General features: G+C 61.1%; 184 protein-coding genes, 1 tRNA gene and 5 pseudogenes (2 of these 190 only partly in view). 101 read left to right on the forward strand and 89 right to left on the reverse strand.

Going from position 1 to position 230,686, the window contains the following annotated elements; all coding sequences use genetic code 11:
- Positions 1-360, forward strand: the 3' portion of a protein-coding gene (locus tag CLU94_RS24965; protein WP_099667619.1) for a VWA domain-containing protein. The gene continues 975 nt to the left of window position 1, outside the view; 360 of the gene's 1,335 nt are visible here — the last part of the coding sequence; its start codon lies beyond the left edge, outside the window; the stop codon is at positions 358-360.
- A 187-nt stretch (positions 361-547) separates the two neighbouring features.
- Entirely contained in the window at positions 548-2,812 is a 2,265-nt protein-coding gene (locus tag CLU94_RS24970; protein WP_099667620.1) for an outer membrane beta-barrel family protein, read from the forward strand.
- On the opposite strand, the gene CLU94_RS24975 is transcribed toward CLU94_RS24970, so the two are convergent.
- Together CLU94_RS24975 and CLU94_RS24980 are read right to left on the reverse strand one after the other, a co-directional pair.
- Positions 2,809-3,852, reverse strand: coding sequence for an SMI1/KNR4 family protein (locus CLU94_RS24975; protein WP_099667621.1), 1,044 nt, complete (start codon positions 3,850-3,852; stop codon positions 2,809-2,811). The two genes, CLU94_RS24970 and CLU94_RS24975, sit on opposite strands and share 4 nt — an antisense overlap.
- Positions 3,852-4,826: a thymidylate synthase gene (locus CLU94_RS24980; RefSeq protein ID WP_099667622.1), complete on the reverse strand. Its 975-nt coding sequence runs from the start codon at positions 4,824-4,826 to the stop codon at positions 3,852-3,854. Before CLU94_RS24980 ends, CLU94_RS24975 begins: the two co-directional genes overlap by 1 nt.
- Before the next feature lie 205 nt (positions 4,827-5,031).
- Here CLU94_RS24980 and CLU94_RS24985 point away from each other — a divergent pair, with 205 nt between their 5' ends.
- On the forward strand, positions 5,032-7,734 hold the full coding sequence (locus CLU94_RS24985) for a bifunctional diguanylate cyclase/phosphodiesterase (RefSeq protein ID WP_257218989.1): 2,703 nt from the start codon (positions 5,032-5,034) through the stop codon (positions 7,732-7,734).
- Positions 7,735-7,932: 198 nt separating this feature from the next.
- Positions 7,933-9,375, forward strand: coding sequence for an OmpP1/FadL family transporter (locus CLU94_RS24990; RefSeq protein WP_099667624.1), 1,443 nt, complete (start codon positions 7,933-7,935; stop codon positions 9,373-9,375).
- Between the two features lie 82 nt (positions 9,376-9,457).
- On the opposite strand, the gene CLU94_RS24995 is transcribed toward CLU94_RS24990, so the two are convergent.
- From CLU94_RS24995 to wrbA, 9 genes are all read right to left on the reverse strand, one after another.
- Positions 9,458-10,549, reverse strand: a complete 1,092-nt coding sequence (locus tag CLU94_RS24995; RefSeq protein WP_099667625.1) for a threonine aldolase family protein — start codon at positions 10,547-10,549, stop codon at positions 9,458-9,460.
- Positions 10,550-10,559: 10 nt separating this feature from the next.
- A complete protein-coding gene (gene leuE, locus CLU94_RS25000; RefSeq protein ID WP_099667626.1) occupies positions 10,560-11,234 on the reverse strand; it encodes a leucine efflux protein LeuE in 675 nt (224 codons plus the stop codon).
- A gap of 12 nt (positions 11,235-11,246) precedes the next feature.
- On the reverse strand, positions 11,247-13,100 hold the full coding sequence (locus CLU94_RS25005; RefSeq protein WP_099667627.1) for an ABC transporter transmembrane domain-containing protein: 1,854 nt from the start codon (positions 13,098-13,100) through the stop codon (positions 11,247-11,249).
- A 77-nt stretch (positions 13,101-13,177) separates the two neighbouring features.
- The gene (locus CLU94_RS25010) at positions 13,178-14,254 is read right to left on the reverse strand and encodes a lipocalin-like domain-containing protein (protein WP_099667628.1); all 1,077 of its coding nucleotides are present in this window, start codon (positions 14,252-14,254) and stop codon (positions 13,178-13,180) included.
- Positions 14,254-16,845 carry an FtsX-like permease family protein gene (locus CLU94_RS25015; protein ID WP_099667629.1) on the reverse strand — a complete coding sequence of 864 codons (2,592 nt, stop codon included), beginning with the start codon at positions 16,843-16,845 and terminating at the stop codon, positions 14,254-14,256. The genes CLU94_RS25010 and CLU94_RS25015 overlap by 1 nt, the downstream gene beginning before the upstream one ends.
- Complete coding sequence (locus CLU94_RS25020; protein WP_143451534.1) at positions 16,833-17,261, reverse strand: DUF4124 domain-containing protein; 429 nt, start codon at positions 17,259-17,261, stop codon at positions 16,833-16,835. Before CLU94_RS25020 ends, CLU94_RS25015 begins: the two co-directional genes overlap by 13 nt.
- Positions 17,258-18,673, reverse strand: coding sequence for an FAD-binding oxidoreductase (locus CLU94_RS25025; protein ID WP_180278767.1), 1,416 nt, complete (start codon positions 18,671-18,673; stop codon positions 17,258-17,260). The genes CLU94_RS25020 and CLU94_RS25025 overlap by 4 nt, the downstream gene beginning before the upstream one ends.
- An 11-nt stretch (positions 18,674-18,684) precedes the next feature.
- Positions 18,685-19,095 carry a DUF2069 domain-containing protein gene (locus tag CLU94_RS25030; protein ID WP_099667632.1) on the reverse strand — a complete coding sequence of 137 codons (411 nt, stop codon included), beginning with the start codon at positions 19,093-19,095 and terminating at the stop codon, positions 18,685-18,687.
- On the reverse strand, positions 19,095-19,703 hold the full coding sequence (gene wrbA / locus CLU94_RS25035) for an NAD(P)H:quinone oxidoreductase (protein ID WP_099668485.1): 609 nt from the start codon (positions 19,701-19,703) through the stop codon (positions 19,095-19,097). The genes CLU94_RS25030 and wrbA overlap by 1 nt, the downstream gene beginning before the upstream one ends.
- A gap of 67 nt (positions 19,704-19,770) precedes the next feature.
- Between wrbA and CLU94_RS25040 the strand changes: the two genes are divergently transcribed.
- The gene (locus tag CLU94_RS25040; protein ID WP_099667633.1) at positions 19,771-21,147 is read left to right on the forward strand and encodes a YihY family inner membrane protein; all 1,377 of its coding nucleotides are present in this window, start codon (positions 19,771-19,773) and stop codon (positions 21,145-21,147) included.
- Between the two features lie 20 nt (positions 21,148-21,167).
- Here the strand turns inward: CLU94_RS25040 and CLU94_RS25045 are convergent, their stop codons facing one another.
- Genes CLU94_RS25045 through CLU94_RS25060 form a run of 4 tightly spaced genes read right to left on the reverse strand, consistent with a single transcriptional unit; the run spans position 21,168 to position 26,756 of the window.
- On the reverse strand, positions 21,168-23,159 hold the full coding sequence (locus tag CLU94_RS25045; protein WP_099667634.1) for a DUF6630 family protein: 1,992 nt from the start codon (positions 23,157-23,159) through the stop codon (positions 21,168-21,170).
- 29 nt (positions 23,160-23,188) lie between these two features.
- Entirely contained in the window at positions 23,189-24,592 is a 1,404-nt protein-coding gene (locus tag CLU94_RS25050) for a PoNe immunity protein domain-containing protein (RefSeq protein ID WP_099667635.1), read from the reverse strand.
- A 39-nt stretch (positions 24,593-24,631) separates the two neighbouring features.
- The gene (locus tag CLU94_RS25055; protein WP_099667636.1) at positions 24,632-25,444 is read right to left on the reverse strand and encodes an alpha/beta fold hydrolase; all 813 of its coding nucleotides are present in this window, start codon (positions 25,442-25,444) and stop codon (positions 24,632-24,634) included.
- Position 25,445: 1 nt separating this feature from the next.
- Complete coding sequence (locus CLU94_RS25060; RefSeq protein WP_099667637.1) at positions 25,446-26,756, reverse strand: O-acetylhomoserine aminocarboxypropyltransferase; 1,311 nt, start codon at positions 26,754-26,756, stop codon at positions 25,446-25,448.
- Between the two features lie 284 nt (positions 26,757-27,040).
- Between CLU94_RS25060 and CLU94_RS25065 the strand changes: the two genes are divergently transcribed.
- On the forward strand, positions 27,041-27,664 hold the full coding sequence (locus tag CLU94_RS25065) for a 2OG-Fe(II) oxygenase (RefSeq protein WP_099667638.1): 624 nt from the start codon (positions 27,041-27,043) through the stop codon (positions 27,662-27,664).
- Between the two features lie 224 nt (positions 27,665-27,888).
- On the forward strand, positions 27,889-28,335 hold the full coding sequence (locus tag CLU94_RS25070; RefSeq protein ID WP_010398828.1) for a CBS domain-containing protein: 447 nt from the start codon (positions 27,889-27,891) through the stop codon (positions 28,333-28,335).
- A gap of 285 nt (positions 28,336-28,620) precedes the next feature.
- Here CLU94_RS25070 and CLU94_RS25075 read toward each other — a convergent pair whose 3' ends face one another.
- Positions 28,621-30,369 (reverse strand): caspase family protein, encoded by a 1,749-nt coding sequence (locus CLU94_RS25075; protein ID WP_099667639.1) that lies wholly within the window; start codon positions 30,367-30,369, stop codon positions 28,621-28,623.
- Between the two features lie 358 nt (positions 30,370-30,727).
- Complete coding sequence (locus CLU94_RS25080; RefSeq protein ID WP_099667640.1) at positions 30,728-32,989, reverse strand: putative bifunctional diguanylate cyclase/phosphodiesterase; 2,262 nt, start codon at positions 32,987-32,989, stop codon at positions 30,728-30,730.
- Positions 32,990-33,410: 421 nt separating this feature from the next.
- Here CLU94_RS25080 and aroC point away from each other — a divergent pair, with 421 nt between their 5' ends.
- Positions 33,411-34,505, forward strand: coding sequence for a chorismate synthase (gene aroC / locus CLU94_RS25085; protein ID WP_099667641.1), 1,095 nt, complete (start codon positions 33,411-33,413; stop codon positions 34,503-34,505).
- A 207-nt stretch (positions 34,506-34,712) separates the two neighbouring features.
- On the opposite strand, the gene CLU94_RS25090 is transcribed toward aroC, so the two are convergent.
- Together CLU94_RS25090 and CLU94_RS25095 are read right to left on the reverse strand one after the other, a co-directional pair.
- Positions 34,713-36,209, reverse strand: coding sequence for an HDOD domain-containing protein (locus CLU94_RS25090; protein ID WP_099667642.1), 1,497 nt, complete (start codon positions 36,207-36,209; stop codon positions 34,713-34,715).
- On the reverse strand, positions 36,206-37,885 hold the full coding sequence (locus CLU94_RS25095) for a putative bifunctional diguanylate cyclase/phosphodiesterase (protein WP_251348432.1): 1,680 nt from the start codon (positions 37,883-37,885) through the stop codon (positions 36,206-36,208). Before CLU94_RS25095 ends, CLU94_RS25090 begins: the two co-directional genes overlap by 4 nt.
- Before the next feature lie 455 nt (positions 37,886-38,340).
- On the opposite strand from CLU94_RS25095, the gene CLU94_RS25100 reads away from it, so the two are divergent.
- From CLU94_RS25100 to CLU94_RS25115, 4 genes are all read left to right on the forward strand, one after another.
- Complete coding sequence (locus tag CLU94_RS25100) at positions 38,341-40,023, forward strand: isovaleryl-CoA dehydrogenase (protein ID WP_099667643.1); 1,683 nt, start codon at positions 38,341-38,343, stop codon at positions 40,021-40,023.
- Positions 40,024-40,178: 155 nt separating this feature from the next.
- Entirely contained in the window at positions 40,179-40,829 is a 651-nt protein-coding gene (gene upp / locus CLU94_RS25105) for a uracil phosphoribosyltransferase (RefSeq protein WP_010398816.1), read from the forward strand.
- A gap of 22 nt (positions 40,830-40,851) precedes the next feature.
- Entirely contained in the window at positions 40,852-41,214 is a 363-nt protein-coding gene (locus CLU94_RS25110; protein WP_099667644.1) for an Hpt domain-containing protein, read from the forward strand.
- Between the two features lie 298 nt (positions 41,215-41,512).
- On the forward strand, positions 41,513-41,716 hold the full coding sequence (locus CLU94_RS25115; protein ID WP_010398811.1) for a cold-shock protein: 204 nt from the start codon (positions 41,513-41,515) through the stop codon (positions 41,714-41,716).
- 257 nt (positions 41,717-41,973) lie between these two features.
- Here the strand turns inward: CLU94_RS25115 and CLU94_RS25120 are convergent, their stop codons facing one another.
- On the reverse strand, positions 41,974-42,885 hold the full coding sequence (locus tag CLU94_RS25120) for a LysR family transcriptional regulator (RefSeq protein WP_035819455.1): 912 nt from the start codon (positions 42,883-42,885) through the stop codon (positions 41,974-41,976).
- A 216-nt stretch (positions 42,886-43,101) separates the two neighbouring features.
- On the opposite strand from CLU94_RS25120, the gene aceB reads away from it, so the two are divergent.
- The gene (aceB, locus tag CLU94_RS25125; RefSeq protein ID WP_099667645.1) at positions 43,102-44,700 is read left to right on the forward strand and encodes a malate synthase A; all 1,599 of its coding nucleotides are present in this window, start codon (positions 43,102-43,104) and stop codon (positions 44,698-44,700) included.
- A gap of 81 nt (positions 44,701-44,781) precedes the next feature.
- On the opposite strand, the gene gloB is transcribed toward aceB, so the two are convergent.
- Positions 44,782-45,591, reverse strand: coding sequence for a hydroxyacylglutathione hydrolase (gene gloB, locus CLU94_RS25130; RefSeq protein WP_099667646.1), 810 nt, complete (start codon positions 45,589-45,591; stop codon positions 44,782-44,784).
- A gap of 19 nt (positions 45,592-45,610) precedes the next feature.
- Here gloB and CLU94_RS25135 point away from each other — a divergent pair, with 19 nt between their 5' ends.
- From CLU94_RS25135 to CLU94_RS25150, 4 genes are all read left to right on the forward strand, one after another.
- Complete coding sequence (locus CLU94_RS25135; RefSeq protein ID WP_099667647.1) at positions 45,611-46,387, forward strand: class I SAM-dependent methyltransferase; 777 nt, start codon at positions 45,611-45,613, stop codon at positions 46,385-46,387.
- Positions 46,380-46,817: a ribonuclease HI gene (gene rnhA / locus CLU94_RS25140; RefSeq protein WP_034784447.1), complete on the forward strand. Its 438-nt coding sequence runs from the start codon at positions 46,380-46,382 to the stop codon at positions 46,815-46,817. The genes CLU94_RS25135 and rnhA overlap by 8 nt, the downstream gene beginning before the upstream one ends.
- Positions 46,818-47,032: 215 nt before the next feature.
- Positions 47,033-47,749 (forward strand): DNA polymerase III subunit epsilon, encoded by a 717-nt coding sequence (gene dnaQ / locus CLU94_RS25145; RefSeq protein ID WP_099667648.1) that lies wholly within the window; start codon positions 47,033-47,035, stop codon positions 47,747-47,749.
- Positions 47,750-47,830: 81 nt separating this feature from the next.
- Positions 47,831-47,905, forward strand: a tRNA-Val gene (locus CLU94_RS25150).
- 633 nt (positions 47,906-48,538) lie between these two features.
- Here the strand turns inward: CLU94_RS25150 and CLU94_RS25160 are convergent.
- Complete coding sequence (locus CLU94_RS25160) at positions 48,539-48,862, reverse strand: helix-turn-helix transcriptional regulator (protein WP_099667649.1); 324 nt, start codon at positions 48,860-48,862, stop codon at positions 48,539-48,541.
- A 389-nt stretch (positions 48,863-49,251) separates the two neighbouring features.
- On the opposite strand from CLU94_RS25160, the gene CLU94_RS28180 reads away from it, so the two are divergent.
- From CLU94_RS28180 to CLU94_RS25195, 9 genes are all read left to right on the forward strand, one after another.
- Entirely contained in the window at positions 49,252-50,202 is a 951-nt protein-coding gene (locus tag CLU94_RS28180; protein ID WP_143451535.1) for a hypothetical protein, read from the forward strand.
- A gap of 35 nt (positions 50,203-50,237) precedes the next feature.
- Positions 50,238-50,375 (forward strand): transposase domain-containing protein, encoded by a 138-nt coding sequence (locus CLU94_RS28925; RefSeq protein ID WP_373610684.1) that lies wholly within the window; start codon positions 50,238-50,240, stop codon positions 50,373-50,375.
- A 431-nt stretch (positions 50,376-50,806) separates the two neighbouring features.
- Positions 50,807-51,109 (forward strand): KleE stable inheritance protein, encoded by a 303-nt coding sequence (gene kleE / locus CLU94_RS25165; RefSeq protein WP_099667650.1) that lies wholly within the window; start codon positions 50,807-50,809, stop codon positions 51,107-51,109.
- Entirely contained in the window at positions 51,106-52,035 is a 930-nt protein-coding gene (locus CLU94_RS25170) for a ParB/RepB/Spo0J family partition protein (protein ID WP_099667651.1), read from the forward strand. The genes kleE and CLU94_RS25170 overlap by 4 nt, the downstream gene beginning before the upstream one ends.
- 145 nt (positions 52,036-52,180) lie before the next feature.
- Entirely contained in the window at positions 52,181-52,498 is a 318-nt protein-coding gene (locus tag CLU94_RS25175) for a hypothetical protein (RefSeq protein ID WP_143451536.1), read from the forward strand.
- 145 nt (positions 52,499-52,643) lie between these two features.
- Positions 52,644-53,009, forward strand: coding sequence for a helix-turn-helix transcriptional regulator (locus tag CLU94_RS25180; protein ID WP_099667653.1), 366 nt, complete (start codon positions 52,644-52,646; stop codon positions 53,007-53,009).
- A gap of 3 nt (positions 53,010-53,012) precedes the next feature.
- On the forward strand, positions 53,013-54,374 hold the full coding sequence (locus CLU94_RS25185; RefSeq protein ID WP_099667654.1) for a type II toxin-antitoxin system HipA family toxin: 1,362 nt from the start codon (positions 53,013-53,015) through the stop codon (positions 54,372-54,374).
- Between the two features lie 115 nt (positions 54,375-54,489).
- Positions 54,490-54,834 carry a KfrB domain-containing protein gene (locus tag CLU94_RS25190; protein ID WP_099667655.1) on the forward strand — a complete coding sequence of 115 codons (345 nt, stop codon included), beginning with the start codon at positions 54,490-54,492 and terminating at the stop codon, positions 54,832-54,834.
- Positions 54,835-54,864: 30 nt separating this feature from the next.
- A complete protein-coding gene (locus CLU94_RS25195) occupies positions 54,865-55,479 on the forward strand; it encodes an IncP plasmid survival protein KfrC family protein (RefSeq protein WP_143451537.1) in 615 nt (204 codons plus the stop codon).
- Here the strand turns inward: CLU94_RS25195 and CLU94_RS25200 are convergent.
- Positions 55,459-55,713 carry a hypothetical protein gene (locus tag CLU94_RS25200; protein WP_099667657.1) on the reverse strand — a complete coding sequence of 85 codons (255 nt, stop codon included), beginning with the start codon at positions 55,711-55,713 and terminating at the stop codon, positions 55,459-55,461. The genes CLU94_RS25195 and CLU94_RS25200 overlap by 21 nt on opposite strands.
- A 218-nt stretch (positions 55,714-55,931) precedes the next feature.
- On the opposite strand from CLU94_RS25200, the gene CLU94_RS25205 reads away from it, so the two are divergent.
- On the forward strand, positions 55,932-57,614 hold the full coding sequence (locus CLU94_RS25205) for a hypothetical protein (protein ID WP_099667658.1): 1,683 nt from the start codon (positions 55,932-55,934) through the stop codon (positions 57,612-57,614).
- A 14-nt stretch (positions 57,615-57,628) separates the two neighbouring features.
- Positions 57,629-59,116: a hypothetical protein gene (locus CLU94_RS25210; RefSeq protein WP_099668487.1), complete on the forward strand. Its 1,488-nt coding sequence runs from the start codon at positions 57,629-57,631 to the stop codon at positions 59,114-59,116.
- A 235-nt stretch (positions 59,117-59,351) separates the two neighbouring features.
- On the opposite strand, the gene CLU94_RS25215 is transcribed toward CLU94_RS25210, so the two are convergent.
- From CLU94_RS25215 to CLU94_RS25225, 3 genes are read right to left on the reverse strand one after another with little or no spacing between them, the layout of a single operon-like run.
- Complete coding sequence (locus CLU94_RS25215; protein ID WP_099667659.1) at positions 59,352-59,789, reverse strand: conjugal transfer protein TraM; 438 nt, start codon at positions 59,787-59,789, stop codon at positions 59,352-59,354.
- Entirely contained in the window at positions 59,789-60,514 is a 726-nt protein-coding gene (locus tag CLU94_RS25220; RefSeq protein WP_099667660.1) for a nucleotide-binding protein, read from the reverse strand. The genes CLU94_RS25215 and CLU94_RS25220 overlap by 1 nt, the downstream gene beginning before the upstream one ends.
- Positions 60,514-60,906 carry a TraK family protein gene (locus CLU94_RS25225; RefSeq protein ID WP_099667661.1) on the reverse strand — a complete coding sequence of 131 codons (393 nt, stop codon included), beginning with the start codon at positions 60,904-60,906 and terminating at the stop codon, positions 60,514-60,516. Before CLU94_RS25225 ends, CLU94_RS25220 begins: the two co-directional genes overlap by 1 nt.
- Before the next feature lie 369 nt (positions 60,907-61,275).
- Here CLU94_RS25225 and traJ point away from each other — a divergent pair, with 369 nt between their 5' ends.
- From traJ to CLU94_RS25275, 9 genes are all read left to right on the forward strand, one after another.
- On the forward strand, positions 61,276-61,653 hold the full coding sequence (gene traJ, locus CLU94_RS25230) for a conjugal transfer transcriptional regulator TraJ (protein WP_099667662.1): 378 nt from the start codon (positions 61,276-61,278) through the stop codon (positions 61,651-61,653).
- Positions 61,654-61,717: 64 nt separating this feature from the next.
- On the forward strand, positions 61,718-63,946 hold the full coding sequence (gene traI, locus CLU94_RS25235; protein ID WP_099667663.1) for a TraI/MobA(P) family conjugative relaxase: 2,229 nt from the start codon (positions 61,718-61,720) through the stop codon (positions 63,944-63,946).
- Complete coding sequence (locus tag CLU94_RS25240; protein ID WP_099667664.1) at positions 63,943-65,853, forward strand: type IV secretory system conjugative DNA transfer family protein; 1,911 nt, start codon at positions 63,943-63,945, stop codon at positions 65,851-65,853. Before traI ends, CLU94_RS25240 begins: the two co-directional genes overlap by 4 nt.
- Positions 65,850-66,386, forward strand: a complete 537-nt coding sequence (gene traF / locus CLU94_RS25245; RefSeq protein ID WP_099667665.1) for a conjugative transfer signal peptidase TraF — start codon at positions 65,850-65,852, stop codon at positions 66,384-66,386. The genes CLU94_RS25240 and traF overlap by 4 nt, the downstream gene beginning before the upstream one ends.
- Before the next feature lie 39 nt (positions 66,387-66,425).
- Positions 66,426-66,704, forward strand: a complete 279-nt coding sequence (locus CLU94_RS25250) for a hypothetical protein (protein WP_143451538.1) — start codon at positions 66,426-66,428, stop codon at positions 66,702-66,704.
- Positions 66,676-69,918: a zincin-like metallopeptidase domain-containing protein gene (locus CLU94_RS25260; protein ID WP_257218993.1), complete on the forward strand. Its 3,243-nt coding sequence runs from the start codon at positions 66,676-66,678 to the stop codon at positions 69,916-69,918. Before CLU94_RS25250 ends, CLU94_RS25260 begins: the two co-directional genes overlap by 29 nt.
- Positions 69,919-69,987: 69 nt before the next feature.
- Complete coding sequence (locus tag CLU94_RS25265) at positions 69,988-70,359, forward strand: hypothetical protein (RefSeq protein ID WP_099667667.1); 372 nt, start codon at positions 69,988-69,990, stop codon at positions 70,357-70,359.
- A 162-nt stretch (positions 70,360-70,521) separates the two neighbouring features.
- Positions 70,522-75,477, forward strand: coding sequence for an AAA domain-containing protein (locus CLU94_RS25270; protein WP_099668489.1), 4,956 nt, complete (start codon positions 70,522-70,524; stop codon positions 75,475-75,477).
- A gap of 10 nt (positions 75,478-75,487) precedes the next feature.
- Positions 75,488-76,921, forward strand: coding sequence for a MarR family transcriptional regulator (locus CLU94_RS25275; RefSeq protein WP_099667668.1), 1,434 nt, complete (start codon positions 75,488-75,490; stop codon positions 76,919-76,921).
- A gap of 372 nt (positions 76,922-77,293) precedes the next feature.
- Here CLU94_RS25275 and CLU94_RS25280 read toward each other — a convergent pair whose 3' ends face one another.
- The 14 genes from CLU94_RS25280 to CLU94_RS25345 form a co-directional block, all read right to left on the reverse strand.
- Complete coding sequence (locus CLU94_RS25280; RefSeq protein WP_099667669.1) at positions 77,294-77,740, reverse strand: conjugal transfer protein TrbN; 447 nt, start codon at positions 77,738-77,740, stop codon at positions 77,294-77,296.
- 35 nt (positions 77,741-77,775) lie between these two features.
- Positions 77,776-79,428: a P-type conjugative transfer protein TrbL gene (gene trbL / locus CLU94_RS25285; protein WP_257218994.1), complete on the reverse strand. Its 1,653-nt coding sequence runs from the start codon at positions 79,426-79,428 to the stop codon at positions 77,776-77,778.
- Between the two features lie 5 nt (positions 79,429-79,433).
- Positions 79,434-79,643, reverse strand: a complete 210-nt coding sequence (gene trbK / locus CLU94_RS25290) for an entry exclusion lipoprotein TrbK (protein WP_099667670.1) — start codon at positions 79,641-79,643, stop codon at positions 79,434-79,436.
- A gap of 10 nt (positions 79,644-79,653) precedes the next feature.
- Positions 79,654-80,415 (reverse strand): P-type conjugative transfer protein TrbJ, encoded by a 762-nt coding sequence (gene trbJ / locus CLU94_RS25295; RefSeq protein WP_092800417.1) that lies wholly within the window; start codon positions 80,413-80,415, stop codon positions 79,654-79,656.
- An 18-nt stretch (positions 80,416-80,433) separates the two neighbouring features.
- The gene (locus tag CLU94_RS25300; protein WP_099667671.1) at positions 80,434-81,786 is read right to left on the reverse strand and encodes a TrbI/VirB10 family protein; all 1,353 of its coding nucleotides are present in this window, start codon (positions 81,784-81,786) and stop codon (positions 80,434-80,436) included.
- On the reverse strand, positions 81,783-82,196 hold the full coding sequence (locus CLU94_RS25305; protein WP_180278768.1) for a conjugal transfer protein TrbH: 414 nt from the start codon (positions 82,194-82,196) through the stop codon (positions 81,783-81,785). The genes CLU94_RS25300 and CLU94_RS25305 overlap by 4 nt, the downstream gene beginning before the upstream one ends.
- Positions 82,197-82,275: 79 nt before the next feature.
- Positions 82,276-83,175: a P-type conjugative transfer protein TrbG gene (trbG, locus tag CLU94_RS25310; protein ID WP_180278769.1), complete on the reverse strand. Its 900-nt coding sequence runs from the start codon at positions 83,173-83,175 to the stop codon at positions 82,276-82,278.
- 11 nt (positions 83,176-83,186) lie between these two features.
- Positions 83,187-83,951, reverse strand: a complete 765-nt coding sequence (locus CLU94_RS25315) for a VirB8/TrbF family protein (RefSeq protein ID WP_099667673.1) — start codon at positions 83,949-83,951, stop codon at positions 83,187-83,189.
- The gene (locus CLU94_RS25320; RefSeq protein WP_099667674.1) at positions 83,948-86,485 is read right to left on the reverse strand and encodes a VirB4 family type IV secretion/conjugal transfer ATPase; all 2,538 of its coding nucleotides are present in this window, start codon (positions 86,483-86,485) and stop codon (positions 83,948-83,950) included. Before CLU94_RS25320 ends, CLU94_RS25315 begins: the two co-directional genes overlap by 4 nt.
- The gene (locus CLU94_RS25325) at positions 86,482-86,793 is read right to left on the reverse strand and encodes a conjugal transfer protein TrbD (protein ID WP_092605191.1); all 312 of its coding nucleotides are present in this window, start codon (positions 86,791-86,793) and stop codon (positions 86,482-86,484) included. The genes CLU94_RS25320 and CLU94_RS25325 overlap by 4 nt, the downstream gene beginning before the upstream one ends.
- A gap of 2 nt (positions 86,794-86,795) precedes the next feature.
- A complete protein-coding gene (gene trbC / locus CLU94_RS25330; protein WP_099667675.1) occupies positions 86,796-87,191 on the reverse strand; it encodes a conjugal transfer system pilin TrbC in 396 nt (131 codons plus the stop codon).
- Between the two features lie 43 nt (positions 87,192-87,234).
- The gene (gene trbB, locus CLU94_RS25335) at positions 87,235-88,194 is read right to left on the reverse strand and encodes a P-type conjugative transfer ATPase TrbB (protein ID WP_099667676.1); all 960 of its coding nucleotides are present in this window, start codon (positions 88,192-88,194) and stop codon (positions 87,235-87,237) included.
- Positions 88,195-88,392: 198 nt separating this feature from the next.
- The gene (locus CLU94_RS25340; RefSeq protein ID WP_099667677.1) at positions 88,393-88,770 is read right to left on the reverse strand and encodes a transcriptional regulator; all 378 of its coding nucleotides are present in this window, start codon (positions 88,768-88,770) and stop codon (positions 88,393-88,395) included.
- 289 nt (positions 88,771-89,059) lie between these two features.
- Positions 89,060-89,923 (reverse strand): HNH endonuclease, encoded by an 864-nt coding sequence (locus CLU94_RS25345; RefSeq protein WP_099667678.1) that lies wholly within the window; start codon positions 89,921-89,923, stop codon positions 89,060-89,062.
- 1,304 nt (positions 89,924-91,227) lie between these two features.
- Between CLU94_RS25345 and CLU94_RS25350 the strand changes: the two genes are divergently transcribed.
- The 8 genes from CLU94_RS25350 to CLU94_RS25390 all read left to right on the forward strand — a co-directional run bounded on the left by CLU94_RS25350 (position 91,228) and on the right by CLU94_RS25390 (position 115,092).
- The gene (locus CLU94_RS25350) at positions 91,228-94,290 is read left to right on the forward strand and encodes a hypothetical protein (RefSeq protein WP_143451539.1); all 3,063 of its coding nucleotides are present in this window, start codon (positions 91,228-91,230) and stop codon (positions 94,288-94,290) included.
- A gap of 235 nt (positions 94,291-94,525) precedes the next feature.
- The gene (locus CLU94_RS25355) at positions 94,526-100,648 is read left to right on the forward strand and encodes a DEAD/DEAH box helicase (RefSeq protein ID WP_180278770.1); all 6,123 of its coding nucleotides are present in this window, start codon (positions 94,526-94,528) and stop codon (positions 100,646-100,648) included.
- 13 nt (positions 100,649-100,661) lie between these two features.
- A complete protein-coding gene (locus CLU94_RS25360) occupies positions 100,662-102,323 on the forward strand; it encodes a nuclease-related domain-containing DEAD/DEAH box helicase (protein ID WP_099667681.1) in 1,662 nt (553 codons plus the stop codon).
- A gap of 741 nt (positions 102,324-103,064) precedes the next feature.
- Positions 103,065-105,194 (forward strand): hypothetical protein, encoded by a 2,130-nt coding sequence (locus CLU94_RS25365; RefSeq protein ID WP_099667682.1) that lies wholly within the window; start codon positions 103,065-103,067, stop codon positions 105,192-105,194.
- Positions 105,191-106,723: a hypothetical protein gene (locus tag CLU94_RS25370; protein WP_099667683.1), complete on the forward strand. Its 1,533-nt coding sequence runs from the start codon at positions 105,191-105,193 to the stop codon at positions 106,721-106,723. The genes CLU94_RS25365 and CLU94_RS25370 overlap by 4 nt, the downstream gene beginning before the upstream one ends.
- On the forward strand, positions 106,720-112,266 hold the full coding sequence (locus CLU94_RS25375) for a hypothetical protein (protein ID WP_099667684.1): 5,547 nt from the start codon (positions 106,720-106,722) through the stop codon (positions 112,264-112,266). Before CLU94_RS25370 ends, CLU94_RS25375 begins: the two co-directional genes overlap by 4 nt.
- Positions 112,267-112,785: 519 nt before the next feature.
- The gene (locus CLU94_RS25385) at positions 112,786-114,444 is read left to right on the forward strand and encodes a DNA cytosine methyltransferase (protein ID WP_099667686.1); all 1,659 of its coding nucleotides are present in this window, start codon (positions 112,786-112,788) and stop codon (positions 114,442-114,444) included.
- A gap of 222 nt (positions 114,445-114,666) precedes the next feature.
- Positions 114,667-115,092, forward strand: a complete 426-nt coding sequence (locus tag CLU94_RS25390; protein ID WP_099667687.1) for a very short patch repair endonuclease — start codon at positions 114,667-114,669, stop codon at positions 115,090-115,092.
- Positions 115,093-115,707: 615 nt separating this feature from the next.
- Here CLU94_RS25390 and CLU94_RS25395 read toward each other — a convergent pair.
- On the reverse strand, positions 115,708-116,883 hold the full coding sequence (locus tag CLU94_RS25395; protein WP_143451540.1) for a tyrosine-type recombinase/integrase: 1,176 nt from the start codon (positions 116,881-116,883) through the stop codon (positions 115,708-115,710).
- A gap of 313 nt (positions 116,884-117,196) precedes the next feature.
- A complete protein-coding gene (locus tag CLU94_RS25400; RefSeq protein ID WP_257218995.1) occupies positions 117,197-117,583 on the reverse strand; it encodes a tyrosine-type recombinase/integrase in 387 nt (128 codons plus the stop codon).
- A 26-nt stretch (positions 117,584-117,609) separates the two neighbouring features.
- Here CLU94_RS25400 and CLU94_RS25405 point away from each other — a divergent pair, with 26 nt between their 5' ends.
- The 10 genes and pseudogenes from CLU94_RS25405 to CLU94_RS28935 all read left to right on the forward strand — a co-directional run bounded on the left by CLU94_RS25405 (position 117,610) and on the right by CLU94_RS28935 (position 125,241).
- On the forward strand, positions 117,610-117,807 hold the full coding sequence (locus CLU94_RS25405) for a phage tail terminator-like protein (RefSeq protein WP_099667689.1): 198 nt from the start codon (positions 117,610-117,612) through the stop codon (positions 117,805-117,807).
- 67 nt (positions 117,808-117,874) lie between these two features.
- Positions 117,875-119,263, forward strand: coding sequence for a phage tail tube protein (locus CLU94_RS25410; RefSeq protein WP_099667690.1), 1,389 nt, complete (start codon positions 117,875-117,877; stop codon positions 119,261-119,263).
- Positions 119,260-119,622 (forward strand): phage tail assembly chaperone, encoded by a 363-nt coding sequence (locus tag CLU94_RS25415; RefSeq protein WP_099667691.1) that lies wholly within the window; start codon positions 119,260-119,262, stop codon positions 119,620-119,622. The genes CLU94_RS25410 and CLU94_RS25415 overlap by 4 nt, the downstream gene beginning before the upstream one ends.
- Before the next feature lie 245 nt (positions 119,623-119,867).
- Positions 119,868-120,431 (forward strand): hypothetical protein, encoded by a 564-nt coding sequence (locus CLU94_RS28185; RefSeq protein ID WP_143451541.1) that lies wholly within the window; start codon positions 119,868-119,870, stop codon positions 120,429-120,431.
- Between the two features lie 100 nt (positions 120,432-120,531).
- Positions 120,532-121,524, forward strand: coding sequence for a hypothetical protein (locus CLU94_RS28190; protein WP_143451542.1), 993 nt, complete (start codon positions 120,532-120,534; stop codon positions 121,522-121,524).
- Positions 121,433-121,867, forward strand: coding sequence for a glycoside hydrolase family 19 protein (locus CLU94_RS25420; protein ID WP_306558487.1), 435 nt, complete (start codon positions 121,433-121,435; stop codon positions 121,865-121,867). The genes CLU94_RS28190 and CLU94_RS25420 overlap by 92 nt, the downstream gene beginning before the upstream one ends.
- Positions 121,864-122,310, forward strand: a complete 447-nt coding sequence (locus tag CLU94_RS25425; RefSeq protein WP_099667693.1) for a hypothetical protein — start codon at positions 121,864-121,866, stop codon at positions 122,308-122,310. The genes CLU94_RS25420 and CLU94_RS25425 overlap by 4 nt, the downstream gene beginning before the upstream one ends.
- 1,239 nt (positions 122,311-123,549) lie before the next feature.
- Positions 123,550-124,440, forward strand: a complete 891-nt coding sequence (locus tag CLU94_RS25435) for a hypothetical protein (protein ID WP_143451543.1) — start codon at positions 123,550-123,552, stop codon at positions 124,438-124,440.
- 264 nt (positions 124,441-124,704) lie between these two features.
- Positions 124,705-124,812, forward strand: a pseudogene (locus CLU94_RS28930) (SOS response-associated peptidase); the annotation flags it as partial.
- A 285-nt stretch (positions 124,813-125,097) separates the two neighbouring features.
- Positions 125,098-125,241 carry a DUF4113 domain-containing protein gene (locus CLU94_RS28935; protein ID WP_099667696.1) on the forward strand — a complete coding sequence of 48 codons (144 nt, stop codon included), beginning with the start codon at positions 125,098-125,100 and terminating at the stop codon, positions 125,239-125,241.
- A gap of 945 nt (positions 125,242-126,186) precedes the next feature.
- On the opposite strand, the gene CLU94_RS25445 is transcribed toward CLU94_RS28935, so the two are convergent.
- The 6 genes from CLU94_RS25445 to CLU94_RS28205 all read right to left on the reverse strand — a co-directional run bounded on the left by CLU94_RS25445 (position 126,187) and on the right by CLU94_RS28205 (position 130,069).
- Positions 126,187-127,347 (reverse strand): IS30 family transposase, encoded by a 1,161-nt coding sequence (locus tag CLU94_RS25445; protein ID WP_099667697.1) that lies wholly within the window; start codon positions 127,345-127,347, stop codon positions 126,187-126,189.
- Between the two features lie 98 nt (positions 127,348-127,445).
- Positions 127,446-128,000: an HAD family hydrolase gene (locus CLU94_RS25450; RefSeq protein ID WP_099667698.1), complete on the reverse strand. Its 555-nt coding sequence runs from the start codon at positions 127,998-128,000 to the stop codon at positions 127,446-127,448.
- Between the two features lie 15 nt (positions 128,001-128,015).
- Positions 128,016-128,567, reverse strand: a complete 552-nt coding sequence (locus tag CLU94_RS25455; protein ID WP_257218996.1) for a hypothetical protein — start codon at positions 128,565-128,567, stop codon at positions 128,016-128,018.
- A 59-nt stretch (positions 128,568-128,626) separates the two neighbouring features.
- A complete protein-coding gene (locus tag CLU94_RS28200) occupies positions 128,627-129,043 on the reverse strand; it encodes a hypothetical protein (RefSeq protein WP_143451544.1) in 417 nt (138 codons plus the stop codon).
- Between the two features lie 54 nt (positions 129,044-129,097).
- A complete protein-coding gene (locus CLU94_RS25460; protein WP_099667699.1) occupies positions 129,098-129,343 on the reverse strand; it encodes a hypothetical protein in 246 nt (81 codons plus the stop codon).
- A 372-nt stretch (positions 129,344-129,715) separates the two neighbouring features.
- Positions 129,716-130,069 carry a hypothetical protein gene (locus CLU94_RS28205; RefSeq protein WP_143451545.1) on the reverse strand — a complete coding sequence of 118 codons (354 nt, stop codon included), beginning with the start codon at positions 130,067-130,069 and terminating at the stop codon, positions 129,716-129,718.
- 535 nt (positions 130,070-130,604) lie between these two features.
- Here CLU94_RS28205 and CLU94_RS25470 point away from each other — a divergent pair.
- Positions 130,605-131,846, forward strand: coding sequence for a hypothetical protein (locus tag CLU94_RS25470; RefSeq protein ID WP_143451546.1), 1,242 nt, complete (start codon positions 130,605-130,607; stop codon positions 131,844-131,846).
- A gap of 201 nt (positions 131,847-132,047) precedes the next feature.
- Here the strand turns inward: CLU94_RS25470 and CLU94_RS28210 are convergent, their stop codons facing one another.
- Positions 132,048-132,476: a hypothetical protein gene (locus tag CLU94_RS28210; RefSeq protein ID WP_143451547.1), complete on the reverse strand. Its 429-nt coding sequence runs from the start codon at positions 132,474-132,476 to the stop codon at positions 132,048-132,050.
- Positions 132,477-133,109: 633 nt separating this feature from the next.
- On the opposite strand from CLU94_RS28210, the pseudogene CLU94_RS25475 reads away from it, so the two are divergent.
- Positions 133,110-133,256: pseudogene (locus CLU94_RS25475) on the forward strand (transposase domain-containing protein); the annotation flags it as partial.
- A gap of 75 nt (positions 133,257-133,331) precedes the next feature.
- Here the strand turns inward: CLU94_RS25475 and CLU94_RS25480 are convergent.
- The 5 genes from CLU94_RS25480 to CLU94_RS25500 are packed head-to-tail and all read right to left on the reverse strand — an operon-like array spanning position 133,332 to position 136,374.
- The gene (locus CLU94_RS25480; protein ID WP_257218997.1) at positions 133,332-133,880 is read right to left on the reverse strand and encodes a nuclear transport factor 2 family protein; all 549 of its coding nucleotides are present in this window, start codon (positions 133,878-133,880) and stop codon (positions 133,332-133,334) included.
- A 15-nt stretch (positions 133,881-133,895) separates the two neighbouring features.
- On the reverse strand, positions 133,896-134,222 hold the full coding sequence (locus tag CLU94_RS25485) for a nuclear transport factor 2 family protein (RefSeq protein ID WP_099668494.1): 327 nt from the start codon (positions 134,220-134,222) through the stop codon (positions 133,896-133,898).
- 10 nt (positions 134,223-134,232) lie between these two features.
- On the reverse strand, positions 134,233-135,216 hold the full coding sequence (locus CLU94_RS25490) for a saccharopine dehydrogenase NADP-binding domain-containing protein (protein ID WP_099667702.1): 984 nt from the start codon (positions 135,214-135,216) through the stop codon (positions 134,233-134,235).
- 1 nt (position 135,217) lies between these two features.
- Complete coding sequence (locus CLU94_RS25495) at positions 135,218-135,613, reverse strand: VOC family protein (protein ID WP_099667703.1); 396 nt, start codon at positions 135,611-135,613, stop codon at positions 135,218-135,220.
- Between the two features lie 17 nt (positions 135,614-135,630).
- A complete protein-coding gene (locus tag CLU94_RS25500) occupies positions 135,631-136,374 on the reverse strand; it encodes an SDR family NAD(P)-dependent oxidoreductase (RefSeq protein WP_099667704.1) in 744 nt (247 codons plus the stop codon).
- Positions 136,375-136,507: 133 nt separating this feature from the next.
- Between CLU94_RS25500 and CLU94_RS25505 the strand changes: the two genes are divergently transcribed.
- The gene (locus CLU94_RS25505) at positions 136,508-137,395 is read left to right on the forward strand and encodes an AraC family transcriptional regulator (RefSeq protein ID WP_099667705.1); all 888 of its coding nucleotides are present in this window, start codon (positions 136,508-136,510) and stop codon (positions 137,393-137,395) included.
- 627 nt (positions 137,396-138,022) lie between these two features.
- Here the strand turns inward: CLU94_RS25505 and CLU94_RS25510 are convergent.
- Positions 138,023-138,670 (reverse strand): hypothetical protein, encoded by a 648-nt coding sequence (locus CLU94_RS25510; RefSeq protein WP_143451548.1) that lies wholly within the window; start codon positions 138,668-138,670, stop codon positions 138,023-138,025.
- A 383-nt stretch (positions 138,671-139,053) separates the two neighbouring features.
- Between CLU94_RS25510 and CLU94_RS28885 the strand changes: the two genes are divergently transcribed.
- Entirely contained in the window at positions 139,054-139,386 is a 333-nt protein-coding gene (locus CLU94_RS28885) for an ATP-binding protein (protein ID WP_306558488.1), read from the forward strand.
- 54 nt (positions 139,387-139,440) lie between these two features.
- The gene (locus tag CLU94_RS25515) at positions 139,441-140,229 is read left to right on the forward strand and encodes an ATP-binding protein (protein WP_306558490.1); all 789 of its coding nucleotides are present in this window, start codon (positions 139,441-139,443) and stop codon (positions 140,227-140,229) included.
- 217 nt (positions 140,230-140,446) lie between these two features.
- On the opposite strand, the gene CLU94_RS25520 is transcribed toward CLU94_RS25515, so the two are convergent.
- A complete protein-coding gene (locus CLU94_RS25520; protein WP_099667707.1) occupies positions 140,447-140,965 on the reverse strand; it encodes an OB-fold nucleic acid binding domain-containing protein in 519 nt (172 codons plus the stop codon).
- A 72-nt stretch (positions 140,966-141,037) separates the two neighbouring features.
- Between CLU94_RS25520 and CLU94_RS28215 the strand changes: the two genes are divergently transcribed.
- On the forward strand, positions 141,038-141,613 hold the full coding sequence (locus CLU94_RS28215; protein WP_143451549.1) for a hypothetical protein: 576 nt from the start codon (positions 141,038-141,040) through the stop codon (positions 141,611-141,613).
- 40 nt (positions 141,614-141,653) lie between these two features.
- The gene (locus CLU94_RS25525; RefSeq protein WP_099667708.1) at positions 141,654-142,460 is read left to right on the forward strand and encodes a hypothetical protein; all 807 of its coding nucleotides are present in this window, start codon (positions 141,654-141,656) and stop codon (positions 142,458-142,460) included.
- Between the two features lie 144 nt (positions 142,461-142,604).
- Here CLU94_RS25525 and CLU94_RS28505 read toward each other — a convergent pair whose 3' ends face one another.
- On the reverse strand, positions 142,605-142,772 hold the full coding sequence (locus tag CLU94_RS28505) for a hypothetical protein (RefSeq protein WP_180278773.1): 168 nt from the start codon (positions 142,770-142,772) through the stop codon (positions 142,605-142,607).
- A 793-nt stretch (positions 142,773-143,565) separates the two neighbouring features.
- Here CLU94_RS28505 and CLU94_RS25530 point away from each other — a divergent pair.
- The 5 genes and pseudogenes from CLU94_RS25530 to CLU94_RS25550 form a co-directional block, all read left to right on the forward strand.
- Positions 143,566-144,327, forward strand: a complete 762-nt coding sequence (locus tag CLU94_RS25530) for a TonB C-terminal domain-containing protein (RefSeq protein ID WP_099667709.1) — start codon at positions 143,566-143,568, stop codon at positions 144,325-144,327.
- Between the two features lie 2 nt (positions 144,328-144,329).
- Positions 144,330-144,845 carry an RNA polymerase sigma factor gene (locus tag CLU94_RS25535; RefSeq protein WP_099667710.1) on the forward strand — a complete coding sequence of 172 codons (516 nt, stop codon included), beginning with the start codon at positions 144,330-144,332 and terminating at the stop codon, positions 144,843-144,845.
- A 123-nt stretch (positions 144,846-144,968) separates the two neighbouring features.
- Positions 144,969-145,967: a FecR family protein gene (locus tag CLU94_RS25540; RefSeq protein WP_180278774.1), complete on the forward strand. Its 999-nt coding sequence runs from the start codon at positions 144,969-144,971 to the stop codon at positions 145,965-145,967.
- Between the two features lie 259 nt (positions 145,968-146,226).
- Positions 146,227-159,033: a filamentous haemagglutinin family protein gene (locus CLU94_RS25545; RefSeq protein ID WP_099667712.1), complete on the forward strand. Its 12,807-nt coding sequence runs from the start codon at positions 146,227-146,229 to the stop codon at positions 159,031-159,033.
- Between the two features lie 85 nt (positions 159,034-159,118).
- A pseudogene (locus tag CLU94_RS25550) lies at positions 159,119-159,658 on the forward strand (RNA polymerase sigma factor); the annotation flags it as partial.
- Positions 159,659-159,772: 114 nt separating this feature from the next.
- Here CLU94_RS25550 and CLU94_RS28945 read toward each other — a convergent pair.
- A pseudogene (locus tag CLU94_RS28945) lies at positions 159,773-159,868 on the reverse strand (IS110 family transposase); the annotation flags it as partial.
- 312 nt (positions 159,869-160,180) lie between these two features.
- Here CLU94_RS28945 and CLU94_RS25555 point away from each other — a divergent pair.
- A pseudogene (locus CLU94_RS25555) lies at positions 160,181-160,459 on the forward strand (helix-turn-helix domain-containing protein); the annotation flags it as partial.
- Positions 160,460-160,590: 131 nt separating this feature from the next.
- Here the strand turns inward: CLU94_RS25555 and CLU94_RS25560 are convergent.
- The 7 genes from CLU94_RS25560 to CLU94_RS25590 form a co-directional block, all read right to left on the reverse strand.
- The gene (locus CLU94_RS25560; protein ID WP_143451550.1) at positions 160,591-161,799 is read right to left on the reverse strand and encodes a hypothetical protein; all 1,209 of its coding nucleotides are present in this window, start codon (positions 161,797-161,799) and stop codon (positions 160,591-160,593) included.
- A 331-nt stretch (positions 161,800-162,130) separates the two neighbouring features.
- On the reverse strand, positions 162,131-163,294 hold the full coding sequence (locus CLU94_RS25565) for an MFS transporter (protein WP_099667715.1): 1,164 nt from the start codon (positions 163,292-163,294) through the stop codon (positions 162,131-162,133).
- A 91-nt stretch (positions 163,295-163,385) separates the two neighbouring features.
- Positions 163,386-163,967, reverse strand: a complete 582-nt coding sequence (vioE, locus tag CLU94_RS25570) for a violacein biosynthesis enzyme VioE (protein ID WP_099667716.1) — start codon at positions 163,965-163,967, stop codon at positions 163,386-163,388.
- 9 nt (positions 163,968-163,976) lie between these two features.
- Positions 163,977-165,095 carry a tryptophan hydroxylase gene (locus CLU94_RS25575; RefSeq protein ID WP_099667717.1) on the reverse strand — a complete coding sequence of 373 codons (1,119 nt, stop codon included), beginning with the start codon at positions 165,093-165,095 and terminating at the stop codon, positions 163,977-163,979.
- Complete coding sequence (locus CLU94_RS25580; protein ID WP_099667718.1) at positions 165,095-166,384, reverse strand: FAD-dependent oxidoreductase; 1,290 nt, start codon at positions 166,382-166,384, stop codon at positions 165,095-165,097. The genes CLU94_RS25575 and CLU94_RS25580 overlap by 1 nt, the downstream gene beginning before the upstream one ends.
- Before the next feature lies 1 nt (position 166,385).
- Positions 166,386-169,397 (reverse strand): iminophenyl-pyruvate dimer synthase VioB, encoded by a 3,012-nt coding sequence (gene vioB / locus CLU94_RS25585; RefSeq protein ID WP_099667719.1) that lies wholly within the window; start codon positions 169,395-169,397, stop codon positions 166,386-166,388.
- Positions 169,394-170,701: an FAD-dependent oxidoreductase gene (locus tag CLU94_RS25590; protein ID WP_099667720.1), complete on the reverse strand. Its 1,308-nt coding sequence runs from the start codon at positions 170,699-170,701 to the stop codon at positions 169,394-169,396. Before CLU94_RS25590 ends, vioB begins: the two co-directional genes overlap by 4 nt.
- On the opposite strand from CLU94_RS25590, the gene CLU94_RS28220 reads away from it, so the two are divergent.
- The gene (locus CLU94_RS28220; RefSeq protein ID WP_143451551.1) at positions 170,676-170,951 is read left to right on the forward strand and encodes a hypothetical protein; all 276 of its coding nucleotides are present in this window, start codon (positions 170,676-170,678) and stop codon (positions 170,949-170,951) included. The two genes, CLU94_RS25590 and CLU94_RS28220, sit on opposite strands and share 26 nt — an antisense overlap.
- Before the next feature lie 312 nt (positions 170,952-171,263).
- Here CLU94_RS28220 and CLU94_RS25595 read toward each other — a convergent pair whose 3' ends face one another.
- Entirely contained in the window at positions 171,264-173,417 is a 2,154-nt protein-coding gene (locus tag CLU94_RS25595) for a TonB-dependent receptor (protein ID WP_099667721.1), read from the reverse strand.
- Positions 173,418-173,782: 365 nt separating this feature from the next.
- Here CLU94_RS25595 and CLU94_RS25605 point away from each other — a divergent pair, with 365 nt between their 5' ends.
- Entirely contained in the window at positions 173,783-176,014 is a 2,232-nt protein-coding gene (locus tag CLU94_RS25605; RefSeq protein WP_099668495.1) for an NADP-dependent isocitrate dehydrogenase, read from the forward strand.
- A gap of 97 nt (positions 176,015-176,111) precedes the next feature.
- Here CLU94_RS25605 and CLU94_RS25610 read toward each other — a convergent pair whose 3' ends face one another.
- From CLU94_RS25610 to CLU94_RS25620, 3 genes are all read right to left on the reverse strand, one after another.
- A complete protein-coding gene (locus tag CLU94_RS25610; RefSeq protein ID WP_099667723.1) occupies positions 176,112-176,555 on the reverse strand; it encodes a DUF411 domain-containing protein in 444 nt (147 codons plus the stop codon).
- Between the two features lie 57 nt (positions 176,556-176,612).
- Complete coding sequence (locus tag CLU94_RS25615; protein ID WP_099667724.1) at positions 176,613-176,963, reverse strand: hypothetical protein; 351 nt, start codon at positions 176,961-176,963, stop codon at positions 176,613-176,615.
- An 82-nt stretch (positions 176,964-177,045) separates the two neighbouring features.
- A complete protein-coding gene (locus CLU94_RS25620; RefSeq protein ID WP_099667725.1) occupies positions 177,046-178,389 on the reverse strand; it encodes a sensor domain-containing protein in 1,344 nt (447 codons plus the stop codon).
- Between the two features lie 257 nt (positions 178,390-178,646).
- Here CLU94_RS25620 and CLU94_RS25625 point away from each other — a divergent pair, with 257 nt between their 5' ends.
- Positions 178,647-180,260 carry a hypothetical protein gene (locus tag CLU94_RS25625; RefSeq protein WP_143451552.1) on the forward strand — a complete coding sequence of 538 codons (1,614 nt, stop codon included), beginning with the start codon at positions 178,647-178,649 and terminating at the stop codon, positions 180,258-180,260.
- Positions 180,261-180,336: 76 nt separating this feature from the next.
- Here CLU94_RS25625 and CLU94_RS25630 read toward each other — a convergent pair whose 3' ends face one another.
- Complete coding sequence (locus tag CLU94_RS25630) at positions 180,337-181,701, reverse strand: amino acid permease (RefSeq protein WP_099667727.1); 1,365 nt, start codon at positions 181,699-181,701, stop codon at positions 180,337-180,339.
- A gap of 153 nt (positions 181,702-181,854) precedes the next feature.
- The gene (locus tag CLU94_RS25635) at positions 181,855-182,295 is read right to left on the reverse strand and encodes an acyl-CoA thioesterase (RefSeq protein ID WP_218965316.1); all 441 of its coding nucleotides are present in this window, start codon (positions 182,293-182,295) and stop codon (positions 181,855-181,857) included.
- A gap of 136 nt (positions 182,296-182,431) precedes the next feature.
- Between CLU94_RS25635 and CLU94_RS25640 the strand changes: the two genes are divergently transcribed.
- The 3 genes from CLU94_RS25640 to CLU94_RS25650 are packed head-to-tail and all read left to right on the forward strand — an operon-like array spanning position 182,432 to position 184,612.
- Entirely contained in the window at positions 182,432-183,160 is a 729-nt protein-coding gene (locus tag CLU94_RS25640; RefSeq protein ID WP_099667729.1) for a GntR family transcriptional regulator, read from the forward strand.
- The gene (locus CLU94_RS25645; protein WP_251348468.1) at positions 183,135-183,902 is read left to right on the forward strand and encodes an SDR family NAD(P)-dependent oxidoreductase; all 768 of its coding nucleotides are present in this window, start codon (positions 183,135-183,137) and stop codon (positions 183,900-183,902) included. Before CLU94_RS25640 ends, CLU94_RS25645 begins: the two co-directional genes overlap by 26 nt.
- A 17-nt stretch (positions 183,903-183,919) precedes the next feature.
- Positions 183,920-184,612, forward strand: coding sequence for an aspartate/glutamate racemase family protein (locus CLU94_RS25650; RefSeq protein ID WP_099667730.1), 693 nt, complete (start codon positions 183,920-183,922; stop codon positions 184,610-184,612).
- On the opposite strand, the gene CLU94_RS25655 is transcribed toward CLU94_RS25650, so the two are convergent.
- A complete protein-coding gene (locus CLU94_RS25655) occupies positions 184,609-185,079 on the reverse strand; it encodes a heme-degrading domain-containing protein (RefSeq protein WP_034786432.1) in 471 nt (156 codons plus the stop codon). The two genes, CLU94_RS25650 and CLU94_RS25655, sit on opposite strands and share 4 nt — an antisense overlap.
- Positions 185,080-185,173: 94 nt before the next feature.
- Here CLU94_RS25655 and alkB point away from each other — a divergent pair, with 94 nt between their 5' ends.
- The 7 genes from alkB (at position 185,174) to CLU94_RS25685 (ending at position 191,682) form a co-directional block, all read left to right on the forward strand.
- On the forward strand, positions 185,174-185,836 hold the full coding sequence (alkB, locus tag CLU94_RS25660) for a DNA oxidative demethylase AlkB (RefSeq protein ID WP_099667731.1): 663 nt from the start codon (positions 185,174-185,176) through the stop codon (positions 185,834-185,836).
- Positions 185,837-185,927: 91 nt separating this feature from the next.
- A complete protein-coding gene (gene folE2, locus CLU94_RS25665; protein WP_257218998.1) occupies positions 185,928-186,857 on the forward strand; it encodes a GTP cyclohydrolase FolE2 in 930 nt (309 codons plus the stop codon).
- Between the two features lie 24 nt (positions 186,858-186,881).
- Positions 186,882-187,049 (forward strand): hypothetical protein, encoded by a 168-nt coding sequence (locus tag CLU94_RS28510; RefSeq protein ID WP_180278775.1) that lies wholly within the window; start codon positions 186,882-186,884, stop codon positions 187,047-187,049.
- Between the two features lie 100 nt (positions 187,050-187,149).
- Positions 187,150-187,968 carry a class D beta-lactamase gene (gene blaOXA, locus CLU94_RS25670; RefSeq protein ID WP_099667732.1) on the forward strand — a complete coding sequence of 273 codons (819 nt, stop codon included), beginning with the start codon at positions 187,150-187,152 and terminating at the stop codon, positions 187,966-187,968.
- Positions 187,965-188,360 carry a hypothetical protein gene (locus tag CLU94_RS25675; RefSeq protein ID WP_077405239.1) on the forward strand — a complete coding sequence of 132 codons (396 nt, stop codon included), beginning with the start codon at positions 187,965-187,967 and terminating at the stop codon, positions 188,358-188,360. Before blaOXA ends, CLU94_RS25675 begins: the two co-directional genes overlap by 4 nt.
- Positions 188,361-188,446: 86 nt before the next feature.
- The gene (locus tag CLU94_RS25680) at positions 188,447-190,894 is read left to right on the forward strand and encodes a penicillin-binding protein 1A (RefSeq protein ID WP_257218999.1); all 2,448 of its coding nucleotides are present in this window, start codon (positions 188,447-188,449) and stop codon (positions 190,892-190,894) included.
- Positions 190,895-190,947: 53 nt separating this feature from the next.
- Positions 190,948-191,682: a hypothetical protein gene (locus tag CLU94_RS25685; RefSeq protein WP_099667734.1), complete on the forward strand. Its 735-nt coding sequence runs from the start codon at positions 190,948-190,950 to the stop codon at positions 191,680-191,682.
- A gap of 56 nt (positions 191,683-191,738) precedes the next feature.
- Here CLU94_RS25685 and CLU94_RS25690 read toward each other — a convergent pair whose 3' ends face one another.
- The 4 genes from CLU94_RS25690 to CLU94_RS25705 all read right to left on the reverse strand — a co-directional run bounded on the left by CLU94_RS25690 (position 191,739) and on the right by CLU94_RS25705 (position 194,097).
- Positions 191,739-192,470 (reverse strand): hypothetical protein, encoded by a 732-nt coding sequence (locus tag CLU94_RS25690; protein WP_099667735.1) that lies wholly within the window; start codon positions 192,468-192,470, stop codon positions 191,739-191,741.
- A complete protein-coding gene (locus tag CLU94_RS25695) occupies positions 192,470-193,036 on the reverse strand; it encodes a hypothetical protein (RefSeq protein WP_099668498.1) in 567 nt (188 codons plus the stop codon). The genes CLU94_RS25690 and CLU94_RS25695 overlap by 1 nt, the downstream gene beginning before the upstream one ends.
- A gap of 79 nt (positions 193,037-193,115) precedes the next feature.
- A complete protein-coding gene (locus CLU94_RS25700; protein WP_099667736.1) occupies positions 193,116-193,403 on the reverse strand; it encodes a putative quinol monooxygenase in 288 nt (95 codons plus the stop codon).
- 121 nt (positions 193,404-193,524) lie between these two features.
- Positions 193,525-194,097, reverse strand: coding sequence for an FMN-dependent NADH-azoreductase (locus CLU94_RS25705; RefSeq protein ID WP_099667737.1), 573 nt, complete (start codon positions 194,095-194,097; stop codon positions 193,525-193,527).
- Between the two features lie 162 nt (positions 194,098-194,259).
- Here CLU94_RS25705 and CLU94_RS25710 point away from each other — a divergent pair, with 162 nt between their 5' ends.
- A complete protein-coding gene (locus CLU94_RS25710) occupies positions 194,260-194,682 on the forward strand; it encodes a winged helix-turn-helix transcriptional regulator (RefSeq protein WP_099667738.1) in 423 nt (140 codons plus the stop codon).
- Here CLU94_RS25710 and CLU94_RS25715 read toward each other — a convergent pair.
- Positions 194,679-195,176, reverse strand: a complete 498-nt coding sequence (locus CLU94_RS25715) for a hypothetical protein (RefSeq protein ID WP_099667739.1) — start codon at positions 195,174-195,176, stop codon at positions 194,679-194,681. The two genes, CLU94_RS25710 and CLU94_RS25715, sit on opposite strands and share 4 nt — an antisense overlap.
- A 392-nt stretch (positions 195,177-195,568) precedes the next feature.
- Positions 195,569-196,600: a helix-turn-helix transcriptional regulator gene (locus tag CLU94_RS25720; RefSeq protein ID WP_099667740.1), complete on the reverse strand. Its 1,032-nt coding sequence runs from the start codon at positions 196,598-196,600 to the stop codon at positions 195,569-195,571.
- A 208-nt stretch (positions 196,601-196,808) separates the two neighbouring features.
- On the opposite strand from CLU94_RS25720, the gene CLU94_RS25725 reads away from it, so the two are divergent.
- Positions 196,809-198,818, forward strand: coding sequence for a glycoside hydrolase family 3 protein (locus CLU94_RS25725; RefSeq protein ID WP_099667741.1), 2,010 nt, complete (start codon positions 196,809-196,811; stop codon positions 198,816-198,818).
- 15 nt (positions 198,819-198,833) lie between these two features.
- On the opposite strand, the gene CLU94_RS25730 is transcribed toward CLU94_RS25725, so the two are convergent.
- Together CLU94_RS25730 and CLU94_RS25735 are read right to left on the reverse strand one after the other, a co-directional pair.
- Positions 198,834-199,952: a Gfo/Idh/MocA family protein gene (locus CLU94_RS25730; protein ID WP_099667742.1), complete on the reverse strand. Its 1,119-nt coding sequence runs from the start codon at positions 199,950-199,952 to the stop codon at positions 198,834-198,836.
- A gap of 27 nt (positions 199,953-199,979) precedes the next feature.
- Positions 199,980-201,173, reverse strand: a complete 1,194-nt coding sequence (locus tag CLU94_RS25735; protein ID WP_099667743.1) for a phytanoyl-CoA dioxygenase family protein — start codon at positions 201,171-201,173, stop codon at positions 199,980-199,982.
- 106 nt (positions 201,174-201,279) lie between these two features.
- On the opposite strand from CLU94_RS25735, the gene CLU94_RS25740 reads away from it, so the two are divergent.
- The 10 genes from CLU94_RS25740 (at position 201,280) to CLU94_RS25785 (ending at position 212,468) form a co-directional block, all read left to right on the forward strand.
- Complete coding sequence (locus CLU94_RS25740) at positions 201,280-202,323, forward strand: LacI family DNA-binding transcriptional regulator (RefSeq protein WP_099667744.1); 1,044 nt, start codon at positions 201,280-201,282, stop codon at positions 202,321-202,323.
- Between the two features lie 65 nt (positions 202,324-202,388).
- Entirely contained in the window at positions 202,389-204,203 is a 1,815-nt protein-coding gene (locus tag CLU94_RS25745) for a DUF885 domain-containing protein (protein ID WP_099667745.1), read from the forward strand.
- Positions 204,204-204,263: 60 nt separating this feature from the next.
- Positions 204,264-205,223, forward strand: coding sequence for a DMT family transporter (locus CLU94_RS25750; protein ID WP_099667746.1), 960 nt, complete (start codon positions 204,264-204,266; stop codon positions 205,221-205,223).
- Positions 205,224-205,309: 86 nt separating this feature from the next.
- A complete protein-coding gene (gene hpaR, locus CLU94_RS25755) occupies positions 205,310-205,765 on the forward strand; it encodes a homoprotocatechuate degradation operon regulator HpaR (RefSeq protein ID WP_251348489.1) in 456 nt (151 codons plus the stop codon).
- Between the two features lie 365 nt (positions 205,766-206,130).
- Positions 206,131-207,324 carry a porin gene (locus CLU94_RS25760; protein WP_257219000.1) on the forward strand — a complete coding sequence of 398 codons (1,194 nt, stop codon included), beginning with the start codon at positions 206,131-206,133 and terminating at the stop codon, positions 207,322-207,324.
- A 28-nt stretch (positions 207,325-207,352) separates the two neighbouring features.
- Positions 207,353-207,877 carry a sorbitol dehydrogenase family protein gene (locus CLU94_RS25765; protein WP_251348491.1) on the forward strand — a complete coding sequence of 175 codons (525 nt, stop codon included), beginning with the start codon at positions 207,353-207,355 and terminating at the stop codon, positions 207,875-207,877.
- 9 nt (positions 207,878-207,886) lie between these two features.
- Positions 207,887-209,497: a GMC family oxidoreductase gene (locus CLU94_RS25770; protein WP_099667748.1), complete on the forward strand. Its 1,611-nt coding sequence runs from the start codon at positions 207,887-207,889 to the stop codon at positions 209,495-209,497.
- Positions 209,494-210,897: a cytochrome c gene (locus tag CLU94_RS25775; RefSeq protein WP_099667749.1), complete on the forward strand. Its 1,404-nt coding sequence runs from the start codon at positions 209,494-209,496 to the stop codon at positions 210,895-210,897. The genes CLU94_RS25770 and CLU94_RS25775 overlap by 4 nt, the downstream gene beginning before the upstream one ends.
- 169 nt (positions 210,898-211,066) lie before the next feature.
- Entirely contained in the window at positions 211,067-211,519 is a 453-nt protein-coding gene (locus tag CLU94_RS25780) for an RrF2 family transcriptional regulator (RefSeq protein ID WP_099667750.1), read from the forward strand.
- Complete coding sequence (locus tag CLU94_RS25785) at positions 211,506-212,468, forward strand: NAD(P)/FAD-dependent oxidoreductase (protein ID WP_099667751.1); 963 nt, start codon at positions 211,506-211,508, stop codon at positions 212,466-212,468. The genes CLU94_RS25780 and CLU94_RS25785 overlap by 14 nt, the downstream gene beginning before the upstream one ends.
- A 27-nt stretch (positions 212,469-212,495) precedes the next feature.
- Here the strand turns inward: CLU94_RS25785 and CLU94_RS25790 are convergent, their stop codons facing one another.
- Positions 212,496-213,257 (reverse strand): SDR family oxidoreductase, encoded by a 762-nt coding sequence (locus CLU94_RS25790; RefSeq protein ID WP_099667752.1) that lies wholly within the window; start codon positions 213,255-213,257, stop codon positions 212,496-212,498.
- Positions 213,258-213,380: 123 nt separating this feature from the next.
- On the opposite strand from CLU94_RS25790, the gene CLU94_RS25795 reads away from it, so the two are divergent.
- Together CLU94_RS25795 and CLU94_RS25800 are read left to right on the forward strand one after the other, a co-directional pair.
- Positions 213,381-214,304 (forward strand): LysR family transcriptional regulator, encoded by a 924-nt coding sequence (locus CLU94_RS25795; RefSeq protein ID WP_099667753.1) that lies wholly within the window; start codon positions 213,381-213,383, stop codon positions 214,302-214,304.
- A 16-nt stretch (positions 214,305-214,320) separates the two neighbouring features.
- Complete coding sequence (locus CLU94_RS25800; RefSeq protein ID WP_099667754.1) at positions 214,321-215,073, forward strand: DUF4303 domain-containing protein; 753 nt, start codon at positions 214,321-214,323, stop codon at positions 215,071-215,073.
- Positions 215,074-215,076: 3 nt separating this feature from the next.
- Here CLU94_RS25800 and CLU94_RS25805 read toward each other — a convergent pair whose 3' ends face one another.
- From CLU94_RS25805 to CLU94_RS25835, 7 genes are all read right to left on the reverse strand, one after another.
- On the reverse strand, positions 215,077-216,198 hold the full coding sequence (locus tag CLU94_RS25805) for a metallophosphoesterase (RefSeq protein ID WP_099667755.1): 1,122 nt from the start codon (positions 216,196-216,198) through the stop codon (positions 215,077-215,079).
- A 71-nt stretch (positions 216,199-216,269) separates the two neighbouring features.
- Positions 216,270-217,784: an ATP-binding response regulator gene (locus CLU94_RS25810; protein WP_099668499.1), complete on the reverse strand. Its 1,515-nt coding sequence runs from the start codon at positions 217,782-217,784 to the stop codon at positions 216,270-216,272.
- Positions 217,771-219,594, reverse strand: a complete 1,824-nt coding sequence (locus CLU94_RS25815; protein ID WP_099667756.1) for an ATP-binding protein — start codon at positions 219,592-219,594, stop codon at positions 217,771-217,773. The genes CLU94_RS25810 and CLU94_RS25815 overlap by 14 nt, the downstream gene beginning before the upstream one ends.
- A complete protein-coding gene (locus CLU94_RS25820) occupies positions 219,591-220,676 on the reverse strand; it encodes an ATP-binding SpoIIE family protein phosphatase (protein ID WP_257219001.1) in 1,086 nt (361 codons plus the stop codon). Before CLU94_RS25820 ends, CLU94_RS25815 begins: the two co-directional genes overlap by 4 nt.
- Positions 220,673-221,110: an ATP-binding protein gene (locus CLU94_RS25825; RefSeq protein WP_180278776.1), complete on the reverse strand. Its 438-nt coding sequence runs from the start codon at positions 221,108-221,110 to the stop codon at positions 220,673-220,675. The genes CLU94_RS25820 and CLU94_RS25825 overlap by 4 nt, the downstream gene beginning before the upstream one ends.
- A gap of 10 nt (positions 221,111-221,120) precedes the next feature.
- On the reverse strand, positions 221,121-221,483 hold the full coding sequence (locus CLU94_RS25830; protein ID WP_099667758.1) for an STAS domain-containing protein: 363 nt from the start codon (positions 221,481-221,483) through the stop codon (positions 221,121-221,123).
- Between the two features lie 7 nt (positions 221,484-221,490).
- Entirely contained in the window at positions 221,491-222,384 is an 894-nt protein-coding gene (locus CLU94_RS25835; RefSeq protein ID WP_257219003.1) for an STAS domain-containing protein, read from the reverse strand.
- A gap of 227 nt (positions 222,385-222,611) precedes the next feature.
- Between CLU94_RS25835 and CLU94_RS25840 the strand changes: the two genes are divergently transcribed.
- From CLU94_RS25840 to CLU94_RS25855, 4 genes are all read left to right on the forward strand, one after another.
- Positions 222,612-223,025 carry a hemerythrin domain-containing protein gene (locus CLU94_RS25840; protein ID WP_099667760.1) on the forward strand — a complete coding sequence of 138 codons (414 nt, stop codon included), beginning with the start codon at positions 222,612-222,614 and terminating at the stop codon, positions 223,023-223,025.
- Between the two features lie 45 nt (positions 223,026-223,070).
- On the forward strand, positions 223,071-224,267 hold the full coding sequence (hmpA, locus tag CLU94_RS25845; RefSeq protein WP_099667761.1) for an NO-inducible flavohemoprotein: 1,197 nt from the start codon (positions 223,071-223,073) through the stop codon (positions 224,265-224,267).
- A 129-nt stretch (positions 224,268-224,396) separates the two neighbouring features.
- Positions 224,397-224,705 (forward strand): DUF485 domain-containing protein, encoded by a 309-nt coding sequence (locus CLU94_RS25850; protein ID WP_099667762.1) that lies wholly within the window; start codon positions 224,397-224,399, stop codon positions 224,703-224,705.
- Positions 224,702-226,387 carry a cation acetate symporter gene (locus tag CLU94_RS25855; protein WP_099667763.1) on the forward strand — a complete coding sequence of 562 codons (1,686 nt, stop codon included), beginning with the start codon at positions 224,702-224,704 and terminating at the stop codon, positions 226,385-226,387. Before CLU94_RS25850 ends, CLU94_RS25855 begins: the two co-directional genes overlap by 4 nt.
- Positions 226,388-226,451: 64 nt before the next feature.
- Here CLU94_RS25855 and CLU94_RS25860 read toward each other — a convergent pair whose 3' ends face one another.
- On the reverse strand, positions 226,452-226,907 hold the full coding sequence (locus tag CLU94_RS25860) for an RrF2 family transcriptional regulator (protein ID WP_099667764.1): 456 nt from the start codon (positions 226,905-226,907) through the stop codon (positions 226,452-226,454).
- Positions 226,908-227,372: 465 nt separating this feature from the next.
- Between CLU94_RS25860 and ppc the strand changes: the two genes are divergently transcribed.
- Together ppc and gap are read left to right on the forward strand one after the other, a co-directional pair.
- Positions 227,373-230,126 (forward strand): phosphoenolpyruvate carboxylase, encoded by a 2,754-nt coding sequence (ppc, locus tag CLU94_RS25865; protein ID WP_218965317.1) that lies wholly within the window; start codon positions 227,373-227,375, stop codon positions 230,124-230,126.
- A 32-nt stretch (positions 230,127-230,158) separates the two neighbouring features.
- On the forward strand, positions 230,159-230,686 hold the 5' portion of the coding sequence (gene gap, locus CLU94_RS25870) for a type I glyceraldehyde-3-phosphate dehydrogenase (RefSeq protein ID WP_099667765.1). It continues 483 nt past the right edge of the window; only the first 528 of its 1,011 coding nucleotides appear in the window; its start codon is at positions 230,159-230,161; its stop codon lies beyond the right edge, outside the window.

Consider the following 230,686-nt stretch of genomic DNA (forward strand, 5'->3'; position numbering starts at 1 on the left):
ACGCGGCCCGTCGCCGCGGAATTGCCCGTGTACGTGATGTTCGTCACCGATGGCGGCACGAGCGACCAGGCGACGACGGAGAAACAATTGCGCTGGGCCAGCCATGAGCCGATCTTTTGGCAATTCATGGGCATCGGCAAGGGGCGCAAATCGAAAAGCAAGTTCCTCGCCGCCTTTGCCGATTCCGACTTCCCCTTCCTGGAAAAGCTCGACGAATTGCAGGGCCGCCTGGTCGACAATGCCAATTACTTTTCCGTCAGCTCGCCCGACGAGCACAGCGATGCGGAACTGTATGACTTATTGATGACGGAATATCCGGGCTGGCTGAAACTGGCGCGCGGCAAGGGCTTGTTGGGGTAGCGCAAAGGTAGTGCAAAGGTCATCGGATGAGGCTATGCGACCACAAGTGCGAGAGATTTGTAAATTGAAGTAAATAACAATGGTTCGCATTTGCTTTGCTCCTTGCAATCGTGGCATGCTTTGAGAATGTGCTCTCACGCTGCGGCGTAGTGCCTCATCCGTAGCGTCTCGATTATTTTTTAAGCAAATGCATAAAATCCTCTTTCACTGCCTGGCGGGCGGCAGCCTGCTCGTGTCCGGCGCCGCTGTCCAGGCGCAAACCGTCACCGGCGATACCGTCGTCAAGCCCGCACCGGCCAAGGCGCCCGCCGCCGATGCTCCCGCTACCGTCAGCGTGACGGCCGAACGTCCCACGGGCCGCATCGACCGGCAAGTCTACGACGTCAAGTCCGACGTGGGCAGCACCAACGGCACGGCGGCCGATGCCTTGAACAATGTGCCTTCGGTGGCCGTCGACCCCGACGGTTCGGTGTCCTTGCGCGGCAGCAGCAATGTGCAGATATTGATCGATGGAAAACCGTCGGCCATGCTGCAGGGCGATTCGCGCGGCGCTACGTTGAACGCCATGGCGGCCGACGATATCGAGTCCGTGGAAGTGATCAACAATCCCGGCGCCCAGTTCGGCAACGAAGCCGGTGGTGGCCCGATTTTGAACCTGGTGATGCGGCGCAACCGCAAGCCGGGCGGCTTTGCCACCGTCAACGCGAATGCGGGCATCGCCGGGCGCTACAACAGCTCCGTCTCCGGCACCTACAATGAAGGTCCGTGGGGCTACCAGGGCGGCATCAACGTGCGCCATGACGGCCGCAATTCCGTGGGCGAGGTCAGCCGCGAACGCCTGGACCGCGGCACGGGCGCCTTTGCCCCCAGCAGCCAGAGCTCCACCAACAATGGCTTGAACGATTCGCTGGGCTTGCACGGCACCGTCAACTACAACCTGAATGCGAACGACACCCTGGCCGCCAGCGTGTCGTACAACGGCCGCAGCAACGACCAGCGTTCGCTCGACCGGTATATCAACGGCGACAGCACGGGCAACACCATCGGCGACTATGTGCGCAGCACCGTGCGCAATGGCGACAGCCGTAACTACAGCTGGGGCGGGCGCTATGACCACAAGGGCGAGTTGCCCGGCGAAACCCTGAAAATCGACTTGCGCGTGTCGTCGTCCACCAACGAGAGCGACAGCGATTACGCGAATGCCTATGCGATCGCGCCCGTCAATGCATTTGACAGCCGCGCACGCCAGCATAGCGAGACGGGCAACCGCATCGTCGACTTCAGCGGCGACTACGAGCGTCCGCTGGCGGGCGGCACGGCCAAGCTGGGCTACAAGGTGGCCGACAACAAGAGCAGTTTCGACACTTTATATACGGACATCAATCCGGCCAGCCTGGCCGAGACCGTCAATCCCATGCGCAGCAACCGTTTCGAGCTCGACGAGCGCACCATCGCGCTGTACGGCTCTTACCAGATGCGCCTGAGCGAACGCTGGGGCGCCCTGGCCGGCTTGCGCGCCGAATACACGGACTTGAACGTGCGCCAGATCACCAGTGGCGTTGAGGCTGGCAACAATTACGTCAACTATATTCCCAGCCTGTTCGCCACCTATAAAGTCAGTGACGAGAGCAATTTGCGCTTCAGCTACGCGCACCGCATCCGCCGCCCGAATGCGGGCGATTTGAACCCCTACGTGGTCTACCGCGACGAGTTCAATGTGTCGGCCGGCAATCCCAAGCTGAAACCCACGCAGACGGATTCCTTCGAAATCGGCTATGAAACGAAGATCGCGGGCCTGGAAAGCAGCTTGCGCGCCTACCACCGGCGCGACACGGACGCCATCGTCGATTACCGCTATTTTATCAGCGACAATGTGCTGCTGACCACGCGGGAAAACGGCGAAGGCAGCCATTCGAGCGGCCTGGAATTCAGCGTCAGCGGCAAGCTGACGCCGTCCCTGACCCTGAACACGAGCGGCAACCTGGCGCGCAGCCAGCAGACGAGTTCCGACGACCTGGGCAACCGCAGCACGCGCACGGCCAACGCCCTGAGCGGCCGCGCGCGCCTCAATTACCAGATCAGTGCGGATAACCAGCTGCAACTGGCCCTGCAAATGCAAGGCAAGATGCTGTCGGGACAGGGCTACCGCTCGCCAAACAACACGCTGAACCTCAGTTTACGCCACACGGTGACACCGCAATTGAGCCTGGTCATGAATGTGACCGATGTGTTCAGCAGCAACAAGATGGAAACCGTCATCAACAGCGCCTCGCTGCGCGAAACGAGCACGCGCCGCTTTGACGGCCGCATGATTTATGTGGGCTTGTCGTACCGCCTGGGCGGCGCCACGTCGGCGGCCAAGGAGGGCGAACGGGAGCCGCGCTTCGGTCCGCCGGGCGGACGGGGGCCAGGCGGCCCCGGTCCCGGCGGACCGGGCGGCGAAGCAGGCTAGGCCGCCCACGCGATTTCGCGCAGGAAGTCGATGAAATCGTCCATATGGAGCTCGAAGCGCCATTCGCCTGCGCCATGTCTGGCGCGGTACACGGGCAAGTCGCCGTCGATGCTTCTTTCTTCCAGGTGCACGCAGTACGGGTCGCCGCCCGCATCGGCAATCACCACGAGCTTCGACTGCCAGCTCGCGATGTTGTGATGATGCACGGCATGGACGGCGTAGCCGTGCTGGGCCTTCACCAGCTCCGCCGCGCCGTACAGATGCAGGCCCTGCGGGAAGCGCTTGCCGTCGACATGCACGCGCAGCGGCGAATAGAATTGCAGGAAATGGCGGTAGATTTCCGGCAAGACCCATTGCGCGTCGATCTCGGCCATGTCCTTGGCGCTGGCCATGGTCAGCCAGTTCGACGGTTGCGCCAGGTCTTGCTCGCGCTGGCGCCGCAGCGCCAGTTTCCGCTCCAGGAAGGCGGCTGCTACTTGCAGGCGCGACCGCGGCTTGGCCAGCGTCTCATGCTTGGCGGGCGCCTTGTAGCCTGCACCGTCAGGGTAGCCGTCCGCTTGCCAGTCCAGCACGGCGCTTAGTCGCAGCTGCTCTGCCTTCCAGTGGCCGGGATCGGACGGCAAGTCCTGGTCAAACGGCTGGCGGCTGAACACGGCCAGGCTCTTGATCGCCTTGGCGCGCACTTCCAGCCTGGTGGCGCCGGACGCTGCCAGCGCCACCAGGGGCGCATACGCGTCCACGCCTATACTTTTCAGCAAGCCATCGACGCCCCAGTACGCCAGTGCGGGCTGCTCCAGTGCCCATGCGAAAAAGGCCGCATGTTGACTGCCTTCCACCAGATGCACGATATCCGTCATCAAAAAGGTGCGCCAGTGCAGCAGTTGTCCATCGCGCGCATACGCCGTCAGGATGTCGAGCACGGCCAGCCTGTCGTCCGCGGCATGCTTTTTCAGCAGCCGCTCTTTCAGCCTGGCGAACTTGCTGCCATCCGTTTCGTCAAACAGCTTGCGGTGCAGGGCGGCGAGTGCTGTGACCGCCATCAGACGGCCATCGCCGCCTTGATGGGCGCGTGGTGTTCATAGCCTTCCAGCGAGAAATCCGACGGCTCGATCTTTTCCAGCCATTCCGGCTCGTACTTGCCCGTCTTCGCGTAGTCGGGCACGCGCTCGGAAATGACGAAACGGGGCGCCGGGAACGGCGTGCGCTTCAATTGTTCTTCCACCATGTCGAGGTGGTTTTCATAGATGTGCGCGTCGCCGATGAAGTAGGTGAACCAGCGCGGCGTGTAGCCCGTCAGGCGCGCCACCAGGTGCAGCAGGGCGGCGCCTTCGGCGATGTTGAACGGCGTGCCCAGGCCGATATCGTTGCTGCGTACATATAAACACAGCGAGATTTCGCGCGTGCTGGCGTTCGGGATGAACTGGTACAGCAAATGGCAGGCGGGCAGGGCAACGGCGTCCAGCACGGCCGGGTTCCAGCCGTGGAACAGGATGCGCCGGCTGCCCGGATTGGTCATGATGGTGTCCAGGCATTCGCGCAACTGGTCGACGGCCTTGTACAGCAGCACTTTTTGCACGCCGCCCTCGACGATGGGGGCGACCAAGGTAAAGCCGTTCGCTTGCGCATCGGCGATCTGTGCGGGCTGGTCGGCGTCGAGCAGCTTATATGCGGGCCATTGGCGCCATTGCACGCCGTACACGGGGCCCAGGTCATCCTCGCCTTCGCGGTAGGGGTTGGCCAGCCATTGCGCGTTTTCATTGGCGTTCTGGTCCCAGACCTTGCAGCCCAGGGCGCGGAACTCGGCCGCGTTGCGCGAGGCGCGCAGGAAGGCGCACAATTCGCCGATCACGGATTTGAAAGCCAGTTTCTTGGTTGTCACGGCAGGGAAGTTGCCGTTGGCCAAGTCGAAACGCATCATGGCGCCCGGCACGCTCAGGGTGCGGATGCCCGTGCGGTTGTCTTGCCAGCTGCCCGTTTCGAGCACGGTCTTGATCAAATCTTGATATTGCTGCATGTATTTCTCCAACGGTAAGGATGGTGATTGTAACGCAGGCGCGACAGGCGGGCCGCGGCCCACGCACATAATTACGCTGCCGTCTTACCTGCAAACATGACTCTGTGGTAATTTGTGTGTCCTTGAAGAAATACATAGAAACGGCAGATGCTGCACCATGTTCTTGCGACAATTTGTAAATAATAATAACGCCGCCGTGGTGGAGATGAGCAGGGCCGATTTTCTCAAGGCTAACCTGCGCCTGATCCTGGCCTGGCCCTTGCTGGGCCTGATCCTGTGCGCGGTATTGTGGACGGCCACCTTGCTGCAGCTGGAAGCGGAAAAGAAGGTGGCGCAGCAGCAGGCGCTCGACAGCGTGTCTTCCTTGTCGAAAGCATATGGCCAGTATCTGCTGCGCACGCTGGAGCAGATGGACCAGCTGACCTTGCAGCTCAAGTATGAATGGGAAAACTCGCGCGGCCAGCTGCGCCTCGATCAATTGAAGACGCAGGGCATGTATGCCTTGCCGCAATTTGCCATCGTCGCCATCCTCGACCGCAAGGGCCATCCCGTGACGGCCACGGCGCCGTTGCAGCGTTTGCGCGTCAACGAGCGCAGCGATTTCCTGTTGCGCCACTGGCGCAGCAATTCCAGCGCGCTGCGCATCGCGCTGGGGAGGGCCAGCGAGGCGGCCCCGTCAGCGCCGGGCGCCGGCGAAAGCCTCGTGCATTTCACGCGCCGGCTGGAAGACGAGGATGGCAACTTCGACGGCGTGCTGCTCATTTCCATCCATTCCAGCTATTTTTCCGAATTCTATAACAGTGTCAATTTTGGCAAGTTCGGCATGTCGGCCATGGTGGGCGAAGAGGGCGAGCTGTTCAGCACGCGCCTGGGCTCGCGCGTGCTGCCAACGCAGAGCGGCCAGGGCACGCCGTTTCTCGATACCAGCTTCCTGGAAACGGAGAGCGGCGCCCTGCATTCGGGCGGCAGGATAGCTTTTTCCGACAAGCAAAATCGCTATGTGGGCTGGCAGGCGCTGAAAGCCTATCCGTTTACGGCCGTGGTCGGACTGTCGGACGGTGAAATGCTGCATCCCTACGAGGAAACGCGCACGATCTATCTCGGCATCGCCCTGGCCGTCACCGTGCTGCTGCTGGCCTTTGCCGCCGTCGCCACCGTGCTGTCGCTGCGCCTGGCGTGGCGCCACCACCAGTCCGAAGGCGTGCGCAATGCCTACCGCATGGCCACCGAAGGCACGAGCGACGGCTTTTATATCATCGCCGCCCTGCGCGGCACGGATGGCAGCATCCTCGACTTCGAGATCGTCGACTGCAACGAGCCGGGCGCCGGCTACTTCGGCGTGCGCCGCGAACAGTTGCTGGGCATGCGCCTGCAGTCGCGCGCCCACGAGCCGTATTTCCGCGACTTGATCCATAATTACCGGGCCGCCATGGTCTCCGGTTTTTCCGAGGAAGAGATCGAATTGCCAGAAGGCAACCCATTCAAGCTGCGCTGGATACGCCGGCGCCTGGTGCGCAGCGGCGACCGCCTGGCTGTCACCCTGCAAGACATCAGCACGGCCAAGGAGCACGAGCGCGACTTGCGCCGCCTGGCCAATGAGGACGGCTTGACGGGCTTGCCCAACCGCTACTGGCTGCAGCAATTCCTGCCCGGCGCCCTGGGCCGCGCCGCCATCGCGCGGCACATGCTGGCGCTGCTGTTCATCGACCTGGACGGCTTCAAGGATATCAACGACACGCAGGGCCACGCGGAGGGCGACAAGGTGCTGCGCGCCGCCTCCTTGCGCCTGAAGGCCGTGCTGCGGCCGGGCGACCACGTGGTGCGCCTGGGCGGCGACGAATTCGTCGTCGTGCTCGACCCGGTGGAGGACGACAGCCGCGCCGAGCAGGTGGCGCAGCGCATCGCCATCGCCTTCGACGAACCGTTTTACCTGGGCAGCGAACGCCACAAGATGGGCGCCTCGATCGGCATCAGCCTGTATCCGCGCGATGGCGCCGAGACGGAAGTGCTGCTGAAGAACGCCGATATCGCCATGTATGCCGTGAAAGTGGCGGGCAAGGGCCATCACCGCTTTTTCCAGCCGGAATTGTTCGAAACCATCCGCAACCGCCGCGAACTGGAGCAAAGCCTGGTGGCGGCGCTGGAGCAGGATCAGTTCCTCGTCGTCTACCAGCCGAGGGTCGACGCCATGAGCGGGCAGCTGTGCAGCATGGAGGCGCTGGTGCGCTGGCACCATCCGCAGCACGGCATGGTGCCGCCGCTGGAATTCATTCCCGTGGCCGAGAGCAGCGGCCTGATTTCCCAGCTGGGCGAAGTCGTCATCGAAAAGGTGTGCCTGCAGATGGCGCGCTGGCAAGCCAGCGGACTGGAGCTGGTGCCCGTGTCCATCAACGTCTCGGCGCGCCAGTTCGGCCGTGGCGACGTGCACCAGGTGCTGGCGTCCGCGCTGACGCGCCACCGCATCGATGCGCGCCTGATCGAGGTGGAAATCACGGAATCGGCCATGATGGATGAACAGAACCGCGCCGTGGAGCAGTTGTCCGCCATCCGCGCGCTGGGCGTGCGCCTGCTGGTCGACGATTTCGGCACCGGCTATTCCTCGCTGTCGCAGCTGCAGAAGTTCGCCATGGATGGCTTGAAGATCGACCGCGCCTTCACCATGGAGCTGGGCCGCTCGGAGCAGGGCGAAGTGTTCGTGCGCGCCATCCTGTCGATGGCGCATGCGCTGGGCATGAGCGTGGTGGCCGAAGGGGTAGAGACGCGCGAGCAGCTCGACATCCTGCGCACCCTGCAATGCAATGAGGTGCAGGGCTATTTCATCTCGCGCCCCGTGCCGGCGGAACAGATGCTGTCGCTGATGCATCAGCGCTTTCTGATACCGCTGCCAGCCCCTGCCTTGGCACTGTAGAAGGTCGTATGCGCAGGAAAAACAACGCCGTTTCATAAAAAGAGCGAACGTTCGCTTTTTTCTAAAAAATATTATATGCTTCGCTCATGCCGTCAGTGAATTGGAGTTCACGGCGGCAAGAAAAGTGCAAGACGGGGCAGCTGGATATGCCCGCGATAGTGTGCCGAAGACAATTTCATATAATAAAGAGAGACCAACTTGAAACATAAATATCTGCCCCTCCTGATCGTTGCCGCATTCGCCGGCATTTCCTCCACCGCACAAGCATCGGGCTACCGTTTCGGCTCGCAAAGTGTTTCCGCCCAGGGCACGGCCGATGCCAGCGGCGCCGAAGCGGCCGACGCATCGACCATTTTCTACAACCCGGCCGGCCTGTCGCGCCTGGAAGGCACGCAATTCGTTGGCGGCGGTACTTTGGTGGTACCGCATTCGACCTACACGGATGCGGGTTCGAAGCCTTTCTTCCCTGGTAATCGCACGCCGTACGCGGCCACCAAGGACTATGCGCCGGACGCCGTATTCGCGCCTGCGCTGTACGCCAGCAAGAAAATCAATGACCAGTGGACCGTCGGTGCCGGCCTGTTCGTGCCGTATGGCGCCAAGCTCGACTACGGCAATGACTGGTATGGCCGCTACGCGATCACCAATATCAAGCTCGAAGCCATCGCCCTGAATCCTTCCGTGTCGTTCAAGCTGGACCAGCACCACTCGTTCGGTTTCGGCATCACGGCTGAATACATGAAGGCGGAACTGGGCCAGGGCGTGGACGTGCCGGGTTCGGTTGCCTTCCTGGGCAAGTTCGCGCCTAGCGCATCGCAGGCATTCCTGGCCAATATCGCCAAGACCCAGGGCCTGGCCGCCGCGCAAGCTGCGGGCGCGGCGTTGCAGGGCCAAATCAAGGATGGCCATGCGTCGATGGATGGCCATGACTGGGGCTTTGGCTTCAATCTCGGCTATCTGTACCAGCTGAACGAAGGCACGCGCTTCGGTATCGCCTACCGCTCGTCGATTTCGCACAAGCTCAAAGGCAGCACCATCTGGGATTTCTCGCAAGTGACGAGCAATCCTGCCGTGAACGGCTTCATCGCCAAGGCCTCGAACAAGGTCAATTCCGAGGCGCTGGTGGAACTGCGCACGCCGGAAACCCTGTCGATCAATGCCTTCCACCAGATGGATGATCGTTGGGCCTTGATGGGCGACGTCACCTGGACCCGCACTTCGCGCCTGCAGAACCTGGACATCCAGTTCCCGCCGACGGCCGAAGGCGCCGAGCGCATCCGCCAGAACTGGAAAGATACCTATCGCGTCTCGCTGGGCACCAACTACAAGTACAGCGAAAACCTGCTGTTGCGCGCCGGTATCGCCCACGACCAGGCGCCAGTACGCAGTGCCGAACTGCGCCACCCGGCCTTGCCGGACAGCGACCGCATGCAGTACTCGATCGGCGCGAACTGGAAGCTGAACGCCAATTCCTCGATCGACCTGGCGTACAGCTATATCGACTTCAAGGACGCCAGTGTCAACTACACGAATGACTGCTCGCCTGTCAAAACTGGCTGCACCGGCAACGGTGAAACCACCAAGGGCCTGTTCAAGACCCGCATGCAGTTGATCGGTCTCGCTTATAACTACAAGTTCTAAGCAGGTAGTGGCGGCCAACCCGGCCGCCATGAAAGAAAAAAAGCGCCTTCGGGCGCTTTTTTTTGGGTGTCACGATTGTCAATTAATCCCTGGCGCGCATGGCCTGGTCCAGCAGGGTCAAGGCCAGCCGCACGCTGTCGTCGGGCAGTTCCAGCAACTGGTCTCCCACATACCATTCCACCACGCTGTGCCCGGGGAGGGCTGCGTGGCTGGCGCGGCTGAACAGCCAGATGCCGTGGTCGGCGGCCACCTGGTTGCGGATGGCGACGGCCCGTTCGCGCGAGACGGGCAAGTGCAGGTGCAGCATGTTCGCTTGCGGACTGGCAGGATTGACGGCAATGGCCGGGAAGTCGCGCAGCATCGCGTACAGCCACTGCGTGCGCGCAAAATACCGCGGCATGGCGGCGAGGCGCGCATCGAACTGCATGGCGGCGGCCACCACCCAGGGCGTGCGGTGCACGATATTGCCGCCCTGGCGACGGAACCATTCGCGCGCCCGTTCGACGAACGGCCGGCTGCCGGCCAGCATGGCGCCACCGAGGCCGCCGATGCCTTTGTACAGCGACACGTAGACGGAGTCAAAACCATCGCAGATGGCGGGCAGGGACTGGCCGAAACCCGCTTGCGCCTCCCACAGGCGCGCGCCATCCATGTGCAGGTGAATATTGTGCTCGCGGCAGTGCTGCTTGATCTGGCTCAAGTCTTCCCAGGAAGGGCACTGGCCGCCGATCTCTCGCATCGGCAGTTCCAGCTGCGCGGCGCCCAGATGATCGGGCACGGCGCGCAAGTCGTCCACCGTCCAAGGGCGGTGCGGGTCGCCGATCATCAAACCCTTGAAATGATCGAGCAATTCATGGTTGCCCCGCTCGTGGCGCAGGATGTGCGAGGTGGGATGCAGCGCCACCAGGCGCGAGCCCCGGTCCTGGCACGCCAGGCGCAGGGCCGTGACCTGCGTCATGGTGCCCGTGATGCAGAACACGGCCGCCTCGAAACCGAGCAGGCTGGCGATCTTGTTCTCGAACTGTTCGATCAGCGCGCCTTCGCCGTAGGTATCGTGCGCAACATCGTTGGCGTCGCACCAGGCGGCCATGGCGGCGAAGGTGGCGCTTGGGGCGGGCTGGCGGTGGCCGGGCAGGACGGTATGGCAGCGCTGGCGCAGTTCGAGTTCGGTCACGGTGGTTTCCTTACAGGGTGGCCGTGGCCAGTTTCGCGCCGAAGCCGATGAACATGGCGCCCACGCCGCCGCCCATGCCGGCCGACAGGCGGCGACGGCGGCGGAAGGTCTCGGCCAGGCGCGCGCCGACAAAAATGATGGCCGTCAGGTAGGTAAAGCTGATCACCTGGCAGATCAGGCCCAGGCCGATGAAGGACAGCACGGGATTCGGGAAGGCCGGGTCGACGAACTGGATGAAGAAGGAAATGAAGAACAAAATGGCCTTCGGGTTCATCAGGCTGATGATCAGCGCCTTGCGGAATGGGTCGCTTTCCTTGACGGGGGCAGGGACGGCCGCCGCTTCGCCTTCGGCCGGTGCCGGCGCGCGCAGCTTGCGCCAGCAGCCGATCAGCATCTGCAGGCCGATCCAGCCCAGGTAGGCCGCGCCGATGTATTTCACCACGTAGAACAGGGCCGGGCTGGCTTTCAGCAGGGAGGCCACGCCGCAGGCCGACAGCACCATCAGTATCAGGTCGCCGGCGAAGATGCCGAAGGCGCCCTGGTAGGCGGGACGCACGCCGCGCTGGGCGGCCACCGACAGCACATACATGGAATTGGGACCGGGCAGGATGACGATGAAGATGGTCCCCAATAAAAAGGTCCAGAAATCGGTGATGCCCAGGTTGGCGTGGAAAAGTGCGTTCATGGCTGTTTTTGCTTAGTTGATCTGTACGTTGTGAAATTGCAGTGCGGCAAGGTTCGCATAGATGCCTTTCATTGCGACCAGCGACGCATGCGTGCCCGTCTCGACGATCTTGCCGTCTTCCATGACGATGATGCGGTCGGCCCGCTGCACGGTGGCCAGGCGGTGGGCGATGATGACCGTGGTGCGGCCCACCATGGCCGCTTCCAGCGCCTTTTGCACCAGGCGTTCCGATTCCGCGTCCAGCGCGCTGGTGGCTTCATCGAGCAGCAGCAGCGGCGGGTTTTTCAGCAGGGCGCGGGCGATGGCGATGCGCTGGCGCTGGCCGCCGGACAGGCGCACGCCCCGTTCGCCGAGGAAGGATTTGTAGCCGTTCGGCAGGCGCTCGATGAATTCGTGGGCGGCCGCCATTTTCGCCGCCGCGATCACTTCCTCGTCGCTGGCGCCGGCGCGGCCGTAGCGGATGTTTTCCATGGCGTCGGCCGAGAAAATCACGGTATCCTGCGGCACGATGCCGATGGCGTCGCGCAGGGTGTGCAAGTCCAGCTGCTTGATATCCACGCCATCGAGGCGGATGCTGCCGCTTTGCGGGTCATAGAAGCGCAGGAACAGCTGGAACAGGGTGGTCTTGCCGGCGCCGGAAGGGCCGACGACGGCCACCGTTTCGCCGGCGTGGATGTCGAGGCTGACGTGGTCCAGCGCGTGGGTGTCCGGGCGCGACGGGTAGGAGAACATGACATTGTCCAATGTCAAGGCGGCGCCGGTCGCGGCGCGCGCGGGCAGCGGCAGCGGCGTGGCCGGCGAGGCGATTTCCGATTTGACGGCCATCAGTTCCAGCAGGCGCTCGGTGGCGCCGGCGGCGCGCTGCGCTTCGCCCATCACCTCGGACAGGGCGCCGATGGCGCCGGCCACGATGGAGGCGTACAGGATGAACTGGCCCAGGTCGCCGCCCGTCATCGAGCCTTCCAGCACGGCGCGCGCGCCCAGCCACAGCACGAAGACGATGGTGCCGAAGACCAGCAAAATCGCGATCATGGTCAAGAGGGCGCGGGCGCGGATGCGGCGCATGGCCGTCATGAAGGCGCCTTCGACGGAGTCGCCAAAGCGTTTCGATTCGATTTTCTCGTGCGTGAACGCTTGCACGGTGGGCATGGCGTTGAGGATTTCGCCGGCCATGGCCGACGCGTCGGCGATGCGGTCCTGCGAGTCGCGCGACAGCTTGCGCACCTTGCGGCCAAACACGATGATGGGCACGACGACGAGAATCAGGAGGCCGATGATGATGCCCGCCAGCTTGGCGCTGGTGACGAACAGCATCACCAGGCCGCCCAGGAACAGCAGCACATTGCGCAGCGCCATGGAGATGCTGGTGCCGACGACGGCCTGGATCAGGGTCGTGTCGGTGGTGATGCGCGACAGGACTTCGCCCGTCTGCGTGGTTTCAAAGAATTCGGGGCTTTGCGTGACGACGTGGCGGTACACGGCGCTGCGGATGTCGGCCGTGACGCGCTCGCCCAGCCACGACACCGTGTAAAAGCGCGCGGCCGTGGCCAGCGCCAGGATGGACGCCACGCCGAACAGGGCGAGGAAGACCAGGTCGACGTGCTGGATGCTCTTCGAGCCGGCCGCGCTGCCGAAGCCGAGGTCGATCATCTGCTTGAACGCGGCGGGAATGGCCAGGGTGGAGGCGGCGGCCACCACCAGCGCGATACCGGCCAGGAAGAACTGCTTGCGGTACGGCGTCAAAAAGGGCATCAAGCCCTTGAATGCGGCCAGGCTGCCTTTTTTCAGTTCGCGGCTGGTGCCGGTGTCGGGAGTCGGTGCGGTGCTTGCTGTACTGGTACTGCCTGTTTCTGTGCTGGTTGTCATTGTTTTTCGCTTTGATTTACTTTTTGCTTGTCCGGGGTCAGTCCCGACGGGTCTGACCCCGGCATTTTATGCATTGCTTATAACTTCATCGGCTGGACGTAGCCCGTCATTTCCAGGTAGGCGCGGCCCACGGGCTGGCCGTCGCGCTCCACCGTCACGGCGCCTTCCCAGTACACGGCGCCCGTCGAGCGGCGCGAATCGAGTTCCTGGTCCGCTTGCAGCGGCTTGATCTGCCAGCGCGTCGCGCCCGTGCGGATCTCGGTGGCGACCGGGTATTCGGCTTGCGTGCGGGGCGAACGCCAAAGCTGCGTGGGCGTGAAATCGACGTCGCCAGGGGCGAACTGCGTCATCTTACCGGACGCGTCGCGCCATGTCGCGTGCGCCCATAGTTTAGCACCTGTCTTGCTGCGGATCTGGAAGGCCATCAGGGCGCCGCCGTCGTCGAGGTTGGCGCCTATCCAGTTCCAGCCGCTGGCGTCCGCATCGAGCACCTGGCTGGACCACTCGTGATCGAGCCAGGTGGCGCCCGTCACGGCTTCCGGCTTGCCGCCCGCGCGCGCGATCGAGCCCGTCGTGCGCAGCTGCGGCTTGCTGTAGTAGTAACTCGATTGCGCGGGCCGCGCGCCCTTGCGCGAGTAGCCGCCAACGCCCTGCAGCAGCACGGGCTGGGTGGGCGCGAGGGTCAGCTGCAGGTTGAATTCGCGCGCGGCCAGGCTGACCCGGTAGCTGCCATCCGCCTGCCGCTGCATGCGCCAGTCGTCGAGCTTTACGTCCGTGTCGCCCACCTTGGCGTAGGCCAGGCCGAAACCCTCGCGCGCGCTTTTCTCGTCGTGCAGCAGCTTGCCCACCTTGGGATCGGACAGGGCCGCATGGCCGATGATCAGCTGTTTCGGCGCAAACGCGCTGGGGTTGTCCGTATCGGTGGCCGTGGCGCTGCGAAAGAAGGTCACCTGGTAGCCCAGCTGCTCGCCGCCGGCCGTTTTGACCCATCCCGTGGCGTACCACCATTCCGTTTTATACGCGGGATGGGCGCCGAAGTCGTGCGGCAGGCGCAGGGTCTGGCCGGCCGGCAGCGGCGTGACGGGGGCAAAGGCAGGCGGCGCGGCCAGCGCAGGTAGCGCCAGCGCCAATGACAAGATGAAAACACGACGCATTACCAGTCCTCCCTGACGGCGCGGATGGGGCCAGCGGACAAGGCTTGTCTGCCCGCGATCAGCGCCGTGGCGGCCGCCGCCGTCAGCAGGGCGCCGGCCACGGTGGCGATCAAGGGCCACGGCAAGTGCAGCTGCATGGTCCAGTGGAACGATTGCGGATTGACGATGAAGACGAGCACAAAGCTGATCAGCAGGCCCAGGATGAAACCGGTGGCAATGCCCAGCGCCGTCAGCGCGCCGCCTTCGAGCGCCAGGATGGACAAAATCTGCCCGCGCGTCACGCCCACGTGGCGCAGCATGCCGAATTCGCGGGCGCGCGCCAGGGTTTGCGCGGAAAACGTGGCGGCCACGCCGAACAGGCCGATGACGATGGCGATGGCTTCCAGCAAATACGTGACGGCGAAGCTGCGGTCGAAGATCTGCAGGCTCAGGGCGCGGATGGCCGACGGGTTCGACACTTCCAGGCTGGCGCCGAACGGCAGCGCTTTCAGGCGCTGTTGCAGCGCGTCGCCCGTGGCGTCCTTGGCCAGCCACAGGGCGGCGTCGCTGACATCGAGGTCGCCCGTCAGCGCGCGGTAGTCGTCCAGCGGCATCTGGATGGCGCCGGAAGAGCGTGCATAGTCGCGCCAGATGCCGGCGATGAAGAACTTGTGCAAGCCGCCTGCCAGCGGCAGGGCTATCTGCTGGCCCGGTTTGACGTTGTACAGGTCGGCCGCCGCCTCCGACAGCCACACGGGCCGGCTACCTGCCGGCACGGGCAGGGTGTCACCCACCAGTACCATGCTCTTGCCCGGATCGGACAGCAGGATCGGGCGCGCCAGCAGCATCACATTCGGACGGTCGGGCGCCAGCGACAGCGAGCGCAGGCGCTGGAAATCCACCCTGGCCACTTCGGGCAGGGCGGTGATGCTGGCCTGTTCGCGTGGATTCAAGCCTGCCGTGCCGCCGCTGGCGGCCGTGCGCGCGTACACGTCGGCCGGCAAGATCTGCAGCAGCCAGTCGTCGACGGAAACGCGGAAACTCGACACCATGATGGCCATCGCCACCATCAGGCTAAAACTCGACAGCACGCCGCCGAGGGCGATGCCCGCCTGGCCCGAGGCGTTCGCCAGGCGGGCCAGGGTCAGGCTGCGCACGGGCGCATGCAGGCTGGTCTCCGTGCGCAGCCAGGCGCGCTGCAGGAAGCGGAAGACGACGGCGGCCAGTTGCGGCATCAGGGCGATGGCGCCGATCAGCAGCAGCGCGATGGACAGATAGCCGAACAGGGGCAGCTCGAACACGGGCGGCAGGAACGTCAGGGCGCCGGCCAGCAGCAGGCAGACCAGCGCGGGCCAGGTTTTCGCCAGGCGCGTCGTCACGACTTCCTCGCTGCCCGATTTCAGGGCGATGGCGGGCGCCGCGCGCGCCGCTTCCAGCGCGGGCGCGGCGCAGCCCAGCAAGGCGACGCCGAGGCCGAGGATGAAGTAGACGAAGGCGGCGACGGGCGTGAATTGCACCTGCGGCTGCACGCCCGCGAAATAGCCGGCGCCCAGGTCGCCGCCGAAGAAGCGCAGGGCCACGGCCGCCATGGCGTAGCCGCCCGCGATGCCCAGGCCGGCGCCGACGACGCCGAGGCTGGCGCCTTCCAGCAGCACCTGGCGCAGCAGCCGGCCCCGTTCCATGCCCAGCACGCGCAGCAGCGCGAACTGGCCGCGGCGGCGGATGACGGACAGCGCCTGCGTGGAAAACACGAGGAACGCCCCCGTAAACAGGGCGACGAGGGCCAGCACCGTCAGGTTGACCCGGTAGGCGCGGCTGAGGTTATTGTTGCGGCTATTCTGGTTTTCGTCATTTGGCTGGCCCACCTGGAAGCGCCCCGGGTACTGTGCTTCCAGCGCCCGCGCCAGTTCGGCCTGGAAGGCGTCGCGGTTGACGCCCTGGCGCAGTTTCAGGTCGATGCGCGACAGCTTGCCCAGCTTGTTGAAGCGCCATTGCGCCGCGCCGATATCCATTACGGCGATGCGCTGGCCGGCGCGCGCGCGCTGCAGCGAACCGGCCACGCGCAGCGGCACCGTGCCCGTGCCCGATTGCAGGGCGACCTCGCCGCCTTGGGCTACATTGAGCCAGCGCAAGGCGGCCGGCGACAAAAAGACGGCGTCGTCGGCCAGGGTGTCGAAAGGCTGGCCTTCGGCCGGCGCGCCGATCAGGTCGGGCGAGATGAAGCCGGCGCGGAAGACGTCGAGCGCCAGGATGTGCAGCGGGCCGCCATCCTTCTTGCCCGCCACCGTGGCCTGCAGTTCCAGCACGGGCGAAGCGACAGCCACGCCGTCGCGCTGCGCCAGCCATGGGTAGATGGCTTCATCGAACAGCGCTTCGCGCCCGGCCACCTGCACGTCGGCCTGGCCGGACAGGCTTTTGACGGCCGTGGAAAATTCATTGAAGGCGGCCGCGTTGATCAGGTGGATGGCAAAGCCCAGCGATACGCCGATGGCGATGGCCAGGATGGCGACGAGGGCGCGCACGGGATGCGCGCGCCATTCGCCCAGCAGCAGCCAGCGAGAAAGCAGGCGCGTGCCCGCAGGATCGGCTGCCGGCGCACTCAATGCAGGCATTCGACGGCCAGGCGTTCGCCGGCGCGCCGTGCTTTCAATTGCGCCGCATCGCGGTTCTTGTCGCCCGCGCCGACGGCGTCCTGCGCCGCCCATTTCTGTTCCAGGCGCAGCTGCGCGCAGTGCTTCTCGTGGACTTCCTGCTGCCTGGCGCCCCGTTCGCGCGCCTGGTCTTCCAGCTGCTCCTGCTTCTTGCGCGCCGCTTCCATCTGGCTGGCCACCCGTTCCTGGCGCGTGGCCGCGCCCTTGTCGACGGCGGGCGGCGGCGGGGGGATTTCCAGGATTTGCAGCTGGCCGGCCGTGCAGGGCGTGGCGCTATAGCTGCTCTGGCCATCCTTCACGCACTTGTAGACGTCCTGCGCACTGGCGGAACCGGCCAGCAAGGCCATGGCGCATAGCAGGAGGGACGACGGCTTCACAATATCTTCCCCGGATTCATGATGTTCTGCGGGTCCAGCGCCTGCTTCACGGCGCGCATCAGCTGCAATTCCAGCGGCGACTTGTAGTGCGCGAGATCGGCCTTTTTCAGCGCGCCGATGCCGTGTTCGGCCGAAATCGAGCCCCCAAAAGCGTGCACCTGGTCATGCACGATGCGGTTGATCGCATCCTGGTTGGCGAGGAAATCCTGGTCCGTCATGCCGGCTGGCGGCGCCACGTTGTAATGCAGGTTGCCGTCGCCCAGGTGGCCGAAGCACACGAGCTGGCAACCGGGGAAGGCTGATTCCAGGGCCGCATCCGTGATGGCGATGAAATCGGCGATGCGGGAGATGGGCAGCGAGATGTCGTGCTTGATGTTCTTGCCCGCCTGCGCCTGCGCCAGCGGGATGTGTTCGCGCAGCTGCCACAGTCCCTCGGACTGCGCCACGGAACTGGCGACGACGGCGTCTTCGATCAATTCGTCTTCCAGGGCCGCACCGATGCTCGCTTCCAGCAATTCCACGGCATGCGCCTCGGACTGGCTGCTGGACAATTCGAGCAGCACATATTGGCCGTGCGCGTCGGCGAATGGGCGCGGCAGCTGCGGGAACTGCTCCGCCACCAGCTGCAGGCAATACTGCGACATCAGTTCAAAACCCGTCAGGCTGGCGCCGCAATGGTCCTGCATCAGCGAGAGCAGGCGCAGCGCGTGGGCGGGCGAGGGCATGGCGGCCAGCGCCGTGATGCAGGCTTTCGGCTGCGGGTACAGCTTCATCACGGCGCCCGTGATCACGCCCAGGGTGCCCTCGGCGCCGATGTACAGGTCGCGCAAATCGTAGCCCGTGTTGTCCTTGCGCAAGCCGCGCAAGCCGCTCCAGATCTCGCCCTGCGGCGTGACCACTTCCAGGCCCAGGCACAGCTCGCGCGTGTTGCCGTAGCGCAGCACGGCCGTGCCGCCCGCATTCGTCGCCAGGTTGCCGCCGATGGTGCAACTGCCTTCGGCCGCCAGCGACAGGGGGAACAGGCAACCGGCGGCGCTGGCCGCTTCCTGGATGGTTTGCAGGATGCAGCCCGCGTCCACCGTGATGGTGCGGTTGACGGGATCGAGCGCGCGGATGCCGTTCAGGCGCGCCAGCGACAGCACGATGGCCGTGCCGGCGGCGTCCGGGATGCTGCCCAGGACCAGGCCCGTGTTGCCGCCTTGCGGCACGACGGGGACGCGCCATTGCGCGCAGGCGCGCAGGATTGCTGCCACTTGCTCCACCGTGGCGGGGCGCAGCACGGCCAGGGCCTTGCCCGTGAAACGGTCGCGCCAGTCGGTGAGGAAGGGCGCCGTGTCGGCGTCCAGGGTGAGGACGTAGGCGTCGCCCAGCAGGTCGCGACAGGCGGAGAGGAAGTCGGCTTGGTCAGTCATGGGCTTGTCGTTCATTTCTTGATGCTCACTTTAGTCACTTTTTCCAGCAATTCCCTGGCCATGCGCTTGGCCGCCTTTTTATATGGGCGCAGATACAGCACGGCGCAGGCAAAATAGATGCAGACGATGGCCGCCTCGCCCCAGGCCATCCGGGCCGAGACGGGGTTCGTGTCGCTGTAGCCGCGCACCACGCCCTCCGTGAAGTACAGCAGGATCACCATCGACGACCATTGCAGGGTGTACACGTCGCGCTTGATGACGCCATACAGGGGTATGAGCAGGGGCGCCGCCTTCAGGACGACCCAGGAGCCGCCCGGCTGCAGCGGCGCGACGACGGTTTCCCACAGCACGCACCAGACGATCAGGGTGACGAGGCTGGCGATGGCGCCCCAGTGAAAATACTTGTGCAGTGCGCCGTGCATCACGCGCCCGCCAGTTTCGCGGCGTTTTCCGCCAGGCGCCGGCCCAGGGCGATGGCCAGGCGCTTTTCATCGTCGCTCAGGGCCTTGTCGCCGTCTATGCCAGACCAGTGCGTGGCGCCATACGGCGAGCCGCCCGTGGACGTCGTCATCAGTTCCGGATGCGTGTAGGGCAAGCCCATGACCAGCATGCCGTGGTGGAAGAGGGGGATCATCATCGACAGCAGGGTCGATTCCTGGCCGCCGTGCAGGCTGCCCGTGGACGTGAACACGCAGGCGGGCTTGCCGGACAGGCTGCCGGCCAGCCAGTCGCTGGCCGTGCCGTCCCAGAAGTACTTCATGGCGGCGGCCATGTTGCCGAAGCGCGTGGGCGAGCCCAGGGCCAGGCCCGCGCACTCCTGCAGGTCTTCCAGTTCCACGTAGGGCGCGCCGTCAAGGGGCACTTCGGGCGCCGTCGCTTCCGTCACCGTCGAGACGGCGGGCACGGTGCGCAGGCGGGCGTCGCAACCGGGCACGCTTTCCACTCCCTGGGCTATCAACTCGGCCAACTGGCGCGTGGCGCCATGGCGTGAATAAAACAATACGAGAATAATCAGATTGGTTGGCTTCATCATTGGTATTATAGGGCGCTTTACAGCCTGATACGACTGCTGTCATGGCGCCGTTCTGATTTTGCACATGTTTTCAAAATATATATTCCCGTTCTTCCAATACCTGTGGCGCGCCCTGAGCATCGGGCTGGCCGTCGTGCGCGGCCTGACCTGGTCCGAAACGCGCGACCTGCTGCAGTTCGCGCGCCGCCGCGTGCGCGAGGAAAGCCTGCCGCAGGTGGCCGGCAGCCTGACGTTCGCCACCGTGTTTGCGCTGGTGCCGCTGCTGACCCTGGCCCTGGCGATCTTCACCACTTTCCCGCTATTTAATACCTTCCGCCATGCGCTGGAAGATTATTTCGTGCAAAGCGTGATGCCCAAGGGCATATCGAACACCATCCTCGATTATCTGACCACGTTCGCCTCGAAGGCCACGCGATTGTCGGCCATCGGCGCGGGCGCCCTGATCGTCACGTCGGTGGGCATGATGGGTTTGATCGAGCGCGTCTTCAACCGCATCTGGCGCGTGCGCCAGGAACGCCGCTGGACCAAACGCTTGCTTGTCTACTGGGCCATCGTCACCCTGGGGCCGCTGCTGGTGGGCGTGTCGCTGACGGTGACGTCGCGCCTCTTCATGGCCACCAGCGGCGTGGTGGGCGCCGTGCCTTTCCTGGGCGCCGTGTTTTATACGCTGGTGTCGATCGGCCTGACCATGCTGGCGTTTACCCTGCTGTACATCGCCGTGCCGAACCGCGACGTGGATTGGCGCGACGCGGCCTGGGGCGGCTTGCTGGCGGCGCTGGCGTTCGAGGTGGCCAAGCGGGGCTTCGGCGAATTCATCCAGGAATTTCCCACCTATTCGCGCATCTACGGCGCACTGGCCGCCTTGCCGCTGTTCCTCGTGTGGATTTACCTCAGCTGGATGATCACCCTCGTGGGCGCCTTGCTGGTGGCCGCCTTGCCCGTCGTGAAATACGAACGCTGGTGGTATGAGGCGGCGCCGGGCAGCGAATTCGTCGACGCCGTCGCCATCTTGAAAGTGCTGCACCAGGCTTGCCACTGCGGCGATTCGGCCCTGGTGGGCGCGGCCGAGATCCGCCGCAGCACGCGCCTGGGCTTCGAAGAGATGGAAACCCTGCTCGACAAGATGGTGCAGCAGGGCTGGGTGGGACGAGTCAACGTGGAGGGCGCCGTGCGGGTGCAGTGGGGCAAGCGCGTGGCCGACAGTTCCGACCACTGGGTCTTGCTGGGCAATGTCAACCGCATCAGCCTGGCCGATGTCTACCGCTTGTTCGTCTTCGGCGGCATGCGCGTGAACTCCGGCTATCCGGCCGGCTCCACCAATGAACGCGATATCGAGGCGGCGGAAGAAGCGGCAGCCCTGGCGGCGCAGGTGGAAAACGCCGTGGAGCAGGGACTGGGCCTGACTTTGGCGCAGCATTTCGGCACCGTCAAATGCAATTGAGCGGTCTTAACTGAGCGGTCTTAGTACACCACGGGCCGCAAGGCCGCCAGCAGCGCCGCTGCCTTGAACGCGGCCGCATCCTGCGCCCGCACCACGCCCAGATAATACGTGTCTTCGCCGCCGTGCATGTTGATCAGGCGCAGCTGATGCGGCGCCAGGTGGGCGGCGATGGCGGCCAGGCCCTCGGCCATCGCGTCGCCATCCTCGCGCTCGGCCCAGGAAAAATCGCGCAGCGCGGGCAGGCCGATATGCTGGACGATGCGCGGCACTTCATCGACGGCTTTCCAGTCCAGGGTGGTGCCGTGCCCCAGCGTGTGGGCGGCCGTGGACCACAGCAGGAAGAAACAGGCCGCTGCGGGCGTGTCTCCTTCGTATTCTTCTTCCGGATCGTCCTCCGCCAGCTCTTCGAGCGTGATGTCCACGCAGCGCGCGGCCAGGTCCGCATCGCCTTGCAAGAACAGGGCGGCCATGCTGCGCAACTGCGCGCGGTCGGCCTTTGCCAGGATTTGCGTGGGCGTAAAGCTGCGGCGCCTGACGGGCTTTTTCTTGCTCAGGCCCATGGCCTCGCTCAACTGGGCCGTGATGGCCGCCTTGAAGTTTTCCACGGTGTCGAACTGTTCCAGCAGCTGGCCCGTGAAATCCATGCTCCAGGCCATGCCATCCTTGACGACATATAAAAAGTCGCTTTGCACGGCGACGCCGCGCAGATGGTGGGCGGGCGGGTACAAAGGCACAAACGCCTGCTTGCCGTCCAGGGTCAGCATGCAGGCCAGCCCTTGCGCATCGATGGCGAAGATCAGGTTCTTGCGCAGCCTGGGCGGCGACGACGTCGTGGCGCAATCGATGGCTTCGTACCGGCAGGGCGCCAGCAGCTCGCCCTGGCTATTAATCATGCCAAACAGGAAGCGGCCGGCTATGCGCTGGCTGACGATGGCGATCTTTTTCTTGGTGCCGAAATCCTGCACGGAGCTGTAGGCGGGCGGCACCACGACCTTGCCCATCTTGTCGAGCACGCCGCAGACATTGCGTTCATCATCATCGCCCGTCTGGCGCTCGATGTCGATATAGCCGTCTTCGCGCTCGCCAATGTTGTCGACCCTGTCGATGAGCAGCGTGCCGTCGGGCAGGCGCAGCAGGCGGCTGGCGCCGTCCGGTGCGATCTGCTGTACCAGGTGGGAGCTGATCACGTACAGGGCGCCGGGCGCGGGCGCCAGCACCACCGTGCCGTTCAGGTCCAGCACGCCGTGCGCGTCGGGCTTGTCCGCCGTGGCAAAGGTGATCCAGCCATCGTCCGCGTCGCTGGCGTCCAGGTGAACGAGGCCCAGCGACAGCGGCGCGATCCAGCGGCCGTACGGCGTGACGAGGCCCCGAATGTCCGGCTGTCCCGCCGCAGCCACCGCGTAGCACAGCGCGTCTTCCACCCATTCCCGCACTTCCAGGCCTTGCAGGAAGGGCAGCACATTCGCATCCAGTTCCTCGACATCGGCCAGCTGCGCGTCGGCCGTGGCCGACCAGTAGCCAATGGCGGGCGATGCAGCGCCGGCGGCCAGCAGGGGCGCCAGCGCTTCCTTGTCGCCGCGCTGCAGGGCAGAGTGCAGGGCTTGCGCTTCGGCGCGCAGCGCTTCGAGCCCGGCCGCGTATTGCGGCGTGCCGATATCGTGCGGGATCAGCTGCACGCAATCGAGGATCAGCCACGGCTGGCCCCCCGCCAGCAGGGCGCTGATGGCGGCGCGCGCGACGATGGCGGCCGCGTCGCGCGGCCTGTCCATCAGGGCGGACAAGGCTTGCCAGCTGGCCTGCGCTTGCGCCATCGGCGCGGCCAGCACGCAGGGGCAGTCTTCGCCATCGCCGTAGATGGGCCAGGCGACGGCTTGCGTGCCGGCGCCGATGAGCAGCTTGAACAGCATGGGGGTATCGAGCCGCCATTCGGCCAGGCCCGTGATCGTATCGGTGTCGAAGCCGGCCTGGCCGGGCAGGAAGGGGGTGCTGAACAGGGCTGCGGTATTGATCATTGATATTTATCTAAAAGTGTACGGGGTATTCAGGGCGCTGGCGGCATGACCCAGTGCGCCAGCGCGCCGCGCTCCAGCCCCAGGCGTTGCGCCACGGCGGCCGCTTCGAAGGCCCACAGGCCGTAGTAGCCGCCCAGTCCCTGCGCGCGCAAATGGCCGTTGAACCAGTCTTCGCGCACCAGCGCGCCGTGCCAGCCGGCCAGGTATTGTTGCAGGTGCTCCAGCTGCTGTGCGCGGTCGTCCGCGTCGAGGCAGTCGTACAGGGCCGTATAGGGTTCGGCGAAATACCATTCGTCGACGGCAGGACGCTGCGGATCGATGGCGGACAGCAGCGCTTCGTACACGCCATCTTCGCCATCGAAGGCCGTTTGCAGGGCGGCCAGGCGTCTGGCCAGGTCGTGACGGCCGAACAGCAGGGTCGCGCCCAGCAGCTGCAAGGTGCGCGCGTAATCCGTCAATTGTTCGAAATCAAAGGCGGGCAAGGCGTCGTCAGCGTAGGCCGCGGCAAGGGCCGCGCGCGCCGTTTCGCAGGCGGCGACGGCCGCTTCCAGCGCCGTTTCCACGTCAGGCAAGGGCAAGCCTGCCGTGTAGCGCAGCGAGAAGACCTGGTAAGCCGTGCTGGCGGCCGCGCAAGCCCAGTAGGCGTCGTCGCCGCCATCGACTTGCGCCTGCGCCTGCGCGCGGACATAGGCAGCCAGCAGGGCGTCGAGGTAGGCGAGGTTGCGGGCAAAGTCGAACGCAGTGTCGTACGTCTCGGGCGGCGCCTGGCGCGGTGCATGGGGCCAGGGTGCGGATGCCGGCGGACAGGCATCGGCGCAATCGCGCTGGATGGCCCAGTCGGCGAAGACTTGCTGCAGATACTGCGCTGTCTCGTCGTCGTGCGCGATGGCGCCCGCGCCCACCAGGGTCGTGCCCAGCAGGGTGTAGCCGGGAAAGCGGCTGCTCTCGTAGGCGATGGTGGTCACGCTCTGGATGGCCTTGCCGTCGCTCAGGTCGCGCACGCGGAAGTACACGTCGTCCCAGCCGGCCAGCGGCGGCGCCGGCTGGCCCGCCGCCACGGTGCTCCAGCTGCCGTCGGCCTGTTCTTCATAGGCGTCGAGCAGTTCGTCGATGCCGCCGGGGCGGTCGATGCGGTTGTTGGCGTCGTATTGCAGGCCCAGTTCGGCCGCGAAAGCTGCCGCGTGGCGGCCCGCGAACACCAGGTACTGGGCGTTCAGGGTGCCGACCAGCAGGTCGGATTCTTGTCCGGCCACGCCGAGCGCCTGCGGCAGCCGGTACCAGTGGTGGCCCGGGATGCCGGCCATGGGGCCGCCTCCGGCCGCCTGCGGGTTGGTGCAGCGCAGCTGTTCCAGCCATTCATAGCGTTCGCGCCGCGCCGCTTCCGTGCCGCTGCCGCGGCCTGTCAATTCGTCAAGCAGGGTATTCAACAACATGGTGCATCTATCCTAAAAAAACACGTGCGTGGCGTGGCGTCATGCCGGCGTGCTTTGCGCAAACGCAAACAGCGTGTCAAGCACGGCGTCCGGTTGTTCGGCCATCAATTCGTGCCCGCTGTCGACCTGCACCACGGTGCCATGCGCGATGCTTGAGGTCAGCAAGCGGGTCGATTTGGGCGGCGTCATCATGTCGCGCGCGCCGAAAATGAATAAAGTGGGGCAGTGTACCGAAGCGGCGGCGATTTCGCCGTTCGCGTAGGCATTGCAGGCGAAAAAATCCGTGTGAAACACGTGATCGGGGTTGAGGGCGGCGATGCGCTGCTTCAGGCGCCGCGCGCCGCCCATGGCGTAAAAGCCGGGGCCGGGAAACGACGGCTTTTGCGCGATCGACGAATGCGACCAGATATTGACCATGTCGATGGCCGCCTGTTCATCGCTCAGCGACGTTTCCAGCAGCGCGGGCGAGACCTTCATCGGGTAGGTGGACCCCAGCATGGCCAGGTGGCTGATCCGCCCGGGCGCCAGGAATGCCGCTTCCAGCGCGATCAATGAACCCATGCTGTGGCCGGCCAGCATGGCCCTGGGCGCGCCGGCCGCGTCCAGCACGGCCAGGATCCAGCGCGCCAGGTCGGCCACATTGTCCCTGGCCTTGCCCCCGCTGCGGCCGTGTCCCGGCAAGTCGACGGCCAGCACGTTCCAGCCGTGGTGGGCAAAGTAGCGCGTCTGCAGGGCCCACACGGAATGGTCGTTCTGTGCGCCGTGGATGAAGACGGCCGTCGGTTGATTCGGGTCAAAAGCTTTGCCGCCCGTGTAGCAGTAGGCGGTGGTATTGTCGATGGTGAACAGCATCTCAGGCGCCTTTCTGCGACAGTTTCAGGCCACGGGCCAGGTCTTCGATCAAATCGTCCGCGTCTTCCAGCCCCACCGATAAACGCATGGTGCCTTGCGTGATGCCCGCCTGCGCCAGCTGATCGTCGGGCACGCGGAAATGCGTGGTGGAGGCGGGGTGGATGACGAGCGACTTGGCGTCGCCCACGTTGGCCAGGTGCGAAAAGATCTTCAGGCTGTCGACAAAGCGCTGGCCGGCCGCGCGGTCGCCGCGCAGGCGGAAGGTGAACACGCCGCCCGCGCCTTTCGGCAGCAGGGTTTTCGCCAGTGCGTAATCGGGATGCGACGGCAGCTCGGGGTAGGATACGGATTCCACGGCCGGATTGGCCAGCAGGAAGTCGATGATCTTGCGCGTGTTGGCCACGTGGCGGTCCATGCGCAAGCCCAGGGTTTCGACGCCTTGCAGGATGGCGAAGGCATTGTGCGGGCTCATGACGGCGCCGAAATCGCGCAAGCCTTCGCGCCGCGCGCGCAGGGCGAACGGCGCCACCGTCGATTCCTCGGCGAAGACCATGCCGTGGAAGCCGTCATACGGCTCGCACAGTTCGGCGAAACGCCCCGTCTTGTCGTACGCCGCCTGCCAGTCGAAGGTGCCGCCATCGACGAGCAAGCCGCCGATGGCCGTACCGTGGCCGCACAGGAACTTGGTGGCCGAATGGAAGACCAGGTCGGCGCCATGCTCGAAGGGGCGCAGCAGATACGGCGTGGTGAAGGTCGAATCGAGCATCAGCGGCAGGTGGTGCTCGTGCGCCAGGGCGGCAATCCGGGGGATGTCGAGCACGTCGAGGCCGGGATTGCCCAGGGTTTCGGCGAACAGTACCTTGGTATTCGGGCGGATGGCGGCGCGCCAGGCGTCCACGTCGCGCGGGTCGACAAAGGTCGTCTCGATGCCGAAGCGTTTCAAGGTGTAGGCCAGCAGGTTCTGCGAGCCGCCGTACAGGGCGCGCGACGCGACGATGTGCGATCCGGCGCCCGCGATGGTGCATAAACCCAGGTGCATGGCGGCCTGGCCGCTGGCCGTGGCGATGCCGGCCACGCCCCCTTCGAGGGCGGCGATGCGCTCTTCCAGCACGGCGTTGGTGGGGTTCGAGATGCGCGAGTACACGTGGCCGGCCCGCTCCATATTGAACAGCGAAGCCGCATGGTCCGAACTCTTGAAGGCAAACGAGGACGTGAAATGGATGGGCGTGGCGCGCGCGCCCGTGGCCGGGTCGGGCGCCGCGCCCGCATGCAGGGATAAAGTGTCGAAACCGGGGTATTTCGGGCCGCTCATGGTGTCTCCGCCAAGTTTTATAGTGGCAAGATCGTAACCTGATTTGCATCTGAGCAAAAGGGCTCGTGTGCAGGGCGCATGGCGCCGTGCTGGCGGGTGGCGTGTGTAACCTGCAGTGTAAAAAAAGTGACCGCTGCGGTGCGGCGGTGGTAGGATACCGGATCAGCGATATTCGGGCTGTTTGACCTGTGCGCGTGCGCCGCGCCGCAGGGAAGGCTGCTACGTGCCAGCGAAATCCTGGGCTTCAGGCGAACTCTCATCGCATGTCCACCAGGAAAGATTTTATGCCCGCAATATCGTTCGACGGCGCCCTTGCCGTACCCGGACCTTCTATCGTCGACGGCCTGTGCCACGCAGGCTGGCTCATGCAAGAGCATTTTATCTCCCCTGAACTGAGCCGCCAGCTGGCCGCCGAATGCGTGCAATCCATGCTCAGCGGCAAGATGAAGGGCGCCGGCGTGGGCAGCGGCCATGCGCCGCTGCTGCAGCCGGACATCCGCGGCGACCATATCGAATGGCTGGAAACGGGCCGCTCAGCCGCTTGCGACCGCTACCTGGAACACATGGAAGCGCTGCGCTGCATGCTCAACCGCGAGCTGTTCCTGGGGCTGGACGAGTACGAAAGCCATTTCGCCCTGTACGCGCCGGGCGCCTTTTACCGGGCCCATCTGGACCGTTTCCGCGATGACGACAAGCGCACGGTGTCCGTCGTGCTGTACCTCAACGCTGACTGGCTGCCGGAGCACGGTGGCGCGCTGCGCCTGCACCCGCAGGGCGGCGAGCACGTCGATATCGCGCCGCAAGCGGGCCGCATGGCCATGTTCATGTCGGGCGAGATGCTGCACGAAGTGTTGCCGACGGCGCGCGAGCGCCTGTCGATAGCAGGATGGTTCCGCCGCAGGGCGTGAGAAAAACTACTGCGCGTCGCGGGGCACGGCCGGCGATGCTCACGGTACTCGCGTACCGCTGCGCTTCTCGGCCGCGCCGCGCATCCGCTCGCTACGTTTTTCTTGCCCGGCAATCCCCGTCGATTTGATTGCGCGCAAGGCTGGATTTTTCCGCAGGCATAGGCTACAGTCGCAGTAAGGGCTAGAATAACTAAAATACCAATCACGCGGACAGGACGGCCAATATGAAAGTATCTGAAATTCTCCAAGTCAAGGGCAATATCCTCTACACGGTCACGCCTGACCAGCCCCTGCTTGACGCGGCCAATACCATGGCTGAAAAGGACATCGGTTCGCTGGTGGTCATGGAATTTGGCGACCTGGTCGGCATGCTGACCTTCCGCGAAGTGTTGAACGCGCTGCATGAAAACGCGGGCCAGATCGGCGGCGGCACCGTGCGCAAGCACATGGACGACCACCCGATCACCGTCACGCCTGACACGGAAGTCAATGAAGTGCGCCGCATCATGCTGGAAAAGCATGCGCGCTACCTGCCCGTCATGAATGCCAAGACCTTGCTGGGCGTCATTTCTTTCTACGACGTGGCGCGCGCCGTGCTCGAAGCGCAAAGCTTTGAAAACCAGATGCTCAAGGCCTATATCCGCGACTGGCCGGCCGAAACCACCGACTAAGCTTCACTCATGCAGTAAAAACAACGCCGGCATCTGCCGGCGTTTTTTGTGGTTGAGTTACTATGTAAATTCCCTAGAAGTATTTACTTTGGTGGATGAATGAATCTGACCGATTATTATGTCGATTTTATAATTCTATGCGAAAAATTCTAGATAAAGTCTAATCTAGAAATTTAGCAATGAACTGAACTTCATTTGGAAACTGTTTGTTTTGTCGATAATAAAGTAAATTGATGGGAATGGGTATTTTTTCTAATCGAATATGCCTGCGTATTAGCGAAAAAATCAATACCAGCCCATTCGTGTAATTATGTTCGCATATTCATCCGCGACAATGTTGAATCTGTCAATGCTTCCTCCAAAAAATCCTTGTTTTAATAGCGGCCATTCTTGACCCTGTGCACGGGCAAGTGAAATAGTACGAAATAATGGGCCGCCACTGTTGTTTCTGGACTTGTAGCCGAATCTACCAATAGGTCCCCATGTATTGTCACCACTTTGTTTTGATAGATCCGCAGCCACTAAAGCTAATAATACTTCAAAATCATCAAAGGAATTTTCATAACCTTTTCCTAGGAATAAGATATCATCCAATTTTGGTTGGAATAATTTTAAAAAGTATTCGCTCATAGGTGCATGATTGTTTTCATGTCCAGGGAGTTGTTTAAATACATTATCTCTGGTTAGATTTAAAATTGCATCAGAAATATTTTCAACAAGGAAAACATTTTTGCTGGGATTCTCTAGCGAAGGTACCTTGGTCAGTAAAATATTGGCTAACGAATCAAATCGCTCACCAGCAACAGCTGCTATTCCTGCCATGTAAACCTGCAGAATTATCGGATACCAGCGCAAATGAATCCAAATATTTAGTCCACCTTGAACGTCAAGCCTATCTGTTGAGCGCGCCAGAACTTTTTGTAGAGTTTGTTTGTGAGCTGGTTGTGCCCAATATGCTACACATGCTTCCAAAGAACACAAGTCGTTGGATATGTTTTCGTATTTTAATAGTTTTTCGATTAATGCATCGAGTGAATAATTTGTTGATAAATTAAAATAGTCTTCTGTGCTTGCAGAAAGAAAATTTTGCACCCCTTGAATAAGGAGGTCATGGAGTTCGATTGTCGACGACTCCATAGATAGTAGCTGTTTCACCTTTGCTATTTTTCTGGTAATTGAGTCGCGTATATTTTCCTCATCAATAAAAGGTATACTATACGCCTCATCGCTATCCGCCCTCTCATCGGCAGGTCTTGATGATAATTGTGGCGCTGCAAGAATGAAGTCGCCGTCTCCGTCGATATACCCATAGTGAGGCGTTTGATTAGAATTTCGGTCCGTCGAAACTTTGTTGTAAACATAAGCCATTAATCCACTAGCGGTAAGAATTCCTTGCCCATTCGCTGCCGCTCCACGAATTCCCTCTAAAAAGTGACCTGTAAATACTGAGTGATCTGGAAGGGGGCCACCTGAGTCTGCTACTACCTCATCTGCTTTTCCTGCCGTAAGAACTTGCCGCGAATATCGCAATGTCATATCTTTGAGAAAGCGAACGCTGCCTGGATGAAGGCTGCGGGTTAAAGCTAGTCCACCGTAACATGCATCCATAATGAATAGCATGTGTTTGGCACGAATGAGTTCAGAATTTCCAGTAAATTCATCCCAACGAATTAAGGTTGATAGATCATTAATGTTGGCGTCATAAGGTACTAGGTAGCCAACTTCGCCTCGAAATCCAGTCTGTGTATGGCCGTGCCCTGCGAAAAAAACCAATATCCGGTCATCAATTTCTACCTCATCACGACAGAATGCTAAAAACGATCGCTGAATATTTTCTTTTGTAGCATCTTTATCCACTAGTAGAACAATATTGTCTTCTAGAAAGCCAATATCATTTATTAATGTTTCGCGTACCTCTTCCGCGTCATTCACTGCATAAGAAAGAGGTGAAGCATGTTTGTAATTGTTGATGCCAATTATCAAAGCATGACTATTTGAATACCACGGTTTGAGTAAGAATCTGATGTCACGCATATGGTCAGCCTTCTATATGTATTATTTTTTTGAATTCGCATGGGGTATGAGTTGTTAGTTATTTTCATTCCATGCCGTACCATATGTTTGGTAATGTAATTTTATATTTTTTACCACAATTTTCTTGTCATTTTAAATGGATATTGTCCGAAAATTAAATTAGTGTCCTTGTTCTTGTGGAGCTGAAAATTTTTGATTGATATTATCGATGAATAAGAATGTGGTATTTCGAATGGAATAATTTCTGCTTGTGGCGAGAACTAAGGCGGCATGATAAGTCTCACTAAGTCCTGATATGACAGGCGTTTCAGCTTCTGATCGGTATCTGAAACAGACCTGTTGATCTACCTAGGTAGGTTTATGCCGCGCCCTGCAGCGCTTCATTGTTGAGCCAGCTGCCTAGCGCCGTGGCCGTCATGGGGCGGGCGAACAGGAAACCTTGCGCCATCGGGCAGCCCAGCGCCTGCAGTATCTGCGCCTGGCGCTCGTCTTCCACGCCTTCCGCGATCACGGCCAGGCCCAGGTTGCGGCCCAGCTGGATGACCATTTCGGCGATGCTGCTGCCGCGCGCGGAACCCGTGATTTCCGTCACGAAGGCGCGGTCGATCTTCAGGCGGTCCACTTGCAGGCGCTGCAAATAGGATAGGGAGGAAAAACCCGTGCCGAAGTCGTCGATGGCGATGCTCACGCCCGTTTGCTTGATCTGCCACAACATCTTGATCAATAAATCAGGCTCTTCCATGGCCATCGATTCCGTGATTTCCAGTTCGATGAACTCGGGCGGCGCCTGCGTCTCTTCCAGCGCGGCGCGCAGCATCTCCAGGAACAGGGGGTGGCGGAATTGCACTTGCGACACGTTGACGGACATGACGAAGTTGCGGTGGCCCTGCTCGCGCAGCAGCACCAGTTCGCGGCACGCCGTGCGCAGCACCCATTCGCCCAGGTCGATGATGATGCCGGAATACTCGGCAATGGGAATAAAACGGTCGGGCGAGATGAACTTGCCGTCCGGCGTCTGCCAGCGCAGCAGCGCTTCGGCGCCCACGGGGCGGCGCGTGGTCAGGTCGATCTGCGGCTGGTAGACGACAAACAGCTGGCCCTGGCTGAAAGCCGTGCGCAGCGCGTGCATCATGCGCACCCGCTCGCGGATTTCGATGCCCATGCTGCGCGAGAAATAGAAATGCCCGGCGCGCTGCTGGCTTTTCGCCCGTTTCAGGGCGATATCGGCATCTTTCAGCGCATCGGCGCCCGTGCCCGCATGTTCGCCCAGCCGCACCAGGCCCAGGGTGGCGGACAATTGCACGTCCTGGCCATCGATGCTGAATGGCGCCTGGAACAGGGCCAGGATCTTGGTCGGATTGACTTGCGACGAGTCGCCCAGCACGCAAAAGATGTCGCCGCCCAGGCGCGCCACGGTCAGCTGCGGGCCCAGCTGGGTTTGCAGGCGTCCCGCCACGGCCACGAGCAGCATGTCGCCGAACTGGTGGCCCAGCGCGTCGTTGGTCTCGGCAAAATGGTCGAGGTCCACCAGCGACAGGGTGGCGTCGTCGCGCGCTGGACCGGCCAGGGTGGCGTCGAGGATTTCCACCAGGCGCGTGCGGTTGGGCAGCTTCGACAACTGGTCGTAGAAGGCGGCATTGTGCAGGTGCGACACCAGTTCGACGTTGTCGAGGCCCACGGCGACGTTGCTGCAGAATACTTCCAGCAGGCTTTCATCGATGGCGGACAGGGGGCGCGGCAGCACCAGGTAGGCGGCCGCGTCGCGGCTGGCCTTGCCCGCGAAGTACAGGGTGGCGTAGTCGTGCGCATACACATTGCGCCGCTGCGCCAGCGTGTGCTCGACGGCAGCCATCACGCGGGGGTTTTGCAGGCCGCACAGGGCGCTGTGCGGCAAGCTGGAAAAGCTGCCCGTGCAGGCCGAGACGAGCAATTCCCGCGCACCGTTGTCCTGCAAGTCCTGCACGCACAGCACGCCGTCGGCGCGGATGCCCAGCAGGTCGGCGATCTGCGCCAGCACGCCGGCCGAGAAGTTTTGCACGCCGTGCAGCGCCATCAGCTGCGTGCTGGCGTGGACGATGCGGTCCAGGCCGCGCCGGCTGCTGCTGATCGAACGGATCTGCTCGTACGAGCGGATGGCTGCCGTCACCGTGGTAAACAGCTTGATGCGCGTCAACTCGGACTTGGTCTTGTAGTCGTTGATGTCGAAATCGCGGATGGCGTCGATTTCCGGCGCATAGCCGGGCTGGCCCGTGCGCAGGATGATGCGCACATCCGTCATCTTGAGGGTTTCGCGGATATAGCGCACCAGGTGCAGGCCCGCGTCATCCTGTTCCATCACCACGTCGAGCAGGATGACGGCGATGTCGTCTTCATGCTTGAGCAGTTCGCGCGCCTGGCCGGCCGAATACGCATGCACGAATTCCAGCGGGCGGTGCTGCATTTCCAGGTTGCCCAGGGCGAAAGTGGTGGTGGAGTGGACGTCTTCATCGTCATCGATGATCATCACCCGCCAGACGCTGCGCGGTGCGACGGCCAGCGGCGCCGCTGGTTGCTCATCGAGGAATACCAGGTCGTCGTGATCGTCCTTGTTGGCGTCAAGGGGGATGATCGGTGCGGGCATGTATAGCTTCTCCAGGATGACTCGATATTTTTACGAGCGCGTCACAAAAAGCCCATGGCGTTGTTGCGTTGCCTCGCCGTACTTGCGTACTGTCTTCGGCAATGCGCCTAGCCCTGGGCATTTTGTGACGTGCTCTCGGCGCAGCCCGAATGCGGTTTGGTAACCTGTATTGTGTAGCGCGCTTTGATCCAAGTATATAGCTATTTAATAAGCAAAATGTTTTTTTAAGTCTATTCTGTGGAGCAATATTTCTTGTATTGCATGATTGCAACTCATATTTGGTGTTTTTTATATGAAAAAAAACACGGTATTTGAAAATGGCGATTTTGGCGGGGCAATATCGGCCTTGCTGCGGCATTAGCGGCATGGCATGCCCCGCAGGCTGGTAGAATTGAGTTTTCCAGTCCTCACACTTCCTACTATGTCCGGCAATTCTTTTGGCAAGCTGTTTACTGTTACCACTTTCGGCGAATCGCATGGCCCGGCCATCGGCTGCGTGATCGATGGCTGTCCTCCGGGATTGATCCTGTCGGAAGCCGATATCCAGCCCGAGCTGGACCGCCGCAAGCCCGGCACGTCGCGCCATGTGACGCAGCGCCAGGAATCCGATACGGTGGAAATCCTCTCCGGCGTGTACCAGGGCGTGACGACGGGCACGCCGATTGCCCTGCTGATCCGCAATGAAGACCAGCGCAGCAAGGATTACGGCAATATCGCGGAAAGCTTCCGCCCCGGCCACGCCGACTACACCTACTGGCACAAGTATGGCGTGCGCGATCCGCGCGGCGGCGGACGCTCGTCGGCGCGCCTGACGGCGCCCGTCGTGGGCGCGGCGGCGATCGCCAAGAAATGGCTGCTGCAGCAGTACGGCACCACGTTCAAGGGCTGCATGAGCCAGCTGGGCGACATTCCCGTGCCGTTCCAGTCCTGGGAGCACGTGCATGCGAACCCGTTCTTTGCCGCCAGCGGCGACGCGGACCTGATCGCGCGCATGGAAGAGGCCATGGACCAGTTGCGCCGCGACGGCGATTCCATCGGCGCGCGCATCGACGTGATTGCGCAAAACGTGCCGGTGGGACTGGGCCAGCCCATCTACGACAAGCTGGACGCCGACATCGCCTACGCCATGATGGGTATCAATGCCGTCAAGGGCGTGGAAATCGGCGCCGGTTTCGATTCGGTGGCGCAAAAGGGTTCCGAGCACGGCGACGAACTGACGCCGGAAGGTTTTATCGGCAATAACGCCGGCGGCGTCCTGGGCGGCATTTCGACGGGGCAGGATATCAGCGTCTCGATCGCCATCAAGCCGACCTCGTCGATCCGCACGCCGCGCCGCTCGATCGATAAAGAGGGCAATCCCGTGATGGTGGAAACGTTCGGCCGCCACGACCCCTGCGTGGGCATCCGCGCCACGCCGATCGCCGAAGCCATGCTGGCGCTGGTATTGATCGACCACGCCCTGATGCACCGCGCGCAGTGTGGCGATGTCAGCGTGAATACGCCGAAGTTGAAGTAAGCCGAATGTTGTCGGATGACGGGCCTGCGGCCCTGATCCGACCTGCGACCTGGATGGTCGTTTTCTCGTTTAACAACGACACTTGCGACACCTGACAAAACCGTAGCGAGCGGAAGGGAGAGGTGGCTAAGAAGCGCAACCGTACTCTAGTACGGTGAGCATCGCAGGCCGCCTATGCCGACGCGCAGTAGGTTTGGTCAGGTGTTCTCATGCCACCTTATTCGCCACCAATTCCAATTGGTGGCGCATCTCCACCGACTGCACCAGCAACGCCCGGATATCGTTGATCAGGTTGAACTCCGTCTGGTTCAACTGGATCGGCGGGAAGCTGTCGTCCCAGTCGCCGTATAAAAATCCCGTGGGGTGGCCGTTGGCCGACAGGGGCAGCACGACGAAGCTGCGCGCTTCCGACAGCGTCGCTTTCCACCATTGCGGCAGCTTGGCGGCAAATTTCGGGTCGCGCGCGTTGTCGATGAAGATCACGCGGTCGCTGTTGAGGGCCGCGTGGAAGACGTTCGGCTCATATGCGTCGCCAAACACCATCAGGTCCTGCAGGTCGGCCATGCCTTCGCCCATGCTGATGCGCGCCGAATACAGATGGTCCCTGTGGTTGCGCACGAACGCCACCGAGCGCGAAAAATCGAAGCCCTGGTGCAGCGTTTCGAGCGCCATCGAGACCATCTGGCCCGGGCTGGCGCTGCCGATGGCGCCGCGCAGGTCGGCCAGGCCGCCGATCAGCACGCGGTTGCCTTCGGCGCGCATGCGCGTCGACGCCAGCTGGCGTGCGCGCCGTTCCGCCGGTTTCGACAGGGGCGCGATCGACAGGTCTGCCGCCGCCATCGCCTTGGCCTTGTCCACGGCCACCACCAGGTCCGTCGCGGTGATGCCCAGGGTGCCCGCATAATCGTCGATCAGCGCGTGCACCTGCGCCGCGCCGGCCGCGTCGTCATGCCACAGCGAGTCGGCGCAGCGCGCCGCCATCGTCGACAGGCCCGCCATCCAGTCGGCGCCGCTGACGGGCGCATTGTCCGGCGACGGGTCCATCGGACGCATGCCGTTGATCAGGTGTTGCGGCAAGCCCCAGTGGGCGGCCGTGGCATAGCCCACTTCCGGCAGCGACAGGCCGAGGACTTCGCGCGCGGCGGCCGCCTCGTTGCCGGGACCCGCATGCGCCTGCATGCGCGCCCAGAAGTCCGTCATGTAGAACGTCACCATCATGCGGCCCAGGGTGTGCAGCATCGAGCAGACGACGGCTTGCTCCGCCTGCAGGCTGCCGGCGCTGGTGGCTACCTGCTGCGCCACCATCCCGGCCAGCACGGCCTTTTCCATTTCCACGTGGGCGCTGACGGAATCGGGCGACGCCTGCGACAGTTCCTCGATCAGTTTCAGTCCCAGCGCCAGGTGGCCGATGGCGTCGATGCCCAGCACCAGCACGGCCTTCGAGACCGTGTTGACGCGCTGGCCGAAGGCGGAATACATGCCGCTGTTGGCCAGCCGCAGCACCTTGTGCGTGAGGACAGGGTCGGACAGCACCGTTTGCGTGATGTCGAATTCGTGGTCATCCTCGCCGCGCATGGCGCCCAGGATGGCGCTGATGGCCTTCGCGAAGCCGGGCATGTCGCCCTGCTGGCGCGTGCGCGCCCACAGCAGGTCCAGGGTGTTTTTGCCGAGCTGTGTCGGCGCCGTGAAATGACCTGGATTCATTGCACCCCTCCGCGCGGTTCATTGGCAGACGGCGCAGGCACCAGCGCCGCATAGGTTTTGTCGCTCAAGGCCGATAGCGCGGCGTGGGCCGGCATCGGTTTGCCCGTCAGGTAGCCTTGCACATACTGGCAGCCGCGCGATTCCATGAAGTGCATCTGCTCCTCGGTTTCCACGCCTTCTGCCACCACGGACAGGTTCAAATGCTTTGCCAGGTCGAGAATGGTGTTGCAGATGGCCGCATCCTTGCTCGATTCGGGCAAGTCCTTGATGAAGGTGCGGTCGATCTTCAGCACGGAAATGGGGAAGCGCTTCAGATACGCGAGCGAAGAATAGCCGGTGCCGAAATCGTCGATGGCGATGCGCGCGCGGCGCTCCGTCATCTTGACGAGGATGGTTTCCGCATGCACGGGGTCGATCATCAGGGTGCCTTCCGTAATTTCCAGCACCAGGTGTTCGCCGGACAGCCCCGAAAACGCGATGGCGTCGTCGAGGATGTCGAGGAATTTGTCGTTGCGGAACTGGCGCGGGCTGATGTTGACGGAGATGTACAGCGGCCGTTTGGCCACTTCCTGGAATTGCTTGAGCTGCACGCAGGCCGCCTTCAGCGCCCAGGCGCCCAGCAGGTTGATCAGCCCATTGGCTTCGGCAATCGGGATGAAGCGCACGGGCGGCACCAGGCCTAGGGTCGGGTGCTTCCAGCGCATCAGGGTTTCGAAACCCTGGATCTGCCGCGTGTGCGCATCGACGATGGGCTGGTAAAAGAGTAAAAACTCGCCTTCGCGCACGGCGTGGAACATGGCCGCTTCCAGCGAAATATCATGTTCCGACGGGCCGTTCAGGCGCGGGCTGTAGACCAGGCAGCGGGCCTTGCCCGTTTCCTTGGCGCGCGACATGGCCGCATCGGCCAGCGCCACCAGGCGCACTTCATCTTCCGCATGCAGCGGATAGATCGATACGCCGACCGACGCGCCCACGTAGATCGTGTGGCCATCGACTTCGAACGGCGCCTGCAGGGTCGCCAGCAGGCGGCCCGTCACCAGCTTGATCTGCGCGTCCGTGGCGCTGCCGGGCAGCACGGCAACGAATTCGTCGCCGCCCACGCGCGCCAGGGTGTCGCTGTCGCGCAGCGTCTTGCGCAGGCGCGCCGCGGCCAGGCGCAGCACGGCGTCGCCGACGGGGTGGCCCAGGCCATCGTTGACCTTTTTAAAGCCATCGAGACCGATCGTGGCGACGGAAAAGCCCTGGCCCGAACGGGCGGCCTGGGCGATCACCATGCGGATGCGGTCCGACAGCAGCAAGCGGTTCGGCAAGCCCGTGAGCGCATCGTGCGTGGCCATGTGGCGCAGCCGTTCTTCCGTATTGTGCTGGGCCGACGTGTCGCGTCCGACCACCAGCAATTCGGCCACGCCGGCCGCGTTCATATATGACGACAGGCGCAGCTCGAACCAGATTTCCTGGTCCGGCGTCTGCAGGCGCACTTCCAGGCGGCCCGGTTCTTCCAGGGCGTCTTCCAGCGCCGCCTGCAGCGCCGCGCGCGACGCTTCGGCGGCCAGCGGCAGCAGCAAATGGCCGGACAGGCCCGCCGGTGCGCCAAACAGGGTGGCCGCGCGCTTGCTGGCGAACAGGATCAGGCCGTCCGTATCGAGCCGGAACACGACGTCGCCTGCCTCTTCCATGAGGTTGTCCAACTCGTGGCGAGCCTCGCGGTGGGCGGCGGATGGGGTACTGGAAAACATCGTGCTGGCTTTTACCTTTTTGTTATCAGTGCCGGCGCTCGCTGCAGGGCAGGGCGCCAACGGAAAGAATGCATCGTGCGTGACGCGTGCCATAGTGGCCGGAAGGCGGCTATCGGAACGCGATCCACACGAAATGTATCATTGAAAAGCACCCGATTACATGAAATAGAGCAACATTGCTTCAGGTTTTGTAAATATTCCTGCCTTCCATGAAAAAAATCATGCCGCGCGACACACGCAGGCATTTTCGTTCCACATGGAAACATTTATCTGCGCTTGCTTCCACTGGCGCGCTTGCCCCGCCATGCGCTTTGCGCTAGTCTGGCTGGCAGACGGTGTTGGCGGTGCGCCAGCGACGGCAAGGGCGCCATGATAACAAATCGCGGGAGACCTCCATGAATGCCTTTGACACGCATGAAGTTTTTAACCAGGCCACGCCCTTTGAAAACGTCAATCTGTTCGCCTGCGATCCGGCGCTGATTGAAGCGCTGCTGCGCGAGGGCGGCGGCGCGGCGTTGCAGGAGCTCGACGCGCTGGGCGACAGGCTGGGCCGCGCCGAGACCTATGCGCTGGCGCGCCTGGCCAATATTCACACGCCCGAGCTGCAGCAGTTCGACCGGGCCGGGCGCCGCATCGACGAGGTGCTGTTCCATCCGGCCTGGCATGAGCTGATGGCCATCCTCGTGGGCGCCGGCGCGCACGCTTCGCCGTGGGCGTCGCCCGGTCCCGGCGCCCAGGTGGCGCGCGCGGCCGCCTATCTATTAGTGGGGCAGGTGGAAAACGGCACGCAATGTCCCGTGACGATGACGTATGCCTCGGTGCCGGCCTTGCGCCAGGCGCTTGATCTGCCGCAAATCGCGCAGCGCTGGCTGCCGAAAATCCTGTCGCGCGACTACGATCCCCGCTCCCTGCCCGTGGAGCAGAAACGGGGCGCCCTGGTCGGCATGGGCATGACGGAAAAGCAGGGCGGCTCCGACGTGCGCAGCAACACCACGCGCGCTACGCAGGTGCCGCCGGCCGAGGCGCAAGCGCTGTTCGGCGACGAGGCCGCCGGCGCCTGGCGCATCGTCGGCCACAAGTGGTTTTTCTCGGCGCCCCAGTGCGACGCGCATCTGATCCTGGCGCAGGCGGACGAGGGGGGATTGTCGTGCTTTTTCCTGCCCCGCTACCTGCCCGACGGCAGCCGCAACGCCATCCGCGTGCAGCGCCTGAAGGATAAGCTGGGCAACCGCTCGAATGCCTCGTCGGAAGTGGAGTTCACGAATGCCTACGGCTGGCTGGTGGGGCAGCCGGGGCGGGGCATCCCCACCATCCTGGAAATGGCCAGCCACACGCGCCTCGACTGCGTGCTGGGCAGCGCCGGCATCATGCGCGCTGCCCTGACGCAGGCGCTGCACCATGCGCGCCAGCGGGCCGTGTTCGGCAAGCCGCTGGCCGAACAGCCGCTGATGCAAAACGTGCTGGCCGACCTGGCGCTGGAATCGGAAGCCGCCACGGCGTTTGCGCTGCGCCTGGCCCGCTGTTTCGATGAAAAGGATGATGCAGGGCAAGCCATGCTGGCGCGCGTGCTCACGCCGGCCGGCAAGTACTGGATTTGCAAGCGCGGTCCCGGTTTCGGCTTCGAAGCGATGGAAGTGCTGGGCGGTACCGGTTATGTGGAAGAGGCGCCGCTGGCGCGCCTGTACCGCGAATTGCCCGTCAATTCGATCTGGGAAGGCTCGGGCAACGTCATGTGCCTCGACGTCTTGCGCGCCTTCGGCAAGTCGCCGGCCGCGCGCGACGCGCTGGCGGCCGAGCTGGCGCTGGCCGGTGATGACGATGCTATTTTCACCGGCTACCGCGCGCGGCTGCTGGCCGACCTGGACGGGCCGCAAACGGACGAATTTGGCGCCCGGCAACTATCCGAGCGCATCGTGCTGGCCGTGCAGGCGGGATTGCTGCTGCGCCATGCGCCGCCGTTCGTCGCGCAAGCGTTCCTGCAGTCGCGGCTGGTGCAGGCGCCGGGCGGGGCGTATGGCCGCTTGCCGGCAGGCACCGATTGCGCGGCCATCCTGGCGCGCGCGCTGCGCGAGTACTGAGTTTGCCTCCGCTTGGGTACGCAATTATTTCGAAAATTCCGGCCACAGGCGGGCTGGGGGCTGGGATAATGCTGCAATCCATCATTTTATCGATACACAGCGCGCTTGCGGCCCAGGCTTGCCGCCGCGCCAGCTAGCATAGAAAGAAAAACAATATGAAACAAGACCCGCGCTTCCCGAATTTGTTCATTACCGATCACCCTTTGATCCAGCACAAACTGAGCCACATGCGCGAGCACGACACGTCGACGCGCACCTTCCGCGAATTGCTCAAGGAAATCACCTTGCTGATGGGCTATGAAATCACGCGCGACCTGCCGCTGACGACGCGCGAAATCAAGACGCCGCTGGTGACCATCGACGCGCCCGTCATCGCCGGCAAGAAACTGGCCATCGTGCCCATCCTGCGCGCCGGCATCGGCATGAGCGATGGCTTGCTGAACCTGGTGCCATCGGCGCGCGTGGGCCACATCGGCGTGTACCGCGACCCGGCCACCCACATGCCCGTGGAATACCTGGTGCGTCTGCCGGACCTGAACGAGCGCACCTTCATCTTGTGCGACCCGATGGTGGCGACCGGCAATTCGGCCGTGTATGCCGTCGACGTGCTGAAAAAGCGGGGCGTGACGGACGAGCAGATCATCTTCCTGGCCCTGGTTGCCGCACCGGAAGGCGTGACCGTGTTCCAGAATGCGCATCCGAACGTCAAGATGTTCTGCGCCTCGCTCGATTCGCACCTCGACGACCACGCCTACATCGTGCCGGGCCTGGGCGACGCCGGCGACCGCATCTTCGGCACCAAGTAAACCGGTTCAGGCGAGTATTGCGATGGCAACCTTGATCGACCCGGATTTTCGCGCGCGTTTGCGCGCCCTGAATGAAAAATATGCGGCTGGCGTGCCGGCCCTGATGCAGGCGATCACGCAGGCAAGCGGCCGCTGCGACAGCGAAGGCCCCCGCCTGGAACCGCTGACGGAGCTGCACCGCGCGCTGCACGCGGTGGCCGGCTCGGCCGCCACCTTCGGTTTTGCCGCGCTGGGGCAGGAGTGCCGGCGCCTGGAACAGCTGGTGCGCGCCATGCTCAATGCCCCTGCGCAAGCGGTGGCGGATTGGCCTGGCGTGCGGGCGCAGGTGGCAGCGTTACTGGACTGGGCGGGACGCGACGCGGCGGCCACCCATTTCACCGCGTAGATGACCGCGCCATAGTCATGTGGTTGCAATGATTCATTTGATACAACGCAAAGCACCCGCGTCGCAGATTAGGATATAGTGTCTCCATGCCGCTGGTACAGGGCGCCGCAAGACGGGGATTTGGCTATTAAAGTAGTGTTCGCAAGTTTATTTTGCGAAAGAATGGTTTTTCTCAGTTTTGTTGGTATAATTGGGCATCGTTGGATTCGAGGTAGTAGTGCAGTTTGTCTGTCATTTCTTTCTTGCTTCAAACGATATAACGGGCGCAAGCCCAACTTAACTGAAATAGGAAATTGTAATGGCAACTGGCATCGTAAAATGGTTCAATGATTCGAAGGGTTTCGGCTTTATTACCCCTGACGAAGGCGGCGAAGATCTGTTCGCTCACTTCTCGGCTATCCAGTCGAACGGCTTCAAGTCCCTGCAAGAGAACCAACGCGTTTCTTTTGAAGTGACCGCTGGCCCTAAAGGCAAGCAAGCTTCGAACATTCAGCCAATCTAATACGCTGGATCAAACGAAATAAAGAAATCCTCGGTCTCCGAGGATTTTTTTTCGCCTGAATTTCCGTGAGGCATGGGTTTTGTGTGCGTTTGATGGGCTACGCGGCCTCTGCGCGGCTGTCTTTCGGCTACTTTGCCTCATTGTCGGCGGGTAGGCTTGCCTGGTCAGCGCAAGTCTCTAAGCCGAACTCTGCGGTGTTCCCCTTGATGTCACGACGCCGGACAAAACCGACGCGCAGCAGGTTTGGTCCCGCGTCCTCAGATAGCCCGTTCGCGCCAGTAATCTGGTTGCGAATAGCTATGCCTTAAAAAATCCACGAACGCCCGTATGCGCAGCGGCAAGTGGCGGCGCTGGGCGAACACGGCGTAGATATCGTTGCCCGGGGCGGCGAACTGGTCCAGCACCGTCACCAGCTGGCCCGAGGCGATCTCGGCGCCCACTTCCCACATCGAGCGCCACGCCAGGCCCTTGCCGGCCAGTGCCCAGTCGTGCAGCACTTCGCCATCGTTGCAGACCATATTGCCCGCCACCTTTAAAATCACGTTCTTGCCGTTTTCGCGGAAGGTCCAGCCCCGCTGGCTGCCTTCGCTGCTGATCGCCAGGCAATTGTGCTTCGCCAGGTCGGCCGGGATGCGCGGCGTGCCCGCCCGTTTCAAATAGGCGGGGGAGCCGACCAGCACGCGCTGGTTGTCCGCCAGCTTGGTGCTTACGAGTGAGGAATCGGACAGGCTGGCGATGCGGATGGCCACGTCGATGCCTTCGCCGATCAGGTCGACGAGGCGGTCGTTCAGGTTCAGCGACACCGTCACGTCGCGGTGCTCGGCGACAAACGAGGGGATCAGGGGCGCGACGTGCTGGCGGCCGAAGCCGGCAGGCGCGGAAATGAGCAGGTGGCCGCTGGCCTTCACGCTGCGCTCGGCCACGGCCGCTTCCGCCTCTTCCAGTTCGCCCAGGATGCGCTGGCAATCTTCCAGGAAGGCGGCGCCTTCATTCGTCAAGGCCAGTTTGCGCGTCGTGCGCTGGAGTAATTTGACGCCCAGGCGCTGCTCCAGCGCATCGAGGCGCCGGCCTATCATGGCTGGCGCGATGCCTTCCGCGCGCGCGGCGGCCGACAGGCTGCCCTTGGCCACTACTTCCACGAACGTTGATATTTGTCTGAACTGGCCCATGTTGTGCTCCCGTCATGCCATCACTTGTGATAAAAACGCATAGATGAAGTGATTTTTAATCTCGTTTCCATGCCTTATAGTGCAATACTATAGAACAAATGCGCCGCCCGGCAGGGTGTTTTTGCGCCTCTGTCCAGCTTGCCCGCGCAGTCGTTCGGCTTATACTTGGATCATCAGATTACCTTTGCTTATATTTACTAAAAACCGGAGAACTTCATGACGCAGAACACGATCGCACTTCCCGAAGGCATGCAAATCACGGGGGCCATTGCACCCGGTTACGAACAGATCCTGACGCCGGCCGCGCTGGCCCTGGTGGCCAAGCTGACGCGCGCCTTCGAGCCGCGCCGCCAGGAATTGCTGGCCGTGCGCGTGGAGCGGGCCAAGCGCCTCGACGCGGGCGAGCGTCCTGATTTCTTGCCAGAAACCGCACACATCCGCGACGGCGACTGGAAGATCGCGCCGATCCCGAAGGCGCTGGAATGCCGCCGCGTGGAAATTACCGGACCCGTCGAGCGCAAGATGGTCATCAACGCCTTCAATTCCGGCGCGGACAGCTACATGACGGACTTCGAGGATTCGAACACGCCGAACTGGGATAACCAGCTGACGGGCCAGATCAATATGTTCGACGCCGTGCGCAAGACGATTTCGCTGGAGCAAAATGGCAAGTCCTACAAGCTGAACGACAAGATCGCGACGCTCGTCGTGCGTCCGCGCGGCTGGCACCTCGATGAAAAGCACGTGCTGGTCGACGGCAAGCGCATTTCCGGCGGTATTTTCGATTTCGCGCTGTTCATGTTCCATAATGCCAAGGAACAACTGGCGCGTGGCGCCGGCCCGTACTTCTACCTGCCGAAGATGGAATCGCACCTGGAAGCGCGCCTGTGGAACGACATTTTCGTCATGACGCAAAACGAATTGGGCTTGCCACAAGGCACGATCAAGGCGACCGTGCTGATCGAAACCATCCTGGCCGCCTTCGAGATGGATGAAATCCTGTACGAGCTGAAAGAGCACAGCTCGGGCCTGAACGCGGGCCGCTGGGATTACATCTTCTCGTGCATCAAGAAATTCAAGCTGGACAAGGACTTCTGCCTGGCCGACCGCGCCAAGGTTACGATGACGGCTCCCTTCATGCGCGCCTACGCCTTGCTGCTGCTGAAAACCTGTCATAAACGTGGCGCACCGGCCATCGGTGGCATGGCAGCCTTGATCCCGATCAAGAACGACCCGGAAAAGAATGACATCGCCATGGGCGGCGTGCGCAACGACAAGGCGCGCGACGCCACCGACGGCTACGACGGCGGCTGGGTGGCCCATCCGGGCCTGGTGGAACTGGCCATGGGCGAGTTCACGAAAGTGCTGGGCGACAAGCCGAACCAGATCGAGAAACAGCGTCCCGACATCGACGTGAAAGCGTCGGACTTGCTGAATTTCCAGCCGGAAGCGCCAATCACGGAAGCGGGCTTGCGCTACAACATCAACGTGGGTATCCATTACCTGGGCAGCTGGCTGGCCGGCAATGGTTGCGTGCCCATCCATAACCTGATGGAAGATGCCGCCACGGCCGAGATCAGCCGTTCGCAAGTGTGGCAATGGATTCGTTCGAGCAAGGGCGTGCTGGAAGATGGCCGCAAGGTGACGGCCGAGATGGTGCGCGCCATGATTTCGGAAGAGCTGGCCAAAGTGCAGCGCGATGCGCCGGGCGGCAATGGCCCGACCTATGTGCGCGCAGGACAAATCTTCGAGGAAATGTCGACGTCGGAATCGTTCGCCGAATTCCTGACCTTGCCGCTGTATGAAGAAATCTGATCCTGATCAACTAGATCGATAAAAAAATCCCGGCGATGCATACAAGCATCTGCCGGGATTTTTTATGGCGGAAGGGCGGACTTAAAAGCTGTTTTTCCACATCCGCAAGGCGGCGAACGCTTCCACGGGCGACGCATCGGTGGCCAGCTTGCCTTCCACCTTCAAGCTGGTCAGGATCGCCGGTTCGCGGTAGCGCAGGAAGGGATTCGTGGCCTTCTCCAGGGCAATGGTCGACGGCACGGTGGACAAGCCTTGCTGGCGCTTTTCCGTGTCGATGGCGATGCGTTCCTGCAAGGCCTGGTTGCCCGGTTCGACGGCGTTGGCGAAGCGCAGATTGGACAAGGTGTACTCATGCGCGCAAAATACCTCGGTATCGTCGGGCAAGGCGGCCAGCTTGCCCAGCGAGTCGGCCATCTGGCCCGGCGTGCCTTCGAACAGGCGGCCGCAGCCGCCCGCAAACAGGGTGTCGCCGGAGAACAGCCAGGGTGCGCCGCTGCGCTCGTCGCGCTGGCGCACGTAGGCGATATGGCCCTTCGTATGGCCGGGCACGTCGATGACGGTCAGTTGCAGGCCCAGCTCGGGCACGTGGGCGACATCGCCTTCGGCAAGCGGTTCCGTGATGGCTGTGATAGCCTCATTGCGCGGGCCGAAGACGGGGACGGCGAAATGCTGCAACAATTCAGGTACGCCGCCCGTGTGGTCGGCGTGGTGATGCGTGAGTAAAATGGCGGACAAGGTCAACTGATGGGCTTGCAGCGCATCGAGGATGGCCGTCGCATCGCCGGGGTCGACCACGGCGGCATGGCGGCCGTCATGGATCAGCCACAGGTAATTGTCGGCAAAGGCGGGCACGGCAAGTACCGATAAAGCGTGTTCAGGGGAGTGTGTCATGAGCAAAAGAGAAAACTGAATGGACAGTGTGGCATCCGAAAAATCCATTATAGCGCTTGACGGTTGGCTGCAGACACCGGCCGGTCTGTACGTGCGTGCCTGGGAGCAGCAATGCCTCGACAGCCTGACTGTCGATATCTTCGGTTTTAATGCCGTGCAGATCGGCTTGCCCCAGCTCGATGCGCTGGCGGCCAACCGCATGCCGAACAAATGGCTGCTCGATGCGCGCCTGCCGTCGCGTCCGCCGCAGGAAAGCCGTTTGACCCTCGTGTCGGCCTTCGACGAGTTGCCGTTCGACTCGCAAAGCCTGGACCTGGTGGTCTTGCCGCACGTCCTCGAATTTGCCGCCGAGCCGCACCAGGTCTTGCGCGAAGTGGAGCGCGTGCTGATCCCGGAAGGGCGCGTGATCGTGTGCGGCTTCAATCCGGCCAGCCTGTGGGGCATGCGCCAGGGAGTGGGGCGGGTCACGGGCCGGCATTACTTGCCGCAGGCGGGCGAGCTGATCTCTATGCCGCGCATGAAAGACTGGTTAAAATTGCTGAACATGGGCGTGAGCCAAAGCCACTTCGGCTGCTACGCGCCTGCCTGCAGGACAGAAAAATGGCTGCGCCGCAACGCCTTCATGGACAAGGCCGGTGCGCGCTGGTGGCCATATCTGGGCGCAGTGTATATAGTGCAGGCGATCAAGCGCGTCAAAGGGATGCGTTTGATCGGTCCGGCGTGGACCAAAAAACCGGCGACGGCGCCCGCAGGCGCACCGGTCACGAATAAAAGGCGGGAACAGCAAGATGGATAAGGTTGAGATTTACGCCGATGGCGCATGCAAGGGCAATCCCGGCACGGGCGGCTGGGGCGCGCTGATGGTGGCCGATGGCGCCAAGAAAGAAATTTACGGCGGGGAACTGAATACGACGAATAACCGCATGGAATTGAAGGCCGTGATCGAAGCCTTGACGGCGCTCAAACGTCCCTGCCAGGTAGTGTTGTATACCGATAGCCAGTACGTGCAAAAGGGCATCAGCGAATGGATCCACGGCTGGAAAGCGCGCGGCTGGAAAACGGCAGCCAAGGCGCCCGTGAAAAACGTCGACTTGTGGCAAGCGCTCGATACGGCCCAGGCCGTGCATGAAGTGGAATGGCGCTGGGTGCGCGGCCATAACGGCCATCCGGGCAATGAACGGGCAGATCAGCTGGCCAACCTGGGCGTGGAAACCGTGCGCGCCTGAGAACGCCCAACCAAACCTGCTGCGCGTCGCGCTTTGCGGCCTGCGATGCTCACCGGCTCGGCGCCCCCGTACAAAGTACGGTTGCGCTTCTTAGCCACAAATCACTGCCGCTCGCTACGGTTTTGTTGAGCATTCGGGCATGCCGTGATGTAATCGAAGGGCACAGGTTTGCTATACTGTGCCCTTCGCTTTTTGCTTTTAAGACTGAATCTGCCATGCGTCAAATTGTCCTCGATACTGAAACCACCGGCCTGAACCCGCGCACGGGCGACCGCATCCTGGAGATCGGGGCGGTCGAACTGAACAACCGCATGTTGACGGGGAATAATTTTCACCATTACATCAATCCCGAACGCGACTCGGAAGAGGGCGCGCTGGCCGTCCACGGATTGACGACGGAATTCCTCAGCGACAAGCCGAAATTCGCGGAAATCGCCGACGAGTTTCGTGCCTACATCGCCGACGCTGAACTGATCATCCACAACGCCCCGTTCGATATCGGCTTCCTGAACGCGGAATTCAAGCGCTTGAACTTGCCGCCAGTCCACGAGCAAGTACATGGCGTGATCGACACCCTGGTGCAGGCGAAGGAAATGCACCCAGGCAAGCGCAACTCGCTCGACGCCCTGTGCGACCGCTACGGCGTCTCGAACGCCCACCGAAAGCTGCACGGCGCGCTGCTCGACTCCGAATTGCTGGCTGACGTCTACCTGGCCATGACGCGCGGGCAAAACAGCCTCAGCATGGAAGAAGAGGTGGAAGTGGCCGCCGACGGCGCCGCCCTGGAAATCGTGCCCCTGGCCGAAGTCATCTTCCAGAGCGCCAGCGCCGACGAACTGGCCGCCCACGAAGCCACCATCGCCGGCCTCGACAAGGCCGCCAAAGGCCAGTGCATCTGGACCGCCGTCACGTCGCCGCCAGCGGCCGCGTGAGAAAAAAGCGGGGCGCGCTAAATTTCCTCTCGCCAGCCCTTGCAGATGCCGCAACACCTATGCGATAATTCGCCTCGCTTCGGGAGGTTAGCTCAGGGGTAGAGCACTGCATTCACACTGCAGGGGTCGCAAGTTCGAAACTTGCACTTCCCACCAAGAATTCGTTTGATATCAAAGGCTTACACTGATCCAGTGTAGGCCTTTTTTGTTTGGTACGGGAAAAGTACGGGAAACAGTCTTGGATCAATGTGGACGATGCAGGACAACGAGAGGAACGCTGCGCTGGCGTTGCGATTCTGACGGCCGCCCGCTCAGGAGAGGTTAGGGGGCGGGCGCGGTGGCGGGAGATTGACTTGGAGGCGGCGCTGTGGGCGATTCCAGCGCAGCGGATGAAGGCCGGCAAGGAGCATCGCGTGCCGCTGTCTGGTGAGGCGCTTGCGCTGCTGCGCGCAGTCCGCGTCAAGGGGACGTCATCTTTTCAGGTCGCAAGCGTAGCGCTCAGTTGTCGGACATGAGTTTGACGGCAGTCTTGCGCTGCATTCAGTTTGACGACATTACCGTACATGGTTCCCGTTCTTCGTTCCGCGACTGGCGCGCCGAGGCGGCAGCCAATACCTTTTCGCGCGAAGTATGCGAGCATGCGCTGGCACATCGCTTGCCAGACAGGAAGCCCCCCCGATGGCGCGACGATCTTTTTGATTAATGTGGCTTGCTGATGCAGACACGAACTTGTTTTTGCGCCAGCGCCACACCTACTGTCGCGCAATGGGATGTTTGCATGGGACATCCTTACGCACGCTGACGCCTGGTGCGCGTGCTCAAACCAGTCGCTGTCACTTTTTTCATGGACTTCGCCTGTACTGCAACCGGGACAGGATGCCGTGCGGCAACGCACGCCTGCATCCAGTGGAGGATTTCACTCTTGAGCCAGGCCGATGAGCGGCCTTTGAGTTTTACCGGGGCCGGGAAGGTGCCCTCCTTGATGCCCTCATAAATGCTGCTGCGCGATTTCCCGCAGGTGGCCAGCACTTCAGCCAGTCGTATGAAGCGCTCCTCATGGAGCGTTGGAGCTGCGGGCAGCTCTGGGTTTGAAGAAAGTGTGACTTGGGTCATGGGAGGCTCCTTTTGCTCCTCAGCGAGTGAGCCAGGTTCGGTGCCAGCATGGCGGCAAAGACTCTGATCCGATCGTTGAGGTCGTATCGCCAATGGCGGTCTGTCGACATTGCATTTACAATCATTATTCCGAAAATACGCAGTCAGTATCTATGGCGCATACGTCCAATGCAACTGGAATCGGACGGGTATATCGACTAGATCAAAGGTGTTTGCAAGTGCTGCTGCCACAGGAGCATTTGATGGTCTGTGCAGTTTTAGCGGCTAAAAATAGGTGCGCAAAGGTATTTCTAAAATCTAAAAAAATGCCTAGCACCGCGAACCATATGCCTCCGGAAATAGGCTTTCAACGACAGTAGCAGCGGTCTACGTTTTTATATCGGCTAACTATGTTTAAAAAAATTCTTCGTGCAGCGGTTAAAAATGTGAAGCGCTTTTTTGGCGTTTGGCTCGTCATTTTGATTGCCAACCAATTGTTAATATTCGGCGCCTGTTTCGCTCCGCATTGTCTTGCTGCAGCCGTGCCTCATACCTTGGCAATTGCGCTTCTCATCAATCTCTTCGGGTTCAGGCAGGATAGAAGTGTTAGCCATTCGGCAAGCGCTCCTGCTGGGTCGAACGCGAGAATGACGTCCGACCTAAAGAAGACGTTCGGATCGTCGCATTCTGTGCAGCGCGAACAACTAAAACACCGTGCCCGTCTCCCCGCCATTCTAGCGATGATGTCGATTATAGTTATTGGCGCTCTTCTTCTGGTTGCATCTGACTCGCCATGGAAGTCCGATTCGACGTCGATTGCGGCGTTTGAAACTGCGGGAGAGAAGGTGACAAGTACGGAAGATCCTCATGAACGTTTGCAGTCGGATGAATTGCATGCGGAAAGCAGGCATTACTATCCAAGGCAGGCTGAAGTACAAAATCACACTATTAGTCATCCCCTGGAAGAGGAGAATGGCGATGAATTCGATGTCAACGACATTCAAAGGTATGAACGAGTAACGAAAAAGAAATACCTCGGTACTACCGTCTACAACAGGGATCAATTAGACGTCATAGAAAATTTTCCTAGCGTGAAAGATGTCGGATCAGGTGTAAATGCTGCTCGAACGCAAGCGAGCAAGATCGAGAATCAACCTGAACAGCGAGCAATGCTGCAACAGGCTTACGAATGTTCAAACTCTGCCGGCAAGGTTGGCGTTGGCACTGGAAGACTTTCCCAGGCAAGGGAGTATTCATCGTTCCTTAAAAGAGAAGTTCGTGCAGGGGAATTCGTTCTATTCAAATATCAAGGCTCCGGAAAAGAATACTGGTTCAAGGTTTCAAGCTGCACGCAGCTCTGACCGATGACATTCTGTCTGCAAGAGAACGCCTGCTGCTGGATCGGCACGGCCAATCTGAAGGTGTCGACCCCGAAGCCTGGTTGCACCATTTGCTGGCACACATCGCCGATTATCCCTTCAACCGGATTGATGAATTCGTGTCTTGGAGTTGTAACCCGCCAGCAGCTTTCTGAGAGGACACTACTTCCCAGCGGTGTAGTGCTAGTTTTTGCTGGCGCGCGGCAGGAGTCGCTGCAGGGCTGGGGGGATAGACAGATCCAGATCCGATCTTGTCGTTGGATCCGGCAACTATGAGATTGCACATCAGGAGTCTGGCAGAGACCCAGACCTCCAATACGATCGTTCGGTTTCTCATCTTTCATGAGCTATGGATCAGAAGAGTCTAAGCTACTAGTGGCGACTCAGTGGATCAATGTAGCGTGCATGCTTACGTGTTCTATACCGAAGACTGCGTTCCATCCGTTTTAGCTGCTAAAAATTGCGCTGATTGCAGTATCAGTCATTGTTCTGGATCAAAGTCGTCGACAGCATGCGGAGCGACGATAGCCTTTGCCGGCATGTCAGTTGCATTGGGGCAGCGCAGTTGGCGGGAGGGAGAAAAGGCATGGCAGACATCATTCAGTTTCCACCGGTACCAAGCAAGGAGAAAGCGCCACCGCTGCCGGCCGCGCTTGTTCCGCCGCCGGGCCGAACCAGCCTGCGCTCCATCTTGTGGGTCATCGTCACGCTGTGCTGGCCAGTGCTGCGCTTCATCATGATGTGTGACGTGCTGTTCCAGCTGCTGCGCGCGCTGGTGCTGTGGGATACGCCTGGCGCACATGCCGGATGGACCTTGCTGCTGCACTACGCCTTTTTCTGCTACCTGACCTGGTTCGTGGCGTACGGCAAGCCGGACCAGCCGCGATGAAGAAGGCATCCGCGCCGCCGGGTGCCGCCAGCGGCCGCGCGCCGGAGGGTAGGCCACTGGCGCTGCCGCTCGAGCATATCGACGAAGACCCGCTGCAGCCGCGCTCGGCCGCGAATCCTGGCTTTACGGCGCACAGCCTGGCCGAACTCGCCGCCTCGATCCGCCTGCGCGGGATCAAGACACCGATCTCCGTGCGCCATCATCCCGACCGGCCTGGCCGCTACATCATCAATCACGGCGCGCGCCGCTACCGCGCATCGAGGCTGGCACAGCTGGCGACCATCCCGGGCTTTATCGACGACGACTACAGCGAGACCGACCAGGTGGTGGAAAACCTGCAGCGCGACGAGCTGACGGCGCGCGAGATCGCCAATTACATCGGCCGCGAACTGTCGAAGGGGTTGAAGCGGGGGCAGATCGCCAGCAACATCAGCAAGTCCGCCGCCTTCGTAACGCAGCATGCGGCCCTGCTGGACTTGCCGGAACCCATCGCCCTGGCGTTCAACGAGGGCAGGGTACGCGACGTGACGACCGTGAATGAACTGGTGACGGCCTACAAGTCGCATCCGGGCGAGGTGGTGGCCTGGCTGCGCGAGGGCGAACTGGAGATTACGCGCAGCGCCGTCAAGCTACTGCGCGCATTCCTCGGTGCGAAGTTTGGCGAGGAAGAAACGATTACTCCCGGTAGCGGCGACGCCACAGCCGTGCCATCGGCTGCCGGTCCGCCAGCAGCCGCGCAGGCTGGCGCCAGCCGCTGGCGCTGCACCGGCCTCCTGGTGCGCCATGGCCAAGGCGAAGGCGTGCTGGTGCTGGGGCGCCGGCCTGGCGGGGAAGGGCTGGCCTGGCTGCGGCGTGCCGATGGTGTCGAAGTGGAAGTGGCGCTTGCCGGGCTTGTGCCGCTCAGGCTGCTCGGTGCCGGGGATTGACGCAACCATGCCCTATGGCGCGTGTCGCGCGGATCAGGGCTGGTGCTACACTTCGGCTCTTGCGCGCTCCTGCAGCTGCCGCCAGCGTGTCTTGAAGTGCAGACGGAACCGTCCAATTATTTGCCACATTACCATGAATGACTTGTTGACCTACATCGTTGCCATTTTCAACCTGCCCAGCCAGGCTGTCATCGAGCGGCGCGATATCGCGCAATCCTCCTGGCAGGAAGACGGTTTTGAGGTAAGGCAGGAGGTGGCGACCTATTACTTCAGCAATGGCGTGGTGGTGCGGCGCATGTCCGAGGAAGACAGCTTTCCATCGCAGGCGGCCTGCGCGGAGTGCTGGATCACCTATGAAGTGCCATCGAACGGGGAGGCGCCGGTTGAGGTGCTGTCAGCGGTCAGGCGCTTTGACAGTCGCTGCCGCGAAGCATTCTGGCTGAAATTCCACAGCGCTAACTGAGCCACTGGATTACTGGCCGTGCCGCCCAATAATCAATTGGAATTCCTGAAATACAGTTTATGGGCTGTAAAATGAAATTACAGTCTGGTTCTTGTAATTGCGTTTCACAGTTCCTATACTGTAGATACACACCCCAGGACACGCCATGGACTATCCGATTCGATCCTTGCAGCAGTTGCGGCCGATTCTCGTCGGCTTCCGCAAGCAGGCTGGCCTGTCGCAGCAGGCACTGGCGGAGCAGCTAGGCATCACGCAGCAAAGCTATGCGCAGATCGAAGCAAATCCTGCTTCTACCAGCGTCGAGCGCCTGTACACGGTGCTGCGGCTGTTGGGGGCCGAATTGCTGCTCTCGCCAGCCGGGCAGCCATCCCCGGATGCCGCCATCGAGCAGGAGGCAACCGATGCGGGGCCGCCCGCCGCCCGCCTCGCGCGCCAGAGTGCGCCTGGTCCCGCGCGGCCGGAAGCGCCGGCAAGGCAGGAACCTCCACCATCGGCCAGGGAGCGCTGGTAAGCCATGGGCCGGCGAGCGCATGCGCAGCGCCTGAACCTGTGGCTGAACGGCACGCCGGTTGCCTACTGGGATGCGTCCGCTGGCACCTCTTCACTGACCTACTTTGACGCCTGGATCGAAGACGAGGCCGGACGGCCGCTGTCGCTGTCGATGCCTTTCAAGCCGCAGGGCGGCTCCTATCGTGGCCCGCTGGTGCAGAATTATTTCGACAACCTCCTGCCTGACAGCGAACCGATCCGGCGCCGCATGGCCCAGCACTTCCAGACCGGCGGCATCGCGCCGTACCAGCTGCTCGCTGCTGCCGGGCGCGACTGTGTCGGCGCCATCCAGCTATTGCCGCCCGGTGAGGTACCCACGGACCTGTTTCGCATCACGGGCGAGGCGCTCGACGAGGCTGGCGTGGCGAGGATACTGCGCAACACGGTCGCGGAAGCCCCGTTCGGACATGCCGGCGCGGAGCCGGACCTACGCCTGTCGATTGCCGGAGCGCAGGAAAAGACGGCCTTGCTATGGCATGGCGGCCAGTGGCACCGTCCCACCGGCAGCACGCCGACGACGCACATACTGAAGTTGCCCATGGGGCTGGTGGGCAATATGCGGGCGGACATGCGCACCTCGGTGGAAAACGAATGGCTGTGTTCGCAGATCATGCACGCGTTCGGACTGTCCACGGCGCCATGCCGCATCGCCACTTTCGAGGACCTGAAGACGCTGGTGGTGGAGCGCTTCGACCGCAGGGTGTCTGGCGACGGCAGTTGGATCGTCCGGCTGCCGCAGGAGGATTTTTGCCAGGCGACCGGTACGCCGCCCCTGCACAAGTATCAGGCAGATGGCGGGCCGGGCATCAGCCGCATCATGGATATCCTGCTCGGGTCTGCGCAGGCCGAGGCAGACCGCCGCCGCTTCTTCAAGACCCAACTGGTGTTCTGGCTGCTGGCTGCGACAGATGGCCATGCGAAGAACTTCAGCATTTTCCATTTGCCGCACAGCCGTTTCCAGTCGACGCCGCTCTACGACGTGCTGTCCGCCCATCCCATCATCGGCCCCGGTGCGCATCAGCTGCAGCGCCAGGATGCCCGGCTGGCGATGGCCGTGCGCGGCGCCAGCAACCATTACCATCTGGAACAGATCCAGCGGCGCCACTGGCTGAGCCAGGCTCGCCAGGCCAGTTTCGGCGCGGCCGCAGCGCAGGAAGTGATGGACGAGGTGCTAGGGCATGCCGATGCGGTGGTGGCCGCCATGTATGGCTTGCTGCCACCCGGCTTTCCCGCTGATCTTGCCGACGCCATCCTGCAGGGCATTTCCCGTCAGGCGCGGCGGCTCAGGGATATGCCGGATGGCGAAATAGGCGCCGGGCCACATTGATGTGTACCACATCGCAGGCATTTAGCTGCCCAGTGGCAAGTATCGCGTCTTAAAATGGCCCATCGCCGAACGATTCGGCCGCTGTCACGTCCTACCGATAAACAGGAGCGTATTGATGAAGCAAAGAGTCTTGGTCATGAACGGGCAGCGCCTGCTGCAAAACGAGCAGGGCGGACAGTGGGCCACCAGCAAGGTAGACAAGGCCGGGGTGATCAAGCCCGGCATCTACGATATTTATCTTGCGGGTGACGCTGACAAGGCCAAGACATATGCCGGCGTCATTGTGCATGCGGATGGCGTCAGCGTGTACCAGCAGGTCGGCAAGACATTGATCAAGCACGCCGCCAGCGATTTCGCTAAAGTACCTGGGACGGGTATCGATACCAGTGTCAGCTACGAGGACGGCCAGGCGCACAGCAGCAGCGCCAGCGTCAAACAGGGACGCAAGCTGAGCCGGTAGCGCAGAGCCCGCTGATATCGGAGGCGGATCATGAAAATATCGATGGAGCGGCCGCAGCAAGGCAGGACTGCCAGCGCAGGCGCGCGGGGCGGCGCCCAGATGCAGGCCGACGCGCAGCTGTACCAGGCAGCGGACGAGCAACTGGAGCAGGCGGTAATGCTGGATGCCGCCCCGCTGGACACACAGTATGGCGCGGCATTGGCGGCGCAGGTCGAGGCCAAGCACGAGCAGGTCGAGCGCATCGAGGACAGGCTGGAAAACCTGATCGAATCGCAGGCATCGCGCCTGCAGCGCACGCAGATGCAGCAGCCGGGCTTGCTGGCATTTCCCGCCACGCGCGCGCAATGGCAGCAGCAAGTGCAGCAGCAACAGAAAACCATGCAGCGCCTGCTGGGCCGCCTGGAACTGGTGCGCGAGGTGCGCGACAGCATGGGCGTGCACGCGCCGCGCATCGAGGAACTGGCTGCGCGCAAGCTGCGTACCCTGCATCCCGGGCTGGCCAGCGAGTGGGATGCGCTGCAGCAGGCGCAGCGCCTGGAAAAGCTGCTGCAGCGCCAGCAGACGCAGCAGCAGGCCCCCGAACGCGGCCACGTGCTGCAGGCCGGACGCGGCTCGCGGCTGGGCCTATCGCAGCACGGCCCATGAGGCCACGGTTGCCGCCAGCATGGCCAGGCAGCCGACGGCGGCATTCAACACCGCGATGGCATGCGCGGAGCGCACGGGACGTGCGAGATGCCGCAGGGCGCCGTCGATTTCCTGGCGGGCAGCCCTTGCCGCCTGCTGGTCTCCTTCCTGCATGGCTTCCCGGGCGGCAGCCAGCGCCGCATTGACGATGCGTTCAGCCTTTTCCCTTGCGTCCGTGCTCCAGCGCCGCGACACATCTTCCGTTCCTTCCTTGAACTAATCCGGTTGGATCTGCTGGGCTCAGGCGCTTTCCTAGATCATGCCGAAGTGGTACTACTTACTCTCTTGATTTGATACCCATAAGGCGGATTGAGAATCTATTGGATGTTTCAATGCAATTTCTATTGCCAAAATGCATTATTAATGACACCATGCCATATCTTTCATTTGTTTGCTTTTAGTACAGGAAAACCATGGCCAGCATTAATATTTTTTTGCGCGAGAACCTTACAGTAATATCTAAGAAAAATTTATCGGTGGCGCCAGACATTCCAGAGAAAAAATTGAACAATGCGGTGGTGGCATTTGCTTATGCTGGGAGCGTATCGAATGTTGTTGGTCTTTACGATAACACCGTGTTCGGAAGTGGGAAAGATGGATTGTTATTCACAGGGGAGCAAGTAATTTATCGGGCGGCTTTTAGTGATCCCGTCAGCATTCCCTTTGCAGAAATGGAATCTGCTGAGTATGTCGAGTTGCTAACCGGAAAAAATAACGATAAGTCGGAACCATGCGTGCGGATCCGCCGTAAAGACGGTAGAGCCATTGAACTCAAATCATTGATGGATTGCGATTACGTTGCGCTGTCGAAAGTACTGAGCGGTGCCATTAGTGGTTTCAATGAATTTAGGGAAGAGAAGCAAATTATTCCGATCTCTGAGATGCACGACGAATTGAAGGTCGCCTACGTCAAAGTGATGGTGAACATGGCCTACGATAATGACGGTGTGATCGATGAAAAAGAAATGGCAGAGATATTGTTGCTGATGACGCGAATTGATCTGCAGGTCGATTCGAGGTTGAATTTGCGTGCTTATATGGCAGACAAAATGGAAATTGTTCCAATGTCTCAGCTAATCGGTATCATCGATAGCGAGTGTCCGGAAGGCCAGATTAAGTCGGTACATATATCGTTGGTCAAAGATTTGATTAATATTTATCTGAGTACAGAAGGTGGCGATGTCAAAAATTTCGCCTTCTTTAATAAGCATCGTGATCTGCTGAAGGTCATCGACGCTGAGATAGAGTTGGCGACTCAGGCTATCACGCTTGATCGGCAGTTCTTACAGGAAGAGATTAGTGACGATCAGATCGTCGCTACGCTCAAACTGCTTTCATCAAAGGCTGCTGCTATTGGTACGCCATTGGCGGCCGTGTATTTATCTGGTTCGGTGATTGGTCTGTCGGCTGCTGGCATGACGTCTGGCCTGGCTACATTGGGCATGGGGGGTATGCTTGGCATGTCCAGCATGGCGACAGGTATCGGTGTAGCTGTATTGATTGGGGTAGGGACCTACGCAGGTGTGCGCAAGTTAACTGGTGCAGATGAACTTACCCGGTTCAAGCGCCGGGAGTTGATGCTCCATGAGGTGCTAAAACTGACGCAGTCAACCATCGCAATGCTGATCGAAGATGTTAATTTTATTACTGTCAGCTTGAATGCTGCAATTGAAATGCACGGTGCGCAGGACGAGAAAATTCGTAGGCTCGCCGGTGCGCTCAAGCAACTTACTGGCGCAGGTACCGTGCTGACGGGGCGCAGTGATTCTGTGCAGGCCAGTACTGCTAAGCTTAAATGCGCTGGTCAGTTAGATGAAACCAAGCTTAAAACACTCACCCGTGATGCCACTAAGGCCGATTTATTTCAATTTATCCGTGATTTCTATGAGGAGCGCGCATTTGAAATAGAGAAGGATGGGCAAAAGCAGCGTGTGTTCAAGCTTGGGCTTAAGCCAGGGCTTCCAAAGAACAAATTAGAGGAGCTCGCGAAAGCCTTTGAGATCATCGGCTACTTTAAGGTTGGTGATGTGCTGAAAGGAGCCGCCAGTGATGCCGCGGACAAGGCAAAAGAAAAATTTGTTGGTCTTTTCTCGTGAGTGGGGAAAACCAGTTGCACAGCGAAGCTCAATTTCTCGTGGTGCAGCAGCATCAATTGAATGCCGTAGGTGATCAGTTAGGCGCGATATCGCTGACGCTCGCTCAGTTGCAGAGTAGCCAAGAGCAGAATGACAAACTGTTGGACCAGTTGCTTGCACAGGCCTGTACTGTAGCGACTTCCGACGATGTCGTGGTGATTTTTGATAATTGTGATCTCGATCTCGATCTCGATATCGATATCGAGCCTGATACAGCCACTACGCCTCTGGTGCCGATGATAAAGCCGTTAAGTCTGCTGGATTGCGTACAAGTGGATTCCAGCGCTTGCTGGAACGATTATCTAGCCGCTGCGGACGCCTATTCTGCGCGAAATAACGTCCAGTTATTGGCGGACCCCTTCCTTCTTCTCATGAGTGATACCCAGCGCATTGCACTGGAGAAACGTATTAAGGAAGAGTTCAGCCTTAAGAATGCCAACTGCGATAAGTATGACTACATGATCGCAGGAACGTGTGGACTGATAGGCGGCTTGGTGGATATTTTCTTTGTCGGTTTGCCTGGTCAAGGTGCGGTCGGAAAAATGGCCGATGAAACCACGAATAAACTCGTGGAAAATTTTGCCAGGATGAATGGATGGGACGGGCCGCGTAATCCGGATCATGCTACGGCGAGTGCGATCGGTTTTCTGGAGCGGAATTTTAAAGTGAACTATGATCATCGCCACACCGCTGATGTAGGTGGAGCGTTCAAGATGAGTACTGGAAATCATCACATTAAGAGCCTCGCCCACTCCCCTGATCTGACCGGTTTGTTTTTTTCACTACTTAATCAGTTTACAAGTACTGCAAGTTTTATTTCGGATGGTAAGCTAATTACCATTGACACGAAGACCTTCGAGTTACGTGGCACTAATCTGGTATCCAAGGTCTTTGCAGGTTTTGCCAATTGGTTGGGGCATCTGTTTTCCGATATGGCTGGGTCCTCTGGTACCTTGTCGTCGGGTGGGCGTGGAACGGGTATTCCCATGCCGTTTTTCTCTCTGCTTCAATTGCTTGAAGTAGGAGAGTTTGGGCAACATAGACAAACTTTCGCTACTATTGCTGTGCGGGTATTCGAGCAAGGCTATGACTTGCGTCATGGCTTTGCCTTGTCAATTCCGGTGCTTATTACGGAAATTTTGACTCGCCTGATGTGGACCGTCAAGCAGCGCTTCTATCACGACCAGCCATGGCTACAATGTGTGCCGTCCGCTGCGAATCCTGAATTGCGCCGTATGCTAATGATTGCGCATGGTTCATTGTGCTTGGTCGACGCTGTGGATGCTGGCGTACGTTCTGGCGGAGAAATTATCCAGTTTATGTTGCGTAGTAACATGGTTGCCTGGGCTCGTTTTGGTACCCTGGCTTTGACGGAGATAAGAGCTTGGTATGTAGAGGGAAACTTAGATATTGCTGCAGTTGATGATTATCTTGAGCGTGAATATCGGCGCATGGTTGCTTGACTCGCAATGTATGACCGGAATATAGCGCGAGGTGCGCGACAGCATGGGCGTGCACGCGCCGCGCATCGAGGAATTGGCCGTGCGCAAGCTGCGTACCCGGCATCCCGGGCTGGCCAGCGAGTGGGATGTGCTGCAGCAGGCGTAGCGCCTGGAAAAGTTGTTGCAGCGGCAGCAGACGCAGCAGGGGCCCGAGCGCAGCCATGTGCTGCAAGCCGGACGCGGCTCGCGGCTGGGCCTATCGCAGCACGGCCCATGAGGCCACGGCCGCCGCCAGCATGGCCAGGCAGCCGGCGGCAACATTCAATACCGCGATGGCATGCGCGGCGCGCACGGGACGGGCGAGTTGCAGCAGGGCGCCGTCGATTTCCTGGCGTGCCGCCCTTGCCGCTTGCTGGCCTCCTTCCTGCATGGCGGCAGCCATGGCTTCCCGGGCGGCGGCCAGCGCCGCATTGACGATGCGTTCGGCCTTTTCCCTGGTGTCCGTGCTCCAGCGCCGCGACAGTTCTTCCATTTCCTCCTTGAACCGATCCAGCTGGACCTGCTGGGCCCTGGCGCTGTCCTGCATCAGGCGGCTGTTGATTGTCTGCAAAACCAGGATGGGGTCGTCGCGCGCGACGGCGATGCCATGCTTCGCGGCAATTTCCCGCAGCAGCTCCTCTGTCTGGTCGCCCATCACAGCACCATCGCGGCATCGAGTTCGCCGTACACCAGGCGCCGGATGATGCTCAGGCGCTGGCGCGTCATGATCGGCAGCGCGGGCATGGCCAGCGCCTCGTCGAAGGTCAGGCGCTGCTGTAGCATGCCGGCCAGGTCGCGTCCGAAGGTTTCCTTTTTCAAGACGGGCAGCCGGACGATGGCAGACAGGCGTTCACGGTTGGCCAGGTAGGTCTTCATCTGCTCGAAACCATTGCCCTCGTGCTCGACCGGACCCCAGTAGGGATTGAGCCAGGCGATGAAGCGGGTTTCCGGCGGAAACTGGCTGGCCAGGTGGGCGAAGCCGCTGATGGTATCGAGCAGGGCCTGGCCGCCCGTGATCACGGTGTGCACCACCAGCAGGTGGTCGAGTTCCGCCAGCAGGGCCGGGATCTGGTTGCTGATCAGGTAGTGCGACAGCGGCACGAAGGAACTGGCGCCGTTGTCGATGATGGCGTCCCCCTGCGCCTGAGCCACCAGGTCGATCAGGGCGTCGAAGCCGCGCGGATTGATTTCTTCCTCTTCCATCAGGTCGATGCGCCGGACCTGCAGCGCCTGGTAGCCATGGAAGGTGGCATTCACGGGATCGGTGTCGATGCACAGCGGCGTGCGGGCCTTGCTGAGCATGTACTGGGCGAGGAGGGCGGCGATCAGCGACTTGCCGACTCCGCCTTTACCCTGCAGCATCATATGGATATGGGCCATTACAGTAGCTCCTTTTTGTCCGGGATCGGGTTGAAATGGAAGCCGGCCGGCGCTGGCGCCGGGCGGGGTGTCACGGCGTCCGGTTTCCCGGATGCCGTGCGGGCATGGCCGGATGCCAGCCGCTGCGGCGCCACGCCTTGTCCAGCCGTCTCCCCGGCCGGTGCGGTGGCTTTCAGCATGCGGTGCACGTGCTTCAGGAACGTGTCGTAGCCGAACGGTACGCGTCCCGAGGCATACATATGGCGCCAGATGGTATTCATGGGAAAGCCCGCCGCCAGTGCGGCGCGCACATCGTCGCTGACGGCAAGGAAGGCGACCAGGTACTGGTCGCGCTTGGCCGGCTTGCTGCATTTGATCCAGTCACTCAGTTGTTCGGCATAGGGTTTCTCCATGGTATTTATTCCCCTTCACGTTATGTGGAAGATGCACGGTTACACCACAAAACTGGCACGGTTGAACCACCAATCTGAGACGGTTGAAGCCTGATATGCCACGGTTGGAGGCAAATAAGGCCTTTAAAGGCCTTTTCGGAATAGTGACCGATAAAATCCGCTCCGTTTTGTGCCAGAACAAGGGTTAAATCGAATGCCTGTCCTACGATTAAATGGCTCGGTCGCCGTGCGGGCCGGGGCAGGATAGGTGAAGTTAGCTAACCGGCGGGCCGGTTATCTCTCTTCACGGTGCCTTATTCGCGCCTGCGGCGCTCAACGGACATCCTGCTCTGCGAGGCCTGCGCGTGCCGCGCCAACTGCGAGGACGCCATGCAAGAACCAGGACACGCCACCACCCGCAAGGCCCGGCAGCTGCGCGTGCCGGTGCTGCCAGACGAAGAGGCGCAGATCAAGCGGCTGGCAGCTGCGGCCGGGCTGCCGGTGGCGGCCTATCTGCGCAGGGTCGGGCTGGGCCACCGGCTGCCGGGCATCCTCGACCACCGGCGCGTCGAGGAACTGGCGCGCATCAATGGCGACCTGGGCCGGCTGGGCGGCCTGCTGAAGCTGTGGCTGACCAACGACGAGCGCACTGCCGCGTTCGGCGAGGCGACGATTCGCGCCGTGCTGGCCAAGATCGCCGATACCCAGGATGAAATGCATGCCGTCATGCGCGCCGTGGTCCTGCCGCAGCAGGGGCGCGGACTTTAGCCGCTAAAAAATTGGCTGTGCCGGCCAGGCACTGGCGCTGGCAGGACAGCAGGGGGAGAGCAGCATGATCGCCAAGCATGTTCCCATGAAGGTGGCCCGGAAAAGCGGCTTTGCCAGCCTGCTGGCCTACCTGGCCGACGCGCAGGCCAAGCGGGAACGCGTCGGCTGCGTGACGGTTACGAACTGCCAGTCGGACCAGGCCGCAGTGGCCGTCACCGAGATCCTCAATACGCAGGCGCAGAACCAGCGCGCGCTGTCGGACAAGACCTATCACCTGATCCTCAGTTTTCCTGCTGGCGAGGAACCGCCCCCGGCCGTGCTGCAGGCCGTGGAAGCGCGCATCTGCCACGGGCTGGGCTATGGGGCGCACCAGCGCATCAGCGTCGTGCACCACGATACGGACAACCTGCACGTGCATATCGCCATCAATAAGATCCATCCCAGCCGCTATACGATCCACCAGCCTTACCGCGACCATGCCACGCTGGGCCTTCTGTGTGCGGCGCTGGAAGACGAGTTCGGCTTGCAGCGCGACAACCACCAGGCGCGGCAAACGGGCGCCGCCAGCCGGGCCATGGACATGGAGCGCCACGCCGGCATCGAGAGCCTGCTGGGACTGGTGCGCCGCGCATGCCATGCGCAGATGCGAGATGCAGCCTCGTGGCAGGAACTGCACGGCGTGCTGCTGGCGCACGGCCTGGCGCTGCGCGAACGGGGCAACGGCCTGGTGATCCTGGCCGATGATGGCACGGCCGTGAAGGCCAGTTCCGTGCACCGCGACTGCTCCAGGGCGCGCCTGGAAGCGCGGCTGGGGCCATTCAATCCCGGGCCGGCCGGGACAGGAGGCCATCCCAGCCAGGCGGGCCAAATTCGCCAGCCGCTGCGCCTGCGCGTGGCAACGGCCGCACTGTATGCGCTCTACCAGGAACAGCAGCAGGACGCCGTCCAGGTGCGCGCTGGCGCCCTGGCGGGCGCGCGCGCCCAGCACAAGCGCCTGATTGCCGAGGCGAAGCGCCGGGGCAGGCTCAAGCGGGCGGCCATCCGCATGCTTGCCTGCGGCCCGTTTGCCAAACGCATCTTGCATGCGGCAGCCGCGAAGACGCTCATGGCGGACATCGAACGCATCAATAGCGGCTACCTTGCGGAACGCAGCGCCATCCGCAGCCAGCACGGCCGCCTTGCCTGGGCGGACTGGCTGCGCACCCGTGCCGGGGCTGGCGACGCGCAGGCGCTGGCTGCCTTGAGAGCACGCGGCGGCAAGCAGGGCCTGGCGGGAAACACGCTGGCCGGCAGCGAGCTGGCAAGTGAGGTAGGCGGGGCGCAGGCGCCGAATGGTTTGCGGCAGGACAGCGTGACCAAGCATGGCACGCTCATCTATTGCGCTGGCGCGACCACGATCCGCGACGACGGGCATAAGCTGAAAATCACGCGCGGCGCCACGCAGGCGGGCCTGCAGCTGGCGCTGGACATGGCGGTTTCGCGCTATGGCAGCTGCCTGCATGTCGCTGGCAGCGCCGCGTTCCAGGACCAGGTCATCCAGGCGGCGGCTGCCGCGCACCTGGCGGTCACGTTCGACGACGCCGTGCTGGAGCGGCGCCGGCAGGATCTGTTGCGTGCCGGGGGCACGAAGGAGACGCAGGATGAACAGGCAAGGCAACCGCGCCGGGGCGGACAACCCGGTGAAGGCGCAGCGCGACGCGCTGCTGGAGCAGGCGCTGGAGTCGCTGGAGCGTGCGCCGCCACCACGGCCGGCCGCGCAAGCGCCGGACCCCGGCGCGGCTCCCACTCCCAGTCCGACCCTGGCGGCGTTGGAGGCCATCCGCCGCCCGCAGCCAGGAACCGTCTGCGAAAGCTGTCCCAACTCGGTATGGTTCGCATCGGCAGTGGAACTGAAGTGCTATTGCCGCGTGATGTACCTGGTCACATGGAGCAGCAAGGAGCCGCAGCAGATCAGCGCATGCGACGGCATGTTCATGGGCGGGGAGGCGTAGCGGACTGGCGAGATACTGGCTCGGCGGCAGTGGATGCCTTCCTCCTTGAGCAGGAACAAACAAGGCCGCGATTGTCCGATATACCGAAATTTGAACGATATGATGGTGTCAAGGGGCTGGCTGTCTTTGCCGGGCTGCGCGAGGCGGGCGGCCAGGTGCTGGCGCTGCTGGAGCGGGGCGCGGCAACGATGGTCCTGCCGGTGAGCGGCGCAGCAGCAAGGCGCTTGCGCAAGCTGGCCCCCGGTGATGCCATCACCGTGACGCTTGGCGGCGTCATCAAGACGAAAGGACGGACCAGATGAAAGACAGGTTCAATAATGCCGTCGGCCCCCAGGTGCGCAGCACGCGGCGGGGCGGCCGCAAGGCCATCCCGGCGCTGGCCGCGCTCACCCTCGTTGGCGGCTTCCAGGCGGCCACCCAGTTCTTTGCCCACGCCTTCCACTACCAGAGCGCACTGGGCTGGCATGCCAGCCAGGTCTATCCGCCATGGGCCATCGTCGGCTGGGCTGCCAGGTGGCGCGGGCAGTATCCGGATGCGCTGATGCAGGCGGGCAGCGTGGGCATCAGCGTCGCGGGCGTCGGACTGATCGGGCTGCTGGTAGCCCGGATGATCTCGGTGAATTCGGCCCGCGCCAGCGAGTACCTGCACGGCTCGGCGCGCTGGGCGAACATCACGGACATCCGCGCCGCCGGCCTGCTGCCCGCGACGCGCTCGCTGTGGCAGCTGCTGGCCGGAAGGGCGCAGCCGGCCAGCGCCGGCGTGTACGTGGGGGCCTGGCTGGACCGGGCGGGCAGGCAGCACTACCTGCGCCACGACGGGCCGGAGCACGTGCTGACGTACGCGCCCACCCGCTCCGGCAAGGGGGTCGGCCTGGTGGTGCCGACCCTGCTCGCTTGGCCGCACAGCGCCGTCGTCACCGACCTGAAAAGCGAGCTGTGGGCGCTGACTTCGGGCTGGCGCCAGAAGCATGCGGGGAACAGGGTGCTGTACTTCGAGCCGGCCGCTGCCAAGGGCAGCGTGTGCTGGAATGCGCTCGACGAGATCCGTCTCGATACGGAGCACGAGGTGGGCGACGTGCAGAATCTCGCCACCCTGATCGTCGACCCGGACGGCAAGGGGCTGGAGACGCACTGGCAAAAGACTAGCCAGGCGCTGATCGTGGGCGTGATCCTGCATGCGCTGTACAAGGCGCGCGCCGAAGGCACGACGGCCACCCTGTCCGTGGTCGACGCCATGATGGCGGACCCGAACCGCGGCATCGGCGAGCTGTGGATGGAAATGATCACCTACAGCCATGCGGACGGACGCAATCATCCGGTGGTGGGTTCGGCCGCGCGCGACATGCTCGACCGGCCCGAGGAGGAAGCCGGTTCCGTGCTATCGACGGCCAAGTCCTACCTGTCGCTGTACCGTGACCCTATCGTCGCGCGCAACGTGAGCCGTTCGGAATTCCGCATCCGCGACCTGATGCACCACGACAGCCCGGTGAGCCTGTACATCGTCACGCAGCCAACGGACAAGGCGCGCCTGCGCCCGCTGGTGCGCGTGCTGGTCAACATGATCGTGCGCCAGCTGGCCGATCGCGTCAGTTTCGAGAACGGGCGCCCCGTGGCGCGCTACCGGCACCGCCTGCTGATGATGCTCGACGAGTTTCCCAGCCTGGGCAAGCTGGACATCATGCAGGAGTCCCTGGGTTTCCTGGCCGGCTACGGCATCAAGTGCTACCTGATCTGCCAGGACATCAACCAGATCAAGAGCCGCGAAACGGGCTATGGTCCCGATGAAAGCATCACCTCGAGCTGCCATATCCAGAATGCCTATCCGCCGAACCGGCTTGAGACGGCCGAGCACCTGTCCAAGCTGACGGGCCAGACCACGGTGGCGAAGGAACAGGTTACGACCAGCGGGCGCCGCACCAGCGCTTTGCTGGCGCAGGTGTCGCGCACCATCCAGGAGACGCAGCGCCCGCTGCTCACGCCGGACGAGTGCCTGCGCATGCCCGGCCCCGTCAAGTCGGCCAGCGGCGACATCGAGAAGGCGGGCGACATGGTCGTCTATGTGGCAGGCTATCCGGCGATCTACGGCCGCCAGCCGCTGTACTTCCAGGATGCGGTCTTCCAGGCGCGCGCCGCCATCCCCGCGCCCACGAAAAGCGACAAGCTGCACCACGCGCACCGGCCTGCGGACGGGGAGGGCATACGGCTATGAACCGGACCTGCGTGAAACTCGGCGCCTGGAGCGCCTCGCTGGGCGCCGTGCTGCTGGTGCTGGGCGTGGCAGCCCACCTGGCTGGCGCGCGCATCAACAGCAGCCATAGCATTCCACGCGGCTTGTACTGGACCAGTTCGGCCCCGGTGGCGCCCGGGCGCTACGTGATGTTCTGTCCGCCCCAGCTGGGGGTGTTCGAGGAGGCGCGCCGGCGCGGCTACATCGGCGCGGGTTTCTGTCCCGGCGGCTATGGCTACATGATGAAGAAAGTGCTTGGCGCGGGCAATGACGCGGTCAGCGTGGCGCCGGACGGCGTGCGCGTCAACGGGCACCTGCTTGCGCACAGCGCGCCGCTGGCCGCTGACGGCAATGGCCGGCCCATGGCGCGCTTCCAGGCCGACCGCTACATCCTCAGCGAATTCCAGCTGCTGCTGATGGCGGACGCCAATCCCCGGTCTTTCGACGCGCGCTACTTTGGCCCCGTCCAGCGCATGCAGGTCAGCACGGTGATCGTCCCGGTGCTGACCTGGTAGCACGTCCCATTTTCAACCGCGTAGAAGAGGAGGAAACCGATGAAGAATGAGAATGCACGAGACAGGCAGACCGGTGGCGCGATGGCCGAAGAACAGGCCATGGCAGCCGTCCTGCGCGAAAAGCTGGGCGACGCCGCCATACCTGGCAGCCGGGCCGAGTTCGCGCCGGATGAAGCCGAACAGGCCGGCTCCTTTGCCGAGGATGCCGTGGATGAACACGAAGCGGCGGCAGGCGTCATTGACCTGGCCGATGCCAGCGCGCCGCTGCCCCTGACACGGAGCACCAGCCATGAACGACCTGCCCAAGTCACTGATTGAAACGATCGCCGAGAAGCTGGTGGCGCAGCTCAGGGAAGGCACGGCGCCCTGGCAAAAGCCGTGGCAGCCAGGAGAGCCGGGAGCATTCCTGCCATTCAATCCCACCACGGGCAAGCGCTACAAGGGCATCAACGCCTTGCACCTGATGAGCGAAGGCCATGCGGACCAGCGCTGGATGACCTACAAGCAGGCTGCGTCCGCCGGTGCGCAGGTGCGCCAGGGCGAGAAGGGCACGCCCATCCAGTACTGGAAATTCAGCGAGGAGCAGGGCCAGACGGATGCCGACGGCAAGCCGGTGCTGGCCAGCGACGGCCGCCAGGCGCGCCAGTCCTTCAGGCTGGAGCGGCCGCAGATGTTTTTTTCCACGGTGTTCAACGCGTCGCAGATCGACGGCCTGGCGCCGCTGGCGCCGCGGCCACCTGCAGCCTGGGCGCCGGCCGAGCGGGTGGAGCGGATACTGCAGGCATCGGGTGCCAGCATCGAGCATGGCGGGCCCGAGGGCCGCGACAGCGCCTTCTACCGGCCGTCGACCGATACCATCCACCTGCCCGGCAAGGAGCAGTTCCCCACGGCGGACAATTACTATGCGACGGCGCTGCATGAACTGGGGCACTGGACGGGGCACGCCAGCCGGCTGGGCCGCGACCTTGGCCATCCCTTCGGCAGCGAGGAATATGCGCGGGAAGAGCTGCGCGCGGAAATTGCCAGCATGCTGCTGGGCGACGAGCTGGGCATCGGCCACGATCCCGGCCAGCACGCGGCCTATGTCGGATCATGGATACGCGCGCTGCAGTCCGATCCCCTGGAGATTTTCCGCGCCGCGTCCGGGGCCGAGAAGATCCAGGCCTACGTGCTGGGACTGGAACAGGTGCAACTGCTGGGGCAGGCTGCGTCGCCGCAGCAGGCGCCTGTTGCAGCAGATGCCGCGCCCTTCATAGTCCGCGAACGGGTGGGTGGCAAGGATCTGTTTTCGCAGTCATTCGCCACGCTGGACGAAGCGGCACGCTGCTACGTGGGGAAGTCGCAGGCCGCCAACCGCAGCATGGAGGCGGCGGACGGGCGGGAACTCGCTGGCGTCGTGTGGGGGCCGGACGGCGATTTCGAATGCGAGCGCTTTGCATCGCCGGAAGTGGGGCAGGCCGTGGCAGCGGCCCAGGAACAGCACTGGCAGCTGACCAGCGCGCCCGAGGCGGAGAGGCGCGTGGAACGGGTGGAAGGGGAGACCATCATGAAGGCGGAAACGGAAAATGCGGGCGACAGCGAGGTGTCCTTGGCACGGCTGCAGGTATTGCGCGGTGGCGGCAGCGAGGCTGGTGCCGTTCTGGACGCAGCCGCCATGCGGCAACTGGGCTTTTCCTTGCCGCACGACTGGACCGGCCGCGTGATGGTGCAGGGCATGGCCACTGGCGAGGTGGATGGAGAGCCGCAGGAAGCATCGGCCGATCAGCTTGGCCTCAGGCCGGAATTCTGGAGCGTCTACGCGCAGCAGGCCGACGGCCGCCACCAGTGGCTGGCCGACCGTGGCACCCAGCGTGAAGCTGTGCAGCTGGCGGGCAGGCTGGCGCTGATCGACGCGCACTCCGAAACGGATGAACGAGAGAAGGCCGTGAAGCTGGCCCGCCTGCACGAAGAACGCGTGCGGCGCGATCCTGCCAGCGCCGCGGAAGACCTGGTTGCGGCCCGCGAAGCGCGCAAGGGCGCGGAACTGGCCGCCGTCACCGGCAGCGCGGATCTGCAGCGCCGGGTGGCGCAGCTTGAACAGGGCAACGGCCAGGCCGCACATGGCACCGGAATACTGCTCGCCGTGCCGTTCAGGGAAAAGGACGAAGCCAAGGCCCTGGGTGCGCGCTGGGACAGGGCGGCGCAATCGTGGACGGTACCGCCCGGGGCCGATCCCGCCGTGTTCGAGAAGTGGCACCGGCAACCTGTAGCGGAAGGTGCTGGCGGACAGGAACCGCGTGACGGCGTGCCAGCCGCACCGCGCCAGCCACGCCAGTATCTGGCGGTGCCGTACGGCGAACGCAAGCTGGCCAAGGCCGCGGGCGCGGCATGGGACAAGGTAGCGAAGTCCTGGTACGCGGGAGCGAAGGCGAACATGGCGCGGTTGGCGCGCTGGATGCCGGCCAAGGCAGGACTTCAGCAGGGGCCCGCCATGACGGCGCAGGAGGAGTTTGCCGATGCGCTGCGCAGCCTGCGCTGCGTGGTGAGCGGCGAGCACCCCGTGATGGATGGACAGAAGCACCGTATTACCGTGGAAGGCGAAAAGCACAGCGAGCATTCCGGTTCCGGCTTCTATGTCGCCCACCTCGATGGCCATCCGGCAGGCCATATCAAGAACAACAAGACGGGCGAGGCGATGGACTGGAAGTACAAGGGCTACGCGCTGGATCCGGAACAGAAGGCCCGGCTGCAGGCCGAAGCGGCCACCCGGCTGCAGGAACGCCAGGCCGCCCAGGCGCAGCTGCAGGAGGCAGCGGCGAGCCGCGTCGTGCGGCAGATGGCCAGCCTACTGCCGATGGCGCAACCGACGCCGTACCTGGTGTCGAAGGGGCTGGAGCCTACGCCGGGCATATTCACCGACAAGGCAGGCAAGACCAGCTACATTCCGGCGACCGACGCCGATGGCAAGCAGTGGAGCATGCAGTACATCGGCGAGGATGGCAGCAAGCGCTTCGCGCGCGACAGCCGCAAGACGGGCTGCTTCCACGCTGTCGGCGGGCTTGAGGCGCTGGCCCGGGCGCCTGCGCTGGTCATCGCGGAAGGCTATGCGACCGCCGCCAGCCTGTCAAAGTCGGTTGGCTTCGCCACGGTAGCCGCTTTTGACTCCGGCAACCTGCCACTGGTGGCGAAGGCATTGCACGGCCGCTTCCCGGGCAAGCCGGTGATCATCGCAGGGGACAACGACCAGCACCTGGAAGCGACGCAGGGCATCAACCCCGGCAAGGCCAAGGCGCAGGAAGCGGCCCGGCTGACTGGAGGCCGCGTGCTGCTGCCTATCTTTGCCCCGGGCGAGCAGGCGGCCGATCCGAAGGGATACACTGACTTCAATGACCTGGCCACCAAGAGCCGGCTGGGCATGGAAGGGCTGGACCGGCAGGTGCGTCCGGCCGTGCAGTCCGAAATTGAAAGCAGGCTGGCCAATGCCAATCAGGATGCCTTGTCTCTTGCGCGGGAACCGCTGCAGCGCCGGCTGGCCAGGTCCGGACCGCAGTGACTGCATGCTGCGTGGCGGCCCGTGCCGAGGGTAGAAGGAAACGGGAAACGATGGAATGGAGATCCAAAAATGAATGTCTTGCCGATCAAGGCCGCGCCGTTGGTTCCGCATGCAGGCGGCGCGCGCAGTCATCCTGAGCTGCCGTTTTTCGACGATGGCGATGCGAAGCTTTGGGAAAACTGGCTGCGAGCGCATCGCCTGGAGGTGATGCGGGTGTGGATGGAAGATGATGCCCGGGCTGTGGATAGTTACAGGAGGTTCCTTGCTGGAGATCTTGTCGGCTCACTGTCTGAATGGCAGCCATGCAAGCCGGACGGCGACCAAGCTTGGTTCCTTCTTGCTGTTTTTGATGGTGGGGAGGGGCCGTGTGCCTATTTTGTACGTAGGGTATCGTATTTTCCCTATTGTGCCGATGCTCAAGGAGTGAGTGCCATTTTTTAATCTGGGAACAAAGCTGTGAAGAAACATTTTCTCAGGATTCGCCGCATGTACGTAGATGAATTTTAATTAATATTTTTGGTTTTTATTTCGCCACACTCTGGTTTTGCGGATAGACTTATCCATACGGGAATAATGATCCAGCAACGTAAAAAAGGGAACAACTTGAAAATCGAAATATGGGATGGTGGTCTTCAAGAGCAAGAGATTGATGCCATTATGAAAATGGCAACTTCATTTGCCGATGTACAGCTGGACGAAGCGTCAAGGCCGAGGGGAAGATCCCTGAGAGACCAGCTTCAGAACAAGCTTGGTCGACATGATATGTTTCCGTGGAAAGGGTATGCAGGATTTCGGTTTGTCGATTCTAAGGGTAAAGAAGGAGAGTTTGACCTTGTGCTCGTTACCCATTGCAATGTGATTATCGTAGAGTTGAAGGATTGGAATCATGCACCCGTAACTGCGAATGGCGACGTGTGGTTCAAGGGCGACAAAAACATGGGGCGTTCACCTGTTAGCGTCGTCAGAAGCAAGCAATACACCCTTACAAATAAGTTAAAAAAACTTAGTCAACGATTCACAAATAAGGGTTACGTTCCCTTTGTCGACTACTTCGTAGTGATGACCGGAAATGCTGATTTCAGTCAGCTGCCCGAAGTTGAACTTCGGCACACAATTTCCCTGAAGGACTTTCTCAAGTTTGCGGACAAAGGGATGTTCGAGAAACACTTCCGTCCCCATCCAGGTGCTAAAGTCCTGAATCAGGACTTCGCGCTCTTTGACGAACTTTTCTTGGCTGGTAATACGGTACCAAAAGCTCTAAGGATCGGGGGATATACAGCAGTCGAGCCAGTGTTCGAGCATCCGAACCATGTATATAAGGAGTACTTGGCGAGCTCTGAAATATCGAAAGGCTCCGAGGCTCTACTGCGAGTTTGGAACTTCAAAAAGCTCGAGGGCGCCAAGGCGATAACCTCACAGGGGCGAGCCGAAATCGTGTCACGCGAGCGCGAAGTATTACAGTTTATCAATCACCAAAATCGAGATCTATATAACCATTGCCTACGCTCGCTTACCAGTTTCGAAAAGGATGAAGTTACGTCGCAATATAGCGAGGTGTATGAGGTTCCACCCGGTCACGTGAGGTTTAATGAGTTCGTAGGGAAGTATGGTCAGCTTTTTAACCCAACCGACCGATTGAACTTGACGAAATTGCTTATTGCCAAGTTCGCCGATTTGCATGCGATCAAGATTGCACACAGGGACATTGCTGACCACAGCCTTTGGCTATCTCCTTCGAAAGAAATTGCCCTTTCCAACTTTATTTCTGCCTATCACCAGCCTATTGGTACAGTTGGAGATTATAGGAGCAGCTTATCGGCAGGTACTGTAGAGGTAAAAGAGCTGCTGGACGGGTTATCAACTACCCCATTTCAGCAGGATGTGCATGCGCTTGGCCTTGTATCCTGGCATTTGCTAACTGCACAACGCATGTCTCCCAAGAGCCTTGAAAAAATTCAGGACGAAATGCTGTCGAGCAGTGAATGGTATGCCGGCGTTCTTTTGGAAGCGGTGACAGCAAATTTTAAGGATGCTTCATCTTTTTTCCACGGTCTGAAAAATGTGGAACCGCCGGCCGAATCAATTCCAACGTTTGATGATTCCGAACTGGAAACCTATCGTCATCCATTCCACCATACTCGACGTTTCCCTGACCAAGAAGAGTTTCTTATTTCGACCGATGACAAAGAGGTGTATTTTTCAGAGGGTAGGCTGGTTAAGGCTTGGTTGAACGTCGGCGGAAAGGGCGAGGACTCGATAGTCAACTTCCGTATCCTTTCTTTTCTGAAACGCTTGGACAAGCTTGCCACAGTAAACCCTATTTACCTGCCATGTATTCGGGAATACGGGCTAGCAACGAGGTCGGGTAGTATGTATTTAGTGACCGACGTGATTGAGGGAACCACGTGGGCAGATGCGGTAATCGAAGATGCCGATAAGTTAATCGTTATCGGTAAGTTGGTTTTAGCGGTCGAACATCTTCATAGCTTGGGACTTACGCATGGCGATCTCCACCCGGGCAATGTGATGCTGAGTAGTGAGGACGGAAATTTGTATCTGATAGACATTCCGGACTTCTCTCAAAACACTACCGTAGTGAAAAACCATCGCTATAGCCCTGAAAATATTGATGGGAGCACTTCCGAACAGCGCGACATCTTCGCCGTGCTGCGCATGTCTTGCGAACTCCTTGGATTGGAATGGGGGAAGGAATCTAGCGCCTTCCATCGAGTCTCCGACGCGATCCGGTCAGAATTAGATGACTTCGAGTTCGGTTTTAAGGACCTGGGGCGATTTAAGAAGGCACTGATAACCGCAGAGAGCTCTGAGGAGCAGCAATTTGTAGAAATCACCCTTCCCAATGTCAACGAACAGGTATCAATCTTGCCTGACAACGGGCATCTCTACGTTAAGGTAGACGCTGCGAAGCAAGGGAAAGGCGATTATTCGGTGACATTCTCGGGCGTTGGCGGATCGTTTGTTGCCTTCTACAACAAAGAGCAACGTTGCTTTGTTGGAGGGGCGCCCCCCCGAATCCGATCTGATGTTTATTTTAGAGCTGCAGAGGAAAGCCAGTTTGAGGTCAGCATTGCAATCCGCATCAAGCCGGGTCGACCTATGCAACTTTCGGGTTTGTCTGAACACCTTCGGAACGATGAATCATTTCACCGTGCAATCGAGATGGTTCAGATGCCTCCTCAGCAAATTGACGAATCCTCGCTGAGCCAACAACTTAGGGATGTTTTCGAAAAGGTAGAAGCTTCGGTAGGTGAGGGCCGTTCTGATATTACCGTCGATATTTCGACTCAGGCACTCTGGCGCGCAATCCTTGCGACCGAAACTGAGTCAAGCCCCAATATTGAATTGAACGGTGCGTCCATAAAGCCACTAGAAACTGATTCTGAACTGATACTTCGCTACGAGGCAGATGTCGACCCCCTGGGCACTTTCGCAAGCACAGATGAAGTTGATGCTCTTCTCATAGATCAGGATGGTACAGAGAAGATCATCGGGGAGGTCGTCCTCAAAAAATCGGCATTGAACGAGGTCAGACTCTATAAGGTGCGAAGTTCAGCCTACGGACTTAAAGACGGCGACTTAGTCTTCTTCAGGACCAAACAGGACAGAGCTTCATACCGCAAGCGCAAAGCTGCTCTTGAAAGGCTACTTGATAGAGAGGGTGTCCTGCCCAATCTCCTTGATCTGTTTGACCCTGCCTGCAACAACGACGCCAGGGCATACAATATTACGGTCACAGAGGCTGACTTCGCTAGATACGACCGTGAAGATCAGCACGGAAACAAGATCAGCCTCAACGAGCAACAGCGCGAGGCATTTACCAAACTCTTGAACAACGGTCCATTATCACTGTTGCAGGGACCACCAGGAACAGGAAAGACTGAGTTCATTGCGGCATTCGTCCATTTTCTCGTCGAAAAATTAAATGTGCGAAAAATCCTGCTAGTTAGCCAATCTCACGAAGCCGTGAACACGGCGGCAGAGCGAATAAGGAAACATTGCAGAAGGTTGGGTACATCGCTTGAAGTCGTTAGATTTAGCAACCGTGAAGGGGCAGTTTCGCACGGTCTTAAGGACGTTTATTCGCATGCATTAACATCAGAAAAACGTGAGTTATTCAATGCCGAAATTCGCTACCGCGTCGAGGCCCTAGCGGGTGCTCTAGGCCTCGAGCCCACGTTCATTTCAAAAGTCGTGGAAGCTGAATTGAAATTGTTCAAGCAAATTGATCATCTGGAATCTCTCCTTAAGAGTTTCGAGAAAGTCGGTGATGAGGAGGATATTAAATCCCTCAAACAGATCGCGGTAGAGCTGGATGAAAATATTCGTTCAAAACTTAATGAAGACTACGGAATTGTTATTTCCAAGAAAAGTAACCTATCGGAAGCTAAATCTATCCTGCTCGCTAAAATTTGCTCGGAGTACGGTGTCCGTCCAAGTGAAACAAAGAGGGTTAGGGCATTAGCGCGGATATGCCGTGACATACAAGATGCTTTGTCTGCGGAAAAAGTCAATTGCGACGAGTTCTACGCCCGCTCAAGACAACTGGTAACGGGTACTTGTGTCGGAATCGGGCAGGGACATATCGGCATTCACGAAAATATTTATGACTTCGTAATTATCGACGAGGCCGCTCGTTCCATCGCGAGCGAATTGGCAATTGCAATGCAGTCTGCGAAACGCGTCCTCCTGGTAGGTGATCATTTGCAACTTCCCCCGTTATACTCTGATGCCCATAAGGCAGCTCTCGCGCGCCGACTTGGCATCAATGACAAGAATATTGAAATTGATGAGGTTTTGCGAAGCGATTTCGCACGGGCGTTCAATTCCGAGTATGGGAAACGGACAAGCGCAACACTGCTAACCCAGTATCGAATGGCTCCTTCGATCGGTAATCTAGTTTCGCATACGTTCTACAATGGGATGCTTAACAATGGAGATCGTGTGATTCCTAATATATATGCCACTGCTCCGAGCGCTCTTCGGTCAGCGGTGACATGGCTAGACACGTCATCTCTCGGCGAGCAAGCCCATCACCAGAGCGACCGAGGGGTCAGTATCTATAATCGGTGTGAAGCGGAGCAGGTGATAGACCTTCTAAAACAAATATCTGAGAACAGCCAATTTCTAACTGAACTTTCCAATCTTAAGGATAAAGATGATGCATTGATTGGCGTGATTTGCATGTATGCAGAACAAAAAAGGTTGATTCGACAAAAATTCAATCAAGGGATTTGGAGCGAAGGGTTCAAGGCGCTAGTAAAGATCGATACCGTCGATAGCTATCAAGGAAAAGAGAACCGGATAATCGTCTTGAGCCTAACGCGTTCCGACAACCAAAAAAGCCCGGGATTTCTGCGCACGCCCAATCGGATTAACGTGGCGATGTCTCGAGCCATGGATCGGTTATTGATAATCGGAAATGCGGAAATGTGGTGCGGTCATAACAAGGATAAGCCTCTCGGGCAAGTTATTTCCTACATGAGTAATATAAGCGATATTGCTTCGTATAATTTAATATCTGTAAAAAAGAACCGCTAGGGGGGCATCATTGGAAGATACAAGGATTTATCACGAAATTGACTTTTTGTTGCCTGCGCAACGCTTCAATATTAATTTCTCTTACATAACCAAAAAGGGATTACCTTTCGTTCGAGAATTTGTCCTGCGGCTAATACATCTTTCACCAATGTCTATGTCTCAGGTTGCAACCTTTTTCGGTTTTTCTCGTTACGAAGTCCAAGAGGCAATTGATGATCTTGTCGAGCGCGGTGAATTGACGTTGTCAGATAGCGGTCGCCTAGTCCTTACGGAAGGGTCCAAAGCTTATTTTACTGACATTGGCGAGGTTCCAACTTTGTCCGTGTTGCGAGACAGCACCGTTTGTTTGTCCTTCGACTTGGCAGTTTTCTCATGTCTTGGGAAGGATAATTTCTCAGAGAAGTGGAAAGCAGGGCTTTCCGTCAAGGTCGCAGATGAAAACGCGTCGTGTAGCGAGACCCATGTAGAGAAACAATTCCAGCGGCAATTCCATGAAATATTACGGAAGGGATTCCTTTCAATGTCGTTGACCGAGGATAAGATGGACTCTCCTAATGTGTACACCGTGAATTCGGTTAATAAAATTAAGCAGATGCCCGTCAGATTGCCAGTTCAGTTTAAGATGGACAGTGATGGAAGAAACGTTGAGCGCGAGGACTTCGAAAAGCTAAAAAGCTCCGATTACGTCCATGAGCAAATTTCTCTCGAACTGGACCATTTAGCGAGACCCGGCAATTTCGGGGAAATAGCCAAAGTGATGATAGAAATCGGGGATGGTGAAACCTTGAAACTGTTTGACGCAAAGGGAAGTTCTATTAATATGCAGTGCTATGAAGACTTGGCCAAGCTTGAGCCCAATAGTTCGAAAAAAAGGTCTAGCTTCATTGGGCCAATCTACTCGTCGGCAAATTGGGAGTTGGTTCGGAAACACCTGGGCCCGCTTATCAAGGCAAGGCAGAAAAATAAGGCGGATGTGGGGCATACGCAATTTCTCTGGGTTGCGCCAAGTGATCCCTTTTGGGGAAAGAGCAGCAATCTACAAGTGCGGATTAGTGAGCTGTTTGAAAAGGCGAGCACGAAAGAGAAGAAGCTGTATTCACCGACCATCTTTTTACCAGTAAGCGGGTCGGACGATTACAGGACGGCGCGCCATTGGCAAAGGGAGTTCGAACCTGGCACGGAAAAGATTCGGGGTCTTATTGAAGGATTCCTCGGAGGAAGTATAGAAGTTCTCCTCTTCGAAGGTGAGTTCGTGGTGGTCGTGTATCACGTGTCTTTGCGAGATTCTTACCCCGTCAGCGTTCCAGTGGGATTTATTAGTGCTGAACAGGACGTCGTTACTTCCGTAGGCAAACTTGTGAAAGATTATGTTGAGGGCACTTCCGGGTTCGAACGACCTAACGACTGCGGATTGATTTCCAAGATTGTCCGGGGGAATAACTGATAGGCGAGTGGCTTCGTGATTTAGCACTATCGCTTGGCTCACCTATCGCATTGACCAGTGAGAATTGGAATTTGACGACACAAGGGGCGGATATCCCCGCTTTTTCAAGAGCTCTAGTATGACTGTCATGCTAGAGCTGCGCGTCCTAGCCAAGAGGTCTTGATGTGGGAGGGCGGAAGCGTACGGGGCAGGGACTACACGTGGTTTTTCTGACCGATGCGAAAGCCGGATCAACCAGCGCGATGTGTGAATCGCCTATCGTTGGCTATTCACCCACATGCCGTTCAAAATACTTTCGCTGATCTGTTTGAACTCCATGGACACTTCGTGTCTGGGAATTCCGTCAGTCATGACGGTTGGATTCATGGCGAGTCACTTGGGAACGGCAAGCAGTACGAAAGGAAGATTGCATTCTAGCCACAATGCCCACTTGTATCCTTTTCGCATCAAATCAATTCGGTAGGATAAATTGTATTGCGCAGTCCTTGAATGGTAGTTGGCCGCTCTGACCAACAAATTTCCTGTGTCATACAACAAGTGTTGCCTCAGCCGCCAAGCCGCAAGATCGTACGGATAGCAACCTTTCGCCGCAACATGGACAGGAGCGATTCCATACTTCCGTAGCTCGTTAAGATAGTTGGAGTTGAACTGCATCGGGCCAATGTCGTAGGTGCCGTTCCTGTTTGCGACAACCATCCCGGGCCTGCCACCTTCTTTCTCGGCGATTGCCAGCATAATATTGGCGGGCACCTGGTATTTGATGGCAGCCGTAATCGAGCACATGATGCGTTCCTGCTGCAGGGGAGGGAGGTCGAGCATGCTGTTTCTCCTTTGTTCCGTTGGGGCGTGAGGAGCTATTCGGGCTTGCGGTCGCGGAATGCCGCCACCTCCGCAGTTGGATCTGTGGAAGCGCTATCTCCTGCGGAGATACTGCCGTCTTCCATCCCTGATGCGCAGGTATCCTGCACTCCAGCCTGATCTCGAGACTTGATGGCGGCAGCAATCTGGCCGCCGATGGTTTTGCCGACCCGGCCACCGGCCGCAGCAAGACCTTGCTTGACCTTTGTCTTGCCGACATCCCAGGCTCCCTGCGCCAGATTGCCTGCTGCACCTGCCGCAATCCTACCCGTTTTCGCCGCCAGTGCCGCTGCTGCGGCTGGGTTGCCCATGCCTGGCGCTGTTTTTGCTGCGCGTTGGCTTGCTTTGCCTTCGCTGCCAACGTTGGCTGGTCCGTTTGCACTTTGCTGATTGGCGGGCGAGGCGGGAGGCTGCGATTGCTGTGGTGCGCTGCCTGCTGGCTGTGTTTCTGCGCTACCACTTCCAGCGTCGGTACTGCTGCTTGCCGCCTGCGCAGTGTCGCCCATGGCTGCAGCGAGCGCACCGCTGCCGGTGCCTGGATCGGGTCCGGTTCCGCTGCCGCCTCCTCCGGCCGAGGCCATGAAGTCGCGGGTACCGCTTCCTGCGCTTTCTGCAGCATTTGCCTTGGAGACTGCTGCCATCAACGCCTGAACTCCGCCGGCGATGTTCGCCGTACCTGCGACAGCCGTGGCACCGGCGGTTGCTGCGGCCGTCGCGGCCATGGCGGCTGCACCCAGTGCCGTTCCTGCACCGAAGCCGCTGCCAAGCGCGCCGGTGCCACCGCCCATCGCCAGGCCGCCCACCAGCGACGGGACTTTGTTGACCAGGGCGAGCAGAATGATGGCCACGACCATGATAACGGCAAGTTCTTTCATCTTATAGGCGGCACTGATATTGGTGTAGAACTCATCCATGAACGACTTTCCGATGCCGACGAGTAGCACCATGGTGAAAAGCTGTGCTCCGATGCTAAGTACCGTTTTGTAATAGTTGATGGCCATGTCCGAGGTCCAGCGTGAACCACCAAAGCCGAGAAAGAAGATGCCTGCATACGCCAGTATCCAGCCGCTGATCAGGAGCAGTAGCATGTTCACGCCGATTAGCGCCAGAACAATCAGGGTAATCAGGCTGATAGCCACGCCAACTGCGCTGCTGAACGGCGACCAGACGGTCGACTTTGAAAGTACCATGGCAAAAATATCAAAGCCGATATCGACGATTCCGGACGGGGAAAGGATGGTACTGGAACCATTTGCGTTTGCTGCGATCACGCGCATTGAATCCATGATGGAGGTTGCAAAGGCAGGTCCATTGCGCAGCAGCCACCAGTAGAAGCCAGTGAAAATGGTGAAGCGGGCGAATTCGGCGAAGAACTCGCCAATATCTGCCTTGCGCAGGGCCATCATGCCGAATGTCCACACCATGCTGATGGTGGCCAGGGTCCAGAACAGGCGTGTGGCGTGGGTCGTGATTGTCGCCGACCAAGTGGCGGCAATCGCAGAGTAGCGTGCTAGGACGTTATCCAGCACCCCTGTACTGTCGATTTCGGCCCGTGCGGCGAGGGGAACGAGTACCAGGCATAGTATGAGAAGCGTCCGTAACAAGGCCGTGGGTGCGGGTGCTCTGGTGGCGCCGGCAGTTTTCATCATGCACCTCACCATCCACGTGGCGGACTGGGGCGGAAGCTGTAGCGCCGCACGCATAGGTCTTCGAACTGGTTACGGTCCTTCCGGTCCTTGATCTTCGCGATGGCTTCCGGTTCGCAGTTCTCTGCCGTCACGGGCGGCAGGGAATCCGCAGGATCACCAGGCGTGCAGGCCGCAAGCTGGACCAACACGGCGAACAGTGTGATTGATTGGCGCATGGCTGTCTCCCTACCAGCCGCGCGCGGGGCTGGGACGATAGGTGTTGCTCAGCACAACCTCGTCCGAGGCGCGCTGCATTGCCTCGCGGTCGGCCAGGCTCTGGTAGCGCGTGGCGATGACGTTTTGCTGGGAAATCAGCAGGCCGCGTATCTGCAGCAGCTGCGTGGCCTGCTGGCTGGCCAACTGGTTGGCGTAGCCGATGGCCTGCATCTGGCCGCTGGCGCCTTGCGCCGCAGCCTGCAGCTTCATCAGCTGGCGCGCGTCGGCTTCCATGGCGTCCTGCTGGCGGTCGAGTCCCCGGAAGAGGGCGTCGGTCGAGCGCTTCTGTGCATCCGAGCCCAGGCGCTGGGCGTCGCTCATCGCATTCCACTCGGCCTGCGTGCAGCCGCGCACCGAGAAGCACGGCGATCCGCGGTAGTCGCTGGCGCTGCGGTACTTGCGCAGGTAGGCGTCAATGCTGCCCAGGCTGCTCTTGTAGTAGCCGAGGGTATCGATTTCGCGCCGCAGCAGGTTCATCGTCTGGCTGGCCTGGTCCCAGATGAAGGCGGGCGGCGCGGCGGTATTTTGCAGCATGTTCTGGTATTGCTGCAGCTGGGTGCGGTACTGCTGGATCTGCTTGAGCGTATGCGCCACGTTTTCCAAGGCGCTTACGCTGTTCTGCGACAGATTGCTGGCATCGATGACCGGCAGCCCGGCACGTGCTGGCTGCATGGCAATGGGAATGCAGAGCACCATGCCTGCCATGATTTTAGCCGCTAAAGATTTGTCCATGATTGCTACTCCTTGCCATCAGTAGTCGAATGCCTTGTAGGGGCGGGAAAAGGTCAGGTCCTTGGTGACGATCACGTTGAAGCGGTAGCCGGGCCGGATCTCCAGCGTCGGCGCGATATTCATGTTCCGTGCGATCAGCTGGGCCGTCACCTGCCCAAGCTGCTGCCCCAGCGCCTCGCTCATGGCGCTGCTGGCGCTCTGGCGCGTGCCCAGGCTCAGTGTCTGCGGCTGGCTCATGGCGATGCCCGCCGTGATGCCTGACATCAGGAAGGCCGAGGAAAACAGGCGGAAGTAGTGGTTGTTGACCTGGTCGCGGAAGCCCGCATAGCCGGCGCTGTCCGCACCAGGCATGCTGCCGATGTCCATGGCCTTGCCATCGGGGAAGACTATGCGCTGCCACGCGACCAGCACGCGCGACTGGCCATAGGCGATGTCGCTGGAGTACTGGCCCACCAGGCGCGAACCCTGCGGGATCAGCCGCCATTTGCCCGTTGCGGTGTCGAATACGTCCTGGCTGACCTGGGCGACGATCTGGCCCGGCAGGTCGGAATTGACGCCGGAAATGAGCACGGCCGGGACGATGAAGCCGGCGCGCAGCTCATACGGCGAGCGGGGCGCTTCCGCACGGGAGTCGAGGCGCCAGCGGTCGCCTTGGCCCTGTACGTCGAACTGGCGGTAGTCCTTGCCGCCCGCCGCCGGTTCGGCTGGCGGCGCTGGCCGGGACGCTGTGTCTCCCAGGCTTGCGGCCTGCAGCTGCTGCAGCCGGGCCAGGTAGGCAGCTGCAGGATTGTCGCGGCCCTGCGCATCGGCCTGCTGCTGCAGCGCCGCCATTTGCGTCAGGGCTTCCTCTCTGCTGAGCGGCACGCCGCCAGGCGCGGAACCGGCGCTGCGCGGAGCAGCGGCCTGCACCGTAGTGCGCGAGCGGACCGCTTCGTCGAGCTGGCGCAGCTTGTCCATGCGGCTGCGCTCGCGTTCTTCCATGCCGCGCTGCTCTTCCAGCGGCAGCGCGCCGCCGGGCGGCCGCGGTGGTGCTTCGAGGTCGTCTGGGCGCGCCACGATGATGGCGCCGGGCGGGGGAATCTCTGGCAATGGCGGGGCCGCTGCCTTTGCTGGCGCGACGAAACCGTCCTTTTCGCTGCCCGCGATCTCGCTGGCGAACATGCTGGTGCTGCCTGCCTTGGCTTCCAGCTGGTCAGCCGGGCGGTTTTGCTGCGCCGAGCGGTCCCAGGCTACCAGGGCCATCACCAGCAGGAAGATGCCCATGGCGCCGCCTACCAGGTAGACGGGCAGGTTGTTGACCCTGCGCACGCCGGATGTCCTGCGGACGCTGCCGGGCGAGGCATCCGGCGACATGTCTTCATCGCCGCTCATGGCGCAGCCTCCCTGCGTACCCACGCGCTGGCCGGGCGCGCCGCGCCGCCTTGCAGCAGGTAGGCGCGCGTCAGCGATTCGCTTCCCGCATACAGGGTCAGGCGGACCAGGTCCGGCTCGGCAGCCATGTCCAGCACGTAGCGCAGCGCGGTGGCGCCGGCTGCCGGTGGCAGCGGCGGTACGGCGGGCGGCGTCTGGCTGCTGAATTCGCCGATGGCGTAGCCTTGCGACCGCAGCCGTTCCAGCAGTTCCCTGCCGAAGCCGTCCTGCGCTGCGTGCCGCAGCGCAAAGCGCGTGCGGGCAGGCGGATAGCTGGCGATGAGCCGCGCGGCGGCGTCGGCGGCGATGCCGTTTTCCTGCGCTGGCACCGGCGCGGCCAGCAGGTTGCCGTAGGCGGGCGCGTCAGCCATGCGGTTTGCGGCGCAGCCCGCAAGGCAGGCCAGCAGGAGGTGTGTAAAAATCAGGCGTCCAAGCATCAGGGCGTGCATGCTATTTCTCCCGCGTGATTGTGATCTTGTCCTGCGTGCGGCCGGCGCCGGCTATCAGGATGGCCTTGTCGAACACCGTGTCGACGATGTAGCGGTCGCCCTGCAGCCGGTAGTTCACCATGGCGGTTTCATCTTCGCTGAACAGGCCGCCTTCCCTGCGCACCACCAGCAGGGTGGGCGCTTCCGTCTGCGCCATCGCCTGTGGCATCTGGATGATGGTCTTGCTGCCGTTGTTGTACACGCGGACGGGCTTCCAGGGGGCGGACCCCGTCACGGCATAGGCGAAACTGAGGTCGCCCAGGTACTCGCCGGTCTGCGCGATGGTGCGTTCCTGCTTTTCCCTGGTATCGCGGGTCTTGATGGCGTCCCACTTGGCGGCTGCGTCTTCGGCATAGGTGAAGGCGATGCGCGGCATGAACTCGCTGCGGTGGGAGCGCAGGCGGAAGTGGTAGGTACGCCTGCTGGTGGTGACGATCAGCGAGGTTTCCAGCCCCACGTCGAGCGGCTTGATGATGAGGTACTGGACTTCGGCGGGGCCGCTGCCCGTGATGGCCGGTTCCACGGTCCAGCGCGCCGTGTCGCCGAGGTGGATGGAGTTGACCTGTTCACCCGCCTGCAGCTCGATATCGCATACCTGCAGCACGGCGCACACGATGCCGGGCTGCTGCGCACCAAACAGGAAGCGGATTGCGCCGTCTTCCCCCGGGACGGGCTGCATGCCCGTGCCGCTGCCGGTGCGCCAGCGCTGCGCGATGGCGATCGCGTCTTTTTCCTGCCTGGTGAGTACCAGGTCCTTGCCCGAGAAATAGCTGTCGGCGACGCTCTTGCCGTCTGGCGCGGCCTGGGCCGCAGCCTGGACGGCGGCGAGTGCCAGCATCAGCAGAAAGGGGATGGGTTGCATGGCTGGCCTCCTCAGAGCTGTTTTGCCCAAGAAAAATCGCGGACATAGATGCCCAGCGGGTTGTTGCGCAGCTGTTCTTCCGTGGTCTGGGGCGTGGCGGCCACGGTGTACACGGTGAGCAGCGCGCGCATGCGGAATGGCGGCGCCTTCAATACGCCCTGGCGGTCGCGCACCGTTTCCGTCCAGTCCACCTGCCAGGTATCGGCCGTTTGCGGCAGGGCGGAAATGATCTCGGTGCTGACGGTTTCCCTGGCGGCCCGCTTGAGCGGGCTGCTTTCATCGGTACCGTTCAGCCATTCGTTTGCCTTGGCCGTGGCCGGGTCATTGGCCGCCAGCATCGAATACAGGCGGTAGACGGCCTTGCGCTGCAGCGCGATGTCCGGCGTGACCAGGCGCGCGTCGCCCACGAAAGAGGCGACGGCGGCGCGCACCACGCGCTGGTCGGCTGCCGCTGCCTGCTGCGCCGGGGCCACTGCCACGGGCTGGCCCAGCTTGTCGACCTCGACCACATAGGGCACGAAACGGGACTGGCTGGCGACATGGACCATGCCGCCGACGGCAGCGAGGGCGACCAGCAGTGACAGCACGGCCAGCAGCTGCCAGGCCTGGCGCGAGGACGCGGCCTGGGCCGCGTGGTCGTTCCAGGTGCGGCGCGCGGAAAGGTAGGGATTTTCGCTTTCGCCGCTGCGCCGGCCGCCGTCAAGGAATCCGTCCTGTGCGGGCGCCTTGCGGCTTCCGGCTGTGCGCAGCGATCTGAATATGCGGGCAAGGTTCATGCTGCGCCTCCATAGTCGTCCAGGTTCAGGCCCCGGCTGGCCAGCCAAGCGCCGGTCCACGCAGCGCCGTGCCTGGCCTCCAGAGCCTTGACGGCCGCCACCGACTCCTTGTCCGTGGCGCCGACGAAGGCCATGGCCAGCGGCCCGAGCTCCAGGTCGTACAGGCGGCGTCCGTGCTCGGAGACATAGTAGTACTGGCGCTTCGGGATGGCCGTGGCGAGGATGTCGATCTGGCGCGCGTTCAGGCCCATGCGGCGGTACAGGGCCGCCGTGTCCTCGTCGCGCGCATACACGTTGGGCAGGAAGATCTTGGTGGCCGTCGATTCCACCATCACGTCGAGGATGCCCGAGCTGGCCGCGTCGGACAGGCTTTGCGTGGCCATCAGCACCAGGCAGTTGGCCTTGGCCAGCACTTTCAGCCAGACCCGTATGCGGGAGCGGAAGGCCGGATGGCCCAGCGCGAGCCAGGCTTCGTCGAGGATGATGGCTGCGGGCTGGCCCTGCAGGCTGCGCTCGATGCGGCGGAACAGGTACAGCAGGGTGGGGAGCGCATATTTTTCGCCCATGCCCATCAGTTCCTCGATTTCGAAGACAGTGAAGTCGGACAGCGACAGGCCATCTTCCTCGGCGTCGAGCAAGTGCCCCATGCTGCCATCGACCGTGTAGGGACGTATCGCCTGGCGCACGGCTTCATCCTGGATCGTCAGCGCGAATTCGGACATGGTCTTCGCGCCGCTGGCATGCATGCTCATGATGGCGTTGCCGATTTCGTTGCGCTGGGCGGGCGTGGTGTCGACATTGTTCAGGGCCAGGATGGTATCGATCCACTCCATGGCCCAGGCGCGGTCGCTGCGCGTGGCGAGGAACTGCAGCGGGCAGAAGGCGAGGCTGTCGCCGTCGCCCGCCACCGTATAGTGGCTGCCTCCCATGGCTTTGGCCAGCGGATACATGGACATGCCCTTGTCGAACACGTATACCGACATGCCCTGGTAGCGGCGCAGCTGCGTGGCGATCAGGCCTAGGTGCGCCGATTTCCCGCTGCGCGTGGGACCGAACATCAGCGCGTGGCCCAGGTCGCGCACATGCAGGTTCAGGCGGAATGGCGTGTCGCCGTGCGTCACGCAGTGCATCAGGGCGGGCGCCAGCGGCGGATACAGGGGACAGGGCGCCTTGTCCAGTCCTGTCCAGATGGTGCTCGTGGGGAGCAGGTCGGCCACGTTCATGGTGTTGATCAGCGGGCGCCGCACGTTTTCCACGCCGTGCCCGGGCAGGCTGCCCAGATAGGCGTCCATGGTATTGACAGATTCCACCCTCGCCGCGAAGCCGGTGCGGTTGATGGCTTTCTCGACCTGGCGCGCGGCTGCGTCGAGCTTGTCCCGGTCCTCGTCCATCAGGATTACCACGCTGGTGTAGTAGCCCTGCGCCACCAGGCCGCTGTTGACCTCTGCGATGGCCGCCTCCGCATCGGCTACCATCGACAGCGCATCCTGATCCACGGGGCCGGTGCTGGTGTTGAATACCTGGTCGAAGAAGCCGCGTATCTTCTGCCGCCACTTCTTGCGGAACTTGTCGAGGTGCCTGACTGATTCGTGGGCATCCATGAAGATGAAGCGCGAGGACCAGCGGTACTCGCATGCCAGCTCGCCCAGCGCGGTGAGGATGCCGGGCGTGGACTCCAGCGGGAAGCCCTCGATGGCGACCGCCTGGATGAACTTGCGGCCGATTCGGGGAACCACGCCACCGAACAGTTCCTGGCCACCGATGACGGCATCCAGGTACATGGGATTGCGGGGCAGGATGACCGGATGGTTGACGCCGGTGACGCAGAACTGCAGCCAGCGCAGCAGCGCGTCGTGGGTGGCGCTGCTGCCATCCTCGCCAGTGACCTGCGTGCCGCGCAGGCGCTCCAGCGCCACGGCCGATGACAGGCGCGACTCGATGCTGGCGCACTCGCGGCTGAAGAAATCGATCAAGCCCTGCGTGCGCGCCCTGTGCCCGGGCGTGGCAGCTTCATCGTCGAACATCAGTTCGACGAACCTGCTCTGTGCCAGCAGCGGCGGCAGATAGGTGGCGCTGAGGACGAAGTAGCCTTCATACATGGTGCCCATGCCTTCGAACAGGCGGCGGCGCTCTTCGTCGATGGCGGCGGACACCGGGTCAGGGAAGTGGGACAGGCCCGCAGGCGCATAGCCGGGCGCAGGCCGCCGCACCGCGTCGACGTGGATCATCCAGCCGCTGCCCAGCCCCGACAGGGCCTGGTTGATGCGGAAGGAGACCAGTTCGCGCTGTTCTTCCGTGCTGCTGGCGTTGTCCCCGCCGCGGTAGATCCAGGCCGCCATGAAGGCGCCGTTCTTGCCGACGATGACGCCATCGTCGACCATGGCGGCATAGTTGAGCAGGTCGGCCAGCCCGGCAGCGCGCGAGCGGTGCTTTTTCAGCCGCATGCTGGCGCCTGCCGCGCGGATGCGCGCGTACAGGATGGACAGCATCAGGCAGCCGCACGCCGCCATGGCGATGGAAATCGTCTCGGTCATTTGTACTGCCTCCCCTGGCTGCCCGTATTGACGCGGAATGGCGTGCTGCGCGCGGCATAGTAGCGCCGGTAGCGGCGGTGGCGCAGGTACACCTGGCGCAGCCGGGGATCGTGCGCCGCCATCAGGCGGCAGGCGAAGAGGGCACCCGTCCACAGCAGCAGCCCGACCACCGATGCCCGCAGTTCCTGCGCGCTGAAAATGAGCGCAAAGGCCAGGAGGCCGGAAAACATGACGAGTTCCCGGTCTCCGCCCATGAACAGGTTGTGCCGGTTGCCTGCCCGGCGGATGGGGATGGCGCGCAGTGCCATGGCTATGCCATCCGCGTGCCGGTGCAAAGAATGGCATGGCGGATGCCACCGCACAGCGCCTCGCCTGCCGCCGCGATTTCTGCGCCGCGCCCGAAGAAGGTGCTCATCACGTTTTGCGCACCCACCAGCAGCGCCATTACCAGCACGATGAAGATCAGGGTACGGAAGAAACCATTCAGGTCGCCGCCGAAAATGAGCACGCCGCCAGCGATGACGATGCCGATGATGGACAGCGCGAACGCCACGGGGCCGGTGACGGAATTGCGCAGGTTTTCCAGCCAGCTCTCATAGGGCAGCGAGCCGCCGGTACCGGCAGCGGCGTGGGCCTGGTGCGGCAAGGACAGGAACAGCAAGATAATGACGGCAGTGCACAGCCAGAACTGCGCCTTGGCGTGCATGTGGCCCGGCGGGCCAGGCGGGAATGTAGGCATCGGGAGCTCCTCAGGGTAGATGGGTGAGATAGCGGCCGTCCGCGTAGCCGGAAACCTCGAGGATTTCCTGCACGCGGCGGCCAGTGGGAGTACGGGCGATATGCACGACCATGTGGACCACCTCGCCGATCAGTGGCTCAATGTCGGCCGGGGCCGATGCGTTGCGGGTGATGAGGGACTTCAGGCGCACCAGGCCTGCCGCCGGATTGTTCGCGTGCAGGGTGGCGGCGCCGCCCTCATGGCCCGTATTCCAGGCGTCGAGCAGGTCCAGCGCCTCGGGGCCGCGTACCTCGCCGACCAGGATGCGGTCAGGACGCATGCGCAGGGCGGCCTTCAGCAGCGCCGTCATGGAGACGTCGAAGGAGGTGTGGTACTGCACGAAGTTCTCGGCGGCGCACTGGATTTCCCCCGTGTCTTCGATGATGAAGACGCGTTCGCCGGGATCGCAGGCCACCATTTCGTTGATGATGGCGTTGACCAGCGTGGTCTTGCCGGAGCCGGTGCCGCCCGTGACGAGGATGTTGCGGTGGCCGGCCACCGCCTGCCGCAGGACGTCGCACTGGTGCGCGGTCATGGTGCCGGCAGCGGCATACTCGTCCAGCGTGTAGATTGCCACGGCCTTCTTGCGGATGGCAAAGGTGGGCGAGGGGACGACGGGCGGCAGCTGGCCTGCAAAGCGAGAGCCATCGAGCGGCAGTTCGCCTTCCAGCAGGGGCTTGCCGCGCGTGACTTCCTTGCCATGGTAGCCCGCTACGGTCTTGACGATGGCCTCGGCCTGCGCCGCGCGCAGGGTGCCGATGCACTGCATCCGTTCGCCGAGCCGCTCCTGCCACAGCCTGCCATCGGCATTGAGCATGACCTCCACCGTGCGCGGATCGTTCAGCGCTGCCATCAGGAGGGGACCCATGTCGCGTTCCAGCTTGCGCCGGGCCCGGTCCTTCAGCGTGGAAAAGTCTTCGGTTTCAGCCATGATCGGTATACCCCTATTGCATTTATGCCATGCCGTATATGCAAAGGATATATCGTAAAAAATCGGCTGAATTAGACCTAGCGCAAACCCTATCGGCAAATTTCTTGATGAGTTCGGTGTTTAGTGCGCGTATTGCTTGACTATTTCACGCAGGATATGGATTTCCGGCGCATTTTGCGCCTTGGGCGCTAACTGGCGTCAGCCGTCTTCCGGTTTGGCGTCAGCGATATGCTTGCGGTTCGCATCATTCCACTGGCGCACCTGGAATGCCTGGTATTCCGTGAGCACAGCTGCCACGCGTACATAGCCGGGAGGCAGGCTGCTCGGCGCCTTGCCGCCGGCGAGCATGTCCAGCGATTCCTGGTCCAGGTCGGTAATTTCTAGCAGGGCAGGAAGCGCGACGCCGAGGGCCCTGGCGATCGACTCCATGATCTTGAGCGAGGGATTGGCCTTGCCGTTGGTCAGGTCGGACAGGAACGACACCGACATGCCCGCACGGTCGGACAGTTCGTTCTTGGAGATGCCCATTTCGTCGAGCACGCGCAGGACGTTGGTAAAGAAGATTTGGTTGTACATAGATACAAGACGTCAGGACGAGTATTCTTGGGTTAATCTATTAAAGCAACTTCCCCTAGCTCAATTTTCATTTCGGTGATCATTGCTCTATTGGCCGATACTTATCGGCCGAGTACGCTGCGCTGAAGAACTTATATGTCGCTTATGTAAACTCTTGAATGCTACCGCCTAAGAGAGCAAGAAGTACTTTCAAGCCGTAAGCGTTTAGTGACTGTGGGTATTAATCACTGGCCTACACGTCAGGTCGTGAGGGATTCATTTGCTTACTTGCTACTCACACAATGTTTTTCTATTTCCTTCTGGAATTGGTTAAGGAATCCTCGACTGATGCTGCGGCCTTGATCAATAGCTTTCGAAAAGCAAGTTTGTCTGCAGAGTAGTGTGCACGTCTGTGACAGTTAGGACATAGTGCAACTATGTTCTTGGGTTCGTCAATGCCATCGTCTGCCAGGCGATGAATGTGGTGAACTTCCAGAAATCCGAATCCTCCTTCGTCGAGAAATGGAGCGGGGGTGTTGCAACCTTCGCATATTCCATTGGCACGGAGCAGGCCATAGGTGCGGACGGCTTCACTACGAACCCTGTATTGTGCGATGGATATCCGCGATGGGGCTGGGCCTGACATAGCCTTGGAAGCAAATATATCTCTCAAGGAAAAGAAATCATCGAGGGTATTTTTATTTGAAAATCTTACTCGTGTCACTTCACTTTGCGTAGGAATGAGAAGAAACCGTAGCAGGCGGTCACCTTTTCTGGTCCCATCCTCTGGACTGATCATGTCATATCCACAAATGTTGTATTCCCCTTGGAACGAGAACATTTTGCGATGATTGCCGCGTGCGCGGACTTCCGCTGCATTTGGTTCCCTTGTTGTAAAAAGTAGAACGGAACGCGTTCCATCCAAGAGGCGTTTGTTGGCTGGGTTGGTTGGCAAATGATCTCCTGTGCTACCTTGGCCAAAGTACCACCATCCGCCATCTTGCAGCTCCTCATCCGCATAGCCAGCTTTTTTCCCATGGCGCCCCCCGGAGGTAACAATCAAGCAGCCTTGTTCTTTTGCCCCCCAAAGTACACCTGACATCATTTGCTTGCTGCCGACGAAGTTGAGCAGTTCTTCGCGTAAATATTCCTGTCCATGGTTGAATGGATGCATTTTTTATTCCAATGATTTATAGGACGGGTGAATTCCATCTTACCGCTTGGGTTATCTAGTTGCGCCTCGGACGATGTGCTGTGCTTGGCAACGGCCCCCCCGCTCGCAAACGCTTGGGTATTGCAATCCGATGTCGGACCTCTTCCAGCTTCATTCCCCGCTAGCGTACAAGTTTGGCCGCCTTGGCCCGTGACCTCGGCGTTTACGTCGTTGCGCTCAGGTTATCATTCCCTTTGACAGTTTATCAAATGGAAAGGTCAAAAAGTCGTATTCTACCCAAGTTAGGCTTCGCTATTTTGGTGGCGATCGGGAAAATTTTAGATCGCTAAATCCTAGTTTTCGTCCTGAGCGTGGAAAAATTCTAGTAATACGGCCAATTCACCAAAAAACCGACTGCAGCGAAGTCTGCACATGGAAACCCAGACTTTACTTTGACCTTTTCGGTAAAAAATGGGGTGGCGAAGTAATCAGTTTTCCCACGCTTCCAGATTTTCCTAAGTTAGGGCTTGATCTTCCTCTCTACGTATGGCGAGTTTGCCCGGAATTGGTGGTCTTGTGATTTTTTGATAGAATTCAAGATTCATGGAAAGTCATAATGGGGAATAAAGTTCCCAATTGAAAAGGACGGTATGATTCGCAATGCGTTACAATTTGGTTGTGGGTAATGAATGAGTTTCCTTAGGTGTGGTAATTTTTTTTGTGATGGTTTTTGTCTTCATATATCTTCAGTTTTATTGATTTTGGTAGGGTATATCGAGATGTGGATGTCCAGATAAGTATCGAGAGGCATCGCGTTTTTGATCTATGGCAACGGGTTGTGTGATTTTCGATTTCGCCAGAATATCTTTTTAATGAGAATCTTTTTAATGAGAAAAATGTACTTCTTGTAGCTGCGCAGGCATTTTTTTGATTGACTTGACTTGACTTGACTTGTTTTTCTATCGCGTTCACGTGCTTGATCTTACAAGAATCGGTGGCGCGCAAATCTCACAAGTACAAGGTCTCCGCCGGGAGCAGTTTGCCGGTTAGGGGGCGCTATGATCGCTGGCCTTGGAATTTCCCATGCTCCTATCAAAAGTGTGCGCAGCTGTTGGGAGCGATTTGCTGCACGCATAAATTATTATTGATAGTTACTAGCCCTTTGTTTGGTGTATGGTTGCTCCTAGGCTGCGGCCTTTTAATGTGTGCAATAGGCGTCTACGGATTAGCACTAGAAGCTACTTTGGCTATATGTACTTTTGGGTAGTTGGCGGCACACCTATCCTGGATCGAAATGGGTTTTCTGGGGCACTTGAGGAAGCGTAATGATTGGATCCGATAGCAGGGAAGCCAGCCAACAGGGCGACCAGTTCAGCCTCTGGAATTTTAAATTGCTTGAAGCATATTTTTCACCAGCATCAAAGGGAGATGCTGCCTGGCTACAGGTCGACCCTACTGAACTCGATTCGCTGGGTCCCGAACTTGGTGGCGACGAGGGTTTTCTCAAGGCTGTACGATTTGGCCCCTCCTGGGGTACGCTCCGTCGCAACGGCTATTTTGCACGGGGAGCGACGAATGACTTGGCTGCACGTCTACTAGGATTGGTCGATCAACGTCGTCAACGTCTTTATAGGCCTAGGGGTTACCTTGATCCGGGAAATTACTTCACGACATATATGGGTCATGATGCACCGACCTACTTGCCATTCCTTGCCGCGCTTGTTCGGTCCGCCTCGATTGCCGAACATGGATTCTATGCCCACCTTCAAGACGCACTGCAACTGGGGCCCAATTGGGGAAGCCAGCAGATGGAAGCAATGGAGCGCGCTTGGTTCGACCTGCAGCAGTGGACGATCGATACAGGTGGCCAGTTTGGACGGTTTAAATTTCGTATCCTCGGCGGGTATAGCCACATTGGTGTGCCGCGTGCTCAAAGTGTAATGTCCCGGCGAGATAGTGAAATGATTCCTCGGATATTTGCACAAGCTGGTGCCAGGCCTGGACAAGAATTGAGTTGCCTGCTAGCAGAGGACGTGAAGACAATGGCCGCCGGCTCTCCTTTCTTGAGCGTTGCCTTCAAGTCGGCGTTGGGGAAACCTGATTTTAAAGAGCCGATCGATGCACGTCTTGCTGCGTTGTTCGAAGAGTGGGACGGGAAAGTTCCATTGCTAAAGGAAGTGCATCATGGGGCGGTTGATGTAGCAGCTGCCGACGGTGGTCGTGGCGATGTCGAACTTTGCCTTAGCTTACAAGAAGGGGATCAATTCCCTTGGGTCACGCATTGGCGCGTGCCGCCAATTCATGATAGTGGTCAGGCGATTCTCCGATGGAAGGGCGTGGAATGGGCTTCCCCTGCGAGGGGCACCGAGCATGGGAGCACGGTTGGCGATTCTGGGCCTGGGATCCAGTCGGCGGCGTTGGAGATCCTGGAACTTTCTGCGCATGAAAGTGCCGAGTTCGATGCGACAATTGGGGAAGGGCATGGTGCGGAGGCCAAGCTCGGCAAGATGTACCTTCGCAAGGCGATCTTGCGCGTGTTCACTTGGGGCTACGATGAATACGCTTCAAGATACGAGTTGCAAGAGCATACATTGCCACGAAATGGTCTGGCTTACTTGTTGAGCGTTGCCAGCAATGTGAAACAACTCGAAAGCTGGCTTGAACGCGAGCATATTGACCACGAGGTTCTGGATGCATCGGGCCTGCCCAGTGGCTGGATGCTCGTGTGCTTGCCTGAATGTAGCACGCTGACCGATGGGCAGCGTGATGAGTTGCCAGACGGCGAAAGTGAGCGGGGCCAGCATCGCGCTGTGCGATTGATCGGTGGCCGCTCCGTTAGACGGGCAGGAATTCGACAATACATGGCGTATGACCTACCTGTCATCGAGCTCGATGCTCCACATAATACCGTCCTCGAGGCGGTGGGGCTCGAACTATCAGAAGAGCAATGGGCCTTGGACGCTGTCCATCAAACTTCGATCCGTCGTTTCCATCCATTTCCGAAGGCCAATGGTCCGAGATCGTTTAGCATTGTTGCTAGCCTGTGCGGGAAGCAACTTGGAAGTGTCACGTTGAGGGTGGCTGCCGATAGTGGCGAGCAAGTCGAGATTGGCAATGTATTTAGCCTAGATCCGCAGGGCAATCCACGGCGCGATAAACTTGGCCTGTTTGGCACTCTTTTTTGTGCGGAAGAGGTCCTGGCGTCAGCGACCTGGTCAAGGCTTGAAATTTCTTCGCGAGACTTGGGGCCGCCTTTGGAAATCAAGGATATCTCCAAGGTAAGATTGTGTGCAGCTGCGCAATTCCTCGATACCCTTGCCCAATGCGAGTCAATGGCTTATGGCACTGCGCGTGACCAGCTTGCACGCTTGATAGCGAGAGATCGCAATCACCTATCCCCTGCCATCGTGCTACTCGACTTGCGTAGTCGTGGGCATTTGGAAATCGAGACCAATGCGAAAGGGCACATGACCAGAATCCATGCTGTTGCGCCCACTCTTTACGAAATTGCAGCCCATTCAAGCGGGCGAATGATCTTCGGCGTTATGGGGTCCCTGCGGTCCCAGCACTGGCAATCGCTATCTGCGTTGGGTGGTGATTCTGCCATATATTGTTCGGAGGGGAACCTAGGATTCCTGAGGGCATGGCGCGTTTCTACAAGCGACCTCGATGAGCTATTGGGGCGGGCCCGTTCCATTGGCTTTGCACTTCGCTGCAATCCTGCGCGGGAGATAGCAGGTTGGGCGTCGACCTGCGACGACGTCCGAGAACGAATAGAGCAAGTGGCAGGCGAAAGCCTTGGGGCAAGCGCGCGTGGCATTGAGAAATTGAATGCCCAGAGTGGCTGGTTCTTTGGTGCTGGTGAGCATCCCTTTGTAGAGTCCGGCCCTGCATGCCAGTTTTTTCGCTTGGAAGATCTTGACGTGGCCGGGCTTCGCGTCTATTCGCTAGGTATCAGGCGAGAGGGCCGGGTGGGCTATGGCTTCATCCGTGATTCGCGCTGGGGCGTATGGATTGCGCTGAGGGCTTATGCCGAGTTCGTGAAGGAAACGTACGGGCACTGCGATGCCTCTCCATGGCCCATACACTACTTGCCAGTCGACGGAACCATTTTGTTGCCGGCCCGGGTGAGCTTGCCGGTCGTGCTGGAACGGGCACTTATTTTATGCAGTGGCACCGGCCCAATGGCCACGGAAATGGTCGCCACTTTAGATCAAAGATTTTCCCACATCGTTATCGAGAGGGCGATCGATGAACTACCCATCGCCAACGTAAGCTGGGTATATGAGGGCATGGCCAATGGCAAGTGGCTCGCGTATAAGTACGTGCCGGAAGACATTGCGAGGCTTGTTGCCAGTAAGCTAGGTGGAGTAATCGTGAATTCTTGACTCGTTCGGTGGAGGCATGGTGGGAATACCTAGCCAAGCCAGGAATTGGCTGGTTGTATGCGGAGCAATAAAAATTACGGAGATAGAATTGAAGGATCCGATAGGCGCGTTCCAGCGCATTCAAAGTAGTACAAAGCGATATATTACGTCCGCATTCGGGACCGACTCGACTACGTTCGAGGAAGACCGAAAGGTGCTCCTCGACACGGCAGGGGTCCTATTTCAAGAGCCATATGTGGAGCCGATCCCTGCATATGAAAGCGGCAAGGCATTGGAAGACCTTGCCGCGGCCGACTTACCTGGCTTGTCAACCAAGGCGATAGAGGCTTTCAAGCGAATTGTTGGAGCCGGCTTGTTCAGCGGCGGGCATCCCCTCTACTTACATCAACAGCGCATGCTAAAGGAATCACTTGGTGGGAAGCATTGCGTCGTCGTGACGGGTACGGGCTCTGGTAAGACCGAGTCTTTCTTGTTGCCGGTAATCGCGTCCATCATCCGCGAGGCCGAGGCCGAGGCAAAGGGCACGGGCTGGGCGACCGCATTACCTATAAGTGGTCGTGCTTGGACAAGGGCCAAGCCTCCAGAGTGGAATGAGTTCCATCGAATCCTTCGCGGCGAGACGCGTCCTGCGGCTATTCGTTCGCTTGTCCTGTATCCGATGAATGCGCTGGTCGAGGACCAGCTGTCGCGATTGCGCAATGCACTTGATTCCAACGAGGCCCATGCTGCGATGGATGAAGTGCTAGGAGAAAATCGAATCCGCTTTGGTCGCTATAATGGATCCACGTCGGTGGCAGGTCATCCATTTAAGGGTGATGGAGCGGACAATAAAAGTACCCGTGCCAAGTTAAGGGTGGCGTTGGTCGATGCAATTGGCGAGTCCGACGGGATCCGGAAAAAGATCCTGCAATTGAATGAGGCTTTGCATGCAGCCGTGGCTTCTGGCGAGGCGAACCTTATCCGTGACGTGAAGAAGTCCCTCGATGCGGCGACAGAGGAGGCAAGTTTCATACCTCGCTTGGAGCCAGGTGCAGCAGAGATGTTCCATCGCTGGGAGATGCAAGCAGCCCCGCCAGACTTGTTGATTACCAATGTCAGCATGCTATCCATAATGCTTATGCGACACAAGGATAGGGACATCCCAGATGACCGCGCGGACTCCCAGATGTTCGACTTAACTCGCGACTGGTTAGCGGGGGGTAAGGACAGGATATTCCAGTTAGTCGTCGATGAGTTGCACCTCTATCGCGGAGCATCAGGTACGGAAGTGGGATACTTGATCCGGCTACTACTGGACCGATTGGGCTTGCAACCTGATAGCCCGCAGCTCCGGATACTTGCATCAAGTGCGTCGTTAGACCAGGGAAAGGAGAGTACCTTTGAATTCCTTGGTGGATTTTTTGGGATGGACAAGGTTGCTGCCAGTCAGAAGTTCCATGTGGAGGCCGGGGCGTTGCTTCACCAGTCGCAGGAAGTTCTTCCCGGGATGGATGAAGGAGTGGCGCTGGCGTGTCTTGAATTTGGCAGGCAGCTAACAGTTGGCACAATCGCTGCGGATACATCGCAATTGGTCGAAATGCTACGCGACCAGCATGACACAAGTGCCAAGGTCATCGCGGCATTCCGCGTTGGAGGCGTTCAGGCACGGGCCCTCGAGTTCATTGCCGGTCAATGGTTTCCAACGCTTGCTGATAGCCGTGACAGGGAAAAGGCGGCAAGGGGACTCTTCGCCGCCCTTGGCTCGGAACATGCCATTCCTCTGAAGCTTCCACGACTGAGATTCCATTGGATGGCCAAGAATATCGAGGGGCTTTGGGCTACGGTGGCCTTGCACCCGGCCGACGCACGTCGACGCGTCGGCCAGTTGATGCCGGAGGCGGCACTATCCCTCGGTCAACGCCGGCTATTGGAAGTACTATATTGCGAGTGTTGTGGCACACAGTTCTTATGTGGCAACAAGATTCCGCTCACGCTTGACCAACTGAATGGTAGTGGCAAGGTTGCTCGCTTCCCTGGATGTGATACGGCCAGCGCCATAGCCTATGAACTCACTGCACTGCCCACTGCTATCGACGGGCTCCCCGAGGCGAATTCCAGTCGACGAACCGACGTGCAGCCCTATAGGAACTTGGGTGTTGTCTGGCTCGTGCCTGAAGGATGGGTAATGGGAGATCCCGGGGAATTTACATGGGAGCAAGGAACTGAGGAGCGAGATGAGCGAGGGCAGCGCCTCGGCGCGGCGCAAGCAAGGTGGCAGCGTGCGTCGATTAATCCAAATACTGGAATCGTGAAACTCGAGACGCGTGCGAGAGGTGCCGATCTCAACTGCTTGTGGTTCGAGGCCGCGGATTCCGCGTCCGGATGCGAATTACCTGCGATGCCACAACGGTGCCCATCGTGCCTGATCGACTACTCTGAAAGATACGGTCGTAGTTCCCCTGTTCGCTCATTCGTCACAGGCCTTGGCGTGATGTCGCACTTGTTGGCAAAGCACCTGATGAGCATCTTGCCCGGGGGGAGGGAGAGGCGCCTCGTCGCATTCTCGGATAGCAGGGAAGCCGCCGCGACCCTTGCCATGGGGGTCGAGATACAGCAATGGGATCACCTCTTGAGGGTTTCCCTGCAAAAGGAAATGCGCTGGAGGGCATCCACTGGTGTCGAAGTTATCAAGAGGGAACTATTATTCGCCATCGAATCCGGCGAAGAGGAGTTGGTGAATGCGTTGCTTGATCGTGCCCAAGCGCAATTGGCGGAAAATGAATACGAAGAAGTGAGCCGGTTCGCAAACATGGTCGAGGGAGCACGCAAGCGTCCCGAACGCGTGACGGCCGATGCAAAGGCGGCGATGGAACTGGCACGTGTCCACCAATCTGGCTATGTGCGAGTTGACGACCTATTGCTCACACCGGACCCAACCCTCAGCGCCGAATTAACGCCGGTATGGCGCGACATGCTCTTCCATGGGGTCAATCCAGGAGGCGCCTCGATAGAACAACGCAAGCTTCGCTCTGAAGGTAGTACGCTCGATTGGACTTCCGTCTTCGATTGCAACGAGGATGGGTTGCTGCCACGTATAAAGGATCGATCTGCCGCAGTCCTGGCCAGCGTAGCGCACCTTGGACTTGGCTTGCGGATTTCCGCTTGGCGGTCATTGACCGGGCGCCTTCTGTATGATCTGGAGTCACAAGGAGTAGGGTACTTGAGTTTCCCACCTGGCATGGCGCTATCCCCCCCTGGCGGAATGCCTGCAGAGGCATTCAGGCAGGCATGCGAATCAGTGGTACGCATCCTTGCTCAGGAACGGCGGACCGAGCCTAGCCAGCGGGACCGGCCACAAGATGGCTTCGATGACGCGCAGCCGACGCAGCGGGCACGCAGCATTGCCGGCAAGCGCGTCTTTCGCTACCTGAAGGCCGTGGCGCTCAATGGCAGGGTGGATGTCCTAGCACTCCAAGATGCCATTTGCAATGCCTTCAAGGCGGCAGGTCACGTCGGGCAGGATGGCCGATGGGGTGTGGTACGCATGGATAAGCTTTGGGTAAAGGTCGTCGATGCACACGCCTTGCCGTGGACATGCGGACGCTGCAACCAAATACAGTGGCACGCTTCGGCGTGTGTGTGTTCTCGTTGCCATGCGCTACTTCCCGACGTCCCCGACACGCGTCGCACAGCAGCAGATATTACATCGAGCCATTACTACGCGCGCGCTGCGTTGGACCCTAGCGAGACGTTCCGAATTCATTCCGAGGAGCTGACCGGCCAGACCATCAATCAGGCGCAGCGACAACGCCATTTCCGCGACATCTTCTTCGAGGACGAGGAAATGACTGACATTGGTAAGCGCCGGACATTGAAGAACGTTGACGCGATTGACCTGCTTTCTGTAACCACGACGATGGAGGTCGGGGTGAATATTGGGTCGCTGCAGTCCGTGATGCAGGCAAACATGCCCCCCGAACGATTCAACTACCAGCAGCGCGCCGGTCGTGCTGGGCGAAAGGGGCAACCGTTTTCTGCTGCGTTGACCTTTTGCCGAGGCCAGACCCATGATCGCATTCACTTCGAGCATCCCGAGGAAATGACGGGCGGGCTACCACCGCAACCGGCGGTGGCGACTGGCGACGAGCAACGGATCCTGGCAGAACGCCTGGTGGCGAAGGAGACATTGCGCCGTGCATTCCAGTCAATGGGTGTCAGTTGGACGGATACCGAGGGTCACGATGTCCATGGCGAGCTAGGCATGGTTGCTGGAGCACAAGGTAGGATGCCAGCACTCGCCGAGTGGCTGTCGCAGAACGTGCCGGCGATTCAGGAAGTCGCCGCTACGGTTGCAGCGGGCACGCAAGTGAATGCGGGCGCACTTATCTTGGCTGCCGGATCCCTACCGGGGCGGATCGAGGCAGCGCTGCTATCTGGAAGCTTCGTGGAGCCGACCTTGGCGTTTCGCCTAGCGGAAGCAGGGATCTTGCCAATGTATGGCATGCCGACGAGCGTGCGTAGCCTTTACTTCTCCCTTCCTCGCAAGCAAGGAGAGGACGCCAAGACCCTGGACCGCCCGTTCGACCAAGCCGTTGCGGAATTCGTACCTGGTTCGGAGCGAACTTGGGACAAGCGCCAAATAACGCCAGTGGGGATCTGTGGAGAGATCGCATATGCGTACGGGGCGAACCCCGGATGGAGGGCCACAAAGTCAGCGGTTGGCGCAGCATACGCACAGTTATTTTGCCCGGATTGCCGTTCGTTACAAGTTTCTCCCGCAGACGCCAATACATTAGAGGTGGCTGTACCAGTGAATTGGTGGAAGCGGGAGTACTTGCGCGAATCAAGGGCTGTCGCAAGTTGTCCCGTATGTCTCGGGACGTCGGCCAGGCCGTTCATGGCCATTGCACCCAGAGCCTTTGTTTCCGACCTTGACATAGGAAAGAGCGCGAAGCGTTGGGATGGCAAGCAAGGGCGTCCGGGCTTTCCAGTCGTGGCATCGCCTGCCATGGCGGACGATACACTTTATCTACATAGGCTGAATGCCAACGTGGCACTGGGTCGGCAAGCTCAGGTATTCCGCACGAACACGAACAACATGAAGTTGTTTGGTTTTACAGGCACGTCGCGGATCGAATGCGAAGGAGATGGGTTGGGACTTTCCGGCGCCCCGTCCTCTATCTGGATGCATGCCAAGGATGCGCCCGAGCGCCTTGTAGCGATCACCTCTGCGAAGACGACGGATGTCTTGGCGGTGAAGGTCATCGATGGCGATGGACTTGAGTTCTTTGACTCTCCTGGCGAAATGGCGTGTAGGCGCGCGGCATGGTACTCGGCGGCGACCATCCTGCAGCGTGGCATCGCGCTCGAGCTTGACATCGACTCGGTTGATGTAGAGATTGCATCTGTTCACCGGCTAAGTGCGGGCGGGGGGGGCGACTCAGGCAAGGGCGCGGAGCTATACCTGGCAGATGCCCACCCCAACGGCGCCGGGCTTGTTGAGTGGGCGAACGACAATTGGGAGGACCTGCTGGAGGGATGCGTCTTTGGCTCCGGGCCAGCTTCACGCATGGGCAAGGCCATTCTATTGGCGCGGGAACGAAGTGTTCATGAGCCTTGGCGAGGCCCGGAAGCGCTACTGCGTGGGTTTCGGAATAGCCATGTTCACGGATTGCTAGATTGGCAGCTAGGATTGGAGATGCTGGCGGTATTGCTTGACGGGAACTACCGTCCAGGGCTCGACAGAGTGCTCCGCAATCGGGCTGGCGAGTTAATAGTCATGCCCGATTGGCATGAGATGGCCGACGCGCTCGCGGTGCGATACCTAGCATCATTTCCGGACATCACCGCTCCATTACCGCCGGGCGCGCCGCTGCCGGGTTGGCTCGACAAGGACCGCGAGGGCGTGGCTACCCTAGTGGTGCATCCGCTAAGTGCCGGCTACGAAGGCAAGAAGAATGCAGTCGGGCCTGCCATGACATGGGGTGCCGAAAATGGCATCAGGACGTTGCGGTTGGTTGATTCGTTCAACCTTAGCCGCAGGCTGGCTTGGGTTAGGGCGAATATCGATAAGTTTCCCGTCGCTGCAGTCGCTGCCGGCGATTGTGCGCAGGACGAGAATGATCTCGTTGCACTTGAACCTGGCACGGAATTTCCATATAAAGATAGGAAATTCTTGAGGGTCGTTGAGAGCAGTGCTTGGACGACAGGGGTGGGCGAGTGGCTTGGCCGAACTAGCAGCGGGCGCCTGTTGCTGGTTCGGATCCGGCGACTGCCAGGATCGAGAGGACCGCTAGTACAGGAAATAGGTGCTGGATTGATCAACGAGGAAGCGGCAATGTCACTCACGGTGATTGCAAAGTCCTTGCCGCAACGATGAAAGGAACCTAGCGATGGCGCGAGTCCTGGGCCCGATTCCGACTGACAAGTGGGAGAGGGAAGTATTGAACCAGTTGAAGCTGCAACTTCCGGCCGACTGGGTGGTAGTCTCCAACGTGACGTGGGCCGCAAGGGGGGATAATGGCTACGTGAGCGATGGCCAGTCTGACTTTGTTGTTCTCGTCCCTGGATCGGGCATGGTCATCGTCGAAGTAAAGGGATCAAGGGAAATCTGGATCGACGACGATGGGAGGTGGTATCGGTCCGAAGCAGGTGGCGGGAAGGCATTGCTCTCGACGTCTCCTCCGGAGCAGGCCATGGGCAACATGCACCAATTGGCAAAGATCGTCCAGCAGAAGGGCGGGTGGCTGAAATTCCCGGGTCGCTACTCGTGGTTGGTTGCTTATCCCAATGGCATTGCGAACCAGGTCCCGGCCTTGTTCGATCCGTCGAGCCTAGTCACGTCGAGGAACATGAACGGACTGCTAGGTAGCATACGAAATTCGTTGGAGCAACGTGGCTTCGAGGGGCGGGCCGACAAGTTTACCGATGACGTGGTCGATAAGATAGCCATGATCCTGACTAGCCGGCCTTTTTCGATCACCAAGGCAGATTCCCAGATCGATGTCAATGACGATATCGATGACATTGACAACCTTACCCGGCAGCAGTTTGCTGCACTAAGGGGGATATTCGAGCACCCACGCGTGGCAGTGACCGGCCCTGCTGGTTCTGGCAAGACTTTGTTGGCGATCTGGCGCCTGCAGGCCATGATCGAAGCTGGCAAGCGAGCCCTCTATGTATGCTTCAACACGAAGCTGGCGGAGATACTCAGGAGGCGCCATCCGGAGCATTCTGGCTCAATTGCCAGCATCGATAAATTCTTTTCGGCGATGTGCCCGGACCAACGTCCTGGCGCGGATGTTTCGACTTTCTTCAAGGAGACGTTGCCCGCAGAAGCGTTGAATGTGGCTGCCGGTTATCCCGAAACGGCAAAGTATGATGCAATCATCGTGGATGAAGGGCAGGATTTCTCTGAATTCCAACTGTATGCGCTAGACGAGCTACTGCGCCGCGGTGACAGCGAGTGGATTATCTTTAGCGATCGCCGGCAAGACTTGTTCCAAGTGCATTCAGGCGAGACGTTTGGAGCGGAAGTGGTGTTCAATCTCTATCATAATTGCAGGAACACGAAGCATGTCAACGATGCTACCAACTCCTATCTGGGTGGCCAATGGATCGATTCGATGCCCGGCATGCCAACCGGCGAGCCGCCGACGGTACTCCAATGTACAACTAAGGATGTCATGGCGGTGAAGGCATGGGAGTTGGCCAGGCAATGGAGTGGCGATCGTGGTGTGGTCATCCTTTCCCCCTATACGTTGGCCAATTCGTCCATGGCAAATTCGAGGAAGGGCCATGGTTTGGTATTGTCCGAGAATCTGGCGGATTTTGGAAAGAGCGGGATTGCGTATTTCTCGACGATTAGGAGCTTCAAGGGCATCGAGGCGCCGGCAGTCATCCTGATTGACGCAGACATGCCTTCCGACGATGAAAAAAACGCATTCCGATACGAAGACCTTTATGTAGCATGTACACGCCCGACCACGCGCTTGGCCATTCTTTCGCGAAACCCCATGGCAATCCAGTGGTTCCTTGGAAGGAGTTGTAGGTAACCTGAAGGCAGCTGGCAATTCGCGCGTCGTCTCCTGATCGCTCGTCCTTGGCTTGCTCCCTCGTCTTGAGCTACGCTATTCGAGATACCTGAGACTCATTGACAGACGATGGGAGCCGAATGGATGCCTCCCTTGCATGTCTTAATACAAGATAGCTTGGCCAATCATGCCCGGTCCCGGTGGATAGGGGCCGGGCATGTAGGCCTATCAAATGATGGCAAGGTCCGGTCGTCTGCCAGCTCACCCGAGACGTATTATTTCGATAAATTTGCCCACGGGAAATTTCTCCATTAATATGTCATGAAGCTAATATCCATGACATAGCTGGGCCGGGAACCAACCTAGGTGATGGAGGCGCAGGTAAGTTACTGGCCCCTGCCTAGGCTGCCGTCGTGCAAGCTTCATCCTGAAGGCATTGCCACGGGCAAGAATGATTGTGCCTAGCTCCGAGATCCTTGCGAATGCCAAGATAATCCCCAATGTGGTCAGTCCTTTCTCGCAGGCCCAGGCGATGAATGGAATGGATGCCTTCCAGCGAAATGCAATGCATATTTGCGAGGGATGCGCGGTTTCGACCAAGTGCGTTGCATTCATGCAATGCAACAGATTACCCTCGATGGCTTAAAGCCATGGCTTCGCAAACGTAGCCTCGGCGCCGGATGTCTAGCCAGCTCGATCCTCCTCCGCATGGGCAGGGAGGCGAGTAGCACGTCAATTCAGGCAGTATGATAGGAAAGAATAATGGAAGAATTCGCGACACAAGAAACAAGCTTCCCGAATGACCTGCTTGACTGGGCGGGGCATCACTCAGGTGGGGTAAAGCGGCTTTTTGATCCTAGTAGTGGCCGTCCTGGGAAGGAATTGCTGAGGACAAACCTAATCTCGCGCTTGGAGGATTGGTCACGCAAGATATCCGACGGCCAAGGCAACACCCCCAGGATACTCTTGCTGGTGGGGGGGCCTGGGAACGGCAAGACGGAAGCGATCGAGCACACGATCCGTTGCATCGACGATGGGCTTGCCGCCGGTGGGCGCCTTGTGGACCAGCTTGCCATTGCGTTCCATCCGCTTCCTGGCAAGGCCGTACCTAGAAGTGTACGTGTCGACGCGGGTAGTTTCTTTCCAGGTGAATATCCTTTCGAGCTACAGATCATCCAAGACGCGTCGACGGTCGCTGGGCATGAAGGGCGCAATGCGCCAGAGCTTCTTATCGAAGAGTTGTTGGCGCTGCTGGACGGCCCTGTCTCCGCCCATTACCTGTGCTGCGTCAATCGAGGCGTGCTTGACGATGCCTTGATATTTGCAATCGACGAAGGCCTGGACGAGGCTCGGAAATTGCTTGAAGCCATAACACGGTCGGTCAGCCTTTCGTCTAGTGCTCCCTCATGCTGGCCGCTGAAGGGCTTTCCCTCGATCGCGATCTGGCCAATGGACGCGGAGTCCTTGATGATCACTCCTGAGGATGATTCGCATTCCCCAGCGGCTAGGTTGCTAGAGCACGCGGTCAACGCCAAATATTGGCCAGCCCCGGCGGCTTGTGCGGCCGGGGGGGACTGTCCATTTTGTCATAGCCGGGCCCTGCTTGCGAACGATGACTTCCGTGCCAACCTGCTCAAGCTCTTGCGCTGGTATGAACTAGCCAGCGGGAAGCGATGGAGCTTTCGCGACCTCTTTACTCTCGTCTCGTACCTGCTTGCAGGTCACCGCCCCGATGGCGACGGTCAGAAGGGCAGCCCTTGCGAATGGGCTGCATACCTGATCGAACAGGATAGGCTGGGACAAGTCGCGTCGAACCCAAGCAAGCATCAACTCGCTGCTATTTTCAAGGTCGTCATGTCCGGCTATCAACACGCACTTTTCCACGGATGGAACCCGGAAGCGGCCGTGGTCCTGCGACAGGGGATGAAAGACCTCGGCATGGGCAAGGAGTCAAGCGAGGGCCGCACATTGCTGGGTCTTCAGCATTTCCTCGCCGAGCGCAAGGATCCATACTTGCCCGCGACCATATCTAGCTTGCTCGATAGCCTCGTCCGCCTGCTCGACCCCGCGTTGGCCAGCCCAGATCATGAAGTTCCTGTCAACAGTCGCAGCAAGATCATGCTGGCTGATCTCGACCTACGATTCAGTCGCTCGCTGGTTGGTGGCATCGAGTTTTTACAAAGATATAAGGTAATGTCCTCGGTCGAGCTCGACCTGCTACGACGACTTGCGAAGGTCGATAATTTCCTTTCGTCGTCGCAGCTTCGTCGCAAAAACCCTAGTGCGGCAAGTCGGATGCAACGATTGATACGCGATTTTTCATGCCGGTTGGTCCGGCGTAGCATTTGTAGTCGCTCGGCAATAGTCGCAGATGCCGAAATACTTGAAGCCTTTCGGCAGGTCGTGGACCATGACGAGAAGGGACAGCGGCTATTTGAAGTAGCGAGGCAGGTCAAGAATTTATTGAACAAGGGAGCCGGGTTTGAAGTATCCCTAACCACGACATTCGGACAACCCTTGCCGCCACGGCAACGACAGGCAACCCTGGTCGTCCCGGTGAGGCAAGTGAGGATGCTACCGGTCTCCATGGAAGGGCGACCGCGCTCCCCGATCGCCTACCTTGCCGTCGGTTCGGGCAAGTCTTCGCAATCCATTCCGCTGACGTATGACCTCTTCAAGGCCGTCAAGGAATTGGACCGAGGCCTTTCACCTGCATCCCTGCCGAGCACGGTCGTCACCTTGCTTGATACGACGAAGGCCATGTTATCGGGGCCGATTGTCAGGGATCTTGATATGCTCTCGGACGCGAGGATCAGAATTGGAATCGATGGAACGGAAATTGGCAGTTCTTGGAACGGATTCGTTGCCGCCGAAGCCGGAGATAAAGCATGAGCTTGGAAAACTTCTTCTCCTTTCCTTGGAAGACCTCCCACAAGACCTATCGAGAGTCTGCGCTAGCCATTAGTCCTGCGCCCGAATACGCGAATTCCGAAGTGCTCCTGGCCTCGCTCTATCGAGTCATTGGCTACGACGACGTCAAGGAGGGAGGGGTGCCGGCCGCTGGACGTGACTTGGAACAGCGACTGCAACGATTACGCGACCGCCGCCAAGCTTCGCCGGAAGGAGCAACGTTGGGCGTCGACACTTGGAATACCTTGCTACATGGCGTGCTCGAAAGTCCGAAGTTGCCCAACCAGTCCGCGAAGCGCTTCCTGCAAGTGACTCCCCTAGTCCCGTCTGTTGCATTGGTTTCAGGGTCGGCCCGCTTGGCTGGTAGTCCTTGGTCTCCAGGCATTCTGGTTCGCAGGATGGTTTGGCTCGGTTCCAGGAACGACGCCGCAGCGTCGGCACTCTGGAATGACTTATTCGTCGCGCTCGGCGTAGGGCAGGATGATGACGTGTTCGCACGCTGGCTTGAGCAAGAGACCTTGGCCTGGGGAATTCGTTCGCCTTGGAAGCTTGCCCCGATACCTGCATCGGAGGTTTCAAATTTCGTCGAGGAAGACTTCGACGGCATTCAATTCATGCCAGCGAAACAGTTTGCAAAGGACTTGCGGTCAATTATCCACGCAAAGGGTTCGATGACGCGCCGCCAGTGGACAAGCCTGTTAGAAGCCGTTCTCCGCTTGGCCATGGTGGCGCACGTGACCTGGTTGTGCGACGTGCAAGTGAACACGTGGCATTGCCTGTCGGCGGCACTGGCAGGCCAGGGGCCCGCCGGAAGCACCGAGGCCCGGGCGCAGGTTTTTCCTGATGATGCACAATATATGATCTACGGGGGCAAGGCACTGAATGGACTCAAGGACAAGGCATCTAGCTACCTGGCGGCACGGTTGGGTATCAATGCAATCTTGTGGTCACTGGACAGCATCGGGGCGCCATATGAAGGACATATTTCCTCGAGCAACGACATAGCGGCCCTTTGTGACCACGTTCGCTGCAATCGGCGTGCACTGGAGGCATTGGGCCTCGCATCGCGGATCGAGGACCTGCGGGACCGCGAGGCCCGTGCCCTCGGCTGTAACAAGGGCATAGGGGCAAATATGCTCGAGTTCGCGCGGCATTCGCTTGGCCAGCGAATCACGGCCGTACAACTATTAAAGGGATATGACCAAGGGTACGTCTTGAAGAAAAAGGGAAGCAACCAGAGCAGTCCATGGGTAGTTTCGCTGGGGCCCGTCGCGGTATTGGCATTGGTCCATTGTGCATTGGCAGGCATGGGCGGGCCACGTTCCATCCATCGGCTCGCCCAGCATCTCGCGGCCTATGGAATTGCCGTCGATCGCTATGATATTGCCCGGAACGACCTTGGCCAACAACTCCGAATGCTTGGGCTCGTGCTCGATAGCCCGGATGCGGAGAGCGGGATGCTCTTGCTTCCGCCATTCCTTGCCCCAACGCTTGCAGAAGACGAAAAATGAATAGACTAGTACAAACGCTCTCCACCATCATCCGGGACAAGGTCAAGGACAACATCAAGGGCGCGGGAGCCAAGATAGAGTCTCGATTCATATTCCATGGCCCGCCATTGGAGTTGCTTGAGGAAATATTCGCTGAACTGACGTCGGAGGGTGGCATCCCGGTGATAGTTGGTGCCACCGGCGTTCCAACTACGTTGCCAGTGCTTCTCCAGCTGCCGCGCGACGGCATGTGCGGCGCGAATCCGCATATCGGAGCGTCGGGGCGGTGCGACGATAGCCACTTGCTCCACATCCGCAATGATCCGAATAGCGCGAGTTATGTGGCGCTCATGCCACCAGGGCAACATACGAACATGTCCGTCGCGTCGACGACGGAGGAGTTTGGCGTCAGTGCTTCATGCAATACCAGTCATGCGGCTTTCGATGTTTGGTGGCGGGACGGATTCGTCCAGCACATCGTAAGGGAGGGGTTGCGCCTTGCAGGCATCGAAAGCGCATCCATCGATGAAGCGACGATGATCGTAGAGCTTTCAGCCTCGGCGGTCGACGAGGTCGAACCCAGCAATGGAGGGAGGGATGCGGCTTGGCGCTTGATTTCACGCATATACTCGATTGCGGATAATTCCCACGGCCTTGCATCGGGGGCTGCGCTTGCCCTTGCCTGCGGCGTTCCCCCCATGGCAAATGGTAGCGTCGCTGCGAAGGCCCAGCTAGGAAGCCTCAAGGGCGTCGCCGAGGAACTTGTGGATGGTTTCAAGGCTGGCATTGACAGCTTGGCGGCCAGCGGAAGCGCGGATGCCGCAACCAGGGATGCACTCATGGCGCTCCTCGCGCATGTCCGTGCGAATTGTGAAATACCCACTTCGTTCGAGCGCGCGACTGCCGCCTTCTACCTGCCATCGAGAGCCACAATCCTTGAAGCACCGCCTTCATGGTGGAAGATATTGACCGTCGAATGTTGGGGGGAACTCTTGTCCGATGAGCCGGAGGACGTGGCCGGAGACCTCCAGATCGCGTGCGTCAACCCAGTCATCCCTATTGGCAAGGGCATGCCAGCCATCGTGTGGGCTGACGTGGAGCTAGAGATCTCTTCGCCGGATAGCAGCGATGCAGGCGCGATCGACGTGTTGTTGACGGGCGGATCCCAAGGCAAGGGCGGCACGCAAATTCGCTTGAACGGGGTGGAGCCGCTACGAGACTCCCCTCCCTCGGGCGGGCAGCGAAGCCCGATCAGCTACAAGGTCACGGGGGAGGGCCGCAAGCCCGCGATACAAAAGGTAATATCGATGGCTAGTTGGACTCCTGGTATTGTCGTTACTTGTCGTCTTGCTAAGAAGCTGTCTCCCCCGAAGAAGCCGCGAAAGGGGAGTCTCGGCATCAATTGGGAGTCGACACTTTCCTTGCCAGGTCCAGGGCGTTATGAATTAATCGTGTTCGTCGCCCCTGGTGCCACTATCGTGGGTGCGAGAGGGGTTGCTGACGATGCTACAGAGCAATTGGGCGAGGAGCCACAACCGGTTGCCATCCTTCTCTTGCGAAGCGACGAGTATCAAGTCGAGATCGAGGCCGAGGGGAAATTCCAGCTTGAGATTAGCTTCAAGCCTGCGGGGGAGCGTGTCGTCCAGACCTGCAGGGTTTATATTTCCTGCGAAGAAACGAAGGAAGAGGGCTGCAAGAGCGAGTTCGAACGCCTAATAAAGCTCAACCGCCGGCATCTTGATAAGTTCGATGCCAAGGCTGTCATTCATCTTGATCGCCACGCACGGTTGTCCAGCCTTCAGTCATGGATGCTTGACGATGAAAACGTGGCGAGGTCCTTCCTCCCCGTCGTGCTGGCGGACGATTACGTTACCCAATGGACTTCGCCGGATTGGAGCGCGACCCACGGGCCGATCCTGTCGCAGGCCCGGTTCCTGCATGACCCACGTCCTCCAATCACCTTCTTCCAGCCACCTGCTGGGTTTGTCGAGGCGCGAACGCGGATTGCGGCACGTGTTAGGGAGAGCAGCGACTACGCAGGCCTTCTTGAGTCAGCCCCGCTAGGGAAATGGATGGTACAAGACGAGGGTTTCCGTGCCCTGGTGGAGGCCTATCTTGATGCGTACATGGCCTGGCTTGCAACCGACCACGACATTGCTTGCTGGGTCGACGCAATTGCCGTTTGTTCCCGTGAGTCCCAGGGCCGTACCTTGTCACGAATTCCGGATGCGATCATCCTTTCACCTCTCCATCCCCTGCGGTTGGCATGGCATTGCCTTGCACAGCGAGTGCTTTATGGCGGTGCACATGGAGACGGAGATCGGCCATGCCCAGCGGCTAGTATCCTCGATCCCGACTGCATTCCCGACTTGCTAACGATGTCGCTGCAGTCACCAGGTGGGCCATCTGGCATTGAACTCGTGAATTTTCTGTCCGTCGAGTGTAGTTCTGACTACTGGTCGGTACTATGGAATGGTGCACGCCTTGGAGACATTGCTGATAAGTCACGAGCAGCGCCGTTTGACAATGAGCTAGGTCTTGTGGTGGGCGGCATCTCGAGTGGATTTAGTCCGGCCCAGGTTGGGCGTGCACTGGAAGACGTATCCGACTTGCTTGCAGCCAAACCCATCATCAGCCTCGTCGTTTCCAGTGCTGGAGGTGCAACCGATGCCTGCAACGACGGGCTAGCAAATTGGTGTCTCAATCGGTTTGGTAGTGGGGACAAGGCAGCGTCGCGGCAATTGGTTGGCCCGAGAATGCTTGAAATCTTTGACTCCCGGCCTCCGGCTTCCCGCCCAGACCAAGCCACCATCGCCAATCTATCCGACGACACATCGAACAACGTGCGCTGGTATGACACGCAACCAGCGGGCACGAATCCCGATTTGGGAATCATCGCCCAGCTTGACTCCGCGCAGCCGCAATGCACGACAGTTGGTATGCGTTCCCCCCTGAGCATGGGGGGACTTATCCGTCATCGCGTGCGGCGCCAGTTGCACGGTGCCTTCCTTAGCGAGTCACGCCAGGGATTGGCAATGCCTGCCAGCGGCGACATCTTTGGGGATAAGGTCGCAGCATGTATCGTCGCCCTGGAAAACAGCCAGGCATCGTCGGCTGGCCTTCAGTTTGCGCCGAACGTGCACGCCATTGCAGAAATGCTTGAGAAGAAACGTGCTGGATTCGTCGCCGTCTCGTCCTCCGCGATCGATCCCGCATGCTTCCTTGGTGGATGGATCAAGGGCACCTACCTCTGGGACTATGACCTCCCGTCATACTCACATCGTGCTGGCGATACAAGTGGCTACTACCTGCTTTCCCAGGTAAAGGAGGCTGATCGTGACGCTCTTCGACGTGCACTCCAGGGCCTTTCTGGTGGTGATGGATTATCTGATGTGCAGATCGAGGACATCTTGCTCGAGGTGGCTAGGAGGGGGATCCCGACGGTCCGGGGGCTTTCTGGGGACGATACAGGTGCGACCGGCGACCTCGGCCTGTTTCTCGCCGTTCGCCTGTTGCAAGACCGATTCCGAGTTTCAGGCAACCTTGACAGCTTGCTTCCGATTCTCGCTGGTACCGCCCAGGATGCCACCCTTTCTATCATAGTTCCAGTGGATCCGTTCCGTGGCTATCTCTCCGACCTCGCTCGTTCGCTCGGCACAGACAGGAAGGAGATTTCACTGTCACGTCCAGACCTGCTTGTGATCGGCATTCACGCCACGGAAAACATGATTCGCTTGCACCTGACGCCCGTCGAGGTCAAGTGCCGCCAGCAAGACACGATTTTCAGCCCGAATGATGCAAGGGAGGCCTTGGGGCAAGCGCAAGCCATGTCTGCGTTGCTGGCAGCGCTAAGTGAGCGGGCAGTGGGATCGGCGCTTTGGGAACTTGCATATAAACACCTGTTGCTGTCGATGGTTGGCTTTGGGCTACGAGTCTACAGCCAGCAAGAAGGTGTCGCGACTCAAGCCGCGATGTGGGCTAGCTACCATGAGCGGGTCGCTTCGGCTATCCTTGGGCCAGGCGCACCAATTTCCATCGATCCCAAGGGGCGGCTGATCGTCGTGGACGGTTCGCAGAGCGATGCGCGGGATCACGATGGCGATGGATTTAACGAGAGCATTTTCATCTCTCCCAGGGACGCTTGGCGGATCGTTGCCGGCGACGCGCAGCATTTCTATGACATGGTACGGGAGAAGGTTGGGGCATGGGATCTCCTTCCTCCTGACGCCACGCTCGCTTCCTCGGGGGGCGTGGCAATCCGTCCCGTAGCTCCAGCTCCCGCCGTTTGCGGGAAGGAGGATGCACTTGGCGACCAAGCTAGTGCTGGAGTGGATGTATCCGCGCTCCAGTCCACGGTAGACGTTCTCGTAGAGCGCAATCCTGTTGTTGCAACCCACGCCGATGTCACCCCAGGCCAAGCAAGTCCTGGCATTATCCTGTCATTGGGGCGAAGCGTCGATGGGTTTGAGCCGCGAGCACTAACCCTTAACCTTTCTGATACCCGTCTTAATCAATTGAACATAGGCGTAGTCGGTGACTTAGGAACTGGCAAGACCCAGCTCCTAAAGTCACTTATTTTTCAGATCGCGACGGCGCACCAAGAAAATCGTGGCATTAAGCCGAGATTTCTCATCTTCGACTACAAGCGCGACTACAGCAGCCCTGACTTCGTCCAGGCTACTGGCGCCAAAGTGGTCCGGCCGACACGATTGCCGCTAAACCTATTCGATACGGCCTCGATCGGTGAGTCAGTCGCGCCGTGGCTTGATAGGTTTCGATTCTTCGCCGATGTCCTGGATAAGGTGTATACCGGCATTGGCCCGGTCCAGCGCGACAAGCTCAAGGGGGCAGTGCGTAGCGCGTACGAGTCCTGTGCTGGCCAAGGAAGGTCGCCGACGATCTACGATATTCATTCTGAATATCGTAGATTGCTTGCTGGGAAGTCAGATTCGCCCATGTCGATCATCGACGACCTGGTCGACATGCAAGTCTTTGAGATGGATCCAGCAAAGACGAAGCCATTCGATGAGTTTCTTGATGGAATCGTAGTCATTTCCCTCGACGCAATGGGCCAGGATGATCGTAGCAAGAACATGCTTGTCGCCGTAATGCTGAATATGTTCTACGAGAACATGTTGAAGACGCCCAAGCGTCCTTTTGTGGGAACAGATCCGCAGCTTCGAGTAATCGACTCATACCTCTTGGTCGACGAGGCGGACAACATCATGAGGTACGAATTCGACGTGCTCCGGAAGCTGCTGTTGCAAGGAAGGGAGTTCGGCACAGGGGTGATTTTAGCTTCCCAGTATCTCAGGCATTTCAAGACCCCTGGCACTGATTATAGGGAACCATTGCTCTCCTGGTTCATTCACAAGGTCCCGAACGTGATCCCGGCCGAACTAGGCTCCCTTGGGTTTACTGCGGACCTCGGCGACCTGTCCGAACGCGTTAAGACCTTGCCGAATCATCACTGTCTCTACAAGTCGTTTGATTCATCAGGGGAAATAGTGCGCGGTCTCCCGTTCTATGAGTTGGAGAGGAGCGACAAGACGAACCGAGGGTAAATAGCCGCGACGAAGGAGTTATTGAATAAGTAATTTGTCATTTATGCCTTCTGGAATTGGCAACACGCTGGGGCACTCTTCGTGGATGTGGAGGGCCCACTTCATGCTACAGACCTATCCTCGTGGAACTTTGCAGGGCTAGGGCCATATGCGATACTTGCTGCCTAGCTCGGATGTTTCCCGCCTTGCATCGGCAGTTGGAATTTGCATGGCGGATTGCCTGGGCATGGGTATTACTCGTCCATGGGATGTTGTCCTCTTGCCAGCACATTGCATGCAATAATGTCATGCACATCGTGTTTACGAGCCGTGCCTTGCTGCTACCGCTGAGGGCGGGTATCGGCACAACGAGGCTCCCCTGGACATCAACCCAGCAAATAGTTAAAATCAAGTCGAAAGTGGAGAATGATGTTAGGTTCCTATGGCTCTCTGGGAGCAGTTGTTATATCCTACTGCCCCGCTTGCATATGATTGCCCGCGCAAACCTGCCACCCTGGCAATAGAGCCGTTGGAGAAATAATGAATTACATAGAGCTTTTCGCTGGTTGCGGAGGCTTATCCCTTGGCCTAAAATCCATTGGCGGTAAGATGCTGCTTGCCAACGAGCTATCGCCGATGGCAAGCGAAACCTTTTCGTACAATTTGCTGGGCGAGTCATTGGCAACGCTTGCAATAAATGGGTTACCTCCAAAACAGCCGCTTCGCACAAAGTGGCTTAGTAGCCAGCACGAATTGGCGGACTTGGCCGCTCGCTTGAACGAAAATCCGCACGAGTTCCCATCCCTTGGCCAAGGCATATGCGATCTTCGAAGCGATGGCCGTGACATGGGTGGATCGCTGATTGTCGGAAGCTTGGTCGAGCTAAATAAATGGCTCAATGACCCAGCGAACAAGAATGCCATGGAGTTGCTGAAGGATGGGTTTGGCAACGGCAACATTGACCTCGTCTCTGGGGGACCTCCTTGTCAAAGTTTTAGCATGGCTGGGATGCGCCAATATTCCAATGCGCGAAATGTCCTGCCTTGGGAATTCGCCAAGTTCGTCCAACTAACCCAACCAAAGTTCGCATTGCTGGAGAATGTCACCGGGATCCTGCGACCTTTCGTTGTAGAAGGCAAGAAAGTCTATGCATGGTTTGAGGTTGCCCAGGCATTTGCCCAGATTGGCATGGAGCAGGCTGATGCATCTTATGGCTATGTGCCAATATGCTTGCACGTTAACGCAAAATTCGCAGGCGTGGCGCAGAATCGCCCTCGGTTCATAATGTTGTCTATTCGAAAGGATGTGTACGATAGGCTCGGGACTCTGTTGCCGGCCCGTGACCGTGCAATTCTGCATTCGTCCGAGGCATTCTTCGACAAAATCAGGACGAAGCAACCTGTCGAGCTACAGGATTTGCCACTGCATGACGCGGACAAGAACCCAGGTTTATTCTCGGAAACCTTCTTGGAAGGCTTGGTAAATGGAGGGGCGACATCGGTGCTCGATGCGATTGACGATCTACGTTCGGAAGCAATAGAACCTTCCGGTTACGTTGACGTCATTAACACGCAACTGTCTATTGGCCTGGAAGGCAAGCCAAAGGCTAACCACGTTTATCGGAAGCATTGTATTGATGTAAAACGCCGCTTTCGAATTTATCAAGTACTGAACAAGGTCGGGCAAGAAACCGCAAGTGCAGCACTCCGGATCCTGAAACGGAAAAGGGCGACCCTGGACGATGCTGCCTGGACCGAGCTACGTGCGCATGCATTCTACGTGAAGCAAGGGGAACCGTTCGCATGTTTTCAAACGAAGGCGGAATTGGAGGACTTCTTGATGGATCACGAGACGGGCAAGCATAAGCAGAAGGCAATGGTCGCTGGCATGCCTGCCCCTGCCGCCTTGTCGATTCCCGATGACATGTGCCACTATCACGAGGATCAAGCTTGTTTACGCACTCTCACTGTTCGTGAAATGGCACGTATACAATCTTTTCCAGATAGATTTACTTTTTGCTCAAAAGCCACGACTGGCGGCAAGGCACGTAGGTACGAAGTACCCCAGTATACGCAAGTAGGTAATGCAGTTCCCCCATTACTTGGCCGTGCCCTAGGTCTTATTGTCCAAGATCTGTTGAATATATATCAATCAGCGGGTGATAACGTGGAAACTGAATTGATGGCCGTTCCGGCTTAATTTTCCTTGTTGCAAAGGAAATGGCAAAGGTAATTGATGATCATGAAAACTTCAGTACTCTAAAAGCATGGTCAATGTAGAAATTGGGATATCTCGAAATATGCACTGACATGCTTCTTGGCCAGCCATGCATGATTGCGTTGCGTACCCGCCTTGCGAGTCTAGCGCACGCTGGCACCCAGGACGTTAATAATTCTCGATACCACACTCGGGGACTGCGAAATGGTAGACACCCTTACCCCTGCGGAACGCTCCGCTCGCATGGCACTTATTCGTAGCAAGGATACTGTGCCAGAGTTGGTGCTTCGAAAGGCGATACATGCGCTGGGCATGCGTTATCGACTTCATGCAAAGGACCTCCCAGGCAAGCCAGACCTTATATTTCCGCGCTACCACAGCGCCTTGTTCGTGCATGGGTGCTTTTGGCATAGGCATGAAGGATGCAAGGTTGCAACCACACCGAGGTCTAATACCGATTTCTGGATTGAGAAATTCAATAAGAATACTCGTCGGGATGCCCGCACCATCCATGCACTCGAGTCGCTGGGGTGGAGGGTGATAATCGTGTGGGAGTGTGAAGTCTCGACCGCGGCAAGGGCTGGAGCAACCGCAAAAAGAATCGCTGAAATCATCAGGCGCGACTCGTGATTCCTTTAGGCTGCCTGGAATATCCATTAGCTATGGCACGGGTCCACCCGCAAGTTTTTCCGGACGCGCCTTTTTGTGCATCGCTTTTATTGACGGCATCATATCGTTGCTTCCGATCCTCGAAAGGCCTAGCCGATGATGAAGAGACAGCTTGGACCTTGCTAAAGTGCATGCACTATTGTGCTCTTTGATCCTCCTCATATGCCTGCGATACTTTCGGTAAAACTTGGGACAATGGAAGGTGGCATCAGATCGCTTTAGCGCAACAGATGCCGGAAGTTACGCATTTTTCCTAGCCGCTGTCATGGGATATTGTGATCTATGGTTACTTTGTTTCTAATTCGAAATTTGCATTCCAAATCGGGCAGCTGTTCAGAAGCGGACTTGATGCTGATGAAATATTTCCCAAATTGTCGAAGCGTTTTCAATTGCCATTGCTTCGCGACCTCGCAATCCAGTAATTGTGGGGGGCCGGGGAGTAGTGCTCAGAAGTGAGTCGCATTTCATAGGGGTGTTCTACGGCCACCGTCGACTCCACAGCCTCCGGCAAATCCTTTAGTTCAAAAGACCCACAGACGATGTTGCATTGAGCGAGAGGGTCGTGACAAGTAGTAACTATAAAACGAGTTTGGCCAGCGCGACAGCCGCGACGTCACTACGTAAATGACCGTAATGCTTCTCGATCATTGCGACCGATGTGCCGCTAATTTGCGCAACGGTTAGAAGATCTAGCCCCCCATGGACAAGATCGCTGATAACACTGTGACGCAATGTGTACGCACTTGTTTCTGCTGGCAGAGCTGCGTTTTTTGCTGCGTTTTTGATGGGATCTTTCCAGGAGTCCTTGTTCCAGGCTTGTCCGTCGGCACGCGCCAGTAGGGGGGCGGTCGCTGTTTTGTTTGCGGCGGCCATCTCGAATAGCTGAGAAATTTCCGAAGGAAGTTTAATTTTCCTGTCCTTGCCGCCCTTGTCTTTGCCAATTTTCAGTACGCTTAGGCGCTGGTCAAAATCCGCCACGGTGAGGGCAGCAAGAGCCCCCGGGCGAAGTGGCAGTATGGATAATCCCCGCAGGAATGCTGCGAGATCGTCTGGCGCATGTCTGATGAGATTTCGCCGCTGCTCGCGATCCAGATATAAATCCCTTCGTTTGGCGACGTTCTTGAATGCTTTCAGCGTTTCGCTCCAGGAAAAGTTCGAATTGACCTTGCCGTCAGCGAATGCACAATTGAGGGCTGCGCGTACCGCCGCAATATCGCGATTGACGCTGTCCTTGGAACGCTCCCGGACATCACCAGCCTTGTTAATGGTGACGGGTTTAGCTACCATGCGACGACGAAAGTCGTTCATGTGGTCCCGGGTCAGTTTCATCAGTTCTATCTTGTGTATAGGATCCTGCGTGATCCATCGGCGATAACGTGCGGCGAGGTCTTGTGCTGGCTTGGTACCCTTCAGCTCCTGGATCCGCTTCACATACGCGTTACAGGCATCCAATACAGTTGTCGGTTGATGAATGGCACCAGCGTCGCCTGTGGCCGCGTGAGAAAACCATTCACGTGCGACTGCTACAGCCCTGTCAAAACGTTCATGATGCATATGTTCATCTAACGTGCCTAGGCTACTTTCGACTTCCTTTCCTGTCTCATCACGATGTCGAAGTAGCCACGTTCCGCTTGAGCTATCTGACATTTTGCGAAACCCAACGTAGAAGCCTTTGCTGATTCTGTGCCAATACGGTTCACGCCGGGTTTTCAGCTTGTTGCGCGCTGTAACTGTATCGATTTTGTTGGCCATGCCATCCTCCGTAACGTGCAAGAATGTTGTATGTGTTCAACCGTAGAATCAGTGCTCAATGTACGGGAAAAGTACGGGAAACAGTAGCACATTTCGGCGGACGTTAGCAGATCAAGATGATGCTTTCTCCTATGAAGGAATAGTCCAGTGACATCCATGCAGGCGCAGGTTCTCGTCATTCACACTGCAGGGGTCGCAAGTTCGAAACTTGCACTTCCCACCAAGAATTCGCTGTAAAATCAAGTACTTAAATTAAAGCCGACACATTACGTGATCGGCTTTTTTTGTGCCTGTGTAATTGGCCTGTGTAATTTTATTTTTTGTTTTGTACTAGCACCGATAGCTTATCCAACGCAGCACGCTGCGCATCGACCTGGAGGTGCGCATAGCGCTGGGTCGTCTGCACATTGCTGTGACCGAGAATCTTGCTAATAGTATAAAGATCGACTTCCAAGCCAAGCATGATGCTGGCACAAGAATGCCGTAGGTCATGAAAGTTCACATGCTCCATACGCGCTTTCACGCGCGCTCGGCGCCAAGCGGATTTCAGCCCATCAACACTCACTTCAAGCGGAAAGTGGGCGAGCCAAGGTCGCAGCGCGGGGATGATTGGAATTACACGCGCCCGTAAGGTCTTTGTGTGGCTCGAAGGCAAGGTGATCGTGTCAACGCCAATATCCTCCTCACGAATTTGGAGCAACTCTCCACGACGGGCAGGTCAGCCTGATGTATCCGCCAGGCCAGGGCACAGCCAGCGCCGGCGCGCGAGCTGAAATGATCAAGGAGCTGTTCCGCCGCGGCGCAAGCTTCACCAAGGGTGATGTGACCGTGCAGATCGAGCGCACGCCTGAAATCGCGGATGGCCGCGAGGACGGCGACCGTTGGATGGTCCCGGTCAAGATTCGCTGGTTCTGCAACCTGTAACCCGCATTACCCCACATAGATCGCCTCGGCGGTCTTTTTTTTCGACCAAAGAAAGGCAATCCACACCATGACCACTGCAAACGGCATCGACAGCCTGCTCGTTATCGGCAAGCAACCTGCAGAAGGCACGAAGGCCCTGGCCGCTGCCGGCCGCCTCTATCCGCGCGTGACAGCGACGTTCGATACGGAAGCCGACAAGTATTCGAGCAACGAGATCGACCCGAGCCAGCAACAGAGCGATACCCGCCTGGGCAACTTCCGCACCTCGGGCGCTATCAAAGGCGAAGCATCGTGCGACACCTACGCCGTGCTGCTGGCCGCGCTGCTGCGCCGCGACTTCACGGCCGGCGGTACCACCGCGGCGCAAAACACCATCGCATCGGGCGCAATGGGCCTGACGCGTAGCGCCGGTTCCTGGCTGGCCGACGGTCACCGCGCCGGTACCGTCGTGCGCATCGGTGGCTTCTTGACCACCGGCGCCGCCAACAACGGCAAAAATTTCTTCGTTAAGTCGGCAACGGCGCTGAAGCTCGCTGGCCAGTTCATGGACGGCAGCGCGATGACGGTGAAGGTCGAGGGCGACCCGGTGACCGTGACCGCGCCCGGCAAGCGCAGCTTCACGCCCCTGACCGGCCACACCACGGACTGGTTCACGGCGGAAGTGCAGGATCCGGGCATTGCCGTGAATCGCTGCTTCATCGACCAGTTGGTCAGCAAGGTTGACGTCGCTGTGCAGCCGAATGGCATCACGAGCATGGACTTCACCCTGATGGGCAAGCTGGAGGGCCCGACCACGCCGGCGGCGTACTTCGCGGCACCGGCCGCCACGCCCGGCACCGGCAAGTTCTCCAGCGCCACCGCGATGCTGTCGGTGGCGGGCATCCCGTCGCAAATCTGCACGGGCATGTCGTTGTCGCTGGATGGCCAGGTCAAGATCGATCCGGTGATCGGTTCGAAGTTCGCCACGGCCGCCTCGCGCGGCAAAGTGGTGGGCTCGGGGCAGTTCACCGTGCTGATGCAGGATTCTGCCTATATCGACTACTTCAAACAAGAAGTCGAGCTGCCGCTGGCCTACGCCATGGCGGCCAGTACGGCGCCGCTGGCCGAGGTGATGACGATTGCCATGGGTCGCATCAAGATCACCTCTGCCAAGGTCGATGATGGCGAGAAAAACAAGATCGTCACGTGCGCTTTCGACTACCGCAAGTCCGCTAAGCGCAAGACGGCCATCGACGCCTCGACTGACGAAGGCTCCAATCAGCTGGTGAGCGTCATCGACGACAACCAGAAGCGCATGGCGCTGGCCGTGGCCGTTGACTGGTATGGCTTCACCAGTAACGGCGCGGCCGTGCCGTTCGACAAGAGCATGATTGACGCGGCGTTTGACAAGTACCCGACCTGGCAGGACCGCGTTACGACCGCCCTGGAAAACGACGCCAATTTTTTGAAGGTTTGATCCAGGCCCTGCTGCTGTACGCCGATCATCTGTTTGATCGCGCGGCAGCGGCAGGCGACGGCAACGCCAAGGGCGATCATCTGGAAACCGCCCGGAAAAACCCGCTTTATCGGGCGCCCGAGGCGCCCGCGGTGCCTCAGCTGCCGGCCGAGCTGGCCTACATCTGGACCTGGTTCACCCAGTTGAACCAGAAACGCCAGTGCGGCATGGCCGTGAACGCGCTCGCCAGCGCTGAAATACTGGCCTGGCAGGCGCGCCACGGCGTCCGCTTCGATCCGTTCGAGGAGTCGGTCATTGACCGCCTCGATGCGCTGTTTATTTACCACCAGAACAAGAAGGTCAACTCTGATTTGCCATAACTTTTGAGCAATCGGGGTGGGTGACAGCACCGCACAGGAGCGCTAGGATTGGCATGCATTTAACACAAACGCGGCGAAAAGTCGTGCGAACCGTTCCGCATGACTTTGTTGTGCCAGGTGTGTATTGTTGCTGGGTGGCATGCGAAACGATGGAAATTTCGGCAGGCATTTGAGGCGAGGTTACTGCGTCGATCAAGTGCAATTGGTGCTGGTGTAAAATTGCCTCTTTAACTTCTGAGGTAGAAATGAAGAAATGTATTTTTGCCGTAGCATTGATAGCAGTATCTGCCTTGTCTGTTGCTGCAACGAACAAGCCCTTTGTTTGTGAGCAGATAAAGGAAAAGGCCGTACGTACTTCATGTATAGAGTCGCGAGATGCTGAAAATGCAGAAAAAGTGAAAAGCAATTCTGTAGATGAGTCTGCGCGATTAGCTGCTCTCGATAAAAGTCGGATATTGGATGAGTTTGTTGCAAAGTCAAAAGAAGCATTGGTGAAAAATTACAAGGATCCAAGTTCTGCGCAGTTTGCAAACCTTGTGGTCAGTGATAGGTCCAAGGTAATGCCGAATTGGTTAGCCCTTTGTGGCTCGGTCAATGCGAAAAACTCTTATGGTGGCTACGTTGGCGCCAAGCTTTTTTACGTAAGTTGGACAGGCCCCGGTGCTCCGGAAATTTGGAACGAGGGCGCGAGAACTGCAACGTGGCGCGGATCGAGGAAGGCAGCCGAGGAAGTCGAGTTAGCTGAAATGGATGTCTATAAGTTGACTTGTGAGCCATCCGCTGTGGCTGTTATTACACAGGTGAAGTAATGCATTAATGAATTAGTATTTTTTATTATCCATTTGGCCCGCTTCGTGCGGGTCTTTTAATTTCAAGCTCACTTTGGTGAGCTTTTTTTATGGGCGATCTATGCCGGACATTGCAGAACTTGGTCTTTCGATTGATACGCGCCAAGTGGTCGAGGGCAGTAAAGCACTGGATTCGCTCGGTGAGGCAGCGGTGCGCGTCGAGCAAAAGACGGCTGGCGCCACGGCGGCTGTCGACAAGTTGGGCGAGGCCAGCGCTGGGGCAAAGGCCAAGGCCTCTGAAGGTGCTGTCGCTGTCGATGCGCTGGGCGATGCTGGTGCGCGCGTTGCGCCAAAGGTTGCTGGCGCGACCACGTCCGTGGATTCGTTGAGTGCTGCGACGGCGCGCGTGCGCTCGACATCGACCGAGGGCGTTAGCGCGCTGGACAACTTTACAAATTCCTCGGCCGGTGTGTGGCGCCGCGGCGTCGATGCGGCCAAAAGTGTCGAGGCCCTGGGCGATGCCACGCAGCGCACTGGTCAGCGTGCGGCGATCAGCAATGGCCAGATGGATGACACGTCCAAAATTATGCGCGCTCAGGCTGAGCAGGCGCGCCAGGCAGCCCAGGCCACGACGGCGCTGGGTGGTTCGACCACGCAATTGACGCTTGGCCAGCAGCAACTGATCGAGCGCATGCGCGAGCAGGCGGCGACGATTGGTATGAGTTGCACCCAGTTGCTTGCCTACCAGGCCGCGCAGATGGGTGTCACCAAGGAAACGCAACAAGCAATTGCAACAATCAAGGCGCACGAGGACGCACTCAAGGCCGCCGCAAAGGCTAAGGAGGAGGCATCTGCAGCATCTGGTCGACTGACCGGTGCGCTGCAATTATTGGCTGCCGGCTTTGCCCTACTAAAGATTGCTGATTACATTAAAGAATCCACTTTGCCGACTGCCCGATATGAAACATTGGGCGTGCTGATGGAGGTAGTCGGGCGCAATGCTGGCACCGCTGAACGCGGCCATGCTGGAATTCGGCATCACGACCCCGGCGCGCCAGGCATCGTTCCTGCCCCAGGTTGGCCACGAGTCTGGTCAGCTGCGCTATGTGCGTGAGCTGGCCAGCGGCCAGGCCTACGAAGGGCGCGCCGACCTGGGCAACACGCAACGCGGTGACGGCGTGCGCTTTCGTGGGCGTGGCCTGCTGCAGGTAACTGGCCGCGCCAACTATGCGGCCTGCGGCAAGGCGCTGGGCCTCGACCTGCTGGCCAAGCCCGAGCTGCTTGAGCAAACTGTCAACGCCTGCCGCTCGGCGGGCTGGTTCTGGCAGATGAAGGGGCTGAACGCCTTGGCCGATGCAGGTGACCAGGAACGCGTGACGCGTCGCATCAACGGCGGCGTGAACGGCTTGGCCGAACGCCTGGCCTTGTATGCAGCAGCGCGCAAGGTGCTGGCGTGAGCGCGCTGGCCAAGCTGGCGGGCAGGGTGCCTGGCTGGCTGTACGGCGCCGTGCTGGCATGCGTGCTGGTCGGCGCCGGTATGCTGTACCAGCGAGCGCAGGGCGTCGCCCAAGGCCGAGCGGCCGTGCAGGCGCTGTGGAATACCGACAAGAAGACCCGCGCGGCAGCGGAAACGAAGGCGGAGGCGCCGCGCGCCGCCGAGAACCTGGCGCAAGCCAGGCAACAGGCCATCAAAGCGGCGGCCATCAAGAAAGTCTACGATGACGAAATCAACGATGTGCGCGCTCGGCTTGCTGTTGCTGAGCGCATGCGCAAGCCCGTCTTCTGTGCAAGTACTGGACCTGCCGCCCCGGCCGGTGCCGGTGGCGCCGAAGGAGGCGCTGCAGCCGATCCCGCCGGTGGCTACTTCCTGACGCGGTGGCGCGAGATATTCAAGCTTTGATCCTGCAGACGGAGGAAGTGGCCGCGACGGGACGCGCGTGCCAAGCGTTTGTCCGGGATAGTAGCATAGGGCTGTAGCGCTGATTCGGAGTGTTTGCGCAGGTAGGCAGTAGGGGAGTGAGCTAGTCGATTGAGTCTTGATGCCTTCTGATCAACGCAAGTTTAGTGCCGCAGGTGTCTTTGTGCAGTCGCGCGTCCATCTCTCCAGCACGCCGGGGCCGGATAGAGTAAATGCTGTCTAAGTTGATAACTTCGGCTCTTGGTATACACTCATTAGAAGGAAATTGGACGTTAGAAGAGGAGTCTTACCATGAGGCATATCTCTACACTGGCCGTGATCGGTACTGTTCTGTTTATCACGGGAACAGCTGCATCTGCAGGGAATGGCGGCGTTAAGGCCGGTCCGCATTTAGGAACCCCGATCGCAACAACAATGCACACGACGACGCACACAACGACAACTGCACCAGCTTTACCTACCCCATTGCATTCGGGGCAACCAAATCAAAGCTGCGGCAGTGCTACTGCTCCCAATACTCCTGGTAATTCAGCTTCTGCACCTGGGTCAGCTTTCAATCCAGATGGCCAGGCTGGAACAGTATATGCTGGACAGCAGCCACAAAATTCGCGCAATCCTACGAGTGTGTCACAGTATGATGTTGCTTGCGCGAAACAGCCATCTAAGTAAGGTGCAAGCGTAAAGCCGATGCCGCACCGGCCAACCTACGAGTTCGACCAGCTGGCGCCAGCGGCAACGGACGGCGAGATCGTCCTGGCGCTGGCGTGGGACTGGCCGCATGGGCGGAAATACGAGAGTGAAGTTGAGGCGGTGATTGCAGGCTGCGATTTGCCAGAGGCAAAAGCAGAGCGCTGAGCGCATGCGCAAGCCCGCCTTCTGTGCAAGTGCTGGACCTGCCGCCCCGGCCGGTGCCGGTGGCGCCGAAGGAGGCGCTGCAGCCGATCCCGCCAGCGGGCTACTTCCTGAAGCGGTGGCGCGAGATATTCAAGCCTTGATCTGCAGACAGAGGAAGTTGCCGCGACAGGCCGCGCATGCCAGGCGTTTGTGAAGGGGGATGTGGAGTAGTCGAGCCAAGCGTTGATTGTATCTGTGCGAACAGCGGCAATCATCATGGGCCTACTCGCTGACCAGTTTCAATCAGATGTTTGAACAATTAAAGTCACCAAGAGTAAATGTTTTTGAATTATTATTGTGGTTATAAATACTCTTTGGTGATTGAAAATGTCAATATCCGATCTTCCTGAAACTATATTCGGCGTAATAAAGAATAGATTTAGTAATCCTCTTCTGGCGTCAGCCTTCATTTCCTGGCCATTTTTGAATTACAAATTAATGCTTGTTGTTTTTGGGGAAGGCGCATATTCTGAGAAAATTAACTTCATAGATGGAAAGTTGTATACTTTTCCCCTCGAGTATTATCTTCATGTTTTTGTTTTTCCATTGTGTGTTGGTATTATTTACTGGTACTTTTATCCTTCTTTTGATGAAAAAATAACTAGATACTCTATCCGAAAGCTTGCGGATAAAGTGAAAATGGTTCTGAATGAAGAAAGAAAGATACCTTTTGATAGTGACCTGCAGATAAGTTATTTTAAGAAGTATGATGAGGAAAAAGAAGTTTGGAAAAATGCTCTACATGAAGCAAACGATGCTGCAGCAAACAAAACTGATGTAGCTAATGTTGTGATTGATGAAATTTCCAATAGACTAAAGTTTCAAACCCGAGTGCTTTTCGCTCTGCAATGTGGAATGACGCTAGATGATTCGGATTTGTTGAAATGCGTGCTTCTCAATGGGCGTATTAGTCCTGATGATCGCGATAATTATAAAAAAATTAAAAACTACAAGTATTATGATCAACTAAAAGGGGTCGTAAAGGAATCGATTAATATTAAAAGGCATCATGGCAGCGCAAAAAGACAGGTCTCTATGGAGTGGTTTAAGACCATTGCTCCTCTTCCGGATGGTGAGTTGCAAGGATTCGCCGAGGTCCTTTGGGCATTGGAAGTCTTTAGTATTGTAAATTCACAGCCTCTGACTTTTGCTGCTCGAGATGACATGCAAATTAAACAAATGAATGAAAATTTTGAAAGATTGGATGCCGTGGAATAGTGCTATGGAACAGACTCTTCCGAACAAATGATTAAATTTTGATGCACAAGCCAGTGACGGATAGACGTTAAAATGTGTGCGGACTACACCCCCAGCCGTAAAGATCAAGAAAGCTTTCGAACCGGATACCCGCTGCTTGACCTGTCACCCGAGACATGGCCCGGCTACATGGCGCCCATCCTTCGCGGCTCTCACGAAGCGCCCGGTGAACTGGAAATCGCTCCCGCCATGTTTGGCCTGGTGCCTCATTAGGCGGATCTGAAGCTGGCCCGCCAGACCTACAACTCCCGCACCGAGACGGTGGCCAGTAAGCCATCCTTTCGCAGCGCCTGGAAGTGCAAGCAGTTCTGCATCATCCCGGCCGCCAACTTCTTCGAACCCAACTACGAAATGGCAAGCCCGTGCGCTGGCGCATCGAGCGTGCCGACGGTGGCCCGGTGGCCAGAGCCGGCATATGGCAGTACCGCCCGGGGATCAGTTGCTGTCGTTCTCGATGCTGACGATCAACGCCGACAGGCATCCGCTGATGCAGCGCTTCCACAAGCCCGATGATGAAAAGCGCATGGTGATGAGCCTTGATCCTGATCAGTGCCTAAGTTGGTTGGACGGTTCTCTGGTGGCGGAGACGAGTGGGGAAGGGGGCGCTCCGGTTTGGCAATGGCCGCGCTGGATATCACAAGCAAACGTAATTGCCCTAATACGGTGCGTCTGGGTTCGGCAGACCTGACGCGGCGGTGGGCTATGTTTTCAGAAAATAGAGCGCCTCGCTACCCAGCGAGCTGGAGTTGCCGAGAGTTATAACCAAGTAGCTGCGCTAGATTTTGATGTCTCGGTGCAACTTTTAACGAGCATGGTACTGTCGATGTCCGTGCCCTCTTAGATCGTGCCCTGTCTACCGCCTGTCTTGCCTGGAATGACAACATCCTCCAAATCATTGTTCAGGTGTTCGAACAAGGCTTTTGAGGTTTGGGTGATGGCCTTTTGACGTTGGCATCCCGGTACTGTGCAATACTTACCGTCGGCCAATTCAATATAAGCGGGACAATTCTTGTATTCATGATCAATGCAAGGCATATATCCTCCCAGGTTGTGGATGTTTGCATACTGCCTATATGTACAGATTACACCGCAGCCAGCGGTTTGTTGGAAATATTACATTTATCTTGCGGAATATCGGGGAGGGAGGGGCATGCTTGGGGGAGGCTGTTCATTTGGATTTTTCGGCAATTAAGGCAGGATCTCCCGCGCTCCCATCCTCGTGTCGGTATAGTCGTGGTGCCAGCCAGTGCTGGCATCCCCTTCCTTGTTTCGCCCAATAGTCATATCTGGAATTGCAGGTCGATGTAACTCCCTTGCTTTTGAGCATTTCAGCCCTGTGTAATTTCCTGTGTAATTTGGTGCAATTTAGCGACTTCTCTTGATAGTCATGACGAAACACTCCCTGTGAGAACCCTGCAAAATGGCGCTTTCAATGGCATTCACACTGCAGGGGTCGCAAGTTAGAAACTTGCACTTCCCAGAAAAATTTTCGTTTGTATTCAATGACTTAGGATTTTACATCTTGTCGGAATACGAACTTGGGGCAATGGGATTTTTAATCCACCGCCCAGCCCCAACGATACGGCCGCTTCATGCGGCCGTTTTCACGTCAAGCTGGCTTAGAACGCCTGATATTCCTCTCACTTGCTTTCAAAGCAACGGCCTCGTACACTGCGGCATTCTGACTGTCCTCTACCGGCTGCAGATTCAATCGGTCAACGCAACACACTGTTCAAATCGTTGAGCCGGTGTTTGGTAGTGTAGCGTCTTCCTGGGGCGCTCGTTGAGTCGTCTGGCTACCGCATCGAGTTGCTCTTGTGAATAAGTAGAAATATCCAGCCCCTTGGGGAAATACTGGCGCAACAGGCCATTGGTATTTTCATTTGAACCGCGCTGCCATGGATTCTGTGGATCGCAGAAGTAGACCTGGATATCGGTGGCCAATGTAAAGCGTTTATGCCCGGCGAGCTCGCTGCCACGATCCCAGGTCAGTGACTTATATAGTTCCTGAGGCAGCCTGCGGGCATTGTCGATCAATGCGTTGACCACCGTTTCGGTATTTTTGGCAACGACTTTTATCAGCATGACATAGCGCGTCTGGCGCTCAACCAACGTCACGATCTGGCTGTTGTGGCTGCCGCAGAGCAGGTCGCCCTCCCAATGCCCGGGCACTGCTCGATCCGCTGCCGTCGCTGGACGCTCGCTGATCGGCACGGCGTCGACAATTCTGCCATGGTTGTCCGTCTTTTGGGTGTGATGACGAGAGCGGCGCATGGCACGCGTCCGGCGCAAGTGCTCCAGTAACTCCTTCTTTAGGGCGCCTCGGGCCTGGATATAGAGGCTGCGGTAAATGGTTTCGTGCGACACGTGATACTCCTCGTGGCTCGTGAACAGCTGCTTGAGCCAACCAGCAATCTGCTCCGGCGACCACTGCAATTGGAGCTTGCTGGCAACCATGTTGGCCAGCATGCGGTTCTTCGTCAGCTTACAAGGTTTGGGGCGCCGCGTCTGATCCCAAGCATGCTGATCCGCCTGAGTTGCACGATATGCTTCGCGGCCACCATTGCGCTTGAGTTCCCTGCTGATGGTCGATGGTGCGCGTCCGAGGCGTCTGGCAAGTGCGCGAATGGATACGCCGGTAACGATGGCACGCGATACCTCCTCGCGCTCGGCCAGCGTCAGCGCCAGTCTGGAACGGCATCGCTGCGCTGGCTGTATGCCACCAGATTCAGCCAGAATCCGCTGTATCGACGAGTGATTCCGATTAAACAGCTGGGCTATCATCTGCAGAGAGTCGCCTTGCTTCCAGCGTTCCCACATCAAGGCCTTCTGCGTCTCGGTGTAATAAATGCGTGGTTTCTGTTTCATCTTCAACACTCCTGTAACCTAGGAATTTAGGTTAGAGTGTTGCGACCACCGATTGAATCCGCACCCCATTGCAGACATTCGCTTCAGGCCGTCGCTGACTACATTTCAGCCATCGCCTTAACGCGTTCGATAACGCCAAGAAGTTCCGTATCACACGGATCACCTGTGAACTCAGTTAGGCAAAGATGCCGCATGGGTTGTCGCTGGAGCTTTTCGGGACTGTCATCGATCATGATGATCTCGTCTGCGGCATACCCGTGCTTCAACGCCTTGCGCAGGTCCTTTATGTACACATAACCGTTACTTTTCGGATCAACCTTCTGAACACACTTTGATACCGCCCATGAAAATGCAACGGGATAGGAATTTCCAAACAGCTCCGCGATGACTATCTCGACATAGCGTTCGCTCGATGAAGACCAGACTGCCATATCGAAGTGCGATGCACAGAACCTGATCAGGTCAGATGCAAACGGTCGTACATAGACAAAATATGGGCCAATGCGAAAGGAGTGAGCACAAGGTAAGGCAACCTCAGTCGCATGCACCAAGGTTTCATCTAAGTCGAAGACAATCAGTCGGACCCGCGCCATGTTCATGCCTTTCGTTGTCCGCTCCTGGCCGGTTGCCCCCGTTTGCAGATTCCACGGCATAGCGGACGGTGCCGGTTAGTAAAATGAAGGTTCGGGGTTGAACTTGTTGATGATTCTTGTTTCAGAAAAAAACCTATCGATTTCTATCATAGGGTAGTTTGAGATACGTGCCGTTTGAAGATACCTACATCGTTCGAGAGGGACAAGCGATCTGTCTGGCGGGCAGACACCGAAAAGCTCCAGATAGGCCAGCTCCGGGATTGCAGCCAATGGTTCAAGCGATTGAATGGTGGTGATCTTCTTTGACGCGTCCCAACTTGGGAGCGTCGCCAAAGATACCGATTTCAGCTGCCTTAATTTGGCAAGCGGTGCGATATTGCTAATCTTTGGCATATGAAGTATGTGCAGGACGCGCAGCTTTTCAAGCCTCCCAAGAAATTCAAACGAATCATCAGGAAAGCCAGCGATTACAAGTTCTTCCAAGTTGCGCATCTGGGACAGCGGTAAGAGACTCTTGTATTTGCAATACCATACCTTGGCACTAAGTACGGACTCAGGTTCAGCAACTGTAGGGAAGGTGCCAGCAAGGTCGCGGATCAATTCTAGGTGCACTTTTGATATCTCCATACATTTTTATCGACTTAGCATAGGTCGCTGAAGGTCCGCTCCTGGCCGAAACCGAGCAGTCAACGACCATTTACCCAAATTGCGTTGGAGATGAGGACTACCGCTTTAAAGTCTGTAGGCTGCTTCGCACATCCAGACCATGGTCCATCAGCCCTAGGAGTTTTCACTGAATATTGCAACTCATTGTATTCGCCTTTAATGGTCCAGGTGTAGCTTTGGCCATCACTGTTGGTGGCGGGTGGCCGACCAAACTGAGATTGATAGAACTGCACTGTTCCCTCAGCCTCTTCATTCAGCCCAAACGCCTGCCAGTCGATGTGTACAGGCTTGCCGGAAGCTTCACCGACTACATGCTCGCCGCACATTAGCACAGCACCAGCGGGTAGCTCCTTATTGCCGATTCCATCCGAGCTTCCAGCGGCTGACGCGCATTCGATATAGGCAACAATGGATAGGAGTAACAGCTTTTTATTCATTCGAAAAATTTAGTAGGTTTGCTGAGCGACTGCTTGTGGCCGATCTCGGCCGAATTAGCGACGCAACTCTAGCACCACATCCTCAGGTCGAAACGCAATTAGCCATTGTGTAATACCGTCTGCATCACTGCATTCCAAATCGTAACCCGGAGGTGATGAGTAAATTTCAATGATAGTTGCGACATCACCGACTGCAGGCTGCTGAAGATTGGACTCATCAGAAAATACGGCCTGTTGCACGTTAAATGCCACAATCTTAACGACATCGTATTGCATAAATTTCATAATTGAACCCATCATTGAACGGCTGCTTTTGGCTGCAGATTCAATCGATCAACGCAACACTTTAACTTAAATGCATCGTTGCAGAGTGGAAATGATGCGAAAGAAAAACCGAATCGATTACGCCGCGCCCCGCGAAACCCGAGATTGCCGTCGCAAGGCGTTTTGCCATGGAAGAGTTCATGGCGGAATTCACCGAAGCTCAAGCAGCTATGGCTTCGGCCCGGCAGGAGTCTCTACAGGGCAGGGGAGATAGACAGGCCAGATCCGATCTCGTCGTTGGATTAGGCTGCTACGAGATCGCACAGCAGGAGTGTGGCAGGGTGCCCGGGCCCAACACGATTCATCGGCTTTTCATCTTTCAAGAACTATGGATCATGATTGTCCTAGCTACTTTTGGCGATTCATCCTAGCAAGAGAATGCTTCGCAAGAAACCAACATCCCACAGCTATCCACGCCAGGGCCCAACCAATGGCAAAGTAGGTGACGAGACCATAGAAAAAGATAGGCCAAATCCATGCAGGGCCACCGCCAATGGTGAGGAGCATCAAAAAGGCAGAAACCAGAGCAACAACGACTATCGGCATCCCCAAGCCTTGCGCAATATAGCGTAGAACGCATCCTGCCGCTCCATGTCCACCCGCGCGAATTATTTTTAGCCGCGCGACAAGAATTCCGCAGGCAATGGTGATAGGTAAAGACAAGAAAATTAACGCCAGCACCACTATGCTCAAAGTTTCCATTAGGTCTAAGTTCAATGAATTTGAAAGGTAGCTTGCGGCTGCGGACTCAATCGGTGGCTGCAACACTCTAATCTAAATATATCGTTGCAGAGCAAAAAAAATGTAAAAGTAGGCACGAATCGATTGTGCCACACCCCGCAAAAACTCAGCTACAACGTCACAAAGTGCTTGATCATGGAAAAGCTCATACAGAAACCGTGCGAAGCTCAAGCAGCTTTTGCTAGCGCGCGGCAGAAGTCTCTTCAGGGCAGGGGTGATAGACAGGCCAGACCCGATCTCGTCGTTGGATCAGGCAACTATTAGGTCGCATGCCAGGAGTCCAGCAGGACACCGAAGCCCCTAATACGATCCATCGATCTTTCATTTTAAGGAACTATGGATCAGGAGAGCCTAAGCAACTGGTGGCAATTCACTTGACACTCAATTATTAGGTCATGCGAGAATTGTGGATTGAAGAATATTTGTAGGACCCAGTGACTATGCAGAGGTGTCGGTGAAACCAGTTCTACCAACAATAGGCACCGCAGCACTATGCGTGACTTGCGGCACCGCTGTCAGTGCTTTGTATTTCAGTCTGATAGCGCTGTTGTGCTGGTTCATCTCCAGTGGCTTTACTGCCAGCACTAACAATTCTGCAACATGGGAGCATGCAGCACTATTCGGTCTAATACTGGGAGTGGTGCCAGGTTTGGTCTGTTCCAGCGTGTTTGCCCTGACCTCGTGCCGGTCGGCTGATCTGTTGGCTATGCGGAAGAAATTTGCATCGCAACTCGCGCTGGTGCTACTCACCGGTGCCGTGCTCGCCGTAGCGACCGGAATATATGGACAGTGGGAAGGCAGTCATGGCGGAACATTCGTCACAAGCCTTGCTGCGCGGCAGGGAATGCACACGCAAACCGCGTTAGCCTATTTGGTCTTCTGTGGCGCGACGGTAGGCGTCATGTTAGGCGTGGTACTACTTATGACTTGGCCAAGTTTAGTCAAGCATATTGGTGCGCCCACCCTGAGTGACCTGATTCTCCCATTTAACGTAACGAAGTATCTGATGATTGGCGCTATTCTAATCGGCACGATATGGGGACTGTTTTTGCCATCGAGCGGACTGCTGCAGTCGACGTACAAATTGGCCTTCGGCTCAGCAATGTGGGGCGTAGCGACACTGTATCTATCAGATTTTGCGGTTGCATTGGCGGGAGGTAGCTCGCCATTCTGGCAAAAATTTTACGCCGATAACAAAACGGACCTTTTTGTATGCGGTATCACAGGGCTGACACTGCTGCTGTTGCTTACACTGTCATCCGAGCGCTATAGCTGGTACAGCATTGATTTGGCGCTACTGGGCTTGCCGTTTTTTCTGTATGCGATTTTTGCCATCCACGAATGCGCCACTATCAAAGTGGCTGGCCGCAGGCTTCCGCTGCGCATACGTATGGCGTTGTGCATTCTTTTTGCCAGCCTGTATGCCATCACGATTCTGGTCTTGCTGAGCGTGCAATCAAAGACGATGCCGGAGCACGAAGCGCTGTGGTACCAAATCAGTATATTTTGCAGCGGCTTGTCGGCACTGATTTTCTCACGGCAAATTGTTTACATGCTTAAGCAAAACAAGATCGAACCGTCGCCGGTCTTGCTCGCCGTGTTTTCCAGCATGAAATTCAGCCCTGGCATCTATGCCGAGGTCGCTCGCGCAGCACAGCAATGGAACCAGCACGTCATTCGTGAAAAAGCAAAGCTGCGTAAAGAGAAGGCACGCGCATCCAAAGGAAGACGACGCTAGTCTGACAGGGAAAGGTTCTAATTCGACCCGATCTCGCTGTTGGACCATGCGCTACGAGATCGCACACCAGGAGCCGGGTAGGATGCCCAGGCCCCTGACACGATCCATTGGTTTTTCATCTTCAAAGTACTATGGATCAGAAAAGTCTAAGCTAGCGAGGACGTTTTGCACCCAATGACACCGTCCGTTTCCACAGCACATTCAGTCATTGACTATTGCCATGCAGGTGCAATCGAATGGGATATCTTCGCTAAACTCATCATTCCAGAACACGTCACACTTCCCAGACCACTTGAGTTCCAGATGGCCCCCAGATTGATTGCCAAACGTCACGATGCACGACCTGACATCATGATGCCCAAGCACACACATGTAACCACCTTCGGGGTGGGGATATCCTTTATCGTTTGTGGCGATCCAAGAAGTCCGCTTTCCCTCTAGACCCACATTCTCAAAAGCGCTAGCTAACAAACCCTGATGATATAGCCTAGGCTCCCAGCGCTCGCCATCGAATTCTTCACTTTCCGTTTCAACTTCAATTTCCCATAAGTGTTCTCGACGAGAAATAACCGCACGTCTGACATTGAAAGGTCTAGTACCTAAAATAAGAGTTCCAACAGTTAAGTTCATTCAACCGCTCCTGAAATTTAGCCAGACCCGATCTTGTTGCTGGATCAGGCAGCGACGAGATCGCACACGAGGCGCCAGGCAGAACACCTAGCCCCCAACACGATCCATCGGTTTTTCATCTTTCAAGAACCATGGATCAGGAAAGCCTAAGCTACTGGCGGCGATTCAGTGGCACCGTCCGCTTCCGCCTGCGTACTCAATCGGTCAACGCAACACTTTAACTTAAATGCATCGTTGCAGAACGGAAATAATGCGAAAGAGAACTCGAATCGCTTGCCAGCGCCCCGCGGAACCCGAGATTGCCGTCGCAAGGCGTTTTGCCGCGGGAACGTTAGTGCAGGAACGCGCCGAAGCTCAAGTAGCTTTTACTTGAGCGCGGCATGAGTCTCTGCAGGGCAGGGGAGATGGACAGGCCAAATCCGGTCTCGCCGTTGGATCAGGCAGCTATGAGATCGCGCACCAGGAACTTGGCAGGGCACCTAGGCTCCTGCTGGTACCAAAGGCTGAATCAGCGCCCACAGGTCGTCAGGAAGAAGTGTTTTGGCCATGGTGGCCCCCCGAAAACGATGTCAGGTGAGTTTGACCTGCATCGCGGCCGTTTGTTTCTCTGGAATACACTTTGTCAGGCGTTCTTACTCGCTGATCGGCACTGCCAAGCTGAACGGGATCGATCCCGAAGCTTGGCTGCGCCATGTGCTGGCGCACATCGGTGATCACCCCGTCAACCGCGTGGACGAGTTCCCTCCATGGCATTTCCTTCGGCATTCAAACGCTGCCTGACCAACATCCGCCTCCCAGTGCTTGGACGTCATCGGTCAAATTGAATGACCGTTCAAGACGGTTGTGGTCCGACGCTTATACGACGGAAAGGACCGCCGGATCCCCAGAACGCCAGACGTTGTCGACAGTGGTCCTCGTGATGACCCAGACGTCGTCGCTTCTTTTTAGCTCAACATCGTAGCGGTTCTTCATCAGATAGTGGCGAGTCGGATCTTGCCGTGGGACATGTTGGGCCTCTACGAGCACATCCAGCCGCGCGGTGTCGCCGTCGATGGTGACACGTGGGTTGGTCATGGAGTGAGTCGTATCCAACGTCGCGAGAGAGGCGGTGAGGGCAGCAACGATATAGTCTCTACCTTCAATTACCGGATATTCAAACCCGGCCTTGGCGGCAGCTGGGCGAAAGTCCGAAATGGCATTTTCTGCCAGTGCGGAGGATAGAAGGTTCTTGTCTCGAAGGTCGATGCCAGCGGCGAACCGGTACAGGGTATCGACTATCGCAAGCCGGTCTGCGGCCTCGTCGGCAAGTGATGGTGACATGGTCATAAGTAATTCCTTTGCTGAACCGGCGGCTTGCGAAATGCAGCCAGTCCCGGCATCGGCACCCTTGAAGGCGCCAATCATTGTTTTCTCTAATGGTTACTCGAGATCGGCGTCGATGCGTTCGATCAGACCGGCGGCGTTGGCCTGGATCCGGAGAGACCCAATCTCGTGGCCAAAGGTGCCGGTGAAGTCAACGCGAACAAGCGCCACCAGGTTGTGTGGTTGTTCTAGCGACAATAACTTGCTGGTGGTGCTATAACCAATGAAGAATTGTTCGAGGTAGCGACGAATACCTTCGATGCCGGCGAAAGCACTGCCAACCGACACGTCTTCGATGACCGCATCGGGCGTGAAGAGAGCCGACGTTCCCTCGACGTCAAAGGCATTGGCGAGTCGTATAAATTGATTAACCAGCTTTTCCATGGAGTGCTCCTCAAGCATCGACGATCGTAGTGTCGGCGATGGTCTCGGCAAAACCATTGCCGAAAAGCATGGCAGAGGTCTGAAAACCAGAGCGGTGCTCGCCGGCGAGAGCGCGCCGGCCCGCCTCAGCGGCGGCGGTAGCGGTGAACGTGTAGCCGTTGACCGTGTCAAGCATCGAGCGGACAACACTGCCATCTGAACTGGTGACCTCGGCGACGGCCTGATAACGATGGGCCAGCCGTTCCTGCGCACTCGGCCCATCCGGCAGTGCCGAGAGATCACCTTGAGGGAATCCGTCACCGGTAACGTGGACGAACGTCTCAATGTCAGGAATGCCAGTTGATTTCCAGATCGTAATCAGATCGGGAAGGGTAACCTGAAAGCAATCCACTGCCCCCTTGCCAAAGTCGAGTTTTCGGACCGTTCCGTGCGGCCGCACAACCAGCCCTCCGCGGTGGCGCGCAAGCGTCTCGGCGGTGACGCTGCCCATGGCGCTGACGGCCGAGCCTCGCGACAAACCACCTGATACATGCATGGCCACTTGAATGCTCGATGGATTATTTGCCTTTGCGACGGCGTGTCCAGCAAGGCAGCCGAGCATTGCCACGCTGCCGCCACTGCCCGGCAGTAGCATCACACCTGCGGCTTTAGCCTCGACGTCGAGCATTTCGGCCAGACGATAGCTGTCAAGTTCTGCGGCGACGTCAAGATAGTGCACGCCTTGGCGAATACAGGCTTTCATCAGGACATTGGCAGTCCTTGCGAACGGACCTGCGCAATTGAGGAGGACACCAACATCGCCGAGTGATGAATCAAGCACTGCGGTGTCTTCGAGTGCGAAGACGCGGTACTCCAGGCCGAGCATCGCGGATATTGAAACGAGCGTCGCCTCATTACGTCCAGCAAGGATGAGCGGCGTTTCTGCCGCTGCGGCGTACTGCGCCGCCATGCGGCCGGTGTAGCCGGTCGCGCCATAAATCATTAATTTCTTCATATCAGTGCTGCCATTCCTTGTAGACGAATTCCAGGCTATAGCCATCCGGGTCGCGCACCTGCGCGGCGTAATAGCGTGGGTCATAGTGCAACTGCGGTCCGGGCGGATGGATTTCGGTGGCGCCGGCGGCCATCGCCGCGGTAAAGGCCGCGTCGACCATGCGCTGGCTATCGGCGACGAAGCCCACATGGGCGGCGCGGCCGTCCGCCGTACCTTCGCGCAGCCAGAGGAACACGCGGCCGTTGGCGCCGAAACCCTTCAGGTCCGGGTGACCTGCCGGGCCTTGGCGGCCGTCGTAGTCAAGCGCATGGGCAATGCCCAGCGGCGCCAGTGCTTTTTCGTAAAAGGCAATCGAGCGAGCGATATCGCTGACGCAGATAAAAACGTGATCGAGCATGATGCGTTCTCCTTGATTCAGATGATGTAGCCGCCCGTGACTTCGATGTTCTGAGCATTGATCCAGCGGTTCTCATTGGACAGCAAGCTGGCGATAACACCGCCGACTTCTTCCGGCTCACCGACCCGGCCGAGCGCCGTCTGGTCCGCCAGCATAGCCTCGAATTCCGGTGTCAGTCCGCCGCCCAGCTCAGTGCGGATCGCACCCGGTGCGATCGAGTTGGCCCGAATGCGGCGCGCGCCGAATTCCTTGGCCATGTAGCGCGTAAGCACCTCCAGACCAGCCTTGAAAGCGGCATACGGCGCCACGCCCGCCGTAGCCACCCGGCTCGTTGCGCTGGTGACGTTGACCACGTGGCCGCCGTCCTCGATGAGCGGCAGCAGCGCCTGAGTCAGGAAAAACGGCCCCTTGAGGTGGATGTTGAACAGACCGTCGAACTGTGCCTCAGTGACCTCAGCGATCGGCGCATACAGCCCGTGGCCGGCGTTGTTGACAAGGAAGTCGAAGCTGTTTCGGTCCCAGACGGCGGCCAGCTGGCCAGACAACGCCTGGCGGAAATCGGCGAACGATTGGCTGTTGCCAACGTCCAGCTTCAGCGCAACCGCCTTTCCGCCCGTCCGGGTGATGGCTTGCACGACCGCTTCCGCCTTTTCCGGATTGCTGTTGTAAGTGACGACCACGCCCATGCCGCGCTTGGCGCATTCCAGTGCAGTGCTGGCGCCGATGCCACGGCTGCTGCCCGTCACGATGACGATCTTCATTCGATTCCTCCAGTAGATTAGTGAGATCTATGGTAAGACTGCCGCCAAAAACGGACTCACCCGATCCTCCTCAAAACTTGCCTATTTCTGCTTTCCCATTGCATCCGGGGATGGCCCCTGTTAGGGTTTCAACATGGAACAGCAAATGCAAGAATTGAGAGCACTGGCCGCAGGGGCCGAGAATCGCCGCACCGAAACCGGCATCCCACGTGTCGCTATGGTGCAGGGCGAGATTCCGGAGCATCTGCTTGCTGCTGTCTACGATCCAATGGTCAACTTGATACTGACGGGATCGAAAACGATGACGATTGGCGACCGCACTTTTCATTATGATCCGGCCACCTACTTTGTGATGTCAGTGGATCTCCCTGCCGTTGGGGCTGTACATCCTGCCGCGACAGGCGAAGCGTATCTGGCTGTTAGCTTGACGCTTGATCCCGCTATCGTCGCTGCGCTTATCCGTGACTTGCCGGTTCGGGTATGTAGTACGCTGTTGGGTTCAGGATTCTCGGTTGCTCCGGTCAATGGTGAGCTGCTCGACGCGTGGATCCGTATGCTGCGACTAATGGAACGGCCGGACGAGATAGCGGTGCTTGCTCCTGCTTATGAGCGTGAGATATTGTTTCGTGTGCTTCAGGGGCCTCTCGGTTGGATGCTACGAGACATTGCATCGCCTGACACGGCACTTTCACGTATTAGTGTTGCAATCAACTGGATACGTCGTAACTTTACCGAACAGATAAAGGTGGAGGCACTCGCTGAGATGGCGGCGTTCAGCGTTTCTGCATTCCATCGCCATTTTAAAGCGGTGACGGCATTGAGCCCGTTACAATATCAAAAACGTCTACGTTTGTTACATGCGCGCTCACAACTCATCTCCGGCCAAGGCAGCGCGACTTCGATTGCGTTCAGTGTTGGTTACGAGAGCCCTAATCAGTTCAGCCGGGAATATGCTCGCTTGTTCGGCCTACCACCTTCTAGAGATCTTGTGAAAGCCACCCGAGAGCTGCGGGGGGAATAGTAATCGAGCCAACACCCCTGGACGGTTCGCAAGCTTGGTCTATCAGGTAGTGATTTAAAATTGCTCTCACCAGGCGGTTAGTTGGTCACCAGCCATTTGAAGGTCGGATCAATACGGTGCTGGACTTACGCTTTCGGTTAAGCGGCCATGGCAAGCTTCTGTTTTGGCGTGATACCGTCAGGTTCCATGTCGCGTCAGGCGTAATCGCAACTCCACCGCCAGCGCGCACCCGATCTGGCCATGCGCACAAAGCTGATGACGGGCTAGTTTATCGTAGCCTACTGTGCCGCTATCGCGCGTAAAGCAGGTGCTCTACAACTGCCTCGATCGGATAAACCATCCTTCGCCGGCCTGCTTTTGCTAGCGCTCGGCAAGAGTCTCTGCAGGGCAGGGGAGATAAACAGGCCAGCCCCGATCTCGTCGGTGGATTAGGCTGCTACGCGATCGCACACCAGGTGCTTCTCAGGACGCCCAGGCCTCAACACGATCCATCGGGTTTTCATCTTTCAAGAACTATGGATCAGAAGAGCCTAAGCAGCATGGGGCGATGGGGAGGGCAAAAGTGCCATGCCAAGATAATTTTGCCCTTTGATTAACAACGTGCAGAACCGACGGTCTGTGCCTCGCTTAATTCGACACCTGGAAACTGAACCACTCATTTTCTATTGCTTCAAGTAAGCCCCGAATCCCGAAGTAAAGGTCGATCCCGTTAATTTCAACGGGCAATGTAGTTAGCTTGGGGACCAATTCGCGCTCGACCCACCTAGGATTCAAGAAGGTTTTTAGCACACGTACCGTATTTTTCTCATCCTTCATATGAAGGATTTTGAGACTATTTTGGCGATCCTTACCAAGTGGTGCCATGCTGATACCTTGGTAATAAGCCCAAATATGAGCGCTAGGCGCTATATAGGAACCAAAAGAAATGAGACGGAGAGGGCTTTTGCTGACAAGATTCCCACCGCAGCCGATCCCACCAAGTGGAAAGTAGAACGTATCCTCGTTTTCCAAGACAAGTTCTCGCTCGTAACCCAGGTCCGATGCGCTCTTTCCGACAAATAGGTTCAACAAGTAGAGCGCTTCAGCTTCCTTGAAAATTTCACTTTCAATTTTGGCAATCCGATAATCAAATTCGTCCCGGCACCGTTTACTCAAACTAGCGGCTCCCGTCTTAGCACATTCCTGCATATCGAAAATGCCACCGCAGTAGGCGCAAACAGTGGCGTTGGATGGGAAATTTAAACCACACATGTCGCAGATGGGAGGGGCGTTCATATACGTCTTTAGTAAATCGGGCTGCATACTTGGTTTTAAATGCTTTAAAAAGTGTGGCTATTTTTTGAGGATTGAATCGATGATCACACTACTTTAACCTAGATAGCGGTGGCGATTCACCATGTAGACGTTGACGACGTCATCGTTATCAACCTCCAAAACGTGAACCTGCAACACAAGCTCGCTGCGGCTGCGGCTGCACCAGTCGGATATGACATCTTCGCCATCGCTTATGGCCGAATAAGGCTAATCCGTGCTCGGGGAAAAAGAAGCCCGCTGGAACTTTCTACAAGGATAGAAGTCTAACAAAATCTACTAAAGTATAAGTATGTATAGCGTGAGAAGCTTATACTTTACTAGAATTTCTTATCAATGGAGGTTGCATGGACCCCGTAAGAAACCCTTTCGCACCCGGCGCAGGTAGCCGCCCACCGGAACTCGCAGGGCGCCAGGCGATTATCAATGATGCGCGCGTGGCTATTGATCGAGCCTTACTTGGAAGACCTAGCCGATCTCAAGTCTTCCTGGGCCTTCGTGGCGTAGGTAAAACCGTGCTTCTGAATGCTGTTGAGACCATGGCCAACGAACGCGGCCATCTAACTTCCAGTATCGAAGCGCCGGAAAGTAAGCCGCTAGGAGAATTGCTTTTGCCGCGCGTACATCAGGTGCTACGCAAGCTCTCTCTTACCGACAATGCTAAAGGCAAAGCATACTAGGCACTGCGTGCGCTACGATCCTTTGCCGCTGTGTTCAATTTTGAATACGGAGACATGTCAATCTCCGTCGATCCCGAAGTAGGAGTAGCAGACAGTGGCGACCTGGAGAACGATCTTCCTGAGTTGTTCGTACGTATTGGCGAAGCTGCAAAAGCCGCAGGAAAGGCTTGGACGCTCCTCATTGACGAGCTCCAGTACCTTAGCCAGAAGGATCTGGCAGCTCTCATCGTTTCGCTCCACAAGATCAATCAGAGCGAGCTCCCCGTCTTGTTTTTCGGTGCCGGATTACCCCAAGTAGCAGCATTATCTGGCGAAGCCAAATCCTATGCAGAGAGATTATTCCACTTCCCAGAGGTCGGTGCCCTGTCTGAAGTCGATGCCAAGGCAGCCATCCGGCAACCTGTTAATGAAGAAGGTGCAGTTATCGATGAGGGGGCGCTAACCGAAATATTCCTTAAAACCAAAGGCTACCCCTATTTTTTACAGGAATGGGGCCACCAATCCTGGAACCTTGCCGTCGGGGATACGATCACCCTTCATGACGCAAGACAGGCAGAAGCAACCACCCTGAAGCGTCTGGATGAAGGCTTTTTCAAGGTGCGTTTCGATCGATTAACTCCGAAAGAGCGCGAGTATGTCATCGCGATGGCGAGGTTAGGGAACGGGCCATACCGTTCTTCAGATGTGGCCGAAGTGCTTGGTGAATCCTCGCAAAGCCTAGGGCCGCGCCGTGCCCAGATAATCAGCAAAGGAATGATCTACAGCCCATCTCACGGAGACATCGTATTCACTGTTCCGATGTTTAATGACTATTTCACGCGCAATTTGGCCAATCTTGGCTGATCGGAGCCTTGTCCTCATGCCTGCCCAGATCCCTGCACGCATGCTTCACAGTCCAAGACCTGACCGCCAGGGATACCGGTTGGCAAACTGCACGTGTCCGTGCCTGGGAAATATGCTTTGAATTGGCTGCTCACTGCCGCAGGCAGAGGATTCAGATTGAATCGCTACGATTGCTGTAGGCACTTTGTTGCCATCATTAATTGCGAAAGGACACGCGTTAGTGAAAATTCCGGCTCTTCGTATCCAGCTGTCCAAGCAGATGTGAGCAATCGACCAGCCGCTTGGCAATCAGGTTGCGCACGCCGCTCTTCGATTGCCAGATGCCGTACACCCCCAATAGCGAGGTATTCATCAGTTCGGCGCGCTGCTTTTCCACCAGCGTGGGCCAGACGATGATGTTGATGGTGCCAAATTCATCTTCCAGGGTGAGGAAGATCACCCCCTTGGCCGTTTCGGGCCGCTGTCTTACCGTGACGATGCCGCAGCCCCTGGCCAGCTGACCATCGCTGAAGGTATTTAGAATATCCGATGGTACAAAGCGCATTTTGTTGAGCCGTTCACGCAGGAGAGCGAGCGGATGGCGGCCCAGTGTCAGGCCCACATGCCGGTAGTCCGCCACGATGTCATCAGCCTCCGTCGGCGGCGCCAGCTCCAGATCCAGCACGGGTTCGGCAATGGTCGTCGCCCGCATCAAATCCCGCTCCGGCACGCTCGCCGCGGCATCCCACAAGGCCATGCGCCGGTTGCCCGTCAGTGCTATCAGAGCGCTGCCCGCTATGATGCATTAAATGCTGCCGATCCAAAATTCATGTGGACGCAGCTTGGAATCTTTGCGGCGAATACGGTACGAGTCGGCTTGGCAGAGTCTTATACCTATGCCAATGCGTTTGACAGCACTGCACAAATGATTGAGCACAGTGACAGATTCTTCAGTAAGGAGGCCGGCTCTGCGCTACGCTCAGGTGCCGACAGCATCCGTGCGATGGTCCCTGATACCATGCGGACAGCTGGGCGTGTTGGCGGATGTGGGTTCTCTGGCCACGATGCATATGACCGATGGCGCGGAGGCCATGAGCAAGGCAATCTCCAAATAATGTGGAATAAGCCAGCAATGATAAACTTTGCAAAGACGAATGCTTTCCTCATTCAGAATTTTGGCGTATCGCTGGTCCGTCTAAATATTCATCTGGGAGCGAATCCCACTACTGACAGCTTACGCTCAACAGATTCGCGCTCTCTGTGGCTCAAAGCACCATTGGGCAGCGAGGATCTGACCAGCCTAGAAACCGGGTTTCAATTGCTCGCAACGGTTTCAAAATCATCGACCAGATACGGCAATCGAAAAGCGGCAATAGCTTTACTGAATACAACCAGGATCAATTAGGTTACGCCAAGGGGCTGGCTCAACCTATTATTAAAAAACAATGGGGGACTTAAAAATCGGAACCAAACTATATGGCACTTTATTCGCTGTGGTTATCTTGGCTAGCGTAGCCGCAGCGCAAAGTGCGAGAGAGGAAAAATCGGTTATTCGGCTTGCTCTTGATGCGCCGGTGAGTACGGTACAGGCGAAGTCCTCGTTGCACTTTCCTTTAGAGTTTATGCGAGGTGACCCTGCATTTGATCGCGTCGAAGTGCCTCATATTCTCATTTATGAGGATAGTACTCTCATGTTGCGGCTTCCGGATGCTGGAGGACTTCGGACGCTGGCGACAAATATTGCGACCAGCCCGCCGCATCCGCAGCAAGGTCGTGAGCCTACTGTCTATGCGATCGGAGCCTACGCGTTGCCAGATTATTCGACCCTATCCAGCGTCGTTAAACGCATGCGTGAAATCCAAGCCGAACTCAGCGCTCAAGGCTTTGCATTGAATCCGCGACCTTGGCAATCCCGATTTCGTGCTGACTTTAAGCATAGTCCTGCTCATCTTGATACCCTTAACAACCTGGAGGCCGTATTTATCGATTCGGCTTTCTTTGCCGAGGAAGCGAACGCCTTTGATATGACTAAGGGGCGGCTACGGGTGGAGGCGACTATCGTCAATGGGCGCCGACGCTGGGGTAGCCGCGTCGACCGCACAGATAGTGCGCAGAATCCTGTTGAAACTCGTGCGGCGAAGGAAATTGCGACAATGAGTAAAGCCGAGTTACTAGCCGAGCCTAGCTATTCGCTGAAGATCAGCATAGGTCCGACCGACGCTTGGATGGCGCAGCGCGTAAAAGACTGGTGATACGGGCGGATCAACTGGCGCCTGCCGGGCAGGCATCGGTAGGCCCGCGATTCTTGGTATTACCAATTCCTACGTCAGAAAAATGCCAAGGCAGGATAGGCTTTCGCCCCCACTTGCAATGCCCGGTGTCAGCGCCGGCTTGGGCTACTGTTCCAGCGCGGATAGAAATTCCTGCACGAAAGCGGCCCGGTGCGCATCGGCCGCCAGATAGCCGTGTTCAGCGGCCGTGGCCAACGTCAGTTCCGGCGTCGCTGCATCCCCCGGCTGCGCTGCCGCCTCTCCCTTCATGTGCGCCAGATCGGCGGCTGACATCAACATTGCTTTCTCCCCGTCGTCATCACAAAACCATTGCCGCGACCGCCCCGAAAGGGGTGGCCCGTCAGTCCCAAATCCGTACACCGTTTCATCCACTAAACAATACACGATTGTATACACTGCCCACCCCGAAAAATGCGGGACAGGATGAGAAGCGTACTGAATCGCCACGAGTTCGCTAGACGCTCTTCAGACGCTCAAAATACTGCTTTTCGCAATTGGGCGGGCTGGGAGGCTCATGATGACTAGTCCACCACCAGAGCGCAAAGTCCCCGATCTTGCCGAGCGCACGAAACATAAGACGGGCCAGTTTATCGTAGCCAACTGTGCCGCTATCGTACGCAAAAGCAGGCGCTCTGCTGCTGCCTCGGTCGAACATGTCATCCTTCGCCGGTAGCTATAGCCAGGGAAGGCCTGCTTTTGCTAGTGCGCGGCAGGAGTCTCTGCGGGGCAGGGGAGATAGACCCAGACCCGATCTCGTCGTTGGATCAGGCAGCGACGAGATCGCACGCCAAGCGCCTGGCAGAACACCCTAGCCCCTAACACCATCAATCGGTTTTCATTCTTCAAAAACCATGGATCAGAAGAGTCTAAGCTACCGATAGCAACTCATGGCGATTCAGTGTTGATGTAACAACACCGTCACATTTGAATGCCACTATGCACCATTTCAGAATGGTGCAGCTACCTTGCCGACTCGATCCGTCATCCTGCCATGCCCCATGCAGCACTGCTGCTGGCTTGACGACGCTCGCGGCAACGCGCGGTGGCGGGATCGACAGGGGTGCGTATGTACGTCGGCGGCTTGAGCTGCAACGGGCTGGCGCTCTTCTGGGTACTGAGTGGGTTTATCGGATTAACAGGGAACGCCCATGGCGCTCCTCCCGATTTGCCGCCTACAGGTGCTGCACGTGTCAATCCCGTTTCGGATGCGGCTATTTCTCTCCTTGCTTTCAGTATCCCGGCGCAGCCGCTCAATGCGGCGCTGAACCAATATGCGGACATCACCGGACAGCCTGCATTGTTTTCCAGTGATATCGCGCATGCCCGTACCTCCACGGCGGTATACGGCCATCATTCGGCCGAAGCGGCATTGCGCATCCTGCTCGAAGGTACCGGACTGGTTGCTGACAGGCGCAGTTCTGGCCTGGGCCAGACCTTCATTCTGAAAGAGGCCGCCGTGGCATCCGCAGCACCGGCATCCACCTTGCCGCGCAATGGCATGGCGGAGTTGTTCAGCGAGGATGGCTATGCCGGACTGGTGCAGATGCGTATCTGGCAGGCGCTGTGCTCGGATGCGCGTACCCGGCCGGGCAACTACACGTCCTTGCTGCGGTTTTACCTGGAAACGGATGGCCGCATCGGCGGCGTCCGCCTGCTCGGCAGCAGTGGCGATCCCCGTCGCGATGCCGCATTGCTGCACGCGGTGCGCGGCGTGCGCGTCGGCCGCCTGCCACCTGCGGCAATCGCACGGCAGCCTCTGACCATGATGGTTGCGTCCAGCGCCCCCGGCGTGGGACCGCAGTGCGGCCAGCAGCAGGGGGAGGGCTAGCCATGTCCGAAGGCACGCAGCTTTTCCTGCTGAACTACCTCGGCAAGCACTACGCCACCATCAAGCAGCGCCTGACGCGCAAGCTGGGCAATGCGGAAGATGCCGGCGATGCGCTGCACGACACCTGGCTGCGCCTCAAGGGCGGCGAGGACCTTGGGCCCGTCCAGAACCCCGGTGCCTACCTGTCCCGGATGGCGATCAATATCGCGGTGGACGTGCAGCGCCGGCATAGCCGCCTGCTGTCAGGCGATAATATCGATGCATTGCTGGAGGAACTGGTGGACCCGGCCCCCGGTCCGGCGCGCACGGCCGAGATACGCTCGGACCTGGATGCCCTGTTGCAGCTGCTCGACCGCATGCCCGAGCGCCGCCGGGCCGTCGCGCTGCTCGTGCATGCGGAAGGCGTGACGCAAAAGGAGGCGGCCCAGCGGCTGGGCGTGTCGTTGCGGACGGTCGAATACGAATTGAAGCGCGTCCATGAGCGCCTGGACACCTATCTGGCGGCGGAGCATAAATAATGCGGGTTTTCCGGGGCGCCATTCGTCATCAAGTATGAGAGAGCAAAAAACATATGCATGCAGCACGCAGCAGCCCGCAGGTTTCCTGCTTTGCGGCCCGGCCTGGCCGCTGGACCTGACACGATGAAGACGCCGCCGCCCAAGGACAGCCGCGCCGCTTCGTCCGCCGACCTGGACGCCCAGGCGTGGAACTGGTTGCGCCTGCTCACCTCGGGAGACGCGCGCGAAGTGGATGCGCAACGGTTCCGGCGCTGGGTCAAGTCCAGTCCCTCGCACCAGGCCGCGTACAACGACGTGAAGCGGCGCTGGGATGCGCTTGAGGCCCCGGCCCGCGAGTTGCTGCGCGCCAGGCCGGAAGCCGTGCCGGCGCGCGCGCGCCGTCCCCTGCTTGCGCCCGGCGGACGGCGGGCTTTTCTCGGCGCTGCCATCGGCGCGGCGGCCGTGGCCTGCGTGGCCGTGGTCCATCCGCCCCTGGGCTTGTGGCCGGGGCCGGACGAGTGGGCTGCAGACGAGCGCACCGCCCCTGGCGAACAGCGCACGCTGGCCCTGTCCCAGGGTGTCGACGTCATCCTCAATACGCGCACCAGCATACGCCGCCAGACCGATGGCGGCAGGCTGGTCGGCCTGGATCTGCTCACGGGCGAAGCGTCCATCGATCTGAGGGCGGCAGGGCCGGCCTTTGCCGTCGTGGCCGGCGTTGGCCGCAGCCTGCTCGAATCCGGACGGGTCGAAGTGCGCCACCTCGATGGCAAGGTTTGCGTCACCTGTATCGAAGGCGCCGTCCGCGTGGAGCATCCGGCCGGCGCGCGTCAGCTGCATGCGCGCCAGCAATTGGTTTATGGCGCCAGTTCGCTGGGCGACATCGCCGGCATCGACCCGAAAACAGTGTCGGCCTGGCGCCAGGGGATGCTGGTGTTTGACCAGGCCCCCCTGGCCGACGTGCTCGACGAAATCAATCGTTACCGCGCCGGCCGCGTGGTGCTGATGAACGATGCCGTGCGCAACAAGCCCGTCAGCGGGCGTTTCTTCACGGCCTCGCTGGACTTGGCGCTGTGGCAGTTGCAGGAATCGTTTCAGCTGCAGGCACGGTCGCTGCCGGCGGGATTGCTGCTCTTGAGCTGAACGGCTCGCTCCATCGTGTTGCACGGCAAGTCCCGGCACGTTGGCGCGCGCGTCTCCCCGGCGCTGTGCGCAGAGCTTACAAAAATAGTTTCAAAAAAGTTTGCGGTATTTGCGTGGTGCGGTTCGTCACCCTTGCATAGGGGCTCTTCCTGTCGCCGGCGCTACTCGGCTGCGATGGGGAAGGCCTTCATGAATGTGGCTGGCCGGGGCGAGACGGGCAGCCGGACGGCATCGACTCAATGACCAGGCGGATACTTACATGAACACACGCGGGCGCAGTGGCAGGGAAAATCAAACGATACGCAAACAGGATCGGGTATTCAGGCTGGCGCCGCTGGCGCGGGCCATCGCGCTGACGCTGGCCGCCGGCGCGGTGACGGTGCCGGCCCATGCGCAGCGCGCGTTCAGTCCGGCATGGTTTGCCGACAAGGGCGCGGTCCGGGACACGGCGTCGCAAACGGGCCGGCTACCCAACGGCTTGCCCGCATCCAACCTGACGAGCCCGCTTGGACAGCAGCAGAAGGCCAACGAGCAACTGCAGCGCTCCATCAGCAACCTGAATCTGGCCGCGCGCGGCATCGCGGCGCAGCAGTCGGCCCAGGCCGCCGCCCGCCTGGCGGCAGCGAACGGGGCATCCATTCCCGACGGCATGACCGTGGGTGGCTTGAAAATCGATACCGATTCGCTGAGCGCAGGCTGGCACAACGCCAATGCCCCGACGCTTACCCAGGTCGACGGCCGCAGCAACGTCGCCATCGAACAGACGGCCGACAAGGCTATCCTGAACTGGGAGACGTTCAATGTCGGTCGCAATACGACGGTCGAATTCAGGCAGCAAAAGGAGTGGGCCGTCCTCAACCGCGTCAACGATCCGAATGCGCGCCCCTCGCAAATCCAGGGCCAGATCAAGGCCGATGGCACGGTGCTCATTGTCAACCGCAACGGCATCGTCTTCCATGGCAGCAGCCAGGTCAATACGCGCAACCTCGTCGTCGCCGCCGCCCAGATCGACGACGGCCAGTTCAAGACCAGCGGCATCTACACGGCCAATGCCAGCCAGCCCAGCTTTAGCAATGCCCAGGGCAAGGTAGAGATCCAGGCCGGCGCCTGGATCGCCACGCTGGCCCCGAAGACTTCCACCGAAGGGGGCGGCTATGTCTTGCTGCTCGGCAAGGAGGTGCACAACGGGGGAGACATCGTCACGCAAAAAGGCCAGACCGCGCTTGCGGCCGGCGACAACTTCATCATCAAGAAGGGTGTCGGCACCGATGGCAACCAGGCGTCGACCACGCGCGGCAACGAGATCACGCCGCAGTTCAACACCGACAGCCTGTCGGGCAAGGTGAGCAACACCGGCCTGATCCAGGCCCGCGAGGGCGACGTGACCATGGTTGGGCGTGACGTCCAGCAAAACGGTGTCGTACTCGCCACCACCAGCGTCAACACCCGCGGCACCGTGCACCTCAACGCTATCGGCGCGGATGGCAAGGTCGCCCTCGGCCAGGGTGCCGCCACTGCCGTGGTGATCGAGGACGACGGCAAGACGGCCCTGGACAGCCAGCGCGACAGCCTGCGAGGACCGGCAATCAGCACTCCCGAGAACATTGTGGCCATCACTGATCGCCGCGACCAGTCCCGCATCGAGATCAGCAGCAGCGGCGCGGCCGACTTCCAGAGCGACTCCCTGACCTTGGCCACCGGCGGTCAGATCGTCATCGATGCAGCCCAGCGCAGCCTGGTGCGTGAGCGCGCGCGGATCGACGTTTCCGGCGCCGTGGGCGTGAACCTGGCCATGGAATCGAACAACGTCAAGGTCAACGTCCAGGGCAATGAACAGCGCGATGCGCCGGTCAACCGGGATGGCAAGACCCTCAACAGCAACGACATGTGGATCGACCGCCGCAGCCTGGTGTTCGTACCCAAGGGCACGAACGGCTACGCTACCGAGCGCTGGTACACGGCGGGCGGCCTGCTGGAGGTCGGCGGCTATCTTGGCACCGCGGGCCACACCGTGGGCGAATGGATGGCGCAGGGCGGCACGGTGAGCTTTGGCGGCAACGATGTGGTCACGCAGGCCGGCTCCAGCATCAATCTCTCGGGCGGCACGGTCAATGTGCAGAGCGGTTTCATCAATCAGACCTGGCTCAAGGGGACCGATGGGCGGCTGTACGAAGTGAACAAGGCCCCGGGCGACCAACGCTACACGGGCGTCTACAAGGGCTACGAAGACAAGCACGAACGCTGGGGCGAGAAGGCGACCGGCTATTACTACAACCCGCTGATCGGACAGCAGCGCAGGCTGGAAAGCGGCTACACGGTGGGCCGCGATGCGGGCGTGCTGGTGGTCGGGACGAAGAACGCGGTGCTCGAGGGCGACATCGCGGGGGACACCTTCCGGGGAAGCGGCCAGACGCAGGCGGCGCAGGCCGGACTCGACGGCTATGACCAGTCGCAGCTCGCGGTGGCGCGCGGCGGGCAGTTGGTGGTCGGCACCTACGGCACCCTTTACGACAAGAATACCGGCCTGATGCACCGCCGGCTCGACTCCGCGGGCGTGAAGAACGTGGTGCTGAGCGACACGGCCGAACGCATCGCAACCGGGCTCGACCTCACGGCGGCGTTGCCAGCCGCGCGCCAGGACACGTTGACCCTCGACACCACGTTGCTCAACGGCTTCTCGCTGGGTGCAGTGCGCATTGCGGCCGAGAACTCGATCACGGTGGACTCGGCGCTGACGCTGGGCAATGGCGGCGACATCGCGCTCTACGGCCCGAAAGTCGGTGTGAACGCGGACCTCACGACGCACGGCGGCAGCATCCGCCTGGGCGACACGCTCGCGCAAGCCAGCACCAACCGCCTCGATGACACCACGCAGACCACCACGCCCGAAGGCGTGCGCGCGGGCGTGGCGGTGGCCCGGGGCGTGGCACTGGACACGCGCGGCCTGTGGAGCAATCTGTGGCTCGATCCTGCCGATACCGGCAGCATGGCGTGGCGCAACGGCGGCAGCGTATCGATCCGCAGCAGCGGAGACGTGCTGCTGGCCCAGGGCAGCGTCATCGACGTGTCCTCGGGTGCGGCCTTGCTGGCCAACGGCACCTCGCAGCGAGGCGGCAAGGGCGGCGACGTCCGGCTGCAGGCGAATGCGCAGACCGGCGGTGGCGAGGGCGTGCTGGCGACCGATGGCGCGCTGCGCGGCTGGGGCACCTCGGGTGGCGGCACGCTGAGCTTGCAGACCGGGCGCATGCTCGTCACGGACGGTCGAGGGGAGGCAGACACTTCGGCCGAGCCAGGCACATTACTCCTCTCAGGCAATTTCTTCGACAAGGGCTTCAGCCGCTATGCACTCATCGGCGACCGCGGCGTCACGGTGACCGACGGCACGCAGGTCGAGGTGACGATGCCGGTGCTGCGCGTAACGCCCGAAGCGAGGAATGTCGCGAGCACCGCCGTTTTGGGCAAAGCATTGCAAGCCTGGACGCCGCTGCTCTACACCGAGGATGCCGCCAAGGGCGTGCTCACGCAGCGTGCCGGTGCGAGCCTGAGCCTGCAGGCGGGCACGGTGCAGACCCTGGCAGCCGACCTGCCGACGGTGGCTGCGGTCATCGGTCGGGATGCGCAGATCACGGTCGATCCCGGCCAGGCCATCGACGTGCGCAGCGTCGGCCAGCTCACGCTGCAAGGCCGGCTGCAGGCGCACGGCGGCAGCATTTCGTTGAAGAACCTCGACCTCACGCGCATGGAGCAGGAGCATGCCGTGGATGGGGCGCACAGCCGCTCGATCTGGCTCGGCGAGCAGGCGGTGATCGACGTGTCCGCCACGCCCGCGACCGCGCTCGATGCGCACGGCCGGCGCTACGGCATCGTGCGCGACGGTGGCAGCATCGTGATCGGCGGCGAGATCAAGGAAAGCGACGGTTCGGCCACGGCCGCCAACGGCTTCATCGTCGTGCGCGAGGGCGCCGTGCTCGATGCCTCTGGTACCGCCGCCGTGCTCGACATGGGCGCTGCCCGCCCGGTCGCGATGGCGAGCCGCGGCGGGCATATCGCGCTGGCCTCGAACAACGGCCTCTACCTGGACGGCGAACTGCGGGCCCGCTCGGGCGGCGCGGGCGCCGCCGGCGGCACGCTGCAAGTCGCGCTGGAATCGCCCGAAGTGCGCACAAGTTCCGGCCCGGCACAGTACACGCTGGCCGATAACGCGGTGCGCAACTACCGCGACCTGGTGATCGGCGGGCTGCAGGGGCCGTCGGACCTGCCGGCCGGACTGGCCCCCGGCGCGGCCGATGCGGCGCTGGTCTATGGCCACGGCCGGCTGGGCGTCGACACCGTCACACGGGGCGGCTTCGATAAGCTCGCGCTGCTCAGCGCGGGCGGCATCAGCCTGGAAGACAACGCCAGCCTGCGGCTCGGCCAGAGCCTGTCGACCTACGGCGCGCTGATGCTGGCCAACAACGCGCGCAACGACGCGCACATTACGCTGGAAGCACCCTACGTGCGGCTGGCCGGCATCACGCAGAGCTTGGGGGTGGACGTGACCCGAGGTCGCTTCGGCGTCATCGGCACCGGCGACTGGCTACCCTCCGAGGCGCATCTGGAGGTGCATGCCGGCCTCATCGACGTGCGCTCGTCGGTTCGAATGTCCGGTGTCAACGGCGATATACCGATATCGTCCGACAGCGACATGCCGGAGAGCCCGGGCAGCATCAGGGTGGAGCGGCGCGGCTTCGGCCAGACCACGCTGCAAAGCGACGGCGACTTACGCTTTCTGTCCGACGTGCCGGCCTTGACCAACGGCGTGCCGACGACCAGCCTGGCCACCCCAGGCGACCTCACACTGCGGGCTGCGCAAATCTACCCGGCCATCGGCGTCTCGGCCTCGATCCAGGCGGGTGTGTTGCCCGACGGCACTTATGCACCGGATCGCGTGCTGCGCATCGAAGGCAAGGGGCAAGCCGCGCCGGCGGTGCCCTATACGGCCTTTGGCGGCCTGACGCTCGGCGCCGCGACCATCGAGCAGGGCGGCGTGCTGCGCGTGCCGCTGGGCAGCCTGCGCATCGGCGACGCAAACACCACGCGGGTCGACTTCCTGCCTGGGAGCCTGACCTCGGTCAGTGGCAACGGCCTGCTGATGCCTTATGGCGGCACGGTTGACGGCATCAACTACCTCTACGACGGCACGAAGGTGGAGTTGATCGGCGTGGGCGGCGCCGACTCGCGCGGACAGGCGCTGACGGTCGGCCTCACGCTGGGCGGGGTGAGCGTCAATGTGCAGCCCGGCGCGGTACTGGATCTCTCGGGTGGCGGCGAACTCAAGGGCTTTGGCTTTATCGGTGGCCGCGGCGGCTCGACCGATGCGCGCTACCACCCGCTGGTGCGCACTGCGGTCGATGGCAGCTTCAGCCTGCCCGGTCTCGCGGGCAACCCGGTGTATGCCGTCGTGCCCGGCGTGCAAGCCCCGGTCGCCCCGGCGGGCGGCGAACGTGGCGCGGTCGACCCGTTGATCGGCCAGCAGATCACGCTGGGTGCCGGCGTGCCGGGCTTGCCTGCGGGCACTTACACGCTGATGCCTTCCACTTATGCCCTGATGCCTGGTGCCTTTCGCGTCGAGCTCAACGACAGCACCGGCCAGGGCGCGGCGCAGCCCGGCAGCGCGATGCGCAACGGCTCGTGGTCGGCCGCCGCGCGGCTCGGCATCGCCAATACCGCCATCGGCGATACGCTGTTCCGCCAGGCGATCCTTACACCGGCCGAGGTGCTGCGTACCTACTCGCAGTACAACGAGACCTCGTTCAACCAGTTCATCGTCAGCGACGCCGCGCGCATCGGCGTGCCGCGCGCGATGGCACCCGCGGACGCGCGCACGCTGCTGCTGGCCCTCATGCCGAACACCGGCGCCCACGCCGGCGCCGACGCTTTCCATTTCGGGGGTATCGGCCGCTTCGACGCGGCCAAGGGCGGCTACGGCGGCGCGGTGGCTGTTTTTGCGGGATATGGGGGGCCTGAAAGCCAGATCGAGGTCGTGCGCGGCGGTGCGAAGGCTACCGCCGGCTTCGAGGGCGTGACGCTGAATGCTGATGCGCTCAATGCAATGGGCGCCTCGCGGCTCATGCTCGGCGGTCTGCAATATGTGGAATACGGCTCGGGCGGCAATATTGTGAGGTTCAACCCAGGGACGAACGGACTCACCTTGCGCCAGGGCGCGGTGCTGTCGGCTCCCGAGGTGTTCCTGCTGGCCGATGCCACCAACACCGATAACGCGAGCCACCTCGTGATCGAGCAGGGCGCGGGTGTCAACACACTGGGCAAGGGCCGCGCGGCCTATGACTCGGCCGATGGATTTTTCTACGCGGGTACGGCCGGCAATCTGGTGGCCGTGTCCAACGGCGTGCTCAGCATGCTGCCGGGTCTGCCGAGCGTGGACTTGCTGGGGAACCGCAGCCTGCAGATCGGCACATGCACCGTCTCGCCCTGCGCGGGCCAGACCGAGCTGTATTCCCAGGGCACCATCGCGCTGTCCACGCCCGACCGTTTCGTACTCGACGACACGGTGCGCTACGGCACGCGCAACCTCACGCTGGCGGTGCAGGGCATCAACGTCGGCAACAGCGTGGCGCTGGCCGACGCGGCCGCGCGCAACACGCTACCCTCCGGCCTGGTGTTGAACCAGAGCTTGCTCGACCGCCTGCTGCGCGGCGACACGCGGTACGGCGCCCCGGCGCTCGAGACGTTGCAACTCAACGCCAGCGGCGGCCTGCGATTCTTTGGCAGCGCCTCGCTCGACACCATCGACCCGGCCACCGGCAAATCCACGCTCGCGCGCCTGGTGCTGGGCACGCCCGCCATCTACGGCGCGGGTGCGGCCGGCGATGTGGCGACCATCCGCACCGGCCACCTGATCTGGACCGGATCGACCGTGGCGCCCGGCGCCGTAGTCACGGGCGGCGCCGGCACCGGCAGCGGCACGCTGGCCATCGAGGCAGGGACCATCGAATTTGGCTATGGCCCAGGCACGCAAGCCGCGGGCACCAGCGATGATGCGCGTCTGGCGCTGGGCTTCGCTGACGTGCGGCTCAAGGCCGGCGAGCGGATCACCGCCAACAACAAGGGCAGCCTCTCGGTCTACCAGTCGCAAGGCGCGTATGAAGCCGGCAAGGGTTATGCCTACAGCGGCGGCAACCTCAGCATCGACGCGCCGCTGGTGACAGGCGCGGCGGGCTCGGTCAACCGCATCACCGCGGGCGGCCACCTGCGCGTGAGCGCTTCCGTGCCTCTGACCACACCGGTCGCCGATGCCGCACTCGGCGCGGAACTGCGCCTTGCGGGCCGCGACGTGATCATCGACACCATGCTGGCACTGCCCACTGGCAAGCTCGTGATCACCGCCGACAAGGACCTCACGCTGACCGGGCGCGCGCAACTCGACCTGGCCGGCCGCAAGATCGATTTCAACGACGTGTCCAAGTACAGCTGGGGCGGCGACGTCACGCTCGAAAGCCTGGCCGGCAATGTGCGCCAGGCCGCGGGCTCGGTGATCGACCTGTCGGCGCGGAACAACCGCGCCGGCACGCTCAAGGCGCTGGCGCTGGGCGACCAGGCCGGCGTGGTCGACCTGCAGGGCGCGATCCGCGGCGGCAGCACGGGGCGCTACGACGCGGGTGGCACGCTCGTGCCCTACCAGGCTGGCGGCGTGGAAGTGCGCGCACAGCATCTCGGTGATGGCGCAGCGCCCGACAGCCAGTTCGCAGCCCTCAACCAGCGGCTCAACGAAGGCGGCGTGTCCGGCACGCGCACCTTCCAGCTCAAGCAGGGCGACCTCGCCATCGGCGACGGCTTGAAGGCCGGCGAGGTCAACGTGTCGGTCGACAACGGCAGCCTGACGGTCAACGGCACCGTCGACGCCAGCGGCGAGCGCGCGGGCCGCATCTACCTCGCGGCGAAAAACGCCCTGACGGTGGCGGGCTCGGCCGTGCTCGATGCGCACGGCACGCTGCTGCGCGTGGATAGCTACGGCAAGATCATCGATTCGCCCAACCGCGCGATCGTCGACCTGAGTACGCAGGGCGGCGTGCTGACGCTGGCCGACGGCGCACGCGTCGACCTGCGCCACGGCACAGCCGCGACCCTGGGCACGCAGCCGGGGCAGAACGACGGCCGCGCACGCGGCACGCTCGAACTCTCGGCGCCGCGCATCGGCGCCAATGGCTTGCCGGGCATCAACGGCGCGACCGATGCGGCGGTCTACGGCGACATCGCCATCGACGCGCGCGGTGCGCTCGACATCCGCGGCGCTCGCTCCATCGCGGTCAACGCCATGCAACGCTACGACGACGCCCCGCTGGTCAGCACGCCGGCTGCCAGCGGACGACCTTACCAGGAGATCACCCAGACCTGGCTGAAGGACAAGCACGACGACAACAACGATTTCATCGATGCAGCACTGGCGCGCGCCAGCCTCATGACCGGCAAGCTTGCCGGCCTGCGCAACCCGGCCTATGCCGACGCCTTCCATCTGCGTCCCGGCATCGAGATCGCAAGCAATGCGCTGATCAACCCGGGTGGCGACATCGTCGTGTCGGGTGACCTGGACCTGTCAGGCTACCGCTACGCCAGCGTCAACCCGCACACGCCAAAGACCGGCGTCTATGGCTCGGGCGAAGTCGGCACCTTGCGCATTCGCGCAGCCGGAAACCTCGATATCTATGGCAGCATCAACGACGGCTTCGCGCCGCCGCCCGCCACGCAGGACGACAAAGGCTGGTTGTTGCTTTCGGGAAATAATTTCTTCGGCGCCGACACGGTGATCCCGCGTGCCGGCGTCGTGCTGGCCGATGGCACGGCGTTCGAAGGCGGCAACGCGCTCAATTTTGACCTGCCGATCCAGTCGAGTGACTTTGCCGCCGGCACGCTGATCCCCGTGTCCAGCGAATTGACGGCTGAGATGCTGCTGCCCGCCGGGACCGTGCTCGCTGCCAACGTGCGCGATGCCTCGGGCCAGGTTATTCATGCGGCCGGCAGCATCGCCGGCGAAACCGTGACGCTGCCACAAGGCACGCGCCTGGACGCGGGCACGCGCCTGCCGGGCGCCACCATGCTGGACGCGCTGGTCTGGCCCAAGGGCGTCGTTCTGCCGGCCGTGGGCGTGAAGTACCTGATGCATGGCGACACGACCTTGCCCGTGGGGGCGCTGCTGCCTTCTTCGACCGACATCAGGTTGCCGGGCGACGCCAAGTCGGTCGAGCTTCGTCCTGGCGGCGCGGGCCGGCTGTGGGGCGTGGCCGCGATGCTGCCGGAAGGCTCGCAGTCGTGGTCGCTGCAGCTGGCGGGTGGCGCCGACCTCGGTGCGGCCGACCCGCGCACGCTGCAGCAGAACCCCGCAGCGGGCAGCCTGCGCATGGCCGACACCCACTACGGCCTGTTCGCCAAGGCGCTGCCGTTCAAAGGCGCGTTTGCATGGACATCGCTCGCGGCTGCCGATCTGGGCTTGAAGGCAGGCGTAGAGATCACCGACGAAGTCGCCCGCCAACTCATGGGCGGCAGATACCAGACCGCTGCGGCGCTGTGCGGGGCGAACGGGTCCTATTGCACGCCCGTCTACGCGTTCAATTGGTCGGCGTCCGCAGCCCGGAGATTCAAGGATCCTGCGCTTGCGGATACGCCGATACTCGATGCCGATGTCGCGCGGTTGACCGGAGGCTCGTTCAAGACGGCTGAGGCGCTATGTAAGGGAAGTTCCAGTTATTGCGTCTCGCTGCCCGTGAACATCTACTACGAAAACCTGCCCGGCAGCACCCGCTTCAGCGTGCTGCGCACCGGCGCGGCAGACCTTGACCTGCGCGCGGCCGGCAACCTGGGCATGCATTCGCTCTACGGCGTCTATACGGCCGGCGCCTCGTCGCAGGCCACGCAGGCCGGCGACCCGTATAACCTGCCGCGCGTGGTGGGCAGCAGCGGCACGGTGCTGAGCGACAAGAACAAAGGCTACGAGAAGTTTGTCGATGGCGGGGCCGAGAGCCTGGCGCGCGCCTGGTACCCGGCCGGCGGCGGCAACCTCACGCTGCAGGCCGGCGGCAACCTGACCGGCGAGGCGGCGCAGGCCATCGCCTCGACCGGCGTCGGCCGCCCCAACCCGGCCGATAAGGGCGTGACGACCAACGACACCGCCAACTGGCTGTGGCGCCAGGGCAGCGGCAGCACGCTCGGGGGAGGCAACGATCAGGCTGCGGCCTGGTGGATCAACTTTGGCAGCTACGCCACGCGCGGCACGACCGACACGCTGTTGGGTTTCACCGGTTACGGCACGCTGGGCGGCGGCGACCTGCGCGTGGACGTGGGCGGCGACGCGGGCCTTGTGTCCCAGCGGGGTGCGGCCGTTCGCACCGGCACGGACAACCTGCGCAGCGACGGCCTGGTGCTGGCCGTGGGCGGCACCGGCCGCGTATTGGCCGACGGCAGCCTGGCGCTCACCGGCGGGGGCGATCTGAGTTTGCGCGTCGGCGGCGCACTCAATCCCTTGGCGCTCGATCCCTTGAACGACATCCAGACCAACGCCGTGCTGAATGGCGCCGTCGTCAACCTGCGCGGCGACGTGCAGATGCAAGCCGGCGCGATGGGCACCCAGTCGCTGCGCTATGCGCAGTACACCGGCCAGCTGTCCGAACGCGACCCCCAGGCCATTGATCCGTTCTCGGCCGGGCGCGCGGTGGCGCAGGGCGGCATGCTGCTGGTACCGGGCGATGCGAGCTACCAGCTGAATACGCGCGGCGACCTGGTCGTGACGGATGCCAATGACGCGGGCCGTGCCGTGCTGCCGAAGGCTACGCCCTTCAACGTCGGCGCGGCCAAGGGCAGCGGCGACAGCTGGTTCACGCTGTGGACGCCGAACACCGCCATCCGCCTGTTCTCGGCCGGCGGCGACCTGACGCCGCAGATGGCCAACCTTGGCGCACTCCCGACCGACATGGCGAACGTCTACCCGTCGATCCTGAGCGCGGTTGCGGCCAGCGGCAGCCTCTACTATGGCAGCATGGCCACGGACAGGATGACAGAGGCGACCGGCGCACTGGTGCTGGCGCCATCGGCCAACAGCCTGCTGGAGTTTCTTGCCAGCGATTCGATCCATGGCGGCGGCTACACCGTGAGCCCCTCGGGCGCAGCCGAGAGTGCCATGGCCACGCCCTTCCATCCGGCTTTCCGGGGCACGCTGGCGAACGGCACAGTTGTGAGCAATCTCGCCGAGGCCGGCAACCTCATCGAAAATGGCAGGCCATTGTTCGCACTGGGCGCCAACACTGTTTCGGCAGGCGGCAAACATGGCAGCGAACCGGCGCGCTTCTATGCCCTGCACGGCGACCTCGTGGGTGTGGCCACGGGCCGCATCAACGTCTTTACGTCCAACGACCCGACACGCGCTGGCCAGACTTATTACGAGGCCGGGCAGCCGGTGTGGATGATGGCTGGGCGCGACATCGTCGGCAGCGGCACGCCTATCGGTCAGGCCCTGCCCACTGACGCAGGCCTGGGTGCGCGCTATGAAAGCTCGGGCAACCTATTCGCGCACGGCGCCCCGACCGACGTGTCGGTAGTCTCGGCCGGTCGCGACATCGTCTACAGCAGTTTTAACGTGGCGGGCCCCGGCACGCTGGAGATCACCGCAGGGCGCCACATCCAGATGGAAGACCGCGCGGGCGTGACCAGCCTGGGGCCTGTGGTGCCGGGCGACAGCCGGCCCGGCGCGAGCATCTCGATGCTGGCCGGCGTAGGCGTGAACGGCCCCGACTACAAGGGCTTCCTGGCACGTTACCTCGGCGAAGGCAAGCGCGCCCAGGCTGGCATGCCGCTGGCTGAGCAGCCGGGCAAGGTCGTCAAGACCTACGAGGCCGAGCTGACCACCTGGCTGGCCGAACCGGCCCACGGCCTGGGCTTCACCGGCACGGCCGGCGAGGCGCAGGCTTTCTTCGACGCGCTGCCGGCGACGCAGCAACGCATCTTTGCGCGCCAGGTGTATTTCGCCGAACTCAAGGCAGGCGGGCGCGAGTACAACGACGCGGACGGCGCGCGCTTCGGCAGCTACCTGCGCGGGCGCAATGCCATCGCGGCGCTGTTTCCAAAGGGGAGGGCGGACGGAACGCCGATCAACTACAGCGGCGACATCACGATGTTCCGCGGGAAGGCCGGCGCCACGCCGCGCAGCGGCTTCGTACGCACCTTGTTCGGTGGCAATATCGAGCTCATGACGCCGGGCGGCCGCCAGGTCTACGGCATCGAGGGCGAGGCGCCGCCGTCCGAGTCGGGCGTGCTGACCCAGGGCGCGGGCGACATCGCGATCTACTCGCTCGGCAGCATCCTGCTGGGCCAGAGCCGGATCATGACCACGTTCGGCGGCGGCATCATGAGCTGGTCGGCCGAGGGCGACATCAATGCCGGCCGGGGTTCGAAGACCACCGTGGTCTACACGCCGCCCAAGCGTGTGTATGACCAGTGGGGCAACGTCACGCTGTCATCGGACGTGCCGAGCACCGGTGCCGGTATCGCCACGCTGGCGCCGATTCCGGAAGTGCCGGCCGGCGACATCGACCTGATCGCGCCGTTGGGGACCATCGACGCGGGCGAAGCGGGTATCCGCGTGTCGGGTAATGTGAACCTGGCGGCCCTGCAAGTGGTCAACGCGGCCAACATCGCCGTCAAGGGCGAGTCGACGGGCATGCCGGCCATTGCGGCGGTGAACGTTGGCGCATTGAGCAATGCCAGTGCTGCAGCCTCGCAAGCGACGGCCGCCGCGCAGGACGTGCTGCAGCGCGAACGCGCGACGACGCGCCAGAACCTGCCGTCGATCTTCACGGTGCGCCTGCTCGGCTTTGGCAACGAGCCCATGGAGGGGGAGGCGGAAACACCACCGCCGCCACCGCGGGCCGGCTTGCAGTCATCGCACGGCGTTCCCTACGATCCTGCCAATCCGGTGCAGTTTCTTGGCGTGGGGCGGGATTTTGACGCCAAGCAGCTTGCGCGCCTGAGCCCGGAGCAACTGCGCCAGTTGCAGCAGGAGCGCCAGTCCAGCGGCATGTAGCGCGTGCCCGCCTGTTTCCTGCCCTGTGCAGGGAACAGGCGGGGCCGCTCCCCCATTCTTGCAGCCGAACACCGAGGTAGACGTCATGAACCCGAGTACCCTGGATGGCCTGGAGGCCTCCAATATTGCCGATGCGCTCGCAGCAGAGTCCTTCGGCGAGCCTGCCCCAGGCATCGTGCTGCGCGATTTCCTGGTGGCGAACTATGCCCGCCTGCACCGCCGGTTGCTGCGCAACCTCGGTTGTCCCGACTTGGCCAGCGATTGCCTGCACGACGCCTGGCTTCGCCTGGCGGACGCCAGCGCCCCTGTCTTCGTGCAAAACCCGAACGCCTATGTCTACCGGGTGGCGTGCAATGTCGCGATGGACGAGCTGCGTGGCAGGCGGTCCGCGCAATACGACGATGCCGCGGCAATCGAGCATCTGACGGATCCGGCGCCCGGCCCGGACCTGATTGCGCTGGCCCGCTCGGACCTGGCCGAGGTCGAGCGCGTGATGCAGCGCATGCCGTACCGGCACCGTTCCGTGCTGGTCGCCCTGAGGATCGAAGAAAAAACACGCCAGGAGGTTGCGGACGAGTATCAGGTTTCCCTGACCAATATCGATACGATGCTGCGCCAGGCCCTGGATCATTGCGCCCGGGAAACCGGGCAGAATGTGCTCGGCGGCATTAACCAGTCCCGGCGAGGTTTCTCGCGCCGCTGGCAGGCCAAGGTGCTCGCCGCCGAGTCCACTGCGCTGGCGCGGCAACGCCCAGCTGCCGACCTGTTCCGTTTTGTCCAACAAACCCAGTCCCTTGGCGAAATCCCTCGCATGACGCGGATTGATCACCGCCACAGGAGCAGCAGTAGCCAGTAACGCAGCGGTGTCAAAGGTCTCATCACGATGGTGCTGTCGCGTTGTTGATCGGTGGGTGAAATTTTCCCGGCATGGCACTTGAGCTCTCAAACTGGACGGACCTGTCCTGCCAGCGCATAAAATTGGTCGGCGAACGGCATTGTCACGGTGCGATCCGTTGCGAATTGGCTTTTGCTGGTCATCCCCCTGAGTTCGATGCTGAGGATATCGCGGGCGGCGAGCGAAATGATTTAATGTTGAACATCGGCCTGCGCAGTTGCTTGAGGGTTAGGGGACGACGCTCAGATCGGAGTGATTGACGTGGCATTACTAGGAATTATTAGGCGCTGGCATCTTCGCGACCAGGTCTCATTGAGGGAAATGGCGAAGCGCCTCGGCATTTCGCGCAATACCGTCCGGCGCTATCTGCGCTCGGAGATAACCGGGCCCGCCTATGCGGAGCGCTAATCGGCCAGCGCCATCGACCCGTATGCTTTTCACTTCGCAGCCTGGCTCAAGACCGAGGCGGCCAAATCACGCGAGCAACGGCGCAGCCTAAAACAGCTTCACGAGGATCCAATGGAATTGGGCATGCCTATCCCTGTTGCCCTTCCCATCGGCACGAGTTACCTGGATCGCCTTTGGTGGGGTCGTCTTGGTTCAGACCGAACCATGATGATGAAAGATCGGCAGCGCTTGCCCGATGACCGATGGCGACATTATCACAGGTCCGACGTTGCGCTCCCATCGGGAATGACCAGTACAAAATCGTAGCCCTGAATCATGCCTTGAACACTGCTGTTTCCATTCGCCAGGGTTTTCGCCGATCCCAGCAAGGGGCGCACATCGAACAATGACCATTCCTTATGCTCGCTCGCTGCGGCGAAGAAGGGCAATACGCCAGCCATGGCGGACTTGATATCGGTTTTCTCGATTTCTGTCGAGACCGATGCGCGTCCAATTCCAGCAAATTGCGCCTGCTGGCCTTTGGACGCCAGCACCAACACGTGCAGCGATTTCTGCCCGCGGCCTTCCGCATATTCAGCCAAATAATTGCCGATCTCCCGGCTACCGGCACTCAGCGGGTTATAACCTCGGAATACATGAACTGCACCGGCTTTCAGCAACATGCGCTGTGCAGGCGCAAGCGTCAAATGGCTGGCCACATTCCGCTTCATTAGTTTGGCACGCTGTGTATTGGATGAATATCCCTGTCCCGGAGTGATGTTTTTGCTATAAATGCTGCGGCTTTCGATCAACGAATTTAACATCGCCAAGGCGGGCATGTCCTTGGGGGCCGTGAGCAGCTTCTGTAAGGCGAACAATTCCTCTTCTTTGACTTTCAACATGAAAAGATCACGCGGGTCTCCGCTCGTCGACGCCCGGCCATAGTCATCGTTTTCAAGCTTGCGGAAGGCCTCGATTTTTGATTTCGCCAAAGGACCAAGCGGTTGCCCGGCCATTTGGTCGAGCAAATATTTCGAAGCGCCCATGAGTTCCTGATCCATTCCCACTAATTGGAACGATGGTCCTGCAGCTTTAGCGAAACGGGCCAGGAATTGCGCCTCAGCTTGCCAATTGTAGAAAGCAGTAGCGACCGGATAGGCCTTATTAAATGCTGCTATGCCAGCAACGCCAGTATTGGCCTTCAACGTCTTTGCCAAAGCATCAGCAACAGCCGGCCCATTTTCGACAATCAGTGTCGTAAATCCTTGACTTGCCAATTCTTCAAAATACGCCGCCGAAAAATTCGCAATTTCTGCAATGCCATGGTCCTCGCCGATGAGTACGAATTGGCTCTCCCGACCTGCATCTATCAATGTTGCCGCGCCGGAACCAACCATCTTTCCATGGTCGATTGCGATCGTCGTGCGAAGGGCGGCCAAACGGTCTGGCAAGGATGGTGGCTGATCCGCCGACAATGCAGGCATGGCCAAGCCGGCCAAAATGATAGAAATAATTATGGAATGAGTTTTTCGCATTATTTTTCGCAAGAATTGCGTTCTGGTCGGCGATTTCAGTCGCGGGGTATCAGCATGCTACGCGTAATCAGGGGCGGCTGACCTTGAAGGACATTTTCCTTTTATGGATTTTCCATATTGGCTGGAAGGAAGAATTTGCCAATGCTACGGTAAATCAGGTGACGCGACAACTATCCTGACGCAGGAGGAAGTTAATAATTTTTTGTAAATGGTCATTGGACAGGACCCTGCCGCCATTAAGGTAGCGGGCGGTTGGCAATGCCAACCGCGCCGCCAGCCGCTAATGCGACAGCACCGAATCGCGCGACCGGTGCCCGAGGTAAGGCAGCAAGCTGAGGAGGCCAAGCACGGCCAGCGCGACGCCGACCCACAGCGGGGAGCGCAGGCCGTAGCCGGCGGCGATGCCGAGGCCGCCTAACCATGATCCGGCGCCCAGGCCGATGTTGATGACGGAAGTGTGCACCGTGTTGACCAGCGGCCCAGGGTGGGCGGTCTTCATCACGCGGGCGATGATGGCGGGGTTCATCGACATGCCGACCAGGCCTGTGACGACCAGCAAGGCGACGCTGATGCTCTTGTCGTGCGCAAAGACGGCGAACAGCGCCAGGCTGATGCCCAGGATGACCATGCCCCAGACCATGATGACGGTGGTATGGCGGTCCGCATAGCGGCCGACCACGGCATTGCCCACCACGTTGGCGACGCCGTAGACGCCCAGCAGCCAGGGGATGGCTGAGGCGGGAAAGCCGGTAATTTCCGTCAGGATGGCCGCGAAGTAGCTGAACGCCGCGAAAATCGCTCCGATGATGAGGCCGCTGCTGGCATACGCTGCCCACAGGTGGCGGTTGCGGAATTCCCCCAGTTCATTGCCGAGGCTGACGACTTCGGACGGTTTGGCGCGCGGCACCAGCACGGTGATGAGCGCCAGGCACAAGAGCGCCAGCACCACCACCAGCCAGAAGCTGGCGCGCCATCCCAGGTGCTGGTCGATGAGCGTAGCGACCGGCACGCCCACTACGGAAGCGAGCATGAGGCCGCCGATCACGACGGCAGCGGCGCGTCCGCGCGCGTTGGGCGCGACGATGTCGGCACAGATCGCCAGGGACAGGCCAAAGCAGGTAGCGGCGGCCACGCCCGTGACCACCCGCGCGATGGCCAGGATGTCATAGCTTGTGGCGGACGCGGCGACGGATTGGGCAAGGACATACAAGCACAGCAGCCACAGCAGTCCCTTCTTGTTCGGTACGCGCAGCTTGAGCAGGACAATGGTGCTCAGCGGTCCGCCGATGACCATGCCCATGGCGTAGAGCGAGATCAGATAGCCGATCCGCGTCACCGGTTCGTCCATGGCCAGGGCCAGCGACGGCATCATGCCCGCCACCATGAATTCGGATGTCGTTAACGAAAAGATCGTCAACCCCAAAATGTAAACAACCAGCGGCATATCAATATCCTTCGAGAGTAATAACAAAAACACTTGCCAGGCGTGGCGCGCGCTCCGGCCGCATGCGGCCCTTGCGCGCGCCACGGCCCGGTCAGGTGTTGCAAGACGTAAAGACGCTGTCCGGAATGTCGCCGACAAACAGGTTGGGAAAGTCGCGTACCGACAGGTGCTGCGGGTCATTGCCCGTGACCATGCGCAGCAGGCGGTTGCCGCCGGCCTCCAGGTAAAAGACCGATGGCGGCTTGCCCGCCCGTTCCACTACCCAGGCGTCCGCCTCCCGGCCCAGCACGGTGTGGCGGCCGTCGTGACGGGCGCCGCCGTCCAGCAGCACCGCTTGCGGCAGGAACAGCTCATGGAACGGGGTCACCTCATCGGCCAGCGCCGTGCCCTGCAGCTGCTCGCAGGTGGCTTGCGCTTGCCTCGCGTAGGCCACTTTCTGCTTGCGGCTTTGTTCACGCCTGGCGTCGCCGATTTCCGACATCCACAGCAAGTGTCCATGTTCCTTTTCCGACCAGGGGTTGAACAGGCCATCGATGCGGCAGATGTTGCGCGCATAGTCGAACCAGCAATAGCCGGACGTGACCTGGTCATCCGCCTGCATCGGCGTCCAGTAGGAAATATAAGCGCTGCTCCATTGCAGCGGCAGCAGCGGCGGGGCGGGGTGTGTCGGCATGGCAGCTCCCTAGCGGCCCAGCGCGTAGCCGAGGCTGGCCATCAGCGCTTCTTGTAGCGACGGCAAGTCCTTGCGGCGGGCGTCGAAGCTGGCGGTCAGCTCTGCATTGCTCAGTTCGATACGCTCGCCCACGCTTTCAAACCACAGGCGGCTGCTGTTGGCGTGCTCCTTGAACAATTGCATCAGGGGCACGGCGCGGGCATTGAAACTGTCCAGGGCGGCGGCCGTGCTGGCTTCGGTATCGAGGATTTTCACCAGCAACAAGGCTGCCACTACCGCCATGGTGGTGCCGTGGCCGATGGAAAAATGCCCCGATTGCAGCGCATCGCCCAGCAGGACGAACTTGCCGTCGGAGGCCCGGTCACGGCTGAGAGTCATGAAATTGCGCCAGCCCTGGCCCGGTTGGCTCTGCAGCCTGTGTTCACCGAGTTCGGCTTTGAACGTCCTGGCGATGTACGCGGCTGCATCGCGCTCGGAAAGCGCTTCCAGCCCGGCCTTGGCGTACGTTTCTTCGCTGCATTCGACGATGAAGGTGCTCATCGTGTCCGAGTATTTGTAGGCATGGCCGATGAAAATGCCTTGTTCATTGCTGCGGAACACCAGGTTCATCTGGTCGAACAGCTGGGTGGTGCCGTACCAGATGTATTTGTTGCGGCCGAAATCGATGTGCGGCGCCAGTGCTGGCGGCAAGTCCAGCGATTTGTAATTGACGCCATTCGAGACCACCACCAGGTCGTACCCGGCTTCCAGCTGCGCCTTGTCGGCCGGCGGCGCTTCGTAGCGGATGGCGATGCCGGCCGCCACGCATTTGGCGCGCAGGGCTTGCACCAGGGCCTGGCGTCCGACGCCGCACAGGGTAACGCCCGTGCTCATCAGGTTGGGCTGGTCGTGATGCACGAGCTTGAATTCTTCCAGGAACTGCGGATTGAGCCGTTCCGGCTGCTCCAGGTAAGAGAGCGGATTGGCGGGATGGCGCGGCGGCCGTCCCGGCAGCACCACGCCCCAGCCCAGCACTTCCTCCGGCGTATTTTTTTCCGTAATGCTTATATTCCAGCCGGGCTGGGCCTGTTTCATCTGGCTGGCGAAGAGCAGGCCTGCGGGACCTGCGCCGATGACGAGAATGTTCATTAATTTACCCTTCCAAGTTTGTACCAAACGTTTTGTTTCTTCTGGATTTGCTGCAATTCATCGTAGGGAACCGATGTGAAGTACAGTTTCTCCGCCATGTCCGGCGGATAAACACGGGGGAATTTCTTGTGCATGTAGCGCGTGTAGCGCGTCTGCAGGAAGAAAATCAGATTCGGATTGCTCAGCGCTTCATAGTTGGCGATCGCCATGTCCTGCATGGCGTCCGCCTGTACCTTGCGCTGCAGCGTGAACTCGGACAGGGCAGGGCCCAGGGCATTGCCGTGCTTTTCCAGCAGGGAAACGAAGACGTGGACGTCTTCCAGCGCCATGTTCATGCCTTGTCCAAGGAACGGGGCGGTGGCATGCGCCGCATCGCCGATCAGCAGGATATTGGCCTTGTAGTGGAAGGTGCTGGAGCGGACATTGATGAGGTCGTTGCTGGGCAGCGCCATGAACTGGTCGAGCATCTCCTTGCGGCGCTCCGGCGGCAGGCTGCCGAAGTAGCGGTTGAAGAAGTCGGCCATGGCTTCGCGGTTGAGCGTGCCCAGGCTGGGCGTGCCGGTGTAGGGCAGGCACAGGGCAAAGCTGATGCTGCCGTCCGGGATGGTGGCCGCGCGGCCGGCAAACAGGCCCTTGGAATCCATGCCGAAGAAGTACAGCAAATCCTTGCGGAAACCCAGATCTGCCGCGTGCGGCAACACGAGAGTCTTGTAGCCGTGGCGGAAGTAACTCTGCCTGAACTCGAAACGGCGCATGCCGCTTTGCATGGCGCGCCGTACGGCCGAGTGGGCGCCGTCGGCGCCAATGACCAGGTCGCCATACAGCTGCTGCACGGCGCCGTCCGGGCCCTGGACCAGCACGATCTTTCTTTCCAGATCGACATCCAGGCATTTATGCTCAAAGTAATACTTCACCTCGTGCTTGACGGCATGCCGGTTCAGCAGACGCTGGAAGGCCGTGCGGTCCAGCGACAGGGGAAACAGGCCTTCGAGCGGGGTCAGCTCGCGTATCCGGTGCCGGCCGCCCACGCTGAAGGCCATGCCGACGATGGGTTCGCCGCACTGGTCGAGCTCCTGTTTGCTGATGCCAGCTCCCAGGACGGCCTTGATGCCGCGCACCGTCATGCTCACGCCGATGGCGCGCGAGTTGACGGGGTCGGCGTTGGCGGCATTCTCCAGCAGCGGATCGCCGCGTTTTTCGATGACGTGGACATCGTGCCCCCGTTGCGCCAGATAAATGGCGCTGAGGCTACCTGCCAGGCCTCCGCCGACGATAATGATTTTATGCATTTCAGGCCTCTCTTGACATCTTTCCCCGAGATAAATCGGTAAGTTGCTGATTAAAAAACTCCAACATTTCTATCGGTGCCATGCCGATGACATCGCTCTCCAGGCCGCGCGCGTACTGCGCCAGCGCCAGGCACTTCTGCGCCAGCATGTCGCAGCCCAGGCTGTAGTCGCTGCTGACCTGGCTGCTGACCGGTTCGGGCACGGGCGGTCCCGCATGGCGGCCGGGCACGCCCGATGGCATGTTCATCAGGGCCGCCGACAGGGGACGCAACAGGCCGGTCATGATGTCGATGGAGGCGTTCATCAGGCGCGAGCGGCGCAGGCTGCCCAGCGGCCGTTGCGCGAAATGGTGGGCCATCAGCAGGAAGGTCAGCTCGTAGCAGCCTTGATACAGCTGCATCAGCGCGCGCGCCGTTTGATCCGTCACCACGCTGCAGTCCGCCCGCGCTTCCAGCACCGGATTCTTCAGCGCCGGCAGCGCCGGCTCGAACGGCTTGCCGCAGGCGGAGAACTTGCTGGCGACGGTGCGCAGCCGCTGGAAGTGCGACGAGGCGAAATGCGGCGAATCGACGGCCACGCCTTCGCCCTGCTCGGTGACGAAGTCGATGGCGAACAGCGCGCTGTCGCGGTCGGACACTTCCAGCTGGTAGCCAGGATAGGCACGGTTGGTCAGTTCTTTCAGGAACAAATGGTGTTCGCCGCCGCGCTTGCCGCCGCCGCTCTCGAACAGGCCGGGCAGCTCGGCCAAGGCCTGGCGGATCGCGATATAGAAGGTGGCAATCGATTTGCCAGGCGTGGGAATGTAGTCGGGCCATTCGAAACGCACGAAACGGGCCAGTACGTGTTCGGAAAATGGCTCGAATGCAAATTCCGTGTCCAGGCCGAAACGCTGGCGCGCCTGCTGGCCCAGCACCGGGGCGCCTCTATGGAACGGTTCGCCGAGCGCCATCAGCACATTGTTGACCAATAAATAGTGAATCATTTCTTCGTGGGCGATTTCCAGCAACATGCCGCGCGTGCCGCTGTTGCGCCGCCGGTCTTCGGCGCCGCAGGCCAGCCCCAGCTCGGCCGGCAGCCAGCGGCCCGCCTGCACCAGCGCCGCCCCCTGCGCATAATTGGGAATGGAATACGCGGCATACAGGTATTGCAGCATGAGCGACAGTTCCAGGTCGATGGCCTTTTTCAGCTCGTCGATCAGTTCCGCCTTGCTGCCGATGGCGTGCGGCGTGGCCGGTGCCGGCAGCGCCGCCTTGGCCTTTGCCTCAACCTGCGTCAGGTATTTCAGGAACAGGCGCGATTTTGGCAGCGACAGTTCGCGCGTGCTGGGCATGTAGTAGCTCTTGTCGCGGTTTTGCGGATCGCACATCTGCCACATCAGGCGCGCATACGTTTCGCACTTGCACTGGTCCGCCAGGCTGAAGACCTTGTCCGACATGAAGGGATACACGAGCTCGTAGTAACTCATCACATGCCGGTAGAGGAAGGCGTAGTCGACTTGTTCCGCCGGTACGTCGTCGAGGTCCCAGTCGTCGGGCAGCACCCGCACGCCGAGGTATTGTCTTGCGCTGCCTGTCCCCAGCACGATGCGGGTCGCGCCCGGCTGGCGCCCCGTCAGGGTCAGCGCCGTGTAGCCATGGCCGAGCGGCGACGGCTGCTGCTCCACGGCCAGCAGCGCGCCGTCTTCCGCCTGCGCCAGGGACGGGGGCGCCGCCAGCTCGCCGCGGAAGCGGCTTTGCACGGTGATCGTCTGCGGGAATGCCTCGTGCTTGTTGCGGTTCGGCGCTTCCAGGTACAGCTGGTTGCTGTCCGATTGCGATACCCAGTCGGCCTCGTCCCACTGCGCCTGCGCGCTGCCCAGGCTGAGCGAACCCGCGGCGGGGGCATGTTGCAGCGGTACGTCGAAGACGCCGTGATGGCGCCAGTGGTCGCGGTACAACTGCTCGGGAATCCGCGCCAGCAAGGTGCCGGAGTCATCCTGCAGCAGCAGGTCGCCGAGCGCCTGCTTGCCGCCCAGGGCATGCGTGGGATGCTGTTCCGATACGGCGTCCGCGTCGCGCGTGGTGAAGGGGATGGCGGTCGGCATGTTGAACGAGACGCGGTCCGCATGCAGTTTCACCAGCACCGGTCCCAGGCTGGCCTGGCGCGGCTGCAGCAGGCGGCCGGCCGGATAGGTGGCCAGCTCGTCGCGCCGCCACAGGCCGATGCTGCCGGCCAGATCGTAGAACACGGGCGAGTCCGGTTTTTGCGGCGTCGACATATTGAACAGGCAATACTGCACCGTCAGGCCCAGCACCTCGTCGTCGGCCAGGGCTTGCTGCAAGGCGTGCATACTGGCCGGCAACGGCAGGTCCGCATTGAACAGGAAATGCGGGTCTTGCTTGGACACGGAGAACTGGAACAGCCTGGAGCGGCCGATTTCCTCGTCCAGGAAATGCCCGCTGCGTTCCGTGATATGGCCGCTGCCGAGCCAGCGCACCGAGTGCGCCTGCGCGATGTCGGCGGTAAACAGCGTGGGTGTGTTGGGCGTGGCCAGCTTGTCGCTCAAGGTGAACTGGCCCGCGTAGATCAGCGTGGTGTCCGGCTGGGCCGGGTTGTTGTCGATCCACCTGGCGCGGTTGAAGGTCGTGCGCAGGTACTCGTTGTAGTGGCCCCACAGGCCCAGCTTGGCGCCCACCAGCGGGTCTTGCGTATCGACCTCGCCATCGCGCAGCTGGACGCCCGTGATCCTCGCGTTTTCCCACGAAAAATGATTATTCCCGCAAAAATTGTGGCCTGCCGCCAGGCTGAAGATGCCGTCCGGATCGGGCTTGCCCTTGGCGTCGAAGCGGGGGGCAAGCTGTTTCAGGTGCGCATGGAATTCAGCCGGCGGCCGGCTCAGGTCGACAGGCTCGCCCGCCATCGATACCGTGTTCGTGGCGATATCGATGTTGCCGTGCGTATTGCGATTCCCCGTCGGCACATTGGCGCGGGCAAAACCCCGAAAATGCAGACGGGGGAAGTCAAGTAGGCTCATGCGCGCTCGGTCGAGGAAGTGATGAAGGTATCGTTGGCGGCGGCGACGTCTTCCCGTTGATCTAGCCGCTGCAGCAACAGGCCGCTGGCGTGCTGGGCGCTGATCAGGCTGCCTTCCATCCAGCCGCAATGCGCGGTATAGGCATCCGAGCAAGAGATGATGCCGTCCCGGTGCAGCAGGACGGCCGGGTGCTCGGCTTCCGGTTCCACGCAAAACTCGACGCCATGCGGCCAGAACTTGTGGAAGTGCGCCTTGATGGGCGGCAGCGGCTGGCCATCGAGCGGCAGGACGTCTTCCAGGTGGCGGCGGACGCGCTCCAGGTACACGTCTTCACCGAGTTCCAGGCTGTCCCGCCAGTAGGTGGCGCTCTTGCTGTCGGTGTAGAACAGCACATACTTGTCGCTCTTGAAGTAGACCTTGCGCAGGGGATTGGCCGCCATCAGCACCTTGTCGGTCAGCCCCAGCGCCTCCCACCAGGCCGTGTCGAACGTGAGGAAGCCCTTGAACAGGGGCAGCGAGTCGTACTGGAACGGGCTCCAGGCGTTCGGGAAATCCAGGTTCAGGCGCGGCATGGCGGATGGCGGGATGGCCATCACCAGGTGGCGCGTGCGGTGCATCTGCGTGTCGCCCTGGTGGCTGAAGGCGAGCACATGGTCGGCGCCGGATTTTTCGACGGACAGCAAGCGGTGTTCCAGGCGGAATTCCACCCCGGCGGCCTGGGCCTGGTACTGCAGTTGGCACAGCAACGCGTGGTAGCCGTCGGTGGCATAGCGCCACTGGTTGGCGGCGTTTTCCGTAAAGTGCTGCGTTTCCGGGTGTTTCTTGATGATGTCGTAGGCCATGGCCGCCGACACCATCGGCAGCAGCAGGGCGTCATAGCCGGTCGCCTTGATGATGTGGGTGGCCTTGGCGGCGCCCAGGTAATGGCTGAAGAATTCGAGGAAGGAGTCGTTCGGATGCTCCTTGAGCATCGGGCTCAGGCCATGCAGCGTTGCCTTCAGCTCTTCCAGCACGCTGTCGTGGGAAATGACCTCGGTGAACGGGTAGACGGCATGCGGCAGTCCGCTGCCCTGCATCAGCTGCTGGAAATGCGGATGCAGCTGCGGCGAGTAGCGGGCGGCGCCGAGTTCGGCGATTTCCTCGCCATCTATTTTCCGCGACTGGATGCGGCCGCCGACGGTGGCATTCAGGTCGAAGACCCGGATGCGCAGCTTCCTGCTGGCGGCGGTGTCGATCAGGCGGTTGGCGCAAGTCAAGCCGCCTATGCCGGCGCCTACGATGCAAATGTCAGAATACGTGCTCATACGAAATTCCTTTTTAACGTTCATTAATCAAAAAGCTGCAAAATCGCTAGCAAAAGTTTCCCCTGCACGTATAGGCAAGGGAGGTGGGACGCTGGGTGTTACCGCACTTGGCGAGCGTTATCGGCTGGGGAATGAAGAGCCTGGCGAGAACTGGCGTTGTTTCTGGAATGGTCGATTCTTGGCTGCAGAGTTTCTGTTTCAAATCAAAGATGGCACCGACAGTAGCCCAGGCATCGGGCAGTCAATTTGATAAATATCAATGTAGTTGTCGTTCGGTGTTGCGTCCTTGTCGACGCAGCGAGGCAGGCGGGATGGCGGCGGCAGTGCGCCGGGCAGTGGCAGGGAGGTATGGAATGCGGTGCGGGGCGGCGTATCGAGCCGCTGGGGGAGTGTCGCCGTTTGCCGATGGCGGCAGGAACAGCGTTGGGTCCTGCCGCCATCAGCGGTGGCTTGGTCTGCTTCTTGCTATTTTTACTGTGTTTCTACTGTTTCTGCTGTTTCTTGCTTTGCGGCTGGCGCGCAGTGCATGCGCCAGCCGGGCGATGCCCGATGCCGGCGCCCGTCAGAAATCCACGGCGGCCGACAGTTGCACGCTGCGGGGCGCCGATTGCGAGACGGTGCCATACGAAGCCACGCCGGCCCAGTAATGGCGGTCGAACGCGTTCATCAGGCCGCCGCGCAAGGTCGTCGCCTTGCCGGCGATGGCCGTGCGGTAGCGCAAGCCCAGGTCCACCTTGGTCCATGACGGCACCGACTGCAGATTCGTCTGGTCGACAAACTGCTTGCCGGTGTAGCTGACGGCGCCCGTGGCCGTCAGGCCGGGCCAGTACGGCACATCCCATTCGCCACCCAGGTTGGCCATGGACGTAGGCACGCCCACGGGGCGCTTGCCCATGGTGGCGGCGTTGTTGGTCTTCACCAGGCGGCCGTCGAGCAAGGTGATGCCGGCCAGCAGGCGCACGGCCTTGCTGGCGGCGCCCGACAGGTTCAGTTCCAGGCCCCGGTTGCGCTGCTCGCTGTCCATGCTGTAGACCTTGCCATACAGCTGGCCGCTGGGTTTCGTCACCTGGAACACGGCCAGGGTCGCCAGCACCACGCCGAAATCGGCCTTGGTGCCCACTTCATACTGCTTGCTCTTGTAGGGCGCGAAGACCTGGCCCGCGTTGTCGGCGATGTTGGGCGCGATATCGCCCTTGCTCAAGCCCTCGATATAGTTCGCGTACAGCGACACGTGGCGCAATGGCTTGACGACGATGCCGGCCAGCGGCGTCAGGGCGCCCTGCTTGTAGTGCGTGGTCAGCGCGCCCGTCGTCGCATGGTAGTTTTTCGCTTCGACCAGCTGGCGGCGCACGCCCAGGGTCAGTTGCACGCGCTGGTCCAGCATGTCCAGGGTGTCGGCCACGGCCAGGCTGGACAGGGTGGAGGCGGACAGCTTCGGCGCGCGGGCCGGGGCGGCAATGCCGGGGTCGGCCACGGCGACAGGGTGGTAGATATTCGAGGTGATGAGCTTGCCGGAATTGCTGACGCTGCCAAATTCGTCCTGGTAGACATTGCCCATCACAACCAGCGCATGCTCGACACCGCCCGTGCGAAAGCGCGCGCGCACGCCCGTGTCCGCGCTGGCGCGCCGCACGCGGAATTTCCAGTTCATGGGCGTGACCGTCATGTCGCCGGCCGCGCTGGTGATGGTCGGCGTCTGGTCCGAATAGCGCGACACGTCGGAGCGCGTGCCGCCCACGTCGGCAAACACGGTGACGTTGTCGTTCAAGTCGTATTCGACCTTGCCCAGGGTGGCCAGGTCGTTGGACTTCCACCAGCCCCAGGATTGGGCGATGTTGCGACGGCCGTCGGGCGCTGCCGGTACGGGCAGGCGGGCGGCCACGAGGAAGGGGCGCGTGGGCGCGTCGATCCACTGGTATTGTTCGATCACGTCGAGCGAGGCGCGCAGGCGCTGGCCCTGGTAATCGAGGGCGATGGCCGCCACTTCCGCGCGCGACGTCTGGTGGTCGAGCGGCGTGCGGCCCTGGCGGTGCAAGCCATTGAAGCGGATGCCGAAGCGCCGCTCCTCGCCGAAGCGGCGGCTGACGTCGATGGCCGCGCCAGCCTGCGAGCCCGCGCCGTAATCGACGGTCAGGCGCGTCAGGTCGCGCGGCAAGGAACGTTTCGGCACGGCGTTGACGACGCCGCCCACGCCGCCGTTCGGCGACATGCCGTACAGCAAGGCGGCCGGCCCCTTGAGCACTTCCACGCTCTGCAGATACTCCGTAAACAAATGGTAGTTGGGCGAGACGCCATACACGCCGTCGAACGCCACTTCGCTCAGATTGCCTTCGTTGAGGGGGAAGCCGCGGATGAAGAAGGAATCCGTGACGCCGCCGATCTGGCCCGTGAAGCGCGTGGACGGGTCGCCGCCCAGCACCTCGGCCAGGGTCAGCGCCTGCTGGTCCAGCATGCGCTGGCTGGTGTAGCTGTTGACGCTGAACGGCGTGTCGAGCAAGTCTTTTTCGCCCAGCATGCCGGCGCGCGCGCTCTTGGCGATCTGTCCGCCGGCGTCCGCTTCGGCTTGTCCGTTGACCAGCACGGTGGCGAGCGGGGCGGATGCATCGGCCGTCGCCTGGGCGATCGCCTGCGGCGTCACGCTGGCGACGAGCAGGCCGGCGAGGATCAATCGGGTGGTGAGGTGGGGGTGGGCGAGTCGGGAATATGGAATGGGCATCAGGGGCAAGCGTATAAAGTTGATAGGGAGGAATTGCACACAAGATATTATAAATGAGAATCATTACGATTTATAATGATTAATATATTCATTGCCGCCACGGCCGCATACATGCCGCGCGCATGCCTGGAGGGCATTTCAGCGCGGAAAATGGCCATCCTAGGCCCTCAGATCCGGATATTTGCTGTCTTATATAAGATTCGTCGCCATCTGATACACAAACAGCGGCAGGACAGTCTAAAATACGTGGTGGGCAAGCACGGCGTCACCGCCGGCACACTAGCCGTCCAAAGCAAGGCTAACCGTCCTGTGTTTGGAATGAAGAAAGTTAACCACCAGGCATCACCGCATACAAGGGAATGAACATGGCAACACAAAAATCCAAAATCATCTACACGCTGACTGACGAGGCGCCGCTGCTCGCGACGTATTCCCTGCTGCCAATTATCAAAAAATTCACCGCGCCGGCTGGCGTGGACGTGGTCGCCAGCGATATTTCGGTGGCGGCCCGTGTACTGGCTGAATTTCCCGAATTCCTGACGGACGCGCAAAAAGTCCCGAACACCCTGGCTGAACTGGGCAAATTGACCCAGAATCCGGACACCAACATCATCAAATTGCCGAACATCAGCGCCTCGCAAGGCCAGCTGATCGCCTGCGTGCGCGAATTGCAAGGCCGTGGCTACAAGCTGCCGGATTACCCGGAAGATGCGAAGACGGACGAAGAAAAAGCCCTGAAAGCCCGCTACGGCAAGTGCATCGGCAGCTCGGTCAACCCGGTCTTGCGCGAAGGCAATTCCGACCGCCGCGCACCGAAGGCCGTCAAAGAGTACGCACGCAAGCACCCGCATTCGATGGGCGAGTGGAGCCAGTCGTCGCAAACGCACGTGTCGCACATGCACCATGGCGACTTCTACCACGGCGAAAAATCGCTGACGCTGGAAAAGGCGCGCGACGTCAAGATGGAACTGGTCACGGCCTCGGGCAAGACCATCGTGCTGAAACCGAAGGTTTCCCTGCAAGCGGGCGAAATCATCGACAGCATGTTCATGAGCAAGAAAGCGCTGCTGGAGTTCTACGAGAAGGAAATCGACGACGCCTTCAAGACGGGCGTGATGTTCTCGCTGCACGTCAAGGCGACCATGATGAAGGTTTCGCACCCTATCGTTTTCGGCCACTGCGTGCGCATCTTCTACAAGGACGCGTTCGCCAAGCACGCCGAACTGTTCGACAAGCTGGGCGTGAATGTCAACAATGGCATGAGCAACCTGTACGACAAGATCGAAACCCTGCCAGCGTCGCAAAAGGATGAAATCCTCAAGGATCTGCACGCTTGCCACGCCAACCGTCCGGAACTGGCCATGGTCGATTCGGCCAAGGGCATCACCAACTTCCATTCGCCGAACGACATCATCGTCGATGCGTCGATGCCAGCCATGATCCGTATCGGCGGCAAGATGTGGGGCGCCGATGGCCGTCCGAAGGACGTCAAGGCCGTCATGCCGGAATCGACTTTCGCGCGTATCTACCAGGAAATGATCGGCTTCTGCAAATGGCATGGCAACTTCGATCCGAAGACCATGGGCACCGTGCCGAACGTGGGCCTGATGGCGCAGCAAGCGGAAGAATACGGTTCGCACGACAAGACGTTTGAAGTGCCGGAAGGCGGCATCGCCAACATCACCGACCTGGAAACAGGCGAAGTGCTGCTGACGCAAACGGTGGAAGAGGGCGATATCTGGCGCATGTGCCAGGTCAAGGACGCACCGATCCGCGACTGGGTCAAGCTGGCCGTCACGCGCGCGCGCAATTCGGGCATGCCTGCCGTGTTCTGGCTCGATTCCTATCGTCCGCACGAAAACGAAGTCATCAAGAAGGTACAGGTTTACCTGAAGGAGCACGATACCAAGGGCCTGGACATCCAGATCATGTCGCAAACGCGCGCCATGCGTTACACCCTGGAACGCGCCTTCCGCGGCCTGGACACCATCTCGGTGACCGGCAACATCCTGCGCGATTACCTGACCGACCTGTTCCCGATCCTGGAACTGGGCACGTCCGCCAAGATGCTGTCGATCGTGCCATTGATGGCTGGTGGCGGCATGTACGAAACGGGCGCCGGCGGTTCGGCACCGAAGCACGTCAAGCAACTGGTGGAAGAAAACCATTTGCGCTGGGATTCGCTGGGCGAGTTCCTGGCCCTGGCCGTGTCGCTGGAAGACATGGGCATCAAGACGGGCAATGCGAAGGCCAAAATCCTCGCAAAAACCCTGGATGAAGCCACCGGCAAGCTGCTGGACAACAACAAGTCGCCATCGCCACGTACCGGCGAGCTGGACAACCGCGGCAGCCATTTCTACCTGGCCATGTACTGGGCGCAAGCCCTGGCTGCGCAGAAGGACGATGCGGAACTGGCAGCGCATTTTGCGCCGGTGGCCAAGGCCCTGGCCGACAACGAAGAAAAGATCGTTGCCGAGCTGAAAGCAGTACAAGGCAAGGAAACGGATATCGGCGGCTACTACCTGCCAGATCCGGCGAAGACGGAAGCCGTCATGCGTCCTAGCGCCAGCCTGAATGCGGTGCTGGACAGCATCTGATGCAGTCTTGACAGGCACTAAGTTCTTGCTTGCTGCCTGATAAAAAAACGCCGCCGGAAGCGATTCCGGCGGCGTTTTTCATTTCCGTGCAGGTTTTTTACTTGTAATGCTTGTAGACCTCGGTGCTGCCATTGTTCTTGACCAGCAAGACGTCATACGCATCCTTGCGCGGTCCTTCCATGCCTGGCGAGCCCATCGGCATTGCCGGCACGGCCAGGCCTTTCGCCTTGGGTTTGTCGCGCAGCAACTGCTTGATCTCGCTGGCCGGCACATGGCCTTCGATGGCGTAGCCGTTGACGAGGCCCGTGTGGCAGGAGCCGAGCGCGTCGGGAATGCCGGCCAGCTTGCGGTATTGCGCCGGCATCTCGACATTTTTCGCGCGGACCGTAAAGCCGTTCGCTTCCAGGTGCTTGATCCAGTCGGCACAGCAGCCGCACGAGGCGCTCTTGTAGACTTCGATGACGGGCAGGGCCGCCATGGCGAACGTGGGCAGGCCCAGCATGGCGGCGAAGGCGCCGCGCAATAAGAAATGTTTGATCATGTGTTGCTTTCAGACGGAATAGGGCTATCGTGGCCACCTTGGTGGCTTGCTTGGGATCTAGGCGGAAAGCGGCCGCGGCGGCCGGCGTGGGCCGTCGGGAATGAATCCCGTCAGCAAGGTGGCCGTAGCGATGGTGTGTTGCGCGCCGCTGCAGGCGGCGGCAGGCAGGGCCAGGCCAGGCGGCATCAGCGCGCCCAGGCAAAAGCTGGCGCAGGCGCCGCACGCGGGGTGCTTGGCAGGAGTCTTGTCGTCTTCCGGCGTGCCGGCGTCGTGCGGGATGGCGAAGGATGGCGCAGCGTGATGCTGGCAAGCCGCTGTCATCGCGACGGCAGGCTCGTCAGCGAGCGGCGCGCACAGCCGCGTGGCGCCCGCAGCGGCCGCTTGCAGCGGCACCGCCGCGATCAGCATCAGGATCAGCCATGTTTTGAAGAGTCTTAGCATCGCCGGAAAGTATAGCATAGGGGCAACTGCCGCCAGGAGCGGGCGTCCGCTAGCGCGAGGCGGCGGCCAGCATTTTCGATGCATACATGGCGCGGTCCGCATGGCGCAGCAGCAGTTGCATGGTATCGCCGTCTTCAGGATAGTGGGCCACGCCGATGCTGACGGCGATCTGCAAATGCTGTCCGTTGCCCAGATGCAGCGGCGCAGCCAGGGCCGCGTGGATCTTTTGCTCGATCAGGCTGACGTCGGCCGGTGCGGCATTGCTTTCCAAAAGCACGACGAATTCATCGCCGCCCATCCTGGCCAGGGTGTCGGTTTCGCGCATGCAATCGCGCAGGCGGCTCGCCACCGTTTGCAGCAGCAGGTCGCCGCAGGCATGGCCGTGGTCGTCGTTGACCCGCTTGAAGTTGTCGAGGTCGAGGAACAGCAGCGACAGCCGGCCTTCCTGGCGGTGCGCGCGCGCGAAGGCCGTGTGCAGGCGGTCGTGGAACAGGCGGCGGTTCGGCAGGCGGGTCAGTTCGTCGTGCATGGCCATGAATTGCATCTGCGTCTGCAACTGCCGGCGCTCGATGGCGGTGGCAAGTTGCTTGGCGACAAATTGCAGCAAATCCTGGTCCTGCTCCGTGCCGATGACGGCATCCTGGCCGCCTTGCAAGGCCAGCGCGCCGATGCTGCCCAGGGAAGAATACAGCGGCACGGCCAGCCAGCACGAGGACAGGGCGCAGGCTGCCGTTTGCAGCGCGGCCGGCAGGCCGGCCAGTTGTCCCGCCTGCAGCAGCAGGGGGCGGCCGCTGCGCAGGACTTCGTCGCACAGCAGGCTGGCCAGCGATGACGTGGGCTGCGGCGCGCTGTCGTCGGCATGCGAGGTCATGGGAGGCTGGGCGCCGTGTTCGTCATGCAGCAGCAAGGTCAGGCTGCGCGTGGGCAAGTGTTCGCCGATGATGTGCTGGATGCGGTGCAGCAAGGCGGACAAGTCTTGCGTCGCCTGCATGGCTTCGGAAATGGCGTACAGCGCGGCCTGCTTTGCCTGCGCCTGTTTCAGCAGGGTGACGTCGCGCGCCACGGCCACGCGCAGCTGGTCGGCGGCGGACCAGCGGGCCGACCACATGATGTGCGCCAGGCTGCCATCCTTGCGCAGGTAGCGGTTCTCGAAGTGCGTCTGCGCATGGCCATCCATGATGGCGCGCGCGGCGGCCAGGGTGCGCGCGCGGTCGGCCGGGGCAACCATGTCGAGCATGAGCTTGCCGATCATTTCCTGCTGCGTGTAGCCGAAGATGCGTTCGCAGGCGGCGCTGACGAAGACGAAGCGCCCCTCCACGTCGACCATGCACACGGCATCGAGCAACAAGTCGGTAAAGCTGGCCAGCGGCGCGCGCAGAATCTTGTGTTCCATGGTGGCATTTTAATGGACATTCCCGGCGGTGATTCAACTTGTTGGGGGTAGGCGAGGTCGGCGGCATGAAAATGTTTCATTTCCCCGACGCTCATGCTTTTCCGTTTCTTGCCGTTAATGCAGTATTGCCATGCAGTACTTGCCATCACGCCAGATAACGTGACGCAAGGTTTGCCTGGCGCCAGGTAATTGCAAAATACTTAACCATATCGAACTTTTATGATGCATCTTCTCTCCATTTGCAAGGTGACAGCGCCATGACCTCCATTTCTCCACTGTCCAGCTGGAACAGCGCCCCGTCGCGGGCTGCCGCCGCCACGTCGAACCGCGCGGAGGCGGCAGCGCCGTCGCCCGTATCGACGCCATCGTCCATCGTTGCTCTCAGCCCGGAAAGCGTGAACGACGGCAAGCCGGCGGCGTTCGTCAAACCGCCGATGGTGTGGGAAAGCGCGACGCGCGACAAGGTGAGCGAGGCGATGACGAAGAGTTTTTCTTCGTATGCGTTTGGCGGCCGCTTCAGCGGCCTGGGCGCGGCCATGCTGGGACAAGCCAAGCTGGGAAACTACAATTTCTCGCAGGCGATGCGGCAGCCGCCGCCGAGCACCACGCCGAACATCTATGCGGCGTCCGGCATCGCGCCCGGCAGCCTGCATGGCAATGGCGAAGACCGGGTTTCCCTCAGCATCACGACGAAGAGCGGCGTGGAAGTCAAGCTGTCGCTCGACAGCCAGGGCGACGGCCTGGCCGTGAACATGACGACCAGCGGCGACCTCAGCGACGCTGAAGCGAGCGCCCTGGGCGAGCTGGCAAAAGGTTTCCAGGAAGCCATCGACGGCATGGGACAAAGCACGCCGAAAATCAAGCTGGAAGGCTTGATGCAGTTCGACCAGCAAGTGCTCGAGTCGGTGAAGCTGCATGCGGAAGTCAAGGTGCGCGGCGAAACGGAAAGTACCCAAACCCTGGATTTCCAGGCCGATGGCGCGCAGCGCAAGGTCAGCTTCAGCGGCGAGGCCGGCAGCCTGGACCTGAAGGTCGATGCCAGCGCGCTCAATACCCTGGGCAGCCCCGAGCGGCAAGCCAAGGCGCTGGGCAGCTATATGAAGCAATTCGACCAGGCGGCATCGCGCGGCCATGGCGACGCGGGCCTGGTGGCCATGCTCAAGGATAGCTTCACTGCCTTGCACAGCAATACCGCCGCGCCGCAAGTGGCCACGGACAATCCCGAGACGGGCAAGTGGCGCCTGGCGGCCGAGGACAAGTCCATCCTGACGGGGCTGGCCGATTTCAGCGCCTCCGTGTCGCAGACCGTGAAATTCAGCAATCCCATGCGCAGCGCGGAAAAGGATGGCTTCAATTATGAAGTGTCGCAAAAGACGGAGCAGGCCGGCGCCCGCCAGGACGAGCGCTCGATCAGGCAGCAGCAGCAATCGAAGCTGAGCGCCAGCTACCACCAGACGCTGGTCCCCGGCGTGCCGCTGCGCCTGCTGGGCAACACGGAGTCGCAGAACTATACCTACCACCAGATCGAGGATGCGGCCAGCAGCGAGGCGCAAGTGGCCTACAAGGATGGCAAGATGGTGAAGGCGAGCTTGCGGCAGGAGGGCAGCCAGTCCGAACACGTCATGAAGTATTTCCTGGGCAAGCTGCAATCGGACAAGACCACGCCGGGCAATTTCTCCGTGCTGCGCGACTTGCTGCCCGTGCTGGGGCCGTACAAGTCGGGCGAGAAGGAGATGACGCCCGAAGCGCGCCTGGAACAGCGCAAGCAGGCGTTGCTGACCTTGAGCGACGACGTGCTGCTGCAGTCGTATGCGGGCCAGACCATCAGCCTGTGGCAAGCCGATGTGCCGCCCGAGGAGGCGGTCCGTTAATCGCCCCTTGCCTCATATCAAAAAAAGCCCGTCTTCCTGCGAAGACGGGCTTTTTGTTTGATGCGGCGCAAACAGCTTACGCTTTGGCCTTGCTTTGCTTGATCCAGTAACCGACGCCCAGCGCGGCGAGCCACACGGGAATCAGGTAGACGGAGATGCGCAGGCCCGGCGTCAGGTACATGATCACCAGGATGCCGGCCAGGAACGCCAGGCACAGGTAGTTGGTGAACGGGTAGCCCAGGCTCTGGAACAGGGTCGTCTTGCCTTCGATTTTTTTCTGCGCGCGGAAGCGCAGGTGGATCCAGCTGATCATGGCCCAGTTGATGATCAGCGCCGACACCACGAGTCCCATCAGCACTTCGAACGCTTCGCCCGGCATGAAGTAATTGACCACCACGCAGGCGCCTGTCGCCAGGGCCGACACGCCCAGGGCGACCAGCGGCACGCCGCGGCGGTTCAGGTGCAGCAGCGCGCGCGGCGCATTGCCTTGCTTGGCCAGGCCGAACAGCATGCGCGTGTTGCAGTACACGCCGCTGTTGTAGACGGACAGGGCGGCCGTCAGCACCACCACGTTCAGGGCCGTGGCCACCAGGTTGCTGTCGAGCGCATGGAAGATCAGCACGAAGGGGCTGCCGCCGGTGACGACGTTTTGCCACGGGTACAGCGACAGCAGGATGCCCAGCGCGCCGATGTAAAAGATCAGGATGCGGTAGATGGCCTGGTTGGTGGCGCGCGGGATCGTCGTGCTCGGGTCATCCGCCTCGGCCGCCGTGATGCCGACCAGTTCCAGGCCGCCGAACGAGAACATGATGACGGCCATCGCCATCACCAGTCCCTGCCAGCCATTCGGGAAGAAGCCGCCGTGCTGCCACAGGTTGGCCACCGACGCCTGCGGGCCCGCGTCGCCGGAAGCCAGCAGGTACGCGCCGAAGACGATCATGCCGATGATGGCGACCACCTTGACGAGGGCAAACCAGAACTCCATCTCGCCAAACGCCTTGACATTCAACAAGCTGATGGCGTTAATCACGCAAAAGAAGACGAGCGCCGACACCCAGGTGGGCACGCCCGGCCACCAGTACTGCACGTAGATGCCGACGGCCGTCAGTTCGGCCATGCTGACGAGCACGTACAGCACCCAGTAATTCCAGCCCGACAGGAAGCCGGGCAGGTGGCCGCAGTATTTGTCGGCAAAGTAGCTGAAGGAGCCGGCGACGGGTTCGTCGACCACCATCTCGCCCAGCTGGCGCATGATCAGGAAGGCGATGACGCCGGCGATGCCATAGCCCAGCAGCACTGAAGGGCCGGCCATCTTGATGGTTTGCGCGATGCCCAGAAACAGGCCGGTGCCGATGGCGCCGCCCAGGGCGATGAGCTGGATGTGGCGGCTTTTCAGGCCGCGCTTGAGCTCTTGTGGTTCGGTAATCCCGACTGCCGTCATATGTTTTATCCTGTTTTTACGGGGCTGAGGTCGCTGATTCTAAAGCATGAATGGGCAAATCAGGAGCGAAATGCATGTTGCACTGCGGAGGCGCAAGAAAAGCCCCGCATCTTCGCCGAACGGCGCGCAAAACGGCGGCCCAGGCGTCCGCTTTTACGCGCCGGCCGCGACGATGGCCGGTTCGTACGCGGCCAGGAACTCGGGCGGAAGGCGGCGCGCACGGCCGCTGCTCAATTCGATGCAGATCAAGTCCCAGCGTCCGCGCACGACGGTGGCGCCGTCGCTGTCGCGGACCAGCTGGAAGCGCCGCTCCATGCTGGAACGGCCATCGCTGGCGCACAGCCAGGTGGCCAGGGTCAGCGCTTCGCCGGCCCGCGTCGGCAGCAAATAGTCGTATTCGCCGCGGCGTATCGCCATGGCCCGGTCCAGGCGCCGGTAATCGTCCAGGTCCAGCCCCAGGCTGGCCGAATGGTGCCAGGCGATATGCTCGCACCAGCGCACGTAGACGGCATTGTTGGTGTGCTGCAAGCCGTCGATGTCGCCCGGTTCGGGCGTGACGGGCAGGGTATGGGCGTGCGGATAATCCCAGTTCAAGAGCATTCCTTTCGATACGGTGGCCGCTGATTGTACGGTCTCGCGGCGCTTCCTGTCTGCGGCGCACGCGCGGAAAAACACTGTTTTTCACATTGATGTATGATGCATCATAATTCATTAGCGATCAAAGACACGCATGAACCATTCATTGGACACTCTGCTGCACGTCAATCTGGGCAAGTCCGTGTACGCCATGCTGCGCGAAGCGCTGGCGGCCGGGCGCTTCCAGCCGAATGACCGGCTGCGCATCCGCGAACTGGCGCAGCAGCTGGGCACCAGCGTCACGCCCGTGCGCGACGCCATGCTGCAACTGGTGCAGGAAGAGGCGCTGGTGCTGCGCTCGCCGCGCGACTTCCGCGTGCCCGTGCTGAGCGTGGCGCGCTACCTGGAAATCCGCGCGCTGCGCCTGGAACTGGAAGGACTGGGCGCGGCGGAGGCGGCGCAGCGCATCGACGCCGCCACCCTGGCCGACCTGGAACGCCTGCTGCAGGCGAATGAAGAGGCCATCGCACGGCACGACCTGGCCGCGGCGCTGCAATGCAACCAGGCGTTTCACCTGGGCCTGGCGCAGGCGGCCGGCATGCCGACCTTGAAACGCTTCGTCGACCATCTGTGGATGCAGACGGCGCCCCTGATCGCCGCCGGCTATGCCAGCTTTTCGCCCGACATGCGGGTCGGCCACCATCACGCCATCATCAGCGCGCTGCGCCAGCGCGACAGCGGGGCCGCGCGGCGCGCCATCGAGCAGGACATCCTCGACGGCGGCACGCAGATGCTGGCCTACGTGATGCGCCAGGAGCGCATCCACGCCGGCGCAACCGAAGAGGACAAGGAAGAACATGACGCACATCAAGCACAAGATTGAACAGAACATGGAACAGAAAACCGCCATCGTCACGGGCGCCAGCCGCGGCATCGGCCATGCCGTCGCGGAACGCTTCCGCAGCCTGGGCTGGAGGGTCATCACCGTCTCGCGCAGCCCGATTCCCGGCGGCTGCCCGCGCAGCCAGGAGCACAACACGCATGTGTGCATGGATTTGTCAGACCTGAGCCAGATCGGGCAGATGGTCGAGACGCTGCGCCCCATGCTGGGCGACGCCAAATTGCACGCGCTGGTCAACAATGCGGGCGTGTCGCCGAAGGGGCCGGGCGGTTCGCGCGTCAATTCGCTGACGACGGACATGCAGACCTGGCAGGAAATGTACAACACGAATTTCTTTGCGCCGCTGGCGCTGACGCGCGGCTTTGCGCAGGAATTGTCGAACGCGCGCGGCTCCGTCGTGAATCTGTGCTCGATCGCCGGCTACCGCGTGCATCCGTTTGCCGGTTCCGCCTACGCCAGTTCGAAGGCGGCGCTGGCGTCGCTGACGCGCGAAATGGCCAACGACATGGCGCCGCTGAACGTGCGCGTGAACGCCATCGCGCCGGGCGAGATCGACACGGCCATCCTGTCGCCGGGCACTTCGCACATCGTCGACACGCAAATCCCCCTGCGCCGCCTGGGCACGACGGCCGAAGTGGCGGACCTGGTGGAGTTCCTGTGCAGCGAGCGCGCCTCGTACATCACGGGCGCGGAAATCCCCATCGATGGCGGGCAGCGTATTTAATTGAAAAGGAAGATCGCATGACACAACATATCGGCATCGTCGGCTGCTCGGCCGAAGGCGCGGCCCTGTGCTACCGCACGATCTGCGAAGAGGGCGCGCATGCGCTGGGGTCATATGAACACCCGGAAGTGACGCTGCACACGCCGTCGCTGGCGCGTTACGTGGATTGCCTGAACGGGGGCGACCTGGCAGGCGTGGCCGAACTGATGCTGGCGTCGGCGCGCAAGCTGGCCGCCGCCGGCGCCGATTTCCTGATCTGCCCCGACAACACCATCCACCAGGCATTCGAGCTGATGGCGCCCCGTTCGCCGCTGCCATGGCTGCATATCGCCGACGTCGTGGCCGCCGAAGCGGCGGCGCGCGGTGTCCAACGGGTGGGCCTGACGGGTACGCGCTGGCTGGTCGACAGTGCCGTCTATCCGGACAGGCTGGCCGCGCGCGGCATCGCTTGCGTGCGGCCCGGCGAGGACGAACGCAGCGAGATCAACCGCATCATCATGGAAGAGCTGGTGCCGGGCGTGGTCAAGGGGGACAGCGTGGCGCGCTTCCAGGCCATCATCGCCGGCCTGCGGGAGCAGGGCTGCGACGCAGTCATCCTCGGCTGCACGGAGATCCCGCTGATCATCAGCGACGCCAATTCGCCGCTGCCGACGCTCGATTCCACGCGCTTGCTGGCGCGCGCCGCCCTGCGCCGGGCGCTGGAAACCTAGCGTTCCAGCTGCGCCTGCAGCGCGGCCACCACCAGCGCGTGGTCGTCCGCCTGCGCCAGGCCGGAAACGGTCACCGTGCCGACCAGTCCCACGCCGCGTATCAGCAGGGGGAACGCGCCGCCATGGCCCGCGTACTCGATGTCATCGAGGTATTTCACGTCTTCGAAGGTGCTGCCGCGGCTCTTGTACGAGATGCCCATGTAATAGGAGCTGCGGCAAAAGCGCTGCACCGTGTTGTTCTTGCGGCGTATCCAGTCCGCCTGGTCCGCCGTGGCGCCCGTCATGGCGTGGTGGAACAGGATCTGACCGTTGCGCGTGATGTTGACGGTGACGGCCTTGCCCCGCTTGCGCACTTCCTCGACGATCCACAGGCCCACGGCCAGCGCGGCGTCGTTGTCGAAGCGTTCGAATTGCAGGGATTCTTCCTGTTGCGCCAGGGTTTGCAGCAAGTCGGCGTAATGATCCATCGTGGAGGAGGGCGGTAGTGGCTGGAAGCGCTACTGTAGCGCACCATGGGCCGGCCGCGCGCGCTTTTTCCGTGGCGCGGCTAAAATAAGCGGCATGAACCTGTCCCTGTTTGCCGATGAAGACCAGATCCCGGCCGGCCCGGCGCCGCTCGTGCCAGGCTCGCGCGCGTCGATCCTGCTGCGCGGTTTTGCGCTGCCGTACCTGCACGAGATGCTGCCGGCGCTGGACGCCGTCGTGCTGGCGGCGCCCCTGCGCCACATGGCCACGCCGGGCGGCTTGCGCATGTCGGTTGCCATGAGCAATTGCGGCCCCCTGGGCTGGGTCACGGATGGGCGCGGCTACCGCTACGCGCGGCACGATCCGGCCAGCGGCCTTCCCTGGCCGCCCATGCCGCCCGTGTTCCTGCGCCTGGCGCGGCAGGCGGCGCTGGCGGCCGGCTATCCCGACTTCACGCCCGACGCCTGCCTCGTCAACCGTTATGCCCCCGGTGCGCGCATGGCCCTGCACCAGGACCGCGACGAATGCGACTTCACCGCGCCCATCGTTTCCGTCTCGCTGGGGCTGCCCGCCACCTTCCTGTTCGGCGGCGCCGAGCGGGCCGACAAGGCGGCGCGCATCGCCTTGCTGCATGGCGACGTGGTGGTGTGGGGCGGCGCCGACCGCCTGCGCTTCCACGGCGTGGCGCCCCTGAGGGAGGGCGAACACGCGCTGCTGGGCGCGCAGCGCATCAATTTGACGTTTCGCAAGGCCAGCTGATCGGTCAATACGCCCCATTAATGCAAGGCACTTGCAAATGCGGCCGTTTTTCTCCATGATATGCAACTTGTTTGCATATGGAGTGTCCAGCATGAAGCGCGATCCGATTTCCTCGCCCCTGCCTGACGTGGCGGCCGGCCCCCATCTGGGCAATGCCTTGCCGCTCGAGTGGGTCGGCATGCAGGGCATCGCCTTGCCCCTGTGGCTGGAGGAAGGCGGGCAGGCGCAGCAAGTGCATGCCTGGGCCGACGTGCAGGTCGACTTGCCCGACCCGCACGTGAAGGGCATCCACATGTCGCGCCTGTATCTGCTGCTCGACGCGTTCGCCGCCGCGCAGCCGCTCGATGCGGCCGCGCTGGCCGCCGTGCTGCGGCGCATGGTGGACAGCCACGCCGATTGCGGCAGCACGCAGGCGAGGCTGGCGCTGGCGTTCCCCCTGCTGCGGCGCCAGCCGGCGCTGCTGACGGCGGGGCTGTCCGGCTGGAAATCGTACCCTGTGCGCCTGCAGGCCAGTGTTTCGCCGCAGGGCTTTGCCTTGTCCTTGACGGTGGAGATCGGCTACTCGTCGACCTGTCCGTGCTCGGCGGCGCTGGCGCGGCAATTGCTCGCCGACGCCTTCGCGGCGCGGTTCGGCGCGGGCCCCATCGATGGCGCGGCTGCGCGTGAATGGCTGCGGGAACACGCGAGCCTGGCCACGCCGCACAGCCAGCGCAGCACGGCGACGGTCACCGTGCCCTTGACGGAACAGGCGGAACTGGACCTGTTTCCCCTGATCGACGTGGTGGAAGCGGCGCTGGCGACACCGCTGCAGACGGCCGTGAAACGGGCCGACGAGCAGGCGTTCGCGCGCCTCAATGGTGCTAACCTGATGTATGTGGAAGATGCGGCCCGCCGCGTGCAGGCGGCGCTGGCGCCATTGGTGCCACCGTATGCGCGGGCGCGTGTTACCGTACGGCATATGGAAAGCCTGCATCCGCACGATGCCGTGGCGCAGGCGGGCAAGCTTGCCGGAGATTGGTAGTCAACCACCGTGGAGGAGGGCAACATGCCGGAGAACATCGAGCGGGACGTCAACGATGACAGCCTGGAAGAGGAACTGGAGCGCGAACGGCGCGAGCATGCGCTGATCGACGAGGAAAAGCTGGGCATGGACGAGCTGGAAGAGGAGCACCTGAAGCGGGAACGCCAGCCCGGCGGGCCGGCGGGGCGCTAGCGTCAGGCGCGGGAGTCAAGGCGGCGCGATCATCGCTGGCATCGCGCGGCGCTGCCCGGTACAATTTCGCTTTGTCCTGCTCCCCCAACCCCGGAGGCCCATGAAATATCGCGCATTTTTCCCGTTCATCCTCGGCCTGACAGGCGCCGTCCTGGCCGCCTCGCAAGCCCAGGCCGCCACCATCTGCACCGCCATGGCGGACGCCAAAACGGGCACCGTCTTGTTGCAAGAGGGTAATTGCCTCGACCGCGTCACCCCCGCCTCCACGTTCAAGATCGCGCTCAGCCTGATGGGCTATGACGCCGGCTTCCTCAAGGACGAGCACAAGCCGACCCTGCCGTACCGCCAGGGCTACGTGGATTGGGGCGGCGAAGCGTGGCGCCAGGAGACGGACCCGTCGCGTTGGATGCAGTATTCCGTCGTCTGGTATTCGCAGCAGGTCACGCAGGCGCTGGGCGCCGAGCGCTTCCAGAAATATGCGAAGGCTTTGCGCTATGGCAATGCGGATGTGTCGGGCGATCCGGGCAAGGACAATAGCCTGGAGCGCTCGTGGATCAGTTCTTCGCTGAAGATCTCGCCGCTGGAACAGCTGGGCTTTTTGCGCAAGCTGGTCAACGATCAGTTGCCAGTCACCAAACAGGCGATGGAGCAGACGCGCCGCCTGACCCGCCTGGCGGACGTGGGCGGCTGGCAAGTGCATGGCAAGACGGGCGCGGCCTTCCCGCGCAAGGCCGACGGCAGCTTTGACGAAGCGCATGGCTACGGCTGGTTCGTGGGCTGGGCCAGCAAGGGCGAGCGCAGCATCGTGTTTGCGCGCCTGGTGCAGGACGAGCAGAAGGGCCAGCAGTCCGCGGGCTTGCGCACGCGCGAGGCCATGCTGAAGGAATTGCCTGCCTTGCTGGAGCAGGCGCAGAAGTGACGGCCAGCATCGTCGCCGCCACCTTCATCGCTTCCGACGGCGAGTACCTGGAAGCCGTCATCGAGGTGGAGGGCCAGCGCCTGCACGTGATGGACGAGTTCGGCGGCGGGCAACTGGCCGCCGGCACGCAAGTCCGGCTCGAACTGTGGCCCATGACCAGCGAGCTGGACGACTGGGACGCCATCTTCGGCGCCAACCCCGGCTGCGTAAAGGGCGTGCGCCGGCTCGATGGCTGGCGCTACCTGGCGCTGGGCGTCGTGACCCAGGTCGATCCCGTCATCTGCGATTGCGGCTTGCTGCAGCTGGAAAACCCGTTTACGACGCATGATGCGCGCTGCGTGGGCGCGTACGTGGGCGTTACGCTGGCGCGCCTGGATGCTTGCCTGGCGTAAAATCCGGCCCGCTTTGTTGCCCGCCCTATATACTTGCTGAAACGGATCATCCGGCATCAGACAAGGTTACAAGCATGGCATCAGGCATGGAGCAGTTTCAGGAAAAAGCACGGCAGGCATGGACATGGACGCGCGCGCAAGCCGTGCGCGTGGCGGGAGTGGCGTGGACAAAGGCGGTGGCGCTGTACCGGCGCGGCCACGCGCACCTGATGACCTTGCCGCCCGTGCGGCGCGCGCTGGTGCTGGGGCTATGGTCGTTCCTGGCCGTGCTGGCGCTGGTGATCCTGTACATGCTGCTGCTGATCCCCCTGACGCCGAGCATCCACGACTTGCGCCAGGCGCGCGCGGCCGCGCCGAGCACCATGGTCAGCGCGGATGGCGAGGAACTGGCCCGCTTCGACCAGGGCTTGCAGGAGCGGGTCACGTTAAAACAGATTTCGCCGAACGTGATCAGCGCGCTGATCTCGACGGAAGACCACCGTTTCTATGAACATCACGGCATCGATTTCACGCGCACGGCGGGCGCCGTCCTGCATACGGCGGGAGGCAACCCCCAGGGCGGCTCCACCATCACGCAGCAACTGGCGCGCAATATGTTCCCCGAGGAAATCGGCCGCTCGCGCAACCTGAACCGCAAGCTGAAGGAACTCATCACGGCCCTCAAAATCGAGGCCACCTACAGCAAGACGGAAATCCTGGAAGCCTACCTGAACACGGTACCCTTCCTGTACAACACCTACGGCATCGAAATGGCGGCCCGCACCTATTTCGACAAGCCTGCGTCGCGCCTCGACATCCTGGAAAGCGCCACCCTGGTCGGCATGCTCAAGGGTACGAACTACTACAATCCTGTCGGTAATCCCGAACGTTCCTTGCAGCGGCGCAATGTGGTGCTGGGGCAAATGCGCAAACATGATGTCATCGACGAGGCGCGCTACAGGCAGTTGATCAAGCGTCCCCTGCGCCTGCATTTCGAGCGCCAGAGCGAGCGGGCGCAATCGGACAGCCATTTCACGGCGTATGTGCGCAAGTGGCTGATCGACTGGGCCGACGAGAACGATTACAACCTGGAGCGCGACGGCTTGATCGTGCACACCACGCTGGACCAGGATTTGCAGCAGGCGGCCGAGCGCGCCGTCGAGCGCCAGGCGAATGCCTTGCAGGCGATCGCCGACGTGGAATGGAGCCGCGCCGGCGTGCCGTCTTCCACGTCGACAGGCATGTATGCGGGCATGCAGGGCGGCAGCGTGCCATTCGATTATTTCTGGAAATCGCATCCGGCCCTGCTCGACGCCTTCGTGCGCGAGTCGGGCGACTACCGCAAGCTGACGGCGGCCGGCGCTACGCCGGACGACGCGCTGGCGCAACTGAAGGGCGACCGCGCCTTCATGGCGGCCTTGCGCAAGTCGAAGACGCGCCTGGAAGCGGGCTTCGCGGCCATGGACCCGGCCACGGGCGCCGTGCGCGCCTGGGTGGGCAGCCGCGACTTTGCGCGCGAACAATTCGACCACGTGTCGCAGGCGGCGCGCCAGCCCGGTTCCACCTTCAAGCCCATCGTGTATGGCGCGGCGCTGGAAAAGGGCCTGAGCCCCGAGCACGTCTACCGCGATGCCGTGATGGATATCAAGGCGTCCGACGGCACGATATGGCGCCCGACGGACATGAGCGGCACGACGGGGCGCGACATGACCATGCGCGACGGCCTCGTGTACTCGAAAAACACCATCACGGCGCAAGTGATGCAGGACGTCGGCTTGTCGCCGATCATCAAGCTGGCGCGCGCGCTGGGCATCCGCGACAGCAAGCTGGAAAAAGTGCCGTCGCTGGCGCTGGGCACCAGTCCCGTGACCCTGCTGGAAATGGTCAACGCCTACGCCAGCATCGCGGCCCAGGGCGAGGCGCGCCTGCCGTTCGTCGTCACGCACATCACGGACCGCGAAGGCAAGGTCATCGCCCGCTTCGGCGAAGACAAGCCGCAGCGCGCGATGAAAGCGGAATCGGCGGCCACCCTGACGGACATGATGCGCGGCGTGATCGACCGCGGTACGGGCACGGCCATCCGCAGCCGCTTCGGCATCCGCTCCGACGTGGCCGGCAAGAGCGGCACCACGCAAAACAATGCGGATGGCTGGTTCATCCTGATGCATCCGGAACTGGTGGGCGGCGCCTGGGTCGGTTTCAATGACGCGCGCGTCACCATGCGCAGCAATTACTGGGGCCAGGGCGGTCACAATGCCGTGCTGGTGGTGGGCGACTTCTTCAAGACGGCGCTCGACACGGGAAAACTGTCGCGCGACGCCATCTTCCCTGGCGGCAAGCCTCCACCGCCGCTGCGCCATGTGGAACCGGTCGACGAGCCCGCGGACGAACCCGTGGAAGAGCCGGGCGATTTGCTGCAGGAAGGCGCACCGCCGGCGCCGCTGGCCATGCCGGCCGAAGGCGAGGGCGGACAGGAATCGCATGGGAAGGCGGTGCCGGAACCTATGCCGCAGCCAGCACCGGCACCGCAGCCGGCGCTTGCACCGCAAGGTTAATCCGCTGTGTCGATGGGGTTGGAAACGCAATACTTTTGGAATGCCGCTAACGCGTGAAACCATATATTCAACTTACCATACGCACGAAGGCGTCCACGGCATCATGGGCGCTTGGCGAACAGTTCATCGACACGCTGGAGGAGCACGCCGGATTGCTCTTGCCTGAGCAGATATCGCATAATCCGGATAAATTTACCGAGTCTTACGCCGGAAAAATGGCGATGGAACAGCGCTGGGCAGCGCCTTGTACTTTGCGTTATGGCGGCGGCATGTTTGAAGTGGCGGAAGAATTCGCATGGCGACGAAAAAAAACCATCAAATCCACCGGCTATGTGAGCCACACAAAGCGTAATATTCGTGGCCAGATCGTGCCCGGTGGCGTGAGTTTCACGTCAGCGTATAGCCGGAACATCGATTTTCATGTGCTTTTCAAGCAGTGGTGCCATATCTTTCCGCCTCAGATCGCGATGCTGCATCCCTTTCTTTCCCTTGAATTGGCCAACCTTGAACGCTACGATAGTTTTCGCCTGGGATCGTTCAATGCGTCCCTCAGGCCGGATATTCCGGACGTAGCGTGGGCCATGTTCTATGGGCCGGATTTTTGCCAGCGCATCGATGTGGAGCGGCTGCTGGCCGCTGGATTTTTCGTGGAAAAGATGGGTGAGGGTATCCTGGTCAGGGTAACGGAACATATTGACGATGTTGAAAATGACTTCCCAATGTTTTTACGACGGCGCGCGGAACTCAAGGGCCTGTTTCCTGTCGGATTTTTCCTGGATAAGGAGTGAGCTGCAAGAGCCTGGAGCGATAGCTGCGATGCCTATGGCTTTGATGCCCGCCGCCTTCACACCGTGTTGCGCCTCAATCCCGCCTGCCGCACGAACACTTGCAGCGCGGCCATGGTTTGCTCGTGCAGCGCTTCCAGTTCCGCTTCCAGTGCTGGCGTGACGGCCAGGCTGCCATCCGCCTGCCGGCGCACGGGCAGGCCCAGCACTTGCGCCATTTCCACCGGGTAATTCGCGAAGTCGCCGTACGGGCGCTTGCCGTCGACGGACGGGGTGGGCCAACAGCCTTCGGCCAGGTAGTCTTCCGCCGCCGTGCCCAGCATTTCCAGCGGCAGCCACGACTGCTGGCGCAGCAGTTGCAGGTGCCGGGTGGTAAACGTGAACGGCGCCTTGCCGTCGGCATAGCTGCCCGGTTTCAGGTCGGCCATCTGCACGAAGTGGGGCAGCAACAGCGCCGCTTCCATCAGGCGCTGCGCGGCCAGGGGCGCGTCGCGGGTGCCGATGGCCTGCATGGCCAGTTGCAAGGTGTCGCCCTTGCCCAGCGGGTGCGCCGGATTGAGCATGGGCGCGCCGCTTTCCACGGGCGACCAGCCGATGTTGAAACGCCGTATCAACGCCAGGTGGTGCACATTGAGCACCTTGGGCAGCGGTGCGTCGAGGGTGGCCAGGATGCGCTGGCGCACGTCGCGCGGCAGGCCGCCGTCGGCCGCGCGCGCGAGCATGGGCGAGCACAGCAGGGTGCCGGCGAGGCGCAGCAGCTGGCGCCGCAGGGGCTGGACCAGGTCCGGCATCACGGCGCCGTCAAGTCCTGACGCTGGAATTCGATGCGGTTTTCTTGATAAGCCCACTTGGTGTAGGGGCCGAACACGCGCCGGTTTTCCTTGCTGTCGGCATTCGACACCTCGCGTTTCATGCGTCGCACGAGGGCGGGGTCCGTGAGCGGCGCCGTCGTGGCGGCAAACACGTCGTGCCGCACGCTCTGTTTCGCATCGGCGCCGCGCGAGATGATGGTGAGCTTGCGCGAGGCGGGATCGAAGTACACACGCATGGCGAAGGTATTCATGTCCTGCAGATACAGGCCGTCGTCGCGCTGCTGGGCATAGAAATAGTCGCCGCAGACGGCTTTCGGCTCGCGTTTCCACTCGCACGACAGGACGATCATCAGATGCTGGTCATCGAGTTGCTTGACTGAAATGCGTCCCTTGGAATAGCCCCAGGTGCTGGCCGGCACGGTCGCCGACGAGGCCAGGTTGTAGTCGCCCACGAGCTTGGTCAGGGGAGCTTGCGCCGAGGCGCCCGCGCAGAAAGTAAAGGCGGCGGCCGCAAGGGCGCCTGGTATCTTGGAAAAGGATGTCATGATGGCCATAAAGAAAAGTTGCCATATTATAGATGGCAACTTGCCAAGATGGCCGCGCGCTTGAACGCGCTGCTGGCCGTTACTTCAGCTTGCTTAATTCCGCCACGTCGATCTTGACGGTCTTGCCGTCAGTGGCGGCCACCAGGGTCAGGAAGTGGGGCGTTGCGTAGTGCGCCGTCAGGGCCGCCTTGTCGGTCCATTCTTCCAGCATGACGAAGCGCGTGGGAATCTTATTGTCGAGGTGCAATTCGTAACGCAGGCAGCCGCTTTCGGCGCGGCTCGGCGGCACGACGGCTTCCAGGGCGGCGCGCACGGCGTCGGTATGGTCGGCTTGGGCATCGATGGTGGCGACGACGGTCAGGGTCATGGTGGTCCTTGTGTAGTGATGGGGCGGATGCAGCTTAGCGCATCCTGGACTTTCATGCCTGCCATGTCCAGTCTGGCTGCGCCGAAACAGTTTCCGTCGCAGCCAGAAAATCCGCCGCCGCTTACGCTGCCTGCAGCGCGCCGATCTGTTCAAACGCGGCCGTCAACGCCTGCGCCCTGGCGGCGTCGCTGACCTTGACGCCTTCGGCGCGCACGATTTCGATCTGCGTGACGCCGAGGAAGCCGAAGAAGGCGCGCAGATGGCTTTCCTGGTGTTCCAGGGCGGCCATCGGCGTGTCGGCGCCGTAATAGCCGCCGCGCGTCGAGGCGATGATCACGCGCTTGCTGCCCAGCAAGCCTTCCGGGCCGTTGGCGCCATACTGGAACGTTTTGCCGGGCACGGCCAGCGCATCGAGCCACGATTTGAGCTGGCTGGGGATGGCGAAGTTGTACATGGGCGCGCCGATGACGATGACGTCGGCGGCCAGCACCTGCTCCAGCGCGCCGGACAAGGCGGCAGCGTCGGCGGCGCCGGGCGCGGCCGTAAATTGCGGCAACGGTTGCGCGGCCAGGTCGCGGTAGCGGGCGGTGGCGCCCGGCGCGGCCGCTTGCAGGCGGGCGACGATGGCGGCGGACAATTGGCGGCTGAGGGAATGCTCGCCGAGGATGCTCGAATCGATGTGCAGGATGTTCATGTGGGCCTTCTTGGGTGGTATGATCGGGTGGTATGTTTTTGTAACCGAGTTAAATATAGTGACTATCAAATGAACGCACAAGAAGGCACTTTTTCCACACTGGGGCACACGGATGTGACTATTGGCGATGCCGCCGCGCAAGGAGCGGAGCTGGAACGGCGCATGCGCGACGAGGGCGGCCATGCGGGCGTGGCCGATTCCTGCCGCCCGATCACGGATATCCTGACCCGCGTGGGCGACAAATGGAGCGTGATGGTGGTGATTTTGCTGGGCAATGGCACCAAGCGCTTCAACGAGATGCGCCGCCTGATCGGCGGCATCTCGCAGCGCATGCTGACCCTGACCCTGCGCGGGCTCGAGCGCGACGGCCTGGTGACGCGCACCGTGTTTCCCACCGTGCCGCCGCGCGTCGACTACGCCTTGACGGACCTGGGCCGCTCGCTGTTGATCCCCATCAGCGCGCTGGGCGCCTGGGCCCATGGCCACCGCGACGCCATCGATGCGGCGCGGCTGGCGTTTGATGCCCAGTTGCCGCCGGTCGATGATGCAGGGAAACTGTCCTCACCGCAGGAATTGAGGCGTTAAGGCAGTTCGATATCGACGGCTTGCTGGCTTTTTTTCAGGCTATCCTGCCACCAGCCATTGGCATAGGGGTTAGTCTGGCCGTTGGCATTGGCTTGGGCATAGATGTAGCGTATCCATTTGCTTTGCAACACATCTTTTTCTTCGCGCTGCTTGCGGTCCTCCGCCAGCCAGGCGCCTATCATGGGCGCCTTGCTCGCTTCCAGGGCAGCGTAGACGGCCGAGGAAACTTGCTTCATGGCTTGTTCGCGCTGTTCGCTGATGTCCTTGCCGGCCTGTGCCTTGGCCAGCTCCAGATCCCGCGTGCCCGCGACCAGTTCCCGTTTCGTCTTTTCCAGCTCTGTCATGGCATTGAACAGGAAGGTTGCCAACACAATGCCGAGCGCGGCCAGTACGGCGGCGACCGTGAGGGTGATGTACCACTTGTTTTGCAGTGCATGTACGGCTGTGTGCAGCGCGCTGTGTTGCTGTTGCAAGGCGACGATGTCTGGATCCAATTGTCCTCTCTGCGTGGATGGCCTTGGCAAGCGGAGGCAGGGCTGTGCGTGCCTGCCTGACGCCACCAAACCATTGGATCCGTGTCGAAGCCTGTGGTTCCTGCAAAGGACGGCTCGCTGGCGGCAATATGGCGCAGTATTGGCCCGCATCAACGGTGCTCCCTGTCGCCGTTGACGCGGATCAGGTTATCGCTTGCCTGATCGCCGCCAGCATGTCGGGCCGGTCGCCAGGCTGGTCGCCCAAAACGCACCAGCGACGCCACCTTGCTCGACGTGCGCCTGACGTGTCACCTGTCCAAGGGCGCGGCCGCTGTGGCGCAGGGTGCCGGCGGCGCGGTGGCCGCAGTCCAAATGGCGTGATGGCGTATCCGCGCCAGCCCTTTCCCGTTCTTTTAACTGCTTTGCATGTCTTGCCGGTAGCGCGCCGGCGGCAGTTCGAACTGGGTCTTGAAGAAGCGGGTGAACGCGCTTTGCGAGGAAAAGCCCAGGCGCTCGCTGATTTCCACCACGCTCAGGCTCGTTTCGCGCAGCAAACGGCGCGATTCGCGGCTCTTGGCGCGCAGTTCCAGCGCGCGGAACGACGTTTTCTCCTGCTGCAGCTGGCGCTGCAGGGTCCAGCGGTTCATCGCCAGGCCGTCGCACAGGGCCGGCAGCAGCGCGGCGCCATCGGCGTCGGCTTGCTGGCCCAGCAAATCGATGATGGCTTGCTCCACGCGGGCCGAAAACAGCTGCGCGCCCTGCAACTGCTGCAATTGTCCCTGCGCGTGCCGCAGCGCGTGCGGCGCCAGCATGGCGTTGAACTGGGCGAAAGGCCGGTCCAGCGCCGGCGCGTCAAACGTCAGCGTGTTGCGCGCCTGGCCGAAGGTGGCGGCGGCGCCGAAGCACTCGCCAATGGCTGGCGCGAACCACGGCGCCTTGCCCTGGAAGCCGGCATGGAAGGCCGTGGCTGCGCCATCGTCGTAGGCGCGCGCCACCAGCGACAGCATGCGGAAATTGGCCAGCGCCTGCATGGCGCCCCCCAGCGGGCAAAACTCGGACAGGTATTCGATCTCGATGCGCGTCCCATTCTCACTCATCAGCATGAAGTCGAATTCGCCGATCAGGCCCCGCAAGTGCAGCAGCTCGTGCAGGGCGCTGCGCAGGGTGGGGCGGTTGAAGCAGACGTGGGCGATGCCCGAGTAATGGGCGAACCAGTGCGTCACGTCGAGGTCGAGCAAGCCGCGGTGCTGCGGCAGCTGCTGGGCGTAGGCCGTCATGCGGCGGTGCCGCTCGGCGTTGATGCGTCCGCCCGGCTCCTCGAGCTGCGCCGGCGTGATGCCCGTCTGCCGGAAAAAGTCGGCGGGGTCGTGCCCATCGGCTTGCATGGCGCGCGCGCATTGCTGCGCGATCCGGTTCGAAACCGTGCGCGTATCGGGTTTGTGCAAGGGTGTCTCCTGCTTGTTGTAGTAATTTTTCACAAATATTAGCACTTTGTAGGAGATTGTTGGTTGTCGTGCCGTCTAACCAAAAATTGTTCTCGCGGGTATAAAACGCGTGCTGTGCGGTCAAGAAACTCACGCATTCTCACGCTATATTGTTTTCGGCCGGCCTTGCTGCCGCGCCTTGATACCTACAAAAACAGTCTTGGAGATAATGATGAATTGCACATTGAAACCGATGGCCCGCGTGGTCGCCGGCTGCATCGCCACGCTTGCCCTGGCCGCCTGCGGCAACGACACCGTCAGCGAGGAATACACGCAGCCCGTGTTCGGCGCCACCACCTATAGCCAGCTCAAGGTCGACGGCTATACCTTCAAGGACATGAACCGCAACGGCAAGATCGACCCGTACGAAGACTGGCGCCTGTCCGCCGAGGCGCGCGCCGACGATTTGCTGTCGCGCATGAGCCTCGACGAGAAGGCGGGCCTGATGATGCACGGCACGGCGCCCACCGTGTCCGACCCTTCCGGCATCGGCCTCGGCGGCGCGTATGACTTGACGGCCCTGCAAGACCTGATCGTCAAGCAGTACGTCAACACGTTCATCACGCGCATGGCGGGCGATACGGCCAACATGGCGTCCCAGTACAACAAGGTGCAGGAAATCAGCGAAACGTCGCGCCACGGCATTCCCGTGTCCATCAGCACGGACCCGCGCCACCATTTCCAGTACACGGTGGGCGCCAGCGCCGGCACCAAGGGATTTTCCCAGTGGCCGGAAACCCTGGGCCTGGCCGCCATCGGCGACGATGCGCTGGTGCGCCGCTTCGGCGACATCGCGCGCCAGGAATACCTGGCCGTCGGCATCACGCAAGCGCTGTCGCCGCAGGCGGACCTGGCCACCGAGCCGCGCTGGTCGCGCATCAACGGCACCTTCGGCGAAGATGCGGACCTGGCCAAGCGCATGGTGCAGCACTATATCGAAGGCTTCCAGGACGGCAATACGGGCTTGCATGACGGCAGCGTGGTGGCCGTCGTCAAGCACTGGGTCGGCTACGGCGCCACGAAAGAGGGTTTCGACGGCCACAATTACTATGGCCGCTACATGACTTATCCGGGCAACAACTTCGCCTACCACGTGAAGCCGTTCGAGGGCGCCTTCACGGCCAAGGCGGCCTCCGTCATGCCCACCTACGCGTTGCCGGATGGCAACATCACCATAGCCGGCATCACCCTGGAGCAGGTGGCGGCCGGTTTCAGCAAGACCATGCTGACGGACTTGCTGCGCGGTAAATACGGCTTCGAGGGCGTGATCCTGTCCGACTGGGGCATCACGTCCGACTGCGACGCCAATTGCCGCAACGGCACGCCGGTCGGCGTGGCGCCTTCCTTCATCGGCTTCGGCACGCCGTGGGGCATGGAAAACGCCACCAAGGCCGAGCGTTACGTGAAAGCCGTCACGGCCGGAATGGACCAGTTTGGCGGCGTGACGGAAGCGCCCTACCTGACGCAAGCCGTGCAGCGGGGCCAGTTGACGGAAGCGCGCATCAACGCGTCGGCGCGGCGCATCCTGATCCAGAAATTCAAGCAAGGCCTGTTCGAACACCCATTCGTCGATGCGGCCAAGGCGGCGACCACGGTGGGCAAGGCGGACTTCCTCGAGGCGGGCCTGGAAGCCCAGCGCCGCTCGCTGGTCTTGCTGGAAAACAAGGACAAGGTCTTGCCGCTGGCGGCCACCGTCAAGAAGGTCTACCTGTACGGCATCGATGCGGCCGTGGCGAAGCAGTATGGCTACACGGTGGTCGCCACGCCCCAGGAAGCGGACGTGGCCCTGCTGCGCGTGGCCGCGCCGTATGAAATCCTGCACCCGAACTACATCTTCGGCAGCATGCAGCACGAAGGACGTTTGAACTATGTCGATGGCGACGCCGACTACGAAGCCATCAAGAACGCGGCGAAGTTCGCGCCGAAGACGGTGGTGACCGTCTACCTGGACCGCCCGGCCATCCTTGGCAACGTGCAGGACAAGGCCAGCGCCATCCTCGCCAACTTTGGCGTCAGCGACGGCGCGCTGTTCGATGTCCTGACGGGCAAGGCCAAGCCGCAAGGCAAGCTGCCGTTCGAACTGCCGTCGTCGATGGCCGAAGTGCAGGTGCAGAAATCGGACGTGCCGTATGACACGGCCCATCCGCTGTACAAGTTCGGTTACGGCCTGGGATACTGACAACAGCTCCTGCTGTCAGCGCAGGGTAATCCAGCTGCGCTCCTGCACGGAGCGCAGCGCGGCGTCGATCAGCCGGTCCACCTCGTAGCCATCGCGGAAGGTGGGCCAGACCGGCTGGCCGCCGGCGATCGCCTGCAAAAAATCGCGCGCCTCGATGACGATCTGTTCGTTGTAACCGGTGCCGTGCCCCGCGCCCTGGCTGAACGCCAGGTAGTCGGGGTGGGCGGGTCCCATCAGCAGGCGCTGGAAACCCTGGCGTTGCGCGGGGCGGCTGGCGTCGTACAGCCACAGCGCATTCTGGTTTTCCTGATCAAACGCAATGGCGCCTTTCGTCCCCGTGATACGGTAGGTGTAGCCCATCTTGCGCCCGGCCGCCACGCGGCTGAAGGTCAGCGCGCCCAGCGCGCCGCTGGCAAAGCGCAGCATCAGATTCCCCTGGTCGTCGTTGTCCACCGCTTCCATGCCATGCGGGCCGTCGCGCCGCGCATGCACGGTATTCATGTCGGCCACTAGCGAGTCGACGGGGCCGCCCAGGCGCAGGGCCAGGTTGAGCAGGTGCGAACCCACGTCGGCCAGCGCGCCGGCGCGCGTTGCCGTGGCTTCCCGCGTGCGCCACGAGGCGGGCGCGCGCGGGTCGTGCAGGTAGTCTTCCACGTGCTCGGCGGCGACGTGGATGATGTCGCCGATTTCGCCCGATTCGATGATGTGCCGCGCCAGCTGGCTGGCGGGCGTGCGGATGTAGTTGTAGCCGACCATGTTGGCCACGCCCGCGCTTTCCGCCGCCTGCGCCAGCAGCAAGGATTCGGCGGCCGTCATGCCCAGCGGCTTTTCGCAAAACACGGGTTTGCCCAGGGCCAGCGCCGCCAGCACGATGTCCTTGTGCGTGGCGGGCGGCGTGGCGACGACGATGGCGTCGATGGCGGGGTCATTGACCAGTGCGCGCCAGTCGCCGGTGGACCTGTTCCAGCCCAGTTCCCGCGCGCTGCGCGCCGCGCCTTCTTCGCTGCTGGTGGCGATGCAGGCGCAGACGGGGTTGCGGGCCGTGGGAAAGATGCTGCCCACGGTCTTGTAGGCGATGGTGTGGGCCTTGCCCATGTAGCCGGCGCCGATCAGGCCGATGTGGATGTCTTGCATAGGGAGTCTCCGAGACGCGTAGGGGATTCAGGCTTGCTGGCGCCAGGCGTGGCTGTCCAGGGCGTCGAGGAAGCGGGCCGCGGGCCAGTCCTGCGCCAGCGCTTCGCGCATGAGCTGCTGCTGCGTGGGCGGCGCCATGCCGTCGATGGGCTGGTCGCGGTCCAGGTTGCTGGGGAAGGCATAGCCTTCGGCGCAGGCGGCGATCGCGTGGCCGACGCCAGCGTCATCCAGGGCACCCTGCGCGCGCAGCGCCTGCAAGGCGGGATATAGCGCGGCGCTCATGGCGCGGCGGTCCAGCGTTTCCATGGCGCGCCCGAACGGCGACGACACTTGCAGCAGCTTGGCCATGCGGCGGATGTCGGGCGAACGGTTATGCCCGGCCGCGTGGAACAGGGCGGGATTGAAGAAAACGGCGTCGCCTTTCGACAGCGGCAGCTGCACGCAATACCGGGCAAAATAGTCGCGGAACGGCCGCTGCTGCCACGCGAGAAAACCGGCCCGGTAGCGCTGGGAATAAGGCAGGTACAGGGTGGGACCGGATTCCAGCGGCATGTCGCAATGGGCGACGGCGCCCTGCAAGGTCAAGAGGGCAGACATCTGGTGCACGGGCGCGGGATAGGCGGCGCAGGCGGCGGCGCTCTGGAAGCCCAGGTGATAGTCGCGGTGCGGCGCCTGGGCGGCCCCGCCGGGATTGACGACGTTCACTTGCGCCGTCATCTGGTAGGCGGGACCCAGCCAGGCCTCGGATATCCAGGCGAAGACGGGATTGGCGTAGTAGCGCGCGAACGTTACGGGCGCGCGCAGGCAAAGCTTTTGCTGGGCGTTCCAGATGCGGTCATTCGCGCCCGGCCTGGCGAAATGGTCGCCTGCCGTCTGGCCGCTGGCATGCTGCCCGGCGATCAGGTCGCGGAACACGCGATTCGCCTGTTCCAGCGTCTCCATGTCGGTGACGGCCCGTTTGAGCACGATGACGCCGGGACCATCCATCAGCGCCTTGCCCCATTCGGCCTGCAGCGCGCGCAGCGAGGCCGGATTGGCAGCCAGTTCGCGCACGGCGTCGCAGTCGTAGACGAGGATATTTTCCTGCACCGCGGCGGCGTGCGGATAGTCGGCCAGCGCCGTGCGGCAACTGACGGTGCCGATGAAGTCTTGCAGGTCGCAGCTTTCCGGCGTCAGCCAATACGGGACGGGCGGCTGGGCGCCGGCGTTGGTGATGTGCATGCGGTGTCTCCTGATTATTTAAGTTGTAGAATCAGTATAGGGATGAAAATCCGCATTTTTCATCAGAAAATCCATCAAAAAACCATCAATCCGAAATGGAGAGCACGTGACGCATCCTTTCCCCGTCAAGGTCGTGGCGCTGCAGGCCGGCGTCAGCGTGGCCACGGTCGACCGCGTGATCAGGCAGCGCGGCGGCGTGCACGCCAATACGGTGCGCCGCGTGATGCAGGCGCTGGATGAACTGGCGCGGCAAAGCACGCAGGTGGGCCTGTCCGGCAGAAAATTCATGCTCGACGTGCTGATGGTGGCGCCGCGCCGCTTTACGGATGCCGTGCGCGCCGCGCTGGAGGCGGAGCTGCCGTCGCTGCATCCGGCCGTGCTGCGTTCGCGCTTTCACCTGCATGAAACCCTGGAAGTGGACGGCATCGTCGACCTGCTGGAACGCATCCGCAGGAACGGCAGCCACGGCGTGCTGCTCAAGGCGCCGGATGTGCCGCCAGTGGCCGAGGCGGTGAACCGGCTGGCGGCGGCCGGCATCCCCGTGGTGACCCTGGTGACGGACTTGCCGGCTTCCGCGCGCCGCAGCTATGTGGGCATGGATAACCGGGCGGCGGGCGAGACGGCCGCCTGCCTGGTCGGCCAGTGGCTGGGCAGCGTGAGAAAAAAACAGCAGGTGTTGGTGACCCTGAGCAGCAACCGCTTTCATGGCGAGGAAGAGCGCGAGATCGGCTTTCGCCGAGCGCTGCGCGAACGGCACCGGCATTTATCCATCGTCGAAGTGAGCGAAGGCCACGGCATCGACGGCGCCACGGGTGCGCTGGTGCGGCAGGCGCTGGCCGACCATCCGGGCATCGCCGCCGTGTATTCCATCGGCGGCGGGAATGCCGCCATCGTGCAGGCGTTCGCAAAAGCGGGCCGGCCTTGCCAGGTCTTCATCGGCCATGACCTCGACGCGGACAACCTGGCGCTGCTCAAGTCGGGCGCCATCCACGCCGTGCTGCACCACGACCTGGGCCAGGACATGCGCCGCGCCTGCCAGGAAATCCTGCGGGCGCAGGGCGCGCTGCCGGCATTGGCGCAGCCGGCCTGCCTGTCCGCCATCCAGATCGTCACGCCGTGGAACCTGCCCGCCCTGAATGGCCTGAATTGACAGGCATGCGAGGCTGGCCGATACTCGCCGCTTCGCTCATCGCTCACCTTCGAAGGAATCCCCCGATGTCCGTCATCCCGAAATTGCATCAGACCGTGCTTGCCGCCTTGCTCTCCACCGCGTTTGCCATGCCGGCCATGGCCGCCGCCCCCGCAGTTGCGGCAGCCGCCGCCCCATCGGCCTGGGTCGAGGCCAGCAACCGCAACGCGGCCATCGTGCTGGCGGCGCAGGCGCAGTTCTCGCCTGAAAACGCTTCCGACACGGGCCTGGCGCAGTACGATGGCCTGGCGGCCGACCTGGGACCGAAGATCACGGAACGCTATGTGGCAGCCATGCAGCAGGCGCGCGCCCAGCTGCAGCAGAAGCTGGCGGCGGAAAAGGATGAACGCATCCGCCAGGATCTGCAAATCCTGACGCAGGCCGTCGACCAGGAGATCGCCGGCGCCCTGCTGGAAGCCAAGTACGCCTTGCCGTGGGTTGATGTGCCGCAAATGGTCTTTGGCAGCATGCAAAGCCTGCTGCAGGAACAGCGCCCGGCCGCGCGCCGCGCCAAGGCACTGGAACGGCTGCAGCGCTATGTCGGGCAATACCCTGGCAGCACGCCGATCACGCAGCAGGCGAAGGCCCGCTTCACGGAGCAAATCGGCAAGCCCGGCCTGGCGGGACCCGTGCGCCTGCAGGTGGAGCAGTCGCTGGAAAACGTGCCGACGTATATCGCCGGCATCCGCAAGCTGTTTGCCGACATGCAGATCGCGGGCGCGGAAAGCGCGCTGGCGGCCATGGAGCAGCAGCTGACCGAGTATGCGGCCTGGGAAAAGCAGGTGGTGCTGCCCCTGTCGCGCACGGATTTCCGCATGGCGCCCGAGCTGTATGCGTTTCGCCTGAAGCAGGTGGGCATCGACATCGAGCCGCGCGCGCTGGTTGAACGGGCGCAGGTGGCTTACCTGGAAACGCGCGCCGCCATGCAGGCGCTGGCGCCCGTGGTGGCGGAGAGAATGTCGCTCAAGGGTGTCGACGGCAGCGATTACCGCCAGGTGCTGCGCGCGCTGAAAAGCGCGTCGATTCCCAACGAGCAGCTCGAAGCGCATTACCAGGGCGTCAATACGCAGCTTGAAGAACGCATCGCCCGGCAGCGCGTGGTCGATATTCCTGCGCGCGCCATGACCATGCGCCTGGCGTCCGCCGCCGAATCGGCGGCCCAGCCGGCGCCGCATATGCGTCCGCCTCCGCTGATCGGCAATACGGGAGAACACGGCCAGTTCGTCCTCCCCGTCAGCAATCCGGCCGCCAGCGGCAAGGGCGAGGCGTATGACGATTTCAATTTCGCGGGCGCCGCCTGGACCCTGAGCGCGCACGAGGGCCGTCCTGGCCACGAGCTGCAGTTCAGCGCCATGGTGGAGCGGGGCGTGTCGCAGGCGCGCAGCCTGTACGCGTTCAACAGCGTCAACGTGGAAGGCTGGGCGCTGTACGCGGAAGCGGAGATGATTCCCTACGAGCCGGCCGAAGGCCAGTTCATCGCGCTGCAGTTCCGCATGCTGCGCGCGGCGCGCGCCATGCTGGACCCGATGCTGAACCTGGGGCAGGTCACGCGCGAAGAGGCGGGCCGCATCCTGACGGACGAGGTGATGCTGTCGAAACCGATGGCGCGCCAGGAGCTGGACCGCTACACCTTCAATATGCCGGGCCAGGCGGGCAGCTATTTCTATGGCTACACGCGCATCCTGCAGCTGCGCGCGGAAACGGAGCTGGCGCTGGGAGACAGATTCGACCGCCTGGCCTTCAACAACTTCCTGCTGGGCCAAGGCTTGCTGCCGCCGGACTTGCTGGCCAGGGCCGTGCGCGAACACTTCATCCCCGCACAGAGAAAAGCCAGGGGCTGACGGCGGTCTCCTGCGCATGCCATACTGGCGCCCTTGAATGAAAACGTGAGAGTGGCAGGCATGTGGCGTGGGATCGTATGTGGTGTGCTGGCCGGCGCCTTTTGGGGCGCCGTTTTCATTGTGCCCGTCTTGCTGCCGGACTTTTCCCCGGTCGAGCTGATGGTGGGGCGCTACATCTGCTATGGCGCGCTGGCGGCCGGCCTGATGCTGCCGCGCCTTGTGCCCCTGCTGCGGCGCTTGCGGCGCAGCGACTGGCTGGCGATGCTGCGCCAGGCGCTGGCCGGCAATGTCGTGTATTACCTGCTGCTGGCCTACGGCGTCAAACTGGCCGGCGTGGCGCCCACTTCCCTGATCATCGGCTTGCTGCCCCTGAGCGTCACCATCCTGGGCCGCAAGGACCACGGCGCGCTGCCGCTGCGCCAGCTGGCCTGGCCGCTGCTGGTGGTAGCGCTGGGCATCGCCTGTATCAATGTCGATATCTTCAGCCATGCAGGCGGCGCGGGCGGCGCCGGTCTGGCGCACAAGCTGGCCGGCGTGCTGTGCGCCGTTGGCGCGCTCGCCTGCTGGACCTGGTATGCGCTCGACAATGCCCGTTTCCTCAAGCGCCACGCGCATTTCAGTTCCGTGGAATGGGCCATGCTGTATGGCCTGGCCAGCGGCGTCATCGCCCTGGCCGTTGGCGCCGCGATGCTGGCGCTGCAGCAGGCAGGCGGCGCCGACGACGCGCCGGCGCGCGACTGGCACCGCTACTGGATCGTGTGTTTGCTGCTGGCGCTGGGCGCTTCCGTGATCGGCAATTACCTGTGGAACCTGGCGTCGCGCCTGGTGCCGGTCACCTTGTCGGGCCAGCTGATCCTGTCGGAGACCCTGTTCGCGCTGCTGTACGGCTTCGTCTACGCGCAGCGCATGCCGCGGCCCCTGGAATGGGCCGCCATGGTCTTGCTGACGGCGGGCGTGCTGTGGTCCGTGCGGCGGCATGCGCAGGAGGAGGGAGCAGGGCAGGAGGCAGGACGGACGTAGCGAAAAATACATCGTTGCCGGCCTGCCGTTTGCAGTGGCCGGGCCGTATAATTACGCTAATTTTCCGCCCACCCAGGGAGTTCCGCTTGCAGCTACCGATCCGTTATCCGAACATGCCGCAACTGCTGCTGAAGGCCCGCGACAGCCTGCTGCAGCATTTCCGCCCCATCCTCAACCACTTCGGCGTGACGGAGCAGCAGTGGCGCATCATGCGCGCGCTGAACGAAAGCCCGACCCTGGAACCGCGCGAACTGTGCGAGATCTGCCAGATTTCCAGCCCCAGCATGAGCGGCATCCTGGCGCGCATGGAAGAAATCGGCTTGATCGGGCGCAGCAAGTTCGAAGGCGACCAGCGCCGCCGCAAGGTGCACCTGTCGGAAGCGGGCGCCAGCCTGCTGCTGCAGATGGGCAAGCTGATCGACCTGCAATATGAACACCTGGAAGCGGCCTACGGCAAGCAAGTGTTCGAAGACATGCGCCGCACCCTGGAAGCTTTCATTGCCCTCGAAACCCTGCCGGTGGCGCCCGCCATCCTGCGCTGACCGTCCCGCTTTCCCCGTTTTCCCGCCTGCCTGATTAGCCACCGGGCGCGTGTTTTTCGACACGCGCCGCCGCTGCTTTCCCCATGCCTGTTCCGCGTATTTCCCCATCCTGCCGGGCGTGCGCCCGCATGCCTGCCGGTTTTGCTATAAGACACAAGAAAGTTTTGCTATAAGACTACGCCTTACAGTCAATCACTTACATGTGAGTAAATAAGCGTATAATTTGCTCCACTTGATTCAAATCAAGAAGAAAAGCGGACGCCCCACGCGCTGTATGGGGCCGCAACGCGGCGCCTCGCCAGTATGTCGCCATCACGGCGGCAATGCCGGCCGGGCGTACTATAAAACAGGAAAGTCAGGAAAAAATGAACACTACATGCATGCGCGCTGCGGCGCTGGCCGTCTCCACGCTCATCGGCGCAAACGTTTGCGCCCAGAGCAATGTCAGCATTTACGGCGTGGTCGATGCGGCCATGGCGTACACCAGCAACCAGGGCGGCAATTCGAACACTTACATGCGCAGCGGCAACTTGTCCGCCAGCAAGATCGGCTTCCAGGGCGTGGAAGACCTGGGCGGCGACCTGAAGGCGCTGTTCCTGCTGGAAAACGGCTTTGAAAGCGACACGGGCGCGCAAAGTTCGGCCAGCTCCCTGTTCAACCGCCAGGCTTACGTGGGCTTGCAATCGGCAGCCTACGGTAGCGTCACGGCCGGCCGCCAGTACACGCCGTACTACCTGCTGGTGGGCTCGCTGGCGTCGAGCAACGTGTTGACGGGCGCCACCGGCGCCCACCCTGGCGATATCGACGGCCTCGATACGACCGTGCGCATCAGCAATTCCGTCACCTACAGCATGCCGGCCTGGCGCGGCCTGCAGGCCAGCGCGCAGTACGGCTTTGGCGAAGCGGCCGACGGCAACGCCGTGGGCAGCAGCTTCAGTGCCGCCGTCAAGTACAGTACCTCGCCAGCCGAATTCGCGCTCGGCTACCTGAAACTGAAAAACGGCCAGAACAATGCCAGCGCCATGGCCATGAGCACCCAGGGCGGCTGGAACGGCAATGCTTCGGGCAGCTTCGGCATTTCCGCCATCAACCAAGGCTACGCCTCGGCTGAAAGCGTGCAATTCATCGCCGCCAGCACGCGCTACACCATGGGCAAGTGGATGGTGGGCGCCAACGCCAGCAACGTGCAATACGAGGCGGGCAGCCGCTCGGCCTTCCGCGACACGGCCATCTTCAACACGGCCGGCCTGATCTCCAGCTACCAGTTGACGCCGCAGTGGTTCCTGGCCGCCGGCTACAGCGACACCTTCGCCAGCCACGCCAACGGCATCGCCGACCGCGCGCGCTACCGCCAACTGTCGTTCGAACAGACGTATGCGCTGTCGAAGCGCACCGCGATCTACCTGATCGAGGCGCGCCAGCTGGCGCGCGGCCAGACCCTGGGCCAGGACGGCGCCATCGTCAACGCCGTCGCCTCGGTCGGCGATTCGCAAAACGGCACGCCGTCGTCGACCGGCGGCCAGTCGGTGGTCATGGTCGGTCTCAAGCATTCTTTCTGAACGGTTGCTGAACTCACGGGAGCTTCAAGTGGACGCTACACATCACAAGGAGGGCCGCGGCCCTCTCAATCCCGGCCGCCGCATGGTGCTGGCCGGCTTGCTGTCGGCTTCGGCCGCGGCGCTGATTCCCTGGGCGCTGGCCGAACCGGTCGCCAATGCGGAGCAGGGCGCCTTCCTGGGCGTGTCGGCCATGCTGGTGGGGCGGCAAGTGCTCGACCCCGTGCTGGCCAGGCGCCTGTATGACGCGCTGGTGGCGCAGGATACGGCCTTCCCGGCGAAGGTGCGCGCGCTGCTGGCGCTGATCAATGCGCAAGGCTTGCAGGCGGCCGGCCTGCAGGAAGCGCTCGACGGACTGGACCCGGCCCAGTCGCCGCTGGCTGCCTTGCCGCGCCAGATCGCCAGCGCCTGGTACCTGGGCATCGTCGGCACGGGCGAGGCGGCCGTCTGCGTCGCCTACGAGCAGGCGTTGAACGCGGCCGTCGTGGCCGACGTGCTGAAACCTCCCACGTATTCCTACGGCGCCTACGGCAGCTGGGCCAGAAAACCAATTTAAGGAGCCCTCATGGCTGAAGAACTCTCTGCCGATTACCTCGTGATCGGTTCCGGCATCATCGGCTCCCTGGCCGCGCGCAAGCTCGCGCTGGCCGGCGCCTCGGTGCTGATCCTGGAAGCGGGACCGCGCGTGTCGCGCGGCGAAATCGTCGCCCGTTTCCGCAATACGACGCGCCGCAGCGACTGGATGTCGCCGTATCCGTCCGTCGCCACGGCGCCGCACCCGATCTACCAGCCGACCGATAACGGCTACCTGGTGCAGGCCGGCCCGTATCCGTACCCGGCCGAATACATCCGCCAGTTCGGCGGCACGTCGTGGCACTGGGCCGCGCAGGCCTGGCGCAATGTGCCGAACGACTTCCGCATCCATACCCTGTATGGCGTGGGCGTCGACTGGCCGATCAGCTACGAAGACCTGGAGCCGTTTTACCAGGAGGCGGAAGAGATCATGGGCGTCTCGGGTGCCGAGAACACGGGTTCGCCGCGCAAGCAGGCGTTTCCGATGGACCCCGTGACGGAGCCGTACGCGATGCGCCGCATCCGCGAGCGCCTCGACCCCACCTTCAAGGTCGTCGGCAACACGGTGGCGCGCAACAGCGTCAGCTACGATGGCCGCCCGGCCTGCTGCGGCAATAACAGCTGCCAGCCGATCTGCCCCATCGATGCGCAATACCACGGCGGCATCGCCGCGCAGCAGGCGGAGGACGCGGGCGTGAAGATCGTCTGCAATGCCAACGTCTACAAGCTGGAACACGACGCGCAGGGCCGCATCACGGCCGCGCTGTACTACGACGTCGACAAGAAAAGCCACCGGGTCACGGCCAAGACTTTTATCCTCGCCGCCAACGGCATCGAAAGCCCGCGTCTGCTGCTCGTTTCCGCCTCGGATAAATACCCGAACGGCCTGGCCAACAGCAGCGACATGGTGGGCCGCAACCTGATGGACCACCCGAGCACCTCGATCACCTTCGACGCCGATGAAGACTTGTGGCTGGGCCGGGGCCCGCAAAGCCCCAATTCCATCAACACCATGCGCGACGGCGACTTCCGCAGCGAGCACTCGCCGTACCGCCTGGATTTCACGAACATCTCGCGCGTCGACGGCGCCACCAGGGAATTGATCGGCAAGGGCGTGTTCGGCGAAGCATTCGAGCAACAGCTGCGTTTCCGCTCGGCCCGCGAAATGAGCCTGAAAAACGTGCTGGAAGTGCTGCCGAACCCGGAAAACCGCATTGCCCTGAGCAGCGAAAAAGACGCCATGGGCATCCCCAAGCCGCAGGCGCACTATTCGATCGACGAGTACACGAAGCGTGGCCATGAGCGCTCGAAGCAGGATTTCGAACAGATCGCCAAGCTGATGGGCGGCACCAATCTGCGCCACAGCAAGGAAGGCGTGTTCGCCAACAACCAGCACATCTGCGGCACCCTGTCGATGGGTTCCGACCCCGCCAAGGCCGTGTGCGACCAGTGGGGCCGCACCTTCGACCACGCCAACCTGTTCCTGTGCAGCACCGGCGTGCTGCCCACGTCCGGCACCTGCAATTCGACGGAAAACGGCCTGGCCGTGGCGCTGCGCACCGTCAAGCACATCCTCGACGAACAACAGGGAGGCACAGCATGATGGCGGCCTTCAGACTGACGGCGGGCGCCGTCTTGCTGTCCCTCGCGGCCATGCCCGTGCTGGCGGCCGACAAGGCCGTGCCCGATGCGGCGGCGATCGAACGCGGCCGCTACCTGGCCACGGCCGGCGACTGCATCGCTTGCCATAGCGTGCCTGGCGGTAAACCGATGGCGGGCGGGCTGTCCCTGGCGTCGCCATTGGGCGCCATCGTTGCCACCAATATCACGCCGTCGACCACGCACGGCATCGGCAATTACACGCTCAAGCAGTTTTCCGACGCCGTGCGCCATGGCGTGCGGGCCGACGGCGCCAACCTGTACCCGGCCATGCCCTACACGGCCTACGCCAAGGTGACGGACGAGGACACGGCGGCCCTGTATGACTACTTCATGCACGGCGTGGCGGCCGTGGATGCGGCGCCGGCGCAAAAGACGGACTTGCCGTTCCCGTTCAACATCCGCCTGTCGATGGCGGGCTGGAACATGCTCTTCCTCGACAAGAAGCCCTTCGTTGCCGATACGGCGAAAAGCATGGAGTGGAACCGGGGCGCCTACCTGGCGCAAGGCCTGGCCCACTGCACCACCTGCCACACGCCGCGCAATGCGCTGATGGCCGAGCAGCTGTCGAAGGAGCTGGGAGGCGCTGACCTGGGTACCTGGCATGCGCCGAACATCACGTCGGATATCAACAGCGGCGTGGGCGGCTGGAGCCAGCAGGAACTGGTCGATTACCTGCGCACGGGCCGCACCGCCAACAAGGCGCAAGCCGCGGGACCGATGGCCGAAGCCATCGACCATAGCCTGAAGCACCTGAGCGATGCGGACTTGCACGCCATCGCGCACTACGTCAAGAGCGTGCCGGCCATCCGCGACAAGGCCGACACGCAGCCGGTGACGCAATGGGGCAAGGCGGGCGACGAGCTGGCCAGCATCCGCGGCGTGCCGCTGCCGCAAAACCTGAACAAGATGTCGGGTGCGCAGCTGTACGATGCGCAGTGCGCCAGCTGCCACCAGGCCAGGGGCGAGGGCAGTTTCGACGGCAGCCTGCCGCCGCTGTTCCATAACTCGGTGACGGGCCGCAGCAACAGCAACAACCTGGTGATGGCCATCCTCGACGGCGTGGAGCGCCAGGATGGCAAGGGGAATCATGCTGCGGGACACCTGATGCCCGCCTTCCGCCAGACCCTGTCGGACGAGCAGATCGTCACCCTGGGCAATTACGTGCAGAAGATGTACGGCAATCCCGCCATCAAGGTGACGGCAGAGCAGGTGACGACCTTGCGCAACGGCGGTGCGCCGTCCAATTTGATCGGCCTGGCCCGCGCGGGCATCATCGTCGGCGTGCTGGTGTTGCTGGCATTGCTGCTGTGGTGGCGGGGGCGCCGGCGCAAGCAGGCGTAGAAGCAGTCGCGAATAACAGGCGCTGAAGTACAGACGCTGAAGTACAGACGCTGAAGTACAGACGCTGAAGTACAGGCAGGGGCCAGGCTGAATAGTCTGGCCCCTTTTTTTACGTCTTGATGTTGCAACTGGTTTGCATCTGTGTAAATTATGTACTATCATTAGTTACATGAGACGCGACAGCAAACTATCATCGATCCTCCATGTGCTGCTGCACATGGCCCACGCGGGACGCCCGATGACGTCCGAGGAACTCTCCGCTTACCTAGATACCAATCCCGTGCTGGTGCGGCGCGTGATGGCCGGCTTGCGCGAACGGGGCTACGTGGCTTCGGTCAAGGGCCACGGCGGCGGCTGGCGCATCGTCTGCGACCTGCACCGCGTCACGCTGCACGACATTTACGTGGCCGTGGGATCGCCCACTGTCTTCGCCATGGGCAACCGCGTCGATCAGCCGGGCTGCCTGGTCGAGCAAGTGGTCAACCAGTCGCTGGCCGGCGCCTTCGACGAAGCCGAGGCGCTGCTGATCCGGCGCTTTGGCGCCGTCACCCTGGCCGACCTGGCCGAACGTTTCAGCCAACAATACACCACACACCAAGGAGCACCGCATGACCATTCCTGAATCCCAGGGCGGGGGCAGCGCCACGCCTGCCGCCGCATTCGACGCCCCGTTCGACGCCATCATCGTCGGCGGCAGCTACGCGGGCCTGTCCGCCGCCACGCAACTGGCGCGCGCCCGGCGCCGCGTGCTGGTGATCGACGGCGGCCAGCGCCGCAACCGCTACGCCAGCCATTCCCACGGTTTTTTGACCCAGGACGGCAGCGGGACGGCCGCCATCGCGGCCGAGGGCAAGGCGCAGCTGCTGGCGTATGCCACCGTCGCCTGGCTGGATGGCACGGCCGTGCAGGCCGCCGCCAGCCGCGATGGCGATGGCTTCGGCGTAACCCTGGCGGACGGCAGCGTCTTCCACGGCCGCCGCCTGATACTGGCCACCGGCGTGATCGATGAATTGCCGCCCATCGATGGCCTGGCCGAGCGCTGGGGCCGCAGCGTCTTCCACTGCCCGTATTGCCACGGCTATGAGCTGGAGCAGGGCGCCATCGGCGTGCTGGCCACCGGCCCCCTCTCCATGCACCATGCGCTGATGCTGCCCGACTGGGGCACGGTCACTTTTTTCCTGAACGGCGCGTTCGACCCCGATGGCGCGCAGCTGGAGCAGCTGGCCGCGCGCGGCGTCACGGTGGTGCGCCCGCCCGTGGCGCGGATCGGCGGCGTGGCCGAGGTGGTCATGCAAGATGGCAGCCGCCATGCGATGGCCGGCCTGTTCGTGGCGACCCGCACCCGCCTGGCCAGTTCCCTGGCCGGTGAGCTGGGCTGCGCGTTGGAAGAGGGTGCCATGGGTCCGTTCGTGCGCACCGACGAGCAAAAGGCCAGCAGCGTGCCTGGCGTCTTTTGCTGCGGCGACGCGGGGCGCATGGCCGGCAGCGTGGCGTTCGCGGTGGCCGATGGCGCCATGGCTGGCGTGGCAGCGCACCGCTCGCTGATGTTCGGACTGACCCCGGCGGCCTAATGCCGGGGCCGTGGTGCGTGCTGGCGCTCAGGCGGCAAAACCGCCATCGATCTTCAGCCCGGCGCCCGTGACGAACGCCGCTTCCGGGCTGGCCAGGTAAGCCACCATGCCGGCGATTTCATCGGCCGTGCCGTGGCGTGGCAGGGCCATCAGACCGTGCATCAGGTCGGCGAAGTCGCCCGTCGGCGGGTTCATGTCCGTGGCGACGGGGCCCGGTTCCACGTTGTTGATGGTGATGCCGCGCGGACCCAGGTCGCGCGACAGGCCTTGCGTCAGGCCGCTCAGCGCCGATTTGCTCATGGCGTAGGCGGCCGCGCCGCCGAACGGCATGCGGTGCGCGTTCGTGCTGCCGATGTTGATGATGCGCCCGCCCGTCTGCATGTGCGCCACGGCTGCCTTGATGGCCACGAACACGGCGCGCACGTTGACGGCCACGGTCTTGTCGAAGTCTGCCAGCGAAAAGTCGTCGATGGCGCCAGGCAGGAACACGCCCGCGTTGTTGACGAGGATATCGACGCGGCCAAATTGCGCCGCCACCTTGTCGATGGCCGCCGTCAGGGCGGTGGCGTCAGCCGCATCGGCTTGCACGCCCTGGGCCTTGCCGCCGCTTGCCTCCACCGTGGCGGCCAGCGCTTGCGCTTCGGCGGCCGAGCTTTGATACGTGAAGACGACGTTGGCGCCCTGGCTGGCCAGGCGGCGCACGATGGCGGCGCCGATGCCGCGCGAGCCGCCCGTCACGAAGGCGATCTTGTCTTGCAGTGGCAGGGAGGTGGTGGTTTGGGTTTGCATGATGTGCTTTCTAAGTGAGGGGTTGAGGAGTTCAGTATCTGCCTTTCATTCCTGCCGCGCTAGCCATGAATCGCTACAATCACTTTCAACCATTGGTATCAGCTGAGCGGGTAGAATAGGCGCATGGACGCCCTCAATCACTTGCAATCCTTCGTGCTGTCTGCCGAGTTGGGCAGCTTTTCCGCCGCCGCGCGTCGCCTGGGACTGACGCCGGCCGCCGTCAGCAAGAACGTGGCGCGCCTGGAAGCGAGCCTGGGATTGCGGCTGTTCCAGCGCAGCACGCGCCGCCTGACCCTGACGGAAGGGGGCGAGCGTTTCCTGCAGCAGATAGGCGGCGCCCTGTCCACCCTGCGCGAAGCGATCGCCGGCGTGGCGGAAGAGGGCGGCCAGCCGGCGGGCATCCTGAAAATCAGCATGGCGCCGTCGTTCGGGCGCAGCTACGTGGTGCCACTGCTGGGCGACTTCATCGCGCGCCACCCGGGCGTGGTGCCCGACTGCCATTTCGACAACCGGCAAGTGGACTTGATCGGCGAAGGCTTCGATGTCGCCATCGGCGGCGGCATCGAGCTGACGCCGGGCGTGGTGGCGCGCGAACTGGGGCATGCGCACATCGTCGCCACGGCGTCGCCCGCCTTCATGCGGGGCAAGGCCATGCCCAGGCATCCGTCGGACCTGGCGCAATTCGATGGCGTGGCGCGCCGCTCGGCCGGCAGCGGAAGGCTGCGCAGCTGGATCCTGCGCGATGGACAGGGCGGCGAAGGCGTGGCCGAATGCCGGCCGCGCGCCATCTTCGACGACCCGGAAGCGATGGCGCAGGCAGCCATCCTGGGCGTCGGCGTGGCGCTGCTGCCCATGCCGCACGCGCTGGCCCACTTGCGCAGCGGCGCGCTGGTCCGGCTGCTGCCAGGCTGGCACGCCGATTCCGGGCCCCTGTCCGTGTACTATCCCAGCAAGAAGCTCTTGCCCGCGAAGACGCGCGTGTTCGTCGATTTCCTGCTGGAGCAGTTCCGCCAGCGCGATTTCGCCGCGCAGATGCGGCCCGATTAAACGATGAACAATTCCCATGCATAGTAATTACAGCCTGTTTTACACCTTCGACGGCGACCGGCCGGCCCGTTTCCGGGAAGCGCGCGTCTTCGGCACGACCGTCTGGACGGCCAGCGGCGCGGCCATGACCTGGGGCGAGGAGACGCGCAACGACTACGCCAGCGAAGCCGAAGCGCACGCCGTCTACCTGGCGCATGGCCGGGCCGCGCTGGCCGACGGCTACGTGCTGGCGCGCGAAAGCGTCATCGACCCGGCCGTATTCGATTTCGCGCTGCTGCAAACCCTGGTGGCAGACGCCGCGCGCCTGGCTGTCGAAGCCGCGCGCCGCGCGCATCCCGACCAGCACATCGACGCTTTCGCGTTGGTGAGCGACGACAGCGCCATGACCATCGGCCCCATGGCGAACAGCCGCGAAGCGCTGGCCGCCTCGGAATACGACGAGGAGATGCTGTGGAATCCCGCCGAATGGGCGTTCGAGGACGGCGGCGAATATTTTGACAGCGCCTACCGTTTGCTGCTGCAGGCGCACCGCGACTTGCCGTTCGACGTGGACTTCGCCACCTTCCGCAGCGGCGTGTTCGACGCCTGCATCGCGGCGCTGGCGCAGCTTGACGCCGAGGGGGTATTCGGTACGGGCGCCGGGCGCGACGAGAGCGTGCTGCTGTTCGAGGTCAGCGACAGCGAAGCGGTGGAAGGCGCGATGGCGCGTTTGAATCCGCCGACGGTGGTGGCGCGGTTCGAGGCGTGGATGGCCAGCTGGGCCGATTAGGTTCTACGCCGCCACCAGCCTGAGCCTCGTAATCTCCGCCGGCGCGCCGATGCGTTTCGGCGGCCCCCAGTACCCCGTGCCGCGGCTCACGTAGATCCACAGGCGGCCTTGCCGGTGCAGTCCGGCCACGTAGGGCTGCTGCAGCGGCACGAACAGATTCCACGGCCAGAATTGGCCGCCGTGCGTGTGGCCGGACAATTGCAGGTCGTAGCCGGCCGCTTCCGCCTCGGGCGCGCTGCGCGGCTGGTGCGCCAGCAGGATGCGGGGAATGCCGGTCGGCGCGCCGGCGATGGCCGCTTGCGGGTCGCTTGCCTGGGCAGGGTCGAAGGCGGCCGCGTTGAAGTCGGTGACGCCGGCCAGCGCCAGGCGCGCGCCGTCGCGGTCGAGGACGACATGTTCATTCATCAGCACGCGCAAGCCCAGGCGGCGAAATTCCGCCACCCACGGCGCGGCGCCCGAATAGTATTCGTGGTTGCCCGTGACGAGGAAGACGCCGTGGCGCGCGCACAGCTCGCCCAGCGGCGCCGTGTGGCTGCCCAGTTGCGCCACCGTGCCGTCGACCACGTCGCCCGTGATGGCGACGAGGTCCGCCTGCAAGCCGTTGGCGCGCGCGACGATGGCCTGCACGTAGGCGCGCTTGATGGTGGCGCCCACGTGGATGTCGCTCAGTTGCACGATGGTGTAGCCCTGCAAGGCGGCCGGCAGGCCGGCGATGGGCACGTCGACCTCGCGCACGCGCGCCACCCGGCGGGCGTTGATGAAGCCGACGACGGTGGCCAGCAGCGCCAGGAGCAGCACAAGCACGGCGGATGCCTGCGCGTGCGGGCGGGTGGCAGGAATCAGCATCAGCAGTGCGCGCAGCGCGGTCAGCACGAACAGCGAGGAAAAAAAGCCCATGCACAGCGAACCGGCCCAGCTCAGACGGTCGGCCAGGCGCGCATCGTTGGTGACGGCGCGGGCGAAGATCGTCATCGGCATGAGCATGGTCGACGCCAGCAGGACCAGGCCGCCCAGCAGCCAGCCGGCCAGGCCGACGGGGAGCGACGGCAGCAGCAGCCAGCCCAGGAGGGCGTGCAGGGCGCCCAGTATCATGGTGATGCGCAGCAGCGGCGTGCGGGTTGTCATGTCATGCTTCCAGAGGTGAGGCGGCCGCCGATTATAGCCGACGCCTTGGCCGCAGGCAGCCGCCACCCCGCTCAGGGGGCGATATGCAATCCCAGCATGGCCAGCTTGCCGAAATCGACGGGTTTGGCGAAGTGTTCGTTGAAACCGGCCTGCAGGGCCGCCTGGCGGTCGTGTTCCTGGCCGTAGCCGGTCAGCGCGACGAGCAGGAATTGCTGCGGTATCGGCAGTTGGCGCAGTTTGACGGCCACGTCGTAGCCGCTCATGTCGGGCAGGCCGATGTCGAGAAAGACGATGTCGGGCTTGAATTCCAGCGTGCGCTCGGTGGCTTGCGCGCCCGTGTAGGCCGTGCGCACCGTGTGGCCGTACATTTCCAGCAGTTCGGCCAGGGTATCGGCCGCATCGCGGTTGTCATCGACGACGAGGATGCGCTGGCTGCCGCCGGTGGCGGCCTGCGGCGCTGGTGCTGCCGCCACCGGCACGTTGGCGTCGAGCGGCAGCAGGACTTCGAAGGTGCTGCCCAGCCCTACGCCGGGGCTGCGCACGCTGACCTGGCCGCCGTGCAGGGTCACCAGGTTGCGTACCAGCGACAGGCCGATGCCCAGGCCATCCTGCACCCGGTCGGGCGAGTGGCCGCTCTGCTCGAACAGGTCGAAGATGCTGTCGATGCTGGCAGCGGCGATGCCGATGCCGTTGTCGCTGAGGCGGATGCGCACATTGTCGCCTTCGCGTTCGGCGGTAATGGCGATGCGCCCGCCCGGCGCCGTGAACTTGGCCGCATTGAGCAGCAGGTTGGCGACGATCTGCGACAGGCGCACGGCGTCGCCGCAGACCCACAGTTCTTCCTGGGGCAGGTTCACGTCCAGCGCATGGCCGCGCGCCTCGATGCTGTGCGAACTCGTTTCCAGCGCGCTGCGGATGACGCTGGCCAGGCTCACGCTTTCCCATTGCAGCGAGATTTTGCCCTGCGAAATGCGCGACACGTCGAGCAGGTCGTCCACCAGGCGCACCAGGTGATCGGTATGGCGGGCGATGGTGCGGCGCGCATTGTCCTGCACGGCCGGCACGACGGGGTCGAGCTTGCACAGCAGGGCCAGCGCCGTGCGGATGGGGCCCAGCGGGTTGCGCAATTCGTGCGCCAGGGTGGCCAGGAATTCATCCTTGCGGCGATCCACGTCGCGCAGCGCGCGCTCGACGCGGCCCAGGCGCAGCAGCGCCTTGACGTTGGCGATCAGTTCATCGGCCTCGATCGGCTCGACCAGGTAATTGTCGGCGCCGCCGTCCAGGGCGCGGATCTTGTCGGCCGTGCCGATGCAGGAAGCCGACGTTTGCAGCACCAGGATGGTGTTCGTCTCGGCGCCGCCCTTCAATTGGCGGCACACTTCCAGGCCGTTGATGTCGGGCAGCTTGACGTCGAGCAGGATCAGGTTGGGGCGGTCGTGGCGGGCGCGCAGCAGCGCGTCGCCCCCGTTCGACGCTTCGATGACCTTGAAACCGGCGCGTTGGAGGATGCGCGACTTGGCGTAGCGTGCGCCATCGCTGTCATCGACGTTCAGGATCAGAGCATCGCTGTTGTTATCCGGTAGCATGCGCATTGTCCCAGGTGGTTGTGCCTTGCGGCGGAACCGGCTCTTGCCGGTGGTGGGGATTGCCGATCAGCGCGCGCAGGGTCGCCAGCAATTGCTGGCGCGGCAGCGGCTTGACGTAGTAGGCGTCGGCGCCCAGGGCCAGGCCCTTGCGTACGTCGTCGATCTCGGTGGCGACGATGACCGGCACCTGGCGCCGCAGCGGGTCGTTTTTCAGCTCGGCCAGCCAGTGCCAGGCCGTTTCACCGTGCAGCAAGATATCGAGGATGACGGCGGCGGGGCGCTGCTGTTCCCAGCGCTCCTGCGCCTCGCGCACGCTGCGCGCGGGGACGACGCGAAATTCGCTGCCGGCCAGGAATTTTTCATACAGCAGGCGCACGGGTGGATTGTCTTCCACCACCAGCACGGCGATGCGCTGGTCGTTGCCATTGTCGTTGGCTGGCGCGCACGGGGGCAGGCTGCCTTCGGGCGCATGGTAGCTGGCGGGCAGGACGACGGAAAACAGCGAGCCGTGGCCCGGCGTGCTTTCCACGCTCACCGTGCCATTGAGCAGCGTGGCCAGGTTGCGGCACAGGGGCAAGCCCAAACCCGTGCCCTTGACCTTGCGCTGCATGTGGTTTTCCACCTGGCTGAATTCCTCGAAGATCATCTGCACGTCTTCGGCGGCGATGCCCAGGCCCGTATCGGAGACGGAAAAACGGATCGCATCCTGCTCCGGCAGTGGCGTGGCGCTGACGATGATGGCCCCGGCCTCGGTGAACTTCAGGGCGTTGGAGATGAAGTTGCGCAGGATTTGCGACAGCTTGCCTTCATCCGTGTGGATGTGCAGCGCCGGATCGGGGTCGATGAAGGTCAAGGTGAGCGTGTCGGACACGAGCAGCGGGCGCAGCATGCCGCGCAATGCGCTGAACAGGTCCGCCACCTGGAAGCTGTTGGCGTGCACGTCGACCTTGCCCGCCTCGATCTTGGCCAGGTCCAGCAGGTCGTTCACCAGGTCGCTCAGGCTGACGGCACTTTGCAGGATGAATAGCACCTGCTTTTCCTGTTCCTCGGACAGCTCGCCGTCGATGCGGTCGAGCAGCAGCTTGGACAGGGCGCGGATGGAGCTGAGCGGCGTGCGGAATTCATGGCTCATGTTCGACAGGAAGCGCGATTTCATCTGGTCGGCGCGGCGCAGGTGGTCGGCCTTTTCGTCCAGTTCCGCGAACAGCGCCACCACGCCGCGGTTGGTGTCTTCCAGTTCGCGCGTCAGCTGCAGCAGGTCGTCCTGCCGCGTCTTCAGTTCGGCCAGGGTGCTCAGCAGCTCGCGGTTCTGCTGCTGCACTTCCGACAGCGTGATGTCCGGCGGCAGCGCCTGCAGGCTGCCGGACAGCGTGCCGATCTTGCCGCCGTCGAGCAGGGGCGCGTCGCGCGGGAACAGCTTGTGCAGGGTGATCTGCGTGCCGTCGCCCGGCGCGCTGCGGATATGGCAGCGGTCCATCAGGCGCTGGGCGCCCAGGATGCCCAGGCCCATGCCCGTCGGCGAGCGGTAGGTGCCGGCCAGTATGTGGTCGAGCTGCGCGATGCCGGGGCCCTGGTCCTCGATGCGGATGCTGAGCACCTGCGGCGCCGTCTGGCCATCGATGGCGAAATGCACCTTGCCGCTGCCGGCGTAGTTGTAGACGTTGCGCGCCAGTTCCGATACGGCCGTGGCGATGCGCACCTGGTCCTGCACGCCGAAGCCGCACAGGGCGGCGATCTGCCGCGCGCGCTGGCGCGCGCCCACCACATCGAGTTCGCTGCCGATATGGGCCGTCAATATGCGTCGTGTCATGTCGTTTCGCTCCTTTCCCCCGTCACGGCCTGCTGTTCCTCGTGTTCGCGCAGCACCACCACCGTGACGTCGTCGCGCCCGCGCGCAAAGTCGCGGTACAGCACGGCGGCGACGAGGCTGGGGTGGCAGTGCGCCAGGCCCGGATACTGTTCCAGGTCCCAGCGCGTGTGCAGGCCGTCGCTATGCATGATCAGTGTTGCGCCAGGCTGCCACGGATAGCAGAATTCCTGCACCTTGCGCAGGTTGCTTCCGACGATGCCGTTGTGTGACAGCAAATGCCGGCGCTGCCGCGCATCGAAGGCGCAGGCGGCGATATTGCCCACGCCCGCGTAGCGCAACTGGCGGCGCGCGCTGTCGATATGCGCCAGGGCCAGGGCCGCGCCGCGCGTGGCGCGCAGGGCGCCGTTGGCCAGCTCGATGAAGGGGGCGGGCAGCGGCGGCAGTCCCGGCGTGTCGTGTTCCAGTAGGGCGCTGGCGCGTTCCGAGGCGCGCGCCGCCAGCGGGCCGTGGCCCAGGCCATCGGCCACCATCAGGCTCAGTTCATGGCCTTCGCAGACCACGTTCCAGGCGTCGCCGCATACCTGTTCCGAAGCCAGCGGCAGGCACACTGCGCCGATCTGCCAGTTCGGGCTGGCCGGGATGGCGCTGCTGGCGTTCGGCCCCCAGACCACCATCATCAGCACCGTGCCCTTGCCGGGCGCCGTGTACAGGTCGAATTCCTGGCTCAGCCGGCGTATCGCGCCCAGTCCCACGCCGTAGGTTCCCGTGGTGGAATGGCCATCCTGCATGTGCTGGCGTACATTCGCCATGCCGGGGCCGTTGTCGATGGCCAGCACTTCGATGCCGCTGGTGCCGCCGCGCAGCACCTTGCGCAGCAGGATTTCGCCGCGCTGCGCGTGCTTGACGATGTTGGTCGCCGCTTCGCTGATGATGATGGCCAACTGGCCCGTGCGCACGTCGTCGAAGCCGATGTGGCGCGCCAGTTCGTTGCCGGCGCGGCGGGCCGTGGCGATTTCGCTCGGTTCTCCGACGGAAAAACGGCGTTGCCTGGCAATGTCAGGGGCTTGCTCGAGGTGGTTCAAAACAGCTTCCATTTCGCGATGGTGACAGTGGTGCCCGCGCCGGGCGCCGTGTCGATGTGAAAGGCGTCGGCCAGGCGCTTGGCGCCGCCCAGCCCCAGTCCCAGCCCGCCGCCGCTGGTATAGCCATCGGTCAGCGCCAGGGGAATATCGTCGATGCCCGGTCCCGCATCGACAAAGCGCAGTTCCAGTCCCTGGCGCGCGCCATCGCAGACGCGCGCGATGCGCGCTTCGCCGCCGCCGCCGTAGCGCAGGGTGTTGCGCGCCAGTTCGCTGGCCGCCGTGATGATCTTGGTCTGTTCGATCAGGCCAAAACCCATGGCGACCATGCTGTCGCGTACCTGCTTGCGCAGCCGCACGACGTCTTCGTCGCTGTGCAGAGGCAGAATCTGCTGCGCCCCGGCCTGCGCCCGCTCCTGTGCCTGCGCGCCTAGCACGGCGCCCCCGTCATGCGCATGCGCCGCCCCGTTCCAGCAGCTTGATCCCCCGTTCCACGTTCAGGGCCGTGCTGACGCCTTCCAGGGTCAGGCCCAGTTCCACCAGGGTGATGGCGACGGCCGGCTGCATGCCGACGACGACGGTGCGCGCGTCGAGGATTTTCGCCATCGCCGCCGTGTTGCTGATCATGCGGCCGATGAAGGAATCGACGATGTCGAGCGCGGAAATGTCGATCAGCACGCCCGTGGCGCGGTCTGTCACGATGCGGGTGGTCAGGTCGTCCTGCAAGGTCATCGCCAGGCGGTCGTGCATGTCCACCTGGATCGTCACCAGCAGCAGCCGGCCCATGCGTAAAATGGGGATTCTTTCCATAGGCGCCTCAGTGTGCTTGCTGCTGGTAGGTGATGCTGGAGCCCGTGCGCTTCAGGGCCACGACGAAGGCGTCGGCCAGGGTAGCCTTGGTCATCACGTCTTCCAGGTTCACGCCCAGGTGCACGATGGTTTGCGCGATCTGCGGGCGGATGCCGCTGATGATGCAGTCGGCGCCCATCAGGCGCGCGGCGGCGATGGTTTTCAGCAGGTGCTGCGCCACCAGGGTGTCGACGGTGGGCACGCCCGTGATGTCGATGATGGCGATCAGCGCGCCCGTGTCGACGATCTTTTGCAGCAGGCTTTCCATCACCACCTGCGTGCGCGCGCTGTCGAGGGTGCCGATCAGGGGCAGGGCCAGCACGTTTTGCCACAGCTGCACCACGGGCGTGGACAGTTCCAGCAATTCCTGCTGCTGGCGCAATATCACCTGTTCGCGCGCCTTCTGGTAGATGGCGATGGTGAGCAAACCCAGCTCGTCGAACAATTTGCTGGTGCTGACGATGGCGTCGCCCAGTTCCTGCGGCTGCGCCGTGATTTCCTGGCGCAGGTAGGCGAACAGCGGTTCCTTGAGCGAGAACATGAAGCTGGCCGTGTCGATCGGCGAATAGCCCTGGCGCACGCGCGACTGCGATATTTCCGCGAGCAGCTGGCGCGTATCGTCCCAGGCGCCGCCTTCGATGTCGAACGAGTCGCCGTTTTCCAGCGCACCCGCCAGCAGCGGCAGGAATTGCGATGCCTGCTGGCGCAGCTCGTTTTCGGCGATCTTGTCGCGCCGCACCAGGCGGGCGATCAGGCCGGCCATCCAGCCGTCCAGCAATGCCGTGTGGTGCGCGTTGATGATGCCGGCCAGTTGCTGCGCCTGGCCCGTGCCCGTCTTGACCGTGTCCGTCTTCATACTCATGCTCATCCTTGGCTGGAGTGGAGGGTGCGGCGCGGCCGCAATCGGGCACGCGCTGTGATGAATAAATTATAGGCAGGCGTGGCCGTAGCTTGTGTTCTGTGCCGCACATAGTGGCGCATGTCGCTATACATTCTTGTGGGAAACATCGGCGCCTTTAAAGATGCATGTAATTTGCATGTTTAAGCGAATTCCGCTACACTGGGAACACTCAACAAGAGAAAAACATCATGAATATCGACAAATTCAAACAGCAGCACCTGGCCATCCTGGCCGCCATCGATGACTTGCGCCAGCTGGCGCGCGGCGGTGTCGGCGCGCAGGCGCAGGCCATTGCCGACCAGATCATCGCCATGAGCGGCTTGATCAAGCTGCACCTGGCCGTCGAGCAGCGCTACCTGTATCCGGCCGCGCAGGCGTGCGGCGTGGCCGAGGTGGCCCGGCTGGGACGCCAGTACGAAAACGAGATGCACGGCATCGCCGGCGCCTACCTGGATTTTGCCGGCCGCTGGAATACGCCCGTGCGCCTGGAAGCCGAACCGGAAGCCTTCCGCAGCGAAGCCAATACCGTGCTGCACGCGCTGTTCCAGCGCATGCGGCGCGAAGACCACGATCTGTATCCGGCCATTGAATCGCTGGCCTGACACCGCTTACTAATAGATACATTAATAGATACACAGGAGTTTTACATGCTGACCCAGGAACAACACGCCATCATCACGGCCACCGTCCCCATCCTCGAGCAGGGCGGCGAAGCGCTGACCCGCCATTTCTACAAGAATCTGTTCCGCGACCATCCCGAAGTGCTGCCGTACTTTAACCAGGCGCACCAGCACAGCGGCGACCAGCAGCGCGCGCTGGCCAATGGCGTGCTGATGTATGCCAAGAATATCGACAAGCTTGCCGCGCTGGGCGACCTGGTGGCCACCATCGTCAACAAGCATGTGGCCCTGCAGATTCGCGCCGAGCACTATCCGCTGGTGGGCGCCAGCCTGCTGCAAGCCATCCGCGAAGTGCTGGGCGAAGAAGTGGCCAGCGACGCCGTCATCGATGCCTGGGGCGCGGCCTACGGCCAGCTGGCCGACATCCTGGCCGGCGAGGAAGGGCGCATCTACAAGGCGCAGGCGGCCGCGCCGGGCGGCTGGAGCGGCGCGCGTGACTTTATCGTGCGCGGCAAGAGCGTGGAAAGCGCCGAGATCACGTCCTTCCTGCTGGCGCCGGCCGATGGCCAGCCCGTGCTCGACTTTGCGCCAGGTCAATACATTGGCGTAGTGGCCACCGTCGATGGCGTGCCCATGCGCCGGCAGTACTCCTTGTCCGCCGCCAGCAATGGCCAGACTTACCGCATCAGCGTCAAGCGCGAAGAGGGCGGCAAGGTATCGAATTTCTTCCACGACCACGTGCAGGCGGGCGACACCGTGCAGCTGACGCCGCCATCGGGCGACTTCGTGCTGACGGAGAGCGACAAGCCGCTGGTGCTGATCAGCGGCGGCGTGGGCATCACGCCCACCCTGGCCATGCTGACGGCGGCCCTGCGCGGCAAGCGTCCCGTGCATTTCATCCACGCGGCGCGCAACCACGGCGTGCATGCATTCCGTGCGCAGATCGATGCACTGGCCGCGCAGCACCCGCAGCTGCAGCGTTATTACTGCTATGCGGAACATGGCGGAGAACACGATGCGCCGGGCGCCGCCGCGCCGGACGCCGTCGGCTTGCTGAATAAAGAGCAGTTGAACAGCTGGCTGCCGGTCTCGCGCGACGTCGATGCCTACTTCCTGGGGCCGCAGCCATTCATGCGGGCCGTCAAGCAATACTTGCGCGAGCTGGGCGTGCCGGAACAGCAGACGCACCACGAGTTCTTCGGACCGGCTGCAGCACTGAATTGATTCTTTGCCTGCCTTGTGTTGTCCCCGCGAGAAAAAACGCTGCCGTAAGGGGCGGGTAAGCCTCGCACTGTACTGTGAATCCAAGCTCGAAAACAACAGAGCAGCTTTTACATAACAGGAGGCAACACAATGCATGACGATCTCGTTCAAAAAATCAAGAGCGACCCCAACTATCACCAACTGGTCAAGGTGCGTTCCCGCTTCGGCTGGGCGCTGACGGGCCTGATGATGCTGGTGTACTACGGCTACATCCTGCTCATCGCCTTCAACAAGGAATTCCTCGCCACTAAGACGGGCACAGGCGTGATGACCTGGGGCATGCCGATCGGCCTGTTCGTCATCGTGTTTACCGTGCTGGTCACGGGCATCTATGTGCGCCGCGCCAACAAGCAATTCGACGACCTGAGCAACGCCATCCAGGCACGGGTGCAAGCATGAGCGGCACCACATTGACGCAACGCAAACTCTCCTGCCTGGCAAGCCTGGTCTTGCTGGCGGGCGCCAGCAGCAGCGTGCTGGCGGCCGGCGCCGACCTGGGGCAGGCGGTCAAGCAACCGACCAACTGGACGGCGATCATCATGTTCGCCGCCTTCGTCATCTTCACGCTGTTCGTCACCAAGTGGGCGGCCGCGAAAACCAAGTCGGCTTCCGATTTCTACACGGCCGGCGGCGGCATCACGGGCTTCCAGAACGGCCTGGCCATCGCGGGCGACTACATGTCGGCCGCTTCCTTCCTCGGCATTTCCGCCGCCGTCTTTTTGAACGGCTACGATGGCCTGATCTACGCCATCGGCTTTCTCGTCGGCTGGCCCGTCATCACCTTTTTGATGGCAGAGCGCCTGCGCAACCTGGGCCGCTTCACCTTTGCCGACGTGGCCGCCTACCGCTTCAAGCAGGCGCCGATCCGCATTTTCTCCGCGTCCGGCACCCTGGTCGTCGTGGCCTTTTATCTGATCGCGCAGATGGTGGGCGCGGGCCAGCTGATCAAGCTGCTGTTCGGCCTCGAATACTGGATCGCCGTCGTCCTGGTCGGCACCCTGATGATGATCTACGTGCTGTTTGGCGGCATGACGGCCACCACCTGGGTACAGATCATCAAGGCCGTGATGCTGCTGGGCGGCGCCACCTTCATGGCCGTGGCCGTGCTGGCGCAGTTCAACTTCAGCCCGGAAGCGCTGTTCGCCAAGTCGGTGGACGTGCACGCCACCAAGGAAGCCATCATGGGCCCCGGTTCCTTCATCAAGGATCCTATTTCCGCCATCTCGTTCGGCATGGCGCTGATGTTCGGCACGGCCGGCTTGCCGCACATCCTGATGCGTTTCTTTACGGTGCCCAGCGCCAAGGAAGCGCGCAAATCCGTGTTCTGGGCCACCACCTGGATCGCCTACTTCTACATTCTGACCTTCATCATCGGCTTTGGCGCCATCGTGCTGGTGAGCACCAATCCCGAGTTCAAGGATGCCGCAGGTAAATTGCTGGGTGGTAACAACATGGCGGCCGTGCACCTGGCCAAGGCCGTGGGCGGCAATGTCTTCCTCGGCTTCATGTCGGCGGTCGCGTTTGCCACCATCCTGGCCGTCGTGGCGGGCCTGACCCTGTCGGGCGCGTCGGCCGTGTCGCACGACCTGTATGCCACCGTCATCAAGAAGGGCAAGGCCACGGGTGCCAATGAATTGAAAGTGTCGCGCGTGACGACGATCGTGCTGGGCATTATCGCCGTGGTGCTGGGCATCGCCTTTGAAAAGCAGAACATCGCCTTCATGGTTTCGCTGGCTTTTGCCATCGCCGCCTCGGCCAACTTCCCCGTGCTGTTCATGTCGGTGCTGTGGAAGGATTGCACCACGCGGGGTGCCACCATCGGCGGCTTCCTGGGCTTGATCACGGCCGTCGCGCTGACGGTGGTGTCGAAGTCCGTGTGGGTCGACGTGCTGGGCCATGGCGAAGCGCTGTTCCCGTATGCCTCGCCGGCGCTGTTCTCGATGACGGCCGGCTTCGTCGGCATCTGGCTGTTCTCGGTGCTCGACAAGAGCCCGCGCGCGCGCATCGACCGCGCCGGTTACGAAGCGCAGCAAATGCGTTCGGAAACGGGCATCGGCGCGGCAGGCGCCAGCGCGCATTGATGTAAACAGGAGTTACTGAAGGAAACAATGCCCGGTTCGCCGGGCATTGTTGTTTCTGGCGCGCTTACTTTGCCACGCGCAGGGGGATGACGCCCGCCGCCAGCGCCGGCGCGCCCGGCGTCGCGTCGAGTATCGATGCCAGCGTCACCGTGTCGAGCACGGCCAGGAAGGCGGCCGTGGCCTGGCCCAGCTTGGCCTTCAGCAGGCAATCGGGCGTGAGCGGGCAGGTATTGTTTTCCTTGTTGAAACATTCCGCCATGAAAAAATCGTTTTCCGTTTCGCGCACGACGGTGCCGATATTGATCTCGGCCGGGTCGCGCGCCAGGCGCAGGCCGCCATTTCTCCCACGCACCGTTTCCACGATGCCCGACAGGCCCAGCTGGTGCACCACCTTCATCAAGTGATTCTTTGAAATCGCATGCAGGTCGGCGATGTCCTGGATGGTCACGAGCCGGTCGCGGTGCACGCCCAGGTACATCAGGGTGCGCAGGGTGTAATCAGTGTAGGCAGTCAGTCGCATGGGAGAAGAGAGTAAAACACCCGACAAACCTGCTGCGCGTCGCGATTTGCGGCCTCCGATGCTCACTGTGCATCCGCACAGCTCCGCTTCTCGGCCACAACTCACATCCGCTCGCTACGGTTTTGTCCGGCGTGTGAAAGATGTGGATTACATCCTTGTTTCAGCCGCCAGCATACAGGAGAGCGCCGGCCATGTGTGTTGCGCCGTCACTTTTCAGCCTCGAAAGACAAAAGTTGATTGCCTTTCGCTTAAATGCGTAGTAAATTTTCATATTGTTGCCCTGGCAAACAGCTCGTAAGCCCTTGTCGGCCCTTTGAATATGATTTTTATTGATGGAAATCAAGAGGATGGTGAAGCAATAAGGTAAATTTACTACAAATTCGACGATGGGCGTTTCCCGGGCCGGGAAGCGCGTACTACGCAATCTGTGCGGTGCCGCCGTGGCCGCCCCAGGAAATGAATACCATGCAAATGAATGAAGTGAAAGACGAGCTGCTGAGCAGCGATATCCGCCAGCTGGGCCGTCTGCTGGGCGACGCCATCCGCAACCACCTGGGCGACCCCGCCTTCGAACGCATCGAACATGTGCGCCAGCTGGCCATCCGTTTCCGCCGCGATAATGACGAAGCGGCGCGCGCGCAGTTGTCGGACGCGCTGCAAGCGCTGTCGCAGGAAGAAACCACGCAATTGACGCGCGCTTTCAGCTATTTCTCGCTGCTGGCCAATATTGCGGAAGATCAACATCACATCCGCCGCACGCGCGCCCATCTGATCGCCGGCTCGCCGCCGCGCCAGGGTAGCCTCAGCCATGCCGTCGGCAATGTGTTTGACGCGGGCAAGGCCGATGCGCTGGAAACGTTCTTCGAAGATGCGTTCGTCAGCCCCGTCTTCACGGCGCATCCGACGGAAGTGCAGCGCAAGAGCATCCAGAATTGCCAGATGGCCATCGCGCGCCTGTTGAGCGAGCGCGACCGCGTGCAAATGACGCCGGAAGAAGCGGAACAGAACGAAGAAGCGCTAGGCCGCGGCATCGTCACCCTGTGGCAGACGCGTCTGTTGCGCACGAGCAAGCTGTCCGTCATGGATGAAGTGGCCAATGGCCTGTCGTTCTACGACCACACGATTTTGCGCGAATTGCCGAAATTGTATTCTTCGCTGGAAACCATGCTGGCCCAGCGCGATGCTCGCTGGGAAGATGCGGAATTGCCCAATTTCATGAAGGTCGGCAGCTGGATCGGCGGCGACCGCGACGGCAACCCGTTCGTCACGGCCGACATCCTGCGCAGCACCCTGCAGACGCAGGCCGACAAGGTGCTCGATTTTTACCTGGGCGAATTGCGCAAGCTCGCTTCGCAACTGTCGCTGGCGCAAATACTCAATGCCTGCAGCGAGCCGCTGCGCGCGCTGGCGGAACGCTCGGCCGACGCCTCGCCGCACCGGGTCGACGAGCCGTACCGCCGCGCCTTGCACGGCATCCATGCGCGCCTGGACGCCACGCGCGTCGTGCTATCCGGCAAGGGCAAGCAGGCAGACGGCGTGCAGCCTTACGCTGCGGCATCTGATCTGCTGGCCGACCTGGACGTGGTCCAGCATTCGCTCGTCAGCAATGGCTTGCGCGCGCTGGCCCGTGGCCGGCTGCGCCAGCTGCGCCGCGCCGTGAAGGTGTTCGGCTTTTCGCTGGCGCCGCTCGATCTGCGCCAGAATTCCGACGTGCACGAGCGCGTCGTGGGCGAACTGTTCGCGGGCGCCCAGCCTGGCCTCGTCTACCTGGACCTCGATGAAGAGCAACGCATCAGCTTGCTGTTGGCCGAACTGGAGTCGCCACGCCTGCTGACGTCGCCGTATGCGCAGTACTCGGAGGAAACGACGTCCGAACTCGACATCTTCCGCGCCGTGCGCGCAGCCCACGTCAAATATGGCAAGGAATCGGTGCCGAACTGCATCATCTCCAAGGCGGCCAGCGTCTCGGACTTGCTGGAAGTGGCCTTGCTGCTGAAGGAAGTGGGCTTGCTGCGCCAGGACAGCCGCGAAGTGGACGTCAACATCATCCCCCTGTTCGAAACCATAGCCGACTTGCGCGCCGGTCCCGCCATCATGGCGCGCGCGTTCGGCTTGCCGTTCTACCGTGGCTTGCTGGCATCGCGCGCGGACCAGCAGGAAGTCATGCTCGGCTACTCGGACAGCAACAAGGACGGCGGTTTCCTCACGTCCGGCTGGGAACTCTACAAGGCCGAGATCGAGCTGGTGACGGTCTTCAAGCAAGAACAGATCAAGCTGCGCCTGTTCCACGGCCGCGGCGGTTCCGTGGGACGTGGCGGCGGACCCAGCTACGAAGCCATCCTGGCCCAGCCGGCCGGCGCCGTGCAGGGACAGATCCGATTGACGGAGCAGGGCGAAGTCATCACGGCCAAGTATGCGAACCCGGAAGTAGGGCGCCGCAACCTGGAAGTGCTGGTGGCCGCCACCATCCAGTCGACCCTGCTGCCGCAGGCGCAATTGCAGCCGAAAGCCTCGGCCGGCGCGGGCCATTTGGCTGCCATGGAGGAGCTGTCCGGCACGGCCCTGAACGCCTACCGCGACCTCGTCTACGGCACGGATGGCTTCGAGCAGTATTTCTGGGAATCGACGGTGATCGCGGAAATTGCCGCGCTGAATATCGGCAGCCGTCCCGCCTCGCGCAAGAAATCCACGTCCATCGAGGATTTGCGCGCCATTCCCTGGGTCTTGAGCTGGGCGCAATGCCGTTTGATGCTGCCGGGCTGGTTCGGTTTCGGTTCCGCCGTGCAAGCCTACCTGGCCGCCCATCCCGCTGACGGGGCGGACGTGCTGCGCGGCATGTACACGGATTGGCCCTTCTTCACGTCCTTGCTGTCGAACATGGACATGGTGCTGGCCAAGAGCGATATCGCCATCGCCGGCAAGTATGCGGAACTGGTCAAGGACAAGGCCTTGCGCGACGCCATCTTCACGCGCATCCGCGCCGAATACGCGGCCACCCTGGACGCCTTGAAGCTGATCACGGGCCAGGAAGAGTTGCAGCAAGCCAATCCGCTGATGCAGCGCTCGATACGCAACCGTTTCCCGTACATCGACCCGCTCAACCACGTGCAGGTGGAACTGTTGAAACGCTTCCGCGAGGGCAAGCAGGACGCGGCGGCGCGCACGGGCATCCATTTGTCGATCAATGGCATCGCGGCGGGACTGAGAAATAGTGGTTAAGTAAGTCATTCAAACAATATCAAGGAGACAGCATGACCATCAAAGTTGCCATCAATGGCTATGGCCGCATCGGCCGCAATGTCCTGCGCGCGTTTTATGAAGGCGGCAAGCAGCAGGATATCGAAATCGTCGCCATCAACGACCTGGGCGACGCCAAGTCGAATGCGCATTTGACGCGCTACGACACGGTGCACGGCAAGTTTCCCGGCGTCGTCACCATCGACGGCGACAATATGCTCGTCAATGGCGACCGCATCCGCGTCTTCGCGCAGCGCGACCCGGCCCTGATCCCCTGGGGCGAACTCGGTGTCGACGTGGTGCTCGAATGCACGGGTTTCTTCACCACCAAGGAAAAAGCGTCGGCCCACTTGAAGGGCGGCGCAAAGAAAGTCATCATTTCCGCGCCGGGCGGCAAGGACGTGGACGCCACCATCGTGTTCGGCGTCAATCAGCACGTTTTGAAAGCCTCGGATACGGTCATCTCGAATGCTTCGTGCACGACGAACTGCCTCGCGCCCTTGGTGAAACCACTGAACGACGCCATCGGCATCGAATCGGGC

Source organism: Janthinobacterium sp. 13 (genome assembly GCF_002749695.1).
Lineage (GTDB): Bacteria > Pseudomonadota > Gammaproteobacteria > Burkholderiales > Burkholderiaceae_D > Janthinobacterium > Janthinobacterium kumbetense.

Coding starts and splice junctions, on each gene's coding strand:
- CLU94_RS24970 (WP_099667620.1), top strand. CDS start 548: ATGCATAAAATCCTCTTTCACTGCCTGGCGGGCGGCAGCCTGCTCGTG.
- CLU94_RS24975 (WP_099667621.1), bottom strand. CDS start 3,852: ATGGCGGTCACAGCACTCGCCGCCCTGCACCGCAAGCTGTTTGACGAA.
- CLU94_RS24980 (WP_099667622.1), bottom strand. CDS start 4,826: ATGCAGCAATATCAAGATTTGATCAAGACCGTGCTCGAAACGGGCAGC.
- CLU94_RS24985 (WP_257218989.1), top strand. CDS start 5,032: ATGAGCAGGGCCGATTTTCTCAAGGCTAACCTGCGCCTGATCCTGGCC.
- leuE (WP_099667626.1), bottom strand. CDS start 11,234: ATGAACGCACTTTTCCACGCCAACCTGGGCATCACCGATTTCTGGACC.
- CLU94_RS25005 (WP_099667627.1), bottom strand. CDS start 13,100: ATGACAACCAGCACAGAAACAGGCAGTACCAGTACAGCAAGCACCGCA.
- CLU94_RS25010 (WP_099667628.1), bottom strand. CDS start 14,254: ATGCGTCGTGTTTTCATCTTGTCATTGGCGCTGGCGCTACCTGCGCTG.
- CLU94_RS25015 (WP_099667629.1), bottom strand. CDS start 16,845: ATGCCTGCATTGAGTGCGCCGGCAGCCGATCCTGCGGGCACGCGCCTG.
- CLU94_RS25025 (WP_180278767.1), bottom strand. CDS start 18,673: ATGACTGACCAAGCCGACTTCCTCTCCGCCTGTCGCGACCTGCTGGGC.
- CLU94_RS25030 (WP_099667632.1), bottom strand. CDS start 19,095: ATGCACGGCGCACTGCACAAGTATTTTCACTGGGGCGCCATCGCCAGC.
- wrbA (WP_099668485.1), bottom strand. CDS start 19,703: ATGAAGCCAACCAATCTGATTATTCTCGTATTGTTTTATTCACGCCAT.
- CLU94_RS25040 (WP_099667633.1), top strand. CDS start 19,771: ATGTTTTCAAAATATATATTCCCGTTCTTCCAATACCTGTGGCGCGCC.
- CLU94_RS25045 (WP_099667634.1), bottom strand. CDS start 23,159: ATGATCAATACCGCAGCCCTGTTCAGCACCCCCTTCCTGCCCGGCCAG.
- CLU94_RS25050 (WP_099667635.1), bottom strand. CDS start 24,592: ATGTTGTTGAATACCCTGCTTGACGAATTGACAGGCCGCGGCAGCGGC.
- CLU94_RS25055 (WP_099667636.1), bottom strand. CDS start 25,444: ATGCTGTTCACCATCGACAATACCACCGCCTACTGCTACACGGGCGGC.
- CLU94_RS25060 (WP_099667637.1), bottom strand. CDS start 26,756: ATGAGCGGCCCGAAATACCCCGGTTTCGACACTTTATCCCTGCATGCG.
- CLU94_RS25065 (WP_099667638.1), top strand. CDS start 27,041: ATGCCCGCAATATCGTTCGACGGCGCCCTTGCCGTACCCGGACCTTCT.
- CLU94_RS25070 (WP_010398828.1), top strand. CDS start 27,889: ATGAAAGTATCTGAAATTCTCCAAGTCAAGGGCAATATCCTCTACACG.
- CLU94_RS25075 (WP_099667639.1), bottom strand. CDS start 30,369: ATGCGTGACATCAGATTCTTACTCAAACCGTGGTATTCAAATAGTCAT.
- CLU94_RS25080 (WP_099667640.1), bottom strand. CDS start 32,989: ATGCCCGCACCGATCATCCCCCTTGACGCCAACAAGGACGATCACGAC.
- aroC (WP_099667641.1), top strand. CDS start 33,411: ATGTCCGGCAATTCTTTTGGCAAGCTGTTTACTGTTACCACTTTCGGC.
- CLU94_RS25090 (WP_099667642.1), bottom strand. CDS start 36,209: ATGAATCCAGGTCATTTCACGGCGCCGACACAGCTCGGCAAAAACACC.
- CLU94_RS25095 (WP_251348432.1), bottom strand. CDS start 37,885: ATGGAAGAGGCAGGCGACGTCGTGTTCCGGCTCGATACGGACGGCCTG.
- CLU94_RS25100 (WP_099667643.1), top strand. CDS start 38,341: ATGAATGCCTTTGACACGCATGAAGTTTTTAACCAGGCCACGCCCTTT.
- upp (WP_010398816.1), top strand. CDS start 40,179: ATGAAACAAGACCCGCGCTTCCCGAATTTGTTCATTACCGATCACCCT.
- CLU94_RS25110 (WP_099667644.1), top strand. CDS start 40,852: ATGGCAACCTTGATCGACCCGGATTTTCGCGCGCGTTTGCGCGCCCTG.
- CLU94_RS25115 (WP_010398811.1), top strand. CDS start 41,513: ATGGCAACTGGCATCGTAAAATGGTTCAATGATTCGAAGGGTTTCGGC.
- CLU94_RS25120 (WP_035819455.1), bottom strand. CDS start 42,885: ATGGGCCAGTTCAGACAAATATCAACGTTCGTGGAAGTAGTGGCCAAG.
- aceB (WP_099667645.1), top strand. CDS start 43,102: ATGACGCAGAACACGATCGCACTTCCCGAAGGCATGCAAATCACGGGG.
- gloB (WP_099667646.1), bottom strand. CDS start 45,591: ATGACACACTCCCCTGAACACGCTTTATCGGTACTTGCCGTGCCCGCC.
- CLU94_RS25135 (WP_099667647.1), top strand. CDS start 45,611: ATGGACAGTGTGGCATCCGAAAAATCCATTATAGCGCTTGACGGTTGG.
- rnhA (WP_034784447.1), top strand. CDS start 46,380: ATGGATAAGGTTGAGATTTACGCCGATGGCGCATGCAAGGGCAATCCC.
- dnaQ (WP_099667648.1), top strand. CDS start 47,033: ATGCGTCAAATTGTCCTCGATACTGAAACCACCGGCCTGAACCCGCGC.
- CLU94_RS25160 (WP_099667649.1), bottom strand. CDS start 48,862: ATGACCCAAGTCACACTTTCTTCAAACCCAGAGCTGCCCGCAGCTCCA.
- CLU94_RS28180 (WP_143451535.1), top strand. CDS start 49,252: ATGTTTAAAAAAATTCTTCGTGCAGCGGTTAAAAATGTGAAGCGCTTT.
- kleE (WP_099667650.1), top strand. CDS start 50,807: ATGGCAGACATCATTCAGTTTCCACCGGTACCAAGCAAGGAGAAAGCG.
- CLU94_RS25170 (WP_099667651.1), top strand. CDS start 51,106: ATGAAGAAGGCATCCGCGCCGCCGGGTGCCGCCAGCGGCCGCGCGCCG.
- CLU94_RS25180 (WP_099667653.1), top strand. CDS start 52,644: ATGGACTATCCGATTCGATCCTTGCAGCAGTTGCGGCCGATTCTCGTC.
- CLU94_RS25185 (WP_099667654.1), top strand. CDS start 53,013: ATGGGCCGGCGAGCGCATGCGCAGCGCCTGAACCTGTGGCTGAACGGC.
- CLU94_RS25190 (WP_099667655.1), top strand. CDS start 54,490: ATGAAGCAAAGAGTCTTGGTCATGAACGGGCAGCGCCTGCTGCAAAAC.
- CLU94_RS25195 (WP_143451537.1), top strand. CDS start 54,865: ATGAAAATATCGATGGAGCGGCCGCAGCAAGGCAGGACTGCCAGCGCA.
- CLU94_RS25205 (WP_099667658.1), top strand. CDS start 55,932: ATGGCCAGCATTAATATTTTTTTGCGCGAGAACCTTACAGTAATATCT.
- CLU94_RS25215 (WP_099667659.1), bottom strand. CDS start 59,789: ATGGGCGACCAGACAGAGGAGCTGCTGCGGGAAATTGCCGCGAAGCAT.
- CLU94_RS25220 (WP_099667660.1), bottom strand. CDS start 60,514: ATGGCCCATATCCATATGATGCTGCAGGGTAAAGGCGGAGTCGGCAAG.
- CLU94_RS25225 (WP_099667661.1), bottom strand. CDS start 60,906: ATGGAGAAACCCTATGCCGAACAACTGAGTGACTGGATCAAATGCAGC.
- traJ (WP_099667662.1), top strand. CDS start 61,276: ATGCAAGAACCAGGACACGCCACCACCCGCAAGGCCCGGCAGCTGCGC.
- traI (WP_099667663.1), top strand. CDS start 61,718: ATGATCGCCAAGCATGTTCCCATGAAGGTGGCCCGGAAAAGCGGCTTT.
- CLU94_RS25240 (WP_099667664.1), top strand. CDS start 63,943: ATGAAAGACAGGTTCAATAATGCCGTCGGCCCCCAGGTGCGCAGCACG.
- traF (WP_099667665.1), top strand. CDS start 65,850: ATGAACCGGACCTGCGTGAAACTCGGCGCCTGGAGCGCCTCGCTGGGC.
- CLU94_RS25250 (WP_143451538.1), top strand. CDS start 66,426: ATGAAGAATGAGAATGCACGAGACAGGCAGACCGGTGGCGCGATGGCC.
- CLU94_RS25260 (WP_257218993.1), top strand. CDS start 66,676: ATGAACGACCTGCCCAAGTCACTGATTGAAACGATCGCCGAGAAGCTG.
- CLU94_RS25265 (WP_099667667.1), top strand. CDS start 69,988: ATGAATGTCTTGCCGATCAAGGCCGCGCCGTTGGTTCCGCATGCAGGC.
- CLU94_RS25280 (WP_099667669.1), bottom strand. CDS start 77,740: ATGCTCGACCTCCCTCCCCTGCAGCAGGAACGCATCATGTGCTCGATT.
- trbL (WP_257218994.1), bottom strand. CDS start 79,428: ATGATGAAAACTGCCGGCGCCACCAGAGCACCCGCACCCACGGCCTTG.
- trbK (WP_099667670.1), bottom strand. CDS start 79,643: ATGCGCCAATCAATCACACTGTTCGCCGTGTTGGTCCAGCTTGCGGCC.
- trbJ (WP_092800417.1), bottom strand. CDS start 80,415: ATGGACAAATCTTTAGCGGCTAAAATCATGGCAGGCATGGTGCTCTGC.
- CLU94_RS25300 (WP_099667671.1), bottom strand. CDS start 81,786: ATGAGCGGCGATGAAGACATGTCGCCGGATGCCTCGCCCGGCAGCGTC.
- CLU94_RS25305 (WP_180278768.1), bottom strand. CDS start 82,196: ATGGCTGACGCGCCCGCCTACGGCAACCTGCTGGCCGCGCCGGTGCCA.
- trbG (WP_180278769.1), bottom strand. CDS start 83,175: ATGCAACCCATCCCCTTTCTGCTGATGCTGGCACTCGCCGCCGTCCAG.
- CLU94_RS25315 (WP_099667673.1), bottom strand. CDS start 83,951: ATGAACCTTGCCCGCATATTCAGATCGCTGCGCACAGCCGGAAGCCGC.
- CLU94_RS25320 (WP_099667674.1), bottom strand. CDS start 86,485: ATGACCGAGACGATTTCCATCGCCATGGCGGCGTGCGGCTGCCTGATG.
- CLU94_RS25325 (WP_092605191.1), bottom strand. CDS start 86,793: ATGGCACTGCGCGCCATCCCCATCCGCCGGGCAGGCAACCGGCACAAC.
- trbC (WP_099667675.1), bottom strand. CDS start 87,191: ATGCACGCCAAGGCGCAGTTCTGGCTGTGCACTGCCGTCATTATCTTG.
- trbB (WP_099667676.1), bottom strand. CDS start 88,194: ATGGCTGAAACCGAAGACTTTTCCACGCTGAAGGACCGGGCCCGGCGC.
- CLU94_RS25340 (WP_099667677.1), bottom strand. CDS start 88,770: ATGTACAACCAAATCTTCTTTACCAACGTCCTGCGCGTGCTCGACGAA.
- CLU94_RS25345 (WP_099667678.1), bottom strand. CDS start 89,923: ATGCATCCATTCAACCATGGACAGGAATATTTACGCGAAGAACTGCTC.
- CLU94_RS25350 (WP_143451539.1), top strand. CDS start 91,228: ATGATTGGATCCGATAGCAGGGAAGCCAGCCAACAGGGCGACCAGTTC.
- CLU94_RS25360 (WP_099667681.1), top strand. CDS start 100,662: ATGGCGCGAGTCCTGGGCCCGATTCCGACTGACAAGTGGGAGAGGGAA.
- CLU94_RS25365 (WP_099667682.1), top strand. CDS start 103,065: ATGGAAGAATTCGCGACACAAGAAACAAGCTTCCCGAATGACCTGCTT.
- CLU94_RS25370 (WP_099667683.1), top strand. CDS start 105,191: ATGAGCTTGGAAAACTTCTTCTCCTTTCCTTGGAAGACCTCCCACAAG.
- CLU94_RS25375 (WP_099667684.1), top strand. CDS start 106,720: ATGAATAGACTAGTACAAACGCTCTCCACCATCATCCGGGACAAGGTC.
- CLU94_RS25385 (WP_099667686.1), top strand. CDS start 112,786: ATGAATTACATAGAGCTTTTCGCTGGTTGCGGAGGCTTATCCCTTGGC.
- CLU94_RS25390 (WP_099667687.1), top strand. CDS start 114,667: ATGGTAGACACCCTTACCCCTGCGGAACGCTCCGCTCGCATGGCACTT.
- CLU94_RS25395 (WP_143451540.1), bottom strand. CDS start 116,883: ATGGCCAACAAAATCGATACAGTTACAGCGCGCAACAAGCTGAAAACC.
- CLU94_RS25405 (WP_099667689.1), top strand. CDS start 117,610: ATGTATCCGCCAGGCCAGGGCACAGCCAGCGCCGGCGCGCGAGCTGAA.
- CLU94_RS25410 (WP_099667690.1), top strand. CDS start 117,875: ATGACCACTGCAAACGGCATCGACAGCCTGCTCGTTATCGGCAAGCAA.
- CLU94_RS28185 (WP_143451541.1), top strand. CDS start 119,868: ATGAAGAAATGTATTTTTGCCGTAGCATTGATAGCAGTATCTGCCTTG.
- CLU94_RS28190 (WP_143451542.1), top strand. CDS start 120,532: ATGCCGGACATTGCAGAACTTGGTCTTTCGATTGATACGCGCCAAGTG.
- CLU94_RS25420 (WP_306558487.1), top strand. CDS start 121,433: ATGCTGGAATTCGGCATCACGACCCCGGCGCGCCAGGCATCGTTCCTG.
- CLU94_RS25435 (WP_143451543.1), top strand. CDS start 123,550: ATGTCAATATCCGATCTTCCTGAAACTATATTCGGCGTAATAAAGAAT.
- CLU94_RS28935 (WP_099667696.1), top strand. CDS start 125,098: ATGGCCGCGCTGGATATCACAAGCAAACGTAATTGCCCTAATACGGTG.
- CLU94_RS25445 (WP_099667697.1), bottom strand. CDS start 127,347: ATGAAACAGAAACCACGCATTTATTACACCGAGACGCAGAAGGCCTTG.
- CLU94_RS25450 (WP_099667698.1), bottom strand. CDS start 128,000: ATGCCGTGGAATCTGCAAACGGGGGCAACCGGCCAGGAGCGGACAACG.
- CLU94_RS25455 (WP_257218996.1), bottom strand. CDS start 128,567: ATGGAGATATCAAAAGTGCACCTAGAATTGATCCGCGACCTTGCTGGC.
- CLU94_RS28200 (WP_143451544.1), bottom strand. CDS start 129,043: ATGAATAAAAAGCTGTTACTCCTATCCATTGTTGCCTATATCGAATGC.
- CLU94_RS25460 (WP_099667699.1), bottom strand. CDS start 129,343: ATGATGGGTTCAATTATGAAATTTATGCAATACGATGTCGTTAAGATT.
- CLU94_RS28205 (WP_143451545.1), bottom strand. CDS start 130,069: ATGGAAACTTTGAGCATAGTGGTGCTGGCGTTAATTTTCTTGTCTTTA.
- CLU94_RS28210 (WP_143451547.1), bottom strand. CDS start 132,476: ATGAACTTAACTGTTGGAACTCTTATTTTAGGTACTAGACCTTTCAAT.
- CLU94_RS25480 (WP_257218997.1), bottom strand. CDS start 133,880: ATGATTGGCGCCTTCAAGGGTGCCGATGCCGGGACTGGCTGCATTTCG.
- CLU94_RS25485 (WP_099668494.1), bottom strand. CDS start 134,222: ATGGAAAAGCTGGTTAATCAATTTATACGACTCGCCAATGCCTTTGAC.
- CLU94_RS25490 (WP_099667702.1), bottom strand. CDS start 135,216: ATGAAGAAATTAATGATTTATGGCGCGACCGGCTACACCGGCCGCATG.
- CLU94_RS25495 (WP_099667703.1), bottom strand. CDS start 135,613: ATGCTCGATCACGTTTTTATCTGCGTCAGCGATATCGCTCGCTCGATT.
- CLU94_RS25500 (WP_099667704.1), bottom strand. CDS start 136,374: ATGAAGATCGTCATCGTGACGGGCAGCAGCCGTGGCATCGGCGCCAGC.
- CLU94_RS25505 (WP_099667705.1), top strand. CDS start 136,508: ATGGAACAGCAAATGCAAGAATTGAGAGCACTGGCCGCAGGGGCCGAG.
- CLU94_RS25510 (WP_143451548.1), bottom strand. CDS start 138,670: ATGAACGCCCCTCCCATCTGCGACATGTGTGGTTTAAATTTCCCATCC.
- CLU94_RS28885 (WP_306558488.1), top strand. CDS start 139,054: ATGGACCCCGTAAGAAACCCTTTCGCACCCGGCGCAGGTAGCCGCCCA.
- CLU94_RS25515 (WP_306558490.1), top strand. CDS start 139,441: ATGTCAATCTCCGTCGATCCCGAAGTAGGAGTAGCAGACAGTGGCGAC.
- CLU94_RS25520 (WP_099667707.1), bottom strand. CDS start 140,965: ATGGCCTTGTGGGATGCCGCGGCGAGCGTGCCGGAGCGGGATTTGATG.
- CLU94_RS28215 (WP_143451549.1), top strand. CDS start 141,038: ATGTGGACGCAGCTTGGAATCTTTGCGGCGAATACGGTACGAGTCGGC.
- CLU94_RS25525 (WP_099667708.1), top strand. CDS start 141,654: ATGGGGGACTTAAAAATCGGAACCAAACTATATGGCACTTTATTCGCT.
- CLU94_RS28505 (WP_180278773.1), bottom strand. CDS start 142,772: ATGTCAGCCGCCGATCTGGCGCACATGAAGGGAGAGGCGGCAGCGCAG.
- CLU94_RS25530 (WP_099667709.1), top strand. CDS start 143,566: ATGTACGTCGGCGGCTTGAGCTGCAACGGGCTGGCGCTCTTCTGGGTA.
- CLU94_RS25535 (WP_099667710.1), top strand. CDS start 144,330: ATGTCCGAAGGCACGCAGCTTTTCCTGCTGAACTACCTCGGCAAGCAC.
- CLU94_RS25540 (WP_180278774.1), top strand. CDS start 144,969: ATGAAGACGCCGCCGCCCAAGGACAGCCGCGCCGCTTCGTCCGCCGAC.
- CLU94_RS25545 (WP_099667712.1), top strand. CDS start 146,227: ATGAACACACGCGGGCGCAGTGGCAGGGAAAATCAAACGATACGCAAA.
- CLU94_RS25560 (WP_143451550.1), bottom strand. CDS start 161,799: ATGCCTGCATTGTCGGCGGATCAGCCACCATCCTTGCCAGACCGTTTG.
- CLU94_RS25565 (WP_099667715.1), bottom strand. CDS start 163,294: ATGCCGCTGGTTGTTTACATTTTGGGGTTGACGATCTTTTCGTTAACG.
- vioE (WP_099667716.1), bottom strand. CDS start 163,967: ATGCCGACACACCCCGCCCCGCCGCTGCTGCCGCTGCAATGGAGCAGC.
- CLU94_RS25575 (WP_099667717.1), bottom strand. CDS start 165,095: ATGAACATTCTCGTCATCGGCGCAGGTCCCGCAGGCCTGCTCTTCGCC.
- CLU94_RS25580 (WP_099667718.1), bottom strand. CDS start 166,384: ATGCATAAAATCATTATCGTCGGCGGAGGCCTGGCAGGTAGCCTCAGC.
- vioB (WP_099667719.1), bottom strand. CDS start 169,397: ATGAGCCTACTTGACTTCCCCCGTCTGCATTTTCGGGGTTTTGCCCGC.
- CLU94_RS28220 (WP_143451551.1), top strand. CDS start 170,676: ATGCAAATGTCAGAATACGTGCTCATACGAAATTCCTTTTTAACGTTC.
- CLU94_RS25590 (WP_099667720.1), bottom strand. CDS start 170,701: ATGAGCACGTATTCTGACATTTGCATCGTAGGCGCCGGCATAGGCGGC.
- CLU94_RS25595 (WP_099667721.1), bottom strand. CDS start 173,417: ATGCCCATTCCATATTCCCGACTCGCCCACCCCCACCTCACCACCCGA.
- CLU94_RS25605 (WP_099668495.1), top strand. CDS start 173,783: ATGGCAACACAAAAATCCAAAATCATCTACACGCTGACTGACGAGGCG.
- CLU94_RS25610 (WP_099667723.1), bottom strand. CDS start 176,555: ATGATCAAACATTTCTTATTGCGCGGCGCCTTCGCCGCCATGCTGGGC.
- CLU94_RS25615 (WP_099667724.1), bottom strand. CDS start 176,963: ATGCTGATCGCGGCGGTGCCGCTGCAAGCGGCCGCTGCGGGCGCCACG.
- CLU94_RS25620 (WP_099667725.1), bottom strand. CDS start 178,389: ATGGAACACAAGATTCTGCGCGCGCCGCTGGCCAGCTTTACCGACTTG.
- CLU94_RS25625 (WP_143451552.1), top strand. CDS start 178,647: ATGACCTCCATTTCTCCACTGTCCAGCTGGAACAGCGCCCCGTCGCGG.
- CLU94_RS25630 (WP_099667727.1), bottom strand. CDS start 181,701: ATGACGGCAGTCGGGATTACCGAACCACAAGAGCTCAAGCGCGGCCTG.
- CLU94_RS25640 (WP_099667729.1), top strand. CDS start 182,432: ATGAACCATTCATTGGACACTCTGCTGCACGTCAATCTGGGCAAGTCC.
- CLU94_RS25645 (WP_251348468.1), top strand. CDS start 183,135: ATGACGCACATCAAGCACAAGATTGAACAGAACATGGAACAGAAAACC.
- CLU94_RS25650 (WP_099667730.1), top strand. CDS start 183,920: ATGACACAACATATCGGCATCGTCGGCTGCTCGGCCGAAGGCGCGGCC.
- CLU94_RS25655 (WP_034786432.1), bottom strand. CDS start 185,079: ATGGATCATTACGCCGACTTGCTGCAAACCCTGGCGCAACAGGAAGAA.
- alkB (WP_099667731.1), top strand. CDS start 185,174: ATGAACCTGTCCCTGTTTGCCGATGAAGACCAGATCCCGGCCGGCCCG.
- folE2 (WP_257218998.1), top strand. CDS start 185,928: ATGAAGCGCGATCCGATTTCCTCGCCCCTGCCTGACGTGGCGGCCGGC.
- CLU94_RS28510 (WP_180278775.1), top strand. CDS start 186,882: ATGCCGGAGAACATCGAGCGGGACGTCAACGATGACAGCCTGGAAGAG.
- blaOXA (WP_099667732.1), top strand. CDS start 187,150: ATGAAATATCGCGCATTTTTCCCGTTCATCCTCGGCCTGACAGGCGCC.
- CLU94_RS25680 (WP_257218999.1), top strand. CDS start 188,447: ATGGAGCAGTTTCAGGAAAAAGCACGGCAGGCATGGACATGGACGCGC.
- CLU94_RS25690 (WP_099667735.1), bottom strand. CDS start 192,470: ATGCCGGACCTGGTCCAGCCCCTGCGGCGCCAGCTGCTGCGCCTCGCC.
- CLU94_RS25695 (WP_099668498.1), bottom strand. CDS start 193,036: ATGACATCCTTTTCCAAGATACCAGGCGCCCTTGCGGCCGCCGCCTTT.
- CLU94_RS25700 (WP_099667736.1), bottom strand. CDS start 193,403: ATGACCCTGACCGTCGTCGCCACCATCGATGCCCAAGCCGACCATACC.
- CLU94_RS25705 (WP_099667737.1), bottom strand. CDS start 194,097: ATGAACATCCTGCACATCGATTCGAGCATCCTCGGCGAGCATTCCCTC.
- CLU94_RS25710 (WP_099667738.1), top strand. CDS start 194,260: ATGCGCGACGAGGGCGGCCATGCGGGCGTGGCCGATTCCTGCCGCCCG.
- CLU94_RS25725 (WP_099667741.1), top strand. CDS start 196,809: ATGATGAATTGCACATTGAAACCGATGGCCCGCGTGGTCGCCGGCTGC.
- CLU94_RS25730 (WP_099667742.1), bottom strand. CDS start 199,952: ATGCAAGACATCCACATCGGCCTGATCGGCGCCGGCTACATGGGCAAG.
- CLU94_RS25735 (WP_099667743.1), bottom strand. CDS start 201,173: ATGCACATCACCAACGCCGGCGCCCAGCCGCCCGTCCCGTATTGGCTG.
- CLU94_RS25745 (WP_099667745.1), top strand. CDS start 202,389: ATGTCCGTCATCCCGAAATTGCATCAGACCGTGCTTGCCGCCTTGCTC.
- CLU94_RS25750 (WP_099667746.1), top strand. CDS start 204,264: ATGTGGCGTGGGATCGTATGTGGTGTGCTGGCCGGCGCCTTTTGGGGC.
- CLU94_RS25760 (WP_257219000.1), top strand. CDS start 206,131: ATGAACACTACATGCATGCGCGCTGCGGCGCTGGCCGTCTCCACGCTC.
- CLU94_RS25770 (WP_099667748.1), top strand. CDS start 207,887: ATGGCTGAAGAACTCTCTGCCGATTACCTCGTGATCGGTTCCGGCATC.
- CLU94_RS25775 (WP_099667749.1), top strand. CDS start 209,494: ATGATGGCGGCCTTCAGACTGACGGCGGGCGCCGTCTTGCTGTCCCTC.
- CLU94_RS25780 (WP_099667750.1), top strand. CDS start 211,067: ATGAGACGCGACAGCAAACTATCATCGATCCTCCATGTGCTGCTGCAC.
- CLU94_RS25785 (WP_099667751.1), top strand. CDS start 211,506: ATGACCATTCCTGAATCCCAGGGCGGGGGCAGCGCCACGCCTGCCGCC.
- CLU94_RS25790 (WP_099667752.1), bottom strand. CDS start 213,257: ATGCAAACCCAAACCACCACCTCCCTGCCACTGCAAGACAAGATCGCC.
- CLU94_RS25795 (WP_099667753.1), top strand. CDS start 213,381: ATGGACGCCCTCAATCACTTGCAATCCTTCGTGCTGTCTGCCGAGTTG.
- CLU94_RS25800 (WP_099667754.1), top strand. CDS start 214,321: ATGCATAGTAATTACAGCCTGTTTTACACCTTCGACGGCGACCGGCCG.
- CLU94_RS25805 (WP_099667755.1), bottom strand. CDS start 216,198: ATGACAACCCGCACGCCGCTGCTGCGCATCACCATGATACTGGGCGCC.
- CLU94_RS25810 (WP_099668499.1), bottom strand. CDS start 217,784: ATGCTACCGGATAACAACAGCGATGCTCTGATCCTGAACGTCGATGAC.
- CLU94_RS25815 (WP_099667756.1), bottom strand. CDS start 219,594: ATGACACGACGCATATTGACGGCCCATATCGGCAGCGAACTCGATGTG.
- CLU94_RS25830 (WP_099667758.1), bottom strand. CDS start 221,483: ATGGAAAGAATCCCCATTTTACGCATGGGCCGGCTGCTGCTGGTGACG.
- CLU94_RS25835 (WP_257219003.1), bottom strand. CDS start 222,384: ATGAGTATGAAGACGGACACGGTCAAGACGGGCACGGGCCAGGCGCAG.
- CLU94_RS25840 (WP_099667760.1), top strand. CDS start 222,612: ATGAATATCGACAAATTCAAACAGCAGCACCTGGCCATCCTGGCCGCC.
- hmpA (WP_099667761.1), top strand. CDS start 223,071: ATGCTGACCCAGGAACAACACGCCATCATCACGGCCACCGTCCCCATC.
- CLU94_RS25850 (WP_099667762.1), top strand. CDS start 224,397: ATGCATGACGATCTCGTTCAAAAAATCAAGAGCGACCCCAACTATCAC.
- CLU94_RS25855 (WP_099667763.1), top strand. CDS start 224,702: ATGAGCGGCACCACATTGACGCAACGCAAACTCTCCTGCCTGGCAAGC.
- CLU94_RS25860 (WP_099667764.1), bottom strand. CDS start 226,907: ATGCGACTGACTGCCTACACTGATTACACCCTGCGCACCCTGATGTAC.
- ppc (WP_218965317.1), top strand. CDS start 227,373: ATGCAAATGAATGAAGTGAAAGACGAGCTGCTGAGCAGCGATATCCGC.